Source organism: Paenibacillus sp. 276b, from assembly GCF_900107875.1.
Classification (GTDB): domain Bacteria; phylum Bacillota; class Bacilli; order Paenibacillales; family Paenibacillaceae; genus Paenibacillus; species Paenibacillus marchantiae.
In genome coordinates, this window is record NZ_FNRR01000006.1 from 1 (window position 1) to 230,686 (window position 230,686).

Genomic DNA, 230,686 nt, shown 5'->3' on the forward strand with positions numbered 1-230,686 from the left:
CTTGAGGGCAGGTTGCCTACGTGTTACTCACCCGTCCGCCGCTAACTATCCGAGAAGCAAGCTTCTCTTCAAGTCCGCTCGACTTGCATGTATTAGGCATGCCGCCAGCGTTCGTCCTGAGCCAGGATCAAACTCTCCAATAAAGTATTGAAAAGAGCGATAAGCTCATTTTGAAACTGACGAGATTAAAAATCTCATTTATTTTGCTTCGAAATCATACAGTCCGAAGACGTGTACCGATTTCTCAGCGTCGATCTTGCAAGCAAGATCGTTACTCACTCGTTGTTCAGTTTTCAAAGATCAAACTCGTTTGTGTTACTCTTTTCGTTGTCAGCGCTATGTTTCAGCGGCGACTTAAATAATATATCATACTGACGAAACCAATGCAATAGTTTTTTCAAAAAAACATTTAATAGATTCTAAGTCCCCAATGCCCCCAATAAAACTATAGCGAATATAAGGCTCTATTCCCCTAACAATCCCGTCCACATTCATGGATTTTCTTGATAACTGCTAAAGAATTCTACAAACGTGACACTTCCATACTATAGTAGGATTACCATGCTCTCCATACAAACTCAAAAGGCCGACTCTTCTCAGAGTCGGCCTTTTGAAGATTAACGGTTTTCCGTTTACTTTACAGTGTCATTGCTGTATCCAGGGATTTCTACGCTTTTTATTGTTAGAACTACGTTTAGTGGTTATCCCTGTGCGCTCTCTTGCTTGTTTCCCGGATACAGATACTTTAGATTTAGATTTAGCAGCAGGTTTGGCTGTTCTGCGTTTCGCAGTCCCTGTTTTGGCTGATTGTTTAGGCTTTGCTTCAAGATTAAACTCAGCCTCACTCTCTGTAGAGGACTGGCTTAAGTTAGCCTCGTCACGTCCACCCTTTTTGCCTCCCCCCTTACCTTGTGGAGGATACAGTTCACCAAATGCACCCAATGGAGACGGCGGCACCATGTTCTGAGTAGGGTATGGATTTTGATAGGCATACTCCAATGGCTGATTAGGCATCATGGATGTGGTCATTTCGGGTTGCATCCCATAAGGATTGTATGTGCCCCACGCTGGGTTCTGGTAGTTATGTGAGGGATGTGCGTATTGATGGTTAGGCATATGATGGTTGCCACATCCGCATGGCGGGTACGGAAGCATAGAGTAAGGAGAAATATGAGGCGGTTGGTGGTTCATATGCTCATTGGCCGCAAATGGAGGGTATGGGCTGTTCACTTGACCTGATGGAGCGATCGGATACGAGTTGTTCTGCATCTCAGCAGATACGTTTGGCATAACGTTGTTATGATTATACTCCGCGCCGCTCCAAGGCGTGTTGGATGTATTACCTATGGAGTAAGGACTCACTTCAGGTATACCTGGGAATGTAGCATTGTCGTTCGCCCCAGCCGTATACATGTTTTGTGGAGCAGTGTATACCTCTTGTGCAGGTACAGGAACTTGGGCATAGGGATGCTCGGCAGGAGCATGCAGCATTTTACTGCCGCAACCACATGGAGCTTTGGTCGCAGGAGCTACTTCTGTAGGCCATTTCGTGTTGTTAGGTATTACAGGTAAAGGCAGGACTTCAGGTGAGATATTAGGCATCGTATACGTCGGCGCTTCAGTTATCGGTTTTAATTGCACTTCAGATTTGGTATTTTCTTTCTTCTGAGCTTCCTTCTGCGGTTTCTCTTCAGGAATTTCAGGTAACTGAGGTAACACTTCCACTTCTGGCTTGATATTAGGTACGACCGGATTTGCAGGTACAGGAGCCGGAACCACATTGGAGACTTCCGGTACAGGAGCTGGTTCAGGTACTGGGACTACTGGTACGACTGGAGCCGTTTCTTCTTTAACTCCCGTGTATTCCTTCCCTTCAGGAGACAGCTTCTCATGAGCAACATTGGATGAGGCACCATTCTCTGAAGCCGCATTCCCCGGTGCATTCGCTGATGGAATGTACACGGTCTCCCCTACAAGAAGAGCATTAGGATTTTTCAATTGCGGGTTCGCATTGATCATATCTTTCAACGGAACTCCCCAAGCCTGTGACAACTTCCACAACGAATCTCCTTGCTGGACTTTATGACTGTGCAACACGCCTTCTGGCTTTGGTGTTACAGGCTCCGCAGGGATTTTGACCTTCATGCCGATCTCCAACTTGTCAGGATTTGAAATTTGCGGATTGGCTGCGATAATTTTGTCCAACGCTACATTATATTTTTGGGACAGCAGATATAATGTGTCGCCTTTTTTCACCATGTGTATTTTCACTTGGAACTAACCTCCTAGACGTGATACTTGGGCAGTGCATTCGCCCATACCGTTACTACATCCTATGCAGAAATTGGGCCAATGACATCAACTAAGCAAAAAAAATCCTTCCCGCCCCAAAAATTGCATACTCCAGGTATGCTGATTTTCTGAGACAAGAAGGATTTCCTGCTTCCCTATTCAGTTCGTTCCTTTTAATCTTCCCAAACTTTGTAACCGTCTTTGTCGACAATTTGACGGAACGCTTCCAGCAATCTCAAGGTTACAGGACCTGCAACACCCGTTCCAATCGTTCTGCCGTCCACCTCATATGCAGCAATAACTTCTGCGGCTGTTCCCGTGAAGAAGACTTCGTCGGCAATGTACACATCATGTAGCGTAAATGGCACTTCTTTTAATTCAAGACCCAGCTCACCGCACAGATCGATAATGGCCTGCCGTGTAATTCCCTCTAATGCACCAAGATAACAAGGTGGCGTATAAACTACACCATTTTTGATGATGAAGATGTTATCACTCGAACCCTCAGTAACGTAACCTTGGGAATTCAGCATAATCGCTTCACCGGCACCTGAATAGTTAGACTGAATTTTAACAAGAATGTTGTTCAGATAGTTCAATGATTTAATTTTTGGATTAAGTGCATCAGGAATGTTGCGGCGCTGCGATACAGACACGGCTTTCAACCCAGTAAGATACGCTTCCTCCGGATAGATCGCGAGTTGCTCAACAATGATAATAACGGACGCTTTAGGGCAGCGCAGCGGATCAAGACCCAAGTTACCAGGTCCACGTGAAACGATCAGACGAATATAACCGTTACGCATATCATTGCGACGTACCGTTTCAGCCATCACTTCCAGCATCTCATCATAAGACAACGGAATGTTCAGACTGATGGATTTAGCTGAATCGTACAAACGATCCAAATGCGCTTTGCATCTGAAAATGTTACCGTTATAAATACGAATACCTTCGAAAATACCGTCTCCATACAAAAATCCGTGATCATATACCGAAACGGTTGCATTCTCCTTGGTCACATATCGACCATCCAAGTAAATCCATTGTTCTGACACCGATGACTGCACCTCCATAAAATTTCCATCCCCTGATTCCGAAACTACATTTATCTCGCTCATTGGACAACAAATGACAAGCTGTTCTTGCACACATTACCCAGTCTTATGACAACCTTCACCAATGTACGTCCTGATTCAGGTCGTTTTCAACGAAGGATATGTATAACACGGATAGCTGCCAAGAACACGTACCTGACAATTCAAAGCCTCAATCTCAGCCATGGCTGCGGTAAGCAATACCGAATCTGCACTTTCTTCAACATCAATGTAAAAATAATAACTCCCCAACCTCTTCTTCGTTGGACGAGATTCCAATCGGGTCAAGTTCAGCTTCCGCCAGGCAAAAGCCGAAAGCACCTGATGCAATGCACCCGGTGCATCTTCAGGCAATGTAACCAGCAAACTGGTTTTCACATGATCAGGCTCTCGTGGTATCTGAACAGGCTCATGGCCTATCAACACAAAACGAGTATAGTTGTTGTCATGATCGGTAACCCGTTCAGCCATAATGTCCAAACCATGCTTCTGTGCAGCCAGCCTTGTACCAATCGCGACCCAGCCTTTGCCAGGATTTTTTTTAACAATCTCCACAGCTTCCGCTGTACTGTTAACACCCTCAAGATCTGCTCCAGGTGAATGCAGGCGAATAAAATTCTGGCACTGTGGAATCGCTACAGGATGGGACATGATCTTCGTAATTTTCCCGAAATCATATTCACCACTCTCTGTCCTGAACTCAGAGCCATGCCCAATGACATTTTGGATGGATGGATAAACCCATTCTGCTTGCATCGGAATATCCACTTCGTTAACCAGCCAGTCCATATGCAAACTAACGGAGCCTTCAATCGTATTCTCAATAGGTATGACACTATACTGGGACTTTCCACTATCCGTAGCCCGGAAAACATCAGAAATCAGTTTGGAATGAAGCAATTCCAAAGGCTCCCCATTAAACAGAAAATCTACTGCTTCATGAGAAACTGAACCTTCAGGTAATACTGCAATTCGTTTCATGCGTTAACTTCCCCTTTAACTCTGTCCATAAAAGGACTTTCATCTTGATCAGGCAGCACGGTAACACCGTCCAGATCCGGATCCAACCACAATGCAGAAGCAGTGATACCTTCACGGCTCATTGTGTCTATCAAATATTGCTCCAGTTCGAGCTTACGAGTGTCATGACGATCTACCAACGTCAAAACGGTAGGTCCGGCTCCACTCAAAGCAGCCCCCAGGGCTCCATGATTGACCGCATGTTCAAGGATTTCAGCCATACCGGGTACCAAAGATGCCCTGTAGGGTTGATGAATCCGGTCAGACATCGCCTTTTGAATCATTTCCAATCTCCCACTTGCCAAAGCTGCAACGAGTAAGGATGATCTGCTTATGTTGTGAATGACATCAGACTTGTCAAACTGCTGTGGAATTACATTTCTTGCTTTCGAAGTGGACAACTCGAAGTCCGGTACGATGACCAACGTCTGCAAATCCTGATGCGGCTCAATGCGAATATGGTCTACCCGACTGCCATCCCATGCTGCTGTAATGATACCTCCATATAGCGAGGCTCCTACATTATCCGGATGTTTCTCCAGCGACGTAGCCATGTCCAGAAGCTTGGCATCAGATAACGGAGTACCAATTAAAGCATTAGCAGCAGCCAACGCACCCACAATTGCAGATGCACTGCTTCCCAGTCCCCGAGTAAGCGGAATATCGGAATACATGGAAATCTCCAACTCCGGCACGGAGATTCCAGCTTCGTTGAACACCATCTGTGCAACTTCATATATCAAGTTGGATTTATCTGTTGGCAAACCCGTCAGATGATCTCCATGTAAATGAAATGTTGTCTGCTCAGCCGGTTTCATCTCAAGCCATGCATACAGAGACAATGCCATGCCCAGGGTATCAAACCCTGGACCCAGATTGGCTGTACTTGCAGGTACCTTAACAGTTACCCTTTGCTGCAAACTCATACGGATTGTTGCTCCAATTGTGCAATTGCCGCCATAACCGCTTCTTCGGAATCTTCCACAACAAGCGGCTCAGTCGCTACCGTTTTGATTGCAATATTAGGATCTTTTAGACCATGTCCTGTCAGTACACAAACCACAGTTTCCCCGCCTTTAAAGTACCCTTCACTCTTCAGTTTGTATACACCAGCAACGGAAGCAGCGGATGCAGGTTCAGCAAAAATCCCTTCACGAGCGGCGATCGTACGATATGCTGTCAGAATTTCTTCGTCAGTTACATAATTAATCTGTCCACCAGACTCTTCAGCTGCAGCTACAGCAGTTTTCCAACTAGCAGGATTACCAATTCGAATAGCTGTTGCTACGGTTTCAGGCTCAAGAATCGGTTCACCTTTGACAATTGCCATCGCGCCTTCCGCTTCAAAACCGACCATACGTGGCAGGGAATTCGATTTGCCTGCTTCTTTATACTCTTTAAACCCTTTCCAGTAAGCCGAGATGTTCCCTGCGTTACCCACTGGAATGGCGAGTACATCAGGTGCATGACCAAGCTGCTCAATTACTTCAAATGCAGCCGTTTTCTGTCCTTCAATTCGGAACGGATTCACGGAGTTCACGAGCGTAATTGGATGTTTGGCTGTAATCTCACGCACAATTTCCAATGCACGGTCAAAGTTGCCATTAATCGCAATTACCTTTGCTCCATAGATCATAGCTTGGGCCAGTTTACCCAGCGCAATGTTGTTATTCGGGATCAATACGATACAATTCAGACCAGCACGAGCCGCATAGGCTGCTGCTGCCGCTGAAGTGTTACCTGTCGATGCACACATGATCGTGCGACTGCCTTCTTCCATCGCTTTAGCAACAGCCATAACCATTCCGCGGTCTTTAAATGAACCAGTCGGATTCAGACCTTCATATTTGAAATATAAATTCAATCCGAGTTCCTCGGACAGATTCTCCGCATGAACCAGGGGTGTGTTTCCTTCATGAAGCGTAAGCAGTGGCGTGTTTTCATTAACCGGAAGGTGCTCTCTATACGTTTGCAGTAATCCTTGATATCTCATTGTGGGTAAACTCCTTTGTCGTTAATAATAGGAATATGATTGCATACATCTATATGGTTAAACGTGTACCTTAAACTTGGATTTAGATCTGAAAATTCAAACCGGAATTTGGGGACGAATTATCCTTCTACCCGGTACACACTCTTAATGCGACGAATGACGGCAAGGGATTCAAAGTGTTTCAATACTTTATCCATGCTTGCCTTGCTAGCGTTATGCGTAACAATGATGATCTCAGCATCCGGGTTATGCTCGTTCGGCTGTTGCACGACTGAAGCCAGGCTGACTTCGTATTCAGCGAAGATTTGTGTAATCTGCGCCAGTACCCCTGCCTTGTCATCTACATGCAGCAAAATAAAGTTTTTCGACATAATGTGCTCGTCACTTTGCAGGCGCTTCTGTTTATAAGGCACAATGGCTTTAAGACCATTCACACCCAGCTTCAGGTTTTTGATCACAGCCACGATATCCGCTACTACAGAAGTTGCCGTCGGAAGCTCACCTGCACCCGCACCGTAGAACATCGTCTCACCTACAGCTTCGCCATGTACATACACAGCGTTGAACACCCCATTGACGGATGCAATCGGATGATTCTGTCTAACCATCGTTGGCTGAACACTAATGGTGATCTCATCATCCCGACGATCTGCGATACCCAGTAGCTTCATCTCATAGCCAAGTCTTTTGGCATACGTAATATCTTCACGGGTTACGGATGTAATCCCCTTAACGGTTACGTCTTTCAGTTCCACATTGGTACGGAAGCCCAAAGTGCCCAGAATCGCCATTTTGCGAGCTGCATCGAGTCCTTCGACATCCGAAGTTGGATCGGTTTCTGCGTATCCGAGTGCTTGAGCCTCGGCCAGAACCTCTTCATATGAGGCGCCTTCCTGGCTCATTTTGGTCAAAATAAAGTTCGTTGTTCCGTTCACAATCCCCATAATGCGGGTAATCCGGTCGGATGAGAAACCTTCAATCAGCGTTCTGATGATCGGAATGCCCCCAGCCACACTCGCTTCGTAGAATACATCACATTGCTTTTCCTGTGCCTTGGCCAAAATCTCGGAACCGTGCAGAGCCATTAAATCCTTGTTCGCGGTTACAATATGCTTACCCCGCTCCAGTGCTTCAAGAATGTACTCTTTGGTCTGATCAATGCCACCCATAACTTCCACGATAACATCAATATCTGGATGACGAATGACTTCCCAAGGATCTTCAGTGAGCTTCGCACGGTCTACAGCAATGACACGATCTTTTTCCGTATTCTTCACTGCAATCTTCTCTATAACGATCGGTGATCCAACCTGACTGCTCAGATCCTCCTGATTTCCTTCCACGATGCGAACGACCCCAGTCCCCACCGTACCCAGACCCAACAATCCCACTTTTACCGGTTTCACTAACGATCTACCCCCAATGTCTTTTCTCCTTCACCCCTGTACGATTTAACCATACATACAACTTATTCCTAAACGTTTTACGATAACGTCTAATTAACCTTGGCCTACAATGCGCGTGCGTCGAACCCCGGGCATATCCTGCATCCGATCGAGCATTTCTCCGATTTCCCCATGGAGGTGTGATGTCTCCACTGAAATGACAACATTGGCTCTCCCCTGGAGCGGAATACTTTGATTAATAGTTAGCACGTTGGCTCCATAACCAGCTACATGTCCGAGCACACGAGACAATATTCCTGACTGATGCTCCAAATCAATGGAGATCGTTACAATTCGCTCCCGTTCAAGCTGATTGATCAAATGGATGCCATCCTTGTATTTATAAAAAGCACTTCGGCTTAATCCAACCTGTTCAACCGCCTCATGAACTGTTTTGACATCCCCGGAAGCTAGCAGTTCTTTTACCTGCATGGTCTTCACCACAGCCTCTGGCAAAATGTCTTCCCGTACTAAGTAATAGCGTTCATTCACAGAACGTCCTCTCCTCAAAGACTCATGTATTCATATAGTGGACATTATATAGGATCTGTCTCAAAAGGGCAATACCTCACATGTCTATTTTTGAAAAACTATTCCTAACAGTATACAAGTTTATCCCATGTGCAGGTAAGGAAAAATAAAAAAACGCAGAGCAGCGGGTAATCTCCCACTACTCTGCGTATATGTTTCAATCCTTTATATTCGTAAGGGTTGCACTATCTTAATAGTAGCTGCTACCTTCCACAAATTCGAATTCAAACTCGCCAATGCGCACAATGGTGCCTTCTTCAGCTCCGCGTTTACGCAGTTCCGCATCCACACCCATATAGCGCAATGTACGCGCCAGTTTGAGAATCGCTTCATGCGAATTCAGCTGCATCCGTTTCATCATACGTTCAATCTTGGCACTTTCGACTACAAAGATTTCATTCTCCCGTACAATACGGAAACCATCGTCCTCTTTTTTGTCTAAGCTGTACACTTTGCGTTCGGATAAGTCAGCAACTTCTTCGACCACTGGCTCGTCCGGAATTTGATCCAGCAGATCAGCCGCACGATACAGGAGCTCTTGAATCCCTTTCCGTGTCAGGGACGAAATAGGCATAACTTCAATATCCGGTTGAACTTCACGAACCTTCTGCAAAAACTCTTCGAGATTAGCTTCGGAATCCGGCATGTCCATTTTATTGGCTGCTACAACTTGTGGTCTCTCAGCGAGGATAGGATTGTACAATTTGAGTTCCTCGTTGATTTTCTGCCAGTCTTCGAACGGGTCACGTCCTTCTGAACCAGACATATCAACGACATGAACGATAATGCGTGTACGTTCTACGTGACGCAAGAACTCATGTCCAAGCCCAATACCTTCGTGAGCACCTTCAATCAGGCCCGGCAAGTCGGCCATAACAAAGCTACGGCCTTCACCCACACCTACAACACCCAGGTTAGGTGTAATGGTTGTAAAATGATATGCTCCAATCTTTGGCTTGGCTGCCGAAACAACAGACAACAGCGTGGATTTTCCGACACTTGGGAAACCAACCAAACCGACATCTGCCATGACCTTAAGCTCAAGTACGATGTAACGTTCTTGACCTTCTTCGCCATTTTCGGCCAGTTCTGGCGCTGGATTGTTAGGCGTGGCAAAACGAATGTTTCCCCGTCCGCCTCGTCCGCCACGAGCAACAACAACCTGTTGACCATGACGTGTCAAATCAGCCAGTACTTCTCCACTGTCTTCATCCAAAATCACGGTTCCAGGTGGAATACGTACAATCATGTTCTCAGCGTTCGCGCCATGCTGACTTTTATTACGTCCCTTCTCACCACGAGGGGCCTTGAAGTGACGCTGGTAACGGAAATCCATTAACGTACGCAGACCTTCATCCACACGGAAAATGATGTCAGCTCCTCTGCCTCCATCACCCCCGGCAGGTCCGCCGTTCGGTACATACTTCTCACGACGAAACGAAATAATTCCGTCCCCTCCGTCTCCGGCTTTCACATAAATCTTCGCTTTATCTACAAACATTGGTTAACCCCTTCTTCCTATATTCCGCAAGGCATTCTGAATTGTATAAACGTATCCTCAGACGGAAGCTGCTCCGTTCTGACTTTTTTTCCTTTGAGTACGGCATTGAGCTGCCGCAATGTTTCCGGATCGGGTGTTTGATCCCCATCCAGCCGGACAACCACATCTCCGTGATCCTGTCCGAAGTTCAAGGTCAGTTTGCGAACCTCTCCCCAAGACGACCGGCCGCCGCCATATTGATAGGCTCGAATCGCATCGGCAATCGCCCCCGTAAGCGACTCGCCATCCTCGGGAGAGACCAGAGCACTAAGCTGCAACTCTTCCTCTACGACCACATGCAATTCCAGAGCGACTCCACTGGTCCGGAAAGATTGAAGATAAAATACGAGTGAAGGAATACCCAATCTGGAGATTCGGCTTTCTTCGTTAACCCGCTCTACTATTCTTTCCACACATTGCACTGATTTATCAAGTTTGCCCAGTCTAAGATATCCATACAATACCTGAAGATCGTTCATCCAATCATGCCTATGATGATTTAATGATGCAATTGCTGTCTTTTCCATAGATTGTATGATGGTTCTGCGTTCCGCCTCTGCTTGTCTCTTCATCACATTCACAGAAACAAAAAGCACCGCGACGGACCACAATGCGTATACAGCTATTGAAATAATCACTGGATACAGCATAACGAAAACCAAAGGAATCAGAAGTGAACATGCCGCAATCCAGGGCACTCTTTTCCAAGATTTCATGGCTTCTCCCCGTTCTACAAAACTCGGTTGGTTTAAACCCCACCGTAACCAAGTATAACATGTCTTTTCTGCCAGTTCATTATCGAATAACCTATAAATACAAAAAGCCTCCGGCAAAAATGCCGAAGGCTCCTTAGGCGGAATGCCGATATTATGCTTCTACTGCAGCTGCTACTGGAGCAACATTCACAGGGTAGATGCTTACTTTTTTACGATCGCGTCCCCAACGTTCGAATTTCACAACGCCGTCAACTTTCGCAAACAAAGTGTCATCTTTACCGATACCCACGTTAGTACCTGGGTGAATTTTCGTTCCGCGTTGGCGAACGAGAATGCTACCACCAGTTACTGTTTGTCCGTCAGCACGTTTAACGCCAAGGCGTTGTGCGTTACTGTCACGACCATTCTTCGTGGAACCTACACCTTTTTTCGATGCGAATAACTGAAGATTTAATTTCAACATGATTGGTTGTCCTCCTTCTTTGATTATTTGACTTGCTCTATCTGAATATACTTTCCGTATGACTCTGCAATATCAGTGAGCATAAGCACCATGGATTCGAGTAGCAATTGTACCTGGGACCAGGTTCCGTCTTTCTCCAACACCGGTAAAGAAGCGCTTAAAAAGCCATTCTTCATCTTGGCGTCCATTTCGACACCAGTCAGTGTTTCAATCGAGTTCACCGTACCCACTGTAACAGCGGATACCCCGGCACATACGATGTCTTCTCCTCGCTTGGCAAAATTAGCATGCCCTTTGATGGAGAAACGATCGATGCTCCCGTCATCATTACGAAAGATTTGAACGATAATCACTTATCGCACCTTCTTACGCTTTGATTGCTTCAATAGTTACTTTTGTATACGGTTGACGGTGACCTTGCTTCACATGGTAGTTCTTTTTAGGTTTGTATTTGTATACAACAACCTTTTGTCCTTTGCCATGTTTCTCCACTTTAGCCGTTACAGTTGCTCCGGAAACCAATGGTGTACCTGCTGTCAAACCTTGATCGTTAGATACAGCCAGGACACGGTCGAACGTTACGCTTTCGCCATCGTTCGCAGTCAATTTCTCGATGAACAGAACATCGCCCTCTTGGACTTTGTACTGTTTGCCACCTGTTTCAATAATTGCGTACATTTGCCTTGCACCTCCTCATGTCTCAGACTCGCCCGGTCTCAGGTGACAGTGTCCTTGCGGAACTGTTCTTGTACCCGGCCAGTGCGGTTACAGCATGTGCAAGACCAATAGGCTAAACACATACCTGATGATTATACCACCAACTATACTAAAAATCAATGCAACGGCGAAATATATCTTTTGCCTGTCCCATGACAGGAAGAACACGGCTCCACGTAAGGGAGCGTGCTCTCTTCCCGTACCTTCTTACGGGTAAGTTCAAGCAATCCCAGCTTGGTCCAACCCATTACAAAAGCCTTGGTTCGATCCTTCTTGAGTTCATTTTCCAGCGTTGCCGCAACTTCATGCCGATTCATCGCTTCCTCCATATCAATGAAGTCCACAATAATCATGCCACCGATATCCCGAAGACGCATTAAACGGGCGATCTCAACCGCTGCCTGCATGTTCGTTTCCGTTACGGTCTCTTCCAGACTGTCGCCGCCTGCTCCCGTGTACTTGCCTGTATTGACATCGACTACAGTGAGCGCTTCGGTATGATCAAGGACAATATATCCGCCTCCAGGCAGCCATATCTTGCGGGCGAAATCCCTGTTCAACTGCTCCTGCACACGATAAGCAGCAAAAATTGATTCTTCTCCCCTGTACACCTGTACTTTAGGTTGATGGCCTGGACAGATCTCCTCCAGCAAAGCACTCAATTCACGGGCTTGTGCTTCATTATCCGTAATGACTTCATCGCTGCCAGGCGTATACACATCACGAATGATCCGCTGAACCATACTGTGATCTCGATGCAGCAGGCTTGGTGAAGGCAAACTATCCGCTTTTTCACGAATCAGACGCCACTGCTCACGTAATGTTTCCAGGTCGGCCTGAATGGCTTCCCTCTGTTCCTCTGCGGATACGGTTCGTATGATAAGCCCCTCTTCGTCCCGTCTCAGTTGTTCACCCAGCGTTTTGAGGCGGGAACGATCGCCCTCACGGGCAATTTTCTTGGAGACGGCTACATAGTCCGCTAAAGGCATGTAGACAAGCCAGCGGCCCGGCAGCGAATAATGAGTCGTCACCCGGGCTCCCTTGCTTCCTACTGGCTCCTTCAGGACCTGGACGATTACATCCTGACCTGGACGAAGCAGCTCCGAAATTGAAGGCTTCACTTTGGGTTGTTTCTCCAGATTGGGATGCAATACATCGTCCACATACAGAAAAGCATTCTTTTTCTGACCGATATCCACAAAAGCAGCTTGCATACCTGGTAACACGTTCACTACCCGTCCTTTGAAATACGAACCCAGCAGTCCACGCTCGCGTGTACGCTCTGCCATGAATTCTACAGCTTTGCCTTCTTCCAGAAGCGCCATTTGCATGAGGTTATGTTCATTATGTACAATCATTTGTTTCATGGCTTCACCTCTAGAAGACAATTCAATTCATCCACATCCATTCTGTATCTTTGCATACTCATTGTACATGTATTAACCCAATTCAGGACAGATCCACCAAGATGCTACAACTTATCCGTGTCTTGTTTGAAATAAGAACCGATGATTCGCTGCTCAGGCAAAACGGCCATGATTCTTCCCTGTCTATTCATCACATATATCATATGGTATCTTTCTCTCTTTAATAGACGCAAAATAGTCTCCAAAGGTTTCGCCGGAAATGAGATTATCGGCTGCGCCAAACTGCCTGTAGACGCATGACGGGTGAATGCACTTTCACGATTCATCAGAAATCGGATAAACCGGTAGGGAATATTACGGTAATCGGTCACATTGGAATAGAACAGAAAAATTCCGATCAACAGGATATTTAACGGCAGCCCGTAATCACCGGTAAACCAGCGACCGATGGCAACCAAGATAACCCCTGCGCTACACAGAATGCTGATTCTGTAAGTCCACATCAATGTCGTATAGTAGGGAGCAGCAAGACTAACGAGTGCCTGTACAATTTTACCGCCATCCAGCGGCAACACGGGTAGCAGGTTAAATAGGGCAATCAACAGATTCCCCTGTATAATATAATCCAAAAAAAGCGGGTCTCCCAGGTTCCCATACTTCAGCATCAAAACGATTCCAACCATGAGCATATTTTGAAAAGGACCTGCCAAAGCGATAATGATCTCCCGCCGGGCTGTAATATTTCCGGCATCCTCAATAACGGCGACGCCGCCAAAAGGAAGCATCTGTATCGAAAGGACACGGCAGCCCAGAAGGGCTGCCGCTGCAGCATGTCCACATTCATGAATAAAAACGATGGCAAACAGCGTGATGAGTTCAATAAAGTTGCCAGTCAACAGGGAAGCCATCATGATAATCACAAAAAAAGGATGAAACGAGATACGTACACCCCACAACCTAATCAAGGGCAACCACTTCCGCAGGGTCTACGTACTGCTCGCCCTCTTTTACAGCGAAATACAATGTGGCAGGTTGATCATTTCCAGTCTCCTTTAGGCTGCCGACCGCGTCACCCGCTTCTACCCAATCATTCACCTGGACTTCACTCTCGTTCAAGCGTCCGTATATCGCTGTGACTTGACCAGAGTGCTGGATTACAACCGTTGTCCCATTTTCCGGATCATCCAATACTTGAAGTACTCGTCCGGCATCTGAACTAACTACTTGAATAAGTCCCGTACCGCCAGCTTCAGGAACAATCTCAATGCCTTTCATGCTCAGAGCAAAAGGCTGAACGACAGTTCCCGAGATCGGTTTGCCGAGCAGATGTCGAATTCCCGAGCCGTTCACAGGATCGGTGGTATGTCCAAGAACAGGCAGGAATGACGGCGTTCCACCAAAATGCCGTTCGTACCAAGCAGCAGCATAAGCAAAATCCATATCCCGATGCAGCACATCGGCGATTACGGTTTTGGCAGGTGTCGTCCATGAGGTGTTCAACTGAAACAATCCCCAGACACCGCCGAATAATAAAATGCTAACCACCGTTCGTCCCACGAATGACTTCATCAGATTAAAGCGTGGATGGCCGCCAGGACCATAATGCCCATTCTCTTTTTTCCACAGCCACTCCGGATCTCTTTCCTGTTCCGCCAACGAAGATCTTGCCGTTCGTAGATTTTCTTGTATATCCATAGACGAGAAAGGATTACGTTGCGCAGATGAACGCTTATCGGATACCGAGCCCGATTCTCGCTGCTGCATAATTTCTTCCGTAGCACCATCCATTAACCGCCGAATGCGCTCTTCTCTTCTCTGCTTGATTCTGAGTTTCGTATTCATGGAATGTCCTCCCGCCGAGGCTTGTTTACTACATCTTATGAGGGGCTCGTTCATAATATGAACAAGCTTCGGCTGGAAGCAAAAATAACCCCACACCGTGGAGTCCTCCTGTGAAGTACATATCCTGTTCTATACAAGTCGCCTTTAATCAAAGGCTCCATAATAATCAAAAAGCCGGGCTTGAGGGCCACGGCTGTCATACATAAATGTGATAAGGAAGAGCCAGTTAACCCATTCCAAAAAACTTCTTAAAACGTGTGAAAGCACCCTTTTTTTGCTCCAATTGCATCAGAGGAACGGTATCTCCCAGAATACGACGGGCAATATTTCGATAGGCAATGGCCGCAAGTGAATCCGGATTCATTACTGTGGGCTCTCCCGAGTTGGCTGCCTTGATGACAAGTTCATCATCAGGAACGATCCCGATCAGATCAATATTAAGCACTTGCAAAATGCCGTCAATGTCGAGCATGTCGCCTGATTTGACCATATTGTTACGGATACGGTTCACAACCAATTTTGGCGATTTAATGTGCGAACTCTCCAGCAAACCAATGACACGGTCCGCATCACGCACAGCCGCATTTTCTGGTGTAGTGACCACAATGGCCTGGTCAGCTCCTGCAACCGCATTTTTGAACCCCTGCTCAATTCCGGCTGGACAATCAATAATGACGTATTCAAAATCTTTTTTTAGTTCGAGAATAATATCCTTCACCTGTTCTGGTGACACAGAGTTCTTATCTCTCGTTTGTGCTGCAGGCAGCATATATAATTCTTCAAAACGTTTATCTTTGACCAAAGCCTGATTCAGTCGGCAGCGGCCGTCTGCAACGTCGCACAGATCATAAATGATCCGGTTTTCGAGTCCCATCACGACATCCAGATTGCGAAGGCCGATATCGGTATCTACCAGACAAACCTTTTTGCCGAGCAGCGCCAGCGCTGTCCCGATGTTTGCCGAGGTGGTTGTTTTACCCACGCCGCCTTTACCCGAAGTGATCACGATCGCCTCTCCCATGAGCTACACTCCTTTAAACACATTAAAATCTCGGCGCAACCGAACGATATTGCTCATCTTGTCGATCTGCATCTGATTGTCCTGTAAATAAGCAAATTCCATTCCGGTCTCTCGGCTCTCCCACTCATCGGGAGGACGGCTGATGATGTCAGCGATCCGCAGCTGCGTTGGTGCAAACACCGAAGCAGCAATGATCGAGTCTTCGTCCCCACCAATTCCAGCGTGAGCCATGCCTCTGAGTGAACCCAAAACATATATATCTCCGGTACACGTTACTGTGCCCCCCGGATTGATATCACCAAGAAACAGTAGATTCCCTTCATGATGAAGCACCTGACCCGAACGTACCATACCACACATGGTTACAATCGGCGGCGGCCCTTTAACCTCTGGTTTAAGGGCCGGTGAGTCAATGGAACGAATGAGCAAATTCCCTTTTTGTTTCAATATATCAAGAACTGCTTCTTTCTGGTCCTCCGTCACTTCGCGGCTGCCCAGTTTGATATCCACATGAACAATCGGTCCGGTTAAAATATTTTGATGGCTGTGTTCCAGCTTATAGCGGAGCTCGTAGAGCAATTCCTCGAATTCACATTGATCGTCCAACAGGAAAACCAGGCCGTCTCGGATGCCTTTAATCGTTACGTGATTCGATTTTACCGTCATAAGCCTGTCCCTCCCATCTCATTACATTTCGTGCCCGGGTCCCCAAGTTCCTGCTTCTCACTCCATAAAATGTATCAAGAAGCTTCTTGTGCTTTGCTCTTTCTCTTACCAATCCGCTCCAGTTGTTTCCGAAGAGGAACATAAATGATCAGCGCGAACACAAAATGAATGAACAAATTGGGAATCATGTATTCAAGCAATGCCCAGTCAAATGTCACATGATTGAGTTGGAAGAGCTTGTACAGAAAGAATAACATGGTGTCATTCAGCAGACTTCCCAAAAGGACGACGGAAACCATAACCGGCAGTGGTGCACGCGGCGCTTGAAAAATAAGTCCCATCATATATGCCGATAATCCCATCGAGAATCCGTATGGTCCAATCATTTCGCCGTAGAATACGACATCGTGCAAGAGTCCAAATAATATGCCAAGCACCAACGCCGTGTGCCGATGATGATATACAGCAATAAACAAAATCACGATGTAGACCAGGTTGGCAGAAATACGCATTTGCCAGGCCGAAGGAATGAGCAGCGGAAGGATCGTTCCCTCAACAATGAACAAAACGAACAGTAACAGGAATAAGACTTGCTTGCGCGTTACCATTATTCTTTTACCTCAGGTGGGATAATCACAATCAGCTCTTTCCAGTCCAGAAAGCTTGCATATGGCTTAATAATCGCAGTCCGTGTCAAACCATATTCCCCAACTTCAACCTTCTCCACTTTTCCAATACGCATGTACTTCGGAAAATTGTTGATAATCCCGGAGGAGATGATTTCATCACCCTTTTTGATATCTGAATCTTCCGAGATCTTGGTCATTTTGAGCATGCCGGTCTTTGGATCATAACTCTCGATCATACCAAACACTTTTTCTTTACCAACCGCTGTAGCTGCAATGGCGTTGGATGTTGGATCATTGGCGTCCATGGATGTTAACAGATTAACCGTTGACGTATATGAACTGACATGACTGACAACCCCAACCAGCCCCTCTTGCGAAGTAACAGCCATTCCAGCCTTGATTCCCGCATTTTCACCAATATCGATATTAATCGTTCTGCTGTTCGGGTCAGAGTTAGCACTGATGACTTGAGCAATTCGTGAACCGTAGTTATACCGATTTTTTTGTTCCTCTGTAAAATTGAGAGCTTTCTGGAGCTGTTCATTCACCTGCTCCATATCATTGTATTTCAGCCGATCTCGGGTATAGTGACCCATTGCAATGCGAAGCTCTTCATTTTCTTGATATACCGTACGCATGTTCGCCAAATCTTTGAAAAAGCCCGCTACAGAAGAAGCGGGCTTGTAAAATACGTATTGTACAAATCCGACTGAATCCTTCAGGAATTTCTCCGGCCAGGATAGAGCGGTTCGCGGACCGAGCGTAAAGCCCATTAACGCGATAAATGTAACAAGGCCCACCAGCAAAACAAAAAGTCTTTTGTTACCCAGCAGTTTAAACAGTTCGACCACCCTCTAACATCCATTATTCTCTTCCGAGCCATGCCCGGCGGGGAGACTGTCAGACTTATAGTCCCATCGAGAATATCAGTCGATTCTCCCCGGGTATGCGGGTAATAGCTCTCCCGGGGTTAACCGGGTCCTCTTCGTTGATATCATGCCCCTTGGTCGATAAACGAGCCAAGCATAGCATATATCAATTAACGTTTGGAACGAACTGCCGAACTGCTTCTGCTCTTGAACAAATGAATATTCTCAAGCGCTTTACCTGTTCCGATTGCAACGCAATCAAGCGGGTTCTCTGCTACGATAACAGGCATTCCTGTCTCACCAGCAAGCAGCTTGTCCAGATTGCGAAGCAATGCGCCGCCACCTGTGAGAACAATACCACGGTCCATAATATCTGCTGCCAACTCAGGAGGACATTTCTCCAATGTTACTTTTACAGCTTCAACAATGGCATTCACCGTATCCGCCAGAGCTTCGCTGATTTCATCCGAAGTAATCGTAATCGTCTTCGGCAGGCCTGTAACGAGGTCGCGTCCACGAATTTCCATTGTTTCCACTTGCTCAAGCGGCATAGCTGATCCGATATCCATTTTCAACTGCTCCGATGTACGTTCACCGATCATCAGATTATACTGGCGTTTAATGTATTGAATCACGGATTCGTCCATCTCGTCACCCGCTACACGAACCGAACGACTTGTTACAATACCGCCAAGAGAGATGACAGCCACTTCCGTTGTACCGCCACCAATATCGACAACCATACTACCCGTTGGTTCCCATACAGGCAGATCTGCACCAATGGCAGCTGCAAAAGGCTCTTCAATCGTATAGGCTTCACGTGCTCCAGCCTGTTTGGTTGCATCTTCAACCGCGCGTTGTTCTACTGCAGTAATCCCGGATGGTACACATACCATCACGTTCGGATGACGTTGGAACATGGAGCGTTGTTTCTGCGCCTCACGGATGAAATATTTGATCATCGTTGCCGTTGTATCGAAATCGGCAATAACGCCATCTTTCATTGGACGAATGGCACGAATGTTACCTGGTGTACGTCCAATCATTTTTTTGGCGGCTTCACCTACTGCCTCGATAGTTTTTGTATCTGTCCGTATAGCGACAACCGAAGGTTCGCGCACCACAATTCCTTTTCCACGTACATAAACCAGCGTATTCGCTGTCCCCAAATCAATACCCAAATCTTTCGTAAAACCACCAAACATGACGTAATCTCCTTTTCTGCCTCATATAGCCGCCCCAGTAAATCAAGAGCATTTCATTTTCATTACCACCATAATGGTGGAGCTAATATTCGCATTTGTTTTGTGTTGCATTGTTTTGCATTTGTAAAGTGAACCTATCTTCTACGGACAACGCCGTCAACATTCATAGGAAAACATCAACGCCAACCATTATATTATACTAAGCCCTTCTCCTTCAAACTTACGTACGTTCCATCTCCGATAATAATGTGATCCAGCACGTCTATGCCTACAATTTCGCCGGCTTCGATCAGTCTTTTGGTTATTTGGATGTCCTCTGGACTAGGCGTAGGATCACCACTGGGATGGTTGTGTGCGCACACAATAGAGGCGCTGCTACATTTGATGGCAGCCCGGAACACTTCACGCGGATGAACAATCGAAGCGTTAAGGCTACCCATGGAGAGTGTTTCCTGGGCAATAATGTGGTTTTTGCTATTCAGGAAAAGACACACAAAGTGTTCTTTCTGCAAGTAACGCAATTGTTCGGTAAGGATATCGGCCGCATCACGTGGGGTACGAATTGAAGTTGACTGTGTAAGTCTGCTCTTCGCAATCCGATGACCAAGCTCAATGCTAGCTTTCAGCTGTACAGCCTTGGCCATGCCGATACCCTTCATCGCAGTCAGTTCTTCCAGGCTCAAATCCATCAACGAGCGAATTCCACCCGCTTCAGTCAGAATCCGCTGTGCCATATGCACTGCGGATTCCTGTCTTGTACCTGTTCGAAGTAAGATCGCCAGCAATTCAGCATGGCTTAAGGCGCCCGCCCCATATTCCATCATGCGTTCTCTCGGGCGTTCTTCCTGGGGGATGTCGCGCATCATATATTGAGGCGACTCCATATGTTCCCTCTTTTCAGATCGTCAATTGCGGAAATTCATATACGTGGCAATACATGTACGCCGAATCCATCCAGCATGTCGCTTAGCAAGGACAACGGTAGGCCCACCACATTGAAATAACATCCTTCAACACGTTCTATCAATGAAGCACCAATGCCCTGAATGGCATATGATCCCGCCTTGTCCGAAGGCTCTCCAGTCTGAACATACGCACGAATCGTAGCTTCAGACAGTTCCTTCATCGTTACATTAGTCTGTCGATATTGAACCATGGATTGTCCATTACTTGCATCGATACAAGCTACTCCCGTGAAAACACGGTGTACACGCCCCTGTAGACGAGATAACATTCGTTCAGCGTCCGCTTCGTCTACGGGTTTACCAAGAATATCACCATCCAGAACGACAACAGTGTCACTACCAACAATAACAGCATCCTGTTCGCGACCTTCCAGCCCGCGATAAACGGCAAGCGCCTTACGCATCGCAAGCTCCTGTACCGTCTGTTCAGGAGTCCATTCCGGCGGTGTATCTTCATCGGCGTGACTTGGTATTACTTCAAAAGCTAGATGGAGTGATGCGATCAGTTCTTTACGCCGCGGCGAAGTGGAAGCCAGAATAATACGACGCTGTTGTGTTTTATCCAAAATAACCGGCCCCTTAAGCTACGGCGACATCCTGTCGGATCACGCTAGTAGATATCATTTTTTTAGTTTCTTCGTCAAAATTCGTCATTCTCCTATAACCTGCGATACAGCCATACAGCAGCAATAATACCGATCAGACTCAGGAGGCTCATTTGAAATTGAAGTGAAATATCATAACTGATAATATCCAGATCAGCCTGCGGCGACCAACGAATGGTCGTGGCTTTCGTTAGAAAGGCAACGGCCTTTACAGGCTGCAGTGCCTTGGCGATCCACGCACCGGCTAGCCAGCCGAGCAGCAGAAACAGCAATAACATGCCGAAGTTTTTTTTCATCGGTGATCTTCCCTCGCCATTTTTTGACACCCACATTATTATACGGGGTTTTGTACGTCAATACAAACACAAATCCGGCAAGGGGAACTATTTCCAGTTCCTTGCCGGATAGGTATTTCAAGGCTGTGTTATGGGAAAGCGGTGATTACTGTTTTATCGCTTCAAGCCATTTTTTTTGTTGTAATACATATTCCATCAGATCGGACTGTACAGACCACATATGCACATTAGCCGGATTTTTGTTGTATTCAGCAAGTGCGTTTACCGCACTGTTCATTGATTTCTCCATCGCCGATACATAGGGTTGCACGTCTGCACTCAGGCCTGGTGTAATACTATTCAACCCGATCAGCCAGAGCTGATGCTGGTTCTGTAATGAGGTCATCGTTTCGGTTGAGACGGCTTCTGGAACAGACTGACCAAGTTGCTGAATCGAGAGGGTAGACAGTTGATCAACCAAAGCAGATCCACTTGCGAAGAATTGCTGCACATCCTCTGCTTTTCCGCCGAATACTGCCGGGTTCACCTCTGGGTTGACGATTTCCTTGACGTACAGCTCCACACCTTCGGCCTTAAGCCTTGAGCTGAGCAGCTTGGCCTCCTCACGGTCAGCCGAAATGCCAGCATACACCCGATTACCATCCTCCGGGTCGGAGCCTGCGGCAATGCCTGCCTGGGACAGTTCCACCTTCGCCTGTTCAGCGCGTTCAGGAGAACTGAATACACCATATTGCAGGGCATAATAGCTGCCGCCTGTAGTTGTTGCCTGGAGCTGCTGTTCCGAACCTGCCACTCCCTGCTGACCTGTTACGGCCGATACCGCCTGATTGGCGGGGATCTTGCTGCCAGGATCTACGGCCCCTTCACGATTAAAAAAAGAAAGAATTACCATGCCGAAGAGGGCCCCGGTCACAAGCGCACCCGTTACTGAACCAATCATTTTCCAGCCCCTTGGGGGACGATTTCGCTTATAAGAGTAGTTTTCACTATCTGCAAGCCAATCATGACCTCCATAATTCTCGTCCGATCTGTTCTCGTCCTCATCTCCCGGATACGCAGTAAGATGATTATAATTGTATCCAGGCTCATCAAGTTTCGAATCCTTGTCCGTTCTTTGGTAAGGTTCAGGTACAGTGGAGCCTGTCAGTATCGTCTCTCCCCAGTCACCGGGAATATCCTCTGGTGTCCATGAAGGCGTTGAATTCAACCGCGTTGGTGTTGGCGTTGGACTGTGCGGAATTTCTTCACTCAAAGCTGCAAATGTGCTGGATGTGGGTATCCCCTTGTTTTCAGGCTTGTCCGACTCGTTATCCCCAAAGCGAAACGTCATTCTAGCATTGCTCACCCCGTACCCTCTCCTTTGTCCCATTTATAACAGCTATATGCGGAGAGAATTAGAAACATTCCATTTCATGCAAAAAAACCGCCTGCTTCGAAATGAAGTCAGACGGTTTTACGATTGTAATTATTTCAACCCTTTGGCAAGTGTATCGCCAACTTTCCAGATATCACCTGCACCCATCGTGAGCACAAGATCGCCTGGCTGAAGACGGTTCTGCAGATCTGCAACAACTTCTTCCTTTGTCGGAAGATAACGCGCAGAAGCATTACTGTTTTGAACAATGAGTTCAACCAGCCTAGCCGAGTGAACACCTTCAATCTGTTTTTCGCCCGCAGGGGAATAGATATCGGTAATGAGAACCTCATCTGCTTCTGCAAAGGCACGACTGAACGCATCAAGCAGGAAGAACGTACGTGTGTAACGCTGTGGTTGGAATACCGCAATGATACGTTTCCCTGTTGCTTTGGCCGCACTGATTGTAGCCTCAATCTCGGTCGGGTGATGAGCATAATCATCAATAATCAGCATATCACGCGCCTCACCCAGCACCTGGAATCTGCGTTTCGCTCCATGGAACTGGATAATGGCGGCTGTAATTTTCTCAAATGGAATACCTGCTTCCAGACAGGTAATAACCGTAGCCATCGCATTATAAACGTTATGTTTACCTGGAACTGACAACTCCACCTTACCCAACACATTGCCCTGATGGCTCATCGTAAAGGAAATTCGGCGGTCGCCAAGCACGATATCTGTTGCTGTATAATCAGCAGCATAATCAATGCCGTATGTGGTCACCCGTGATTTCAGCTCCGGTAAAATGGCTTGAACATTCTCGTCGTCAGCACATACAATGGCCGTGCCTTCTGGACGAATCTGACTCAGGAACTGCACATAAGCCTTTTTGAGTTCTTCAAAATCACTGTTATAGTTCTCAAGGTGATCCGCTTCAATATTAGTCACAATACCGAGCCAAGGGTGATACTGCAAAAATGAACCGTCGCTCTCGTCCGCCTCTGCAACAACCCAGTCGCCTTGGCCTGCCTTGGCGTTGGTCCCCACGTTCATGATTTCCCCGCCAATGATGTATGTCGGGTCTGTATCACATTTATCCATAACGAGTGCAATCATGGATGACGTGGTTGTTTTGCCATGAGCCCCGGCTACAGCCACACCTTTGCGCTCGTTCAGCAAACGCGCGAGCATCTGGGCGCGATGCAGAATCGGGATGTTCAGCTTTTCAGCTGCTACCCGTTCCACATTATCAGCTGGAGCTGCCGTGGAGTAGACAACTAGGTCTGCCCCGTTTACATGCTCTGCCGTATGTCCGATATATATTTTCGCTCCCTTGGCTGCCAGCTTCTCGGTCAACTCCTGTGAAGCGACATCCGATCCGGTAACGGTGTATCCCATCTCAAGCATAACTCTCGCGATGGCACTCATGCCATATCCGCCAATCCCTATAAAATGAACGTGTTCCGATGTATTTAACAAAACTTTCACCAACCTTTTTCAGAATCGGTTTGATGCAAAAGGGCTGCCCGCACATCTGCAATCAGGTACAATGTGCCGGACACCACCCCCAGATCTTCCGCTTCCGTCCGTGACTTCAATAGATCAAGTGCCTTTACCCATTCGGGCTCGACGATGATTTCCAGCTCCGGTTTCGCAATGGCGGGACGTACCCGTTCGACGATCTGCAGCAATTCGGCTGCATCCATTTTGCGTCGGAAATCTGGCTCGGTCAGGATCAGCGTATCCACTAGTGGCAGTATATGCTGCAAATACGCTTCGTGATGCTTATTCGCCAGCATGCCCATCATCAAAATTAACTTGTTGTGAGGATATACGTCGATAATGCTCTTGGCCAGCGATTCGGCCCCCTCCGGATTATGCGCTCCATCCAGAACAATGCGGGGCTGATCAACCACTTTCTCGAACCGTCCTGCCCAGAAGGCATGTTCCAGTCCAAGTGCAATATCTTCATCATCCAGCATAAATGCCATGTATTGGCGAAGCAACTCTAGTACCATAAGTGCGCCCGCTGCATTGTCGCATTGATGTACGCCCTGCATGCGAATACGAGCGTCCAGATCACGGAACGGTCCTGTAAAATGAAAAGATTGTCCGTTCTCATCACTGTCCAGTCTATGATAGGAGAAACGATCTCCCGCCAGATACACGGTTGAACGCAGCCGCTCTGCCGTCTCCTGGATCACCTTCACAGCCTCTGGCTGCGTGGCACAGGTAACAACGGGTACCCCCGCCTTAATAATACCCGCCTTCTCTCCAGCAATCGCCTCAATCGTATCTCCCAGTACATCCGTATGGTCCATACCGATATTGGTAATGACCGATACCACGGGTGTAACAATATTCGTTACGTCCATCCTTCCCCCGAGCCCTGTCTCCCATACTACAATGTCAGGGTAGCACTCTTCCGCATAATACAGAAGGGCGATTGCTGTAGATACCTCAAACATCGTAGGTGATCCAAGGGGAGTTGAAGCCATCTCTTGAACCAATGGATACAGGCGGTTTGAGATTTTGAGCAAAATTTCTTCCGGGATATCCTCACCGTTGTACTGAAAACGGTTTGTGAATTTGGTGATATAAGGGGACGTAAACGTTCCAACATCATATCCCGCCTGAAGAAGCACTGACGTCAAAAAAGCGCAAGTCGAACCTTTGCCGTTCGTTCCCGCGACATGAATAAATTTGAGACGCTGGTGAGGATTACCCAGCAATGACATCAATCCCTCGATTCGTTCCAATCCAGGTCGGATGCCAAAAGGAATAAGGCCATTGATCCAGTTCACGGCCTCGTCATAGGTAAGTAAAGGAGATGCTATTTCTGTCCCGTTAAGTTCCGTCATATGATTCACCTTTGGTTTGAGTTTGGTTGAAAAAAGCGGCCGGATGGCGCAGAAGCACTCCATCCGACCCGAATATATTAACCTTTCAGTTCCTTGATTCGTGCAATCACCTTATCCCGTTTATCGGAATAATCAGCTTGCTTGGCGCGCTCTTCCTCAATAACCTTGGCAGGAGCCTTGGCAACAAAGCCTTCGTTCGCCAGCTTTTTCTCCACACGGAGTACTTCGCCCTCAAGGTTCTGCAACTCTTTCTCCAGACGAGCCACTTCCTGATCAATATCAATAAGACCCGCCAGCGGCAAGTACAGCTCAGCCCCAGTAATGACTGCAGTCATTGCTTTATCCGGTGAACTCAGATCCAAGCCGCTGTCGAACTCGGACGTATTACAGAAACGTTTGATGTAATGGCTGTTGCGTTCAATGATGCTGGATGTCTCTGCGTTGTTCGCTTTCACCATCAATTCAATTTTCTTGCTCATTGGTACGTTTACTTCTGCACGGATGTTTCGTACTGCACGAATGGTATCCATAAGCAGGTTCATCTCGGCAACCGCTTCTGGGTTCTCCAGTGCAGGGTCATACACAGGCCAGGAAGCCAACGTAATCGTTTCGCCTTCATGCGGCAGATGCTGCCAGATCTCTTCCGAAATGTACGGCATGAACGGATGAATCAGGCGCATAGTCTGATCCAGCACATAAGCAAGAACCGATTGTGTTTTCTTCTTGGCAACCGGATCTTCCCCATAGAAGGACAACTTCGCAAATTCAATATACCAGTCACACAGGTCATCCCAAATAAAGTTATACAGCAAACGGCCTGTTTCTCCAAATTCATATGCTTCGATTAGACGCGTAATATCACGAGAAGTTTCGTTCAGGCGGTGCAAAATCCAGTAATCCGCTGTTCCAAGGTCTCCACTAATATCACGATCTTCATAGGTGAACCCTTCCAGATTCATCAAAGCGAAGCGCGATGCATTCCAGATTTTATTGGCAAAGTTACGAGCCTGTTCAACCCGCTCCCAGCGGAAACGGAGATCCTGACCCGGAGTACTACTTGTAGAGATCATGTAACGCATTGCATCCGCACCATATTTCTCAATCACATCCAACGGATCAACACCATTGCCTAGCGATTTGGACATCTTGCGTCCGTCTGCATCACGAACAAGACCGTGCATCAGCACATCCTTGAACGGAACCTCTTCCGTGAACTCCAGAGCGGTAAAGATCATACGCGCCACCCAGAAATAAATAATGTCATACCCTGTTACGAGTACACTTGTCGGGTAATAACGTTTCAGATCTTCCGTGTTTTCCGGCCAGCCTAAAGTAGAGAACGGCCATAATGCGGAGCTGAACCATGTATCCAGAACATCTTCATCCTGTCTCAGCTTGCGTCCAGCGTATTCTGGCAATGTTGTCGGATCTTCAGCAGATACAATAACTTCTCCAGTCTCCTCGTCGTACCAGGCAGGAATACGATGACCCCACCACAATTGACGAGAGATACACCAGTCACGAACATTCTCGATCCAGTTCAGATACGTTTTCTCAAAACGATCCGGAACAAAATGAACCCCTTCACCGCTTTGTTGCTTCTCAATCGCTTTCTCCGCGAGCGGCTTCATCTCAACAAACCACTGTGTCGACAAATACGGCTCAACGACAGCTCCTGTACGTTCGCTGTGTCCAACCTGATGCGTATGATCCTCAATGTTGATCAATACGCCCTGTTCTTGCAGGTCTGCAACAATCTGCTTCCGGCAGTCACTGCGATCCAGTCCCTGATATTTGCCTGCTTCGGCATTCATCGTACCCGTCTCATCCATCACCGTAATCTGTGGCAGATCATGACGAAGGCCCACTTCGAAGTCATTCGGATCATGAGCAGGCGTTATTTTCACGGCGCCGCTTCCGAAATCTTTATCTACGTACTCATCTGCAATAACCGGAATTTCGCGTCCGATAATAGGCAGAACAAGCACCTTGCCAATCATGTCTGCGTAACGTTCATCCTTAGGATGAACTGCAACTGCCGTATCTCCCAACATCGTTTCCGGGCGAGTTGTCGCTACTGTGACATACCCACTTCCGTCTTTGAGCGGATAACGCAGATGGTACAAGTGACCCTGAACTTCTTTATATTCAACCTCGATGTCGGACAGTGCAGTCCGATTCACCGGGTCCCAGTTAATAATTCGTTTGCCTCGATAAATGAGGCCTTTTTCATACAGTTGAACAAACACTTTACGCACAGCCTGGGATAGACCTTCATCCAGTGTAAAACGTTCACGCGAGTAATCGAGCGACAAGCCCATCTTGCCCCATTGCTGACGAATGGTCGTTGCGTATTGCTCTTTCCAGTCCCATACCTTCTCCAAGAACTTTTCGCGTCCCAGATCATAACGAGTCTGACCTTCTTCACGCAATTTCTGCTCTACTTTGGTTTGGGTAGCAATACCTGCATGGTCAGAACCCGGCAGCCACAGTGCATCATAGCCCTGCATCCGCTTGGTACGAATCAGAATGTCCTGCAGTGTGAAATCGAGCGCATGCCCGATATGGAGCATTCCGGTTACGTTCGGGGGTGGGATTACAATCGTATAAGGTTCAGCATCTTTACGCTGGCCTGCTTTGAAATATCCATTTTCCATCCAAGTGGAATACCATTTTTGTTCCGCAGCTTTCGGATCATATGTGGTTGGCATTTCTGTTGCAGCTGAATTTTTTTGTTCAGACATGTGTCATTCCTCCGTTACTTATTCATCATCGCCAAAAAACAAAAAAACCTTTCATCCATCAAAGGACGAAAGGTTAGCTTTCGCGGTACCACCTTTGTTTCACGCAGATAGAAAGGTAGACTACCCCTTCTGAACTTACGTGACACTTCAAGCAGATAACGGCTGCGACCGGCCCATCCTACCTTAGGAATGAATGATACTAAAGTTACTCATCCCTTGTATTCAAACAGGCAACTCCCGGGCGACTTCGATCAGTTGGTTCCTACGGAATTTCCCAGCGCTACAATCCCGCTCTCTGAAAGGTCATACTGTCTACTACTCCCGATCCACGTTGTTCTTCAAAAAACCTAAACACATCATACCCTGCCCGTGCCCGATAGTCAACCTGACAACAGCGGAAAAAGCGCGCTGCAATGCAGGTTGAGGGCTGACAAAGCAAAAACCCGCCATCCTCAAGGGATCACGGGTCGAAATGGTCATTAAACCAGCCTACAGGTTAAGGGATATATAGAATCTGTCCTTCTTCCACAACCTGTTCGGACAAACGATTATACAACTGGAGCTCTCGGGTACTTAACTGATATCGGTCTGCAATGGTATCGAGCGTCTCTTCACGCTGTACAATGCATAACTTCACCTTACGGAACGGGGTCTGATCGACAATTGTGCCGAGAAACAGGTTCTTCCACTCTACATCATCAGGCGGGTATGCTTCTTGCTGCTGGACTCCAGCAAGTGCCTCTTGCTCCCGTTCAGCCTCCGCCTCCCGTGTCACCCTGCCAGAGGATAACAAGGAGGAGATGCCTACGCCCTCTTCCTGTTTGGGTGCGGATTCTCTCTTGCTGCCAAAAGCAACCTTAAGCTCCGGCTTGTCTTCCGTCTCAGCCACAGGTTCAGGGATAAAAGATTCTTTTTCAGCAGGCTCATTCGTCTCCACCGCTTCAAGAGGAGGTGTGTTTTCCTCCGAAATTTCCGGTTCAGATGCTGCGAAGACATCCTGCCAGTTCTCTGACTGCGAACCTGCCGGAACATTTGCAACCGTCTGATCCTCCTGCTTTGGTTCAGATCGGGCAGATTCAAAATGCCATACGTCCGGCGCTGCCTGTTCATCCGAAGGCTGCAGATCCAGTTTGGAATCGGTCTGCTCCGAATTCCTTAGGTTCGTATGTAAGGTCTCGACGGAAGGCTCGGACCAGACAGACGACTCTTCAGCCAGAGGAAGCAAAGGCTCAGATTCAGGGTAAGAAGCCAACCTGTCGGCTGTCTCCGCTAAAAAAGACGAAACGGGAGAAGGCGTATCGGACAACACATCCGCTTGCGCTTCATCCTCCTTGTCCCTCAAGGACGAGGACTCTTCGTTTTCAGCTATTTTGCTTTGCTCCGCATTCCCATCCCCTTGCTGCCAGGATTGAAACGGTTCGGAAGCAGCTTGAAATAGATGTTCCTGCTGTAACTCCTCTTCGCTCCGTTGAAGCAGATACTCCTGAGCAAACACATTGGGATAGCTGCCTGTCTGCTCTGTTTCAGCAGAACGGTCGCCCTGCTGAGGGTCGGGCGAATGTACAACGGTAAACTCATCTGCTGACCAGACCTGCGGTTCCTCCACCGGAAAGCCCTCGATACCGCGAAGCGACAATACGCCAGTAATGTTCAGACTTCGGTTGGATAACAAATCGACATCAAAATTTTCGATCTCAATGGAAATATCCTCAAGCGATCTTACCCGGTTCAGGGGTACCGTGATCTCCACCGGAATAAAATGTTTGAGTTCTTCCGAGATCTCGTTCTCTCCCCGATACGCACCTGTTAGCAAAAGATGGCCTCGCAATGTTGCATGATCATCCTGACCTATCACCTGAATGCGGGGATATAACTCAATTTCCTCCAGTTCCTCAATTGCAGGAACTCCCTCTGACAAATGAACGCGCTCATAAATATCGAACCGTAAACCATAAGGTTGATTCAACAAAGGTGGCGTCCTCCTTTCGGCATATGTTCACCATGATCCTTCTCATGGGACTGATCCATGGTCCAAATCCTTCGTTACCCCATCTATATGCCTTGAATGAGATGAGCATGCCACCTTTTGTGCAAACCTTCCCAGTTTATTGGTCCTTGCCTTCCCGTTGTACCAGTTGTTCGAAATCCTGCGGCCAAGGGTCTGCCACTTCAATTCGAGCACCTGTCAGTGGATGAGCAAAACTCAGTGTCTCACCATGAAGCGCTTGTCGACCAATAGAATCCCTTCTGCCTTCATATAACTCATCTCCGATGAGGGGATGCCCCGCATAACTTAAATGCACCCGAATCTGGTGTGTGCGTCCTGTATCCAGTGTCAGCCGGACAAGGGTCGCCCTATCCCATACCTCCACGATCTCCACGTGAGTTACAGCGTCCTGCCCACCTTCAGAGATACGTCTGCGTTGCTTGTGATGCCTGTCCTTCCCAATCGGAGCATCAATTTTGTGAAGTTCGCGGGATAGTTGCCCCCCTGCAATGGCGACGTAATGGCGTCCAATGTCTTTACGGCGCATCGCTTCATCCAGTTTGGCGAGGGCAAAAGCATTTTTGGCATATAAAACAGGTCCAGTTGTGTTCTCGTCCAGACGGTGAACATGGCGTACATTCGCCTGAATCCCATTCATTTCGTAATAAGACGCAACCGCATGATCCAGCGTAATCGCTTGATCCGCCCGGCTCCCATCGGGATGAAGCTTCATTCCGGCCGGTTTATGCACGACCAGACAGAAGTCATCCTCATACAGAACATCGATATCCGCCCAACGCGGTTCAACATCGATCGGCTGAGACGCAAAAAGGGCCAGCCGAAGCCGGTCCCCTGCGAGTTGTATGCCTTGGTTCGTCTTTAGCTGACGCAACATTTTCTCTGGTAACTGAAGCTCAGACAAGAGCCATTGCTCTGCAGCCGTTTGCCTGTCTGAACTGCCTGTCACCGCTTTGCCTGGCATTAGCTCAAGCCATTCCCCACGACGTTTCCAACTTTTAATGGTCATAATGATTGAAGAGCCTTACGGTTTGCCTCGATCGTATCGTCAATATCCTGCTCCGTATGCACGCCAGAAACAAACATGCCTTCGTATTGGGAAGGTGCAACACTCACACCCTGATCAATCATGGCCGCAAAGTAACGACGGAATTGATCCAGATTGCTTTCTTTGGCAATATCATAATTCGTAACCGGAACAGCACTGAAAAATGGACATACCATCGAACCAACACGGTTAATCGTTATGGCTACACCCGTCTCTGCTGCATTCTTCTCAAACCCAGCCTGCAAGCGTGCAGACAGTGTCTCCAGACGATCATAGACCTCCGGTGTCAACAATTTGAGTGTCGTATAACCTGCTGCCATAGCCAGTGGATTACCGCTCAGTGTACCTGCCTGATAGATCGGTCCGGTCGGAGCAATCTGTTCCATCAGATCACGTCTGCCGCCATAAGCGCCCACTGGAAGCCCGCCACCGATTACTTTACCCAGACAAGTCAGGTCAGGTGTAACGCCATATCGTCCCTGTGCACAGTTCAACCCTACACGGAAACCGGTCATGACTTCGTCAAAAATGAGCAGACTGCCGTATTGAGACGTCAAATTGCGCAGGCCTTCAAGGAAACCAGAAACGGGTGGCACAACTCCCATATTACCTGCAACAGGTTCCACAATGACGGCAGCCAGTTCTTCACCATAACGTTCAAAAGCAAGCTTCACTGACTCCAGGTCATTGTATGGAACCGTAATCGTATTCATAGCCACACCTTCAGGAACACCAGGGCTGTCAGGCAGACCCAGTGTTGCTACACCAGACCCTGCTTTGATCAGCAAGCTATCGGCATGCCCGTGATATGATCCTTCAAACTTCAAAATTTTACTGCGTCCGGTTACACCACGTGCCAGCCGAATTGCACTCATGGTTGCTTCCGTACCGGAATTTACCATTCGTACGATATCGATCGAAGGCACACGGTCACAGACGAGTTTTGCCATCTCTGTCTCCAGCAATGTTGGTGCACCAAAACTTGTTCCTTTAAGGGCTGTCTCACGCAAAGCTTCTACAACGTCAGGATGCGCATGTCCCATAATGAGCGGACCCCAGGATCCCACATAATCAATAAAAACATTGCCATCAATATCATAGATTTTGGAGCCTTCTCCGCGCTCTGCATAGATTGGGGTAAGCCCTACCGATTTGAACGCACGAACGGGACTGTTCACACCCCCAGGTATGTACTGCTTGGCTTCTTCAAATGCGCTGCGTGAGCGCTCATCATTGCGACGAGTTCCTTGTTGTGCAGTCATGAACATCCTCCTTAATATAAATTTATTTCTCGGCCAACCAGCGTGAAGCGTCTTTTCCGTAGTACGTAATAATCATATCTGCTCCCGCACGTTTCATACTCAGCAGAATTTCCATGGCCACTTTCTTCTCATCAATCCACCCTTGAATCGCCGCTGCCTTCACCATGGCATACTCTCCACTTACGTTGTAAGCAACCAGTGGCAGATCAAAATTGTCCTTGATTGTACGCATGACATCCAGATAGGACAGTGAAGGTTTCACCATCAGCATGTCCGCTCCTTCCAACACATCCGTTTCGGCTTCACGCAATGCTTCACGAGCGTTCGCCGGGTCCATCTGATACGACTTGCGATCTCCGAATTGTGGCGTGGAATCCGCGGCTTCGCGGAATGGACCATAGAATGCCGAAGCATATTTTACGGAGTAGGACATGATCGGAATATGACTAAAACCATTCTCATCCAGCCCGGCACGAATCGCTTGGACAAATCCATCCATCATGTTGGATGGTGCAATGATGTCCGCTCCAGCTTTAGCCTGGGATACCGCTGTTTTCACGAGCAGCTCCAATGATTCGTCATTGAGAACATCTCCGCAAATGTGACCGTCCACTTCCACGGTGTGCACCATACCACAATGACCGTGATCGGTGAATTCGCACAGACAGGTATCAGCAACAACCAGCAGCTCAGGATACCAGGACTTAATCAGCTTCGTTGCTTCCTGTACAATACCATCTTCAGCGAATCCAGACGAACCAACACTGTCTTTGGTTTCAGGAATACCGAATAAGAGCACAGCCGGAATACCCAGATCGGCAATCTCCTTCACTTCTTCCTGCAGACGATCCAGCGAGAAGCGGAATACGCCCGGCATGGATTTGATTTCGGATTTTACATTTTCACCATAAGTAACATAGATGGGTTGGATAAAGTCATCCACAGTCAAATGGGTCTCTCTCACCATATTGCGAATACCTGTGGATTGACGTAAACGGCGATGCCGCACAATTGGAAAACTCATACGTGTGAAACCTCCCTGAATAGTGATGTGGAGCAAAAAGCGAAGCGCGCCGGTATCGTAAAGAATTCAGCACGCTTCATCTATCGATTGCGGTTCAATTTATAGGTTTAACGGGGAAATACAGCTTCTGTGGCAGGCTTTCGTTTCCACTCAGACAACACAGAAATCAGACTTTCAATGGTTGCTTCTTCAGCCATCATTGTGACCTTCAAGCCTGCTGCTTCTGCCGTCTTCGCTGTAACAGGCCCGATACATGCAACCTCTACATTTTCCAATAAAGGCAAGGGGTCCTGCAATCCCATCCGTTTCAGAATGCTCATAAAATTGGTGACGGTAGATGAACTTGTGAAGGTCATCGCATGAATGCCGCCCTCTTCAAGCAGCTTCAGCAGTTCATCGTCATCCTCGCCAGCCAGAATGGTGTCATAGATAATCGCCTCGGTGACCAGAAGTCCCCGCTCCCTCAACTGTTCAGGCAACCAGGAGCGCGCGAGATCTCCATGCGGTAAAAGAACCCTCTGCCCTTCCTTCAGTTCATTTTCAAAAGCTTCAAGCATACCTTCGGCCTGAAATGGTCCTTGGATGACTTCCGCCACGATGCCATACTTACGCAAAGCTTCCCCAGTGGAAGGCCCTACCGCCGCAATTCTCGCTTGATGAATGGAGCGAATATCTTTTCCCTGTTGCTGCAAATGACGGAAAAAGAATTCCACCCCGTTTACACTCGTGAAAAATACCCAGTCAAACGTATTTAACGCACCAAACGCCCGTTTGACACTTTCCTGTGCCGACTCCCCTGATGGCATCACGGTCTCAATTACCGGAAATTCATAAGGTTCACCGCCAAGTTCCTCGATCCGGTTGACCAATTCACTAGCCTGACTGCGTGCTCGCGTCACCAAAATGCGTTTGCCAAACAGCGGCAGTGCTTCCGCCCATTTCAATTGTTCGCGCTGGTTCACCACCTCACCAACAACAATGACAGCGGGTGGTTGAAAATTCGCAGCGATGACTTTTGCTTCAATATCTTCAAGCGTACCTGTGATCGTATCCTGCTCTGCTCTTGTTCCCCATCGAATCAATGCCACTGGTGTTTGCGCAGGGCGTCCGTGGCGAATCAACTGTTCGCTGATATATCCAATTTTGGAGACGCCCATCATAAATACCAGTGTGCCTGTTGCATTCGTCACTTTATCCCAATGAATACTGCGATCAAGCTTGTCCGGACTCTCATGCCCCGTAATGATGGAAATAGAGGAAGCATAGTCGCGGTGGGTCACAGGTATTCCAGCGTAAGCAGGTACACTTATTGCTGAGGTTACACCAGGTACGATTTCAAAAGGAACGTCGTTTTTGCGCAGCAGATCAGCCTCTTCACCTACGCGTCCGAATATCGTCGGGTCTCCCCCTTTAAGCCGGACCACAACCTTGCCTTCCAGTGCGAGATCAACCAACAGCTGGTTGATTTCTTCCTGCTTCATCGTATGTCGATCCGGCCGTTTACCCACATATATCTTAACCGCGCCGGGCTTCATTTGTTTGAGTAATCTTGGACTAGCCAACCGATCGTAAACAACAGCATCCGCTCGACCGATCGATTCCCAGCCTTTTACCGTAATCAGCTTGGCGTCCCCTGGACCTGCACCAACCAAAAAGACCTTCCCCACCATGTCTTCATCCCCTAACTTCTGCCAGTATCTGCTCTGCTCCCCGTTCAATCAATCTCCAAGCCACTTCTTCCCCAAGACGAACCGGATCTTTGCCCGTCATTGCTTCTTTAAGAATCAGTCCACCGTCCGGCGTACCGACCATACCTGTTAATTGTAACGTGTTTTGTCCATTCGGGGAATCTGCATCTTGCTGTTTCACCCATACGGCATGAGCTCCAATCGGAACCTGACAGCCCCCATTTAATACACTAAGGAAGCGACGTTCAGCCAACACAGGAAATGCGGTTTCCGGATCGTTGTACAACTGCAACAGATGGAGCAGTTCCGCATCGTCTTCACGGCATTCAATGCCAAGCGCACCCTGACCTACTGCGGGAAGACAAGCTTCCTCTGACAGATATTCCGTAATCCGATCCTGCCAGCCCATTCGATACAGTCCAGCGGCAGCCAAAATAATAGCGTCCAAACCTTCTGTCTCCAGCTTGCGCAGACGGGAATCAATATTGCCACGAAGCGATTCGAGTTGTAAATCCGGACGGTATGCTTTCAGTTGACTGGATCGACGCAGACTGCTCGTTCCCACTCTTGCACCTTCTGGCAATTGATCCAATGTGAGTCCACCATTCGAAATTAGTGCATCACGTGGATCCGCACGGCGCGGAACAGCCCCGTTTGTCAACCCTTCGGGCAACTCGGAAGGCATATCCTTCATGCTATGAACAGCCATATCAATCGTACGATCCATCATCGCCTGTTCAATCTCTTTGACAAACAGTCCTTTGCCTCCGACTTTGGACAGGGTTACATCGAGAATTAAATCTCCTTTTGTAACAATTTTATGTACTTCAAAATCAAAAGCTAATCCTTCCCGTTCACAAATATCACGTAAATCTTGAATTACATGGCCTGTCTGGGTCAAAGCAAGTGCGCTTTGTCTGCTTCCCACTTTAATTGTCCGCATGTCTACATGTCCTCCTGATTATGGGATATCCAGTCCCCAATTTGTTCTTCGGTCCACCACTTAAACTGACCTGCACGGATCTTTTCCAGTACATTCATTTCGGTTAAACGACGGAGTAATTTAGCTCTGACACCTGGTGAAGATACACGTGCCTTTACTTCCATCCTCATCTGATACAAAAATTCAATATATGTCTCGTACTCATCTCCGAATTGCTGTTCCAATGTGTCACGAATTTCCGCTGCGGCTATAGGCCCTGCTCCAGCGGTCGATATCGCAATGCTCAGTCTGCCACGCCTGACCACACTTGGTGTAATAAAGGTGCTTCGCTCAGAAGATATAGCGTCATTAACCAGTATACCCGCATCTTCAGCTTCTTGGACAACAGCTGTGTTCACTTCACTATGGTCCGTTGCTGCATATACGAGAAAGGCCCCCCGCAAATCTCCATTGCGGTAGGACCGGGCCAGCCATTGAATTCGGGAATCATGATGCAATTGTTGTAACGTTGGCGTAACTTCCGGACTAATCACCTTAATTTGCGCTTCCGCATGAAGCAAACCTTTTATTTTACGTTCAGCAACACGTCCCCCTCCAACCACGCAGCAGGATTTCCCTGATATATCTACAAATATTGGCGTGTACCGTTCCATCCCTTCACTCTCCCGTCCAACGATGAAACGCTGAATACGCATTGGATAAAAAACTGATAATGACAAAGCCGTATCCGATCAGCGTCCATCTCGCCATAATAACTGTGGAGAACTGTTTTCTTCTCTTAAAGACGAAGTACCCCACATAGATCGCTATGGCAAGCCCCGTTGCAATAACCTTGAGATCCAAGAGCAGGCTCCAGCGCGTTTCGGCTACAATGGACAATACCGCGAGCATGATAGAAACACCAAGGAGAGGTGTGCCAATCAGTGTAGCCCCATCCATATATTTGCCGATCACTTCGAGACTCGGCAGACGACGTACGGTATCATTCCATTTCTTATTCTTCAGCTTGCGGTGCAAAAACAGATATAACATGGCAAATACAGCACCCACCGTCAAAGCCGCAAAACCAAGATTGGCCAAGGTGATATGCATAATAAGCAATCCATGCACTGTCTGCCAGTTATGCAGAGATATCTCACCTGCTGTAAACCACAACCGGTTCAACACTGTAACCGAGAAACCAACCACGTTCAGCAACAAAATGACAAATTCGGAACGTTGAATACGAGTCATCACTAGAGACATTAGTACGATGCTAAATGAAAATATAAACAAAAAATCAAACGTTGTGTAGATTGGAAAATGCCCTTCGGTTAACATACGTAAAATGACATGGAACACCTGAAGTGCCCATACAACAACAAGAAACCCTGTGCCTGTCCGCTTCGCCCCCGCATTGCGTCGAATGCAGTCCGAGAAATAGAACAGTAGGCTCAGGGCATACATATAGATTAAAGCTTCATAGATTTGTTCAGCTAGGGTCAAGCTGCCCACCCGCCTTATACGCCTGCCGGAGCATAAGCCGGCACGGGGTCTTGCCGGGAATCGTTAAGATGAACGGCATCCGGTTTGCGCAGAGCCGTGGCATCGCTCTGATTTACTTTCTCAGCGGCCCCCTCTACGGCATCCTCCAGAGCAAAGATCTGAGTAAACATGCGCAGCGCTTCATCACCATGCTTGGTACCAGCCATTTCCTTAATCCGGTTAATCGGATCTGTCGTCATTTGATTCACGATGCTTTTCGTCAGACGGCGGATAACTTTACGCTGATGTTCATCCAGTTCAGGCAATTTATTAAACAGACTATCCATCGTTTCTTCATGAATGGAAGCACCTTTTTCCTGCAATGCCCGAATGACAGGACGAACGCCCAAGGTTTTGAGCCATTGATAATAATCTTCCATCTCAAGTTCAATCATTTTCTCGATCTTGGCAGCTTCCACCTTACGCATCTCCAGATTACTCTCCACGATTCCTTCCAAATCATCAATATCATAAAGGAATACATTGGATAACTCGCCGATCGCCGGATCGATATCCCGCGGAACAGCAATATCAATCAGGAACAGTGGACGCGATTGACGACGCTTCATGCTCTCTCGAACCACAGTGGCATCCAGTACATATCTTTCGGCCCCCGTCGAACTAATGACAATATCAACCTCGTTCAGTCGCTCTAGTGCCTGTTCCATCGTACAAGGGGTCCCCCGAAACTTCGCTGCCAATTCCTCAGCTCGCGCAAGTGTCCGATTCGCCACAATGACTTCGGAGGCTCCATTGGTATACAGATGTTTTACTGTAAGTTCACTCATTTTGCCGGCACCCAGAATCAGCACCTTCTTATCCGTGAACATACCAAAGATACGCTTGCCTAGTTCTACAGCAGCATAACTTACAGATACCGCACTCTCTCCGATCGAAGTCTCCGAATGTGCCCGTTTGCCCAATGTAACAGCCTGTTTGAACAGCATGTTAAACCAGGTCCCAGTAGCTTTCTCTTCCTGTGCTTTGAAGAAAGCCTGTTTCACCTGTCCAAGAATCTGAGTCTCACCAATAACCATGGAATCCAGCCCACAAATGACACGGAACAAATGGCGCATGGCTTGATCATCTTCATATATATATAAGTGTTGCGTAAATTCTTCCCGCGGAACATTAAACCATTGTTCCATGAACGTCCGAATAAAATAACCACACATGTGAAGACGGTCTACCACAACATACAACTCGGTACGGTTACATGTGGCTACGATTACACCTTCCAATACACTCTTGGTCAGCTTGAGCTGCTGCAGCGCTTCAGACAAGTCCTTTTCTGCAAATGTGAATCGTTCCCTAACCTCTACAGGCGCCGTGCGATAATTCAAACCAACGACAACGATGTGCATTGCAAGTTCACCTGCCTAATAAATTTCCAATCAAAGTGTTTTCTACATATGTTCATCCATTTATGATTGACATGGTTTAATTATATCACACATCCATAGTATGACCGGGCCATTTTTATGAAATGTTTATGAAATCCCCATGTAAATCATCTTATGCATTGTCATTTATTGTAGTGTCTCACCAATCTTCACCGTTATGCGTTAAATACTTGTTTTAATGATAAAGATTCATGAAAATCCCATATAAAACAAATAGCCATGGATGGCTCCATGACTATTCAGGTTTGGGATGATCTTCGTTCCATCCCGATATGTGAACATTATTCATGCTGTCGTTATTCAATCGCGTTTCTTTGCGTACTTGGTTCCTTTATTCTTTTCATTTCAATGAGATTAAAAATAACATCTATCCAAAGGGAATGCAACCCCTTTAGGAAGATCAAAAAATAAAAGATTCGTATCCATCAAGCTCCCGAAATCAAGAAATCCCCTTTCGCTTCTACCTGGAATGTACCAGATCAGAGCATTAGGGGATGGTTAGTTAAATACTTGTATAATTCACTCTTTTGGGTCAGTAGGCTTCAAGCTCAAACAGCCGTTTCTGGTGGCGCGCAAGCTTTTCATCAATCTGCTGGAGTTGATCAGAAGTAGAAGCATCCATTCTTGTATCAAGTAACGAATCAACCTCGGCGTATAACCGGTTTATCTCGCGTTCAATATCTCGAGCCTGGAACACACGCTGCAATTCAAGCAACGTATTTTTGTATTCGTAGATGACACGGATATTCTCGCCGATCTGCTCCACAATTTTACGGACAACGCCCTGCGTATAAACATACGTCATGGTAAACTCCTCATAAATGCGATGAACAACGCCATCACCCTTAAAGGTCATAAAGAGCTTCCGGACTACGTTCGTCAGATAATGGTTTACCAGGCGGCAAGATAACTCACAGATGTAAAACCCTTCCCTACGATCAAAAGGGAAATGAACTTCTTCTCCACTCACATCTACGAGCACAATTTCCTGGCAGCCATTCTCCATCACCTTCACTCGTTGATGAATCCGGCCATCTTCTGTCATGCGTAAAAACTGATGCATCTGGGGTTCTGACAATTTCAAAGTGGCTTTAACATACTCTGTGGCTAATCGCTGAGCCATAAAATCTCCTCAATTCTTTCCCGATTGTTTTGTCTTCCTGCACATGTGGCAGTGATCTCAAAATTCTTCAGGTCGGCAAGGCCGCTACTTTGGTACTGTTGGCGCAAATGCACCTATACTCATTATACACTACCGTATAGCTATTTCGCCCCAAAATAAAACAATGAATGTTCACGAAAATCCATAAAATATGGATTAATCCTTGATTGCATCAAAGATCCACCCCAGTTGCTCGCTTTCCTGCATCAAAATGGCGTAATTCCCGGTTATCCGTTAATTTCGTTGTTTTCCTCAGCCTGTGACTCTTCTTCAGCTGAAGCTTGACCGATTCCGGCAAAGCGGGTAATGATCTCCCATAATTCTTCTTTTCCTAAACCTTCTTCCGATGAAAACGGTACAAACAGATCACCCGGGCGAAGATCCAAAGCTTCCTTGATGACTTTAATATGTTTGGCTCTACGCGTTTTTGGAATCTTGTCCATCTTCGTCGCAACAACTACCAGAGGCAAGCCATGATGGCGGAGCCACTCATTCATCATCATGTCATCCTTGGACGGTTCATGTCTCATATCCACCATCTGCATGACCAGTTTCAATTCCTCGCGTCCCAGCAAGTACTTCTCCATCATTTTGCCCCAGGCAAAGCGTTGCTCTTTGGAAACTTTAGCGTAGCCATATCCCGGGAAATCGACGAAGTAGAGATCCTGATTGATCTTATAATAGTTCAGTTGCTGTGTCTTACCAGGGGTAGAACTTGTCCGTGCCAAGTTTTTACGATTAATCAAACGGTTGATCAAAGATGATTTCCCTACATTGGATCGTCCCGCCAAGGCAATCTCGGGCAGGCCGTCCTCGGGGTATTGTTCAGGCCGAACGGCACTGATAATAAATTCGGATTGATTTACTTTCATAATGTATCTGTCCTCTCTTGAATCCTGTGCTCTTAATTAGAGCTGCTGTTGGTATTATGCCATGGATTGTTCTATCATACCAAAAAAACCGTTCCAGCGGACGCCAAAGCTTCCGCAGAACGGTTTACTCTTCATACGATCCCTCGTTTAACGAGCTACAGGTGTATTCCTGCCTGTTCCACAAGCGCATGTTGCAGCACCTGATCCATATGGGCTACAGGAACAAATTCCACATCTTCTTTGATGCTGTCCGGAATATCCCGCAGGTCCCGTTCGTTATCCTTGGGCAATAATATTTTTTTGTAACCGGCGCGGTGGGCCGCCAGTGATTTTTCCTTAAGTCCGCCGATTGGCAACACACGGCCACGCAGCGTTATTTCGCCCGTCATAGCAATGTCCTTGGAGACATGTTTGTTCGTCAGAGCAGAGATCAACGCAGTCGCCATCGTAATCCCGGCAGATGGTCCATCCTTTGGAATGGCTCCTTCCGGAACGTGGATATGGATATCGTTCTTCTCGTGGAAGTCAGACGGGATGCCAAGCTGTGCAGCTTTGGATCGGGTGTAGCTGAATGCCGCCTGAGCCGATTCCTTCATGACATCGCCCAGTTTACCTGTCAGCGTCAGCTTGCCTGTACCAGGTACAACGGTAACCTCGATCACGAGGGTATCTCCACCCACTTCAGTCCACGCCAGTCCCGTCACAGTACCAATCTGATCTTCCAGTTCGGCCATACCATAGCGGAATTTACCCGGACCAAGGTAATCCTTCACTTCATCTGCTGTAATGTTAATCTGACCTTCCACACCAGACACGATGTTTTTGGCCGCTTTCCGACACAACGAAGCCATCTGCTGTTCCAGATTCCGCACGCCGGACTCTCGTGTATATTCACGAATGACACGCAACATGCTGTCATCCCCGATATTCAGCTGATCTTCTTCCAGACCATGATCCTGTTTCTGTTTCGGAAGCAAATAGTTTTTGGCAATTTGCAGCTTCTCCAGCTCGGTATACCCCGGAATATTGAGCATCTCCATTCGGTCCAGAAGCGGACGTGGAATGTTATGCACTGTGTTGGCAGTTGTAATAAACATAACGTTAGATAAGTCAAACGGCAACTCTACAAAGTGGTCACTGAATGTGTTGTTCTGTTCGGGATCAAGTACTTCAAGCAGCGCTGCGGAAGGGTCTCCACGGAAGTCCGAAGCCATTTTGTCGATCTCGTCCAGCAGGAACACCGGATTGAGTGAACCCGCCGTCTTCATGCCCTGAATGATGCGGCCTGGCATTGCACCAACATAAGTGCGGCGATGACCGCGAATTTCTGCTTCATCTCGCACGCCACCCAACGATATTCTGACGAATTCGCGTCCAAGGGATCTGGCGATAGAGCGGGCAAGCGACGTTTTCCCGACCCCTGGAGGTCCAACCAGACAGAGGATCGGTCCTTTAAGCTTTTTCACCAGCTTCTGAACAGCCAGATATTCAAGCACACGTTCTTTCGGTTTTTCCAAACCGTAGTGATCTGCATTTAACACATCTTCAGCCTTTTGAATATCCAGATCGTCAGCTGTCAGCTGTGTCCAAGGCAGTCCCAGCAGCCAATCCACATAGTTGCGGATAACGCCACCTTCGGCAGAACTTGATGGCATTTTCTCAAGCCGATCAATTTCTTTCTCAACCTTTTCCTTCACCTTGTCCGGCAAGCCAAGAGCCTCCATTTGATTTCGGAGTTCCTCAACCTCCCCGGCACGGCCTTCTTTCTCACCCAGCTCTTTTTGAATCGCCTTCATCTGCTCACGCAGATAGTACTCTTTCTGGGTTTTCTCCATCTGCTTCTTCACGCGCTGGCTGATTTTGCGTTCAAGCTCCAGTACTTCCCGCTCATTGTTCAGGATGTCCAGCAACTTCTCCAGCCGTTCACGAACGTCGATGGTCTCCAAAATCTCCTGTTTGTCCTTGATCTTCAAAGACAGGTGACTGGTGATGACATCGGCCAAGCGACCTGGTTCTTCAATATCAGACACAGCCGCAAGTGTCTCAGGTGTAACCTTTTTGGACAGATTAATATAATTTTCGAACTGGTTCAGAACTGTACGCATCAGCGCATCTGTTTCCGGATGACTGTTCTCCTCTTCAGGAAGCTCTTGTGCCAGAACCTCATAGTATTCCTCGTTGTCCGTATATTCAATGATTTCAGCCCGTTCCAAGCCTTCCACAAGTACACGAATCGTCCCGTTTGGAAGCTTCAGCATCTGTCTGACCTTGGCAACCGTTCCGATTCTGAAAATATCCTCTTGTGTTGGTTCTTCAATATTTACCTCGGCTTGGGAACATAGGAGAATCAAATGTTCTTCTACCATCGCTTTTTCTAAAGCCTTGACCGATTTCTCCCGGCCCACATCGAGATGCAGTACCATACTCGGGTAGACGAGAAGTCCTCTTAAAGGCAGTAAAGGAAAACGACGACCTTTCGCTTTGCTCGGTCCCATCGCTTTCGCACCTCCAATGGCTCTCAGGTTGTAGTCATTCATTATTCTATCAAATGTTCACATAAAAAACCAATGAAGGGAAGCGCTTAGCAGCTTCCCGAATCTGTAACCTGTCCTGGACGGGGCAAGTCAGCACGTAAATAGGATGCGGATGCCGGCGGGAAAATCTCCGGTGCAGGTGTTGCTGTCTCCTCCGCAAGGTTGATTTGTTTGGCTTGCTCCTCATTAGGCACCCAGTCAAATACTTCTCGGAATACGTCTTCAACGGTATCGACCGGGATAACTCGTAAGCCATCCAGATTTTCAAAGATGGACTGCCAGTTCTCTGCCGGAATAATGACCGTTTTGGCGCCCGCCTGGAATGCAGCCTCCACTTTGGCGAGTACACCGCCGATCGGTTTTACCCGGCCATGAATACTGATCTCGCCAGTCATCGCTGTCTCATGGTCAATCGGACGCCCCTGGATGGCTGATGTAATAGCTGTCGCCATGGCAATCCCCGCAGATGGGCCATCAATTGGCGTTCCACCTGGGAAGTTGACGTGTAAATCATAGTCGTTAGGACGAATGCCCATGGCCTTTAATACGGTTATCACATTTTCAACCGAGCCTCTAGCCATGCTTTTTCGCCGGAGTGTGCGCGAACCGCCTCCAATCTCTTCTTCATCCACAACTCCCGTGATGTTAATTCGTCCCTGATCTCGAAGAGTCGGAACAGCGGATACTTCGATCTCCAGAATGGTGCCCATATTCGGTCCATATACGGCCAAGCCATTCACAAAACCGATCTGTGGCCGCATAGGCACCTTGCGATCTGGCCGGGGCTGAATCTGGCTGCTGCCAGCGACCCATTCCACATCCGACGCCTGCAGCGTTTCACGTTTTTCAGTCAAAGCCAGCCCAGCAGCGAGTTGAATGATATTGACCGCTTCACGGCCATTGGTTGCATAGCGCTTAACCACATCAACTGCCTCTGGACATGGACTGAATCCGATTTTCTGTACAGCGTCTTCCGCAATTTGCCCGATTTCTTCCGGCAGCAATGGACGGAAATAGACCTCCATGCACCGCGAGCGCAAGGCTGGAGGCAGTTCATGGGACGATCGAGTCGTCGCTCCGACAAGACGAAAATCGGCTGGCAGACCATTTTGAAAAATATCGTGGATATAAGCAGGAGTATGCGTGTCTTCCGAGTTATAGTACGCACTTTCCAAAAACACCTTGCGGTCCTCCAATACTTTCAGCAGTTTATTCATCTGAATGGAATGCAGTTCACCGATCTCATCAATAAAAAGCATCCCTCCATGCGCTTTGGTAACGGCACCGGGTTTCGGCTGTGGAATGCCTGCTACGCCCATCGCTCCTGCTCCCTGATAGATCGGATCATGCACTGAACCAATCAAAGGGTCAGCAATACCCCGTTCATCAAAACGCGCCGTCGTGGCGTCAAGTTCCGTGAATTTGGCATCGGCCTTGAAGGGAGATGACGGATTCTTTTTGGCTTCTTCCAAAACCACCCTTGCAGCAGCTGTTTTACCTACCCCTGGAGGTCCATATATAATGACATGCTGTGGATTAGCACTGCATAGCGCGGCTTTAAGGGCGCGAAGTCCGTCTTTTTGCCCTACAATGTCATTAATGGTTGCCGGACGTGTCTTCTCTGACAGGGGCTTGGTGAGTGAAATGGAGCGCAACTTCCGCAGCTTCTCCAGTTCCTTGCGGGATTCACGCTCCACCGCACCGCGATTCGTTTTCTGCCCTCGAAGTAAATTCCAGAAATACAAACCGATCACCACACCAAAAAATAACTGAATCATCATTATGACCATACCAAATTCCATGTCTCAACATCCTCCTGTTCTATCCCTATTCTCATACGAGATCATGCTAATACTTGGTAGTATAGCCTTTTCACCGAGACGTAAACGGGTGATCAGGAAATTGTATGTTTGAGAACAAAAAACAGCCCGTCAATGCTGACGGACTGTTACAAAACGATATATAAATCAATCAGTGCGAGCGGCCAGGAATAACGCCTGTCGCTTCATAAGACTCCACGATTTTGTCGATCTCTTTTTTCAATTCCTCAACCATGATCTCTTCTGGCACTTTACGGATCATTTTACCATGACGGAATAACAAGCCTTCTCCGCGTGCACCGGCAATACCGATATCCGCTTCCTTGGCTTCACCCGGACCGTTAACAGCACAACCCAGCACCGATACTTTGATCGGCACCTTAAGTTTGGAGATATACTCTTCCACTTCATTAGCAATGGAGAACAGATCGATATCCAAACGGCCACAGGTAGGACAGGAAATCAGCGTAGCTGCATTTGAAATCAGACCAAAGGTTTTGAGCAGGTCACGAGCAACCTTGATCTCTTCAACCGGGTCCGCACTAAGCGATATCCGCATCGTCGAACCAATGCCCATGGATAACAAGGCACCCATACCGGCAGAACTTTTGATTGTACCAGAGAACAATGTACCCGCCTCGGTAATGCCCAAATGCAACGGATACTTGATGATCTCAGCCGCTTTGGAATAAGCCTCAATCGCCATCGGCACATCCGATGCTTTGAGAGACACGATAATATCATGAAAATCCAATTCTTCTAGAATGCCAATGTGATAAAGTGCACTTTCTACCATAGCATCAGCTGTTGGATAACCATATTTTTCGAGCAAATGGTTCTCCAGAGATCCTGCGTTTACCCCGATCCGAATCGGAATACCCTTCTCTTTACAAGCTTTGACGACTTCCTCTACTTTGGAACGTTTACCGATATTGCCGGGATTAATCCGTACTTTATCGATGCCGTTCTCAATCGCAAGGAGCGCCAGTTTATAATTAAAATGGATATCCGCTACGAGCGGAATATTAATCCGTTTTTTGATTTCCTTGATGGCTGCTGCAGCTTCCTCATTGTTCACCGTTACACGCACCACTTGGCAGCCTGCTTCTTCCAAACGCAAAATCTCTGCCACGGTTGCCTCAACGTCTGCCGTTTTCGTTGTACACATGCTCTGGATGATGACTTCGTTGCTGCCACCAATCGTTAAGTTACCCACTTTTACGGGTCGTGTATCTTGTCTTAAAAACATGAGTGATTTCTCTCCCCACAACGTCAAAGCTCCACCCTGACAGAGACATGAATTCGCCTTCTGCCAGGAGTGGAGAACTGACAAGTCTATATTTCAGTGTTGAAACGGAATATTCGCCTTTAGTTAGGCACTTTCTTCCTGCTTGTCGTCCTTGGATTGGCTCAGTTCAGGCACGACTCTCTTCTCAACGACCTCTTCGGTAATGACACAGTTCGTAACATCATCACGGGAAGGCACTTCGTACATAATCTCAAGCATAATGCCCTCGATGATTGCACGTAGTCCACGTGCACCCGTGTTACGTTTAATGGCTTCCTTCGCAATCGCCAGCAATGCTCCTGGTTCGAACACCAGATTCACATTATCCAGCTCAAGCAGTTTTTGGTACTGTTTCGTAAGCGCATTTTTTGGCTCGGAAAGAATCCGTACCAATGTGTCTTCGTCCAGCGGCTCCAAAGTGGAGATAACTGGCAAACGGCCTACAAACTCCGGAATCAGACCGAATTTCAACAAGTCTTCCGGCAATACCATACCCAGATATTCACCTGGTTTAAGATCTTTTTGTTCCGCAACGGTATTAAAGCCGATGACTTTTTTACCGATCCGGCGTTTAATCATTTGCTCGAGACCATCAAAGGCACCGCCACAAATGAACAAGATGTTGGTGGTATCAATCTGGATGAATTCCTGATGTGGATGCTTACGACCACCTTGTGGAGGTACAGAAGCCACAGTTCCTTCCAGGATTTTCAAGAGCGCTTGTTGAACACCTTCACCCGATACATCACGTGTAATGGATGGGTTCTCGGATTTACGCGCTACTTTATCAATTTCATCGATATAAATAATGCCGCGCTCTGCTTTTTCCACATCATAATCAGCAGCTTGAATCAGCTTGAGCAGAATGTTCTCTACATCTTCGCCGACATAACCTGCTTCCGTCAATGAAGTTGCATCAGCAATAGCAAAAGGAACATTAAGGATTTTGGCCATCGTTTGCGCAAGCAACGTTTTACCAGAACCCGTAGGTCCTAACAGCAAAATATTACTTTTTTGCAATTCAACATCCTCAATCTTACTTTGTGTGTTGATCCGTTTATAGTGATTGTAAACCGCTACAGACAAAGATTTCTTCGCCTGATCCTGACCAATGACGTACTGGTCAAGAATGTCGCGGATTTCTTTCGGTTTTGGAATATCTTTGAGGTCCAGTTCTTCGTCATGACCGAGCTCTTCCTCTACGATTTCAGTGCACAGTTCGATACATTCATCACAAATGTAAACGCCCGGTCCAGCGACCAGCTTGCGCACCTGTTCCTGAGATTTACCGCAAAAAGAGCATTTCAACTGCCCTTTCTCATCGTTAAATTTAAACATGAAACCACCCCTTTAGGAATTGATCGGTCTGCTGAGCACCTGGTCAATAATGCCGTACGTTTTGGCTTCTTCAGCACTCATGAAAAAGTCACGGTCTGTGTCCCGCTCGATTTTCTCAAGGGGTTGACCTGTACGATCGACGTATATTTGATTCAGTTTCTGACGTGTTTTAATAATCCATTCTGCGTGAATTTTGATATCCGCAGCCTGTCCTTGAACGCCGCCAAGCGGCTGATGAATCATCACTTCGCTGTTAGTCAGCGCATATCGTTTGCCAGGAGCTCCGGCTGTCAGCAATAACGAGCCCATGCTTGCTGCCATACCTACGCAAATGGTCGATACATCCGGCTTGATATATTGCATCGTATCGTATATACCCATCCCTGCGGTGACAGAACCACCAGGTGAATTAATGTACAAACTTATATCCTTCTCAGGATCGTCGGCTGCCAAAAACAAAAGCTGCGCTATGACAAGATTGGCTACATCGTCATCAATCGCACTGGTTAAAAAGATAATGCGATCCTTCAGCAAACGCGAATATATATCGTAAGACCGCTCGCCTCGATTGGTTTGTTCAACAACCATTGGCACCAGACTCATGAGACCAACCTCTTTTCTACATGTAATTAGACATAGGCTACCTGTAAAGCAAACCCAAATTCATTCTAACACGTTCCTGTGACAATGTCATTTTTCACAAGTGGTGTAAAGACGGAGTAAGTTTACTTTTTTGCCTGATCATATTTAACCATGTTTTCTATGTATGTGCAAATCGGAGCAATCCTATGCCGTTTCACCTTTTTTTTATTTGCAGGAGAACCATAGGACCTTGAATATGCATAACCAATGCCACAACGAAATCCATCCATATTATTACTGAATCCTCTATAAAATGGATGCCATAATTTAAAAATAAGGCACGCAATGATTCACGTGCCTTATCGTTTATTCAGCTGTTCATTACGTAACAGCTTGTCTTATTTTTCGTCAGCTTCTGCAGCAACTTCTTCAGCTGGAGCTTCAACAGCTTCAACGACTTTGCTGTTCTCAACGAGAACATCGATCGTTTTACGCAGTTTCACTTCATCACGAAGGCTGTCCAGGGAACCATTACCCTCGAGAATGCCACGAATCTCTTCAGCAGGACGCTTGTAAGACTCAGCCATTTTTTCGAGTTCTTGGTTAACTTCTTCGTCAGACACTTCGATGTTTTCCGCTTTGCCAACGGCTTCAAGAACCAAGTTGTTGCGAACACGTTTGGAAGCATCTTCCTGCATTTGTCCTCTCAGGTCAGCTTGTGTTTGACCAGAGAAGCTCAGGAACATTTCCAGGTTCATACCTTGGTTGCGCAGACGGTTGTCGAAATCACGCATCATGTTTTGTACTTCGCTCTCAACCATTGCAGAAGGAATATCCACTTCAGCATTTTCAGCCACTTTTTCTACAACAGCATTTTCTTGAGCTGCTTTGGCTTCATCTGCTTTGCGGGATTCCAATTGCGTTTTCAGATCAGCTTTGTACTCTTCAAGCGTATCAAATTCGCTAACATCTTTTGCAAACTCGTCATCCAGTTCAGGAAGTTGTTTACGTTTGATTTCATGTACTTTCACTTTAAATACCGCTTTTTTGCCAGCCAGTTCAGCTGCATGGTAGCTCTCAGGGAAAGTTACTTCAACGTCTTTGAAGTCGCCTGTGGAAAGACCCACAACCTGCTCTTCAAATCCTGGGATGAATGTGTTGGAACCAAGTTCCAGGGAATACCCCTCAGCTTGTCCACCTTCGAACGGTACACCATCAACGGAACCGTCAAAGTCGATTACAGCAACGTCGCCGTTTTGTGCGGAACCTTCGTCGATAACAACGAGTTCTGCGTGACGTTGTTGAAGACGCTCGAGCTCTTCAGTCACTTCTACATCCGTTACTTCATGTTTGGCTACAGCAACTTCAACGCCTTTGTAGTCACCCAGTGTAACTTCAGGTTTAACTGTTACTTTCGCTTTGAACTTGAATACTTGTCCTTTAGCGAATTGCTCGACATCTACGTCAGGACGATCAACCGGGAAGATATCCGTTTGGTCGATTGCTTCTGTGTAAGCTTCAGGAAGCAAAATATCAATTGCTTCTTGATACAGGCTTTCTACACCGAAACGAGCTTCAAAGATCGAACGTGGAACTTTACCTTTACGGAATCCAGGTACATTTGCTTGTTTAACTACTTTATTAAAAGCTTTGTCGAGTGCTGCAGTTACACGATCTGCACCCACTTCAACCTCAAGAACCCCAAGGTTCTTCTCTATCTTTTCCCAAGTTGCTTTCATTGTATACTTTCCCCTCCAAAATTCGCATGTTCACGTAGGCAATCACGTACAAAATAACCATTTTAGTATAAACAAGATTAGATTCTTTTTCAAGGGGAATCCCTTGATACGGTTTGAGGAAAACGTTTCCGGGTCCTATTGACCGTCCAAACCGGCAGAAACAAACTGCTTCATTGATCGATATGCTTGCTCCAGACGAAAGCGCATCGCCCCTGTCACAGCATACATTGAGCGAGTATCTTCCTCGTCATGCGAACCGCCCAGACTGTCTGCAACGGTCATATGTAGAGCAGCTCCCCATATATCTGTCATGGAATCATTTTCTTCCAGCATGGACATGTAATCACGGGTTCCGTACACAGCCATGACATATTGAATCCACAGTTCTTGTGCAAAATAAAAGAGCGTAGGTTCATGAACCTCCGTCTGATCTGCCACTCTTTCAAGAATCTGAACGATCTGAATCGGGAAATCCTCAGGTCTAAGCGGAACGGTATCAATCTCCACTTCAACTGGTTCTTCCCCACGAGTAAACGCAATAATGCCTTGAACACCTCGGCGACGTAATGTCTGAAGCACGCGGAATTGAAGTAAAGGATGCAGCGTCTTGTCTTTGAGCCAACCGATAAGCGAATCATCAATTTCTGGCCGATCGAGATAAGCAAGCTGCTCCAGCGCCAGCATTGTTTGTTCAGATAAAGGCTCCTCCATTACGGTACGAAGAAGTTTATCCGCATAGCCATCATCCTGCTCAAGCTTGGATCGGGCATGTTGGCGTGCCATGTCCTCTTCACTAATTTCCTCTTCCTCACGCTCTTCACGAACCTCGGGTAAATCTTCCCCGTAATGAGGAAACGCAGCTTCAAGCCATTCGAGCAAGGCTCTCCATTCGTCGTAATGCCGTTCTTCCTGCCCTTGGCATTGCAGCAAAAAGCGAAGCAGTTCCATCGCTTCACCATATCGTTCATTTTCTAGCATAACCGTCAATTGAATCTGGTAATAGTCCAGCGTCTTAGGAAACAGCACAATATTGTTACTGTGCTCGGTTTCCGGGGTCGTGGATTCCTTAATAGGAGCACCTCCTCTGTATCCTGAATCTCCAGTCGCAATCAACCATAAATAGATGTATATTAAACGAAAGTCGATCTATTTTTTGAGTTCTTCTGATATTCTAACATAACCTTAATTATAATGAAAAAAACGTTACTGCCGCCAAATATCATATACGAAAAATATATAATAATAAAATGTTTGATATTCATCATTATTTATGATAAAATCAATTTTGCTTGAAAAATTTCATGTCTCAGTAGCTCAGCTGGATAGAGCAACGCCCTTCTAAGGCGTCGGTCGGGGGTTCGAATCCCTCCTGGGACGTAATTAAAAAAAAGTTTCCTTCGGGAAGCTTTTTTTTTGCGTTCTGGGGATGAGAACCCCAATGGTTCGTCGGAGCATAAGCTTCGGTAGGATTACTTCGCAGTATCGACTGCAAGGAGAGTATCCCTCCTGGGACGTAATTAAAGAAAAGTTTCCTTCGGGAAGCTTTTTTTTTCGTTCTGGGGATGAGAACCCCAATGGTTCGTCGGAGCATAAGCTTCGGTAGAATTACTTCGCAGTCTCGACTGCAAGGAGAGTATCCCTCCTGGGACGTAATTAAAGAAAAGTTTCCTTCGGGAAGCTTTTTTTTGCGTTCTGGGGATGATTGAATACGTTAATCGGCTGATGTTGACACGGGATGTTATGCTTGTTTATGTATATGTATGTATCAAAGTATACATATTAGACAAATAAACTATAGGAGATTTACCATGCCATCCTCTTTACATCAAAACTCACCTGACCATTCTGCAGTCGATAATTCATCGTCAGCATCCATGAAACTTGGACTCTTGCTGGCAGGCATTATCGTTATCGCAGCAACAATGCGTTCACCTATTACGGCAACAGGTCCAATTGTGGAACTGATCCGTACAGATACAGGAATAAGTCATACATTGGCAGGCTTGCTTACCTCTCTTCCTTTGCTTGCCTTCGCAGCAATCTCTCCGTTCGCTCCACAATTGGCGCGAAGATTCGGACTAGAAACCGCTCTGTTAACTGCCATAATTCTTGTGACCATAGGCGTATCCCTCCGGTTTATGCCCTCTGTTCCCGTTCTTTTTACAGGAACAGCAATCCTTGGATGTGGTATTGCCCTGAGCAACGTATTGCTGCCCAGTCTGATCAAAAGGGATTTCCCATTGCGAGTGGGTCTCGTTACCGGCCTCTATTCCGTGTCCATGAATATATGGGGCGCTATCGCCTCAGGAATCAGCGTTCCCACGGCAGGCTTAACCTCCATGGGTTGGCATGCTTCACTGGGCATGTGGGCTATACTGTCCATTCTAGCCCTGATTCTCTGGCTGCCTCACGTCCGTTCTGGACGTCGCGGCGAAGTTTACGTGGCTTCGAGAACGGAAGCGAAGCCCGTTCGTCTTATTACATCTCCCTTAGCCTGGTATGTCACATTGTTCATGGGACTGCAATCTTTAATTTTTTACACTACAATTACCTGGCTGCCAGAGGTTCTATCTGATCAGGGTTTCAGTTCCTCTTCAGCCGGCTGGATGTTGTCTTTGATGCAAATGGTTAGTGTTCCGGTAACGTTCATCGTCCCCATTCTGGCTGGACGAATGAAAGATCAACGTTGGCTGACAGCAATTACAGGTTCATGTCTGATTCTGGGATACGCATTCCTTTTAAGTGGTATTTCCTCTCTCGTAACCGTCGGTGTTGCTTTGGCTGGCGTTGGAGCCGGGGCTTCGTTCGGACTTGTAACCATGTTTTTTGTACTGCGTACATCCGATGCAAGACAGGCTGCGGGACTTTCAGGTATGGCTCAATCCTTTGGGTATATGCTGGCAGCCGTCGGACCGTTGCTGTTCGGTGTGCTTCATGATTGGACACAAGGATGGACCCTTCCATTGCTTTTGCAAGTTACACTTGCTGTTCTGTTACTTTTCATGGGATTGAAAGCAAGTGCCAATCGTTTGATTAGTTCATGATGAATTGGAGCTTCCATTATATAAGCAAAGAGACCTTTCCCAATGGAAAGGTCTTTTTTTGCTAAACTCACACTGTGATTAGAATAGTTATTAAAGCTTATCCAGATATTCAAGTAGACGGTACAGAACGACAGATACTTGAGCACGAGTTGATGTAGCTTTTGGAGCAAACTTGTTGCCAGACATACCTTTTACCAAACCATTCTCTACAGCAAAATGAACAGCTGATTTCGCTCCATCTGAAATTTGATCTTCATCCTTGAAACCAATGGATGTTACTCCTTGTTTTATTTCCAAAGCATCGGCAATCATCAAAACCATATTTTCGCGTGTCAATTGGTCCTGTGCACTCGCTTCTTTACTACGTGTTTCCCAATCGATTCCCGTTCCGAAAATACGATCAAGCAACGTCGCAAATTCTGCATGAGTAATGGTACTATTCGGTGAGAATGTGCTAGCACTAATACCCTTAGCAATTTGTTGAGAGGCTATAACTTCGATTTCATCTTTAGCCCAGTGGCTGTTGATGTCTCCAAAAGTTACAGCATTCTCTACAACAACATAAGAACCTGGTTGTGTTACATTGAATTCCAATTGCCCTTTTTGAGACACATTGGACAAAGACGCAGGCTGCCAAGCATCTTTTGTTGTTTGATGATAAGCAATAACTTTACGTACGTCTTTTACAGAGTTCACATCATATTTCAAAGTAAGCCCAATATTGTGCTTGAATTTGTCTGCATCAAGATCAATAGATACAATTTGAGAAACAATGTTCTCGTTTTGTTTGTTATCCTTGCCTTCTGCAACTTGCAACTTCAAGCTGAATCCTCTATCTGTGACGTAATCCGTCAAAGAAGCAGCAGGTATAGTCACATTGAACGTTTTGCCCTCAATAATCAGATTTTTACCTGAGGCTTGAATTTTATCAGCAATAGCCTTGCTGATTGTCAGATCTACTAGACTATATTTGTCAAACTCAACGCTTGATAAATCCAGCTTGATTTCCTTCTTATCATCCTGCAACTGTGTATTAATTACCGCTTCGGAAATCGCTGCTGTAGCCTGTGTAGTTCCGTCAGCGTTTTTCTTTTCGGATACAGATGCGTCACCTTTAATTGTAGGCGTAGGTGCAGGTGATGGGGAAGAATTGGAAGAACTAGATCCGCCTGAAGACCCTGAACCAGAGCCCGGTGATGGTGTACCAGGATTAGGAACTTCCGGATCAGGATTTTTTTTCACCAGAAGTGATGTAGTCGCTGTTCCAATCAAACCTTGCAAGTCTTCAACAGACATTTCCACAATGTACTCCCCAGCTAACAACTTGCCGAGTCTAAGAGTGAATGAGCCGTCTGTTTCAACTCCAAAGGCACCTTCCGTAATCTTCTTATTCGTTGTATCTTTCACAGTGTAACCAGCCTTCAATGAAGCTGTTACATCAAGTTCAGTATCCCATCCACTTTTAAGCGCTGGAGCGGCTATGATATAAAGATCATCAACATTACCTGTCAAAGCTTCTTTGTCCGCCTGCACCACTTCCAACTTTTCTGGTGCTGTTACAACCGGAGCTGCTTTTTTCACCAAAAATGGAGAAGTATCTTCGATATACGTTTTACCATCAACACCGATTGCAGTGATATCAACCGTATAAAGACCGTCTGGAATCGTCGTTACCTCGTCGGTAGTGTAGTCTGCATACTGTCCATCCCAAGCCAGAGTATATCTTGTGTTAGCAGCGAAACTATAGTAGTTTCCAAAAATAGATCCAATATATCCATCTCCATAATAGCCCCCATCCGGGTTAAGGCCATCGAAGATCTCAATAAGGGCAAAATTCATGGGATTGTAGAATTCCATAGCTACATTGAGTGTATCCAGCGTACCATCAGGCTTCAATGGATAATGGAACGGGTTCTTCTCTGTACCTTTCACAGTCTCAATGTATTTAACGCCTGCCAATGTAAGGTTGAAATGTGCGACATATGGAACACTAAATGTGTCCGTTCCATTAGACAACTGAAGGTAGCCTTGCACTTCTGTTACCGCAGTAACACCTTTTGGAACTGTAATAGTAACCTGTAACTCTTCCTCACCATTCAGTGTAAAAGAGCTCTTATCCACCGCAACGGATACACCAGGAATTGTACGAGTTGGATTCACGCTTACAGTGTAGTTTCCACCGCTGCCATTCAGCGACTCCACTTTGATCGTTTTGCTGACGGTTTTTTCGTCCGTGCTGAGGAAGTTACCAAAATTCACACTACCTGTAACATTTGGTTTCTCGACAGCCACGCCATTCTCTGTGTATTTCGTTACATCCAATACTTTAACAAATGCAGCAGGATCAATCGTTTTCACCGCTTGAATACGACCTGCACCTTGATCAAACACATCGTATTTTGTCGTGTCGAGCACTTTACCATTGTTCATGAGTGCAACTTTAATATCAAATGGTGTCCAGTCACTGTGCTTCTCAATCAACAGGGCAACCAGTCCGGCAACATGAGGTGTGGCCATACTTGTACCTGATTTACGATCGTAAGCCTGTGAATAATCAGCTCCAGGTTCGTCCTTGCCATAGGCAGGAACAGTAGACAGAATGCTGGTACCCGGTGCAACTATATCCGGTTTGATATCCAGAGTCACCTTGGCTGGTCCGCGGGAGCTGGATGGATTCATTTCATCGCCAGCCGTTTGACCTTTAACGAAGTCACTAAAGCTCACTTCAACGCTTTGACCGGCATCCAGCTCAGCCTTGATACTTTCTCCATCTTCCTTCGACATGCTCAAGGTTGGAATAAGTTCAAAATTATCTCCCAAACTCACCCCGATCGGGCCTGGAATATTGTTATATACGATAATAGCAACTGCACCAGCAGCTTTGGCATTGGCTACTTTCTCTACAAATGCCAGCTCACCGCGCTGTACAAAAGCCACTTTGCCTGTAAAATCCTTGCCTTCAAAGTCGGTCGGTTTACCCAACCCTGCGAATAAAAGATCATATTGATTCGTCAAAACAGCTTCCGGATCTGCTGAGAGGCTCCAGCCCATTACATCAAGTCGGTACACCGACTCAGTAACAGCCAATGGATTTTGCTCTGTTTCAGTTGGAGCAATCGCAGGCTCTTCTTTCACAGGTGCAACCTCTGGAGAGGTTTCGACTGGTGCCGAAGGCGAGGCTGGCTGAACACCCTCTTCGGATTGGCTCGCTTCCACATCTAGAGCTGTAACATCAGCAGACGCTGTTCCAGACAATGCCGCTTCGTTTGTTGATGAAGCTTCTTCGCCTGTTGCACCTTCCGGTGTTGTTGATGGTTCACCTTGAGCCGGAACTTCAGGAGTTTCCGTCCCCGGTGCTGTTCCCAGTTCAGGAGATGGCTCAACTTCAGGGACAGGCTGTTCTTCTGGAAGTGTACCTTTACCTTCCTCACCAATCCAGAAATGAGTGTTGGCTGTAATGCTTTGGCTAGGCCCTGTGGAGTTACCTACAGTGATTGCCATAGCCGATGCTCCTGGAGAACCTAATGTATAACGATTCGGGCCATCATTACCACTTGCTACAACTGCAGTCACGCCAGACAGCATGGCATTGTTAAGAGCAACCGAAGTAATGTAACTTGGATCATTGGCAGCGTTACCCAACGAGAGATTGATTACATCCATACCATCGGCAACGGAACGATCGATTCCCCCTAATACCCATGAGGTTTGTCCACTACCATAGGGTCCAAGAACACGATAGGCATAGATATCTGCTTCGGGTGCAACGCCGACAATGCCGTAGTCCCCTGCTTCTCGAGCAGCAATGGTACCGGCTACGTGAGTACCGTGGGATGTGTAATAGGCGCTTCCATTGGCATTAAACTCAGGTGCCCCAGACACTTTCCATTCTTCATGTGTTGTTTCGTAAGGATCATTGTCATTTCCTACGAAATCCCATCCACCTTTGTAGGCGTCTTGCAAATTAGGATGCTCATAATCGATTCCTGTATCAATAACACCAACTTTGACACCTTTTCCTTTGTATCCCAGATTCCATACTTCAGGGGCGCCAATAAATGGTGCGGTATCTTTCATATAAGGATTCACTTCATCTGTTTCCGGGGATACGGTAATTTCAAGGTCAGGGTATACACTGACAACACCCGGTATGCGAAGCAACTGTCCCAATTGGTTACCCTTAAGTTCAATGGCTACACCATTCAGGGCATATGCGTAATTTTCCAATACTTCGTGTTTGATTTTATTCTGAGTGAGGCTATGTACAAATGACTGTTGTTGTTGCTCGACTTGAGTCACAGCCTTTGTTTCCATAGAGGAGGTAAAAGATTTTCCTGAGAGGGTAGATTCGCCTTGCGCAACAGCAACTGGTTTATTGGAGAGCTCAACAATTACTCTTGTTTTCTCTCCCCCAAGACCTTCTAGGCTCTTGTCCAAAAATGGATCTGCTGCAAGCTTTCCTTCCCGCTGGGCAAGAATCTCTCTCCATTGTGTGGCTTCGCCCTTGCTTAGCGAGTTCTCAAGCTGAACACCTACAGGAGCGGCTCCGGCCGCTGGCATGATGATAGAAAAAGTCATTAGGATACTTAACAATATGGATATCAATCGTTTATTCAAGGCTATGCCCCTCCTTCTCAATATGAAAGTACCTCACCAATCGCTTGGGTCCTGCTATGACAAGTACTGCAATACCTGTGAACAACTCACCGCCCTATCTGCAAGAAGATTGACCCTTGGTAAATTATTCTACTAAAATAACACATTTTCCTTCTAAATAATTACAAATATGATATCAAAATTACTTATATGGTTCTTGAGTAAGAGAAAAGCGTGAAATTGTATTTATTTGTCGATCGAATATTTCAAATTTTAAATAAGGCATAGGAAAAAAGGCCAAGATCCTCTTCATTCTGAAAGAGATTCCTAGCCTAATTGTGATCGATTGATTTCATGAAAAATATTCTATTAATTCATTTAACAAAGATACATCTTTTGCTTATTTAACTTCCCGGCTTCACTGCTTCAATTCGAAGACGCTTATAATCGGCATAGATTGCATCTTCTTTCCAGAGCTTCGGCACAACGATTTGGTTCGTTTCACGACAGATTTCCTGAATTTGTTCCTGACTCAAACCATCAAAATAGTCCCCTCCAAAATGAGCCAACCAGCCCTCTATACCCTGTTCACCATCCGCCAGTCTAGTAGGACGGTCATAGTGGTAGGCCTGTCGCACCAAAAACCCGCATTGTTCCAAAATGTTGCTATATTGCCCGATCGTCGGGAAATACCAAGGGTTGCGCTCTGATCCAGGAATGCCAGTGTGTCGTTCAAACACTTCCTCTAATGCATCTACAATGATCTGTACATTGCCTTTGCCACCGAACTCCGCTACAAAACGTCCCCCAGGCTTCAAAGACTTCCATATACTATCCACTACAAGTCGCGGACTTCTCATCCAATGTAGAGCTGCATTGGAAAAGACGGCATCATAGAGCTTGTTCGTCTCAAACTGATGTCCGTCCCCCTCCATGAACTCGATATTGGGAAACTTCTCTCTTGCACGACGAATCATGTCGGGTGATGCATCCATGCCGACTACATCAGCCTGCGCTGCAGTAATTTCGTACGTCAAATCCCCTGTCCCGCATCCCAAATCAAGGATATACTCCCCTTTTTGAGGTTGAAGCCATGAGATTAAACTTTTACCATAACCCGATACAAAAGCCAGTTTGTTGTCATACTCATCCGCTTGCCATTGATTAATCGATTGCATGGATACCACCATCGCTTTCATGATTGATATCTTCATTGTGTCACAAGATGGTTTATTAATTAAATATATAAATTCTATACACTTGATAGTTTACACCTATAAACAATTACCAACCTCCTAACCTCGGGGTTCTCATCCCTTGTACGCAAAAAAGCTTCCCGAAGGAAGCTTTTTTCTAACGTCCCAGGAGGGATTCGAACCCCCGACCGACGGCTTAGAAGGCCGTTGCTCTATCCTGCTGAGCTACTGAGACAAATATGTATAATAAAAATACCGCGCGATTCCTATTATACTCTCATTTCTATATTTTTCAATAGTTTTATAAAAAAATTAATAATTGCATCATTCCACATGACTTGAACGTATTATTTTCATACTCAACACAGATACAGAATATGAATGCTTTAAGCAGGCAATATTGAGGATATTAAGCTCAGTTGCATTTATAATGGGCAGACATATTCAGGATGAGAATTGCTGGGTAATCATTTGCATACATACATTCAACTGAACCAAATAAAGGAGAGAAACCGCTATGAGACAACTTTTATCAGCATTATCCTATTTTAGTATCTTCTTCGCCCCGTTCCTGTTTCCCATCATTATTTGGATTGTAGCTAAAGACAACTATATTGAGGGACATGCTAAACGAGCCTTACTCTCACATATATTCCCGTTTCTTGCGGCAATCCCGCTACTTTATTTCTTCGTTACCGCCCACAGTCTAGGTTCCGCTGTCGGATTCGTAATTCTGTTCTTTGTCATTTATGCATTAAGTTTTGTGTACAATATCGTCAAAGGTATTCAAGTACTGCGTGAATATGCCTAACCACAAGCTCCACAACGAAGTTAAAATAAACATTCAAAAACCCGCCTTTCGAAAGAAGGGCGGGTTTCTGCATTCCGGTTACTTGTTTCCCTGACGCCACGGATTTCTCTGGGCAGGACGCTTGCTGTTAATGGCGAGCACTTCCTCGGCAAACTCGGTATGATGCGCATAAAGGTTCCCTTTGTTTTTCTTGAACTTGGAAGCCACTGCTATCACCTCCCCGGAACTTGCATATAGTATGGCCCCGGGTAATTTCGCTTATCCTTTGTTGCTATCGGCATTTGTTGGAACGCCCACCTTAACCTTGCCCCACCAAATAACGCTGAAGCGTCGGTCCCAGTAATCCAAAAGCAAGTAACTCACTCTGAAACCGGGCTTTATCTTCTCCTGCTGTAATGCCTTCACTGTTCTCAAACGCCGTTTCCGTAGCATCTTCAAACGCGGTGTGCATATTGTTATTGTACCAATCCAGGACTGCATCCGAATGATTGCGTACAATTCGAACGACTTCAAGCGAATTCCCTGGCTGGGTAGCCGCAACGTATACAAGCAAAGACGGATCACCCGTATTTCCAGGCTGTACCTCAACTTCTGCACAAGACAATCCATCCACTTCGGTTAATCTGCGTATTTTGGCATCCTGAATGGCATACATTTGTTATCGCGCTCCTTTGTCCATTTCATGTACTTTGTTCGATCTGGTATCGGGTCTCTGGTGTTCCCAAACGGTAAATCTCCCGATACACCTGCTGTAACACAGCTTCATATGCGCGGTTTACAGACTCCTCCGGCGTATCCGGCCAAGGGAATACCATTCCTGGAAAGGCCTCTTCCTCTTTTTCCTGCATCAGATTAAGCAGTCCCAGTAATTGTTCCGCCTCCTGAGGCGTCGCCTGGATCACCCATTCATACGACGTTACGTGCGGGTCCGGAATAACGGAGCGCCCCATGACAGATACATAATAGGTCATACTGTCCATTTGCAAGTTCTCTCCTTCACAGGCATGTTGAGGCCGTTGTCCCTAGATATAGTTTCCGAAGAGGACAGACATTTTATGCCTGCTTTCGGCATATATTTGTTACGACTTCTGACGAAAAAGACAACATTTGCTGGCTGTTAGCAACTAAGAAGCCATACGGATGAATGACTCGACTAAGAAAGGATGAACAAACCATGTGCGGTATAACCGGCTTCATACAGTGGAATCGGGATTTGACCCAGGAATCAGAGCTGCTGGTCCGGATGACGGACAGCTTGTCGAACCGGGGGCCCGACGCTTCAGGTACATGGATCTCCAATCCTTGTGCGTTCGGACATCGGCGTCTCAGCGTTATGGACCCGGAGAACGGGGCACAGCCCATGCATGCGTTACAGGGAGACACCTCCTATACCGTCGTGTATAACGGAGAACTATACAATGCACCCGAGTTGAAAAAGGAATTGCTCCAGCGCGGACACCATTTCCGCACACAATGTGATACGGAAGTGCTGCTCGCCTCTTATATTGAGTGGGGTCCGGCCTGCGTTGACCGGTTTAACGGAATTTTTGCTTTTGCCATATGGGATGGCGGACGTGAACAGGTTTTTATCGCCCGTGATCGGTTGGGTGTCAAACCCCTGTTCTACAGTCATGCAAAGGATGCACTCGTATTTGGCTCAGAACCCAAAGCACTGCTCATCCACCCGGATGTTGAAGCTGCGGTAGGCCCCGAAGGTTTGGCAGAAGTATTTATTGTCGGTCCTGCCCGGACACCTGGACACGGCGTATACTCCTCCCTTAACGAGCTCAAACCTGCGCATGCGCTTATCTACAACCGAAACGGTATTAAAACCTATGCTTACTGGAAGCTGGAAAGTCAGAATCACGAACATAATTTGGAAGAGACAGCTGCCGAAGTACGCAGACTGTTGCAGGATACATTAGAACGCCAATTGGCTTCGGACGTTCCGGTCTGCTCTCTTTTGTCGGGGGGACTGGATTCAAGCGCTCTATCTGCGTTAGCGGTAGATTATTATAACCGTACAGGTCAAGGCCAAGTCAGCACGTATTCTGTTGACTATGTGGATAATGCAAAGCATTTTCAGGCCCATTCCTTCCAGCCTGGTGCAGATGGACCCTGGATTAAGCGTATGGTGGATGAACTGAAGACAGATCATCACTGGATTGAGATTGAAAATGGCGAGTTGGTTCACGCACTGACCCAGGCAATGCTTGTGCGTGATTTGCCGGGTATGGCGGATGTAGATTCCTCTCTCTATCTGTTCTGTAAAGAAATCAAAAAAGGAGCCACCGTTGCCATTTCGGGCGAAGCAGCGGATGAAGTATTTGGCGGTTATCCTTGGTTCCACCGGGAAGAGATGCTGAACTCCGGTACATTCCCATGGTCTGTAGCGCCTGATATGCGAGCAGGATTGTTATCCCCGGACATTCGGGAATGGATCAGGCCACTCGACTATCTCGCGGACCGCTACTCGGATGCTGTGGCTGAAGTACCTTTACTCGATGGGGAGACCGGTAAAGCAGCCCAAATGCGAGTAATGTCCTATCTGAACATCACCCGCTTCATGCCTACACTACTGGATCGGAAAGATCGGATGAGTATGGGAGCCGGGCTTGAGGTTCGGGTACCTTACTGTGATCACCGTTTGATTCAATATGTATTTAACGTGCCTTGGGACATGAAAATGACAGGCGGACGGGAAAAAGGCATCCTGCGTAAAGCGCTGGAAGGTGTACTGCCTGACGATGTGTTGTACCGGAAAAAGAGTCCTTATCCGAAAACACATAATCCGCAGTATCTTGCTGCCGTTAAACAACAGGTGCTTGATATTCTGGATGACGCAAGCTCACCGATCTTGCCTTTAATCGACAAAGCTCAAATTCGTAAATTGGCCTCTTCACCGGATGCTTCATCGAACCTGCCCTGGTTTGGACAGTTAATGTCGGGTCCACAGCTATTTGCATATCTGACACAGATCAACTCGTGGTTGCGTACGTACAAAGTGGCCATTCGATAATAAGGCGATTTTTTCATTCTTAAAAGGGGTGCCGATGAGCAGCATCATAGCTGTTCATCAAGCACCCCTTTACCGATATCTATGGATTGATCAGTACCGGATTACGTTCAAGCAATCCACTTCCAAAGATATCTCTGAACGGAGAATCCTCCATATGAATATAACCGATGTAACAGCCACACTTCTTCATGCCACACGGCCGATCTGCGGCCAAAGCCTGCAAACCATCGCGGTAGAGATGCCCAATAATTCGACGGTCCTTGTAACACCTTTTTACATGCCCTGACCCTTGCACATAAAATACCTCCGAACCAGCGGAACAACGCTTGCCCAGACTCTCATAATCCCGCAGGTTCCCTTCAAACAGTGGATCAATGGATCGTAAAAAGTCGACCTCTTCCACGCTGTAATATTTGGGTCGATCTTTAAATGCATTGATCCACATATACACCTCATCGGGTAAAGCCTGCCTCATCGATTCAATAGCAGGGAATGCACTGCGCAATCCAACTGTCCCCACACTAAAAGCAAGTCTCATCTCACGTAAAGTCAAACATTGTTTGACGAAGGAAGCCTCTTTCGTCTCACGTGGGTGATAGGTCGCCCAGAAAGCCGCTTTATCTCGGTTCAATTCACGGACCCAGTCCAGTTTGACAGATAGGTTGGTTTGGACTGCAATTTTGTCCACATGTGGCATATGCGATAGCTCAATCATCGCTTCCCGATACCAACGTCTTACCAGAGCTTCTCCATACGGGTTAAAGAAAATCGAGAATTGATGACCAGCACTCTCCTGATCCCTCACCCAATTCACAAATTGACGCAGTTGTTGTTCATCCACTTCCAACGTCTCCTTGGAATCTACCGTTTTGCTAAACGGACAATATGGACAGTCGTAATTACAGGACGACAGCTTCCCCCGATAATACAAGGTTGCTCTCATGAGAATACAAACCCTTCCATTTGTTCACGAACCTCAGCGGAGATGAGCCAATCTCCAATAGCATCCGAGTAGCCCAATCCCTCTTCTGTCAGACGCAGCACCTGGTTACCCTTATCGTCCTGCTCAAGCTCAGCCATGCCCTCAGACAACAGTTCACTCAACCATCCGTAGTCTGACAGGACTTCCGTTCCGAATCGTTGATCATAATCAGATAGCGCCAAACCTTCCCGATGCAGCAGAGCTTTCAGAATAAAGCGGCGCTTCTGCTCCTCTAGGTTGAGTACTATGCCGTAATCGGCCACATCATAACGCTCAGTTGCCACATAATCGGCGATGATGCTCTGTGTGGCCTTATAACTAACACCATACTTGGAAGCATAGTGTACTTCACTAGTATAAGAGCGTGCACCGCAACCGAGACCAACCATGCCTTCCTCCTGACAGCTGTAGGGTAGAAGCTCTTTGCTTCCAGAAGATGATTGTTCTTTGGCAAATCTGCGCATGGAATACTGGAGATAGCCTCTGCTTTTTAAAGTCTCACGCGCAGCCTTATACAGCTCCATCCGAATATCCGGTCCCTGACGCTGAATATCATCCGGTTTAACAATGGTATTCTCGCGGGTGTACAGTGGGTAAATGAAAATCTCACCCGGTTCATATGAAAGGACACGTTCCAGCGAATACAGCCATGATTCCACCGTTTGTCCCGGCAGACCATAGATTAGGTCCAGATTCAACAGAGGGAATTCATACCGTGTAAGCTTCTCAAGCGCGCGTTCCACTTCCTGTGGTTTTTGCGGACGGTAAATGGCTGAGGCTTCGGCTTCAATAAAACTTTGGATGCCCATACTTACCCGGTCCACTCTTCGCTCTTTCATGATCGCCAATTTGGCTTCCGTCACGGTATCCGGTGATGTTTCTACCGAGATCGAAGCTTGCGTCGGATCGAGCCCCATCACCTGTTCAGCAATATCGAACAAGCGGTTCAACTGAATTTCATTTAATAATGTGGGCGTCCCACCACCGATGGCAAACCTCGAATAGGGTCTCCGTGATGTGAGTGGTGCCCACTGTTTGGCTTGCCGTTCCAGCGCATCCACATAACGCACATGGGTGTCATCACGACGATCCGGCAGCGTGAACAGGTTGCAGAATCCGCAACGAGCGGCACAAAACGGAATGTGCATATATAAAAAATACGTATCGGTATTCTCACGTTCCCACAATGGACCGAGCGGTAAAGGTGGGTTCAACTCCCGATATGCGGTCTTGTGGGGATACGAATATAAATAAGAGCGATAGGGGGAAGCAAGCACTTCTCTGAGACCTCTAGCTGTATTGGATCCGGACTGTGCGGAATGACCTGCTGTCGTATGTTGAATTTGATCGTCCATCGGTTTCCTCCCTGAATCCGGTTTGTAGTTGTTGATGATATGAATCATTAGTTCTATAAAATAAATTCACGGTAAGGCACATTCCAGACAACATCATGCGCAAGCCTGTGCCCCTGATAACCATCCTCCCCATACGCCGTTCCATGATCGGAAAAAGCTAAACAAAACGTAGGCCGTGAACGCTGCCTCATTGCATCAAACAATGGCCCAAGGGCCTCGTCCACATACCGAAGCGCTGCACGCTGTGTTTCTACCGAGTCCTCTCTTGCACCCTCCACAAAATAGCGATTGGGACCATGGATAGCAGACACATTCAGGAACAAAAACAACCTCTCATCCGGTGCGCTTTGCTCCAGCAGCTTCAAGGCATGCTGAACCTGATGCTCAGTTGATTTAGGGTTGGTTACCCCAAAATTCATCCGCCAGTAGCTTTGCTGAAAATAACCCGGCAGCACTTTGGCAAGTGGATTTTTCTTGGTGAAGAAAATGACCCCGCCAATACAAATCGTACGGTATCCTTCAGCCGCTAACCCGGATACGATATCCGGTGTGTCGAACAGCCACGTATGCGGATGAGTCTTTAATCCGGTATTCCGGGAATGAAAAAGTCGGACGTGGGAGGCTTTGTCTGTATTGGCAGGTGTAGGCATGAAGCCACCAAAAAAAGCATGATGTGCCGCATAGGTAAAACTTCCCGGAGTATGACGCTTCTCCCAAGGACCCGTACCGCACAGGTTGGGGCAATTCTGTTCCTCCAGCTTGGCTACGTCATACCTTAACGTGTCCAGTGTAATCATTAATAGATCATGGGAGCCTACGATGGTGTTCATATCAGTCATAGTTGTAAGGCTCCTTTCGTAAAAGTTCCATTTCCCATTCATAGGTTCCAAGTCCGTTATATTGCACTCTGTACAACAAATCTCCGAACGGATTCACATCCAAAATATAGGCACGCGGCTCAGTATCTCCACTGAGCATTACATCAATCCCGGCAGACCATGAGTTGGGGAAGGCAGCCATTGCTGCTTTCGCTGCCGTCTGAACTCCATTCATCTGCTGTTCATCCAGCCCTGCTTCTGCGGGAAGCAACCGCTCATTGCGCAAATGCAGATTGGTGATTGGTGTCTGACTAAGCCGTACGATGGCATGACCTGCTTGTCCACCTGCCACAAGCTGGCGAATATCAAATACGCTTGAACCCAGGGACGCTTTTGCCATCCAACGTTCAATCTGGGCACCCTCAGCACACAGCCAATTCATGAGCGCAGAAATATCTGAAGTATGTGTGTACCTGCGCAACCGGCCTTCATTATAAAAAATGAGCTTTCCCTGGATCCGTTCCATTCCCGCAGTGGTTATGGCAATTTCAGCACCCGTTCGTGGATTAATTTGATAGGCAACAACGCCTGAAGCACCGGAGCCACACGCAAGCTTCACGAAAACGCGATTCATACCCGCTGTTTTCATCGCTGTACGCAGGTCCGCATAATTGCGGATCGGCTCCGAAGATTGGAGTGTTGGGGGAACGTGAACGCTATGAGCAGATAGATGCTGCTGGCATTTCCTTTTATCAAACATGATCGCAATGTCATGAGGATCATTCATGAACCGGGCATTAGGCCAATATTCCAGAGCTTCATGGCGAATTCGTTCCAAACAGGCCTTCCAGCCACGAAACCATTGGTTGGGCGCGTAGATCCGTCCCCACTCCTGTTCAAGAGTGAGTGTCTGTTCTGCCGGAATCATTCCCGCAGAAAGGCCATCGATTAACGGAGATACATCATTCACAGCTCCAAGAAAGAGCAGCTCACGCTCTACTTCCCATTCCTCACCAGGGGCATCCAGTCGAATAAGAGGTACACTATTCACTCCATGAACTAAATCATGATTCGCATATAATATCGATGCTGGTGAAGATATCCACGGCTCTCCCTTAACGTGTGTAGTCCCTCGCCCTTCCAGACATTGCTGTACGGCATCCGCCATGGTTCCGCCCCGTCTCCAAGTCTTTAGCAACCGGGCATAAGGCAGCACAAGTGCAGGTTGTAAGCCAATACGCTGTCTTGCCTCCTGTAATCCAAGGGTTCGGCGATTATTCGGGTTTCCAATTAACAATAACGGCTGCTCCAGCGTCATATCCGAATCCTTAACTGGGCTTTGCAAATTTTCTTCCATTTCTGTCATGCCTGACATCATTTATTCCGTTAACGACGGGTAACGCCAGTCATCTTCATCACTCTGTTGTTGCTCGCTAACATCTACAGGTATACCTGAACGTTTCCAGCGAATGAGCATGTCGTCTGTCATGTAGTGGTAACTAAGATTGAGATGTTTCAGTTTTTTGATCTTATCACTAGCGAGCAGCGCCTCTGCCCCTTCATCAGACAACGTGCCCTCTGACAGATCCAGGATTTCAAGTTGATCCAGAATGGGTGCCTCAGCCGCAGCTTTCGCAATCTCATCCTGAATTTCACTGTCTTTCAGACCCAGGTATACGAGCTTTGGAAATAAGCCCTGTTCCAAAAGTGGAAGTACATCTTGAAGTGAACCGTCGAATCCATAATCATCCACGCCCAGATACAGCTCAAGCTTACGCAATTCAGGCAACTTAGCCCGGGCAATTGAAGCTAACACGCTTTTGGGAAGACCACCGCAAATAATGATTAATTCTTCAAGTTTGGCATGTTCGATGGGTTCCAGACTTAGTCCGCTGCTGCCCTTCACCGAGAATGACTTCAATTCAGGAAAAGCAACCAATAGGGGGGTGAGATCCGTCTGAATAATCCATGATACTTCGCATTCTTCAAAGCCCATATCTCCGATGAACAGTTTCTTCAAAGAAGGAAAGCTGGGAGCCAGCTCGATGAGCGTGCCCATAAATTCATCCGGCGAATTTTCATAAGCCTGCCCCCAGTCTCCAATAATCAGACTCTCCAGCGAACCAGCCTCCGGTTTGGCAGCCAGTTCCCTAATCAACGTTTCCATACGAATACCGTTCTCATAATCATCATAAGACACCGTAAGCTTCACTTCTTGCATAAGCAAATCCCCTCCGTTTGAGTTCATTGATGATTCGTTAACTTGAATGTTAACCCATACGGTACAAGACTTGCAACTTCTTCCAACCCCGGTCCTAATGCTCTGCTCAAACGTGAAATCTCCGCATTTTTTATATAGGTATAAGAACGTACGTTCTGATTTTTTCACTAAAAAAAGCGGGATTTATTTTGGGTCCTACGTACTGGCTTTATTAACATCGGCTCCACTCCAGAAAAATAAAAAAACGTTAATGGTCGGTGAAGCATTCCACAGGAATGACTCTTACCTTCCACTAACGCTTTGATATTTAAGCAAGGCCATAATTCACCTTATACATTCATAATTATATGAGCCGATTCGTTTGAATCTCAGCCTTTCAGGCTGGATACGAGCGCTCTCAGGGCATTCCCGCGGTGACTGATCGCCTGCTTTTGCTCCAGCGTAAGCTCGGCCATCGTCATCTCGTATTCAGGCACATAGAAGAGTGGGTCATATCCAAAACCGCCACCACCGGCTGCCTCAGCTGTGATCCAGCCTTCCACCATGCCTTCTGATTCATACTTGTCTCCGGTTGCCGGATCATACAGCACCAATGCACAGACGAATCTTGCTGGACTCAAAAGCGGTTGCTCCGTATCCTCACCGGATTTGAGCGATTCCAGCGCTTCAAGCAGTTTGGCATTGTTCTTCTCATCGGTTGCACCCTCGCCTGCATACCTCGCAGAATACACTCCCGGGTCACCGTCCAGCAGATCCACGCACAATCCCGAATCGTCAGCCAGGACAGGCAGACCAAGAGCATCGCCCACCGCTTTGGCTTTCTTCCAGGCATTCTCTGCAAAGGTTACGCCATCCTCAACGACATCCGGCAGCTCCGGATAGTCGAACATACTTTTGACCTCTTTGCCCAGTGGAGCGAATGCATGAGCGAATTCACGTACTTTCCCCGCATTTCGGGTTGCGACAATGATAATTGGGCTATCCAGACTCATGTTAGGCTTCTCCTAATCCACGAGCACCGATCTTGAGTGCAATGGGACCGAGAACTTCTTTTTGACGCTCAATCATCTCCAGAATACCCTGCTCACCCAGCTCCAGCATCGCATTCAGCTCACGACGGTCAAATGGTGCTTCTTCACCTGTTCCCTGAAGCTCCACATATTTCCCGCCGCCTGTCATCACGAGGTTCATGTCTACCTTGGCTTTGGAATCTTCATCATAGTTCAGATCCAGCACAGGCTGTTCTCCAACTACACCCACACTTACCGCTGCAATGAAATCCGTAATCGGGAATACTTGCAATTTATGCTGTTGGGCAATTTTGTTCACCGCGAGCGCCAGAGCTACAAACGAACCGGTAATGGACGTTGTGCGTGTACCTCCGTCGGCTTGAATTACATCACAGTCCAGTGTAATCGTACGTTCACCAAGCGCCTGCAAGTTAACGACCGAGCGCAGTGCCCGGCCAATCAGACGCTGAATTTCCATGGTGCGTCCAGTCAATTTGCCGCGGTTCGCTTCACGCTGATTACGAGTATGTGTTGCACGTGGCAGCATGGAGTATTCAGCCGTTACCCAGCCTTTACCCTGCCCTTTCATAAAGGGAGGAACACGTTCCTCCACCGTAGCTGTACAAATAACCTTGGTATCTCCCACTTCAATCAGTACAGAACCTTCGGCGTATTTATTCGTGTTAATTGTTAAATTCATCGGGCGCAGCTGGTCGCTGGTTCGTCCGTTAGATCTCATCATTTCTGCCTCCTACGACTTAAGCATCCTGTAATGTCGAGCTTGTTCACACTTTTACTAATCCCTTCTATTTTACCAAAGAGTTCACTTAAAAGCATCCTGTCCACCAAAGAGTTCTGTCAACCGTACATCAGACCGCTTATTGTGACTTAAATTGGAATTTCATTGATATATTCAGGCTTCGATACTGGGGCACTGTAATCCCGATTATCATCACTCATGACTGTCTTTTGCCCATTCCATTCGATCTGGACTTTAGCTTCCTTGCCAGCTGTATTCTCGGCCGTAGTCAATACAACGGATTGCAGCAGTTCACTTGGCACGACATCTCCCTCAGTAAACATATCATCTTTGAGTGCAACCGTTACGGTTCCATCCTCAGACGTTTTGACCGATTGCAGCTGCGTTCCGCCGGTCATAACCTCTTCCAGCTCGCCGCCTTTGGCTGGCCCCTTAATCAGTTCATTCAACGCCGCCTGCACCCGGTCTCCACCTGGTGTCACTAGACGTGTAACCGGGACGTAATATTGAATGCCTGCTGGCGAAGCGGCTGAGAAATAAACCGTTACCGGACTGCTGTTGGTCGTGAATGTATCACCCAAATCAAGATTAATGCCTACCGCCCGATTCAGCGGTTCCGGCAGCGGTGTGCTGTTTACTGGCATTTGCGTTAACTTTTTGCCGTCTACCCAAATCTGTACGTTCTGCACATCTGGTGTGCCCGTGAGAGTCCAGGTGACAGCCTCCAGCATTTTGCGCTCGTTCTTGGCATCATACTTGGCAAAATTGCCGGAGAACTCCACGACTGCCAGTTTATCATCCGAATGAATCGTTACGTTCTGAACAACGGTACCCTGCGGGAGAACGCCCTGAAATCCTTCAGGCAACATCCCAGCATATGGACCACCCGTCACAAGTGTATCCAGAGCGGTCTTGGGACTGCTGACGTCCGTGCCTGACGGAAGTGTCATGGATACTGGAGCCAATAAACCTTGCTGGTCCTGCAGATACACGGTTGTAAGTGGCAGCTTGGCAAGTGATCCGTTGCCTTCGGCCGCCTGAATCATGGCCGCTTCCTGAATCGGCGGCGGTGGATCAATAGCCTCGGAGGACTGTGCCCCAAACATACCACATCCGGATAACACCACAGGAATACTCAACAGCGCAGCTGCAGAAGCTGTACGCAAATAACGGATCTTACTCATGATCACGTTCCCCCTCATCATTTTTACAGTTTGTACTACCATGTATACGAGCCTTTGCCCAAAAAATAACTACTTTTTAAACAAGCTCATCATGCATAAAACTGAAAACAGGCTTTCCATCCCCATCGAGGGATAGCAAAGAAACCCAAAACGGTTAATAACGTATTAGGATACAAGTGTAGGGACATTGCTAACTTCAGAGGAGGAATCGCCCATGGAACATCCGGAGCAAGAAAAAATCCCTTACAGCCTGAATAGCCGTAAAGTGGCAGAGGCAACGAGGGAATGGCTGCACAAGCGGGGCGTTACGATCCCTGAGATCGCAGAACTGGTCATGATGCTGCAGAATAAGTATTACCCAGGTCTTACGATGGAAGAATGTATCGACAATGTGGAGAAAGTATTACGCAAACGTGAGGTGCAGAACGCAGTCCTGACAGGTATTCAACTGGACTTGCTGGCAGAGCAAGGCTTACTCATTTCTCCTTTGCAGGAGATGATTGAGAATGATGAAGGGTTATATGGCGTGGATGAGATTCTCGCATTCTCCATCGTCAACGTATACGGAAGTATCGGATTTACGAATTACGGCTATGTAGACAAGCTAAAACCCGGTGTGCTTGAACGTTTAAACGACAAGAGCCTCGGGCCTGTGCATACGTTTCTGGATGATATCGTGGGGGCCATTGCCTCAGCGGCCAGCAGCCGGATTGCGCATCGCAAACAATCGGAGCTTGAAGAAGCTTTGGGAGAAAAACCTGTCAGCGATGATATCGTATAATTTGCATGTGTAATAGGAGTTGGAAATGAACGAACCAAGTAAATTCAACAATCAGACTTCTTCTGATCATGACAAAAAGGCGGCCACGAAGGCCGCTTCTTTTGTGTTGATTCACTTATTTTTGTAATACGCTATTTCAGATGCTCCTGTCTTCCCGCTCCCGCCAAACGATACACCTCAGCCCATTTCTGTTCCGCTGCTGGCTTAGGCTGTACACGACTGGGTCCAATTGTAATTTCCGGGCCTTTGCGTTCTCTCAGCATGCCACGAAGTACCGTAATACCAAGAATGCTCAAGCCAGTAAACACATACATCAGACGCATAAGCACATTGCCTGAATCAGAGCCGGTAACCATGCCATGGAACAATAAACCGATGAATACGGGATAAGACAACATATGGAACATAAACCACCATTTGCGGCCAAGCTTGTTACGCAGATCACTGGATAGCAGAACGATCACCAAACCATAAAAGGATAACGTGCCCAGTCCGCTGCCGATCGGATGTACTGAAGCCGTAAACGGAATGAGCAGTTCACTCCAGGTGAATGGACTATAGTGATCAATATATAGGGTTAACGCATGCACGAGCCCAAGTCCAAAGGCGAGCCAGGTCGTTCGGGTATGCCATTTAAACATGGCCGCTTTAGGTTTGCCTTTAGCCATGGGCATGCCTTGAGCAATTCCCAGAAATACCCCCGCAAAGAGCAGCAAATAAGCGGCGATCCCACTAATTCGAATGATATTCCACGTCGGCAGGTAATCTACAATCCATTGCGCCATAACCGGCTCCCCCATATCTGATAGACTTGTCGTTTATATAAGACTGAAGCGGTGATCCGGATCGAAACCAGGCCAGCGTTCAGCGAGCGTATCGGTATTTCCTCTAAAATAAGTGCTCCCATCCCGGGTCATCCACAGGACGTCATGACGATCGTAATGACGGTTTAACCAACCTACTGCATCGGCACTTCCCAAAATACAAACGGTCTTGGCAATAATCTCACATTGCGAAGTATGCTGGCCCAGAACGGTACACTGTAGCACATCCGTATCTGCTGGCTCCATCGTCCGGGGATCAATTAAGTGATGTGAAAGGCTTCCGTCCGTATTCTGCCACTGTCTTCGTACCACTCCTGAAGTAGCAATTGCACCTTTCCTCAATTGAATATTCCCTATCAGATTACGCTCCTCCTGATAAGGATCGGTGACTTGCACGGACCACATCGGATGAAGTGTTGTCCCCCATGCCTGAATATCTCCACCTGCATTGATTAATCCGGCCGAAATATGAAGTGTACGTTGCAGCCAATCGGCGATACGCTCAACGGCCCACCCCTTAACAATGCCCCCAAGGTCCAGCTCAGTCCCGGGGTCCTTATGAACCATTCGGCTGCCTTCCCTTTGAATCCAACGTGGGCGGCTATAGTCATATTCGTCTCTCAGCATATCTGTTATATCCAATTGTCGAATGTCCAATCTGCGTTCAGTTCCAGATTGCTGAAGCTCTCTTTGTTGCAGCTGCTCGAAGCTGACATCGTAACCAGAAGCCCGTAGAGCCTGAGAAATACCTGGCTGAAAAATCCCTTCCGTCTGTCCAATATATCCGTATGCCAAACTTAACACTTCATCCATTGCTGCGGAGATGGGCATCCATCCTGTGCAACGATTCAGACGATTCAATTCACTGTCTTCCATAAATCGGCTGAAACGCTGTTCCTGCGCTCCGAACCAATTCTTCACCAAGGCTGCCGCATGCTCAGCTTCTTCCCGTCCTGCGGCTAACTGAACTTCCACGTCCGTGTTCATCGCCCGGAAGCGGAACTTAAGAAGACGGGAGACTTGCTCCGTGCGGCTCATGATGCACCCGTGCGTGACTGATAATTGCCACGGCTGTATCCGGAGTCTGTATCCTGATTGCTGTTCTGATCTGTTATCCAACCGCCCGAAGACCTGCCTTGATTCGAACCGATGGCATTGCTTCCATCGGCCGTTCCCTCATCCAGGCTATAGCCCTCATTGGACGATGCATCGGAATTGCCATCTGCGTTGTTCGTCCATTCGTCCATGACATCATCCTGAGCATCTATCTGAGTAGAAGCTGTACTGCTTATATCGGTACCATTAGCCGCCGCATAAGCGACATCAAAGGCATCAGAAGTTCTTACATATTGAAAGAGTGCAGCCACGGTCAACGTTGCTGCCGCTGAGGCTTGCCATTTTCTCCATTGATTTCGTTTTTTCCTAGTCATCGCTCTTCCCTGCTTTCTCTGGCGAAGTTCATGCATTTATCATAGAAGTGCTGCCTTAAAAGAAGATGAATGAACGGTTAAGAGAGACTAAAGCTTTCATTTATTGGAGTCGTTACACGCAAAAAAAAAGACTCTGAACAGGCAGTTCTCCTGGTCAAAGTCTTGTCATCCTAAGTATTTTCGATAAAAAAGAACACTCCGTCGGGCTGCTGCTCCTGTACTATACGCTCCCGCCGGATCAATTCCTGCAGGTGCGCCAAAGTCTCGCTCATCGCAAAACGAAGCTGATGTGTTCCCAATCGGTCACCAAACATAAACACACAGATATCATACGCATTCGTCGGTGCTTCCCGGATTCGCTCCATCATCTTCTGAAGGCGCTCTTCATGATGAGTAAGCAGATGAACCGTTCGATCGCCAAAATGGCCAAACGGATTCCGATGCCCTGGATATGCCACTTCTACATCCAAAGCCCCCAGTCGATGCAGCCCTTCCATATAAGACAATAAAGGCTGATCGTCACTTCCCGGCTGCAGGCTAATATTCGGTGAGATCTGCGGCAATACGGCATCTCCACACAAGATCTCCCTGGATTCTGGCGCATAGAAGGATAGATGTCCTGGCGCGTGACCACCTGTTTCTACAGCACGCCACTTTTTCCCGCCCATAACCAACCATTCGCCATCTTCAATCGGTGTCACTACGGGAAGTGGCGTAATCTGTGAGATGAATCCCTCCATATGTTCACGGATCTGCTGCGTCTTTTCTTCCGGCATTCCATGGTGACTATAATATTCAGGCAAAACTGTATTTATAGTTGCCTCCGTTCCCCACATGTAATCCGCTTCCTGGCGGGATCGTGTGGACATTCGAACAGGCACACCCGTTTGCTGCTGTATCCAGCCGGACAACCCCAGATGATCGGGGTGATGGTGGGTCAGTACAATCTGACTAATATCCTGAAAAGTTAAATCTAAATCTGCGAGTGCTTCGTGCCACTCCTGTTCCGTCTCAGTACTGCGTGGTCCCGGGTCAACAATCGTTATTGTTCCATCCGGTTCATGAAGCACATAGCTGTTCACCCAACGCAGTGGAAAAGCCATTGTAATCTTAACCCGATGCATGCCTGCTGGCATGGGAATGGATTCCGTTCGCTTCATTAATATTCTCCTCCAACTCTACTGCTCCGGCCGATGACCGACAAAAATCATCCGCGGCGATGTCTGCTCATCGTACTTCTCTTCATCATAACCGCCATGTACCTGATCCACCACGAGTCCTGCCTCGTGAAGCAGATCACGTAGTTGTTCGCGAGTGTACAGCTTGACGCGTTCCTGATAGATTCGTGGTTTTTGGCCCGATTCGGTATCGGTAATGTGAATTTCTTTTTGCACAAATCCATCCTGGATCTTGCGAAATTCCTCAATATTCTGTCCTTCGCTTTCACGTGTTGAATGCTGCACCAGATGACGAGTCACATAAGCCGTGTTCATGAAATCAATAATATAGCTGCCCCCCGGCTTCAGCATCCGATGAATGGCGCGTAACACTCTTAGTTGCTCTCCATCCTCTCGGAAATAGCCAAATGAGGTAAATAGATTGACCACGGCGTCAAATCCGCCCTTCAGTGGAAGCTCGCGCATATCGGCGTGATACCACTCTACACGATGTTCGGTATCCATGCTGCGTGCTTCACGCAGAAGCACATCAGACAGGTCGATTCCGGTCACCTGAAAACCAGCGTCAGCAAGGGCCAGAGAATGTCGGCCCATACCACAGCACAGGTCAAGTACCTTGGACTTTGGCTGAAGCTTTAACCAATTGATCATTTTATGTACTTCCTGATATGCACCTTGCACATCCCGATGTTTGTACACAAGAAGGTAGTCTTCTCCAAAACTCTTTTCATACCATTCCGTCATTACGTATCGCCCTCCACATGGTCACTGGCCCAACTATCCGTAATACGCTGTTATATCAGCCGGATCATATCTCTATAGCTTTTAGCCATTGTACCGTCTTTATCCTTCAAACTCAAAAATTCCCAAGCGTCGCCCACATTGAACGGCCGGAAACCACACGATATAATGTTAAACATAGTCAGGCCCACGCGAATCGGTTAACTATACATAGAAGATTGATATAGAACTACTATGGCATCTTCACTTCATGAACGCCATTAGACGACTAAAATATAACGCGACATCAGAAGAAGCAGCAGGAGGTGTTATTTATGATTCGGATTGGACTTACGGGCTGGGGAGATCAGGAAGATTTGTACCCGAACCGTACCAAAGCGAAAGACAAGCTCCGTCTGTATGGACAATATTTTACGACCGTGGAGGTAGACAGTTCCTTCTACGCCGTTCAGCCTCGGGATCGGATGGCACGCTGGGCAGCGGAGACGCCGGAGTCCTTTGCTTTTATCGTCAAAGCCTATCAAGGGATGACAGGACATCTGCGGGGAAAACCCTATTTCACAAGCACCTCGGAGATGTATAAGGCTTTTCGCGAATCCCTGGAGCCTGTCATGGAAGCAGGCAAGATGCAAGCGGCCTTGTTCCAGTACCCGCCGTGGTTTGAATGCAATCGGGACAATGTCAATGAACTGCGTGAAGTAAAACTGAGAATGGAAGGCATCCCGTGTGCCCTCGAATTTCGTCATCGCAGCTGGTATGAAGAGGGCATGCGCGAACGAACGCTTGCATTTCTGAAGGAACAAGGCTGGATTCACAGCGTCTGTGATGAACCTCAGGCGGGGCCAGGATCTATCCCTATTGTACCCGAAGCTACCGATGCCGAGATGACGCTGGTACGTATGCATGGGCGCAATGTATCAGGCTGGCATCAGAATGGTGCACCCAATTGGCGCGAGACCCGTTATCTGTATCGCTACAACCAGGAAGAGCTGCTGGAGTGGAAAGGTTATTTGGAGCAATTGCAAGAGCAGAGCAAAGATGTCTATGTGATTTTCAACAACAACTCGGGCGGTGACGCGGCTGCCAATGCACAGATGATGATGGAGCTGCTGGAGCAGCCCGTGAAGCCCTTTCCTGACCGTACGGAGCGGGAGGAGGAAGAGGGGCCGGAGCAATTGGAACTGTTTTAACCACACATTTAATTCGAAAATTGAACGTTGTTTCCATTCATAACGAAAAAAGCGGCAAGCCCTTCAGGCTGTGCCGCTTTATTTGTCGTTAGGCTGTATGCAGAGGAACTCTCATAATTGCTGTACTAGCGTTGTCCAGCTGTAACCGAAGGGTCGAGCGAAATCTGGCTCAGCTGCTGGTTCATTTTATACGCCTCAATCCCGGCCAGAAGCACAATGCCGATACCGTGCGTATCGTTCAGAATCCATCCCAGATCTTCCCGGTAATAGAGTGCGGTAAAGGAGTAACCAGAACCCCGACATACACCGTAGACGTTGCCTTTATAATCAATGGACAGATGGGTCATGCCCTCCCATCCTTTGCGCACCGCATCCAGGTAGGCCTCTGGCTGCTCCAGCCAGCCTTCACGAATACCGCGGGCATAAGCGTAGATGAACATCGACGTGCAGGAGGTTTCCTCATACGAATCCGGGCGGTTCAGCACCTGATGCCAGAGTCCATTTTCACCTTGCAGCGCCAGATACCCCTGACATAAATCCCGGTAGAAGCTCAGCAGTTCTGGCCGTTTGACGTGATCACTTGGCAGAATCGACAGTAGTTCGGTTAGCGAAAACAGAACCCATCCATTTCCGCGTCCCCATGGTATGCCCGTCGCCCGTCCACGCACAAAATCATACACATGGGACATGATCTGTTGCTCGGGAATATACAGATATTTGCGGAACATCAGGAACTGGTTGATTGCATCCTCCCAATAAGAAGTATCTCCCGTCAACTGGCCGTAACGCATCAGAAAAGGTGTGCTCATATACAGATCATCACACCACATCGTTTCCTGGCGCATCTCCCCGCTGCCACGAACACGGTAAAAGGCCCCGTCTTCCAGACGTTCCTGTTCATCCGTAATATAGCCCGCAATACGATCTGCGGTATCTTTACCTCCACGAATGTCGCCGAGTTCCATCGCTGCGAGCAGCGTAGATCCAAATGAACCGCAATCATCCAGACTGTCGATTGCAGACAACTGATTATTAATTCCCGCGGCGCCGTACCCTTCCCGATCCCACAGACCATAACGGTCAAACGACGTACTCAGGCCGATATGGTCCCGCACATACTGAACATAGTCGTCACGTCCCAACTCCTGTCCAATCTGAAGAAGTCCAAGGAGGGTGACACCGAGTGGATAATTCCATTTGCCATAATGGGTATTTTCCAAATAGGGCCGGACACTCGTTTCAGGTAGATCAACATGCCAGTATACACCTTGGGCTCCATCATCAAATACAGTATCTGTTACCACGATGTCTCGGTGAGAGGGTTCAGAGCCTGGGGAAAATACACCCGTATACAGCCACGCATCGGGACATCCTGCAACCGGATGAGGTGGTCTTAATCTCCATCCTTTTGCAGTGGAATCCTTCGCATCTTCCAGTGTGAATCCCCACAACTCGCTCCCAGCCTTGGTTTCACCCTTCGCTACCAGATCAGATGGACCGTAGCGGCAAGGCAGTTCAATGCGGTAATTGCCGCTTTGCCCAGCGGAATATATCTCCTTGCCATCAACGTACAGGGTGAGAGCACCTTCATGTTTTCCTTGCAAAAGAACAGGTGACGATCCTGGTTGGATGACATCCAGTTTGGACCATGCGTACGCAACAGCAGGCTGCTCTGTCCCAAAGATTCTGGCGAAAGCTCCAGCGTTCTGTTCCCCTTCTGTCCAGTCCCTGCGCGGATACCAGGACAGGCCCGTTTCTTCTTCAGTCATGCCATCACGAGGGAGTGATGATAAAGGTTCATCGACGGGTTCCGAGTACAGCCAGCCCTCCTGTCCTTGGCGATTCACACCAGGTGTGAGGAAGTGAAGCGGAAAGTTTTTAAATGAGGCCGTTCCGTAGATCCCGCCGAATCCCACCTCTGTTTTTACAAAACAAAGCAACACATCGTTCCAGCCATATTTCACGGAAATCGGAATCTGGGTTCTTCGCTCGGGAAATAACTCCTGCAACAGCTCCGATTTGAAAATCTCTTCTCCGTTCACATAGACCGTCACCGGACTATAACAGTTCAGTCCCGTATTTAACGTGGCCTCCTGCTGGCTCCACAACTTGCCCCATACGTATACGTACTGTCCTGCACGAGCCTCTTTCCACTTGGCATCCAGATTCAGATCATAACGATAATCCCCAAGTCTGCGGAAGCCTCCACGATGGTACGCTCGGAACAGAAAGGAGTGTTTCGGATGGTCCCCAATATAACGCTGTGCCATGGTAGTCAAAATATCCGGAATTGAATCATACACCTTGCCTGCAATCGCCTCGTTCTCATGAAAATAACGAATGATCATCAGCTCCCTTCCTATACCTTGATTCGTTTGGTTAGTCGCAATGTCTCGCCAGCCTTCACTTCAACCACCTGCTGATCCGCCGTAAACCAGACGGTGATCGCGGACGGATTGTGGATGATGGACCTATCTGCTGAACACTCCAGGCGTTTGACCGCTTTCCAGTAAGCAATCACTTCGATGTTCGTTGCGTACCAGATATCATCCCGGCCACCAATCTGCTCAGCAAACTGCTCTATAATCTGCCAATTGTCGTTATCATTGAATTCATAGCTGTGACCCCATACATATAACAAGAGTGGCGTACCTGTCTTCGTATGCTGGATAAATCGTTCGGCATGGGCCGCCAAATCATGGTTGTGGTGGCAGGTTGGATGCCATTCGAGCAGCCGCTCAGGCAGTGTGTACCTGCCGTGGGATTCAACCGTGCGTGCATAATCGATGCCAAGCCATTCGAGCTTGGTGCTGAGTGAACGGTCATAACCTCCATTCGGATAGGCCATACCTCTTACCGGATAACCGACAAGCTGTTCCAGCGATCTCCGATCTTCCATGATCTCTTCGGTCAGCAGCTCATCCGGGACATAGGGCAATGTGGGATGGGTGACCGTATGTACAGCCACTTCATGCCCGGCATATAACTTCGCAACTTCTGTCGTCTCAATTCGGCCAGGCTTGCTCAGGGTACCGGAATTCAGATTGAATGTGCCCCGCAGCCCATGTTGATTGAAAATTCCCACCAATCTGCGATCATGCACCACACCATCGTCATAACTGAACGTCAAGGCCTTCATCACGCCACCTGGGTAGCGGTCAAACTGGATACGATGTCCCATCTTGTTCCTCCTCCCACTTCAATTGCTTTTTCCGGCTTTTCATTTTCCTTGCTGTAAAACAGCAGATCAACGATCCTTCTTCCTCCTTAAGGAATAAATCCGTTTATCTTGGGAGGTTTATTCTTCAGCTGATATATGACCGGCTTCCTGCAAACTGTGGCTGCCCGAGTCAAAATAAGTACCTTCCAGCAGTCCAATTAGTGTATTGGTAACGCGTACTTCAATATCGTTATCCCCTGCTCGCAGCCACGAGGCTTCTCCCGTCCAGCGATATGGAGACCAGCATCGAACGCCCAGACTGTAACCATTCACCCGTACTTCTACCACATCCTGCACCTGCCAGTTACTGAATTCCAGTTCAAAAGACGCCACCTCTTCAGCAGGCTGATCCACCCAGAAGCTTCGTTTGTAACTCATCTCTCCTGCAAAATGGGGATACAACGGCTGTGGCTCAGGCCCAATTCGGATCGACGTATCCGGCTCACGAACGAGAGAGACCATGCCTTCATGATGGAATTCCACGCCAAACCGCCCTTGTAGATACAGCGGATCAACGATACCTTCTTCATCCCTCGTGACCTCTAAGGTAACGATCATTTCATTCAGGCCACTGCGCAACAACTCAGTTATATTGCAGCCAATATTATGGTGATCGGTAATTTCAATTGGCTCAAATAGATCAGGTCCGATCGGTTGACCGTTGATTTCCATGGTCCAGTCACCTGATATCGCTGCCCTGTCCATGAATAACAGACATTCTTCCAATGCCGTTCTCAGCTCAAATGTAGTTGTATACTTGCACTGGATTGGATAGGCAACGGATGCTTTCTTCGGTGTACCAAATACCTGATTAAACTGGAGCGGCAGATGATGGTTCTCCGACAATTCAGCCGCCTGATCAATAAAGGGCTTGACTGTAACATGATTACGTTCAAAAATTACACCGTTGTCATTGGAAGCTGTTACGTTGAACTGCCCCATCCGAAGTGTGTTGGACTGCACCGTTTCCAGTCGCCATGGCCCCTCCGCAGGAAGCTGAATCGTATAGGGTGCGTTCTCAATCTCAGTAACTAAACGATCCGCTCCAGACTTCGTCCCTGTTTGGTTCAGAGCAAAAGAATTCTCCTCTGATGCCTCTTGAGCATGTTGTAAAGTAAGCCTCACCACATGTGCTTCATAGGGAGCAAGCTTTAACGAAATGCACCATTCACCACCACTGCTGGTAAACGGCAATGATTCACGCTGTCCTGTCTCCAAATCGAGGCGTTCCGCCAGCAGAGTTGAACCCGCAGAAAGATCAACATCCGTCCATAACCGCTTGGCTACCATTTTCAATTGCCCTTCAAGTTGTTGTCCTTCCTGGTTGGACAAAAAGATCATAAACTCTCCGTCCGATAATTGACGGGTCTGCATAAGCAGCGACGCACTTTCTTCTTCCATGATCCAACAGATCGGTTCGGGCGATACCTGATCCAGCAGCAGGGAGATCAGTTCCAAGGAGAAGTCATCCCCGCGACCTGTTCCTGCAGGTAGAAAATAGGCATTCCCCTGTCCCTGCTGCCACATCAATTCGCTGCTCTCGTGACCTGTTTCTTCCGCATTGCCCCAATATGCCTCGTGCGGCTGGTTGCCTGCTCCAAAGAACTGAGCGGCCTCATTTCCTGCAGGGCTTCCTGGCTGGATGGCTACATGCGGAGGCATGCCTACCGATATGACCGTTCCCCCCTGTTCTACGAACTGCTTAACCTGCTGCCAGGCTGCTGCCTCCAGGTTCAGCATCGGTGGAAGAATCAGTACCTCATAACGTGCAACGCCAATCTGAATCGTACCCTCGTTCAGTACAGCTTCGGCTAACAGCTCGGGGTCCAGATGATCATAGTCACGTCTGTTTTCGAGCAGATGCGAGGTGATCCGCATCCAATCGTTCGTGAGACGATCCAGCTTCGCCCGTTCTGCTTCGTCTTCTCCGCCATATTCGAACCCGTGAAGCGGATTGCCCATCAAGCTCCAGAACGTGGTCGTTGGATCAAGCACAGCAATTCGAATGTCCGCAGTCCCCGTGCTCATCAGATAGCTTAAACGTCCCGTGTAATCTCCCAACTGCCGGAAGTGACGCCAATACGGGTTCTGTAAAAACTGGGACGGCGGTGCATCATGCTTGGCGAGTCCGCCGATGGTATAGAAAAAGGCGTGGAAATTAAAAAAGTTGGTACCCATGGCTGCCATGCGGTCAATCATCCATTTGGCATCCTGTAAAGTCATCGACCAGCCCACACTGTGAAAACACTCAATCAGATTGCGGCTTCGGCCAAGCTGTCTGGCAAGCGAGCTGACCATCTTCGGATTGTCGCGCATCTTCTTGCCATACCGTTCCAGAATCCAGGATAAGGAGCGTCCGATTTTCTCATGTGCCGAATCTCCACCTGGCATATGACTGAACAACTGCGTGGTCATCCGTACCCCGGGCACTTCTGCCGCATACTGAATCCCTGCCTCTTCACACCAGTCATGTACCTGTTTGTGGTACGACTCCCTGAGCAGCAGATGTAGCGACTGATAATAGTCATACCTGATGCGTTCTGCGTCTGGGACATCGCCATGCAGCAGAGCAGGTAGGGACTCGATCAGACTGTAACCGCAGCGTTCACTGAAATAGCCGGGAAGCTGTGGAGACCAGGGGATACGCCCAAGCGGCGCAATTTCATCGGAGAACATGCCTTTGATTACGCTTTCAAACTGTTCTCCAATTGCTTCCTTATACCGTTCGTGGGTCAGTTCAATAAAACGGCTCATCGCTTCCTTGTGACACGGGTCTACAAAGTTGCCGTAATATTTGAAATCATCCATCTCTTCTTCCTGAAATATAATCACGTCCCATTCCCCAGCGGGAGCTTTCCATGACAGGCGGAAAGCCGTTCGGTATGTAAAAAACCGCTTGCGATTATACGACGTGAGTCCTGTCTCCTGATAGACCTGATCCGTCTGGATATTGCCGATGTTATTGCGCAAATCAATGGATTCATGCCACAATCGTTTGCCCTGCGCATCCTTGGGTATTGCCTTCGCCACTAGAATTCGACCCCACGGCAACTCACGATCTACTGTATCTCCGCCATGAACACGAATCTGCTGATGCACAAGCTGGCGCTGCTTCGCCTCGGGAAAATCAAGTGTCACCTCACCGCCAGCCATCCCACTTGGATAGGGATACTCGTCATATAACCATACCTGCATACCGCAGGCAGCCGCCGCTTCCACTGCAATCCGTACCTTGTCAAACCATGCTTCGGACAGATAGGGAATCTCCAGCCCCTGACGTGGACAGATGAAAAAACCACCTACGCCCTGTGCAGACATTTCGGCTATTTGTCGTTTGATTTGCCCTTCTTCCATATCCCCATTCCAAAACCAAAAGGGATGAACCCGGTACTGCGCCTCGGGATTTTCAAATGCATCCCCGTTCCACATGTCGCTTCCTCCCTGTATGTGCAAGAGTGGTCGTCCATCTACCGATAACGTTCATTTAAGTTCAAATAGGTTTGTTTTGCATTGATTATACATCAAAATCTAAATACTGGAAGCTATAATTCACAAAAAAAGAGATGAAGATCGTTTTTTAAATAGCCTGAACTAACTAGGGATACACGGAAATGCCCGGCTGCCACCTTTGCACTACAAGAAAGGCTGCCGGGCTCTGGAACATCAATCTACTTCAGTGCAGCGTACAGCTCATTCACTTCTTTGACATAATCGTCGCCACCACTGCTTTTCCACAGTGCTACAGCATCCTGGAAACCTTTTTCATCAATTTGCCCCACGATGAATTTGATACGGGCATCATTAATGATGTTATCCAGCTGTGGTCCTTTCTGGGCATACACATCGGAAATCAACGGTTCGCCAGGATTAGCAATGACGATTTCCTCATTGGCTTTCTGCACTTGTGCAACCTTTTCGCGAACAGGTGTCTGTTGCACACGAAGCGTTTTGTCCTCTGGAATAAACATAAGGATCTGATTCAGACCCTGTACATCTCGCAGCGCCAGTTTGTCAGTTGTCGGAATGATGTAACCCTCTTTTTTCTCATACTGCTTGCCTTCCAGACCGTTCCCCAGCAGCGCCTGCAATTCAGGTTCATTCAGCTGATCCAGGAAACTCAGTACCTTTTTCAAGTCTTCTTCCGTTTTGACACTGCTTTTGGAAATGGCAATCATGCCGGAATAGCCGGATGTTGGCATGTCACGCAAACCGTTCGGCCCCTCCATTGCCTGAAGCACATCCACATGCCCAGTTGCTGACGGATCTTTCTCCAGAATCTTCTGATCCATGCGCTGTGCGTTATCTGCTACATCCACCATTACGCCTGCTTGCCCGTTCACAAACGGATCGGACAACTTGGTTGCATCCATCACGGCAAAGTCCTTGTTGACCAGACCTTCGCTATAGATTTGACGGAAAAATTTCAAAGCTTCCATATATTCTGGAGTCTCGTGTGCCGGCATCAAACCTCCGTTACCATCCTCGCCCCACTTGTTGGGTGCACCAAACCAAATCTGCATATTATCCCAAGGACCTGTGAATTTGCTCGCCACCAGACCGTAGGTATCGTCTTTACCGTTGCCGTCTGGATCATCCTTCGTGAACGCTTTCAATACATTGTAGAACTCGTCAATGGTCTTTGGCTCTTCCAGACCAAGCTTCTCCAGCCAATCCTTGCGGATCGTGACACCGTTACGTCCGAGAGCACGTGCGCGGTAGATGCCATAGGTTTTGCCATCGATAGAAGCATTGTTAGTGATAATTTCATTCATCTTGCTGAGGTTCGGATAGTCTTTCAAATAAGGTCCAAGCTCCCAGAAAGCTCCAGTACGAGCCGCATTAATGAAACTTGGGGACTTACCCAGCACAACCATAACATCGGGCAGCTTGCCCGAAGCCAGTGTGATATTGAATTTATCCTCATAGGAGCTACTCGGTACCCATTGCAGATTCACATCCATCTTGGTCAATTCCTCAAGCTTCTGAATCACAGGACTGTTATCCGGCGGATTCTCCGCTTCAAAGTTCGGAAGCATAATCGTGATCTGATCCGTGCCACCCGCAGCTGTTCCTGAACCTGCTTTGTCCGTGGAGCAAGCTCCCAGAATCGTACTCAATACCAATGATGCAGAGAGTAGCAATGCGCCTTTTTTGAATCCCGTCTTTTGTCCCATACGTTCTCCCCCTTGGCTTTAGCCTTTAATTGAACCTAACATGACACCCTTGGCAAAATGCTTCTGCAAAAACGGATACACCAGCAAAATCGGGATGGTACCAACCACAATGACCGCCATTTTAATGGACTGCTCCGGTGGCTGTACAAAATTGGGGTCCATGTTTGCCATATCTCCGACACTGGCCTGTGAGAGCAGAACGATCTGTCTCAGCATGACTTGCAATGGCCATTTGTCACTGTCAGAAATGTACAGGAGTGCCGAGAAAAAGTTGTTCCAGTGGCCTACGGCGTAGAATAACGCAAAGGTGGCAATCACCGGTTTGGACAATGGCAGAACAATTCGCCACAGTACCCCAAGATCCGAACAGCCGTCGATGCGGGCCGCTTCCTCCAGCCCTGGCGGCATTTGTTGAAAAAAGTTTTTGACAACAATTAAGTTAAAAGCGCTGATCGCGCCAGGAAGCATGAGGGCCCAGTAGGAATCCAGAAGTCCAAGTCCACGAATGACGAGATAGGTCGGGATCATCCCGCCGCCGAACAACATGGAGAAAATCACCATGTTCATCATGACATTTCGGCCCCAGAAGTCACTTCGGGACAGTGGGTAAGCCATCGTCAGTGTGAAGAAGAGATTGACCAATGTACCTGCAACCGTAACAAATATCGAAACCCCTATACTGCGGAAGATGGTGGACGAGGAAAAAATATACTCATACGCACTGAACGAAAACACCTTCGGAATAAGGAAAAAACTGCGTTCGGTAATCTCGGCTTCGGTCGCGAATGAATTTCCTATAATATACAGGAAAGGAAGGACGGTTAATATGCCCAGAATCCCCAGCATGACGTAATTGAAAATATCAAATACTCTGCCGGCAGGGCTGTTGTATAGACGGCTGTTCATGGGCAATTTCCTCCTTATCGATGGATGACGAACATGCTCTTAATAGATTCCGGGATGTCCGAATTTCTTGGCCAGTTTGTTGCTGCCCAGCACCAGAATAATTCCGACAACCGACTTGAATAACCCGACCGCGGTACTGTAACTGAATGCACCTTGCGTAATCCCGACGGTGTATACATACGTATCAAATACATCTGCCACATCACGATTCAGCGAGTTGGTCATCAGATAGATTTGTTCAAAACCGGTATCCAGGAAGTTCCCCAGCCTGAGAATGAGCAAGATAACAATGGTCGTGCGGATCGCTGGAAGCGTGATGTGCCACATGCGCCGTAATCGACCTGCACCATCCACAATTGAAGCCTCATACTGCTCTGTATCCACACCTGCAAGTGCTGCGAGGAAGATAATCGTTCCCCAGCCCATCTCTTTCCACATCATCTGAACAATAATGAGCGGACGAAATGACCCCGGACTTGCCAATACATCGATCGGTTTGCCTGTGATCCAGGAGATCAGGTCATAGAGTACCCCGCCTTGCGGAGTCAGGAATACATAAGTGATACTCGCGATAATGACCATGGAAACAAAGTGAGGTACATAGACCAGCGTCTGAATCGTTCTTTTGAAGAAAGCGACCCGGATTTCATTAAGTAACAAAGCGATGATAATCGGTGCCGGGAAAAAGAATATAAGATCATATAGGGCAAGGACGAGCGTATTCCTCAGCAATCGGAAGAAGTCCGGATTGGAGAAGAAATTCGTAAAGTTCTCCATACCCACCCATTGACTGTCGCGAATGCCCAGAAAAGGTTGATAGTCCTGGAAGGCAATAACGATCCCCCACATAGGCAAGTATTTAAAAATGACAAAGTACAAAAATCCGGGAAGCACAAGCACGTACAGCCATTTATTTCGTTTGATCTGCCTCTTCCAGTTGGACTCCCGCTTCATCGGCAATGCGGCCATATCCACTTGAGCTGCTGTAGCGCCATTTCCATTCCAGTCCGTCTTCCCGTTCATAATGTCTCCCCTCCCCATTTATGTAAGCGTTATCAATCGACCTGTTATTCAGACTATACAGCTGCCTTGTTTCCGGCAACCTTCATTTTTTGCATGGTTGCGCAAAGTGGTCCGAAAGCCCGCTATAACGCCATTCCTTCTTCAATTTGGATATACTTTGGCAAAGGTTATTGCACATTTTTGCAGCATTATCCTTCTTTGTTTCCGAGGTGAAACATGAAAAACCGGAGTCCCATGAAGCGGGATTCCGGTCAATGATGAAGTCTTATGAACAGGTTTATTTACCTAGCCATTGATCCCGATACTGGCTCGGGGTTAAACCTTCCTGTTTCTTGAAAATCCGATTAAAGTAACTGTGCTGGTATCCAACAGCGCCTGCGATATCATTGATTTTCATCGTGGTCTCACGCAGCAATTGCTTCGCCGCATCCATTCGTACCCGTGTTAAATAATCAATGAAATTCATGCCCGATACTTGCTTGAATGCCTTGCTTAATGCATAAGGAGTCATCTGCTCCGCATCTGCACAGCCTTCCAGGGAAAGTTCGTTTCTATAATTCTCATCAATAAACAACATCGTACGTTCCACTACCTGCTTCATCGGCTCTTGGGAACGCATCTCGATCTCCTGAACATATGGCAGCAATACTTCTCCGATCATCCATTTCATCATTTGTGCAGGTTCGCGAATCGTGGACAAGCGCTCATACATGTTGCAGCCACCAAACAGCTTGTAAGGCGTTACCCCGGTCTGCAGCATCATATGCTGAATACTTCCCAGCAATTGAAGCATCATCTGCTGCACCTGGAATTCGGAACTGCCCGCTTGGGTGATCTCGGTCACAAATTGCTCCAGTACACGCTCAGACTCATCCTTCTTCCCAAGCCTGATCGCCTGAAGGATCTCACGTTCCAGCCCCAGTGGATATGAGGCTTCTTCCGTTCTGCGGAAACATTGCTCATCCTCCAAATCGAGAATCTGGCTCCCGTCCTCCACGCTGCGATAAGCAACCGCCTGCTCCATCTCCATGAATAATCCCGGCAATTCCTGCGGGGAAGCAGCAGGACGACTTACGATCACCGTCACGTTCATTTTCAAAGTCTGACCTATGACCTCCACCAACTCTTGTCCCCACAATAACGCTTGTGATTTCACAGGCTCGTCGTTGGGAGCAATCACAAGCATGGCTGAAGACAGGTCGTGAAAGTTCATTACACTAATTTGACTGAAAACATTTTTAGCAACTTCTTCAATGATATTAACTGCTGCAAAGGTAACCAGCCCTGTATCCTGGCTCCCAAATCGCCCCTGTAACTGGGCATAGCCCGTAAAATACATCTGAAGCAGCAAAAACTGCTGGCCTTCCACCTCAAAACCAAGATTCCTCATCCGCTGCTGAAGATCCTGCTCGTTATAGGCATACAGATGCCCCTGCACCAGTTGTAATACAAAACTGTCCCGCAAATGGGGAAGCTGCTCCTGTAATTGTCGATGGGCGGTCAGACTCTGCGAAGTCAATTCGTTCCACTGTTGTTCCAATAGCTGGAATTCATCTAGCCTGGTATCTGTTGTCGTTTCACTCCTGCCCGGCGTCAATAAATGGAGCATCCTTGCTACGGGAGAGTATATTCTGCGTGAAGCAAACCAGGATAATACCAACCCCAGGATAAGACTGCCAGCACTCGCAATGACGATGATTTTGGATACGAGCTTCACCGGTGAGGTCACCGATGTCAGCGGAGCTGCGGAGACATACGTCCAGTCCGAATCAATCCGACTCAGTGATCCATAGGACACGGAATAGGTTTCGTCCTCATATTTGAACAGGAATGAATGGTTGTCTGCATGCAGGGCTACCTCTTCTTTGAGCTGCTGCTCAAAAGCAAGGTCGGTCTTCCCTGCTACCGGATTACCGGTAACCAGTGTATTACCCTGTTTATCCATGAGGAACGTTAACCCTTCATCATAAGGAGTAAGCGTTTTCAACAAGCTGGCGACTTTCTCATTATCCAGCGTAATGATCAGCGCACCAAATGGATTAATGCTTTCACCCGGAATCTTATGTACAAGAACCAGTGCATTACCCGGATCGGTATGCAGTATACTATCATTCGTTTGAGATGCTTTATCACTGCTCTGGCTCGCAATCCAGTCTGTCCAATACACATGGTTGCCCATCGTCAGATAGCGGTCGTAGGCCTGTATTTTTGCATCATCCTTCAACTCGTTATAATCCCGGTTAAACAAAATCGGTTTCGGTTCCTGTAAATATAGCTGCGCGGATTTGATGAGCGGATGAGAGCCTTGCAACACGTATAGTGTGGTGACGATCTCCTGTGTTTCGTTGAAATAATACACAAAATCCAGTGTTCGCAGCGCATTGCCAAACCTGGGTTCAAAAGCCCAATGGGACAAGGTCATCTCCAAATAAGCGAGTTGGTCGTCCACGTTGCGCGCCCGGTTCTCAATCTGGCTTTGGTGCATCTGATTAAATTCATTTTCCATCCGGCCAACGACCAACTGATACATCACGATGCCTGTAATCAGTCCGGGAATGCTGGCAATGAGCAAAATAAGCATCAGGCTGTTTCGATAAAAACGCCCTTTATGTCGTCCTGTGGTTAACCCTGGCCAACGCGTGAGTCTGCCGGAGGATCTTACCTTCCTAACTGGTTCCATCAGTGCTCACCTGCTTGCTTGCGTATGCTCTGACTGTCATGGGAACTCCCTCAACTCCCCTGCTGAATGGTTTACATGAGAATATATGGATGAATCCGTTTCTTGTATTATACGCATAATTTCCAGGGGAATGAAACGGTATGTAGCAGATCATTTTTTAACCAATGTTTTATTAACGCATCAAAATGGATTACAATAGGATAAAGCAAAACATGAAGGAGGCCTTTTAATGAAGGAACAAACTTATTTTCAAGAAAATAGAGAGAAACACCTGGCGGAATTGAACGAATGGTTGTCCATTCCAAGTATTTCAGCCATTTCGGCACATAAAGAGGATATTAACCGTGCGGCACAATGGGCTGCAGATGCACTCACTCGTGCAGGTATGGAAAATGTAGAGGTTATTCCAACAGCGGGACATCCGATTGTATATGCAGATCACCTGCATGCACCCGGCAAACCAACCGCACTGATCTATGGACACTATGATGTTCAGCCTGTCGATCCGCTTAACCTGTGGGAAACACCTCCATTCGAACCTACCGTTCGTGATGGCAAACTGTTTGCACGTGGTGCTACGGATGATAAAGGACAAATCTTCATACATATCAAGGCGGTTGAAGCTCTGCTTGCCGAAAACAAGGAACTTCCTGTTAATGTGAAATTCTGCATCGAAGGTGAAGAGGAAATCTCCAGCCCGAACCTGCCGATCTACCTGAACGACAATACAGACAAGCTGCGTGCAGATATGGTACTAATCTCGGATACGTCCCTGCTCGAAAAAGGAAAACCGGCGATCTCTACGGGTCTGCGTGGTCTTTGCTCGCTTGAAGTGGATCTGAATACAGCCAACACGGACCTGCACTCCGGTTCATTTGGAGGCGGTGTACCGAACGCACTGCACGCACTCGTATCCCTGCTCGCTTCGCTGCATGATGAGCAAGGTCGCGTGAGCGTAGATGGTTTCTATGATGGCGTTCTGCCGCTCTCTCCTGAGATGAGAGAAGAGTTCGTGAAGCAAGGCTTCAATGAAGAACAGCTTCGTCAAGACCTCGGATTGGAGCAATTGTACGGGGAAGAAGGCTACTCGTTCGTAGAGCGTATTGGCGCACGTCCAACGCTGGAACTGAATGGCGTATGGGGCGGATTCCAAGGTGAAGGCACCAAAACGGTTATTCCGAAGGAAGCTCATGCCAAAATTACATGCCGCCTTGTTGCGGATCAAGATCCACAGCAGGTGCTGGACCGTATCGAAGCACATCTGCGCGCGCACGTTCAACCTGGCGCAACGCTGCATGTGAAACAGATCGAGAAAGCCTTTGCTTTCAATACCGATCCTTCCGATCCGGTACTGCAAAAAGCAGCTGATGCCTATGAGCAAGTGTACGGCGTTCGTGCCCTGTTTACGAAAGATGGCGGCTCCATTCCGATCGTGGAGAAACTTTCACGCGTGCTTGGTATTCCGGCTGTTATGATGGGCTTCGGTTTGCCAGATGAGAACCTGCATGCACCGAATGAGCATTTCAACCTGGAGAACTTTGATAAAGGGTTGTTGACGATTGTTCAGTTTTTAAAAAGTTTGTAAAGTATAGTTCATGTGAAAAATAAGTGCTGGAAAGCGTGCAAGTGGCCGTTCCGGATACGAATCGTTCTTTCGATCGCTGTTATCGTCGGATTTTTTGGATTTCCCTTCTCAAAGGGTAAGATCCGACGATAGCATATGCTTCCGAAGTAGCTTTCTTGCAGAAAGCTTTTAGGCGAACGCTTCGCTTTTCCAGAATCGATTTCGTCCCCTTCACTACTTTGCAGCTTTTCCATGAACTTATTTTAAGACTGAGCTTACTTTACAAATGAAGGGTAGTAGTAGGGTAGGTAGATACAACAAAAAAACGACGGCCCTAGAGGTCGTCGTTTTTATTTCGAGAAAAGTGAATTCTATGCGTAAGTGAGATTTAAATTTATAAGAGGTGTAAAATGATAGCTTTCCGCATGCAGGCATTAGGCTAAGCTATTTGCCTTATAAGTGACATACCAAAGGGGAGTTCAGTTATCTTCATTACTGGACTCCCCTTTTTGCTTCTCAATTGAGACAGTTACATTCGTTACAACGGCTCGTTATTTACCTTTTAACGAACCTAGCACGTAGCATCCTCCACTTATGAGCGGAAGGTTGTGAAATTTAACATATGCACAAGCTGCATCATGTGCGTGATTTCCTGCTGGACTTCGGAGGTGTCTGTACCAGCCATCGCCAGATTGGCCCGCAGCGTTCTACGGGTGTTCAGCATACCGTCGATTAACTTCATGACCGCGTTGCGTCCACGATGATCCACAATCATATACTTTTTGCGTGCATCCAGCTCCACCCATACGATATTGCTGAATGAGGTGAACAGGTGTCTACGGTACTGCTCCATATCGGTCTCATTGTAGTGCTCGCCATAAAAGGCATAATATCCGTGTACGTGCAGCTTTTCCGCCAGCTCTGTGATGAACGGGTCGAATTCGAGCATAGCGTTACGTTCCATGTTTCACGCCTCCGTAATGCGTGATCCGCAGATCCCGGCTTTTTTGAGATCTATTTTAACACATTACGCAAGCTATTGCCTGTTGAGGCACACGACAACACTACAAATGTAGAATTAACCGCCGATTCGTCTTCCCTTCACCCACACTTCCTCAATTTTCAAATCACCATTCAGCAAAACGACGTCCGCCTGTTTGCCTTTAGCAAAGGAACCCGTGCGGTGATCAATGCCGAGCAGACGTGCCGGCGTCAGGCTGGCTGCGCGTGAAGCTGCATTCAGACTCAAGCCTACTTCCTGTACCAGATAGCGGAAACCACGAATCATCGTGAGCGTGCTTCCTGCCAGTGCGCCTCCGTCTTTCAAACGTGCCACACCTTCCGTAACAATCACAGGCAGATCGCCAATTTTGTATTCACCATCATCCAGCCCGGCAGCAGACATCGCGTCTGTGATTAACACAAGCTGATCTGCTTGTTCTTTCAGTTGAGCCAAAATAGACATCGCCGCCGGATGCACATGGATACCGTCTGCAATGATCTCTGCACTGATGCGGGAATCACTAAGCACTGCGCCGGCAGCTCCGGGATTCCGGTGATGGAGCGGTGTCATCGCATTGAATGTATGCACGGCATGGTGCAACCCGGCCTCGACCGCAAGCTGTACTTCTTCATAGGTCGCATCCGTATGTCCTAATGCTGCCGTAATTCGCTGCTCGCGCAGCCATGAAATGACTTCGAGCGCTCCCTCACGTTCCGGCGCCAGGGTGACTTGACGAATCAGGCCGGGATATTGTTTTTCCCACGCGTCCAGCCAGGACACATTAGGCAATACAATATGATCCGGGTTTTGTGCGCCGGGCCACTTCGGACTGAAAAAAGGACCCTCCAGATGTACACCTTCCAGCTGTGCATAAGGCATGTCACCGGAACGGTAGCTGTCCACTTCAGCCAATACCCGGTCCAGACTATCTTTGGGCGCTGTCATAGACGTTGCCAGCATGGCAGTGGTCCCCTGTGTGCTGTGGAATGAAGTGATTTTATCCATCACATCCTTACTCGCGTCCATAAAGTCTTCGCCATTGCCACCATGTACGTGGATATCTATAAATCCAGGCACAATGACGCCATGCTTGGAAACAGGCACAGATACGGCTTCACGGCGAATCTGTTCAGATAATCCCTCGGGTGCGCCAGCATAAAGGATCTTCCCATCCGTCCAGACAAGTACACCATCCTCCATTACACCATCGGGCAGTACGATTTTACCTCGAAGAAGTGAAATGGTTTTTTCACTCTCTTGCTCCTGGTTTTCCATAGCTTCTACGTTCATTTCACCAACCTCCCCGCAGCACGGTCCAGCAATACCACCACATTGGGATGACATTGCAGTAGCGAAGCGGGACATTGTGTTGTAATCGGCCCCATAAAGGCTTCACGAATAATTTCGGCTTTCTCCTCACCACGGGCGATCAGCAAGATTTGTTTGGCTTTTAAAATCGTACCTACACCCATCGTGATGGCCTGAGTTGGAACTTCATCAATATGATTAAAAAAGCGGGCGTTTGCTTTTCTTGTCTCTTCTTTGAGATCCACCACATGTGTTCGTCCTGTGAGTTCGGTTCCGGGTTCATTGAAGCCAATGTGGCCATTATGTCCGATACCCAACAATTGCAGATCTACTGGTCCACGATCATCAATCCGTTGTTCATAGGAAACACACTCCTCATTTAAATCCGAAGCCTGTCCATTCGGCACCTGGGTTCTGGCGAGATCGATATCAATATGCGAAAACAGTTGCTCATTCATAAAGCTGCGGTAGCTTTCGCGATGTTCTACAGGAAGACCGACATATTCATCCAGATTGAAGGAAGAGGCCTGCGCAAAGCTGACCAGACCTTTCTGATACAAAGCAATAAGCTGTTTATAGATACCCACAGGAGAACTTCCAGTCGCGAGTCCCAGTACAGCCCGGGGTTTTGTCTGTAGCAAACTGGCAATCACCCCTGCACCCGTTGCATTCAAATCTTCTTCATTTTCAAAAATACGAATATTCATCTTCTTAGGCACCTCCGTTATGTTGAACTCGATAAGACTGTACATTGTGATACGATTGTTCCAATTTGGGGATAAAACGGTCAAAGTCGGCACTAACCATGCCTGTGAACAGAATATCGACGACATGCAGCAGTGCTATACGTGAAGCCATATCCCCGCGCCTCATGCCTTCTTCCAGAGAAGACGTAAAGAGCGGAATATCCGACACCCCCGCAAGTTTGTTATTTCCATAGGATGTCAGTGAAATGGTAGAGGCTCCCGCCTGTTTGGCACAATGCAAAGCATCAATTGTCTCCGGCGTTTCACCCGAATAAGATACCGCCATCGCCACATCTCCCTCACACAGTGAAGAAGCCGACGTAATTTGCATATGTGAATCCGAGAAGGCAGTACAGCTTTTGCCGATCCGTACAAGTTTCTGATAGAAATCCTGCGTAACAATGGAAGAGGTTGCAACACCGTAGAGATCAATGCGACGGGCATGGCATAGTAACTGAACTGCATGCTCCAGCCTTCCTAGATCCAGCAAACGGGTAGTGTCCGCAATGGATGCAAGATGATTGGCTTCAATGGCTTCGACAATTTTGGATAAAGGATTACCTGCCACGATATCCTGATATGCTGTTTCATTGGTGGAATGCGACAATTCTGCGGCCAGCTTCATTTTGAAATCAGGAAAACCTTTGAAATGGAATGATTTGCAAAAGCGGGTTACCGTAGCCGCACTTGTTCCGCTTTGCTGTGCAAGATGGTTAATGGTCCAGCCAGGAATATCAGATGGGGACTGTAAAATCACCTCTGCGATTCGTCGTTCCTGAGACGGAAGTTCATTCAGCTCTTGCTGCAACGCATGTAGTATGGCTGCCATGAGTTCTCCTTTTATGAAAATTATTTTTATTAATTCATTATAAATAAAGAAAATTATTTTTATATTTTCATTTTAATCAATACGTTGTTGCAAATCAAGAGGATTTTAACCATGTATTCGCGGTATGTATGATGAAATTTTTGAAAAGGTATCTTCTTGATTAAGGAATGGGATTCCGCTTATATTGGAGATAAACCTTGAAGTGAATGTGAACATTTTCATTTCTAAGGAAGGGGTACACTCGATGAATCAACGACAACGTCAAAAAATGATTCCTTCCACCTGGATTATTGCCATAAAACAGACCGAAGCTCGTAAATACTTTGCCCTCTATGCCATCGACTGGAAGCGCGGAGCGCGACTGAGCTGGGAAGGTTGGAATAGCCTCGCAGACTTGCTGCAGTTTCATATTCCAATCAAACGTAAAACTGGCGGTACAAAATCTCCCCCCCAACCTGCTGCCAAAATTGCGAAAAAAGCACTCTATCTGCACCTAGATGAAACACAATACAGGGAATTGGAGCAGCTCTTCTATCAGCCTTTTTCAAAGAAACAATGGAGATCCTTTATTGAGGAACATTCAAATAACCATATGTAGGTGAACCCTTATGCCATATACGAATACGATTTCCATCACGCTCTGCCCGTAGCAATCTATACCCTTGGAATTTCTGCGGGCTGAGCCTTTTCCCAAGGGAGCGTGATGATCCATGAAATCTCAGCAAAGAAATCAAGCCTACTACAGGCACCACAGAAAGCGTGTTATTCAACGTAAAAAACAGCTCGCTATGCGGTACGATTGGTCCTACAAGTTCGAAGGGACTTTTGCCAAAGGAAAAATTCATTGTTCCTGCTGGTGGTGCTGCGAAAAGACAAAGCGGCTAGGCTATCCAAAATCTGAGCTAACCAGAATAGCGGACTGCAATCAGCAGCTTCTGAATCCAGACTTCTGAGAATGACTATTTAAAACAAGCGATTCCTTCATTTTAGGAATTCGCTTGTTTTTGCTTTCAAACTTCAAACAAAAAAGTCTTTCCCCATTCTTCATGATGAAGAATAGAAAAAGACTTTCATGCTGCTTCAATCAACTGTGCAGTATCGCGTCAGATCTTCAGTTCTCCGAGCTTAATCAGCTCTACAACTGCTTGCGAACGACCCTTAACATTGAGTTTTTGCATCACATTCGAAATATGGTTGCGCACCGTTTTCTCGCTGATGAATAACTGCCCTGCGATGTCACGCGTCGTTTTGTCCTGAACCAGTAATTCGAATACTTCGCGTTCACGGTGGGTCAACAGAAATTTGCTTTTATGATCGATACCCTTCAATGTTCACCCCTCCTTGCCTGGGTTGTGTTGGTGTAACAAGGTTAAGGGGATACAGTCAACTCATCTTATGTAAGGTCAAGGGCGTTGGTTCAGTTTTATCAAAAAAATGGGCAGTGAATTGTAATTTGAACGAATAATCGCTATGTAGGTACAAACGTAGTAATCCAAAATCGTCAATTTGGACTAAGTATTATAGAGCATACTATGTATCATCCTTCTTAATCGTTATTTTCAATAACCCTTTAAAAACAAACATGCCCCTGCAACTAATGTTGACCATCAGCGCAAAGGCATACTTGTTCAACCTAAATTACCGATTCATGCGGTTCATCATGCCATCGTTGTTGTTACGATTCATGATGCCATCATCAAGCACGCCGTCACGGTGATTTGTGTTCATCGCATTCGTTGGGAAAATACGTTCAACCATCGATTGGAACGTGTTAATCATGCCGCTAACCGGTTTGCCGTTACGGATATCTGTGGCATAGCTCTCCACATGTTGAACAAATTCCGGGTTAGCCGATACATATACGTTCTCGACGTTAGGTGCAAATTGTTTGATTTTCGCCGAGATTTTGGATTTAATCTCTTCGGATGTGTTGTCATCCGTGCTGTCAATACGCGATGTTTCACTCTTCATCCCGTAGTGACCTTCGGTCATTGTACGTGCATTGCCATTGCCACTGTTAGTCAGACCACGCATCATGCCATAAGATCCAGTACCCATGGTGCCATAGATACTGCGATCATTGCCCATGTGGTTGCGATCCGTAGCTGCATTGGTGTTCAGTCCCGGAGCAATGCCACTGGTGCTGTATGGAGACATGGTTCCATTACCACCATTTACACGCAAACCGCCCATATCCTGACCCATGCTTTCTGTACGCATAGTGCCATTTGCCCGGTTACGCAAAGATTTGCTTTCCAATTTGCCAGTGTGACCATCTGTCAAACGGACTGCAACATACGCGTTACGATCGGTCAGCATGACATGTGCTGACTTCACTTCTTTCATTTCCGTAATGCGTTTAGCCAGCTCGTCACTTGATTTCAGGTCGGTGACGTTATGCGTCCGATAACTTTTCGCACGAATGCCATCCATCCCATTGGATTCAACACCATAACGGTTAATGCCTTTCACTTCATGACGAACACTTTGGGTGTGCAGATTGTTATCTTTTGTACTTGTTCCACAACCCGTCAATCCGGCCATTACGAAGATTGCAGTAGACAAAGATAAGCTGATTGCTGTCGCCTTTTTGGCTGCTGGCATGTCTCATCCTCCAATTATGTTGGTTTTGGTCACAAGGATAGGATGCTCTTCTGTACGGAGCGATATGCTGAAAGGATATGGAACATTAGCCTCCTTTATCTGGGCTCAATGGGTTCTGTTCCACATAAAAAAGCGATGCTTGCACAAAGTGCAGCACCGCTCTTTATAACCGCGTATTCCCTGTTCAAGTGAGAACCTTCATTATTATGTTGAAGGAGCCATTCCCTTACTTGGATGTGGATGAGGAATTCGCATCAGCATCTTCTCCACTCGAAGAAGATGTTGCATCTGATTCTGATTTTTTGATCGAATTCGGAAATTGCTCTGCTTCCTTCAGACTAGCCGCATCCATCAGATAGGCCCATTGACCGTCCGGTGTGACTACCCAGATCTGATCCGGTTCCGATGGAATAGTAAGTCCCCGGTACACATCCGTAACAGCTTCTCCATTAACCGTCTGCTCAACTGATAAAGTAAAGCGTGGCACGGTGCCTTTCAGTTCAGAGGCTTTGCGCACATCGTCAGCTGTGGACAGGTTTTTAATTTTGCCAATCAGCGATACAGCATCGGTAGCTTCAACCGCATCACCATTAAGCTTCCACGTCTGCTCTGCTGCACCTTCCTCGGAGGAAGATTTGAGCATCCAGGTGGCTGCTTCGCCTTCCCATTCCAGCGTAGTGACATTGGTTTCATCCAGATTAAACGGAGTTGTATCCAGCAGATCCTGCCGTGATTTTTCTATATTACTTATGGATTCCGTTTGTACTGCTACGACAGGTCCGGAGTCTACTCGCACATAACGAGCGTCATCTGCTGGCAGCTGACCACCGATGCTCAGTTTGATCTCACGGTTATCCTTCAGTTGGATATCCAGCAACGTTGCATCTGAACCCAATCCATATTTGGCGAGATCCTTCGGCTCTTCCTCCACAACCAGTTCCTGATCTGCACCACTTAAGGCATCAAGCCAGCTGCTAACCGTATACCCATTCAGAGGATATGCCTTGGGTTCCACCATACTCCACACGCCATTTTTTAGTTCCAATTGTGAAGATGAGGGTTTTGAAGCACCTGATGTGTCTGTATTGTTATCATGAATCGTGATGGACTGTATATCGGCAGACTTAATACCAAGTAACTTGACTTTCTCCGCTTCCTCTTCACGAAAATAATTCTGACTGGCCGCATAGATCCACCCGATAATCAAGACCAATAAGACTAGAATCGTTGGGACCCATTTTTTCATACGCGTCTGCGCCTCCACCATAAGAGTACACCTATCATAACAAAGATGAGCGGGAATGCGACAATCGCCACGAAGAAAATGGTTCTGGCTTGTTTACCATCCAGGTACGCCGTTTGATAACCGGATTGCACCCGAGGCCGGATCGTTAATCCATCTTCTTTTTCACTTAAATAATTGACGGTATTCAGAATAAAATCTCGGTTCCCACCGTTCACTATTTCCGAGTCCTGCATGAAAATAGATGAACCCAGAATTACAGCCTTCGGTTTGCCATCTGTTGTATCCGCCGCATATCCAAGCTCAACAGGACCTTGTACATCCTGATCCGGATCGTTGGTTGTTTCGTTTTGCAATAAACCTGCAATGTTCGTCTCGCCATAACTGTCATCCGATGAATGAATGAGCGGCGACAAGGTGTATTTATCCTGCTCTTTGCTCGTCAAAGCAATGGACAAAGATAACATCGGGTAAAGTTTGCTTTCTGATAGTTTATCCGTGATGGCATGTGTGCCATACTCCGGCACAACCCACAGTGGGCCCATTGTGCTGGCTTGCTGATTATCCACCATGACTGCATGCTCATCAACCACGCCATAATCCGTCATGAGTGCATCGATATTTTTCCAAGTCAACTTCATGTCTTCATGAAAACCGAGGGATAACAGCAATTTTCCTCCGTTACTTAGATAAGTCCGAATAGCCTTCAATTCTGTATCACTAATATCCCGCTGTGGTCCAACAATCGCGAGTACATCCGCATCTTCCGGAACCTGACCTGCCTGATTCAGCTGAAGTTCTTCAGTCGTGATATTATTCTGTTCCAGAGATGAGCGCAGTGTAGTCAGTTGATCCAGGCCGAGCTCTTCATGTCCTGTCAGGAAAACCATCTTGTGCATCTCCGTGGAAGACAGATTCATAAGGGCTTGTGTCAGCTTTTCCTCACCTGTGAACTGGTACGATCCATCGCTTCCATCCCCGACAGCCGTGAATAGACTGGCGATATCAATGACTTTATGCTGATCGCCCTGCTCTAATACAATGGAGCTGCCTGTGATGCCATATTTGGAGGCCAGTGTAGGCTCCTGCGTCAGATTGTATTGCTTCATCGTCAGTTTACTGTTGCGTTTTGTATATTCCTGAACCATATCCGATACTTCGCGGTTCAAGACCGTATTATTCGCATTTTCGACGGTTAACACCAGAATGTTGACGTCTTCTTTTACGTTTTTGATCGCGGTAAGAGACTGGTCTGACAAGGTATATTGTTTATTTGAGGTCAGATCCAGTTGGAAGCCGCCAAGCGAATTCAGAAACAGGGTCAGCAAAATAAAGATGCCAATCACCGCTACAGACAGCACGGTACTGTTGGTATGACTCAACCATTTTTTCATCTTCTCACCTCCACCGCTTCCGTTCCACAATTTGAATGCTTAATAGCAGAAACACACCTGAGAGCGTCACGTAATACAATATATCTGGGCCACTAAGTACACCCTTCGTGAAACTGTCAAACCGGTTCGTCAGCGCAAATGGATCCAGCCATTGCTGTAACGTAGATCCGGAATTGCCTGCAAATGAATCAAGCATCCACAATACGAGCAAAATAATAAAACCGGCTACCGCAGACACCATCTGGTGCTGAGATAACGTGGAAGCAAACAGTCCAATCGCCATCATGCTTCCGCCCAGGAAAAAGAGACCCAGTGCAGACAACCATACGGATGTCAGATCTAGTTCACCAAAGAAGGACATAATAAACGGATAAACGAGACTGCACAGGATAAGTACAACAAGAATGGCGAGTGACGCCAAATATTTACCGAAAATAATCTCGGTCACCCGTGCAGGTGAAGTCAACAACAGTTCGTCCGTTCCCTGCCGGAATTCCTCTGCCACCAGTCGCATCGTCAGCAACGGCACCACAAACAGCAGCATGGATAACGTGTCTCCGAGCACCAGGCGATAATCCACAATGCTTGGCTGGTAATACACAAAGCTGGAATAGAACAGCAAACTTGTCATCAGTACATATACGGCAAAAGCGAAATACGACGTCGGTGACAGGAAGTATGCCTGCAGTTCTTTATTGCAAACCGCCATCATTCGTCTCATTTGGAACCCTCCCCTGTGTGAGAATCAGATGAAGCGCTCTCGGACTTAGTCGATTGCTTCAGATCTGAAGTGGTGTCCAAATTGGCCTCTTCTTCTGTTGCCTGATTGGCGAGCTGCACTCTATCAGCTTCAGTCTCCTGCGTTGCCAGTTTCACTTCGGATTCCGTTTCCGTTGTGGTCAGCTTCAGGAAAATCTGTTCCAGACTGAGATTTTCTTTCTTCATCTCCAGGATCGGCAAGCCTGCACCAGACAAAAGATAGAACAGTTCTTCTCGATAATCCTCGGAAGATTCACCGGTAAGCAGCATTTTGACCGTATCAGTAGAACCAGTGGAGGTCTGTCCATCTGCTGCTTGAATGACTTCACTCCGTACCTTCTCCCATGGTGTCAGCACATTATGTAATTGCTGCTCTGTTGCCTTCACTTCAATGGACACCTTGAACTGATCCCCCATCGCTGAGCCAAAATGCTGCGGTGAACCGTCCAATACGAGCTGTCCCTGATTAATAATCAACATGCGATTACACAACGTGCTCACTTCCGGCAAAATATGTGTACTGAGCAGCACTGTATGATTCTCACCCAGTTCACGGATCAGATCCCGTATCTCCATAATCTGATTTGGATCAAGTCCTGAAGTCGGCTCATCCAGCACGAGCAGATCCGGCTTGTGAATAATGGCTCCAGCCAGACCCAGACGCTGCTTGTACCCTTTGGACAGCCCGCGAACCAATTGCTTCTCACGACCTTGAAGACCCAGCCTGCTCACCATTTCACTGATTCGCAATTTCACTTCACGTGTCGGGACATCCCTCAGATTAGCGACGAACTTCAGATACGACTGTACCGTCATATCTGGATAAAGCGGCGGTGTCTCCGGCAGATAACCAATCTTGGAACGGACGCTCCTGCCCTGATCGTGCACTGAGATGCCATCCACTACAATGGAGCCTGCCGTTGGATGTAAATAGCCTGTAATCATTCGCATCGTGGTGGTTTTCCCGGCACCATTCGGTCCCAAAAATCCAACAATCTCACCGCGCTCCATTGTGAAATCCAGTTGATGCACGCCGCGCCGTCCATCAAATACTTTGCTTACCTGTTTCACTTCGAGCACATCATTCATCCTTTCCCGTTAAAATACCCGTGTGCCATCATCGCTTTCTTCTGATGGTCAACACGGGAAGTTCCTTGTATCTTACGTGTTGTATCCTAAATGCAGCTTAAAGTCACTTAAAAGAGAGCTTAAAAATATGTGTCTAAAATGTGAACAACACTTCATTCACCCACACCCTGCACTCTGGGGCAACGTACCTTAAAGTACAGGAGCATGAGCACCTGCACAAAAGTCAGAGGGTGAACCGTGTGAAAGTACTATTCACATTTTTTGTTCCAAGCGGCGGTGTGGATACTTTAAATCGATTGCGCACAGCCGTTCTGCAACGCCATGGCATCGAAGCGCATGTATTGTATCTGTACCCTGGCTCGGGAATGCAGAACAATACCAGCACGCCGGTCTTCACCGCTTCCAGTGATGAGGAAATTCACAGTTTGATTCATCATCATCGTTATGATGCCATTATTGTTACCTCCGATATTGCCATGCCGGGCAGATTAAGAGCCCTCGGGTATAAAGGACGCATTATCTATGAAGCACAGGGACTTGGGACACGTGAGCAAGCTATGGAAACCATTCAGATGGGAGTACCTTATCTGCAAGCCCACTGTAATGCTGCGCTCATTCCTCCAACCGATCATTTACTGGAGCTGTTCATCCATATGTGCCCATGGCTTCACCGGTTTGTCATTCCCAATATGCTGGATACCAATACCTTTGCCCCAATTTCGGTGGATACCCCTCCCTATCCAGTAATTGCATGGGTAGGAAGGCTCGAACACAACAAAAACTGGCGGGAATATTTGATGATATCCAGTGAAATCATTAAAAAAATTCCAAAAGCCAGACTATGGTTGTTCCACGATCCGACCTTGGCTAATCCCGAGGACGAGGTCATGTTCCGACACATGCTTGCGGAGTACGGGCTTGAAGATCGGATTGGCATCTTTATCAACGTGCCCCATTCCCAGATGCCTACATTCTACTCCATGGTTGCAGCTTCCGGGGGTATCATGCTATCTACATCGCTGCTTGAAGGCTTTGGATACGCCGTTGCTGAAGCCATCAGCTGCGGCTGTCCGGTACTCAGTACCGATTCGGATGGCGTAAGGTCCTTTATTACACATAACCGAACGGGTAAATTCTATCCGATTGGCAACGTGAATACGGCTGTATCCGAAGCTGCAGACCTTATGCGCAACAAAAAGCTGCGGGAGTATATACGTATTCAGGGCAGACAGCATATGGCCATCTCCTTCTCCCCTGATCGTTACGCCACTTCATTTCGAGAAATGATGACAGCCTTGAGCATTTTCTTTTAAACAAAACAAAAAAGGCAGTTCAGAAGCATGCTCTGAACTGCCTTAATTTATTTTCTTAAGATCGGCTTATAAAAATTAGTGTCCCATCATCATTGCAGGATCAGGTTGATCCCCTGTTTGAAGGGTATCTTCCTCCATCCGTTTTGGTTTGCGCAGAATCAGACTGAGCAGGCATCCAAACAAGGCAATACACGCGGCCAGGAAGAAGGTGTCGTTAAAACCAGCCACTAATCCATTCACCATACCTGTAGCGTCAGTAGCTCCAGCTGTATTGCTTGCAATATGGGAGGTCAGGAATCCAGTCAGGCCAGCAACTGCAAAGGACACAACCACTTGTTGTGCAGCAGCAGTAAGCGGGGTAACCCGACCTACCAGCTTACGTGGAGCAGCATTCAGTACATGCGTATTGAGTGGCATCATGGAGAAGCCCATACCCAATCCCATCATGACAAGGCTAAGAATGATCAGACCAAGGCCCGTTTCCGCCGTAATCGAAGACAGAATGAACAGTGCACCCGAGATGATACCCAGACCCACGAAAGCAAGTGGTCTTGCACCAATTTTATCAAACAAACGTCCACCAAGTGGCATACCCACACCCGAAGCCAGCGCCTGCGGGAGCAGAATGAGTCCTGTTTCCAATGCAGTGTAGCCTTTGATTTGTTGCAGATAAAGTGGGATCAAAATCATCGCCCCAAACAAAGCGACTTGTGATACCCATGCCAGAATAATACCCCGTGTGAAATCAGATGATTTGAACACCCGAAGTTCCAACAGCGGATTTTTGTGACGAAGTTCCACGATAACGAACAGGATCAGCGCCACGCCTCCGACAATCACACCTGTCAGTGTTGTTGCAGACGTCCAGCTTGTTCCGCCTTCACTTACACCGTATGCGAGCATCGAGAATGCGATTGGTGCCAGAATCATACCGAGCAGATCAAGCGCAGGCGTGCGTCCACGATCCGTATCCGGCAGGAATTTGATACATAGAATAAAAGCGGCAATACCAATCGGCAGATTGATCAGGAAGATCCAATGCCAGCTGAATGATTCAATGAACCAGCCCGATAATACCGGACCCAGTGCAGGGGCCAACAGCATCGGAATCCCAAGCATACCCATGATAGAGCCTCTTCTTTCAGGAGGAGCCAGACGGAATACCATCGCCATACCAATCGGAGCAACCATGCCTCCGCCAAGTCCCTGAATGATACGGTAAATAATTAATTGTTCAGGCGATTGCGCGATCGAACATAAGACCGAACCCAGAGTAAACATCGCAATCGTGAACAGAAATACTCTTTTGGCACCGAATCGGTCGGTCAACCATCCCGCCAGCGGAATGACGGCTGACAAGGCCAACGTGTAACCTGTAACCGTCCATTGAATGGTCTTCAGATCGGTCTCAAAATATTGAACCAGATTCGGAATTGCCACGTTAACCACCGTGCTGTCTAAGATGACCATAATCATCCCGACGATAATAGCCAGTAGCGGCAGAATAATCGTTTTAATCGAGAATTCCGCCGGGTCCTGGGGTACTGCTGTTTGTTGTTTCAATCTCTCCACTCTCTTTTCCGGCCTGGAGGCATTATCTTTGTATGTGCCTCTCCATTGGCCTTATATTCACGACGTTTCAAACTTTTGTTTTAAACCGTCGTTTTAAACTCTTGTTTGAGCATAGGTTAATTCTAATGAAAATACCTTTGCTGTCAAGCTATTTTTTATTGGATAACGGATCACGTATGTATGCCAAAAAATGGACCAGGTCTTCTCCTGCTCCACCCATTTGGTTAATCGATGCTCATTATGGTGATCTTTGCTAATCTGCCAATTTGATCATCTGATGCTCCGAAAGTATACCCAGGGTCTGGCCTTGGTCACTTCTGCAGTACATGCGAATAACCAGATGACTTGGTATAGAACTGTTGCTAATGATGCGTAGTTCGGATGGATCGGATGAGACCGCGAGATTATGAATAATGTGATTTCCCGTATCCGCCCCAATCCGACAAAGATAGCGATACAACTCCCCATGGGTGTGACTGATTCCTCCGACAAAGATATCCACATCGTCATTCCCCACAAATGACAATTCAATGTCCATATATCTCACCGGAACAACGGTTTGCAGCAAGTTTTCGTGAATCTCCAGCACATATGCGGCCACGGTATATCCCTCCTGTAGAGCAGAGTTGAACCTTTCTCTAGATATGGTATGCCTGCTCTCGTCCATTGCTATTTGCAATCACCCATTTTAATCAATTCCACGGAAATGCCCACCCTTTCGTCTGCTTTTTTTCATAGACTAACAGGATAGAAGATCGGCCTGTGCAGGCCGTGACAAGGAGGTACCTATGAGAGTTCTGCTCGTGACCTATTGGGAGCTTACACAGATGGGTGGAATATGGACATATGTGAAACAGCTAGCTGACAGGCTGATGGCTCTTGGCGTAGAGGTGGATATTATGGGCACCAACGGAGCCAAAAATGAAATATACATTCGCAATCTCAATCGTTCCTTCTCCAAAGATAAAGTATGGCCCATGCTTCAAGCCAAACTTAATCCGACAGATTTGCCTCAATTCACTGCCGATTCTCTCGTGGCTTATTATGAATTGAACAGGTATGCCTTTGAAATGGGAGCCGCCTATCTCGGCGTTGATCATTACGATGTCATCCATGCGCAGGACCCGGTAGCAGCGGTCGCGATGAGACGTATATTAAACCGCAATACACCCATGGTAACGAGTTATCACGGAGCGCTTGCGCGCGAAGCCTTTTACGATGCTCAAAACTCTAACGCGAAGCTCACGCTTCCCGAATATTTGCAATCCACACGAGGACGTTACTTCCTGTCACTGGAAGAGCGAAGCGCTGAGCAATCCCAGCTTATTCTGGTCTCCAGCCATTGGATTAAGAGCACCCTTACGGATCTCCATGTTCCCGAGTCCAAATTTCGAATTATTCCTTATGCTGTGGATATTCCAGCCTACCGTGCCCAAGCAGCAGTCAAGTTCCGTCAGAGGAAGCCAGCGGGCAAAAAAGTGATCGCATTTACGGGCAGACTGGAGCACATCAAAGGGGTTCATATTCTGGTTAAAGCGCTCTCCAGCCTGAAGAAGAATCGCTCGGATTGGATCTGCTGGATTGCTGGGGAAGGCAATCTGATGGAGGATTTGCGCTCCCTAGCCAATGATCTTGGAGTAGGTGCTGACATCGTTTTCTGGGGTAAACTCGACAACATCCCTTCATTCTTACGCCATGCTGACATTTATGTACAGCCCAGCTTGCAGGATACGCAGCCTTTCTCGGTTACAGAGGCTCAGCTCGCCGGATTGCCTGTCATTGTAAGCGGTACGGCAGGTATGCCTGAGATGGTGCAGCCTGAACATACTGGTTGGGTCGTGCCACCACAGGATGTCGAAGCTCTTAGCGCACTGTTAAATGCCCTTCTGCAGGATGGTGCCACCCGTGCAAAGGTAGGAGCAGCAGCCAAAGCATGGGCTGAACAACATCGATCACTGGACGAGATGGGATTGCGCACCCTGCATGTCTACCAGGAAGCCATTCAGTTGGGAGGTCAGAGGATATGACATTGCTCGTCCCCAGTGATTTGTATAATCGTTGGTTCTCCACCCCTGTGTCGACGACACATATTGAGGTAGATTACGCTGTAATGAACGAATTAATGAGGAAGCTGCCCAAAGGGTACGTTTTCCCTGATCCGGCAACCATGCACATTCTCACATCCGAGAAAAATTAGAATCAAGTACTTTACAAACAGGAACAAATAAGAGGATATTCGTTCGTGCCGCAATCACTATACGGCAACCGAATACCCTCTTTTTATTGCGGTGCGGTTCATGTATCTAGCATTCGTGATTCCAAGACTTCTAGCCTCTACTTCCAGTAACCGCCAACCTGCAGCAGATTAAGTAAAACGGGCCGATGCTTCGCTTGAACAAGTTCCATCTCGGCTTTTAATGCCTCAAAGTGCTTCTTGGTTCCCATCGATTCATGAACCCGATAACACATCAGTGGCTCATTGTAATAGAACAGCTCATAGAGCGGAAACAGTCTCAACCACATCTCATAGTCATGCGTGTAGCGAAAATCGGTGTCAAATACGCCGAACTTTCGAAATGCATCCATCTCAAGCATCACGGTGCAACCGTTGATTGGGCAACCTTCGGTCAGTACCTGAAGCATCTCCAGACGACTCCCTACTTCTGGTCTCACCGTGTCCATCCATACGCTGTTCGCATCTACATAATGATAAGCCCCGTGACAGAACGAAGCCTTAACGTCAAGCATGAACTTCAGTTGTTTCTCTACCCGGTCCAGCAACATTACATCATCGGAGCTGAGCCAGACAAAGTAATCACCTGTCGCCTGCTTAATTCCCTCGTTTAACGCGGTTGCTGTTCCACCATTCTTTTTTCGAATATAGCGAATGCGATCCATGAATGGTTGCAGCCGCTCCACATGCTTCGTAGAGCCGTCATCCACCACAATGACCTCAATATGCGGATACGTCTGGTGAATGGCGCTGTGAACAGCCTGCTCGATGTACGCGCAATTATAAAAAGGAATGACAATTGATACTTTCGGCTCCATTCGGTCCTCCCCTTTCCCCGCGTGAATAATACCATTCTCCCTATTATATGTAGATAGGTCCGTTAGGTATCAGGCATCTGTTGCATAGCGACGTATAAATTACGCACATGGAGCATTTTGCATCAATTCAAAGAGCGGCTTTCCATCATTAAGATATAGATCGAAATGCATATAAATAAAGAGGGCGTTATTCGGCCAGCTCACGGCCTCCATAACCCCCACCAAAGTTCTTTATCCTCCCATGGCAGCAATGCGCTGCAACAAAGGCTCCCGATATCTGGACCATACCATAGAGGCCTCTCGGCCGATGGCATCCGCGTGACGTACCGTCCCCATTCCCCCGTGCCGACGATATGCCGTAAGCGATTCATTCAGATATGGAAAACGATGGCCGTTCAGCAGAATACGCATCCATAGATCCAAATCATGCGTATAAGGCAATAGTTCATCGAACAGACCCACCCCACTAAACAGATCCCTGCGGATCATCACGGTACAGCCATTCACCGGATTGCCGTTTACGAAGAGGCGCAGCCAATCCGGTTCGGCCATCGCTTGAGCTCCACCGTTCAGCTTGGTCACTGTAGAGTGCTCATTAATGTAATTAAAGTTGGTATGTGAGATGAGCGCATTCTCCCGTTGCATAAATTCAACCTGATGACGAATCTTATCTGGATATAAGAGGTCATCTGAACTCAGCCAGGCGATATAGTCCCCGGAAGCATGACGAATGCCGTGATTCAGAGCCGAAGCTGTACCGCCGTTGCTTTTGCCAAGAACATAAATGTAGGGAAGATACGGCTGAAGCAGTTCTTCATTCCGGGTAGAGCCATCGTTGACGATAATGATCTCCACATCGGTATATGTCTGGTTCAGTGCACTCTGGATCGCTTGAGGTACATAAGGATCATTGTAAAACGGAATGACAATGGACACGCTCGGATTCATGTAGTCGCCCTCCCCTGCTGAGTACGAACATCGCTCAGAATGTCCTGAAGAGATTGGGTAAATGGAATCAGCGGCTGCCAGCCCAACTTGCGCAGTGCCGAGAACTCCTCCTGATCTCCCGCCCCGTCCGGCCCGGAAGAAGCTCCGTCCCAGCGTATCGGCACCTCCGCTTCGGTCATGGTTAGCAGCGTATCCGCAATCTCTCCGAGGCTGCGCTCCGTGCCCGATACAACCGGATATACGTTGCCCGTTGTGCCTTGAACAAGCAAGGTTGCATAGGCCCGGACTGCGTCCCGCACATCTAGAAAATCACGGGTATTATCCCGGCCGGATAGACGAAAGGCCTCCGTCTTACCTTCCTGTTCACAGGCAACAATATGACGTGCCAGCAGCGAACATATGCCCGTTGAAGGGCCTGCCCCGATCAGATTTCCCGGCTCGGCCAGCATAATCTGCTGTCCAAAAAGAGACATCCATGATAGAGATACCATTTCCTCTAATGCTTTGCTGAGACTATACGGGTGCGGAGGCTGCGGTGGCCTACCGGGTTCAGGAGTATACTTTAATCGGGAGCCCACAATAACGGTCCGTGCCGCCGGACAGCTTCTTAGTGCATCCAGCAAATAGAGAACAGCCATGACATTAGTCTCTAGCACCAGCAGCGGATTGGACCACGAATCGGGCACGGAATTTTTACCTGCTAGATGCAGCACATAATCCGGCTTCACTTCTTCAATCAGAAGGCGGACTTGCTGCTTATCGTTAAGATCACAGACATGTACAGCCACACCATCGCCAAACGAATGTATACCTGCCCGCCTGACCACTGCTGCGACCGCCGTACCGGCTGACTTGAAATAAGCAACCGCATGCCGTCCAGTAAAGCCAGAAGCACCCGTGATCAGTACCTTTTTGCCAGTTAGCTCTGCTCCATCCATAATGCCAGCTCCTTCAGCATCGTAGAATAATCCGGAAGGTCTGTCTTCACATCCTCACGTGTGGAAACTAACGTGCGGTCCTGCACAACGCTATCATCGGGTAAGATAACAACATCCTGTTTATCCCATATCTGCTTGAACAGCACAAGAAGGTCATGCTTGCTGACAGGCACCGGATGAGCCAGATGGATTAGACCACTGACCGGAGATGCCAGATAATGATCTACCCATTTGGCCAGTTCAAGGGTGGTCACCCCATTCCAGAAGACGCGTGTATATCCGCCAACCTCACCTGTGCAGGACATGAACCAATGCATCAGACCAATGCCGCCTTTCCGAATTTCAGGTCCTATAATGGACGTACGGATCGTCAGATGACCCGCATCCTGAACTTCACCCAGTGCTTTCGTGATTGCATAGGCAGATGTTCCATCGGTAACATCATCCTCCCGGTACGCCCCCCGGTCCCCACTAAACACACAATCTGTACTGATGTGGATCAGACGTGCACCGATCGTGTCAGCGATCCGCCGCAAACGATGCGGCAGAAATCCATTAATATGATAAGCGGTAATTTTGTCTTCATCTGCAAAACTGTTCAAAACACCCACCGCGTTAACGATGACATCCGGGTGCACCACCTCCACCAGACGGTCAACCATAAAGCAGTCATTTACATCCAACAGAAGACCATTAGGGTCCGATACATCTCGGGTCGTATAGAAGACGCTGTGGACGCCTTGACGGCGGAAATAGTCGACCATAATATGGCCGGCCATTCCGTTTCCCCCAAGTATCAACAACTTCATGACAGGAACCCTCCGCGTTGCAGAATGTCACGAATCTCCTGTTTGGTCATTAGCTGATGCTCGGAACTGAAGCTGCTGAAGGATACTGGAGGACAGTTCGTATAATGCTCCTTCAACCCCGGTATGCCGAGTGTAGGCAAGATCACCAAGTATTGCTCATCGTATACCACTGTGGTCATGCTCTCGAATTCACTCATCAGAATCTCGTGAATCTTCTCACCTGGCCGAGTACCACGCTCCACAATGGAGACATTCTCCACACCTGAGTCCTCAATCAGTACTTCTGCCAGATCTACGATTTTGCACGTTGGCATCGTCATGACAAAAATCTCACCACCGACACTTTCCACCGAAGCTTTGAACAGCAAAGTGATCGCATCTTTCAGCGTGAGAAAAAATCGAGTCATTTTCATATCCGTGATGGATACTTGGCCTTTGGATCGAATCTGATTTTTGAATAAGTGCACGACACTGCCGTTCGTTCCAAGTACATTCCCACCACGTACGGTAACAAACCGTGTATTGCTATGCAGCAAATTGGCATAGACGATCAACTTCTCACCAATCGCTTTCGTCATGCCGTAGAAATTGGATGGATTGGCGGCCTTGTCGGTCGAGATGTAAATGACTTTTTCTACATTATTTTCAATCGCAGCTTCGATGACATTTTGTGTTCCGATCACATTGGTTTTGAGTGCTTCATAAGGTTGGTCTTCACACACCGGCACATGCTTGAGCGCTGCGAGATGGAATACATAATCCACATGTTGACATGCAACGGTTAAGGCATCCTTGTCTCGAATATCACCAATGCGAAAATGAAGACGCGGGTCTTCGAATTCACGACTCATCGCCACTTGGCTGGACTCATTCCGGGAGTAAACGATAATCTCCTTGGGCTGCTGGGGCAGCAGTTGAGCCACAAGTTCATAACCCCATGATCCCGTACCGCCAGTCACGAGTATACGCTTATTTTCAAACATGCAATTTCCCTCCAAGCAGAAATTTGACCACTTTACTGGATACATCGGTTGCTTTGTAGCCTTGTGGACAATCCCAGTCGTTTGACATTTCAGTCATTACTTTCACACAGCCCGCAATACGCTCCGCATCCAGACCTGAGACCACGTTGCTGCCGCAATCCACCGTCTCCGGTCTTTCTGTCGTGCGACGCATGGTTACCGTTGGCACACCCATGATGCAGCACTCCTCCTGTACGGTACCACTATCCGTAAGTGCACAGCGAGCATGTCGCTCTAGCATCACGAAGTCGAAAAAACCGAATGGTTCGTGAAATTCCACCAGCGGGTGCATCTCCAGTTGAAGATGCTCGGCGATTCGAATAGCCGTTCGAGGGTGGATGCTGCATATGACTCGCATGGCATGTTCTTCAGCAACCTGGTTCAAACCTTTCATAATCTCCAGCAAATGAGGAGGGTGATCCACATTCTCCGCCCGGTGGGCCGTAACCAAAAAATATTGCCCGGACTTCAGCTTCAATTTCTTCAGTATTTTGCTGGAACTTACCTGTGCGTCGTAGTGACGCATCACTTCATAGATCGGGTTGCCTGTCAGCACAATTCGGCGACTAGGTACCCCTTCACTAATCAGATGTTTCTTACTCTGTTCGGTATACGGCATATTAATGGTGGAAATGGCGTCGATAACCCTCCGATTTTTCTCTTCGGGCACATCCAGGTCAAAGCATCGATTGCCTGCTTCCATATGAATGACGGGTATGCCCATCCGTTCAGCCAGAACAGCACATAATGCACTGTTCGTATCGCCGAGCAGCAGCACTTTATCCGGTTTCTCCTGATTTAATAAATCTTCCATTTGCGTAAACATCGAGGATAACTGTCGACCCAACGAGGCCGCTTCATCCTGAAGGACGTAGTCCGGCGCACGCAAGCCCATTTCCTTGAAGAAAAGACCGCTGAGACTTTCCGTGAAGTTCTGTCCCGTGTGTACCAGAATATGTTTGGACGCGTACTGGTCCAGCTTGGAAATGATCAGGCTGAGCCGTATAATTTCAGGTCGCGTACCCAGCACCGTCATGATCTTCATCGTAATCCCTGCCTTCATCGTCTATTGGATAATCTCCGGCGAACCCGGCTTCGTTTGGCTTTGCCAGGCGCACGTTTGCGAACAGTCGGTTGCACCACGCGCACACGTTGTTTCCTCTTTTTGCTTGCCTTCAGCTTCCTCCTGCCTGTTCCCGTTCCTCGTTTCATTCGGTCACGGATCCTGCTGCGGTGGGTTGAATGCGGGTAACGACTTCGTCCTGATCTATGGCTTGAGCGAGGTTCTGTATCTTCATGAACAGGCTGACCTATGGCAAGCGGAGGCAAGGGCGAGAGTGGCAACGCCTGAATCACAGTCAATGGGAACAATCGTGCCCGAACCGAAGCCGGTTCCAGAATCAGCACGGTTCGCAAACGACCCTCACCCCATGCGTACACTGGACCATTCGGAGGCTGAATGTACGGAAACCATCCGGGAAAACGAATCAACCACTGTGTCACCATCGTATGCAGCTTTGCCCTGTAGGTTTCAATACCGTACAGCTTTTCCGCTTCTGTCCGATTACGCCAACCGGTGTCGGAGGCCAGTTCAGGATCATTCAGCAGAGTTGTTGCCAGAGTAGTAAGCGCCTGAGAATCCCCGGCCGGGGCCAAAAATGCACCGCTGCCTACCGATTCCAACAATTCCTTGAGTCCGCCCTGGGCAAAAGCGATAACCGGTTTGGCGAAATAAAGCCCCTCCAGCGCGGTCATGCCAAATCCTTCTTTGACCATGCTCGGAATGACCACCATGTCCATAGCCGTATAGGCTAGAGATACATTCTCTTCAAACGGCGTAAAGGTAAATCTGCGATAATAACCGGATTTTTTCACCCGTGATACACATTCGTCATAGTACTTTTTGTCCGCTGATGTACCAATAATCCAGAAACGGCAGCGCGGATGGGTTTCACACAATTGCAAAGCCATATCCACAAAAGGTTTCAGACCTTTGGCATCATATATGAAGGAAGAGATGTAACCGATACAGATCTGTGATGGCTTAAAACCAAGCTCTTTGCGTTTACGTTCCCTCAAGTGAACCCATCGCTCCGGGTCCGGTAAGGCCGGGTCCCAGGTTGGGGAGATCACGGTTAATTTGGCACTCATGCCGGCTTGTTTGAATGGTGCTACTGCACTTTCGGATATGCCTATGATCCAATCGGAGTAACGCTCAATCATCTGTACAGCTTCGTTTGTATGTTCATTCAACGCAATAATCTCGGTAATCTTCCAGATCACCGGAATTTGCAGAGACTTCGCTGCTACGGCAGGCATCACATTGACACAGGTATTCGTTAACACCAGATCAGGTGCAGTCTCCCTGATGAGGGAGACCACGTCCTGATAAGCTGGTTTATGGCGAAGCTGTTCTGCATCCGTTGCAATCCCCCGGTAAGGTGTGTACACACCGTGAAGCATCGGCAGGAAGCATACTTTGACCTGGATATCGAATCTCCGTGCAAGTCCGGCAAGCTTTCCTTCCTGAGGAACCACGAGTACACAATCAAAGATGGAACCCATCTCCCTCATAAAATGAAGCAACAGCTTCTCCGCACCCGTAATGCTGCGGGTGTTGCACACATGGGAAAACAACATGAGTTTGGGTTTAGTCGCCATGGCCGCACGGACCCTGAATACGAATATGCAGGGTTCTGTGCACACCTCCTTCCGGACAAGATTAAGGGAATATAATGCTCAATATTTCGTTGATTCTTTTGCCATACGTGTGATCCTTCAATGTCCGTTCCAGCCCTCGAAGTGCAATTTCACGGCGCTCTTTCTCATGAGTGAGGTAGTATTCAACCTTATCGAGCAACTCCTGAGGGGAAGAGTAGGTCTCGATCTCCACACCCGGTTTATAGAAACGTGCCAGGTCATCCCGCGCATCGGTCAATTGAAGGGTCGTAGACGCCGCAATTTCAAATGTTCTCGGATTCGGGGAAGCTGGTGAAATTTTAACATGGTTGTTGTTAACGGAATCGTCTTCATGGGAGCGGTGAAGGTTGATGACAATTTTAGTGCCGTTATAGACATCATTCGTTTCCTGCGGACTCATCCAGCGACCCAGTTCGATCTTCTCACCGTAAGCAGCATAGTCAGGCAGGCGATCCCACCAGATGCCATTAAATACGGTATTGTGTGACATCAGCTGTGCCATGATCGGATTGAAGAAATACACCCGGTTCCAGTAGGCCGATCCGATAAAACTGACATCCCGGTGTAATGCAGATGGTGTGGTGATTGGGAAGTAATGATTAGTGAATGCAGCAAAGGGCAGGTAGTGAACAGAAGGGCAGCCGTTTTGTCGATACAACTCGACACAGTTCAGTTCCAATGTGAACACATGGTCGAAATGCTGTACTGTCTCAAGCGTCATATCCGTATAGTACGGATCATCCGTGAGCCAAATTGCCGTCTGAATACCTGCTTGGCGAATCGCATCGAGATGTTCCAGCGGAATATCCATACCATCCAGCACAAGCACCAGGTCAGGACGGGTTTGCAACGCAATTTCGGATACAGGCTGACGTGGATCGGAAAGAGTTACCTGGGCAACCATGCCCTGCAATGTTGCCATGATGGCTTCGTCCAGTGGGGAATATGGGAATCCTTTACCCGAAGATACATACAGCACGTGAAGCTGCCGGAAAGGCAATGGCTCCTGTGCACAATTGACGATATAGTTGGCACGGCCACGTAAATATCCTTCTTCCTTGCCCGCATCATATCCGGCATGTTGCCCGTTTTTGCGTGCTTGGTCAGCCAGACTGAGCACTGGTGCATGAGACTTTCTCGTTTTACGGTGTTTGAGAGACATACCGCCACTCCTTTTATTTTTGGGATAGGGTTTTCTAACGCTGTTGCCCTGCAGAAAGAGAATTTACACGTGCTCCAGCAGCTGAGCAATACGACGAGTGAACGTATGCTGGTTCAGTGTGGTAAGCAGCCCTCGCCAAGCCAGGGCTCGCCGTTCCTCTTCATGGTGCAGATAATATTTGATTTTGCGCTGAAGTTCAGCCGCGGTTGTAAAGGTCTCGATGTCATATCCAGGCCGGTAGTAACGTGGCAGATCATTGCGTGCATCCGTTATCTGCATCGTGCCACAGGCGCTGATCTCATACGTCCGCGGATTAATGGAATGGCCTTGGAGATGATGCGTATTGCGATTGTCTTCCCCATTCTCGCAAGTCCGGTGTACGTTAATCACGATTTTGGCGCCATTGTAATAATCCACTGTCGCTCCAGGATCAATCCAGCCTTCATGGATGAATCGGCCCAGGATGTCGGAGCGTTTCAGCCGGTTCCACTGGCTGCCGGCAATGAATACCTTTTTGTCCGCCAGAAAAGGAGCCAGCTCATCGAACAGTGCAATTCGGTTCCAGAATCCGGTGCCGATAAAACAAATGTCATACTGATGCTGCGGCGCCGTACGCCTTGGTTGAAACATTCCCGGGTTCACTGCCAGCGGCATATAGATCACCCGACCTGCTCCATGTGCAGTATAGAACGGCACGGCCGCTTCCTCATGCGTGAACACGACATCGTAATGCTGACAGATGGTTGTCGTATCTTCGGTAAAATACGGGTCATCCACAAACCATACTGCTGTTCGTATTCCAAGTCCCCTTATGCCATTCACCTGTTCCAGATGATCGGGAGGAAATACGTGTAGTCCATTCATGACCAGCACCAGATCGGGCATGTGCTGGCTGGCTTCCTGCAGCATGTTTGCCGGCGATCCGACAACACATTCACGAACAGATTGCTGCAAGGCTCCAATGACGCCTTCATCGATGGCATCGAATCCTTGCGGAATGTACAGCACTTTCATATTCCGCACGGTCGGCTCAAACATCTGCACTCGCTCCATCATGGCCTGACAGCCGCCAAATCTGCGGCCTTCTGCATATCCGCCACGGTAAGCTATCTCCGCTTCTGTAGGCGGCCGGTGTCGTCGTTTTGCCACATCCTTCACCCTGTCTTCCTTCAGGAGATCCCACTTTCAGATTCTCCCCGAGATTGGTGTTCCCTCTAAAGGATATGCCCCGGGGTCAGATGCATCATGGACGGGTGTCCTGCAAGGCGCAAAATTGGCGTCTGCCCTCCACAACCGCCTGCACGGGCATGTCCGCTTTTGCAGCGATACAAATAACCCGGAGGGATCCGTCCCCCCGGGCAATCGTCATACACTGGACATGCATCTATAGTCATCCGAAAATGTACACCTACTCTGTTATTGCGCTTTGTAAGCCAACTGATGTCCGTCCTCGAATCCCTTGGCGAAACCCGCGTTGAATCCCTCGTTGTACGCCTCGTTGTACCCCTGGCTGTACGCGCTGTCCGGGTTCGGATCGGTAGGGGTAGCCGGGACGACAGGTTGTGCGGGCTTCACACTCCGGTGCCGTCGTACCGCACGTTTCTTTTTTTTGAGCCACGCACTGCGTCCTTTGAGGGTACGTTTGTGAAGCACACGTTTGCCTTTGACCGCACGCAGTTTACGGATTTTACGCAGACGGGCCCCGCGAGCAAGCAAAGCTCTTTTGGTTCTCAGACGTATTTTTTTCTTCTTTAACATGTCAACATTCCTCCTGTATGTTCCGGACCATGCGTATCGCATATCCAGGGTCTTTGAGCCATGGCACACCAGGCTCCCCATGCTGGATTCGGGCCAGCCTTATCCCCGTAACCATCCGGGACATCTCCTCTTGATAACGGCTTAGCAAACGAATGTTCTCGGCCAGACTGCGGGCGGATACTTCCGAGTGGGCAGACACGCTGGCCACACTGTCCAGAATGCGGGCGAGCGCCTGCTGACTGTGTGCAATGGACTCAATGAGGGACAGTTTCGCTTCCTGCTCACGCCGCAACAGACTCATTTTCCGAGATCCCCCATATCCATGCCGCCAAACATGCCACCGTCCATGCCGCCTTCTTCACCATCGTTCTGCACCATGATGGCCTTCAGGTTGTTGCATAATCCGGTTTCCATTCGGGTCAATCCTTCTAGTATTTCCACCAGTTGATCATGCATTTTGAGTGGCTCTGCCACCTGATCGCTATGCGTCAGAAAAGACTCACCATTCAAATGATTTAACGCCCAGTTCCTTACCTTCTCGGCTTCAATCGCCTTGGCCTCCAAAATCAGGGCAATATTCCACTGCATCTTGGCTGCTGCATCCAGCATCAGTATGAGACTTTGTTCTCTGCTCATGTCCATTCACCCGCCTTCCGGGCTTATTCTTCCTCTTGACCCGCCATCTCCCGCATCACCTGAGTCAGCGTTTCGGCTACGGCTTCTTCCAAGTCTGCCAGGCCTCCCAAATAGGAGATGATGCTTTTGTTGATTTGTCCCGAGCTATCCAGCAGACCGTCAACGCCATCCAGCTCCGGTTCGATATCCGGCAAATGATTGATGATTTCAGACATGCGCACAGCGACTTGACGTTTGGCATCCAGTACACGTGCAACCTGCTGGTGAGAATGTGCAATATGTGTGAGTATTTCATCGATTTTGCTCTGCATGGTCCTCCTCCTTACCGTCACGGCCTGCTTCACCCATAGAAAAACCCGGCCTATCAGCATTTGCCTGCTACAGCATATGCCGGGCCGGGATCGTCAGTTACTCCAGCTTGCGCCTATATCGTCAGATGACGTAACTCCAATCGGATGAGTAACGGCTGAGGAATTGGCGGGTACGTTCCTGTTTGGGCCGCGCAAATACTTCCTCCGGTGTTCCTTCTTCCACTACGGAACCCCCATCCATGAATACAACTCGATTTGCCACCTCGCGGGCAAAACCCATTTCATGGGTGACAACAATCATGGTGATGCCCTCCTGGGCAATCGATCGAATGACCGACAGCACCTCACCTACAAGTTCAGGATCAAGCGCCGAGGTTGGTTCATCGAAAAGAATTACCTCTGGATTCAGTGCCAGCGCCCGAGCAATGCCTACCCGCTGCTGTTGTCCACCTGACAGCATGCTGGGATACTCATTAATTTTGGCGGACAGGCCCACTTGTTCAAGTACACGCAAGGCTCGTTCACGAGCATCGGCTTTGGACATTTTCTGAGCGACGATTAATCCTTCCGTTACGTTATCCAGTACCGTTTTATGTTTGAACAGGTTATAGTGCTGGAACACCATCGCCGTTTTTCGCCGCAACTGCACAATGTCATGTTTGCGGGCATGCTTGCAGTCTACGGTTAATCCGCTGATCTGTACCTTGCCCTCATCGGCACGTTCAAGAAAATTCACACAGCGCAGCAATGTCGTTTTGCCGGACCCGCTCGGTCCAAGAATGGCAACAACATCCCCCTGCTCCACAGTCAGATCAATACCTTTCAACACTTCCTGCTGACCAAAAGATTTGTGTATATTCGTCAGTGATATCATGACACCCCTCCTTTGCTGTACACGGCAACTCTGCGTTCCAGCAAAGCTGTAATCCGTTCGACAATCACCGTCAGACCCCAATAGATCAATGCGGCAGCAATGAAAGCCTCCAGAAATTTCAGACTGACCGAAGCCACCACATCCGCTTTCCCGAGAATATCCATCTGTGATACGGTAAACGCGAGTGTTGATCCATGCAGGAAACCAACAAACATACTGCACAGATTCGGCAGAACCGCACCCACCGCCTGCGGTAAAATAATGCGTCTCATTGCCTGGGAGGTACTCATGCCCACGGCATGTGCAGCTTCCATCTGCCCAGTGTCCACTGCAAGAATACCGGAACGGATAATCTCGGACATATAAGATCCGGCAGTCAACGAGAAGGCGATGAGCACGAACACCAGAATGGGGATGGAGGAAGACTGAAAGGCCCAGCCGTACCGGGCAGCCAGTTTGTCGATGATCAACGGAATCCCGTAATAGATTAGAAACAAGTGCATCAGCATCGGTGTCCCCCGAAAAAACGAAACATAGAAATCAGCGATCCGGTAGACCCAGGGAACCTTATAGATTCGAATTAAAGCAGTAACCAGACCAATGCCAAAGCCTGCGATCAACGGTACAATCGTAATGACGAGTGTTAGTGGCAATGCCTTTAGAATCTGGAAAAAAGATGTGTAGATAAAGTTGAAATCAATAGACATTCGCTCACCCCGCTATTCGTTTCAGGCGTTCAGCTCTAACCACTGGCCCAGGGACTTCTTTCTTACGTTCGTGACGCTGGAGTCTGCGCTCTGCGATAGCAAACCCTTTTTCAAGAACAAGCACGATAACATAGTAAACAATCGACAGACTAATATACACTTCAAGTGCATGCGATGTAGCCGAGATCAGCGTTTGCCCCCTGCCCACCATGTCCATGACCCCAATCGAGAAAGCAAGTGACGTATCCTTTAACGAACCAATCAACGTATTCGCCATATTTGGAAAAGCAACGATGAGCGCCTGCGGAACCACAATTCGCCGAAACGACTGAAACGTGGTCAAGCCCGCCGCATAAGCTGCTTCCGTCTGGCCCTTGTCCACACTGCGCACAGCTCCGCGAAAGATTTCGGCAAAGGACGCTGCATCACTTAACGCATAAGTCACGATGACAAATACCAGCGGATCGGTCCTGGACAGATCGACGCCTATAGGCTTGAGCAATTCAGGTAATCCGTAGTAGACCAGAAACAATTTGATGAGAATCGGTGTGCCCCGCATGAAAGAGACGTACAGGGTCGCGAGCTGGCTCAGCAACGGAATCCGGTATAACCTCGGGACCGCCAGAAGTACACCGCCCACCAAACCGAACACAATGGAACCGCCCAGTACAATCAGTGTAATATGCAAATATCGCAGCAGTTCAGGGACGAAATCCAGAACCAATGACAGATCGAATGATTTACCCATAACCGTCGCTCACCTTTCTCAACGAACTATTCCTCAACCGTGTAATCGGCTCCCAGCCACTCTGTGCTCAATTTGCTCAATGTTCCATCTTCCTTGATTGATTTGAGCGCTTCATCAATTTTTGTTTTGAGCTCTTCCTCATCCTTGTTCAGAATGAAATACACTTTGGAATTGGACAGAGCCTCTCCCACAGTCTTTAACTGTGCATCCACCACTTTATTTTGATAATCGATGGCAAACTGCGTGCTGATAGTTGCATCCACCCGGCCTGTTTTGATCTGAGTATTCGTATCTTCCCCTGCTCCGGAATACACAATGTCGATGGCATTTCCATTCGCTGCATTCCATTTCTCAGCCAGTACAGCCGCATTACTCGTAGCGCCAACAATCAGTTTTTTACCTTTCAGATCCTCGATGGATTTTACATCCTGGTTTTTCTCGCTTACAACGATTTTATTAGGGAAAATGTTATATGCCTCGTCATTAAAAAGGAACTTGGCCTGTCTCTCTTCATTCACTTCCATTTGGTGAGCGATCAGGTCTATTTTCTTCGTTTCAAGACTAAGCAGCAGGTTTTTAAATTCCATTGTACTGAACTCGAATTCATATTCAGGCAATCGTTTATCAATCTCGCGGATCAGTTCTACATCGTACCCCGTCAGCTTGCCATTCTCATCAATAAAGCAAACATTCGGGAATTGAGTACCTGTACCCACAATGATCTTCTTCACTTTATCTTGACCGGACGCAGATGCGGAATCCGATTCATTCGATGCATTGCCTGAACTGCAACCCGCCAGTACCACCAACATAGTAATGAACAGCAATGCTGTCCGGAATTTCTGAATCCCCCATTGATTAACCATTCCCGATCTCCTCCACAGGCTGTTATTTCAGCCAATATGATGTGTACTCCCATTCCTCATCTTTGATTTAACTAACCATTCACACTTGTATAGTCGGAATTAGGTTGAACAAAGAATAGCATCGTATGTCATACCTAGGCAATATATATGTTAATAGGACATCCTGATAACGTTATAGAACTTCTCTATGCTTCACCCGTTCCCTGATCCAAAAGTAAACCAAAAGAAGCGATCCCCCAACCAGGCTGGGGATCGCTTCTTCAATTGCAGATCATATTAAATTCAAATACGCATCTATCTGCGACTAGCCCATTTAATTTTACGAGCTACTTCTATACGCTGCAGTTGCAAGAGTCCGATTCGTTCTTCAAACTTCTTGCGTTCATCCGTTGAATGGGCCGCGTGAATCTGGTGGCAGAGACCTGTTAGTTTACTGTTGATATAATCAAATCTCATCCATAATTCTTCTTCAGGTGTGCGCTGCTCCGCTTCCGGCTGAAATATTTTGAGCTGGTGGATAAGGGACTGCTGCCATTCCTGATCCTCGATTTGGATGGCAAAATGCAAAAGATCCAGATAGTCGTCGATTTGCAACGATATACCGCAATCAGGTTTCGTATTCATTAGTCGTCTCTCCTTATTTCAGTTCTTGGCTGGAATCAGTTAGTTCTATTTTACAGGATAGAGCATGGTTTAGGCGAGTCCTGAAACGAGTAAAATTGGAAAAAGTTTTGTCATTTTTACATATAGAAGCTTTCGATGGGCTTATAGACAGATCTGATTCGAGAATTATATTCCAACCATGAATTTCATGATAAAATAACACCAAAATATTAAACCAACTTAACAGGTTGGAATAGTTAATTTTCATAGAAGGGATTGATCGACCATGACCGAACAATACCGATTGGCAACACTTGAAGATGCCGAACAATTGCAGGCTGTTACCGTTGATGCCTATGAAACGATTCGGGCCCTGAACATTCCTTTTCCAGCCGGACACGCTACACTGGAAGTTATACAGAATAATATTGTACAGCATGAATGCTATATTCTTGAAAAAGCCGGAGAAATCATTGCCACGGTTACCCTTGATCGAGCCGAAGATGTACAGCGGCAAGCCATCAGCCCCTATCCTTTCATCCGCTGGTTCGCGGTAAGTCCGGCCCATAAAAGCCAGGGCTATGGCTCTAAACTATTGGATTGGGTTGAGCAACATATCATTCTACAGAAGCTTGATGCTCCTGCCGTATTTCTGGCAACGGCGACCCGCCATCCCTGGCTTGCTCCCATGTATGAACGGAGGGGATATGAACCTTTTCATCACAAAACGGTACAGACACCTGAACGGCAGGAAGAGATTGTATTTATGGTCAAAACGCTCGACCCTTCCCGTTATGAGACGCCTTCTGTTCAAACAGGCTGAACAAATAGCGGCTTGGACGAACGTAAACATACATGATATACGATATACGCCGCCTGTGTAAATGAAAACCCGCTCCGAGGAAAGATTCCTTGAGCGGGTTTTTGAATGCTAATCCTTATCGCTTTCACTTTATATAGCCCGCATCATGCCTTCCCGTCGCGCGGCTGTCTGGTTAAGAGCAGCATGATAAACGAAATGATAATAATAGAGCCGGTCCACATCCAGGCCATCGTCTGATTGCCCGAATCCACAGCAACATAGATCGCAGTGGGTACGGTTTGCGTTTTGCCCGGAATATTACCTGCGATCATGAGTGTGGCCCCGAATTCCCCCAGTGCACGAGCGAAACCCAGGATGAACGCCGTCATCAACGCTCTCCCTGCAAGCGGAAGTGAGATATAACGAAATACCTGCCATTCATTCGCTCCGATGGAGCGGCCTGCATCTTCCAGATCCTTATCAATCCCGCTAAAGCCGGATTTCATCGTCTGATATACCAATGGGAAAGCCACCACCACCGAGGCAATCACGGCAGCCCACCAGGAGAAAATGACAGGTGCGGAAAAGATGGCTTCAATCCACTGTCCGAGCAGGCTCTTACGCCCCAGTAACACGAGTAAGATGAATCCGACCACGGTCGGCGGAAGCACAAGCGGAAGCATAAATGCCGTTTCTAGAAAAATTTTGCCACGGAACGAGGTACGCGACATCTTCCAGGCCACAGCGATGCCAAACACTGCTGCGATCACACTGGACAGCAACGCAACTTGAAGAGAAAGACGAACCGGTGGCCAGAATACCGCCCAGTCTATTGCGCTCACATTCATTTCGGAATGGAGAACCCGTATTTAGCAAATACATCAAGCACTTCAGGCGTTTGCAAATACGTGTAGAATTGTTCTGCTTCTGTCCGGTGCTTCGTACCTTCAATAATCCCTACTGGATAATTGGCTGGTGTATAGCTGTTCTTGTCCACTTCAAAAGCAATTTTCACCTGATCAGAAGTGAGTGCATCCGTTTTGTACACAAACCCCGCATCCGCATTGCCTGTTTCTACATATTGCAGAACCTGTCTGACATCCTTGCCCTGTACAAGCTTACCTTCCAACTGATCCCACATTTTGGCATTGGTCAGTGCTTCCTTCGCATAGGTTCCTGCAGGCACACTTTCCGGTATACCAATCGCTACGGTCTTGATAGAATCAGCCGTCAGATCCTTCTCGCTTGTTACGGTATCTGAACGATCCGCTGGAATGATGGCTACCAATGAATTTTGCAGCAAATTCGTCTGATCACCGGATGCAATCAGCTTCTCATCCACGAGCGCGTTCATATTTTTGGTCGCAGCCGATACAAAAACATCTGCTGGCGCGCCTTGTTCAATTTGCTGTTGTAATGCACCGGATGCACCAAAGTTGAAGTTAAGCTCCACATTGGGATTCGCGGCTTCAAAGTTCGTTTCAATTTCCTTCATGGCATCCGTGAGACTGGCTGCCGCTGAGATCGTTAGCTCCACCTTTTCCTGAGGATCTGTTGCCCCAGCCGTTGAACTCTCACCTGATGTCGCTGGTGTTGTACCCGTTTGTTCCATTGCTGTGGATGTATCTTTACTGTCTGTGCTTGCACCACAACCGGCCAATACGAGAGCCAGTCCAAGTGACATACTCCCCAACACATATCCAATACTCTTTTTCATCTACTTCTCCCCCGATGTTATGTTTAGTTATAACTAGATATAATTAATTATATTTCATTATACATAAGATCATTGAAATAGGAAGGTAGTCTTTGACGTGTCTGTTGATGGGCAAGCCATCGATAGCTGAATTGTGGTGGGCGAGTTTATCCTCTCTGGCTGTTAATGGTATAGTACAAGAGACCCCAGCGTTTATCCGGGATGATAAGCGTTGATGAACGAAACGTTATATGATCTGTACCTTGAAGGAGGATCTTCACTGATGACGGAGGAGCAATCCTATACCACCGAAGAAATATCCAAGCTACTCAAAATATCCAAACTGACGGTCTACGATCTAATTAAAAAGGGAGACCTCGTCGCTTATCGCGTCGGCAAACAAATGCGTGTTGACGCCACCGATCTGGAGGCTTATAAACAGCGCTCCAAGCAGCTTCAATCGCCAGCGCACCGGGCCGCTGTGGATTCAGTTCCCCCTTCTGAGTCTTATTCCGGGACGGGAAGTGATCCGACCAATCATGCTGTTCATTCCGCTACAAGTGCTTCGCCTCTATCCAGAGGGACATTCGCAGCCACTACCTCCATGACGGGCAATCCTTCGCCAGCCCATTCGGCCCGTCATCTGGTCATTACAGGACAGGATGTCAGCCTCGATATTCTCATGCGATATATGGAAAAGCACACACGGGATATTCGTCCACTGCGTTCGTTCATGGGTAGTCTCGACGGCTTGATCTCCATGTACCGTGGGGAATCCGATCTGGTCAGTACCCATCTGCTGGATGGAGATACAGGAGAATATAATCTGCCCTACATTCGCAAAATCCTGATTGGCTGGTCATATGTCGTCGTGAATCTGCTAACACGGCCTGCCGGGCTGTATGTGCAACGAGGTAACCCGCGGGGCTTGCAAAACTGGACAGATCTGAAGCAGCCTGAGCTGCGATTGGCTAACCGGGAGAAAGGGTCGGGTGCACGTGTATTACTGGATGAACAATTGCGTCTGCATGGTATCCCTGCTTCCCAGCTGATTGGGTATGACGTGGAAGAAACCAGTCACATGGGTGTAGCTGCCAAGGTCAGTTCCGGTGAAGCCGATGTAGGGATCGGCAGCGAGAAGGCTGCACGACTTGTCGGTCAGGTTGATTTTATTCCACTTGTTCAGGAACGTTACGATCTGGTCATGCTGAAGAAACAAGGGAACGAAGCGTGGATCGAATCAGTACTGCGCATTCTGCAATCACCGGCATTCAGGCAGGAACTGCAATCATTTGAGGGATATGATGTATCCCGAACGGGTGAAATTTTGTATGAAGTCTAGTGCAATGGCACTTGGATTGCTCATAGGATCGCTAAAAAAAAAAGAAGAACCGCCGCTGAAGCTCTGACGGTGGTTCTTCTTTTTTCTCTTCATATTGTAAAGTGATATAAAATAAAATGAATTCCTTATCCCTCACACTATCGTTATCTCGACTTGTCATATACGATACGAGCTACGGCATCATGTTGATGAATGGACTCTTCATTTTTGCAGTCTACCTTAAATTTATTTACCCAGTGCTTCTCATACAGATCTACCGCCACCAGCCTGACGATATCTTCCACAAATCGCGGGTTCTCATATGCACGTTCCGTGACCCGCTTCTCATCAGGCCTTTTGAGTATGGGGTAAAGACAGCTGCTTGCATTGGATTCGGCCACATTCAGCAGCTCTTCCTTCCAATAGCCCGGCAGCGCTTCTCCCGGGTTGGCTTGTACCTGGATACGCAATAACCCCCGCTGGTTGTGCGCGCTATATTCGCTGATCTCCTTCGAACATGGGCATAACGTCGTGACCTGTATATGTAAACCTGTTCTCAGAACAGGGGATTTTCCAGCTTCCCAGATGACATGAACCGTAGCCAAAGAATGATTTAGTCCAGACAAACCGGTTACGGGGGCGGTTCGTTCGTAGAACCAGGGATAGGTCACTTTCAGCTCTGCCTTCGCCTGATTCATCTGTTCGGCCATCTGCTGCGTCAGCGCAACCAGATCCGGAATCCGGTCACTTAACCCTTCTCCGCGACTGTGCTGAAGCTGCTCCATCAAGCGGCTCATGTTAATGCCTTTCGATTCGCGATCCAGCGAAGTCGTCAGCCGGAACGTTCCGATGCTGGACAATCGAACGGGATCTTTGGCCGAAATGACATCCAGAGGATACTTCACCTGATCAATACCGACTTGCTGCAGCTCAAATAGAAAATCATTCTTGCTATTCTGCAAATCCTGCATCTCTTCTTTCCGTACAGGCTTATCTCCCTGTATGGGATCAACGGAGCCGAATAACCGCAAGCGCTCAGCTTTATCCGGTATGATAAAAGAATCGTTCACTACTCGGCTAATCCTGTTATTCTGTTGTACCTTTTGCATTACAAATCCTCCCTCCAGCACATATTTGCGTTAAAAACCGCGCATTCAGCGCCAGAACAGACCCGCTTCGTCCCGCTCAACCTGCTCTAGCAGATCTTCAAAATCAGGACAAGGCTCAATAACGTCTACCACATTCCAGCTACTGTGTCCGTCTTTGGCATATACCTTCCACTGATTCTCTTCCCAGTAAAATCGGGCAATATGCAGTTTTTCCCATTGATATCGTTCTTCAGCGGGCCTTTCTTCGGTCAAAATCAGTTCATTGTCATTCATCTCATACGTTAATTTCACCATGGTGCGCAGTGGTGCCGGGACCTTCTCATGGATATAACCGTTCATCACCGATTGAATTCTCCGAATGGTAAACGAGTCCAGCATGGAGATCACACCCTTTCATCAACATCGTTATGCAATCCAGTTCCATAGCCATGCCAGTACAAATGCACTGCCTAGTGACGTTACGAGCTGTTTGCCTGCCAGTTGCATGGCAAAGACTGCTCCCAACTCCTTGCGAATGGTCCACATCGTCACCAGACATGCCGTTAACGTGGAAGCCAGGTACACAAGAATAAACAGCTGCCCGCCGCTCAAGTCTTCAACGAAGGAACCCTGATCCTGATTCAGCACCAACAATCCGTCTTTTCGCAAAATGGAAAACAGAATGCCGCCTGCGGCATCGCCCGGCAGATGAAAGATCGCAAGTGTCGGCGTCAACGCGCCAGTCAGGGCAGACAGTACCCCCGTCTGCTCCAGCAACGTAGCCACCACACAAATACCGATGAAAATAGGCATCGCCTGCACGAGAAACTGCTTCATGACAGACCGAACGCGCCAGCTAATAGAGCGCCATGATGGCTTTTGCAGAAAGGTCCGGTTAGCATGTAACGGGAGCGTGTCATCCAGCCGATTTCGATTCCACAGACGTGTATGAATTGCACCCGCAAGTACCAGTACAAGCATATAAGGAAAGAACAGCCACGGCTTGCCGCCGGAACTGAATATGGATAGAGAAGCTCCTATCTGGTAGCTGCAAGCAGAACCGAAGGAAATCAATGAAACACAGGCCTTTCGTGTACAGGAGCTGCAGGTACGACTCTGGAACACAGCCACGACATTGCACCCAAAACCACTGAGGACCGGAATCAGATCCTTGCCGTTCATGCCGATTTTGCGCATCCACCCATCCAGCGAGTCGGTAATCCGGTCTTTCAGTCCGCTTTCCTCCGTCGCCGCCACACTGAACCCAATCAGGAATACGACCGGAAATGCCCATATAAACGAATACAAGCCCAGACTAATCATGCCGTAATCTCCGAGCATTATCGCCTGCAGCGGGCTCCATAATCCCGCAGTCATGCGATGGAGCGGTTCAAGAATCCAGGCATCTGCGAGCGGTTGTATCCAGCCGGAGAACAGATAGGCCACATACACTGGTGCTGCAAATAATAATACCAATGCAGCCAAAGCCACAAAACGTCCCCAAACCGTATGCTCAAACATCGTTGTCTGCGGTTCGTCCACAGGCGATTCAGGAGGTGATGCGAGCTCCGGATGCCTCTTCATGGGTCTGGCGGCAACAATCGCCCGGCATATCAGGTCTTGGGTGTTTCCATCCATTTCCCTTGTATTGAGCGGCAGAACGGAAATGCCCAGACCTTTACGGTAATAGTTAACCTGAGCCGATAATCCGGGACCACATTTGTCGGCAAACGTAAGTACCAATACAGCATTTTTGTCTGTGACATCCAGCATACCGAGCAGTAAAGGCAGTTCCTGCACCACATCCGTGCCGCGGATGACCAAGATTACTGTGTCACCAGCTGCGAGCTGATTTAACGTCAGCATGGTCGTGACACTGTCATCCTTCATCCGGATTCCAGGTGTATCGAGTAGTTCAAGCTGGTGCTCAAGCAACTCCGCCCTGCGGACGGTCACCGTGGAGCCCCGCACATTGGATTCCTCGCCTGTATCTCTGCCCGTAAGTCCCCGAAACAGAGCCGATTTGCCCGCGGATTCGAAGCCAACCAGCACCACTTTACGAAGTTCTTCGGGTTGCTCCACAACCGAATTCAGCATGTGCAGTCTTCACCGCAGCAGGACAGATCATCAAGGAACATGCCTTCTTTGCGATAGGTTTCCAGCGGAGCCAGATCCAACCCAAGTCTCTCACCCATGGCCTGAGCCACAACCGCAAAGCGCTGTCTGAATTTATAAATGAAGCAAAATTGGAGTTGACCATGCATGACCTGTGGTCCAGTAATGAACAGTCCGGGGGCAATCGTCGATTCATCCGCCGCTCCCAATTGCAGCTGACCTTCCTTGTTGCGCTCGACGAGATTCTCAATCAGGTGCAAACTGCTGCGGAACCCGGTCGCCAGAATAGGAGCCTGACCCGTCTTAAGCAATCGGGACTCTCCGGAATCGTTCTCGCAATAGAGAACATAACCGCCCGGTTCATCCGGTTCAATCCACTTGACCTCATAACCTTGCATCATGTGTATTCGCATATCCATCATCGCCGCGCGCAGGCGATCCTTCGTATAGGGGCTTAGTTCCACACTTGGATCACTGCTGCCCTTGGCGAGTCCTCGTCCATTACGGTCGATTACCGTTACGTTTTTCCCCAGTTTACTCAGGTGAATAGCTGCATCCACACCGCTCTCATAGCCACCAACGATGACACATTCTTCTCCTTGAACCGCCGTCCAGCTGGAAAATAAACTGCTGTGCACACCATACTCAGCCCCAGGAAACAGGTCCAGTCTCGGATATTGAAATTCACCTGCTGCCCAGATGACATAACGTGTCCACAGTTGTCCATTGGATGTTAAGACCCTGAAGCCTTTCTCCTCCGGAATAACCTCCGAAACATCTACTCCCGTTTGCACAGGCAATTTCTTGAACTGACTCACCACCTGCAAATACTTCGCATACTCCAAGCCTGTTGGGTGTTCTGTTCCCAGTGTGTACGCCGGAGACGTATTCAAAGCCAGGGCGTTCAGATCCATCATGCCATAGGCATTGCTTGTGAACGAAGGGGTGATCAGACGCATTTCCTCCGGCCACGCCAGAAAAGTTGCCCCCACCTCACTGCGTTCCAGCACGGTAAAACGAGACATTCCCAGATCCTGCAGGACAGAGGCCATGCCGATCCCCGCTGGCCCCCCTCCAACAATTACACAATCATAATCAAATGGATCATGCATGTGTCTTACCAGCTTGACTTCGTGACGCCCGGAATTTGCCCTTGATGAGCCAGCTCACGGAACACAATCCGCGATACCTTGAACTTGCGCAAATATCCTCTCGGACGGCCTGTCAGTTCACAGCGATTTTTCAATCGGGTTGGGGAAGCATTGCGCGGCAGTTTCTGCAGCGCTTCATAATCCCCTTTTTCTTTCAGTTCCCGGCGCAGCTCCGCATATTTGGCTACGGTTGCCTGACGTTGTTTTTCACGTACCACTTTTGATTTTTTAGCCATGGTTTACAGCTCCTTTTATAAATTTATTTTTTATACGACTTCAACTGGCCAAGGCAGAGGATTGTCGAAATGCCCCCAATCGGCCTGCATTTCTTCATCACTGAGCAGACATTGGTCAAGTTCGTCTTCAATGATGACGCGTTCCATTTCAATCCCGATCATGACCAACTCGGTCTGACGGTCTCCCCACTGCGCATCCCACTTCTCCAGCACATCTGGCTCCGCACGCAAAATTTCTTCCTTATCAGCTTCCGGCAATGCCGCAACCCAATGTCCGGCAGGGCCAAACTGAATCGACGATCCCGCCTGACTCAGACTTGCAGCAACATCCCCTTTAGCCGCGAGCCAGACCAGCCCTTTGGCACGCACCACTTCTTCCGGCCAGTAGCTCATGAATTCAGCCAGACGAGAAGGATGGAATGGTTTTCGACGACGATACACGAAGGAGCCAATACCGTATTCCTCGGTCTCCGGTGTATGGGATTCCTTCTCCAGCTCCTGAATCCACCCGGCGGACATGCTTGCTTTCTCGAAGTCGAAGAGACCTGTACTCAAAATTTCAGACGGGTTGACCTGTCCGTTCACAGTCCGAATGATTTTGGCCTTAGGCTGAAGCTTGCGGATGACACCTTCAAGCTTGTTCAGCTCCACGTCATCGACCAGATCACATTTGTTCAGCAACAGGACATCACAAGTCTCTATCTGATCAATCAGCAGGTCCACAACATCGCGGGTATCTTCCTCACCTGTGGCCTGGTTCCGATCCAGCAGACTCTGCCCTGAGGCAAAATCATGCCAGAATCGATGGGCATCCACGACGGTTACCAGACAATCCAGCTTCGCCAGACTTGTCAGATCAATACCTGACTCCTCGTCTGCATATGTAAAGGTCTGTGCTACCGGCACAGGTTCACTGATGCCTGTCGATTCAATCAGGATATAATCAAACCTGCCTTCGTTCACCAGCTTCTCAATCTCCTGCATCAGATCATCCCGCAAGGTGCAGCAGATGCAGCCATTGGACAGCTCCACCAGCTTTTCTTCGGTGCGCGACAACGTCGCCTCACCCTTCACCAGAGCGGCATCGATGTTGACCTCACTCATGTCATTAACGATGACGGCGACCTTGAGCCCCTGCCGATTGTGCAGTACGTGATTAAGAACGGTTGTTTTACCTGAACCGAGGTAACCGCTAAGAACAGTTACCGGAACCTGCTTTTGTGTCATGTGTATCTACTCCTTATGGTTGTGGTCCATATACCTCTGACCTTAATAGTAATTATTACGATTAACAACAATGACTATAATCCTGTTGAACCATGTTGTCAAATCATTTTTGTTTTTCTCGCGCGAGGTGGCCGCTTGGGTCACGGATCGTCCTCCGATCGTTGTTGTCTCATATCTGGAATCGGCAGGCAGCATATATGACAAATAGGTCATCGTTAAAAACACCCCCGCTCTCCTTCACGGTCGATACCATATACAGCGGAAGAAAGGTCGTGGTGGCTCCAAATACGTATGAAGCAAACAGCATGACTACACTGCTGATCAGCCGTGGTCTGCTGCGCCTGATGTCAGATTGATCCCGCACTCTTCGTTCATACAATATGGAGAACCACAACTACTAAATTAAAAATACGGAAACAGTAAAAAACGGTCACCTAATTGAGGTCACCGTTTTTTGCGTCATTCGCTATTGTATTAGCATATTAACTTATTAATTAATCATTAAATTAATCACTTATTCACGTACTTACGTATTCACGTATTTAACTAGCAGTTATCAGTTACTCGCCATTTGACTGCAACTTTTGCAGTGACTCTTCAGCCAGCGCTGCCAGAAGATGTGCGCCAAGCGGCAGTGCCCGTTCGTCCACATCGAATGCAGGATGATGCCATTCGTGTGGGCCTGACGTTCCGAGGAAGAGGAACAGTCCCGGAACCTCCTTTTGGTAAAAGGAAAAATCTTCGCCAGCCGGGGAAGGTATCGGTCGGATACTGTTCAACCCCACCTCGCTCGCGACTTGCTCAGCCGCTGCAGCCAATGACGCATCATTGACCACGGCAGGTGGTCCCTGAATCCAGCGCACGGTAGCCCGTGTCCCATAGGCTGCTGCGACACCGGCAACCACCTGATTGAAACGCTCGCGAATCCGGGCACGCACCTTCTCGTCAAAGGTACGCACGGTGCCGTCCAATATGGCTTCTTCAGGAATGACGTTCCAAGCGGTGCCGCTGTTAATTTTGGTCACACTGATCACGGCGCTCTCCTGTGCTCCAACATTACGACTCACGATGGCCTGTAATGCAGTCACAATATGAGAGGCCACCACAATCGGGTCAATGCCCGCTTCCGGAACTGCCGCATGGGTTCCGACACCCTCCACTTTAACCACAAAACCATCTGCCGCTGCAAGCAGCGCTCCTTCACGGATACCTACCGTACCGACCTGCAGATCCGGTTTGTTATGCAACCCAAAAATAGACTGAACTTCGGATAGCGCTCCGCTCTGAATAACCTGCCGTGCCCCCGTCGCCTTCTCCTCCGAAGGCTGGAAAATCAAACGAACCTTGCCCGGCAGCCGGGACTCTCGCTGTTTCAACAATCGTGCAGCACCGATCAAAATGGCGGTGTGTGCATCATGACCGCAGGCGTGCATTCGGCCAGCGATTTGCGAGGCATACTCCAGCTTCGTTTCTTCCTGGATCGGCAGGGCATCAATATCTGCGCGTAAGGCCACTACCGGGCCATTGCCCTGCCCAATTTCAGCGATAAGGCCCGTTCGCAGCGAATATTCATCTGCAATCCGTACCCCTTCCTCCACCAACCAGCCTCGAATGGCTTCTGTCGTTTCCCGTTCCTCTCCGGATAGCTCGGGGTTACGATGCAAATGTCGCCGAATCGCGGTTAAGTGCTCTGCGAATTCTTCATCCTGCCCAACGTAAATTTCATGCTTGCGGCTTTGTTCTTCTTGCTCTGCCTGTTGCTCAGGCTGTTTCAGATCACTGCTCACGATATTGCCTCCTTTTATCATCGTATGTGCCATGTAAGATGGGTTAATATATTCACGGGTCACTTCAACAGGTATGCTCTATAACATATATATGCCTAACCGATCACCGCTTGCGCAGGTGTCGACTCATGCGCAAATTCGCCCAGTCCCTGCTCATCCAGCGCCTCACGCAATAATTCAAATGAACGAATGCGTTTGGCAAAATCACGTGTCGCTGTGGTAACAATCAGTTCGTCCACGGCAAAATCCTGCTGGAATTTCACCAGAGCCGAACCAACCGTTTCCTTCGTACCTCTCGTCACACTTGGCTCCAGAATCTCGATCCGATACTTCTCGTTCGATTGCCGTCCGAATTCTTCCGCCTGCTCAACGGAACCAACCGTCAATACCTTGCCATTCTCCAGATGGATCTTGACCAGCATATGTTCACTTGCCAGTCCTTCGGCTTCTTCCGCACTCTCCGCCACAATCAATGATATAGCGAGGATGGCATATGGCTCCCGTCCATGTGAGCGGTCGAATTGTTCGCTATAAGTTCGCAGAGCCTCCAGAGCAACCTCCGTATTGCTATTAATAAACAATGAAAATACATAAGGCAGTCCCAATTCTGCCGCCATGCCTGCGCTATCGATACTTGCTCCAAGCACGTATAGCTCGGCCGGGATTTCGGATACCGGCGCAGCGCTCAAGCCGGCCAAAGGATGTGTTTCGTCTTCATACGGTTCATTATGAATGAACTGCTTCACCTGATTGATTTTCTCTTTCAGTGAAGCGGCTTCCTGAATCCCTTGCTGTAGTGCCTGCGTGGAGCGGGGCAATCCTCCCGGTGCACGTCCAATACCCAGATCAATTCTCCCCGGACCAAGCGCAGAAAGCACATTGAAGTTCTCGGCCACTTTGTAAGGACTATAATGTTGCAGCATCACCCCGCCAGAACCGAGACGAATCCGCTCTGTATGCGCCAGCAAGTGGGAAATGAGCACTTCCGGTGAGGAGCCGGCAACATGACCTGAATCATGATGTTCCGATACCCAGAAACGATGAAATCCAAGCTGTTCAGCCCGCTGTACCAATTCAATCGTATGCCGAAAAGCATCAATCGGCGTCTCCCCTTCATAGATCGGGGTTTGATCCAATATGCCAACACGAATACCCATCCTATTCTCCTCCTTCGATCATGCCGAACCTGACTTTTTAAAATCCGTTCTTACTTCCGTTAATAAGTCTCTATAGCTGCCGCAGCAGTTCCCCGAAAGGCTCTGCAAAAGGCGAATGTTCTTCTTTTAACGTAACGACGCTGATCTGCAATGATACACCTGCAACCTCATGTACCTGAATAGGAAACAGCTCCTGATCCTGCACTTCCTTTTGCACTGTCAGACCTGGGAGAAACGCAATACCTGCTCCTTGCTTCACCAGCTTCTTCGCCGTTTCCGAATTATCAACGTGATATGTAATATCCGGCGGGTGCTCCAGCGAGTCAAAGGCCCGGTGAATGCGCAGCCAGTCCAGTGAACCACATTCAAAAAAGACCAGCTGTTCATTCCTGATCGCCTCCATGCTGACATGCCCGCGTTCAATAAATGGATGGCCTTTGTACACGTATAACTGGATTGGATCTTCATAAAAAGCAACCGTACGGATCGCAGGATGCATGACCTTCCGCACAAAAGCAAGATCGATTTCCTGACCCAGCAGCTTGGCGACGAGTTGGTCCGTCGTCGCTGTAGTCAGTTTGATGTTCACCTCAGGGTAAGCTTCCTTGATTTTGGGCAGAAAGTCGGGAATGACATAGTTAGATACGGATACCGTACTGCCGAGTCGAAGTGCATCGGGCGTCGTACGGCGTTGCTGTATTTTCTGTCTGCCCTTCTGAATCACTTGCAGCACCTGCTGGGCGTAGGGAAGGAACTTTCTCCCCTCTTCCGTGAGCACAATCTGTTTGCCAAGACGGTCAAACAATTTGCAGCCGAGTTCACGTTCAAGGGACTGAATACGAGCGGTGACAGAAGGTTGGGACAAAAAGAGTACCTCGGCAGCCTTATTGAAGCTTCCGTAATGATTGATGTATACAAATGCTTCAATGTTCTCAATATTCATAAGCGCCCCCCGAATCCACGTCCGCAGACGTTATCTATATCTATTTATCCAATGAATTTACTTGGTTTTATGATATCGTAATACCATTCTTTTCCAGAGTCAATATCAATTCTTCCAGGGAACGATTCAATCTTGTAGTAATGTCCGCCGAAAGCACATATTTTCCGTCATCGAGTCGATCAATTCCCTGATCAACTGCATATACTCCGCCGAGAATATGTCTTCCGCCAAGTGCTGCCAGAACAGGCTTCAATGCATAATCGATGGCGAGCAGATGGGCAATCGAGCCGCCGATGACTAATGGAAGAGCAAGCTTGCCCCGCAGTCCTTCCTGAGGGATCAGATCCAGGAACAGCTTCAGCACACCTGAGTACGATGCTTTGTATACCGGTGTTGCCACGATGACTGCATCTGCGGCTTCGACAACAGCAAGCGCATCACGAATGAATGAGCTATCAAACTTGGCCTGCACTAGATCTTCCGCTGGCAGGTCTGCTACATGAATCACCTCAACGGTAATGCCTGCCTCTTTTAATATATTGCTGCTGTAATCCGTAAGGCCTGTCAGACGCGAACGTTTGGAAGGCGATCCGGCAATAATAACGACATGTGACATCATGATTCCTCCTTGGAATAGCGGTCAAGCCGCTCCATTTACTTTGGGGTCCAACCGATCGCGAATATCGTCTCCAATCAGATTAACCGCCAGCACAAACATGGTAATTGCAAGTCCCGGGAAGGTACAGATCCACCAGGCAACCGTCAGATAACCTCTCCCTTGCGAGAGCAACGCTCCCCAATCCGGAATTTCCTTCAACACACCAAGTCCAAGAAAGCTGAGCCCGGAGCCTGTCAGAATGGAGGTACCCACGCCCAGCGTCGCCATAACCAGCAAAGGTGACAACGAATGAGGCAGTACATGCTTCCAGAAAATACGGGCATTGGAGCCCCCAAGTGAACGTGTAGCTGTAATAAAAGGCAAACCTTTAACGGACATGACCTGCCCACGCATCACCCGTGCATATCCTGGAATGGAGGATACCGCAACAGCCAGTGCAATGTTAAGCAGTCCAGGTCCCAACGCTGCCGCAACGGATAATGCCAGTAACACGCCTGGAACAGCCATCAGAATATCGACGGCACGCATGGTGATTGTGTCCAAAACACCTCCTGCATAGCCGGCAATAATGCCAAGAGCACTGCCCACAATACCACCCACCAGCACCGAGGCAAATCCAATCAGCAGTGAATCCCTGCTGCCATGCACAACCACACTGAAGATATCCCTGCCAAAATAATCGGTCCCAAACAGGTGCGCAGCAGAGGGAGCCTGCAGGATGGCATCCGTCATCATCTGAGTTGGATCATAAGGTGCAATCCATGCCGGCACGATTGCACAAGTGACGGTAAACACCACGACCAGCAAAGCTGCATAAAAGAATAAACGGGATACCGTGAATGAGACGCGTTGACGCAGGGGACGGCGACTCCAGAGGCGTAAACGCCCTGTTCTGGCCGTCCAACCTTTTTCGTCACCCACCAATGGTTTCATGCTCATAAGACTCCTCCTTCCTCACTACGCGTTCAGATGTTTCAGACTGTTCCATCCGTCCTCACGTTCGGACTGCACGCCTAACTCTGGGATCAATGTACGCATAAGAGATATCCACCAGTAAATTCAACACGACATAGATAATTGCTGTGAAAAAGACTACGCCCTGCACAACAGGCAGGTCTTTGGCCATCAACGCATCCGCGATGATTCTGCCTATGCCCTGTCTGGAGAAGACCGTCTCCACCACGACGGTTCCTGCAAGCAAATCACCAATCAACATGCCGATGACCGTCACCGCAGGAATCAGTGCATTACGCAGTGCATGACCGTACATGATGGTCCGCTGTGAAAGACCTTTTGCTCGTAATGCCACGATAAACGGCTCGTTCACCACTTCCAGCATGCTGTTACGCACCATACGTACGATGAAACCCGCACCGACGAGGCCTAGTGTTGCAGCAGGAAGCACCAATGAACTGAATCCGTCGGAGCCCATCGCCGGGAACCAGCCGAGCTGAACCGAGAACAACAGGATCAACAGAATGCCGGTCCAGAAGGTGGGCATGGAGATGCCAAACAATCCAACGAGCCGGGCGATGAAATCAATCACGCCATTACGATGAATGGCAGACAATACGCCGAGCGTAATACCAATGGTTATCGCTATGATTGAGCTGAGCGCGGTCAGCGCCAGTGTGGCAGGGAAATGTTCCAATATTTTGGGCAGCACCGGGTCGGAATTGATCATTGATTTGCCGAAATCGCCGCGCAGCATGTCTCCGAAATAGTTGGCAAACTGGATGTAAAACGGCTGATCCAGACCCAGCTGAACCCGCAGATTCTGAATCATCTCGGGTGTTGCCGATGACGGGTCCAGCATAAGCAGGACCGGATCACCCGGCAGCAGATACATGATGCAGTACACCAACACCGAAGCTCCCAAAATAACCAGAAGCGATGTAGCAAGTCTTGTCAGTATCGTTTGAACCATACCGGGTCGTCTCCTTCCTGTCTGCATAATTGACGTTTCGTATTATGGCTGAATCCGAACATCGTTGAACAACGGATAACCGAGTGAATCAAACTTGATGCCCTGCACCGACTTGGATGCAGCCACCGTATAAGGGAACACATAGATTGGCAAAATTACAGCCTGCTCGATCAGATATTGTTGAATCTGATTATAGATATCCACGCGTTTATCCGGATCAGTCTCCACCGCTCCCTGTTCCAGCAGTTTATCGATCTTCGGATCAGATAAACCGGATAAAGTCGGACGTTCACCTTCTGCACTCGTATGATAGAAGGCATAGAGCGCATTCGGATCAGAATTGACCTGGCTGTTGCCATAGAGATCATAATCCCAGTTCTGATAAATGACCGTAGCAACGTCCTTCGTAATTTCAACCTCAACAGCTATACCCACCTGCTTGAGTTGCTGCTGAATAATCGCTGCAATGTCGTTACGCTTCTCCCGGTTCGGCGAACCGTCCACATAATGCAGGGTCAGCTTCTTACCATCTTTTTCACGAATGCCATCTGCTCCCTTGACCCAACCTTGCTCATCAAGCAGCTGATTGGCCTTGTTGATATCCGGATTGATACTTCCTTCCAGAGAAGTATCATAACCGAGGATTCCCGGAGACAGTGCAGACCACGCGCGTTCGTAGTTGCCCAGATACAGTGTCTTCACGATGGACTCCACATCAACTGCAGATTGCACCGCCTGTCTGACTTTCACATCATCCCAAGGCGCTTTGCGCAGATTGAAGAAGAGAGTATACGGCAAACCAACGGTATTGGCTTGAAGCAATTGCTGGTTCGGATCGTTCTTCAGGGCAGCAATATTTTGCGGCGGAACAGTCTCCGCTGCGAGTACTTGCTTACTCTGAACACTGCCGATACGCGTTGCTTCTTCCGGTACAATTTTGAACGTAATCGTATCAATATGCGGGGCGCCTTCATTTTCAACAGTTGCGGTAGCCCAGTTGTAATCCTTGTTTTTGGCGACAACGATATCCGCATTTTCATCCCATTTCACAAAGGTATACGGACCAGTCCCCACCGGATTTTTACCCAGTTGATCCCCATATTTCTTGGCGGCTGTAGGTGATACGATTCCTAGCAAGGCCTGACTCAAGTTACCGAGAAAAGCTTGCGAAGGTTGTTCCAGATTTACCTTAATGGTGTATTCATCAATGACCTCCGAGGAGCTATAAGGTCTAATCAGGGCAAGGGAATTGGCGGCTTTGGTGGCCGGATCGATTACCCGATCCAGATTGAACTTCACGGCTTCCGCGTTAAATGGTGTGCCATCATGGAACTTCACATCTTCACGCAGTTTAAACGTATAACTTTTGCCATCCTCCGATACACTCCACTCCTTGGCGAGCCAAGGTTTAATGGAACCATCCGGCAGCTGTACCACCAGATTGTCATAGATCGTTCGGATCGCACGTACGGTTACTGCAAGGCCACTTCGATGTGGGTCCAGCGTATCCGGCGATGTGGCGAGTGCGTAGGTTAGATTCCCACCTTCTGCTTGCCCAGCCGCCTGCTCCCCACCGGAAGCCTGAACTGCACTGTTCGAGTTACCTGCCGCTCCGCAACCGGATAATACCAGCACCAATACTGCCGCCAATGCCATATATTTCATCCATGAGATAGACCTGTTCATATAGCTTCCCCCTCTGTGTATACAGGTGTCATTGATTCATTGAATTAATGAATTATAGATTTTTTATTAACATAACCTATCCGTTAACTTGGTTTTAGGTCATCATTCGGCACCTTCCGCATATGCAATCCGAATATTTCATCAGGATACCTCATTCCTAGACTACTACCGAATTTCAGCTATCTAATTGTTTCTCAAGCCTCGGTTCCAACTTGCTCCCGGGCAGCCGTGTAACGATTCACCGGAATTTGCACACCGAGATTGCCACGCAATGTGTCATGCTCATATTCGGTGCGATAGATGCCACGCTCTTGCAGAATCGGAACAACCAGTTCCACAAAATCGGCCAATCCACTTGGCAGTTCGGAATGAATAATGAATCCATCCGCCGCTTCGGCTTCGAACCATTCCTGGATCTTGTCAGCCACCTGCTCCGGTGTACCAAGGAATTTGCTCTTCGGTGTTGCTGCCCGCAGGGCTACTTCACGCAGCGTCAATCCTTGCTCTTTGGCATCCCGCTTGATTTTGTCCGTACCACTACGGAAGCTGTTGCTACCAATGCCATTTAATTCAGGGAATGGTTCATCCAGCGGATACTGGGAGAAGTCATGATGCTCGAAGAAACGTCCCAGGTAATCCAGCGCTTTATCGATAGTGACCAGGCTGGCAATCTCCTGATATTTCTGTTCTGCTTCTTCTTCTGTCCGTCCGATAATTGGATTGATCCCTGGCAAAATGACGATATCCTGTGTGGAACGTCCATAGGTTGTTGCGCGGGTTTTGACATCTTTGTAGAAGGCCTGTGCATCCTCAATTGAATCATGTCCTGTGAAAACAGCATCCGCTTCTTTGGCAGCAAGGGTCTTGCCATCTTCTGAAGAACCTGCCTGGAAAATAACCGGCTGCCCCTGCTTTGAACGTGCAATGTTAAGTGGACCCTGTACGGAGAAGAACTCTCCTTCATGATTGAGTGTGTGCAGCTTGGATGGATCGAAGAAAACGCCGCTTTCTTTGTCTCTTACAAAAGCATCGTCTTCCCACGAATCCCACAAGCCCTTGGTCACCTGCAAATATTCGGTTGCAATCCGGTAACGTTCCGGGTGGGTAGGATGGTTGCTTTTACTGTAGTTTTTGGCTGAGCCTTCAAGCGGGGATGTAACCACGTTCCAACCAGCGCGGCCATTACTGATCAGATCAAGGGAACCGAACTGTCTGGCAACTGTGAATGGATCACTATAGGAGGTGGAAAGTGTTCCAACCAGACCGATTCGTGACGTAATGGCGGCCAGGGCGGACAACAAACTGATTGGCTCAAATCGATTCAAGAAGTGAGGTATGGATTTCTCGGTAATATAAAGACCGTCAGCGATAAAAACGAGATCGAATTTGCCTTCTTCTGCCTTCAACGTTTGGCGTTTGTAAAATTCAAAATTCACACTGGCATCCGATTGAATCTCCGGGTGTCTCCAAGTCGTCATGCTGCCTCCGACACCGTGGACAATCGCTCCAAATTTCAAACTGCGTTGAGCCGTCATAACCATTCCGCCTTCCTTGGATTAGGATATATCAAGAAATTTCTAAAGTCCGATCTGATATGGATTACGAATGAAGAAAATTCAAAAGTTAACTATTCCTATGAGTTTGGTCAGCTTTAATTTCACAAATCTTATCACTGCCCCGCACATCGGTCAACAGCGTTGCTTATAGAACTTTTCTATATAAGGATTGGATATCTGTATAAGAGGATGGATTATGGCTTATAAAAGTCCCCGACTGCTGCACACTGATATGTCAGCCTTTAGCAGCCGGAAACTGCTTTATCAAGAGATCCGCCACGTCCGGTCAGACTGCTGCTTCATCAGGCTGGGCGAGAAGTTCCGCCAGTTTCTCCAAATCAGGCTCCAGCAATGCTTCATACTTGCCGTCTCCACCCACTTCAATGACAGGTACATGTCGAATGCCATATTTGGCTTCAAGCACGTCCCTCAGCACATCGTTCCCTTGCACTTCGATGTTCTCAAAAGGCTGGTTGCGGGCCGTTAGGAATGCCTTAACCTCCCCGCAGAAATGACAGCCTGTTTTGCTCCAGAGCACTACTTTTTTCGATGTAGAAGACATCGGCATACCTCCTGATTGATTCATTGTCAGATCAGGGTTGGATGACCACCCAGACCATTAATTCCTATCTGTTAAATAAGAATTATGGCTATAAATGTACTCCTCACCTCTTCAAGCGTCAATGGATCTGCCAATAGAATAAACCTATAAGAGGATAGAAAGATTAAATTTTAAATTTGAAAAGAGCTCTGCAAGAGCTCCCATTATCCCTTGAACGCATCCCTAACCATGTTGAAAATGTTCGGATGACGCTCTTGGAGTTTATACAAAATGCTCGTGGAAAAGTAATTTGCTAATCTCTCTATCGTTTCATTTCGTGATTCGTGATATATGTATAGTTCGGATGCGGACAGATGTATAGCGATACGCTTTACATCACATTCCGCATCATGCTGTCGTGCCGATATACAAGGCAGCCGAACCCGGTCATTACAAATCTTCGTTCAAGAGCTGGGGAGGAGCTATAATGGGCCAGCCTTCTTCGATCGTACGCAATTGGTTCGCAGATACATGAACGATATGCCCGAATTGCACTCCCCACCGTTCCGCAGCATAAGGGGTTGCAAACCTCCTGCGTTTATTGCCACTAATCTGGTACCATGTATCCCTTTCATTCGTCGCGGCAACAATCATGCCTTCCTCCAGCGCATCCCGGTTGCTCTGAACGGGTTGAGCATGAACATGACTTCTTTCCAGGGGCCAGCCCTGTACCTCACCCGCAGATACCAGTGGCTCACCTGCGGGTACGCCGAGCAGATCCGGTTTTGCAACCAAAACAGGAGAAATGCCGCGTGGAACCGGGATATTCAGCTTACGTCGCTGTCCACGCATCAGTCGATAAACATCGCCCTTGATATCAGAGATGAAACAACCCTCCGGGTAAAAGTCCGTACTGCGTCTCAGCTTATGAGTTACATCGCTGCTGCCCTTAGTGGAAATGCGCTGTCGCAGGTCAGGGGTGTCTGTCTTGCCCAGGGGTGTCTTGTTCTCCTGCTGACTGGTCGACACCTTGGCACGCAACGAGAGCCGAGAAGTATCGGCAACCAACGCATGGGGATCTCCCCATTTCTGAGTATAAAACTGTTCGTTATCCTTATTTACGACTTCATAATCCTGTTCTCCCAGCGCCTTCATGCTTACACTTCCGTAGTGATGTATGAAGGCATCTCCGGCTACCCCCAGCCTGTATCCCGCCAGCTTCGCCCGAATGATCCAGTCGTCATCTTCAAAATTGCCCACGGCGTAACCTTCATCAAGATAACCTACCCGCTCCAGCAATTCCCGTGAGAACAGCCAGCAAAATCCGACCAGCCTGTCGGTCTCCCGATGTTTCGTGGCATCCGGGCGATTATGTCGGGCAGCAAAAGACCACATGTCCTCCACATCACTGTATGGGACTTCAATCTGCTGATCTCCGCCGATGTAATTTGTAACCGGACCCACAACTCCCATCTCGGGATGACTGTCAAGACAGGTCATCATGTTTTCCAACCAGCCCGGGGTGACCAGTGTATCGTTGTTCAGCACGACGATATGTCGCCCCCTCGCCATCATCAGTCCATGATTGACACCGCCGGCAAAACCACGATTCTTATCCAGCGCAGCGACCCTTACCATGCCACCTTTGCGAAGCACGGCTTCCGCCGTGCCATCCTTGGATGCGTTATCCACAACAATAATTTCAAAGGGGGCCGGTGTATGCTTTTCAATACTGGACACACATTGCAGGACATATTCGCGCTGGTTGTACGTCGGAATAATAATGCTTACGCCTTCGAATACCAGCCCGAATGAGCTTTCCCCCTGTCGTACGCCCTCATCATAGCCTCTATGGTAGCCCTGCTTATACAGTTTTGCGTTCTTGGCTGCCCGTTTGCCTGAGCCTTGGCGTCTAATCTTCCCTCCACTCCGGCTTCGAGCTGCATGCAAAACAACGGTTTCGGATGATGATGCTTTCCGCTGTTTTGAACGTCTGCCTGATGTGCTCATGTTGCTTCCTCCATTTCCCCTCGTCTGGATACACATTACGATGAACGTTGCACCAGACCGTCCATTAGAGATGAAGCTCTCCTGTAACCAATTTGTCAGCCAAATGTCCAAAATCTATGGCAACCCGCCCCAGTTCACCAGCGATTCGGCGGCACAAAATGACGGCCGGAATTCCCGCTGCTACCAGAGCGATATCGAACGAATGCTCCGCAGTCTGCTGCATCACTCTCTGGATATCCACAACACCATCCACTGTTCCTATGATGCCTGTCACTTGCACCCCATGGCCGTTCAACAACGCCCCGAGCTCTGCAGCTTGGCTTCCAATCAGCAGCACCCGGCGCCCCTGTACCACAGGCAACAACAGACCCGAATGATGCAGGCTGTAGTTAATCGTGGAACTGGTCAGATTCAGACGGGACCAGTCAATGCCGAAATGGCGCAATACTGGAAATAAAAGTCCCTGAAAAGTAGGCGCACGCGAGATGGGGACACCGATCCAATCCGCGCCGCGAATGGCTTCCGCGAGCTCAGCGCGGATGTCTGGGGTGGAGCGTGGCACCCCTGCATAAGGCAGAAACGGTGCCAGCTCCTGCACTTGCTCGCCGGGCAGCACCGTATCGGCTGCCAGGGTCAGCAGTTCGCCATCTCCGAGGCGAACGACAGACAGGGGGCGCTGCGCATCCAGCGCCCCCTGGATATGGACAGCCATCTCATGAGGGCTGGCCAGCCGGGTTAGGGTGGGCGCATATTGGCGGAATCCCGCCTCGATCAGATCTGCCGCCGCCACGGCAGGCAGAATATGATCGGGCGGGATGTGCTGCGCCACCAGCGCCTCCCCGCCCGCGAACACGCCGTCGCGGAAGCCCTCGGCGTAGCCGCTCTCGGGCGCTGCTGCCGGCAGCGCAGGCGCCATTGCCCTTGCGCTGCCAGCATGCGCGGCAGCGCTTTCCCGCCCCGCGGGGGCGACACCACCGTGTCGGTGTGTCGCTTGCGGCGGGGCGGGGCCAGCACCGCTGGCAGGCAGCGCCTGTGGCGTGCTGGCTTGCGGTGCTGGCCCGGGCGCACGCTGCGCAGCCGTGCGCTGTTTGGCGCGGGCACCTGGGGCCCGCCCGCCCCGCGGCGCAGCATGCCCGCGGCCTGCAACTGCGCGCTTGCCCGTTTTGGCTCGCGCCCCTTTACGGCCACGGCTCACGCCTGCACGCTCGCCTGATTTTACGCGGGTGCCTGCACTGCCTCGCCCTTCGGCTGTTTTTGCCCCTGTTTTGGTTCGTGCTCCTGCGCTACTACCACGTCTTGCACCGGTGCGCCCGCTGGCTTTGCCTTTCGGTTCTGCAAGAAGCTTGCGCTCTATTCCTGCGAGTTCCACATTCCCCTGCTTCGCGCCTTGGTTTCCCCATTCGTGATTCGAACTTGCTTTGGGCTGCACTCCCACAGATACGTACAAGGAGCCGGCATGACCGCCCAGTGTCTTCTTCCTGCCCAAGTCGCTGCGTTTTGCTACTCTCACGGCATTCCCTCCCTTGGCATGCACGAGGAGTGCCGCCGCTGCACAAAGCGCCGGAGCATTCTTCCGGCTCCGGCGCAGGTTGTTCTGCTCTCATGGGACCTCTCACAGCGGCAGCATCAGGCGCATATATTTTAGGGCAGTTGACCCTTCATGCGGATGGCTGCTTCCTGAAGCGATTGGAACGTCCCGGCATCACTCCAATATTTTTGCAAAATATCGTATTCCAGTCCTCCAGCTGCTGCATAATGATTGTTCACGTCCGTAATTTCGAGTTCGCCGCGTGCAGAAGGCGCAATGTTCTGAATGAGGTTGAATACATGGTCATCATACATATATATGCCAGTAACACAATAAGAGGTCTTCGGATCACTCGGTTTTTCCTCAATGTATGAGATTCGTTCCGGATGCTGTGGATCAAACACCGGCACCCCATACCGCCGTGCATCGTCCACTTCTTTGAGCAAGACACGAGCTGTACCCGCAGGCTGCTGCATATACCGGTCCACATAAGGCTTCAAATCGTCGCTAAACAGATTGTCTCCCAGCAGCACAACGAATTTCTCTCCAGGAAGGATAAACGATGTCGCCAGATCCAATGCTTCGGCAATCCCGCCTGCCTTTTCCTGAATCCGATACGTTAGCTTGACGCCATGATCTGCTCCACCACCCAAATACTCCGTGTATAACCCAGCGGAATGTTTGTTGATCACTATCAATATCTCTTCAATGCCTGCCTGGCGGAGTCTGTCGATGCCATACATAATCATCGGATGCTTGCCGACTGGAATCAGATGCTTGTTAATCAGCCGGGTCAGAGGATACAGTCGTGTTCCTGTTCCGCCAGCAAGAATTACACCTTTCATTCCACTATCCCTCCTTCATCGGATGTCTCAATATATTTAAGGGGATCGACATTCCATTTGTTGATAAAAATGGATCGATTGCGCTCAAGCAACTGTTTCCATGCTACAGGATCGGTCTTCAGGAAACTCGCGCTGCCGCGATGATGTACCAGGACATCCCCGCATACTAGCAAACGATAGCCTTTCTGGCAGGCCCGGTAGCAATAATCGTCATCTTCATAGTGTCCCGGCGAATAGACTTCGTCAAGCACACCAATGTCCTCCATCACACTTCGCCGCATGAGCATACATAAGCCGACAATTCGTCTGACTTCCTTCCATCTGGAAGAATCGACTATATTGTTGGCAGCTGCCAGTTCCTGAAAATGTGCCATGTCCCGGAACTCAAGCTCTACCTGCTGGATACCACTTGCATAGTTGGTCACCGGACCTGTAATGCCAATGTTTGCTTCACTGTAGAGGGCTGCCCGCAGATTTGCGAGCCAGCGGGTGGTAACTGTAACATCGTTATTCAGCAGCAATAGCTCATCACCACAGGCTGCACGGAGCCCGGCATTGCAAGCCGCCGGGAAACCCCGATTGTCCGGCAACCGAACAAAACGAATTCGTTCCCGTGCACAATACGCTGCTGTTCCGTCAACCGAGCCATTATCCACAACGATGATTTCATAAGATGTATGAGAATCGGTATATTTTCGAATGGCATCGATACACGGCTTCAGCAGTTCCAGCCCATTGTACGTCGGAATAATAATACTCGTCAGTGTCATCTGGCGTTCCTCCTGTAGGCCACTTCAGCACGAGAAATGGATCGGGCTTGTGACTTATTGCCGCCCATATCCAGCCAGGTTGCAATCGCCTCCAGATGGTCGCCAATGATCAATCGGGCGACTTCGTTGCCGCTGCCCGTATTGGTGGAACGCAGGCGATTGGAACGAATGACATCCACTTGACTGGGTGCAGTCACTTTTAATCCATGCTGAATGGCTAGACTTTGCGCTTTGGGAGGAACGGCCAGCGCCTCCGGTTTTACGATCTGGATCATCTTACGTGAGAGGGCATGAGGTACAGCCGTCAACGAATTGGAACCCAGATCCGAACGATTAAGCACACGGTTGAGATATGCCTTGATCCGGCTCACTTCATCCTGGCGGGCAAATGGAGGCAACAGCGATGAAAGATTGTTCAGTGCCACGTCATCTCCCCGGTCGACCGCATACAGAAACGGGGCGAGTTGCTCTGCCGGGACGACCATATCCCCATCCACAAAGAGAAGGGTCTCCGCCTCCGTCATTTTGGCCCCCAAGGCGCGGCCTACATCATGTCCCGCCCGGTCAGGTTCATAGACCAGCGTGATGCCAGGCTGTTCAAGCACCTGTGTCAGACTGTTGTCCGTTGTTCCATTCAATACCACAACGATATCTGTCAGCGGTAAACGTTTCAGTTGTACAAGTACTTGCCCCAGCGTAAGTTCCTCATTGCAGGCACAGACGACTGCAGCGGCAGGTTTATTCAGGGCAAGTGGAATAATATTCAACGAGCGTCCCGCAGCTTGAGCATAACCCTGCATGAATGCTTTCCCTGCCTGCATTGCAGCAGAATAACTCCTTAGCTCCGCTGAGATCGCAGCCCCATGCTCCTGCCATGTTGAACGCGCATGTTGTTCAATCGATTGTTCATTTTCCAACGTCATGCGTCCTGCCCGTTGCCCTGCGCTGAATGCTTCATGCAATACGGACTTGTTCATTGCCGACCTGCTCGATGCTGAACTCTTTTGCGGCGATTTAGTCAGGCTCTTCCTGCCCATGGTTCTGGTTCTGTTCCTTGGTGTTCGTCTGCCTGCTGTCCGTTGACGACGGACACCCCCTGAACGCTCCTTCATTTCCTCACCTCCAGCATGCTGCATCTTTTGACGAGGTTTCTTTCTTGTTTTAGGCAACATGCTCACCTCGTCAGGCTACGAACACGCTGCAGATCGGAATGTCCTCCGCGTGGGCCAAGTGTATCGGTTATCCACCTGATCGCTGTCAGATGATCATTCCAGACCAATTGACTGAGCGGGTCAGGTCCGCTTCGTTTCTTGACTCGAACTGCGTTCATTTTGCCTACAGGCACATGATGGACGGCACGCACCTTCAACCCGTTGGTAACCGCCTTTGCATGTGCCAACGGTGGAATCTCCAGTGTGTCCGTCCCAATCACTTCAAGTGCCCTGCGACTTAATGCATGCGGAATGGCTGTCATGGAAGCCCCTTGCAGATCAGGTCTCGCGAGCATGCTGTTCAGCGCATGTTTGGCTTCTACCACAGGGTGAACAGGGATACGCGCCACCGGTCCGTTATAATCATTTAGCGCCACATCTGTCCCGTCCAGAACCGCTCGCACATAAGGCGCGAGATGTTCTGCCGGAATTGGAATGTCTGCATCCGTGAACAACAGCACCCTGCCACGAGCTGCCGCTGCACCGATTCTTCTTCCTCCATCATGTCCCAAAGCTTCGGCATAACGAAGCACCTGTGCCCCTGCCCTTTTTGCCGCTACTGCCGTCCCATCCGTTGAACCATTCACAATAACAAGCACTTCAGCATCACGGCATATCCGCAGCGACTGACGCACGACTGCACCAATGGTTCGCTCTTCATTCATGGCAGGTATAATGACCGAAAGCAGTGGTTTATGCGAGTACGTCGAATCCTGTGCAAGTGTCTCTCTCATCGCATGCTCAGCTCCGAATGCTGGCAATTCCGTTTGCTCCACGGGTGGAATTACGTACTTGTAGGCCTTTTTACCCTTTTTGTAAGCAGATTTCAAACGACGCTTCTTTAATTGCGCTTTTCTTTGTGCCAGATTCGATTTGGTTGCATAAAAAGCTGTATTGCCGCGTTTTTGCAACACAGTCACCTCCCGGGTGTACATCATCGGCATGCAAAGGGAGTACACGTTATTCTATGTATTCATGGAGCAGTGGAAACGGCGTATGTCCTTGAACCGAGCAGGTTCTGTCTGCCACCCGGCTCAGTCAATCCATTTATTTAGACAGAATTCGTCAAAATATGCGAAATATGCTACCGCTCCCCTACTTCAGACACAATTTTAAAAAAAATTTAAAATTGCATCTTTTCCAAACTTTTACATTGTGATAATATACGTTGCAAGCAGTATATTGACAAAAAAATCCTAATGAGGAACAAACGTTCCTTAGTAATCTTTTTTCATTCCTGTTAATTGACCTGGGGTTAATTATGCGTACAGGATGATACAAGAGGCTGTTTTTGCTCTGTTGCATGTACCTTGAGAGGAGTGATGCCGTTCAATACGTAGTTCAGGCTCTATTATGTGAACCCGGAACGAACACCCCGGCTCCGTAAGAACATCTTCTGCTTCGCAAGTGGACAAGACCCCTGGCTTCTGAAAGAGGAACCACAATGAACGATTAAGCCTCATGGCTGAACCGGATAAACGGTACTCCTTTGACACGCCCAACCACAGGCATACAGGCTCTGCCGACTTTGTTCCTTATCGTTTCTTGTCATATTCCACGTTTCAGATTCAGCCCCACACTCCGCGCTGCCCAAGTTGCAGACGGAACTCCAACCGAGATTGGCATAATTATGTGTTTTCCAAAAAAATCATATTGAGAATGGGAGAGTTTACTATGAAATTTGCTAAAGTTATGCCAACAATTCTTGGAGGAGCTCTTTTGCTCGCTTCCGTATCTTCTGCTGCTGCAGCTCCATTGTCTGATCAGTCCATTCCATTGCAGGCCCCTTATGCCTCTGAGGAGGGTATCCAGTTGAACAGCGGTTCTGACGAAACAATCTTCAATTTCCTTGGACAACAGGAACAATTCCTGAATTCCGACGTGAAATCCCAACTCAAAATTATTAAAAGGACTACGGACACCTCTGGTGTAAGACACTTCCGCCTGAAGCAGTACATTAAGGGCATTCCAGTCTACGGTGCCGAGCAAACGATCCACCTAGACAAAACAGGCCAGGTTTCATCCGCACTTGGAGATCTCCCACCGGTTGAAGAACAAGCTATCCCTAATGACGGTGTCGCTGAAATCAGTGCAGAAGATGCGATCAAGATTGCATCGGAAGAAGCCACTTCCCGCGTTGGAGAGCTTGGCGAACCACAGAAAACCCCTGAAGCCGAGTTGAACATTTACCACAATGAAGAGGACAACCAAACCTACCTTGTTTACATTACCGAAGTCAATGTGCTGGATCCTGCCCCATTACGTACCAAATATTTCGTGAATGCCGTTGACGGCAGTATCGTATCTCAATATGACCTCATCAACTTCGCAACAGGAACAGGTACAGGTGTACTTGGTGATACCAAAACCCTTACAACCACCCAATCCGGCAGTACCTTCCAACTGAAAGATACCACTCGCGGCAATGGGATTGAAACTTACACTGCAAACAATGGTTCCTCCATTCCAGGTACACTCCTGACAGATTCCGATAACGTATGGACTGATCGTGCTGGCGTAGATGCCCACGCCCATGCTGCTGCCACGTATGATTTCTACAAAAACAAATTCAACCGCAACGGTATTAATGGCAACGGTTTGCTCATTAAATCCACTGTGCATTATGGCTCCAACTACAATAATGCATTCTGGAACGGAGTACAGATTGTATTTGGTGACGGTGATGGAACGACTTTCCGTTCACTATCTGGTGATCTGGATGTAGTAGGCCACGAATTGACTCACGGTGTCATTGAGTATACAGCCAATCTGGAGTACCGCAATGAGCCAGGTGCATTAAATGAAGCCTTCGCTGATATTTTCGGAAATACGATCCAAAGCAAAAACTGGTTGCTTGGCGACGATGTCTACACCCCTAACATTGCAGGTGATGCACTGCGCTCCCTATCCAACCCTACATTGTATGGACAACCTGACAAATACGCTGACCGTTATACTGGAACAGCGGACAACGGAGGCGTTCATACCAACAGCGGTATCATTAACAAAGCGTACTATCTTGCAGCTCAAGGCGGTACACATAATGGTGTCACTGTAACAGGGATCGGGCGTGATAAAGCCATTCAAATCTTCTACAGCACACTCGTGAACTATCTGACACCTACATCCAAATTTGCTGCTGCCAAAACAGCGACAATCCAAGCCGCTAAAGATCTGTACGGAGCGACTTCGGCTGAAGCTACTGCAATTACCAAAGCTTATCAAGCTGTAGGACTGTAAGAATCATTCGTTGTTGAACTCATATTAAATCGTTCAGGCACCCCTCATCGTCCGAACGGAGCAAGCTTATATATGAAAAAAAGCGGTGTCCCGGACATATCCGGGAACCGCTTTTGTCTATTTAAACATGTGAAATCATTCGTCTACAGATGTCTTGAATGAGGACACATGATCTCGCATTCTTACACGGAAGGCCCAGCGGCAATCCATGACAACAATCCATAGGTGTGTGTGGAGCCCGTAGTTCGTGACACTTCCAGTACGGCTTCATCCTCACTCTGGGAGAGGAGCGATACCTGGAATCCCCGATCATTACACATGGCTACAATCACATAATGCTCCGATATAAACGACTCCTCAAAGGCTACCGTTACTTCCACGCACTGTTCATCCTCAGGCAATATAAAGGCCTCCATACCGAACTGCTGCACCACAGGCTGACGGCTGACACTTCGTACGGGCTGGAATGACAGGTGTTCAGGACCCACAGCTCCATGCTGCAACTGGCTGCTTCCAACAGCTCCATCACTCAAATGCTCCTGCTTAACTGCTTGCTCCCTCAGCTTGAACTCCTTAATTCCATCGATCTCATGTGAAAATTCAGGCTGTGGTAGCGGTAGCTGTGGCTGGACCGTGCCAGCTGTCGTCAATGAATCTCCAAGCTGGTTAGCTTGCGATGGATGCTCTTGTTGTTGCCCCAGCTCCTGACCCGACGTCTGGATAAACTGCGTTTCCTTCAGATCGACACTTGAGGGTTCCACGACAATTGCCGGCTGTGATGGCGGTACAACCTCATTTTCTGTTTGAAGCAATCCCTCTTGTCTTTTGATAGCTGCCAGTTGTTCCAGCGTTTCTCCACTGAACTGACGAATCGCATTCCATATCTCTTCGCTCAAATGCGCCGGACCTACAATCCCCGCATTCAAATGATTAGAGGTAATACTCTGCTCACTCAGTTTGCTGCCGTTCACGCTGCCATCGGCCAATTTGGCACTTGTGACGGACCCATTCTGTAGATGGATCCCGCTTACTGCTTCCTCTTCCAGATGGGTTGTGCGAATACTGCGTTCCTGAATATGATCAGCAAGAATCGTTCCATCCTGAATATGCCGAGATTGCACACTTTTGTCTGCTATGTGGATAGCCGATACCGCACCTTCAAGCAATTTATTACCGTTTACACTGCCGTCAGCCATTTTGGCACTTGTTATGGAACCATTGTGCAGATGAATCGAACTGACCGATTCCGCTTTGAGGTGGGAGATTCCAATGCTTCGCTCTTGAATATGGTCAGCATGGATGGCTCTCTCTTGGATATGACTGGATTGCACACTTCCATTGGCAATATGGACATCCGACACCGCATCTTCAAGCAGTTTGCTGCTGCTCACACTGCCATCGGCCAGTTTGGCACTCGTTACGGATCCATTTTGCAGATGAACCGCACTTATTACTTCCTCCTCCAGATGGGACGTACCAATGCTATGCTCCTGAATATGATCAGCAAGGATCGCTCCTGCCTGGATATGGCGAGTTTGCACACTTTCCGACGCGATATGGCTCCCCAATACAGCATCTTCGAGCAATTTGCTGCCGCTAATGCTACCGTCAGCTAATTTAGCACTCGTTACGGACCCATTTTGCAGATGAACCGCACTTACTGCTTCCTCTTCCAGATGGGTTGTGCCTATGCTTCGCTCCTGAATATGATCAGCTTGAATGGCTCCTGCCTGAATATGCTCGGATTGCACACTTTCCGATGCGATATGAATCCCGGATACCGTACCTTCGAGTAACTTGCTGCCGGTTATACTGCTATCCGCCAGTTTGGCACTCGTTACAGATCCATTTTGCAAATGAACCGCACTTACAGACTCCTCTTCCAAATGTGCTGTGCCGATGCTTCGCTCTTGAATATGATTAGCAAGGATTGTTCCCTCTTGAATATGACGGGATTGCACACTATCGTCTGCAATGTGGATATCCGATACTGCTCCTTCAAGCAACTTGCTGCCGGTTACACTGCCGTCGGCCAACTTGGTACTTGTTACAGATCCATTTTGCAGATGAATGGCACTTACTGCTTCCTGTTCCAAGTGAAGCATGCCAATGCTGTGCTCCTGAATATGGTCAGCAAGGATTACTCCTGCCTGGATATGGCGGGATTGCACACTTTCAGAGGCGATATGGATTCCCGACACCGCATCTTCGATCAACTTGCTGCCGGTTACACTGCCGTCGGCCAGTTTGGCACTGATGACAGACCCATTTTGCAGGTGAATCGCACTTACTGCTTCCTCCTCCAGATGGGTTGTGCCGATGCTCCGCTCCTGAATATGGTCAGCATGAATGGCGTCTGCCTGAATATGCTCGGATTGCACGCTTTCGGACGCAATATGAATCCCCGATACGGTTCCTTCAAGCAATTTGCTGCCGTTTATACTGCCATCCGCCAGTTTGGCACTTGTTACAGATCCATTTTGCAAATGAACCGCACTTACAGACTCCTCATCCAGATGAACTGAGCCAATACTGCACTCTTGAATATGATCAGCAAGGATTGCTCCTTCTTGGATATGACGGGTCTGCACACTTTCATTGGCAATGTGAGTAGCCGATACGGTTCCTGCGGCTAATTTACTGCCATCCACACTACCAGTTGCTAGTTTGGAGCGTGTTACAGATTCATCCTGCAATATAATCGTACTTACCGCTTCTTCTTCCAGATGAGACGTTCCGATGCTGCGTTCATGGATATGATGAGGAAGAATCTCACCATCTTGAATATGACGGGAATGCACAGCTCCTTGCTGCAGGTGAACAGCACTTGTCGACTCTGCCTGAAGATGCAAACCACTAATTAAACCTGGCTGAAGATGAGCCGCTGTAATGGATAAAGGTGCCAGATGGTCTGTTTCAACAGATCCAGGTGCCAAGTGATGCGATGTGACCACCTGTTCAGCAATATGCTCCTCATGAATGATGTCTGCCTTCAGATGCTGTGAGCTAACTACTTGAGTTCCCAAATGGTCAGATTTCACGCTGCCTTCAGCCAGATGGACGGATTGTACAACGGATGGCTGCAAGTGCTCGCTACCTACAGCAGCCTGTTGTAGTTCTGTCCCCGATACCGAGTCTGCTGTCAAATGGTCCGCACTTATGGAGTCATGCCGAAGTTTGTTGCCGGTAATACTGCCATCAGCGAATAATTCCGGCGAGCGTATTTCTTCCGACAAATGTTCCAAGGAAACGGCATGCTGCTTCAGGTGATATCCGCGAATGGTTCCTGATGGAATATGTTTGGCGTTAATGCTCTCTGCCATAATCTTGGAAGAAGTCACGCTGCCGTCTGCCAGTTTAGCTGACGTGACAGCAAAATCCGCCAGTTTATCTGTGGCAACACTCTCTGGTGAAAGCTTGGGGGAGGTAACCGCATGATCTGTTAGATGAGGCGGAAAAATGGACCCGCCAGCCAGCTGGGCTGAAGTTACACTATCAATAGCCAATTTATCTGTTGTGACCGCGGCCCGTGCAATCGCATCCGTTTCAACACTGCCTGGCTGAAGATGAGGCACACCTACGGCATGTTCTGTCAGATGTTCCGATTTCACTGCATAAGGTCTCAGAGCCTCGGAACCCACGCTGCCTGGAGCCAGATGTGTACCTGTGACTCCACCACTCGCAAGATGCGAGGATATAACACTTCCCGGGGCAAGCGCTCTGCTACTCACCGATGCCGTTCCAAGCTTTTCTGTTGTCACACTTCCATCCGCGAGTTTAACGTCTGTAACGGCAGCATCCTGCAATTCATACGTACCCACGGCCGACTCTGCAAGATGCCGCTCACACACCACGTCGTCTGCGAGAGCATCTCCGGACACACTTGCGGTAGATAGATGAGTTGCCTCGATGCTCCCACTTGCAATGTGAATGGAGTGAATTGCGGAATTGTCCACATGTACCGGTGTAATTCCCCGATTCGCAATGTGTTCCGCACGAATGGACCCTTTGGCAAGATGTTTACCTTGTACGGCTTCATCCGCAATTTTGGAAGAAATGACGCTCTGATCAGAGATCTTGGATGCCGTAATGGACTGCTCCAGCAATTTTGCTGTTCCCACAGACTGGTCTGCCAGTTTGCTGCTGGTTACTGCACCTTCCGTCAAATGCTCACTGCCCACTTCTCCATTGCCAATCTGCTCCTTGCCAACGGAATGAGCGCGAATCTGGCTTGATCCGATTGAACCGTCCAAGAGATGTCTTCCACTTAGTGAACCCTCAGCTAAATGTCTTGTTTGTATCGACCCATCCTCTATCTGGTCACTTCCAATACTGCCATTTAATAGTTGTGAACGACCGACAGACCCTTCTGCCAGATGTGTCTGTTTAACAGCACCTGCCTGAATATGGTGAGACTCGATGGATAGTTCTTCGATTTTGCTGCCTGTGACAGCAGCTTCCCGAATTTTGGATGTAGTCACTGCATCGTCAGCCAGTTTGGAGGTATTCACAGCTCCCCCCGTGAGATGTCTTGTATCCACCCCGCTAATCGCAATCTTGTCTCCAGTTACGGCATGATTCTTGATTAATTCTTCCGTTACCAGCATGCGGCTGAGATGTCTTGTGCCGATGGAACCGTCGGCAATTTTGGCCGAATCGATGACCTGGTTGCCAAGCTTCTGAGAAGTAATGCTGCCATCTCTGATTTTCTCACCTGCAATAGAAGCATTTCGTATTTTATGACCAGACACAGAGCCGTCAATCAGGTGCTCCTCAGATACAGACGCTTCCGCAAGTTTCGCTGAAACAATGGCCCCGTCTGCTATGTGTATGCTGGTCACCGCATAATCCTGCAATGCTTCACTGCCGACCGCATCCGGTTTCAGCTTGGAGGCATCCACAGAGAAAGGAGCCAGTTTGCTCTCCGTAACAGCAAATTCACTCAAGTCGTCCGTGTAGATATAGTGTCCGGTATGACCAGGCATCTGGTTCTGGTTCAGGATCTGCAACCGGTCCCTGCTTGCTGTTTCTTGCTTGTTGATACCCAGCTCTTCTTCCAAAACAAGCGGAGCCACGCTGCTGACCTGAATCTGCTTTTCCAGGATATCTTGCGTCTCGACGACTTTCTCGCTATCAGACTCTACGGGTTCCGGTTTGATGGCTTTGGTTACGATCTCCAGGTCTTCCAGCTCGTTCGTTGAAGCAGGTAGCTCCATTGATTCGGATAGGAATTCTTCTGATGCCTGAATGGCCTTCGAATTCCGTTTATTTGTATTCAAGCGTTCTTCCCTATTCGAAGTGAAACCTGAGTCCATTGTGTCTGACCGTCGATTGGTCAGATCCAGTTCCTTAAATTTAGGACTCACATGCCGCAGTTTTGGCGTAGGAACCTTCTTATTGCCTTTTTTACTCATGCAGCTAGCTCCTTCCTCTAACGTTCGTCTCCGGCATCATATGCGTCAGTATGGGCATCTGCCACTGTAATTCATGACTTTGGTGGGTTACATTTTCATCGCTGCACAAGCTTCAAGGTATGAATGATCGAGCTGTCCCTATTGAAATAGGCTGTACCCGTTCACTTATGTAAGGCGGCTGTCCACGCCCCTACCCCAGAGATGTCATACGATATCATGTAAGCCATTTGCATAAATCCATATGATGCAAAGGGCTGGAAAGAGCACTCTTTGATGCATATCGAAGCATCATGATTCCGGTCTGCGTTATCGTGATGTCCAACCATGCGGTGACAGGCCGGCATTCCATGGATGGACGATCCATGGTCGCGATAACATTGAAGGAGGAACGGTCATGCTACAAGAAACGATCGGTATTCTGTTCGATTCACGCATGTACCGGGGGATACCGGCTGGAAGGACGGGTCAGGAATCACTCGCGAATGTTGAACAGGCAGCGGCCTGTTATGGATTAACTCCTTGTTTTTTGCGGCTGGAAGACGTGGATTCGGACAACAAAACCTGTATGGCTTATGTAAAAAAGGAGGACATTTACGTTCGTCAAAGGATGCCATTGCCCTCCGTTATTCATAACCGGGCTCTCCAGCTTCGCCGTTCGGAGCAGCATCAGGTGACCAAACTGCTGTTGCAGGGCATACAGGTTTACAATGTCCGCAATCGATACCGCAAAGACCACATTCACGAGATTCTTTATCAGGACCCCGGTCTCAGGCAACATCTCCCCCGTGCGGTCAAGGCTACACCTGATTCTTTGGCATATATGATGGAACATTACGATGATCTGGTGATCAAGCCATGCAGCGGAAGCATCGGTCACGGCATTATGCGGATATTCCAAAAGGATGGTCAATGGAAACTGACATGTGAGACAAGGACTTCACGCAAGGGATGGGCCACCTTTCGACTGAATAAGGGACAACTGCCATCAGCCACCCTGCGCCGTATTTTCCGGCATGCCTATCTCATTGAAGAACGCATACCTCTGGTTCGTTTTGAGGGAAGACCTGTAGATCTGCGGGTATCCGTGCAACGAGGAAGTGACGGATTGTGGGCGATCACAGGCATATTCGCCAAGGTGGCTCCGGCGCATACGTTTGTCACGAATATCGCCCAAGGCAGCAAAGTCATGAAGCTGGCTGAAGCTCTTGACTTGCAGGCAACCGACTGGCATGCACTTGAACTGGAGGCCAGAATCCGGTCTGTCGGGCTCCGAATCGCACGGACGCTGGCTTCGAGCCTGCCTCATCTTGCGGACCTCGGACTTGATCTGGGGATCACAGAGAAGGGCCAGATTTATTTTATCGAATGCAACGGAAGGGATCAGCGCTACGGTTTCCGCAAGGCCGGAATGACGGAGACTTGGAAAGCCAGCTACCGGCAGCCGATGGCTTATGGACGTCTGCTGCTGGAGCAGAATTCGCGCATACCAAGGCAACCCCAGACGTATGATCGCGGCCTATATTGATTTCGTGGGCATTCTGTGTCAATATTATGCAGAACGGCCGGCCCTGCCGGCCTTGAAGTTCGCACTAACCCTAAGGGGGATATTCATGGCAAAAACGCTGTTGCGGTTAATGACCGAGCTTTCTTCTCGCAAATGGATCTCCCGGACTGTGGGAGCCTTCTCCAAGAGCCGGGGAAGCAAGGCATTTATCCCTTATTTTGTCCGGACCTACGACATCCCTGTTCAGGAAGCTGAGAAAGACTGGAAGGAATATCGTTCATTGAATGATTTCTTTACCCGTAAACTTAAACCGGGCATGCGCCCGCTTGAACTTTCAGAACATGCACTGATCAGTCCGGTCGATGCCAAAATCACGGCAGCCGGTCCTGTATCTGCTGGAACGCTCCTGAATGTTAAGGGACAAAATTATACACTTGCTGAATTATTAAACCACTCACCACATCTGGAGAAGTACAAGCACGGTTATGCCTTTGTCCTGTATCTCAGCCCACGCGACTATCACCGCATTCATGCTCCTGTTAACGGTCGCCGCATTGAGAGTGAACATATTAAGGGCAAGGTTTATCCCGTAAATGATTTTGGTCTGACCCATATGAAATCGGTGCTGAGTCGGAACGAACGGCTCATTACGTATATTGCTCATGATTATGGAGAAGTTGCTGTCGTGAAAGTAGGCGCAATGAATGTGAGCAGCATACAGTACGCTGGTGTGGATGTAAGTTCATGGGCACAAGGCGATGATCTCGCATATTTTGAATTCGGTTCCACTGTCGTGCTGTTAACACAGAGCGGTACATTCGAACCGGACCCAGGCTTGCAACCTGGCGACTCCGTCAAAATGGGAGAATTGCTCGGTCGGTTAAAACCAATCCATTGAGCAATACGCAGATGATTCCTGAATAACAGGAGTCATCTTTTTTTAATTTCTGATCTCAAGAAACAGATTACACAGAACTTTGGCCTATATAAAAAAATAAATATAAAAAGGTACTCACAGCCGGAACACCTTTTAAGGGTAAAGTGTCCAGGCTATGAGTACCTTTTGCCGATCAGAGAATCCGATTATCCGCTTCAGAGCTATGTAGAAGTCAGGATGATTACCGTTCCCATTCCATGTATACATGCAATACGAAGCTAAGCTTCGTCATATTGGTTTTCTGACCATTCCTTAAAACCATACGTCCTGCATTTCCTCTGCCGGTTTGGAGCGGCGCAGGCGGTTCCGGAAAATATTAAAGCCCCTGATAGAGCATCCCCGGTTGCGGACCCGACGTTTTCCGTTCATCACAAGTTCCCCCTTTCGATCGTCTGGAATGCTACATACTTACCCCTGCTTCCCAGAATTGAAACGTTACCATATTCTACCGGACAGAGAGGCCCTAACGAATCTCGGACGGACTTTTGCCGGTATACTGCTTGAACTGACGACTGAAGAAAAAGATATCGCGGTACCCCAGGGCATCTGCCACTTCGGTCACATTCATGCCGGTATGCACCAACAGATGCTCAGCCCGCTCAATGCGCATGCGAATGATATAGGATTGCACGGACGAACCAATCAATTCCTTGAACTTGATCGAGAAGTATCGCGGCGATAATCCAGCCCTTGCAGCGAGGTCTTCCACGCGATGTGTTATCCCCGGATGCTGGCGTACATAGTTAGCTACCTCCTGGATGACATCGGACAACTGGTTGCTCACCTTTTTCTCCACAGGAGCTTCTGTATCTGCTCGCAGCAAATGAATCATCAGCTGTTTCAGAATCAGTCGGCTCTCCTCATCCCGCCCATATACATCGGATAGGAACAGTCTTACATAACGAGCCAGCAAGTGCTCGAATTCCACCGTTTCCAGTACCTCACGATAGGACTGGGGAACATCATTAACGGGTATATCTACATCAAAATGAATATACGTTAGTACCAACGGTTTTTGCTTATTATGTGTTGCAGTAGGATGATCGCCTGGCCTGAATAGAAAACAACTACCCTTGCCAACTTCATACGACCGGTCATTCAGCACAACGGTCCCTTCACCACTCCATACATAAAATAAGTCATAGTTTTGCATCGGTTTTTCCCGCTTCTGCCACTTCCATCCCGGTTCGCAGACAATTTTGGCGACGGCGGGCAAAATAACAAAAGATGACGGCGATGCCTGCAGCATGTCGCCACTCCCCCTTGAAAGTTAATCTCTTTTGCATACTGCATCAAAAATGATGCGATATGTGTTTATATATTTCTGCTCCTGCTGGAGCGAAACGTCTTATTCCATTATACAGCGGAATTCACCGAAACGAAAATGTGCACTTCTCCCATGCTAACCGCATTCGCCTTATCCCCTCTTCAATCTCCTCTTTCTCCAGATGTGCAAAGCCAAAACACACAGCCGGCGGACCTGGAGTCAGCCAATAACGAACCGCATCACGGAATACGACACCTTTTTCCTGAGCCAGTGCCTTGAACCGCTCGTAACTGTCAATATCCCCTTTCCACGTAGCATAAATATGCAATCCAGCATCCCCAGGCTGCATGATGAAAGGTTCCGGTAATTCCCGCTTCATCTCACTGACAAAAAAAGCATGCCGTTCCCCATAGAGACGGGTTAACCGTCTTAAATGGCGCAAATACCCTCCTCGGGCCATAAACTTCGCAAGTGCACGCTGCTCTAGAAGGGCAGGAGGTACGGGTTCGTACAGTGCTTTTGCAGCGATCAGTGGCTGCACCAGACTGGGTGGCAGAACCGCGTAACCAAGCCGGAAGGATGCAACCATCGTTTGTGAGAACGATCCGACATAAATGACCCGTTGTTCACGATCGAGTACTTTGAGCGGTTCAATCGGCCTACCTCCCCAGCGAAATTCACTATCATAATCATCTTCAATAATGACGGCATTTCGCTCCGAGGCCCATTCAAGTATGGCTCTCCGTCTGTCCAGACCAAGGACAGCCCCTGTAGGAAACTGGCGAGTAGGTGTCACAAATAACGTCTGTGCTTCCCAGGAATGCGGAATAATCCCCCCGGTATCTACTTCCGCTGGAATAATCTTTCCTCCGCAGGACTTAACGGCATGAGCAATTCCCTGATATCCCGGGTTTTCCAATACAACAGCGGCCCCCTCAGGGATAAGCAGCTGTGCTATCAAAGTGATGCCCTGCATGGAACCACTAAACAGTACGATCTGTGATGCCTCAGCCTGAATGCCCCGTGTCCACCTCAGATGTGATGCGATGGCCTCACGTAGTTCAAGGTCTCCAGCAGCACCACTTCGTTCATGCGATCCGCTCCGATGAACGGCGGCCAGCGCACTTTTCCATTCCGCTTGTGGGAAATGCTCGGCAGGCATACGCTGTACATGGAAGTTGATGATCCGTTGCTCCCGGTCAATGGCTGACGGTTTTTCCTTTTCATTCTGAATATTCAGCGTACTCACCCGCTCTCCCCATGGAGAAAGTTGAATCATTGCCTCCTGCTCTGCATGGTCCTGTGCTGTTATGGTGTCCGAAACAAAAGTCCCTCTTCCCCTATGCGCTCGCACGTAACCATCAGCCAGCAGCATGTCATATACCTGTGCCACGGAGCCGCGTGACATTTCATATTGACGTGCCAACTCTCGAGTGGAAGGCAGTCTTGTGCCTCCAACCAGCGTCCCTGCATGAATGGCGTCACGCAAAGCATGGTACAATGCCTCGTATTTGTAACGGTGTTGAACCACGTATGAATCCATAGGCAGCCACAATTCCATCGTGCACCTCTTTTTCCAAATAAATTGGTCTATTAAAGTGAATGTAAATTGGATCTTTTTATATGTCAATGCAAGTTCTATTGTTATGGCTAAGGTACAGTGATTTAATCCACATGCTATTCAAGGGGGAACACCGATGAGAAGAAAAGAATTCAATGTAGATGAAGAACAGGAAATGATAACATTTCTGGACCAATGCTCCTTTGGTTTTCTGGGAACGGTTAGTCCGGACGGGCAGCCACGGGTAACACCGCTAAACTTCGTATATATGGACGGTTGTTTTTATTTCCATGGCAGTCTTGCCGGAGAGAAAATGAAACAGATCAAGCAGGATTCCTCCGTCAGTTTTACCGTGGCAGAAGAGTTTTCCCTAATTCCATCTTATTTCAGTGATCCCGAATTAGCTTGTCCGGCAACTTCTTTTTTCAAAAGTGTAATGGCATTCGGACAGGCAGAGCCGGTTCAGGATCTGGACGTTAAGGGCCAGGTTCTTCAACGCTTTATGGAGAAACTCCAGCCGCAGGGCGGATATGTTCCCATTGATGCAGCTGATCCCCGCTACAAAGGTAATCTCAAAGCCGTTGCTGTGGTTCGCATTGTTCCTGAACGGATCAGTGCCAAGTTCAAATTTGGACAGAACCTCTCGGCTGAACGCTTTGACCATATTAGCGGCGAACTGGAACAGCGTAACGAAGGACGAGATGCAGAAACTGCCGAAATGATGCGGAAATATTGTCCTTTTCATCAGAAATAACATTCATTTTCCATAGTATAATCAATCGGGAGAAGTAACATTAACCTCACTCAAAAACACCCGCAACAACGCGGTGAAGTGATAAAACTGTCATTATGCGTAATTTCCGTGACGGGGGCAAGGCAAGGTGTTATAATGTTAGGCAGTTGAATCCCAAAGACTTGGAAGGATGAAAAGAATGAATCCACTGGCTGAACAGTTGAACGAAAGTATTCAGGCAGGCAGCAGTCACGTCTACTCCATGCTGTCGCAGCTCGGCAAAGAAATCTATTTTCCAAAAGAAGGTATCTTGAGTCAGTCTGCTGAAGCAGCAAGTCTGGCCAAAACCTACAATGCTACGATTGGTATTGCTCTGGAGGGCGGTGTGCCGATGCACCTAGCTGTTATTCAGGATAAGCTGTCCGCATACCAACCGAAAGATTTGTACCCTTATGCTCCGCCTGCAGGGAAGCCTGAGTTGCGGACCGTATGGAGAGACAAGATGCTGAAGGAAACACCTTCCCTTGAAGGTAAAACATTTGGTAACCCCATTGTGACTAACGCATTAACTCATGGACTGAGTATCGTAGCCGACCTGTTCGCCGAAGAAGGGGACGCTGTTATATATCCGGATAAAAACTGGGAAAATTATGAGCTGACCTTCGGAATTCGTCGTCATGGCGAGTTAGTTCATTATCCCCTGTTCGATGATCAATTGAACTTCAACAGTGCTGGCCTGCTCGAAGCGTTGCTTGCGCAGAAGGACAAAGGCAAAGCCATCGTGCTGCTGAACTTCCCGAACAACCCGACAGGTTATACGCCTGGAGCCGAAGAAGCAGATGCAATCGTGGATACGATCCATCAAGCGGCTGAGGCTGGTGTGAACGTCGTTGCTGTGACAGATGATGCCTACTTTGGTCTCTTCTTCGAAGATTCCATTCACGAATCCCTGTTTGGCAAACTGGCGAACCTCCACCCACGTGTGTTAACTGTCAAAGTTGACGGTGCCACGAAGGAAGAATTCGTATGGGGCTTCCGCGTTGGATTCATCACGTACGCCCATGAAGATGCTGCAGTTCTCCATGCTCTGGAGCAAAAAACACTCGGTATTATCCGGGCAACCATCTCCAGTGGTCCGCATCCTTCCCAAACTTTTGTATTGGATGCGCTGAAAGCACCTGAGTTCGAAGCACAGAAGCTGGAGAAGTTTGAAATCATGAAAGGCCGCGCCAACAAAGTAAAATCCATCCTCGATAGCGGTAAATACGGTGAGGTATGGGATTACTATCCGTTCAACTCCGGTTACTTCATGTGCCTGAAGCTGAAGGATGTCGGCGCAGAGCAGCTCCGGACCCATTTGCTACAGAAATACGGCGTCGGTACGATTGCGCTGGGTGAGGCGGATCTGCGAATCGCCTTCTCCTGTATTGAAGAATCCGGACTGGAAGATCTGTTCGACACGATCTATCGTGGAGTTTTGGATCTACAGACAACTTAATTTATATGCAGTAATGCTAATCCAAATAAATAAGTCAGGGAGCGGACTTGCATCCGTTGCCTGACTCAAATACGAACCCCTTTGTATCCTGATGAATGTCTCTCGATATAAAGGGGTATTTTGTGTTACGCTTTGAAAACGTGTGGCTATCTTGACGGGCAAAGGCCCAAAACGATGAATTTTCAGGCTCTACCGGGCAACGGCCCAATCAGCCTATCCCCAAAGCACATAATATACGATGTACGCAAGGGCGTGCCCAACACCACTTGAAAGGGGAATGACCATGTCTGGAGTAGTTGAAGAAACAAGAGGCGGTTATGGATGCGGCGGTTACGGTTACGGAGGAGGATTTACAAATACAGGTGCCATTCTCGTTCTGTTCATCTTGCTCGTCATTATCACAAAATCGTTCCTCTGTTAGTTCATACGTCCTCACCAGGAGTCGGAACAAGGTAAGCTGACTGTAGCACAAAGAAGGGTATTCCGGGATACAGCTCGGAATACCCTTCTTTTGTTATGTTACGCAAGCGTCCCTAGTCGGCGTTGCCATTGAACGTTAACTAGTCAGACGCTCGCTCGATCGTTCATTCATCCTCTTCTTCTTTCAACCACTTGTTGCCCTGGGAACGTCGCATCAAGTAGATGACCAGCACACCAAGAACCAGTGCTGCTCCGATCATGCTCAGTCCATTCCATCCCGCAACCAGCATCGGCAGCCACATGAGCAAGGCAGTCAGTGCATGCAGATTCGAGATGAAACCCAGCACCTGGGAACGACGACTTTCTCCCGAGATGGGATAAATCATAATCCAGAACGATTCACCATGACTGCGACGCAGTGCACCCAGTTGCACACCCACAAGCAGCAGGAAGAACAGGTATACACCAATCCCGAAATAACTGCCTGCCGTCCACCAGGACAGCAGCATGCCCAGTACAACCAAGCGCACAACGATAGAGAACACTTCAGTTCGGATGAACGTTTTGGTGATCAGATAGCGATAGGCTTTCCCTGCGTTCCACGGGAGGCCACTCCCCCATTTGCTGAGCCAGCGGCGAGAACTTACTTTTTGGCCTGATGAAGGCACATCTACGAACCATCCCAGCGTACGCATCACTCGGCCAGCCTGGCCCTGCTCCACCTGAATGAGACGGTCCCATGAAACTCGATGTTTCAGAGGGATACGCAGAGCAACGATATAAACGACGGCCAGCAGCAGCAGGAACCAGATACTGCGCTGTGGAGGCTGCCACAACCAGGCGGCAATCGCCAGTATAGCCAAAGCCCACCGCAGCAAACGATATCCTCTAGCGGCACCGATTTGCACCATGCGTAGTTCTTGCCAAGCCCCGAAGCTCGATAACCCTTTCCACAACAGAAGAAGCAGGATAAACCAGCCAAATGGCCTTGCATCCTGATCTGCTCGAACATAGAGCGGCCACAACGTTACAAATACGAGCAGCATACCCAAGGTTTTATAGATAATGCCACGAGCAAAGCTGTTTTTCAGATATTCGTGCATCCGATATTCCTGCGGACGTAAAAATACGATGTCTGCCGGATGCAGATATGTACGATAGCTGCTAAACAGCACCAGTGGCGCCAACAATAGCAACGTTATCCAGCGAATCGGAAATCCCTCCGGAATGTGCTGTACAAACGATGTATACCAGGCGGAGAACGCAATGACGAGAAATAAGAACACCATGGCTACGCCGCTCTGAATGACATAACCCAGATAAGGAAGAATTCCATTCCAGAATCCCGTGCGTCTTTGCTTCCATAACTGCTTGAGATCCATGCTTAATCCCTGCCTTGTACAAGGGAATAGAACATATGCTCCAACGTGGCATCCGATTCCCCGAATTGAGTACGCAGCTCATTCAGCGTCCCTTGAGCAATGACCTGTCCTCTGTGCAGGACAATAAAACGGTCACAGTAATTTTCAATGGTGGACAGAATGTGTGAACTCAACAAAATGGATGATCCCGAAGCCTTCATTTCAAGCATAAAATCAAGCAAAGAGCGGATTCCGAGGGGGTCAAGTCCCAGGAAAGGCTCATCAATGATATAGAGTGGCGGACCCGCCACAAAAGCACACATGATCATGACCTTTTGCCGCATACCTTTGGACAGGTGGGTCGACAGACTGGTACTTTTCTCATTCATGCGGAACAAGTCGAGCAGTTTCTCCGTACGCTTTTTGAAATCAGCCTCAGAAACACCATATGCTCTGGCCGTAAACTCCAGATGCTCCATGACTGTCATCTCGTCGTACAGCTCAGGAGATTCCGGTACAAAGGCCATGGCAGATTGATATACCTGTGGATCTTCGTCCCGCTTCTTGCCCATGACCCGCACTTCTCCCTGTTGAGGGGTCATCAATCCTAAAATATGCTTCATCGTAGTACTTTTGCCAGCACCGTTTAATCCGATCAGTCCGACCATTTCTCCGCGCCCAACTTCAAGATCGATGCCGTGGAGGACGGGCCGTTTGGCACTATATCCTCCGCTTAGCCCGTTGATTTTCAATACGGGTGGTTGAACGTTTTCCATCTATCCCTGCACCTCTTTCGTCAGGTTTTATTCTTCAGAGCGTGGCTCTTTACCTTTGCTCCATTTAGGAGCGCCCTTGTTCTTACGATCCTGGTCCCGTTCTGTTCTGCCTGTATTGCCAGCTGGCTTGCCGCCCGCCGGACGTTGATTCGAAGCAGCAGTTCTGGCGCCGCCATTGCGGCTGGCCTGACCAGGTTTACGATCCCGGGACTGCCCTGGTTTTCTGGAGAAAGAATGTCCTTCAGGCCGCGTATCCGGACGCGGATCAGCCTCCAGCACTTTACCCCCGAACAATACACGTTCCGGCAATTCGATTCCAAGTTCCCGCGCAAACTTGCGCATAATGAAAATTTGCGTTTCGTCCACGATCGACAACACGATACCACTGCGACCCATACGACCTGTTCTTCCTGCACGGTGAACATAGTGTTCCGAATCAAATGCAGGATCATAGTTAATGACCATCGGCAAACCTTCAATATCCAGTCCTCTGGCTGCAACCTCGCTCGCGATCAGCAGTTGCAGTTTCCCGTTACGGAAAGCGGATAGCACGTTGCTGCGGGTCACTTTGTCAGCATCTCCATACAGCGCAGCTGCCGAGAAGCCCAGATGATTCATTTTCGCTTCAACCTCGCCAATATCCTCGGTAGCATTCACAAAGACGATGGCACGATCCGGGTTATACTGTCTAACCAGACGGCGCAGCATATCAATTTTGTTGCGGTTTTCTTCTACAAAATAAAAATGCTCCAGTCCCGCCGCAGTTGCCCGGTCCGGTTCAATTCCGATCTGTACCGGCTCTTTCATCTCCCGCTTCGCAAGTCCAGCAGTGTGCTCATCAATCGTTGCTGACAGGAAAATAAGCTGACGGTCGCGCAGGGCACTGCGCAATACGAAGTCCACGTCACTTACCCCGCCGAGCTGGAATACCTGGTCTGCCTCGTCAATAACAATCGTGGAGACATTGTGCATTTTCAGCTTTTTCAGCGTGATCAATTCCTTCAGACGTCCTGGCGTTCCTACAACCAGTTCCGGGTGCTCACGCAGCTTCTCGATCTGACGTTTTACTGCAGCGCCGCCAATTAGCCCCAGAACGCCAATTTTGCGTTCTTCCCCATAGCGCTGTGCTTCGCGGACAATCTGCATCGCCAGCTCTTGTGTAGGAGCTATGATGAGCTTCTGTGTCCCTTTTACATCACTTTTGATGGATTGCAGCAGTGGCAGCAAATAGGCGAGCGTCTTGCCTGTTCCCGTCTGCGATTTTGAAACCACATCGCGACCTTCCAAAATAACCGGGATTGTCTGTGCCTGTACCGGTGAAGGTTCGTTGATGCCATGTTTGGCGAGTACAGCCTCAAGATCCTGTTCTACGCCAATTGAAGCAAATGTTTGATTCGTCATGTATGTCCATCCTTTAAATTTATTCGTTTTGATGCTCTAGCCCTGCTTGTACTAATAAAACCGAAGCCTGTCATCACATTACCTTTCATTATATGCGAAAAAAGCCTGCGGACCAAATCTTATTCACGAAACATGTCTTTGCACACAAAAAAAAGAAAAGCCCCTCGGCGGAGCCCTTCTTTTATCCGATATATGATGCCCATTGTTGCATCTTACTTCTGATTCATTACACCGTGCGACAGCCTGTCAGCGAGACGCGGAAATAGCTGATACAGCCACACTCCAGCCGAAGCCAGTCTGGGCAGATTCACTTCTTCCTTGCGCTTCTTCATCGCCCGGATCATATGCCCCGCAACCTCTTCCGGCTTCAGCATCATCCAGCGTACATTATTAACATAGTTACCGGAGGGGTCTGCCCGTTGGAAGAACGGTGTATCGATGGGTCCGGGATTAATGGTCGTTACCGTGACTCCGGTCTTGCGAAGTTCCTGGCGCAGGGCATTGCTGAAGCCAAGTACGGCATGTTTGGTTGCCGTATATGAAGCGGATTTTGCAGTTCCGATCTTGCCAGCCATGGAAGCTACATTCACGATTTGCCCTCTGCCTCGTTGTAACATCTGCGGCAGCACTGCCTTGGTGCAGCGAACAATGCCCATGTAATTAACGTCCATCATCTCATCGAATTCCTGCACAGACATATCCGTCATCGCTGCAAATTTTCCGTAACCAGCGTTATTCAGCAAAATATCGATTCGTCCGTATTTCTGCAACATCGCATCCACGGCTGTCTGAACTTGCTCAGTATTCGTTACATCTAACGTGAGTAGTTCATGTTGCCCTTTCAGCGAAGCACCAATCTCTTCCAGCTTGTCCCGCGAGCGGGCAGCCAGAATCGGGATGGCTCCTTCTTCTATCAGCATCTGTGCACAGAGCGCACCAATTCCGCTCGACGCACCTGTGATAAAAACAACCTGATCTTTCAACATACCCGATGTCCTCCCGTATTGAACACATATTGCCCCAAGAGGCGTATGGTTCTATTCTACGAGATCATCACTTGAATATCCATCTCACCGATTCCGTCCATCAGCAAAGGAATGCTCAATGCCTTCGTTGCACTAAAAGAACTCACGTATTCAGAATTCATCACTTGTGGAGGTGTAATATCAACAACGACACCCTGATTGGACAGGATGGTACTTGCATTGCCGCTAATCATATTGCCAAGTTCAGAAATAGCACTTTTACTCATTTCGTCCATTTCTGTAATGACAAAGCCGCCCATCATGGCAGAAACGATTTTCAATGCTACCGACTCTTGTATTCCAAACACGATGTTTCCGCTCAGTTGTCCAGTCATTCCGATCACGATCCAGACATGGTCTGCAATGTACTCCACATTTTTCACGCCAAGACTCCCGGTGGAAGGCGAAACCTGGATGAGCTGTTCGAATACGTTCCGTGCGGATTCCAGGAAAGGATTAATCACTTCCGCTTTCACTGTCTAATGTCCCCCTTACACTGGGTTATTGGTCACACACCAAAAGTCCCATATTCAATAAATTTATTATACTTTATCACGTACAAGAATTCACCAAGAATTCGGTAAGGCATGTGTACTATAATTTATCGTCATCGGCGGGGCAAATGTTTATAGCTGATTCTAGCGAAAAAACGAGGCTTTTCGCATCTGTTGCAAGAACAATTGCCATAGAGAGGCATGGCAAAAGGCATTTAGGACTTTTTTACTGTTTCTTAAAATGTTAAAAATTTAATTTCTTGAAATAAAATTAATTTCTCGTTCTAATGGACCTCCCCAAATCCATGATGTTCCCTTCATTGCCCTGCTGTCCTGAATCACCTATAATTTAAGGAACGGAACAATGACCAGTTACGGGATTCCACCTATGGATAGACAGAAGACATTTTACGTGCAAGGAGGCCATACATGAATATCAGTCAACTGGAGACGCTGATTACCATCTCGAAAACGATGAGTTTCCGCAAAGCCGGAGAACTTCTAAATCTGACCCAACCCGCCGTCTCGGCTCAGATCAAGAGCTTGGAGGATGAATTCAGAACCGTTCTTGTCGATCGGAACCAACCGGTCACCCTCACCGATCGCGGACAGGTATTTCTTCAACATGCCGAACGTATGCTGGACATCGTGGGTGAGCTGAAACAGAAGCTGATGGATCTCGATGAGACCCCTCAGGGACATATCAGACTCGGTACAACCACATCCATTGCTATTCAGATTTTGCCACGGGTCTTATCCTACTTTCAGGATCAATTTCCACTCATCAAGACCAGTATCCAATCCCTGCCTTCCTCCCAGATCTATACTCAGGTCGAGAATGGTATGGTCGATATCGGTATCGGTTATCTTACAGAGCGTAATCCTAACCTGAATACGTCTGTGCTGTATTATGATACTTTCGAGCTTGTGGTATCTCCTTTCCATCCACTGGCGAAGCAAAAGCATGCCGCGGTGGATGTCCTGCGCAGCACACCTCTGATCTTGCTATCTCCGGATACAGTGGGACGCCGCTTTACGGAAGGCATTTTCAAAAAACATAATATTGAGCCCAATATCGTTATGGAGTTGTCGAGCAGCGAGGAAGTAAAACGGATGGTTGAGATTAATCTCGGGGCAGCCGTTATATCCAAACAATCCGTTGCCCACGAGTTGCGGCAAGGCACACTGCGCATGATTCCACTGAGTGAACTGGAAGTCAGTCACCCTGTCGGAGTCATTTACAAATCAAGTCGTTATGTGAATTCGGCCATGCAGCAATTCCTGAGCGATCTCAAAGGCATGCCGGAGACCCAGTTCATCAGTTCAGAATGATAAATGAGCCATGAGAAAGGAAGGATTTCCATATGAAATTTGATCTTCACACCCATCATTTTCGTTGTGGTCATGCAGACGGCAATATTCGCGACTATATTGAGGCAGGTATTCAATCTGGACTTCAGGTCATCGGTATCTCAGATCATACACCTTACTTCGGTAGTGACGAAGAACAGGCTTTTCCCCGGATCGCGATGGGCAAGTCGGAATTGCATCATTACGTGGAAGAAGTACTGGCTCTGAAGGAAGAATACGCGGGCAAAATTGATGTGCTGCTTGGCATTGAATCTGACTATTTCCCCGTCCATGCCGATTTGTATCGCAATACACTGGGGCAATATCCTTTTGATTATATTATTGGTTCAGTTCATCATACGGAAGATGTCAGCATATTCAACAAAACCCGCTGGAACGGATTAAGCAATGCACGTAAGGTTGAAGTGAAAGAGAGTTACTATGCTTTAATTCGGCAATCAGCCCGAAGCGGAATGTTCCAGATTCTCGGACATATTGATGCCATGAAAGGAAATTATCCACCTTTCTCGGATATTATCGCGGATCAAGCCATCGATGAAACGTTGCAGGTCATTGCAGAATCGAACGTGGCTATTGAAATTAATACATCGGGTAAAACCAAGCTCAGTGGGGGCTGGTACCCTTCCGATGCCATTCTGGAGCGTGCGCATCATTACGGAGTGAAAGTGACCTTCGGATCGGATGCCCACAAACCGCAGCGTGTTGCTGATGAACTGGATGACGTTCGTACACGTCTGCAAGAGATTGGATTCACCGAATGGGTATACTTCAAGCAGAAACAAATGCAAGTTGTACCGTTTTAAACATAGAGCACCACAATAGCCCTCACGGCGTAAAAAAACGCTGTGAGGGTTTTTCTTTGTATCCTAATATAAAAAAAGATGTTATATACGTTCAACTAAATATTTACACGATAACAGAAAGTAGTTCTGTCATCGGAGTGTTGGCGTAGAAATTCCATAGTTAAACTTATACAGACAAAAAAAATGAACCCGCTAAGCGCGGGTCCCAACAGCATTATCTATTATCAAAAAGGGGGTCATGAGATAAGTTTACCCGCTGTCTGTTAGAGTTCAATTGCAGCTATATTTCATTTGTGTAACAAATAATTGAAGTTCGTTTCAAACCTCAGCTGTTTCATTTAATTCAGCATTTTGCATAATTCGACCCAACTCGCTTCCGAGTAAAAAAATAGACGAATAGAAACATTTCGATCTATATTTTTCTGATTGAAATACGCTCTTTGGATTTATGCAATATACTCTATTCTATGTTACTCGTGCTTGTCGGATACCAACGTTTGCAGGCGATTTTCCCAATGAGAACGGACATGCTGTTCACGATAGAGACTATACACCTTAACATCCAGCAGGGTTTCCGGCGTCTCACCATCCTCATGATTCAAAACAAACGAGGGCAGGGTCCGTTCATAAATCATACCGCTTTTACAGAGAACCCGTTCGGATGATACATTTGCCTCGTAACAGCGGGCTTCTACTTTACACAAATTAAGCTCGGCAAAACCGAATTCCAGCAAACGCTGCACTGCCTCAGTCGCGACTCCCTTACCCCAGCAGGACCTGTTCAGAATATATCCGATCTGTGCGGTACCATTCTGGTCGTTCCAATGCTGGAATGAAGTGATGCCGATGATCTGTTCGCTGCCTTTCCAGCAGATGCCGTAATGCAATGAATCCAGCTTGGCACTGCTGCTGCGGATCTGATTCAATAATCGCCGAGCCCGGATTGGCGTGGGCTGACTCCCCCTGTTTACATAACGGATCACCTGCGGGTCGGAAAACAGCTCCGACAACGTGCTGTAATCACTCTGACGTAATGATCGAAGAACAAGGCGCTCTGTCCATAAAGCAGGCAATCCTTGGCCCAGCATTTTTCGGGTCAGCATGACAATCGCTCCTTTTGCCTAACGGGTTCTAGTCCGGTAAGACAAGCATGCTCTGAGGATGATCCGGCGCAAATAAAATACATAGATAAACAATGAAACATCACTATACTCCACAATACTCCGCTCAGTAGGCCGAACATTAGTATGCCAATTCATTACAGCGGTTTATTCCTGACATAACTAATTCGTTTGCAGCCCGCGATAAACGCCTGTACGAAGCTCTCGGATATAAAAATCAAGCGAAGGTACCTGGGCCTGCTGAGCAATATTTACTTCCTGCTCAATATCATAAGGCACCCTTACAAATTGAAGGTTGAACGGGGTGTTCCGATCGTTGCTGTTCTCTCCTTCAAGAATACAGTAAGAAGCCTGGGTAAAATCAAGCGGGTTACCCACGCTGCCTGCATTGAACAACATTTTCCCATTCATAAATTGCAAGTATGCATTATGCACATCCCCATATCCCACGACATCCGCCATACCAAGCTCAGGTTCATCTGCCGGAGGATCGAACATGGCCAACCTCTTCTCAATCTCATCCCACGGCTGTACACGGTGATATACACTTTGGGGAGATGCGTGCACCAGACGGATCGTACGACCACTCAGCTCTAATTGGTGGCTAAACGGCAAGCTCTCCAGATATGCCAATCGCTCCTTACCCAGCCGCTTCGCTTGCCAAGTAAAATTCTCATTGTCCTGATTAACCGCAACCAACTCATCCCAGTTGCCACGGATAACTTGCTCACATGTCTCTCTCACCAGATCAACAACCTGTACTGGATCAGGCCCCTTGCCAACGAGGTCGCCAAGACAAAAGATTCGCTTCAATCCGCGACTCCGAATATCTTTTAATACCGCTTCCCAAGCAGTCATGTTGCCATGAATATCGGATACAATCGCAATTCGTTCCATCTGGCTAACCTCCCTTTATGCTCTATATTCTTTATGTTGTTAACCCTTTAGTTCAAAAACCGTCAATTCCGGCCTGCACAAAAAGCGAATCGGCAGTTGGGTCATGCCAAAGCCTCGGTTCACATAGACTGGCATATGCTTATCCCCAGCGTAATATAACCCTTGAATATACTTGAGTGAACCTCTTGGTGTAGTCAGTGCCCCAATCCAAGGAAAACGCACCTGCCCGCCATGACTGTGTCCCGAGAGCTGTAGTCCGAAACCGTAAGGTGCTGCAATGTCTGCATAATCGGGCTCGTGCATAAGCAGCATTTTCCAGACCTCTCTACTCAATCCCTTGATTGCTACAACGGGATCAGGTCTGCCCGTAAGCGCGTCATCCAGACCTGCTATCGCGATACGTGAATCCCCTCGTTCAATCAGAACATGGCTGTTTCGAAGCAACGTGAACCCGGCCTCTTTAAACATCAGCTCCACTTCATGCTGCTGCTGGCCTCGATAATCATGGTTCCCCAATACGGCATATTTGCCATACTTCGCTTGCATTGATGCCAGTGCAGGAATACATTCACGCATCGGTTCTGCTTCCCGTTCAACCATATCACCGGTAAAACAAATCAGATCAGGCTGCTGTTCCCTTATCGTTTCAGCCAGCTTCTCCATTTGTTTCAGCCCCGTATGGAATCCAAGATGAGCATCACTGAACTGAATCACACGCAGTCCCTCGAATGCTTTTGGAAACTTGGGCAGTTTCAATTCAACGTGCTTGATCTCCAGATGACGAGGCTCCCATAACCAGGCATATCCTCCTGTGAGTATACTGGCACTCGCCGTCATTAAGATCATGCGCAGCAAAAAATTGCGCCGGGAGGGATCATGATCCTTTTCCTCTCCGGGAAAAATGGAGTCCTGCGAATCAGATTCATTCTGTGAGCGCCGGGGCGGCGAGATCTTGCTGCCCTCACGCGGTGTTTCTCCCATGCGTCCCCCTCCTTCTTCCGCTCCAAATCCATCCCCTTAGTATACCATATTCTGCATGACTAGCCCGGTTCCTTTGCGAGTACAGAAAAAGAAGCCGGGATCTTAGGCTATATGTGCCAAGGATCACGACTTCTTCTAATGGTGCAGATCCGAAGTTCTGCATTTGATATGACTAGATTACACACCCAACCAGCGTTTGAACATATGTTTGGTTGTTTGTTTGTTCATTTCGGCAATGGAGGTAGTCAACGGAATACCTTTTGGACAAGAGCGTACGCAGTTCTGCGAGTTACCACAGCCCTCAATACCTCCGTCTTCCATAAGTGCTTCCAAGCGGTCTTCAGCGTTCATCTCCCCTGTTGGGTGAGCATTGAACAGACGTACTTGAGAAAGAGCTGCCGGACCGATAAAGTCTGTTTTTTCATTCACGTTCGGGCATGCTTCGAGGCATACACCACATGTCATGCATTTGGACAGCTCGTAAGCCCACTGACGTTTCTTCTCAGGCATCCGCGGACCTGGACCGAGGTCATAGGTACCATCAATCGGAATCCACGCTTTAACCCGTTTCAGGGCGTTAAACATCCGGGTACGGTCGATGACGAGGTCACGAACCACCGGGAAGGTTTTCATCGGTTCGATGCGAACTGGCTGTTCGAGCTTGTCGATCAGGGCTGCACACGCTTGACGCGGCTTGCCGTTGATGACCATGGAGCATGCTCCACAGACTTCTTCGAGACAGTTCGATTCCCAGCAGACCGGGGCAATGGACTTGCCTTCTGTATTAACCGGGTTCCGCTGGATCTCCATCAGGGCGCTAATAACGTTCATGCCGGGACGGTACGGAAGCTCAAACTCTTCGTTGTACGAAGATGACTCCGGGTTGTCCTGACGGGTGATGATAAACTTGACGGTTTTTTTTGCTGTAGCTGTGTCCGTCATATCGTTGTCCCCTCCTTTGGTGACGATGATTGGTGTTGCTTATGCGCAAAGTTACTCTTTTGGTGCACGGGTGGCGCTCCGGCAGCGGAATGCCCTTCTGATCGCTGTTATCCCCGGATTTTTTTTATCAACCCTTCCCAGGGTTAAAATCCGGTGATAAAGGCGAGCGCTTCGCTTCTTCTGGGCATTTCCGCTTCCTCCGCTACGTCGTGCACGCAGGGTCACTTTGCTGGAAACTGCACTCCATTCATTCTGGTGGCAGTAACATTGAGAAGCTCCGTGTACGCTTTGCCTCTATGTGTCTACTGCTTTTCCGTTAAGATGCTAAGTCTTTAACTTTATGAATAGACCGAAATTTCGCTTTACTTAATCCTTCGAGTAGTCCCGGATCCGTGGTGGGATCAGGGAAACGTCTACAGGCTCGTACGAAATTTTTGGACCTTCCTTCGACCAGCTTGCGATCGTTGTTTTCAGGAATTCCTCGTCATTACGTTCGGTGAAGTCTGGTTTGTAATGCGCTCCACGGCTTTCGTTACGCAGCAGTGCGCCCAAAGTCATCGCTTCTGCCAGTTCAATCATGTTCCACAGCTGACGGGTAAATGCTGCACCCGGGTTGTTCCAACCGGAAGTGTCGTACATGTTGATTTTGCCGTAACGCTCTTTCAATTCCTTAATTTTGCCGATGGTCGCTTCCAGCTTATCGTTGTAACGTACCACCGTCATATTCGCCGTCATCCACTCGCCAAGCTCTTTGTGAATGACATAGGCATTTTCATTGCCCTGCATGTTCAGGATGCCTTCGTATTTATCGGTTTGGCGCTTAGTATAACCTTCGAATACGGAAGAACTGATATCTGCGGACGATTTTTTGAGTCCTTTGATATATTCAACTGCTTTCGGTCCAGCCACCATACCACCGTAGATTGCCGATACCAGGGAATTTGCACCCAGACGGTTCGCACCATGATATTGGTATTCACATTCACCAGCTGCGAACAGTCCTGGAATGTTGGTCATTTGGTTATAATCTACCCACATGCCGCCCATGGAATAATGGACTGCCGGGAAAATTTTCATTGGGATTTTACGTGGGTCATCACCCATGAATTTCTCGTAGATCTCAATGATTCCGCCGAGCTTCACATCCAGCTCCTTCGGATCTTTGTGTGACAAGTCGAGATATACCATGTTCTCGCCGTTCACGCCTAGGCCCATATCCACGCAGACGCTGAAAATTTCACGCGTCGCGATATCACGCGGAACAAGGTTACCGTATGACGGATATTTTTCTTCGAGGAAGTACCAAGGCTTACCGTCCTTGTACGTCCAGATCCGTCCACCTTCACCACGAGCCGATTCGGACATCAGACGCAGCTTGTCATCGCCTGGAATGGCTGTCGGGTGAATCTGAATGAACTCACCGTTCGCGTAATTTACACCTTGCTGATACACCGCACTTGCGGCAGTACCTGTATTGATAACCGAGTTGGTTGTTTTACCGAAAATAATGCCAGGGCCGCCGCTCGCCAGAATAACTGCTTCAGCCGGGAACGTCTGTACCTTCATCGTTTTCAGATCCTGTGCTACAATGCCGCGGCAGATGCCTTCGTCATCAATAACCGCCTGCAGGAACTCCCAGTTCTCATACTTGGTCACGAGACCGGCCGCTTCCCAGCGACGCACCTGCTCATCCAATGCGTAGAGCAATTGTTGTCCTGTCGTTGCACCGGCAAACGCTGTACGGTGATGCTTCGTTCCGCCGAAACGACGGAAATCAAGTAAACCTTCCGGTGTCCGGTTAAACATTACGCCCATCCGGTCCATCAGGTGAATGATGCCTGGTGCCGCTTCACACATCGCTTTGACTGGAGGCTGATTCGCCAAAAAGTCACCGCCGTATACTGTATCGTCAAAGTGTACCCATGGGGAGTCGCCCTCACCCTTGGTATTTACCGCACCGTTGATACCGCCTTGGGCACATACGGAGTGGGATCTTTTAACGGGAACCAGTGAAAATAAATGAACATGGACTCCGGCTTCAGCCGATTTGATCGCCGCCATCAATCCCGCGAGACCTCCGCCCACAATAATTACATTAGATGATGCCATTGCTGTTCACTCCCTTATAAGTCAGCATTTAAAGTCCAAATGCTTAAATCAGAACTGTCTTAACTGCGTCAATCATCGAAGTGGCTACCTGGAAATCCATGCTCCGGAAAGCAAGCAGCGATGCAATAAACATGAGAGCTACAATAGCAAACAAGCTCATGCAGATGTAGGAAGATACACGCTGCGCACGCGGACCGACGGTAATTCCCCAGCTAACCAGGAACGACCACAAACCGTTGGCAAAGTGATAGGATGCCGCAACCACACTGATCAGATATAAAATAAACGTTACCGGATTCATCACGATGCCATGTATGACACCGCCAAGCTCTTCGTGTGTGACATTCCCCAGCGCAACCTGGAAACGAGTCTCCCAAATGTGCCAGATGACGAACACAAACGTAATGACACCGCTGACGCGCTGCAACGTATAGCGCCAGTTGCGCTCATTGCCAAAACGTCCCACGTTAGGCTTGGCCTGATAGGCAATGTACAAACCATATACACCGTGATAGAACAGCGGCAACCAGATGAGAAGCGTTTCAAGTACAATCACGAGCGGCAGGCCATTCAGAAATGCTACTGCATCGTTAAAGCCTTCTTTGCCGCCTTCAACTGCCGAGAAGTTCGTCACCATATGCTCAATGAAAAACAGACTGAGCGGAATGACGCCAAGCAAGGAGTGCAGCTTTCTGGAGTAAAACCCTTTCATAAAATGTCGATCCCCTTTCGCTAAATACAACGTTTTCATAAATAAAATTCGCTTATCATGACACAAACCTTTCCCAAGGAAAGGTTCGACAAATTGTTCCGTTTTCTTCAGGTGTGAACAACTTGTGTCACGATTCATGTTACTCCTTTTTTTCTTATAAGGGAATTGCAATATAATTATTAAATGTTATAACCTATAGGTATAAGTTATAAACATCGGTCGTGCAGGCCATACAACATGGAGAAATATTTGACAAGGAGATGCCTCACGCAAAGTACGTTCATTAGAAAAGAGGTTAGTGCTCATGTTCGAGGAATTAAACGCTTTTGCGGCGGTTGTAGAGCAGTCCAGTCTGAACCGTGCATCGAAATTGCTGAATCTGTCACAACCCGCGCTGTCTCGCAAAATCTCCAAATTGGAGGATGAGCTCGGCGTAGCGCTCTTTCATCGCCGTGGTAAACGACTTGAATTAACCAGCGTAGGCCAGTTCGCCTATACTTTCGCGGTAGAGCAGAAACAGCAGCAACAAAAATTTCTGACCATGCTGGCCCAGTACAAGGACGAAGAACAAAGCTCCATTACACTTGGAGCCAGTCTGACAACGCTTCAAACCACTTTGCCACCGCTGGTAAATGCCTTTATGGAGAAACATCCGAATGCGGAAATCAAGCTGGTGACGGGGAAAACACATGAAATTGTCTCTTTTGTGCGGGATAAAAAAGCTGATGTAGGTATCGTTGCCTCTTCTATAAGTGAAGCCGGGCTAAACTGTGTGCCACTCTTTGATGATCATCTGGAGCTGGTTGTGCCCTTAACGCATCCCCTATCAGGTAAAGAAGCCGGAATGGAACATTTGCAAGATCTGCCGATGATTACGTTCTCCAAAGGAACCTGGTATCGAAAATTAACCGACGACCTGTTTCAGCGCTGCGCCGTGATGCCGGATATTCGCATGGAGATTGATTCCTTTGAAGCGATTGTCCGTCTTCTGCCTACCTGCAAAGCAGCAGCCCTGTTGCCCAAGTCGTATCTCCGCCCTCAATTGCTTGCGGACAATGATCTTGTCTCGGTATATCTGCCGCAACTGCAACAGACCCGGCGCACAACCTGCATGATCTATGGGGAAAAGGAAGACCTCAGCCAAACCTCCAGACAGTGGGTCAGGGAAACGGCTGCTCTCTTTACAGCAAAGGCGCCGCTGCCCTCACGGAGGACTACGACGCCTTAGCATTCATATTAATCAGCCGAGCTCAACGCTCTGCTTTCATTTAATAGACTCAGCTCTAGCTCTCTTGGCTGATCACTTCTTCCTCAAAACGGTCAATGTCATCATTCATGCCGATAATCACCATGATATCACCCATCTGAAGCGAGTCCAGTGCAGTCGGGGCAATGATAACCCCGGCTTCCTTTTGCAGAGCTACAATGCTGCAACCAAAGCGTACTCGAGCATTCAGAGTGGACAGCGTTTTATTATGCAGACAGGCTGGAACCTTCATCTCCACAATACTGTAATCATCGGACAATTCGATATAATCCAGCAGATTCGGGGTGACGAGCTGATGGGCAACCCGAATTCCCATATCACGCTCAGGATAAACGACACGATCGATCCCCAGCTTGTCCAGTGCCCGTCCATGAAGGACTGAAATGGCTTTGGCCACAACTGTTTTTACACCGAGTTCCTTCAGTAAAATAGCAGTGAGAATACTGGTCTGGATATCAGCCCCAATGGCAACAACACAGCAGTCAAAATTACGGATGCCCAGGGAGCGCAGCACTTCCTCATCAGTTGAATCCGCGACGACGGCATGGGTGACCAATTCACTCATGTCTTCGACGACTTCTTCATTTTTATCGATACCCAGCACTTCATAACCAAGCTCCATTAATTCCTGTGCCAGACTGGAGCCAAAGCGCCCTAGCCCAATTACCGCAAACTGCTGTGTTTTCATTGTTCTTCACGAACCCCTTATCCAATAATCATTTTGCCTTCAGGATACCTGTACAATTCTTTACCCTTTTTCTGTCCGAGTGCATACGCGAGCGTAATTGGTCCAAGACGTCCCGCAAACATGGTGAAACAGATCAAAAGCTTGCCGATCGTGGTCAGCTTCAGTGTAAGCCCCATAGATAAACCAACGGTACCGAAGGCGGATGTCGTCTCAAATAATATCATCAAAAAACTGCTGTCTTCCGTCGTACTAAGCACCATCGTAACGGCAATAATGAGCAACAGGGCAAGCAGTGTAATCGTCAGTGCTTTGAAAATGCGTTCTTGTAGGAGCCGATATCTGAAAAAGACGATATCTTCCCGTCCCCGCATCATGGCATAGACAGCTCCGGCCATAATCATGAATGTGGTTGTTTTAATGCCGCCTCCAGTAGAACCGGGGGAAGCACCAATAAACATTAATATAATGATGAAAAATTGCGTTGCCTGTCTCAGGCCAGCAATGTCTACCGTATTCGCCCCTGCTGTTCTTGGGGAAACCGACTGGAAGAACGAACCGAGAATTTTACCACCCCAGTTCAAACCACCCAGTGTCCGGGGATTGCTGAATTCAAAAACAAAAATAACCAGTGCGCCAAATACGATTAACAAACCTGTCGTCAGCAATACCACTTTGGAATGCAGCGAAAGCTTCTTCGTCCTCCGATACTCCACCAGATCAGATAGAACGACAAAACCGATACCGCCTGCAATAATCAGGAACATGGCTGTAAAATTCACGAGCGGATCATACACATACCCGGTTAAACTTCGGAATTCACCGAACATATCAAACCCAGCATTGTTAAACATGGAGATGGCATGCCAATATCCATAATAGATGGCCTGCCCCATTGGCATATCAAACGACCACCGAATGGCGAACAACGTGCCACATATGCCTTCCAATATGAGCGAGTAGATCACAACTTTGCGAATAAGGCGGACAATCCCCTCCATCGTACTCTGGTTCATCGCTTCCTGCAAAATCAACCGCTCACGCAGAGAGATCCGCCGTTTGAATGCAATCGCCACCAGTGTCGACATCGTCATAAAGCCAAGACCGCCAATTTGAATCAGGATTGCAATTATAATCTGACCCAACGTCGAAAAATGAGTACCTGTATCCACCACAACCAGCCCCGTTACACAGACTGCAGAAGTCGCAGTGAAGAGTGCGTCAATAAAAGGAAGGCTGACTCCGCTTCGACTGGATGTCGGGAGCATCAACAGAAGTGTCCCGAGCAATATAATACCCGCGAACCCTAGGACCAGAATTCGGGGTGGCGATAGACGCATCCATTGAACATTCATTTTCACTTGAGTATCATCCACCTCTGCCAAAAAGAAAATGACCCCACGACGTGGAGCCTTTCTCCGAAGTGCTTTTCCATATCACTTGACGGAATAGCCAAGCCCTTTGAAAGCCCTATTTCGGAGCGTAAACATGTATGATTTTCGCTGTAATACATATACATTAGGTTGGAATGCCTTTTATACCTTCTATTCGTTCCCTTGTTAGCCTAAAGACATGCGGAATATTGGACATTTGATTCAAAATTATAAGCGCTGCGACGTTTGTACACAAAACGATTTTTGTGTAAATAGCATCGAATTCCGTCAAAAAGGGAAAAACTCAGATATGGCGACGGATAGATCAGATTGTTTCGATCATTTTCATTCGTTTTCATGCATTTGCACCACTTCTCGTTTCGCCATTGGCATTCGGGGCTTGGGCTGTGCTATCTTTACTTTAATATCCACATTAATAAAGGAGGAACAATATTAAATGAATCCCTTAGGGCAGCCTTTGGTACTCAAAGCTAACTTCAAGCGTTTAGGGTTGCTTGCGGCGATTGGTCTGATTCTGTTTTTCGTTTTTCAAATCTTTCCTGCCACCTCATCGCAAACGACTGATATCCAGTCTACTTCCTTCATAAGCAAGGAGAAAGCGGCGGAGTCGGCACGATCTTTTGCAGCTTCTCTACCTGATTATACCCTTCCGACGGATACCGGAAACGAGCTGGTGACGTACCAAACCCATTCCGATATTTATGGGTATATGGCCAAAACCAAACAGTTAGAAACCTATAACAAGAAATGGGAAACAACCTATCCTTACGATGTGTACCGCGTTCGTTTGCCCGATCAGGACAAAGGCGGTTATTTGAATGTTGACGTACATATGAGAACAGGAAAAGTTGTCGGTTTCAAGCGCGAACTGCCTTCTTCCCTGTATGCATCCATTGAGGCTGAGCAGGACAAAAGCAAAGTGAATGCTGCCCAACGTTTAGCTGAAGATAACCTTTCTCTAAATGAAAAAGAGCAGCTTGCCGCTAGCGTCCTTGGCGAATTCGGGTATACTGTACCGAAACTTCAACTGGACACCCGTGAAGAAGAAGCGGGGCTGCAATACACAGATAATGAAAAGCAAATTGGAGATTCCAAGCTGGAACTGAATTTTACGTTTGAAAACGGAGCCGTTCGCTCCTTCGAATCGGTCTTCTCAGTCCCTGACTCCCATACTGACTATGTAGAAAATCAGACTCGGCAAGCCAACTGGATGACTTACGGCGGTTATGCTTTCCTGACCTTTGTGCTTGGCGTGCTCGCGATCATCTACAGTATTCTGACGAGGGCAAACACGTCGTTCAAACGCGGAATCGTTCTGTCCTTGGTATACTTTGCGGCTTCCGTGATTGGCACACTGAACATGATCCCGCTCTTTCAGGCGCAGGGGCTATCTAATTTTATGCTGACCTTCCTGATGGTGATGCAAGCTGGGATAACGCTGGTTATGAGTGCAACCATCTATCTGTCGCTCGTTGCCGGTGACGGCATGTGGCGCAAAATCGGTCTGAATCCTTGGCCTCGGGCCAAAGAACCCGGATACGGCAAATATGTACTGCACAGTATGTATACAGGCTACTTATGGGCGTTGATTCTACTGGGTGTGCAATCCGTACTGTTCTTTATTCTGGAGCGCAGTATTGGAAGCTGGTCAACAACATCGGCTGACCAGTCCACATACAACATGAGTTATGCCTGGATCTTCCCGATTATGGCTTGGATGGCCGGGATCGGTGAGGAAACGGTCTATCGCCTGTTCGGGATTCGCATGATGCAGAAGGTGGTACGAAATACGTTCATCGCCTGCCTTATCCCAACATTGATCTGGGCTCTGGGACACACCCTGTACCCGATCTATCCGGTGATCACACGTCCAATAGAGCTTACTGTCATCGGACTTTTGTTCAGTCTGATCATGCTGCGCCACGGCTTCATCGCCGTTGTATTCGCGCATGTTATCTTTGACAGCCTGTTGATGGGGTTAAGCCTGATCTTCATGGGTGATGCACTGAACATTTCCGCAGGACTCTTCTGGATTGTGCTTCCGGCCATCGTTGGTTATGTCATCTATAGGATGAATCCAAAACAAAAAGAGAAGCCGTATGTCACGACTCCTCATCACGAAGTGCTGCAATAATTTGATTCGCAAGCTTGTCACCAATAGATAGAGGCCGGAAGTCTTCGACGCTGGCCTCTTTTATTTTGCGTAAAGAGCCAAAATGCTTCAGCAGCAGCTTGCGCCGCTTTTCTCCGATCCCCGGAATGGCATCCAGACGGGAAGTCACCATCGATTTACCACGCTGCTCGCGGTGGAACGAAATCGCAAAACGGTGGACCTCTTCCTGAATCCGCTGCAACAGGTAGAACTCCTGACTATCCCGAGGCAAGGAGATGACTTCCGGTGGGTTGCCGATCATCAACTGTGAAGTCTTATGCTTCGCATCCTTCACCAGACCGCATACCGGAATAAACAGCCCCAGCTCATTTTCCAAAATATCCACGGCTGCTGAGATCTGCCCTTTGCCTCCATCAACCACGATCAGGTCAGGCTGGGTTAAGTTTTCCTTCAACACCCGCTCGTAACGGCGACGGATAACTTCTCGCATCGTTTCATAATCATCCGGTCCTTCAACCGAACGGACCTTGTACTTCCGATATTCCTTCTTATCCGGTTTACCATCGGTAAATACGATCATGGCAGATACCGGGTTGGTACCCTGGATGTTCGAGTTATCAAACGCTTCAATACGGTGAAGCTGATCCAGTCCAATAAAACGTCCCAGTCCTTCAGCAGCTTTCGATGTCCGTTCTTCATTCCGCTCAATTAGGCGGAACTTCTCTTCCAGTGCCACACGTGCGTTATCCACGGCCATGGTGATCATCTGCCGTTTCAATCCACGCTGCGGAATGTGGACTTTGATTTCCAGCCATTCCTGCAATGCTGCTGCGACTTGAGAAGGATCTTCAAGACCTGGGGGCTGTTTATCAGCCGATACATCTTCCTGAGCAACAGCGTCTTCCAGGATAACCATCGTAGCTTCTTCCGCTTCTGCTTCGGGTTGGCTATCACCATAAGATGCACGGGCCTCGGCAACACGTAGCTCAACCACAGAATCTTGCGCCAATCGCGTTGTCTCTTCTGACTCGGCTGTCACCGCCGCAGGTACCGCTCCATCACCATCGGAAATATCATCCGCACCACCGTCATCAGTTGCCATATCTTTTGGCATTTCCGGCAGTAAAATCTCCTGTGGCAACGCTGGATTATCACTGTAATACTGGGTCACGTAAGACATAAAGTCACTGTATGCCTCACCGTAAAACGGGAACGTCGACACGTGTCGTTCAATCATTTTCCCCTGACGCATATATAGAATCTGGACACACATCCAGCCTTTATCAATGGCAAAACCAAACACATCGCGGTCTCTGGCATCCGCCATCGTAATTTTCTGTTTTTCCATCATCGCATCAATGGCAATGACCTGATCCCGAAGTTCCTTGGCACGTTCAAAATATAGATCCTCAGCCGCTTCCTGCATTTTGCGCTGTAAATCCTTTTTGATCTCCTCATGCCCGCCACTCAAAAATGAACTGATCTCCTGGGAGATCTCATCATACTGCTCCTTGCCCACTTCTTGCACACAGGGAGCGAGGCACTGTCCCATATGATAATACAGGCATACTTCCTTCGGCATTACGCCGCATTTGCGTAACGGATACATCCGGTCAAGCAGTTTTTTCGTTTGGTGTGCCGCATATGAATTCGGATAAGGTCCGAAGTATTTGGCTTTATCTTTGAGCACCCGCCGGGTCACTTCGAGTCGGGGATGTTTTTCATTCGTAATTTTAAGGTAAGGAAACGTCTTATCATCCTTGAGCAACACGTTATACCGCGGCATATGTTTCTTGATCAGGTTACACTCCAGAATGAGTGCTTCCATATTGCTGCCGGTAACGATATATTCGAAATCACGGATTTCGGACACCAGGCGCTGTGTCTTCCCATTATGACTGCCGATAAAATATGATCTTACGCGATTCTTCAGCACTTTGGCTTTACCTACATAGATAATAGTACCTTCACTATTTTTCATCAGGTAACAGCCGGACATGTCAGGCAGCAAAGCCAGCTTGTGGCGAATCTGCTCTAGTGCCTTCTCCTGCTCCTGCACGTTTGTAATGAATTCATCCATAATTCGGTGGGTCCTCCTTCCCGATTACTGAGAAAGCTGATAGCTTCACCTTACATGAGGCACTCCGATGACAGAATGACCTTTTGATCGCTGTTATCCCCAGATTTCTTTGATTCTTTTCTTATAACGTATAAATCCGGGGATAGGGCATGCTTCCGAAGTAGCTTTCTTTCAGAAAGCTTTTAGGCGACCACTTCGTTTCTACAAGTCATTTCTGCCCTCTCCGTTGTTCATGTAAATTTCAGTTTCACCTTATAATAAATAGTATATCTTATATTGTCCTATATGAAAGTATTCGACGCAAAACGCCCCCGGCGCATAACCGGAGGCGTATGTGAAATCTTGGTTAATTATTGGTGTTTTTCGATAATTCCTTTGAGAGCATCTTTTGAGTTCAGACCAACCACTTTATCAACCGGTTGACCATCTTTGAAGAAGATCAATGTTGGAATGCTCATTACGCCGAAGCGGGAAGCGGATTCCGGGTTTTCGTCCACATTGACTTTAGCAATTTTCACTGCATCGCCAACTTCGGTGGACAGCTCTTCCAAGATTGGAGCGAGCATTTTACAAGGACCACACCAAGGCGCCCAGAAATCAACAAGAACCGTTCCTTCGCCTTCGACTTCAGCGTTGAAGGATTGATCGGATACGTTAACAATAGCCATGAAATTGTCCTCCTTATATATACTTACGGTTTATTTTAACCTGTAACGTCGCGAACGACACTTCCAGTATAACACAGCAACTCTAATGTTGTGAAATGAACGCATCAATGTTCATCTTCCCAACATCAAATCTTCACAATTGCGGAACTAGCGGGTTCACTGCAAAATCTTTACAAACGCTTTCTTTTCCAAGTATACTAAAATTACTCCGGGCTTCAGTTCCCTGTAAGGGCAAGCTGTTATCCCCATAAGGAGGCAATACCATGGATGCAAATGTGCGGATCAACGACCCGCGTGAACATGTGAACGAGGAACCCCGTAACGATCTGTTTGATCTGATTGCGGGTGTTGCTGGCATGGCCGGCCTGATGACGGTTATCTTTTTCGGAATGGTGATTTTCAAATTTATCACCGAATAGGATCTTCAGGCTGCACGCAGGCCAGAAAAGCCCGGTTTTCGCTACAATGCGAAAGCCAGGCTTTTTTTGGGACTATATGAGTAAAAAATAGATCAGATCGGTAACCTAAATAGAAATTAACGTTTGCCCCGCTGATTCTCACCCCGAACCGAGATGACATCAACAAACGGACGAATCCGGTCCATCAAACGCTGGCCTTTGTTCATTTCCTCGCCGTCCCTACTGGTGAAGCTAAGATGTTTCTCCAGCCCATCCAAGTTGTAGTTTGACGTGTAAAATGTAGGTTTGCGATTCATACGGTAATTCAGAATGGAACCCATCACATGATCTCGAACCCATGGGTTCAGATTCTCTGCCCCAATATCATCAAAGATGAGCAGATCACAGCTTTTCAGAATATCCGTCGTTTCCTTCAGCTTGTTTCCCTCACTGATCATGGATTTCAGATCCTCCACAAAATCAGGCATGTAGATAATAACACCTGTGTGGCCCACAACCGCGAGTTCATGCAGCAAATAACACATCAGAAACGTCTTGCCCGTTCCAAATGATCCTTCCAAAAACAGTCCTTGCGGAGACAATCCATTCTCCTTGGTGTCGTTAATATAACGCAGAACCTGGTTCACCGCCGGAGCACGCATCCGATCCTTGCCCATAATTTCCACATCGTTATATCCTGCATTGAGCGCACGCTCGTCCACATAGAAACTGCGGATTCTTTGCTTGATAACATGCTCATTCTGCCGGGCGATATGTTTGGAACAAGGTGCTTTTTTATCTATAATTTCGGGTTTACCGTTAAAATGCTCTACTTCCAGTTTGCAAAAGTGACCCTGGAAATCGTTAGGACAGTTGTCGAGCCCCGGACAGTTCGCACAGTTCTTCGAATCTTTGGCATACTGATACAGCTTGCTCAGATCGGTAATAAGCTGTGCATCTTTCAGTTCAGGATGACCTGCGCGGAATTCGCGTACGTACGGATCTTCCATCAATTCCGCCGCAATCCGCCGCGACTGTTCACGAAAGGAAGGATTCAGCTGCTGAAGCAGTCCTCCCAAGGATTCCATGGCTTCAAGCCCCCTTAATAGTTTCAATATAGAATGAACAATTGAATTTTACGATGACCATCATGATGGCAGGGTAACCTTCGATCGCTTGTAATTCTACTGTTCATTCTATATAAACTTGAGGAATAACTCAACATTTTCAGCTGGAAAAAGCATTATCCATTCCATGACAGTACGCAGAACTTCGGTTAGACACTACACAAAAAATATATCCGATCACGCTTGGAAAATTAACGACGTAGCCCCACCGTAACAATCTCACAAGGTCCCGCTTGAAGAGCCCATTCTTTGCTGATTAAGGCAGTGGAAGATTCATTTACCACCGAATCATTCAGTTTGCCTGTCTCTTCTTCCAGAATGTTGCTCTGATATGCATCTTCCAATGCTTGCGGGATGGACTCAGAAGCAGCAAACTTCAACTCAGTTGTATTCGACCCCATATTATACCAACGCAACATCAGATCACCCGAATCTTCGTTCACCTTCAGTGAAGAAAACGCAAGACCGTCCCCTTGCCACTCAAAAGGTGTGTTGCTTGGCGTTAGGAATCCCGGGTGTACGTTCGTCTGAGCCACAGTCCATGGAATCTGGAACTGATAAGCTTCAATGTACGCTCCGAATGTTGCTCCGTTCCCGTCATGAGGGATAATCTCCAGTTGGAAGGAGTGCTCGCCGAGACACTGAGCTTCCGGTGTCGGGAACAATCCCCAGTCTCCAAGCTCTCCCACGGCACGAAGCAATGTCACCGCAATCGTATTCCGTCCATCCTCAAGAACCTCATATTCATTCAGACCGAGATTGGCTACAACCAACCCAGCCTGATCCTCGCTCACATCAACAAAACTTTGCTGATGCTGGGTGTTGCTCGGATTTTGCCATTCCGGTGCAGGCGTATTATCGCGAGTAGCAATTTCGAACATCGAGTCAACGTGATGAACAGCAGCTGTCAGATCCGTCGGGAAGAGTGCCCGCACCCGATGATCCTTCGCCTGATTGTTGAAGGTTGTTTCGAGCTTGATGCCTTTTCCACTGCGGCTTAACGACACAATGGTTCGGATCTTGAGCGTAACCATTTGTTTGGAACGTTGAGCTTTACGATGCGGATAATAGATAAGTTCCCGCTGCTCACGATCAAGCGTTTCGTCGGCGGATTCAGGAATCTCCCAATGATGAACAATTTCGTACGAAGCTCTGTAAGGCGCATCTTCAATAACCCGAATTTCTGCCCGAAGATCCTTCGTAGTCAGTGCCACTTCGTTCTCCGGTTGCTTGAACATGTACTCATTGCCGATATCACCGACATTTTCATACACGCCAAGATCTTTATACGTCCGGCCTGTCCGTTTATCCGTAAGTGCAAAAGATCCATTGTCTGCAATATTTACGATAAAACATTCATTTTCCATGCCACGTTCACCACGCAGCAGTGTATTTGAATTCGTGGCATTGCTGTCCATGCGAACCAAGGCATACGTCTTCAGGCCAAGTGCAGGCACATTCTCTGCTTCAAACGTAATGCTGACCCGACGGCAGCTATATGGCTGACGGAATCGATCATCCGGCAGATCATAGCCGAATTGCAGACCCAGATCCTCTACCGTACACGGAACTGGTTTGCCTTCTTCATCCACCAATATACGACCTGACAGGTCGATGGCATTCATTTTGGCTGCCATATCTTCCAATGAGAAACCGTCGCGGAAGTACAGACGGGCCGCATCCAGTTCAATCTGAACCACACCGCTGCGCTCCCATCCCGATGTGTTAAACACAACCACAGGCCGGGCTTCATCACCATATCGTTCAAAGGTTGAAGTATCCACAGCTGCAGCGATTTGGCTGGTGCTATCCTCAATCAGGGCCTCAGCGACATGACGGCTCTTATCAAACCGTGTGACCATCTCGCGATGTACCTCGTCTACGCTACAGCCACAGATGCTGTCATGCGGATGATTCTGCATCAACGTTTTCCAGGCATAGGTAAACTGATCATGCGGATATGAATGACCCAGCAGATGCGCGAACGAAGCCAGGGGCTCAGCCACTTTTTCCAACATGGATTGGCCCAGTTGGTTCATCTGTTTCAGATAAACGCGTGCGGAAGCCGTGTTCACCAGAGTGCCCCAGCCATCAGTACGCTGGCTGCGCAGCTCTCCTTTTACAACAGACAACTCCTGAACCGCAGATGCTTTCAACGCTGACAGATAATCCGGGAAGTTGGAGTGAACAAACTCGATATCGGGATACAATTGTTCAGCCATACGGATGGCTTCAGGCAGATCCTTCTGGATCGGCTGGTGATCACATCCATTCATGTACAGCAATTCATTGGTCGAAGCATATTTCTCCGCGTCAGCCAGCTTGGTTTCCCAGAACTTCCGAGCTGAAGCTTCGTCCACCGGAACCTCATTCCCGTTAGAGTACCAGTTGGCAAATAAAACACCGAGCACTTTAGATCCATCCGGACCTTCCCACATTAGCTCTGAGAAACTGGATTCGTATCCATCGTCAGACACCATGTTGTTGAAGCCCGTTGGCTTCACGCCTCGCCCAAAAAAGACATTATCGATGCCCGATTGCAGCATAAGCTGCGGTGTCTGTCCTACAAGTCCGAACGTATCTGGGAAGTATCCGATCTTTGAAGGTGTTCCGTAACGTTTGGCATCCCGATGTCCAACCTGCATATTACGTACGTTTGCTTCACCACTGGTCAGGAAGGCATCCTGCAAAATATACCAAGGCCCAATGACAATCCGGCCATCACGAATATGCTTCTCCAACCGTTCCTTCTGCTCAGGTCTAACCTGAAGATAGTCATCGATGATGATCGTCTGGCCGTCCAGGTAAAAGCTTTTAAAATCTGGCCCCTGATCGAGCTGATCCAGCAAGGCATCCACCAGTTGCACCAATCGCATATGATGCTTCTCATACGGCAAATACCATTCCCGATCCCAGTGCGTGTGAGAAATAATATGCGCTCTTTTCGATTTGCTTGTTGGTTTGGTCATTGTATTATTCCCCCTCTACCTCTTGTTGTACAATCTCTACTTCATCCGGACGATATACGGCTTGCAGCTGTCCGGCATCATCTGTGGCAAACAGCACCGAGCGATTTTTCTCCAACAGGAACGTATATATGACTCCCGTACGTGTATCTCTGACTTTCACCTCATGATTCAAAGCGAACTCCGATACAAATACGTACAGATTGCCTTTCGGGAAGCTCAGCTTCCGGCCATAAATCCCTGCCAGATCACCGCCAGATATCCATTCCAGTTCATTTTTAATACCAGCCACTTCTGACGCATATCGATACAGGTCAGCCAGCGGCTCATCCCGGCCATTCAGCTCCAGCGGCAGCGGGCTCCAGATCAACTTGCCTTTGCCTAATGGCAGTACTTCTACTTCATCAGGTGTATGATTCTCCGCATGAAGCAACGTTTCCTTTGCCACCTCGGCAATCCGGCGACGACCATACGTGACGCGGTGATTCACCCCGTTAATATTCAGCATTTCTTCTCGCTGTACGTTGCCCAGACTGCGCTGGCCAACAAGATGATCTGCTCGATCACTTCTCTTCCAATAAGCATCCAACCCGAGCGGGCCAGTAATAAGCAGCGTAGCTCCTTCATTCTCCGCGAAGTTGAATAGCTCACTTAAGGCATCACTGTCCATGTTGTGCGGACTCGGAACCATGATCAGCTTCGGTGGTTGCTGCTTCAATGCTTCCAGATGATACTCGGATACAGCCCGGAATGGCTGCTTCAGCTCATAAGCCATCACACGGGTCAATTTTGTAGTTGCATCGTAAGCCAGGGAACGGTTCGAGAAATCGTTGGAATACGGGAAGACCACCGCAATCTCCTCCAGCTCGCGATCGGTAAACAAGTCCCGAATCTGCTCCATGAATCGGCCAAAATCGTAAGACACATCGGCTTCAGGTTTTTCCGTACCATCCGCTCTCAGCGCTCCAATATGAGATTCATTGGCATTATCCATATAGAAGTTCGTATTCCAGATCCATTGCACTGCTCCTGCACCGCCTGTTGAGAAGGCATAGGCGTATTTGCGCTCCAGAATGCTGTGAAGCTCTTCCTCTGTGCGTTTGGCCCGGCCATCCGGGGTTTCCACATACATGATGCCTGTCTCCTGAATGAGATTGGGTTTATGTGGTGTTTTGGCGAAAATGCCGTCCCAGATCAGGTCATCGTTGAGCCACCAGGAATGCACGGTTGTATAATCCACTTCCCGCTCATAGAAGAACGGTGAAGGCCGCTGTGCTCCGAGAGCTTCATCCTGCCCTACGGTAACCAGATGATGGGGAACAAGATCCTTGATCGTGCCTACAAGCTCTCTCGCCCAAACATTATGCATCTCCATCGAGAAGAGACAGTAATCAAGCCAGCGTGTTCCTTTTTTAGCCTTGTGCATGTCCTGTACATCGAAATTGATCTCTTCCGGTTCAGGAATGACTGCTGCGGTGAAGTCAGGGAGCTGTTTAGGTGACATGTTCCATGCCTCCTGCAACGCTTCAATCGTCTGATGTCGCTGCTGAAGCCACTCGATAAACGCCTGCTGCTCATATGAATCTCTTGCCGAACGTGGCCCATCCGAGAATATGCGCACAGGATCAAACATCGACGGTTCATTAATCAAGTCCCAGTCCACATGTGTGGAATGTCTGTGACGACTAACAATGCTGCGGATGAAGCGTTTCTGTGCATCTACGCTCTGCGGGTCTAAATATGGATTTGTTCCTTCCCACGTCTCGGGTGTAAAGGAGAAAAAGGTGAACGTCACTTGAAGGCCGTGCCGTTTTGCCGTTAACAGGAACGCATCAATAGCACGCAGTACATCCTCAGACATATGACCATCCACCTGCATCATGTTGCGATAGGCAGTCCAGATTCCGGTCCGAATCCAGTTAATGCCGGCCTTCGCCATCTGTGCCATATCCCGATCCCATACATCCGCATTAGGAAGGAACAGGAATTTCCGTGCCACATCAGAGGTCATGTAGGTCATACCAACAACAGGCAGCGGACGACCGTCTTTGATAAAATAATCTCTGCTGCGTGTAATGACTTCCCCTTCTGCCAACAAAGCTGCGTCCTGACCCCAGAAGCCCTGTCGCAGTATGCGAACTTCTCCATCAGGTGCCTGAACACGACCCACGATTCGATACAGCCCGCTCTCGATTGAAACCGGAAGAAGAATGCGTTCAAAACGCTGTTCGCCGGAAAGTTCCAGCTCCAGTTGATGATTCCATACCTTCTCTACCGTGCCGTTTGTGCGATCTTCCCGTTCAACGGTTAAATCAAACGTCCACAGCTCCGGCTCACTTCGTCTGCTTCCCGCACGCTGTAGAATTTGAGTTTGGAGGATCAGTGAAGCTCGTTCACCCAATTCATACGAAGCATAGTTCGGCTTCAGAGATAGCTCGGTCACACCTTTGGCGCAATACTGCGCCAAGTTCACGATTTCGGCTGCTCCGTTCTGATCCCAGAAGGTAGCCGTCAAAGGCAGATGCACAAACAGCCAGCGTGAACCGGCAAACGTACTGCGGGAGTTTTCCCATAATACGATTGGGGCAGCGATGCTGCGACCATCCTTGCTGCGGCCGCGGAGCAGCGGAGAAATCTGCGTGCTCATCGGGCCTGAGGAACCCATCTGGTGTGGCAAATCGCTTGTTTTGGTTGTATGAGGTACCAGATTCCACGTATCCGCATTCTCGAACAGTCCCTCTTTACCTGCAAGGAGTGGAATATCTTCTGAGGAAGTTAGTGAATCCACTTTGGCTGCGGATACCTTTAACGCCTCATGAATGTAAAGTTCCTGGTGATACGCCGTTTGTTCCGACTCGGAAATCCATGCCCCATTCTCCTGACGAACAGGACGTTTGAATGGTGCGCCACCAATGCTGATCAGACTTCCCCCCTGATGAAGAAAAGCTGCGATTTCGGTCCAAGCGGATTTAGGAAAATAAGGCGCATGCAGGTTCACGAAACACCCTTCACCTGCCGCTGTGCTCAAAGCCGAAGCCAAATCATCCGCGCCCACAACGATGATCTCTTCCGATGCTTTCCATGAATCAAGTGCACCTTGCGTTGGCAAAGTACCCTCCACTGGAAACGTTGGATCAGAGAAAATAATCAACTTGGTTCTCTTCACTTGTGCGCTACTCATAGCAAACCATCCTTCATGGATTTATAGACCAACTGGGAGAACAGGCTGTTGGACCAAGCAAACCATTTTCTCGTAAAAATCGTCGGATCATCGGCATGGAAACCTTCATGCATATATCCTGTATCCGCATCCGTTGCTTCCAGCATCCGAATGATTTCGAGCTTCTCTTCAGCAGACTGGGCCGTCAATCCTTGCATGGACAGACCCATATGCCAGATGTAATCCGGCGGTGTATGCGGGCTGCCGATTCCTTTGGCAACTTTGCCTTCATAATAGAACGGATTCTCTTTGCTGAGCGCAAAACGTCTCGTATTCTGATAGATCGGATCATCCGCTGTGACGTAGCCAAGATAAGGAATAGACATCAGTCCCGGTGTACCCGCATCATCCATCAGGCAGTAGTTGCCGAAACCATCCGTCTCATAGGCATAGATCGGGCCAAACTCGGGATGACGGTAAATACCGTACAGCTGAATACCATGATCTACTTCGGCTTCCAGATCCTTAAGCTCCTGCAGGAACTCCATATCCCGGAATACCCACTCCGCGAACTCCTGCATCTGACGCAGGGCAACCACGGCAAACATATTGCCTGGAATGTTGTAGTGGAAATCACACGCATCATCACTGGAACGGAAACCGGACCAGATCATGCCTGTGTAATTGACGGGCATACCTCGTCCGTTATTGCGAATTGAATCCGTAGCAATGCCGTTATTGCGGGTAAAGCTGTATGGTGACTTCTCCATGTGATGCTGCTCCACCCGGAACAAATCCACGATTTTGCGCATGGCGGCTTTGAAGCTGGAATCGAAAATATCGGTCAGTTCGGTTTCTTTCCAATATAAATAAGCGAGACGCACAACAAAGCACAAGGAATCAATCTCGAATTTGCGCTCCCACACCCAAGGTGACATCTCGGTCACGTCGGTGGTGTTCCAGTGCCAATCATTGGCTGTCTCGTTGAAGGCGTTGGCATACGGATCAATATGAACGTACTGGATGTGGCGCTTAATCAGACCACCAATAATGCGTTGCAGGTCTTGATCTTCCTTGGCAAATGGAATGTAATGCACCACTTGCTCCACAGAATCCCTTAGCCATGAAGCTGGAATATCGCCAGTGATGACAAATGTTGTGCCGTCGTCCATTAATTTCGTGGTTGTTTCAATCGTATTCGGGAAACAGTTCTTAAATAGTTGAAGCAGCTTCGGTCGATGTGACAGCTTCTGCTCTGCTTCTTTCATTACAGCCTGTACAGCTTGTGGCAATGCAACAGGTGGCATCGGTATTTTGGGTAGTCTGAATTGTTCCATGAATGAGTGCACTCCTTAAACAAATTGAATGGTGTAGCTATTGAGGAAGAAACAAAAAATTTACACGGGACCACTGCGCGGTCAGAAATATCCTCCGATCGCTGTTATCCCCAGATTTTTTGATTCCCTTTTCTAAAGGGTAAAATCCGGGGATAAAGGCGAACGCTTCGCTTCTTCGAATTCTTTCTGCCCTCTTCGTTATCGTGTAAATACGTTTACTCCTATATAGCTCAAAATATTTCAAAAAGGTTTACCGTAATAGCACGGTTTTTATTTCGTAAGGTTTAAAAGATAATGTAATCTGACCATTAGTGGTATCCAAAGGCTCGCCTGCTTCTTCCAAAGCATTGGAGAGATAAGCTTGCTCAAATGCATGCGGCCATTGCAGCGTCACTCGTTCACGTGTGCCCGAAGACTCATAGAAACGGAGTACTGTACCGTTTCCTGCCTCTGCCGGTTTGACCGTATCCAAGATGACATGGTTGCTATCGAATTCAATCCATGATCCAGTTGCCGGGCGTACGCCTGCGTTCTGTTCCACCTGATGCACAGGCACTTCATGGTTTAATTCGGCCGCCTGACGTACCGTATGTGCACTTCTCCAGTCGCCTTCATGTGGATACAGGGAATAGGTGAAGTCATGTTCTCCAATATCCGCAGTCCGGTCAGGCCATCTCGGTGCACGCAACAAGGAAAGGCGAATCGTGCTTCCCTGTACGTCGTATCCATATTTGCAATCATTAAGCAGACTGACGCCATATCCGTGCTCGGCGACATCTGCGAAGCGGTGTCCGCACACTTCATACTGAGCCTGCTCCCAACTCGTGTTGCGATGAGTTGGACGCTCCAATGCACCGAATGGAATTTCATAGGTTGCTTTGGAAGTCACTATATCGATCGGGAAGCCCACTTTGAGCAATTTATGATCTTCATTCCAGCTTACATGGGTCTTGAAATCGATCCGTCGATTGTCATGATAGAACAACATATCCTGTGTAATCACAGACTGGTGAAGCTTCCACTGAAAACGAAGTACATCCTTCGTAGTACCTGCCAGAACCAGCTTTTTCTCCAAGAGCTCCACTTCTCCAGCAACCTGAGCCTCAAAACGGCTGTCGATATCCCAGGCATCCCAGAGCGTCGGACGGTCATGGAAAAAGTGGAATTGATTGCCGTGCTCACCTGGCTTCAGAATCTCTCGTTCTGCTGTCTTGTCCCACAAGCGGGATATCTCGCCACGCTCGTTAAACTGAACATGGTAATACGCGGTTTCCCATGTATCTGTAAAGTTCTTTTGCCCGGCAATGCTCGCCATTTCCCTTACATTCGTTTCCCTTGCATTTTCCGGTACGAGCCAAATCGTCTTATGACCAAACGTTGGAATATCCGTCACCAGAACCGAAATTTGGCCATCTTCCCGATCCATGCGCAAACGCTGACCTTCTTCATCGATGACGTAACGATCCAATCCATCGTGCATTTGAAGTTGAACGACTTCACTTCGATTCCAACCAAGGCTGTTGAACACAACATAAGGTATAGAACCCTCTGGCCCCTGCGTGTTTATTCCCCTCGTTAAAGCGGCTACCCCTTGATTCAAACCTGCTCTACCCAATTCAAATACCCGGACATATTCCTCGTCTGAAGTTACATACGATTCGGTAATTGCAGAGCCTGGGATAATATCATGGAATTGATTCAGCAAAATCAGCTTCCATCCATCATGCAGCGCCGAACGTACTTCAGCATCCTGCTGCGGCTCCATATCCGGTAAGGCAAGTGTGTTCCAAAGCTCCGCTTCGCGATAAAGCACCTCAGCCTTCCGGTTGTTGCGCTTATTGCGACCATGGGTCGTATAGGTACCCCGGTGAAGCTCCAAATACAAGTCGCCATGCCACTTCGGAAGATCAGGCTGCGCCTTCTCGATTCCGTCAAAAAAGGCACCGGCGGTACTATAACCATTCTTCGGTTGGCCCACCATCAACTCGGAACGATCCACGTACTCCAACATCTCTCGCGTCACGCCGCCGCCACCATCGCCATGCCCGTACAGAAGCATATGCTCAGGATGCGCCGCCTTCTCGCGGTAAGACTGCCAATGATCATGAATGTCCTTCGGCAGCGTATGCTCGTTAACACCATGATTGAGATAAGACAGGATGGACGTGCCATCAATACCTACCCAGTGGAAAAGGTCATATGGAAATACGTTCGTATCATTCCATCCGAGCTTGGTCGTCATGAAGTACTCCACATTGCCATGCTTCAAAATCTGAGGCAGGGAAGCACAATAACCAAATGTATCTGGCAGCCATTCAATCTGTGATGTTTTGCCGAACTCCTCCATATAGAAGCGTTGACCATATAACATCTGACGAATCAGGGATTCCCCACTCGGAATGTTCAGATCCGGCTCAACCCACATCCCGCCAACCAGTTCCCAGCGTCCTTCGGCAATGCGCTTCTTCACCCGTTCATATAGCTCGGGATCATGTTCCTTCAGAAAAGCGTACAACAAAGGCTGGCTCTGGGAATAAACATACTCCGGGTATTCATTCATGAGTGCATCCACCGTGGAGAATGTACGACTGGTCTTGCGCACCGTCTCACGTACAGGCCACAGCCAGGCAATGTCAATGTGCGATTGCCCCACCATATGCTCCAAGCCTTCGGCGTTTCCACCAATCTCTCGCACTTCATGGATCAATCCTTCTTCGATACTGTGGATGCCATTCCCCTGCTTGACAGCGTCTTCTGTCAGACCTACGAATTGATCCATCGCCCGATAGATCGCTTCCAACAGTCGCACACGGCGAAAATCACTTTCCGGCAGCAGCACTGCGGAATCACGCACAATCGTGACCGTGTACATCAGGCTGCGGACAGGTTCATTCGGTCGCACCAACAAACTGCTAATTGATGTAATCGGCGGCTGAATAACCGCTTGTTGGTTCAGTGGATCTACAGGCTCGGGTACCGGATCGAATAACTCAATCTCAAGTTCAGGCTGAGCCCCTACTCGGGAAGGGTCGAGTGTTACATACGTATGATTACGATCCAGCCCCTGATAGGAATGTCCATTCACCCGAAGCAAGCCTTCCCCACCGGATTCAAATACAAGTCCGTAAGGTTCTTTCTGCCAGGAGGCAGGTACATCCAACCGTGTCCGGAAGAAATAGGTCGTTCCCTGATCACTCGGGAAACGATTCAACCCCTCGCCTTCTGGATAAGCCTTCTGATCTTCATATTGTCCTGGCACTTTATAATAAGCGCGGGTGATGTCCCAGCTGCGCAGCTCCATTTGCTCCAACCACTGACGTTCGGACAACTCGCGAATAAATCGTCTGATGCGTTCCAATTCCTTACGCCTCCTCTACCGTCAGCTCGGCGAACTGCGTATCTTTCACATGTCTTCCGATATGAATATGGAATTGTCCTGGTTCAACGACAGGCGTGAGATCACGACCGATATATTGCAGCTGCTCCGCTCCAATATGGAAGGCTACCGTCTTCGTCTCTCCAGGTTCCAAATTCACTTTTTCAAACCCCTTCAGCTCTTTAGCTGGACGTGCCACACGGCTAACCACGTCGGATACATACATCTGAATGACTTCTGCACCTCTGCAAGACCCTGTATTGGTGACTTCCACTGATACGGTGACTGTCTCGTTGGCCGTCATCGATTCTGTACTTAGCTTCGGCTCACTGTAATCAAAAGTAGTATAGCTGAGCCCATATCCGAATGGATAACGAGGCTCCAGATCCTCTTCCAAATAACGCTTGCCGCGTGAACGTTTGCCATTATAGTAAATCGGTAATTGACCCACATGCTTCGGAATGGATACCGTCAGTTTACCGGACGGATTCACTTCGCCGAACAAAATGTCCGCAATGGCGTGCCCACCCTCTTGGCCTGGGTACCATGCTTCCAGAATGGCATCGGCATGTTCATCCACCCAAGGCTCGGTGATCGGGCGACCGTTGATATAAACAATGACAAGTGTTTTGCCAAGTTTGTGAATCTCTTGAATTAGCTCCAGCTGGACTCCTGCAAGCCCAAGCGTCATGCGGTCAATGCCTTCTCCACACTCCATGTCATTCCATGAGTTATCGGACACATTGGAAGCACCTGTCTTCAGATCGATGGTTCCTTCACCAAAATCACGGGCACTCGAGCCGCCAACGACCATGATGACTGTATCTGCCTGACGTGCAGTTTCTATTGCGTGCTCGAACCCTTCTCTCGAATCACCCTTGATGCGACATCCCGGTGCATAGAAAACCTGATTTTCACTATTCGAATGTCCAGTTGAGCCTTCCCCTGCGTGCCCACTCTCACTTACAGCAAGCTTACTGCGGATGCCATCCAGTACCGTAGCCACTTTGGACTTCGGTTGGGGGGAAGTATAATCGCCCAACTGGTTGTAGGCTTGGTCTGCATTAGGACCAATGACAGCAATTCGGCCCGCTGTTGCCGTCGACAGAGGTAACGTTGCAGCTTCATTTTTGAGCAATACCACACCTTCTGCAGCCAATTGGCGTGCCAGTTGAATATGCTCTTCACTGCCAATGACTTCTGCCGCTCGATCGGCATCCACATAAGGCTGCTCAAATAATCCCAGCTTGAATTTCAGTGCCAGCACACGGCGGACAGCTTGATCCAGTACATGCATTTCAAGTTTGCCTTCCGAGATCGCTTGCACCAGATATTGTCCAAACATCTCACCGGACATTTCCATATCAATACCAGCCTGAATGGCCTGTACGGATGCTTCCAATCCATCTGCCGCCACATCATGCCCACTTGCGAGCATGTTGATGGCTCCGCAGTCCGTAATCACCAGACCGTCAAAGCCCCAGTCTTTTCGCAGAACGTCATCCAGCAGTTCCGTATTAACCGTACACGGGATACCGTCGATTTCGTTATAAGCCGGCATAATGGATTGAGCGCCTGCTTCAACAGCTTTGCGGAACGGATACAGATCTACTTCCAGCAGCTCATGCCAGCCCATATGCACCGGTCCCGCATTGCGTCCACCTTCCGAGCTGCCATAACCGACAAAGTGTTTCAGTGTAGCCGCTACCGCATCCTCTTGGTCCAAACGCTCGCCCTGAAGTCCTTGCACGGAAGCAACAGCTAGCTCACCAATGAGATACGGGTCTTCACCAAAGCATTCCTCGGTACGCCCCCAGCGTGGATCACGTACAACATCCAGCACCGGAGAATACGTTACTGCACCGCCTTGAGCACGCGTCTCGCGAGCGACCGCCCGGCACATGTCACGGTACAGATCCACGTTCCAAGTACTTCCTAAGAGAAGGGGAACTGGATAGACCGTACCGTCAATCGCCATATGTCCGTGAGAGCATTCCTCTCCGATCAGAATGGGAATCCCCAGTCTGGAATGCTCTACAGCATGGCGCTGAATGAGGTTTACTGCTTCTGCCCCTTCTCTGGCAGACAGTCCATTTTCAAGCGTAACACCCGTCCATGGATCTGCACGAAGTGCACCGTACAGGGAGCCTATGCCCCCGTTTTCCACCTGCTGCTTAAAGGATTCATTCAGCGTGATGTTCCCTTGATCATTCGTATATGTCTGCCAACCAAAAGGCTGGATGAGTTGACCCGCCTTTTCTTCCGTCGTCATTAAGCTCAGCAGATGTTCTACTCGCTCTTCCACGGATTTACTTTTGTCCTTATATATCATCATCCTTCGATACCTCCACCCTATAGAAGTGATTCGGTTACTCTTTGACAGCTCCGACCGTCAGACCCTGTACAAAGTAACGCTGGAAGAACGGATAAGCGAAAATAATCGGCAATGTAGCGAGAACCACCATGGCCATCCGTGAAGTATCCTGCGGGATGGATTGCATCGCCGCCAGACTCATCGAGCTGTTCGCCGAGTTCTGCTGGATGAACTGGATGCTGGACTCAATCCGCATCAGCATCGATTGCAGCGGTACGAGGTTGGGGTTATCGATATATAACAGCGCATTGAACCAATCGTTCCAGTAACCGAGCGTACTGAACAATCCGATTGTCGCCAACCCTGGCAACGATAATGGAATAACAATCTTCATAAACGTATAAAATTCTCCGGCTCCATCAATTTTCGCGGATTCAATGACCGCATCCGGTACACTGGTTGAATAGAATGTACGTAGGATCATGATATAGAAGGCATTCATTGCAAGCGGCAGAACCAGTGCCCATATGCTATCTTTTAAATGAAGAAGTTGGGATACGACCATATAGGTCGGAATCATCCCGCCGTTGAACAACATGGTCAGAATGGCAAATATGGAGAAAAATCTCCGATAACGGAAACTCTTGCGGGAAATTGCATAAGCATACAGCGACATTAGAATCAGACTTATGATGGTACCCAGCACCGTCACCAAAATGGTTACCCCATAAGCACGCAGCAGCGTGTCTCCACTCTGCCACACAAACTGATAGGCTGCGAGACTCCATTCCTTCGGAATCAGTCGATACCCGTCACGGGCCAGTGCTTTCTCGTCCGTGAACGAGATGATCACTACAAACACGAAAGGAAATACACAGATTAAAGCGAATAGTCCGGCCAAAATATTCATAATGACGTTCCAGCCATTGGATACATGATGGAAGTCGCGTTTTTTTACGATTTGAGCCACAGTGGTTCACTCCTTTCCCTTGTCCTAGAATAAGCTGCTATCTTTATCGATTTTGCGTACAACATAGTTGGAAATGATAACAAGCACGAAGCCTACAACGGATTGATACAATCCGGCAGCGGTACTCATGCCAATCTCACCACTTGTTTTCAAGCCACGATACACATAGGTATCAATAACATTGGTAACGGCATACAACGTACCCGAATCCCTTGGAACCTGATAGAAGAGACCAAAGTCGGCATAGAAGATGCGACCCACAGCCAGCAACGTCATAATAATAATGATAGGTGAGAGCAAAGGAATCGTAATGTTGCGGATCTGCTGCCATTTATTGGCGCCATCGATCATCGCTGCCTCATACAGCGACCGATCAATCCCCAGAATGGAAGCGAGATAGACAATGCTGTTGTACCCGATCGTTTTCCACAAAGCTACAAACACCAGGATATACGGCCAATACTTCGCTTCCGAATACCACTGAATCGGTTCCACACCGAACCACCCAATAATCTGGTTCAACATCCCCCGATCCATGCTCAGGAAGCTGAACGCGAAATAACCGACAATAACCCAGGATAGGAAATACGGCAGGAACATACCTGTTTGATACAATTTGGCTAATCGTTTATTGACCAGCTCCGAGAGCAGAATTGCCAAACCTACAGCGAATACCAGCCCCAGAATAATAATGGCAAGGTTATAAAAAAGCGTGTTTCGAGTAATGAGCCAAGCATCGTTAGTGCTGAACAGGAATTTAAAGTTATCCCAACCCACCCATTCGCTCTTCATCAGACTGGCCCAGAAGCCTTCGCGGCTGAAACGATATTGTTTGAATGCTGCTACTGTACCAACCAATGGCAAGTAGGAGAAGAAGAAGAACCAGATGGCGCCTGGTAGCACCATGAACAGCATGACTCGGTTTCTAATCAGATTTTTCAAAAATGCGGTCATATGGAGATCCTCCTTCAGGCTTGAATGAAAAAGGATCGGGCGCAACAAGCAGCGGCCCGATCCCGGAATTTACCCTTACTTATTTGCCGCTCTCCAGGCATCAAGCTGGGTTTGGGCTTCAGCCATCACTTTTTCAAGTCCGGCTTGATTGAACTTCTCAATCACTTGCTCCAAATTGTTCTCTGGGTCCAGCGTACCTGTCATCAATGCGGCCCAGTATTGCTCTTTGACATTCTGCACTGCTGTCAGTTCCGACGACACTTTGCTTGAGTCAAAGTTAAAGCTCAGAATTGGGGAATTTACACCCTCTGCATTAAACTTCTTAAACTCATCCCATTTGTTATCCGGGTCATTGTTGTTCAGATACAACAACATGTTGTTACCGAGGGAGTAAGAAGGCATATCGTAGTTCTTGGATTCAGCGAGATTTTCCATGTGCGTGTCATCCACTTTTTTGTAGTGAACGCCTTCAATACCGGAATCAACCATATTGCGCAGGACTGGATCTGTATTCAACAGGTTCAGGAACTCCATTGCTTTCTCCGGATATTCGGAGTTAGCCGAGATGGCCATGATCGAACCTTGTACAGACGTGTTAGTGATGATCGCATCACTAGCTGGTGTGGAAACTACCGGATATCCGTAACTTGCCGACCATTGGTTGTCTGCAAGCGGTTGAGTTTGTGCACGATCCAGGAACCAGTTGCCTGATGTAGTCAGGTCATTGGTAGAGCCTGTTGTTGCTGCCTCTGCAGATACATAACCAGCTTTATAGTATTTGCTCATCGTTTTGAGTGCTGCTTTCATTTCCGGAGTATCCAGAATGTTCACGATCTTGTAATCCGTTGTATCCAGTTTGATCGCCATTGGCAAATTCTGAATGACATAGTCATAAGGAACATAAGGAACGAAGTTTTTATCCATTCCAAATGGAGTCACGCTTGGCTCATTTTCCTTGATTGTTTTGAGCAAAGGCTCCAGACTGTCCAACGTACGAATATTGGAGATGTCCATTTTGTATTTATCAAGCAGCGTTTTGTTGAAACGCCATACCTCTTGTTGAGGCAGCTCCTTGTTGGCCGGAATTCCGTAATTGTGTCCGTCAACTTTCGAACCACTCAGGAATGCAGGATCAATGGTTTTAATGAGATCCTGACCGTATTTAGGGAGCAAGTCATCCAGTTCCAGGAATGCACCCTTTCTGGCATTTTGAACATAATCGAATCCGCCGGAAGAGGTGAACAGGATGTCCATTGGCTCGCCGGATGCTACGTTAACTTGCATTTTTTGCGGATAGTCACCCCAGTCAACCATTTTCATCGTTACTGTGGCATTAATTTTTTCTTTCGTGTACTTGCTGACTTCTTCCATCACTTTATTAACATCTTTCTGAGGGGTACCAATGGTGTACCAGATCAGCTCGACAGGAGCTTCTCCTGCTTCCCCTGATTCTGAAGCATCCTTGCTTCCTCCACAGGCGCTAAGAACGAGTGTAACCGCCATCAATAATGCAAGTACGAGAGAAAAACTTTTTCTTTGTTTACTCATTTCCTTGATCCTCCCTTTTCGTGTTCCCTTTAGCTCTACAAACTAACTGCTTTAACCTTATCGAATGAAAGCATTTTCAAAAAGAAGATAAACTTAATATTTCGAGGTACAAATTAAAGAGAAATCTGTACTGATTCATTAATTTGTACCTATTTGAATAAATCGCTTACATCAAAAAGACATGCTGAGTAACATTTGGCATCAACTCCATTGCATGCCCTCCTGTCCCCAGAATGTCTCATTCATTTCAGTCCACTGGTCCAATCGGTGATCCACTGAACATTATCCAAAAACCTTAAAATCGGTAGGTGAAATTCCCACATACTTGCGGAACTGTTTATAGAAATATCCGGTCTCCCAGTACCCGACATTCCTTGCAATCTCATGTACTTTCAGATTCGAATTGCGCAGCTGTTCCTTGGCACGTTCAATCCGGTATTTATTGATATATTCGGCAAAAGTCTCCCCGGTCTCCTTGTGGAACAGTTGTCCCAAATATACTGGATGAAGATGATAGTGAGCACCCAGCAGCTTCAGGGAAAGCTCTTCTGCGTAATGTTTGTCAATATGTTGAAGCACCTGGTTGACGATCGGATTCTTTAAATCCTGAAGCAGAGACTGAATCGTCTCCGTACCAACCTGCTGCAACGCCTGCACGAGTTCATCAAACGTTCCGCTGTCCAATACAAGGCGAAGTCCACGTTGGTAAATAGGCGATTCATCCGAATGTTTGATGCCCTCCAATTCCATCTTGAAGCGAATGACCACTTCCAGTGCGATGTTCTGCAACTCAGCCGGAGTAACCCCGTCGCGGTGCTGTTCAAAATCGACCCGAATCCGCTCCGCAAGCAGCTCTGCATTACGGGATAGAATGAGCTTCGCGTACTCCTTCCAATCGATCGAGAAGGAAGAAGCAGAGCTTCCACCCTTCTCCAATATGGCATGATCGATCACTTTGAGATCGGGATAGATCATCACATACTGGAGCGCCTTTTTCGCCTCCTGATAGCTTGTCGGCGCATGGTGAAGTCCACGTATCAGACTTCCTACCCCAATCAGAACAGCAGGATGTGTCTCACATAGCGCAGCGGATAATGCCTGAAGGCACTCCATAAACTTCTCTTTCTCGTCCTCGCCTGCATGCACATTGGCAACGATGACGATGTCCCCATCGATGTCATGAAATATATTCACATAGGACTTATCCTTCAGCATGTCCTCCACTCGCTCGAACATGCCGGATACTTCCCCTTTAGTTCGCAGGATAGCTACTGCAACATCGGGTGCATCCAGCGAAAGGTTCAAGAACTGAGCCCGTTCCTCGAATTCCGTGGCGGCAATCTGTCCCGTCAACCATCGGTGAAGGATGTTGTCTTTCAGAATCTGAACACCATAAGCATCATCCGTTTGAGGAGACAACGCATGGTCCAGCTTGGAAGCCGTATTGCGAAGCGTCGACTCCAGCTCTTCCACATTGATCGGTTTGAGCAGGTAATTTTCGATGCCTAGCTGCATGCCCTCTTTCAAATATTCAAACTCATTAAAACCACTTAAAATAATCACCTTGATCTCAGGCTGCAACTGCCTTGCTTCCCGAATCAGATCCAGACCATTCATGAATGGCATCGATATATCCGTGATCAGAATGTCCACAGGCTGCGCAGACAAGGCGTTTAATGCGGCCTGTCCATTGCCGGCATGACTTACAATTTCCATATCAAACGACGACCAATCCAAAATATCGTACAATCCTTCAATGATGAACGGTTCATCATCCACAATAAATACCTTGTACATATTAAAAACCTGTCCCTTCTGTATGAGGATAACGAACCCTGATCAGGGTTCCTTCTCCGAGTGTACTTTCTATCGTGATGCCGAATTCCGGTCCATACAGGAAACGCAAACGGGTGTGTACGCTGCGCAGTCCGAACATTTTACCCGACTCTTCCGGACGTTCCAGTTCTTCTAAAATTTCAGTCAGGCGCTCAGGATCAATGCCTTTACCGTTATCTCTAACCTCTACCTGCAAAGCGTCGCCCAGTTCTTCAACAACGATCGCTAATTGATTATCCGAACGTTCTGTCTGAATGCCGTGCACCACATAGTTCTCAATAATCGGCTGCAGGGACAGCTTAACCACCGGATGCTGGTTATGCACAGGGTCCAACTGAATCGTGTACATGAAAATATCCTTATACCGGATTCGGAACAATTCCAGATACAGACGGCAAGCTTCCATCTCATCCTTGAGCGTATAATTTTTCTTCTGTTGAACAAGGCTCTTGAATAACACGGATAAACTGTAGATCATCTCCCCGACATCTTTCGCCCCCTGCGAAATTGCCCTCATTCGGATGACCTCCAACGTGTTATAGAGAAAGTGAGGATTAATCCGTGCCTGGAGAGCGACCAGTTCTGTCTCCTTTTGTTTGATCTCGGCTTTGTAGACGCGTTCAATATATTGATTAAGTTCATCCAGCATATCGTTGAAACTGTGCGAGATCTGTCCAAGCTCATCATCACGGGCATCATCGATGCGTGCTGTCAGGTTGCCATATTTCACCCTTTGGGTGAAACGAATGATTCTGCGGGTGCGTTTGGCAAAATTAATAATGAAAAACGCCGGAACCAACACTGCAAACAGGATACATATGATGCTAATCGAAACGATTGTGTTGCGTGTACCCGCATAGGCCTCAGCCATCTCATCCACAGGAACCGTGCCAACGACCACATAGCCCTGATCCGCCGAGACAAACTTGTTCACATACATATTTCGCTCCTTTTTCATCGAGTCCATATCCGTCTGATCAAACAGGGAATCGGCCACATTGATATAGGGGTACTTCTTGCCGTAATAGTTACTGTTGGAATCGAACAATACTGTACCTTTGGCTGACAGCACCACAATTTCTCCCTTGAGATTACTTTCGTAACTATCCAAAGCGTTGCCAATACCTGCTGAGTCAAAGAAAACAAGGAACTGACCCAAATTTCGAAGGGTCTGTGTATCGTTGATAGGCACCCGAATCGCATACAGCGCCGGGTCCCATTGATCAATTTCTTTACGAATCCAATAGTTTGGTGCGCTGATATTCGGTGTCTCCATCGCCATCACGTCAGGAATATAGGAATGAGCCACATTGGTGTTCAGCTTTCTGAACTGCTTATGTTGATTGAAGGAGGACAGATCCTGCCGCTCGGCACTATATAACATCACTTGATTGATATCCGAATTGCGATCCATAATATTTTGAAAATGTTTCAGTACATCAGCTGAATAATCATCCTGATTCGCATAATAGCCATTCGTCAGATGCTGTACATACTCGGCGTACGTGTGGTTCATCAGATAGGTGATATTGGCTGATAAGGCCTCATTCTGATGCATGTCCCTCACCATGTTTTGCACCGATTCATACTGCTGATGAATATATCGGTCAACACTCTCCATGGCCGCTTTCTGGATCGCCAGTTCTCGGCGAATTGTGGCATCGGACACCGACAGGAAAATGATATAGGATAAGGTAATAATCGTTACAATTGAGATCATGGAGAAGATGAACAGCATCTTCATAAACATATTATTTTTAAAGAAATTTTTGTAAACGCTAACAATTTTCAAGTCACATGTTCCCCCCGATGCTGTTTTCCTGTCTAAAGTATATCATTTGCCTTCTAACATTAACTTGTCACCTCGAACTTTTCTTTAGTTTATACCTTCCTTTCTTTAATTTCTCCCTATTTGAAAATGCTTTCATGCCCTATCGTTAACCATAAGTTTATTTTTGTGTAAAAGAATACCTTACATTCATTCGACTTGAAGGAGGAACAACATGACACGCAAACACAAACCCAAAGGCCTTATCCCCAAAGTAACCGCAATGGTTCTCACTTCGGCTCTGCTTGGACAAGTCATTGCCTCATCCGTTTATGCCGGAGACACGCTTCCTTACACAGGTGACAGCGCCAAGGGAGTAAATCAGCCTTATCAGCATGGCTACACCGCTGCCCAGATTCTGAATTGGACACCCGAAAGTGATATCCATGGTGAACTGCTTCGTGCTCATGTACCTTTGCAACCACGTAACGATTCCTTTGCGGCCACGCAGGCTTATCCCGAACTCAGCCCGGACACCCAGCTGTTTACGATGAGTGGCGATTATGGCAATTCATTCTTCGATAGCACCCCTTACACGAATGAATTCAGCGAGTACCTCTTTAATTATTGGCAGTACACAGACTATTATAGCTATTGGCATGGTATGGCTTCTGCTGGCGTGCCTGAGGAATTGTATGACCCCAATAAGGAATGGACGGAAAAGTACTTTGAGTTTGGCATTTTGAACATTCCGAATCCGGCCTACACCAATGCTGCACACAAAAACGGTGTCCGTTCCATCGCCAACATCTTCTTCTCAGACAATGATCGTGGACCACAAACCTACAAGCAGATGCTTGTGCAGGATGAAAAAGGGAACTTCCCTGTTGCTGCAAAGCTGGTCGAGATGGCAAAGTATTATAATTACGACGGATACTTCTTCAATCAGGAAGAGGTTGCCAAAGGCGTTGCGCCTGAAGACATCGCTTCCTACAAGAAATTCATGAAATATTTAAAAAACGAAGGACTATATGTTCAGTGGTATGACTCCACCATCAATACAACGGGCAAAATTCAATACCAGAACCAGTTTAACGGACTCAACAGTCCTTTTGTGCAAGATTCTGCTTTAGGCAGAGTCTCGGATTCGATCTTCCTGAATTACGTGTGGAACCATGACATGCTGCGTGATTCACGCGATCATGCCATTGGTTTGGGACTTGACCCACTGGAAACGGTATTTGCCGGTGTCGAAGGTGGGAATGACCAGTTTGGCCGTTGGAAGCAGCTCTACGATCTGCGTAACAATCTGGACGAGAACGGTCAACCGATGAACAGTATTGCAACACTTGGTGCTGACTTTACCCATAATGCCCTGGATGAAGAAATGGGCGATGGCAGCACGAATCATAGAGCCGATGATGAGTACCAATGGATGACCTTTGTTCGTGACCGCGCTTGGTGGTCAGGTCCAAATCAGGACCCAACCAACGCACGCCGTACGGCATCCGTCGATCTGTCCGATGTGTATGCTTCTGGTGCAAAGTGGGACGGCATCGCCGCTTATCTCACCGAACGCTCCGTTATTCACGGCTCCAATTTTGTGACCAATTTCAATACAGGCCACGGTCTGAAATATTATGAGGGCGGAACCGTCTCCAATGCAACCGAATGGTCCAATATTAATATTCAGGATATCCCAGTCACCTGGCAGTGGTGGATGGATAGTCAAGGTGACAAACTCACTGTTGATTTTGACTATGGTCCAACCTATGAAAAAGGTGCTCGTTATACGTATGATTCCGTTGGTGCGTTCACTGGCGGCAGTTCTCTTGTGGTGAACGGAAGTCTAAATGCGGACAATTTCCTGCGTCTGTACAAGACGGATCTGTCGATCAACGCCCAATCCAAACTGGAACTCACCTATAATAAACCGTCTGTCAACGACGCTTCCTCCATGTATGTCGGACTGATATTTGAGGATGAACCAACCAAAGTAGTCAAAGTCAAAGTGCCAGATTCAGGTCAGCACACGGCAGGCTGGAAGACTACTTCACTCGATCTAAGTGCACACCAAGGGAAGACCGTCGCAGCTTTTGGTCTATCCTTCGACCCTAATGGTACTACGATTGAAAAATATCAGATGAACATTGGTGAAATTCGTATATCCGACGGTTCTGCCGCCAAACCGAATGCTCCAACCGGATTCCATATTACCAAAGCACTGACCAACACCGATGAGTTGGTTGTCGAATGGGATATCGAGGACTATTCAAAGGTTAAGCAATATAATCTGTATGAGAACGGCGCTTATGTCGGCGGCGTGTATGACTCCACATTTTATATTAAAACGCTCAAACATCCCGCTGGCGAATTGTCCATTCGTGCTGTAGGCGCAGATGGTATCGAAAGTGAAGCAACCGTCCTGTCCTATGATCTGAATGCAGCTGTTCAGGACATTGATGTGAAATTCAAGAACAATGGCGATGCTATTGTCAGTTGGAAAAACCCGAAGAAGAACCCAGGTAAAGAGCCGATCCAGCTTACACTCCAAACGGAGTATACGAAGGAACCTTTCACCAAGACACTTCAGGTCAAAAAAGAAAAACAGTCTGCCATTCTGACAGGTCTTCCGACCAATGGCGAACATTACGTCCTTGATATTGCCATTGGCAAACAGAATCCAGTCACTACGACCGGACAACTGGCAGATACTCAGATTACACCATATGCCAAGGAAAAGGTTACGGTAAAGGATGGAAAGTATACCCTCGCATTGCCTGATTTGGAGGATTGGTACAAAATCTATATCTATGAAAATGAGGTACCACGCGAATTCGGAGTAACTTACGTTTCGCAAAAATTCCCTTATATCATTCGGGGCAGAACGAAGCTGAGCGAGCTGACATTCACTCCCGCATCCAGCACCAGCTCCCTGAAGCTCGTTATCGAAGATTATGCTGGCAATAAAGCAACGACGATTCTGCGATAAAAGATTCACAAGAAATCAATCCAGCCCTTTCGCTTCCCTACAGGAAGTCGAAAGGGCCTAATTTATGTTTGGCACTTTTAATTTAACCCTACAATACGCCGTTCATCCCACCAAATATCCGACCTAAAACATTAAAATAGATCATAATAAATGACAATATAACTGCTATCGATAGAATGGGTAAAAATTGTTTTTTATTTATCGGTATGATCAGCAACAACACAACAATCATGATTAAATATATTATCATAAGGACTGGAATTAAATAGTAATGAGTGTGAATGGGTAAGTAAGCGTGACGTAATTGAAACCCTTCTGACAGTAATAATGTAATGGGGAGAGCTGCAACAACATTAGATAACAGCCCATTCCCACGTGCATACCACATAATATAAGCACAGATCGGAGATACCACCGCAGATATCCCCCAAAAAAACATAGCCTTCTCTGGAGAAAAATGTAGAAATAACACGGTGTAAACATAATACACGGTCAGCATTGACCCAAAAAAGATGAATATTTTTACTGCCGCCAATTTTGGAGAATAGCTAAAAACCGCTATAAGCGCTGCAACAAATACCCATACACCCAGACGACCACCTATACTGTCAAATATAGGGTTTACCCCCGGAACATCAACAAGTTTGGCTGCCACCCCCATGATAACTCCGATCAGCATGGCATACCCTATCGATACAACTTTTTGTTTTGTGGTTGATTCGCTCTTCACTCTAATCTGATTCATTTACCCTTGAACTTTCTGCTGTTCCAACAAATAAAATATATAATCGGTTGGCACACCGCTATAACCCTGCTGTCTCAACATCGCCGTCACATTGCCCCGATGATACGTCCCGTGGTTGACAACATGCTGCAGGATGTCGGAAAAACGTGTTTCCATTTTACCGTATTTTGGATGCTCGATCGTCATCTTCTTGTCCGGTTCAGGCGTATTCCGCAGTAAATCGCGGAAACGTTCAGCAACGTTGCCAAACAGCTCCCGCATCTCATTCACAGTTTTACCCTGCGCTTCCTCTGTCCAGCCCGAGATTTTCGGGAAGATCTCCTCGTTCGGAACTTCCGCGAGCACGAGCATATAGAGCTGTTCGAACAAATACATGTGTGCACATGTTTGTGATACAGATGGGAACACGCTCGTCACTTCCGCATGGAATACCTCCTCCGGGAGTTGCTCCAGGTGTGCAAACAATCGATCGTTTGCCCAAACATGATAGTCATACTGTTGGTATGGTTGTTGAAGCATCGATAAATTCACCTTTCCCTTCTTCGCATGGTTTGGCTGCCGCTGCTGTGTCTTTATCATATAACAAGTTCGCTGACAAATGTTGTCAGCAAACTTCAATTCGGATCGTTTTCATAATGTTTGGCGATACCGTATGCCTTTTCCTGAATCCGCCGCTTCAACTCCAGTGGTTCGCGGATGCGAATGGCCGTGCCCAACGTCAGGAGATATGTCGGAAGGTACTTGTTCATCGTCGGAGCATCGATCAGAAACCGTGCCTCCCGATCGGTTCGTTCCGTCAAATAGTGGCGCAGATGCCAGTGGTTGCAAACCGCATTAAGCGTGTCAGGCTGTCCCTCGATACGGATAACGGTTAACGGCCCATCTGCCTCCCGTCTCTGGTTGGACTGCTCACAGAAAAACGCGGACGCAGAGAAAGACTCCGGCTTGTCAAACCTCGCTTCGGTTGACTCCAGCAGTTCGATTCGTTCGACGCGAAACGTCCGCATCGCCTGCGACCGATGGCAGAACGCGACAACGTACCATTCATTTCGGTCATACGCTAGCCCATATGGATCGACTTCACGTTCGTCAGCCTGCTCCGCATTCGCTTTGCGATAGACCATACGGACCGTTCGCCCGTCTTTCGTCGCTTGTTCCAAGTCCCGCAACAACGGAACTACAGAAGGTGCACGCGCTGAAGAAACGACGTCCAATCTGCTCTGCTGGCGAGACAGATCGTGGCGCTGCTCCTCGTGCAGTCCGTTCTCCACCTTCTTCAACGCATACTCCAGCTCCTGCACATACGGATAACCAGCACCTTGGGCAAATTTAAACGCATCCACAAGTGCCTTCAACTCTACAGAGTTGAAGAACAATGGCGTTTCCTTAAAACTCTCCAGAATACGAATACCGCCATCATGGCCCGATTCCGCAACGACCGGCACGCCACTTGCGCATAATGCGTCGATATATCGGTACACGGTGCGGACGCTAATCTCCAAATTGTCTGCGATCTGAGCGGCGGTGAGCTTTCTTCCGGATCGCAGCATCCAAAGCATGGACAGCATGTTATCCCATTTCGCCATCGGGAGTCCCCCTCTTTTCTTGAAAGAATAAAAGGCGAGTCTCCTTTAATTTAGGTGACTCGCCTTTTGGATGTATATTATGAAAATTATGAAGTTCCCTTTTGTTTGCTTGCCTGCATCTGCTGGGCAAACCTCATCATCTCTTCAAACTCTTCTTCGGATACGGCATCGCCGTCGGCGCCTATGTCTTGTACAATCGGAATTTCGGGTTTGGCTTTGGTTCCTTTGCCGTATGTACGGGAACGGGTTCCAGCTGCACCAGCAGCCTGTTTGCCTTTGACCTTAGCTTGGTCACGAATGTATTGTACCGCCTTCTCATAGGAATTCACCTGCTTGAGCAGCATGTTGGAGGCAATAGCCTCAACAAAGTTACGGTTAATTCTTTGCTCACCGCCGGATACAAGCAATGCCATCAAATAATGAATCAGCACATTGATCACTTCACCAGGCAACTTGTAACTGAGGTCGATCTTCTCAAAAATGTCCACCAGGTTGTCCGGTACGGCACCAGGGAAGAACGTCTGAAGCAATCGTGTGTAAGGCTCATTACGCAGCATCATATTGTATTGATGAATATCACACTTGGTCGAAAATTGCGGAGGCACTTCGACGTAGTATTCCATCTGTACCACATGTTCGACAGGCGGTTCACCGGAATCCTCTTTATGCTCAGGCTCCTCCATATGCTGTCTGAGAGCAACAACCTTCGCTGCCTGCACCGTCTGCTGCTCATGTCGCTTCTTGGTCTGTCTGAACTGCAGGCTTGCCTTGTGTTGAAGATCATCCAGCACCAGCTGCCCCTGTGGGTTAAAGATATCATCTTCATCCAACAAACGACATACATCCTGTACGCTGAGATTGAACTTGTTCACCACATAATTCACAATGCCGAGCTGTTCGTGATCGAACCGCAATTGCTCCACATGACGGCGATTGACCGACTCACGCGGAAAACGCAATATAATGTCGGCATAATTCAGGCTGTTCTCTTCGGCCGCACCACTTATCCCGCTGCGCTGGGCCGAAGTCGAAACTTCCGACAACGCTTGTTCCAGTTCATAATCAATGACATGGGTATTCAATTCAAATATATCGTAAAAAGGAACGGAAATATTCTCTTTATTCGCTGCTGGGTAAGGCGCGTCACCGCTCTCTATCGCCGAAAAACCGGAACGTAGTGAGAGTACGGCGAACTTGCCGATTTTGTCACGAAGCAACAGTGTCAAATGCTGTGTACGGAAAAATTCTGCCGGAGAGAGCGGAGGTTGCAGCTCATATTCATAAATGTAGTCGTCATTTTCCGGAATATACAGCCGAGAAGTCTGAAGCAAACCAACGGCTTCAAGCTTGGATGCCTGCTCCACCAAATACTTGCGCCCTTTCTCGCTGGGCTCGAGTCCCAACGTCATGAACAGCCTCCGTTGCTGTTCAAGCGGCGAGTAACCGACCTGTTCACCGGGAAGATGCTGAAATAGCAGTCGATACAAGCCTATCGCAAAGGCACCTACCATTGGCTGATACGCTCCGGTGAGCATGCGGTCATCCAGGGCACTAAGTCCAAACTCCCTGTATACGCAGTAGCGATGATGTTCAGTATAATGGTGCAAATTCTTCATGCGCATAGCTTGATCTCCTTCTCCCCAAAAGTATGTTTATCTATTCTATCATAAATGTCCGATCCTCAAATGCTCAAAAACAGGTAAAAAACGGACCTGTTCTCGCTCCGTTTCGTCCTAGGTCGACAGCATTCACGTTTTCGCAGAGTTGCTAGATTACTATAAAAGCTACAGCCTTAGAACACAAGTAAACATATGGAGAAATGTTATCCAGATATATATGAGACATGTCCGCATTATCATGCACAATTTTTTGATGCATGCCAAAAAGCCTTCCCTTTGCACTCGTAAGCGTTTACGACAAAGGCAAGACCTTTACGGAAAATGCAGTCCAGCGTTTGCTGCCAAATTGGCTAGCCGATTAAAACATTTTGTACCCACCCAGACGAAGTTTGCGAATGGCCCAGCCACTGATGACCGCTCCAGCAAGTCCAGCTACGCCCGTCATATAGTCTACAATATGGAAAGAACCCAAATGCGACATCAACGATGCCGTATGATCCCATAAGGAATACACGACGACAGGCAGAATGACAATAATGAACAGATAGGAAGGAAACCAGGTTGTCTTCATCAGCATATTCAGAATGAAACCGATACCAAACATCATAACGAAAAATAACACCATTAATACCAGCACAGGTATAAACTGCATCGGGTGACGTTCACCTCTTCTTTCACTGACTCGGTTTCTCTTACTACGGATAGTAGATAGTGTACCGCAAAAAATGTGGCGAAGCAACGAACTTTCTGGACAAATTTCCCTATATTCACCTTCTCTTCATTTGCCCTTCTGCTTCCTGTTGGGATACAATGAAGACGATAAAGTACTCAACCGTCCCTTACCGGGATTTGGAAATATAACCTGCAGGAGGAATCAATTCAATGAACGAAGCCGCATCAACACTGGAGGGCTGGTACGCCCTGCACGACTTCCGCTCGATTAACTGGGCCGCCTGGAAAGCAGCCGATGATGAGGAACGCGCCGTAGCACTGGACGAGCTTCAGGCATTCTGGAAGGAATGGAAAGCAGTAGAGGATTCATCCAAAGGAAGCACTGTCGTTTATACCGTTGTGGGACAGAAGGCTGACCTTGTCATGATGCACTTGCGTGAAACGCTGGAAGATCTGAAAGCCGTTGAGAACGCGTTCAACAAAACAATGTTTGCCCAATACACCACCAAATCATATTCTTATGTCAGTGTAGTGGAACTGAGCAATTATCTTGGCAAAGAGGGCGAAGACCCTATGCAGAACCCGGAAATTATCGCCCGTCTCAAACCGGTCCTGCCACAGCGGCAATACATCTGCTTCTACCCGATGAACAAAAAACGCGAGCTGAACGACAACTGGTACATGCTGTCGATGGACGAGCGTCGTACGATGATGCGCAGCCACGGCATGATTGGTCGCAGTTACGCTGGCAAAGTGAAACAAATCATTACCGGTTCCGTTGGTTTCGACGACTGGGAATGGGGCGTTACGTTGTTTGCGGATGATGCACTTCAGTTCAAGAAGCTCGTTTACGAGATGCGTTTTGATGAAGTCAGTGCCCGTTATGGCGAATTCGGCTCTTTCTATGTAGGAAGCCTGCTGAACGAAGGAACATTGGAAGAGATGCTCAAGCTGTAAATCGGATAAATTACAAAAAGCACCGCGACACCTCCATTAAGGAGAGGATCAGCGGTGCTTTTACTTTTTCGAATGAATATGAAATGTTCAATAATAAATGGATGACTCAGTTTCTTTTGGAAATGTGATTCATTAATCCTGATCCTCTTCATCAACCGCTTTCAGAGATTCCAAAAACTCAGCCGTTGCCCGGTCACGGTCACGTCCCTTCTCCTTAAGCCGCTCAATGGCAGGCAAAATGAGAATATCAACTTCCTTCTGAACGATATAAGCTAGATCATATTGATCCTGTTCCTCCAGATAACCGCCAACCTGCATCAGGGCGTTGTAACGATCCAGTTCTTCGCGTGTGAGTAGTCCTCTGACCTGAACACTGCAATGTCTCATCCAAAAAACCGCCCTTTCTTCAGTACCAAAGGAATGCCACCGATGATAAACAAGTACCGGAGATCCACCAGTTTTTTCAGCTGAGCAGCCTTCCATCCCTTGTATTTCTTACCGCCTACAACGGCGATAGCTTCACCTTTGCCTAGTGACGCAACCGTACCTTTACTTGTAAAAACAAAAGGTTGAGGCTGCTTTTTGCGGATGGCAGCGACAACGTTTTTGGCACAGTTAACACCTTGCTGCATCGCGATCTGAGCTGTTGGTGGATATGGACGCCCTTCGTTGTTGAACACGAGTGAATTGTCACCGATGACATAGACGTGTTCATGCCCTGGGGCACGAAGGAATTCATCGACCTTCACCCGTCCGCGCATCACTTCAAGGCCTGCCTGCTCAAGCAGGGCGTTTCCACGAATACCGCCGGTCCATACAACCGTTGCTGCATCGAGTTTTTCTCCTTCACCCACAATGACTCCGTCTGGCAGACATTGTTTGATCGGAACACCGATTTTAAAAGTAACGCCTTTTTTCTTCAACACGTTCATTGCATGCTCAACCAGTTCCGGATCAAAGCCCGGCAAAGCTGAAGGCGCTGCTTCCACATTATAGATGTGCACATTTTTGGGATTCACGTCGAATTCCTTGCAAAGCTGAGGAATGCGATCCGCAAGTTCAGCCACGAATTCGACACCACTGAAGCCAGCCCCACCCACAACAAAACGAATGCGGTTACGTTTATTATCGTTTTTGTACATAGCAAACTGATATTCGATATGCTCGCGAATCATTCTGACCGAGTTAATGCTGCGAATTGTCATGGCATGATCGAGCATGCCTGGAATACCGAAGGTCTCCGGTTCCCCACCCAATCCAATAATCAGATAATCATAGGATAACGTGCCATCCTCCAGAATAATCTTCCGATCCTGCAGGCGGATCTCCTTCACCGAAGATTTGACCAGATCAATCTTGAACTCGTCAATCAACTTCGAAATCGGAACCCTTGCATGTTCAATGGTATCTGTGCCGGCTGCCGGCATATGTAGATGTGTAGTGATATAATGATAATCATGCCGGTTCACCAATGTGACATCGGCCTCGTTATAGTTCAATTCCTTCTGCAGCCGCTGGGCTGTCAGAATCCCGCCATAGCCCGCGCCGAGGATGACGATTTTGGGAATACTGCTCATGTCTATACCCCTTCCGGTTTCGTTGCATCAGCCGTTCGATTGTTTTGTTGTAAAAAGGCTCTTACTTACCCATATTGATGAGGTCTTATCCATTATGACGACAAATGTTAACTTCGCGAATTTATTTGAACTTTTTGCATGCAAGTTATCGATTAAAATTGTGAAATTAGACACAAGATTCAACAAAACGCGGGTATTGTCTTCACATTACAAATTGGGGCTAAATTAGACAAAAAAACACATAGTACAGGTCAAGGATATCTGTATTTCTGGCAAAGATCAAGGTTTTTTTTGTTATTTTTCATAACCTTTCATTTCCAATTTCATCCTATTCTCACCTGATCTTCATCTATTGTTCCCAGATTCATCAAACTGCCAACTTTGCAACCCAGTTTACACCGTTTATAATGAGAAAGACAGTTCAGCAACAAACGCTGGTTACCATACGTACCCGGCTTTATTATTTCTGTTAACTACCTATTAAAATAAGAAAGGTGTTGTTGATTCTTGACTGCACAAACTGCCGGTCATGACATGACCGATTTACTTATTATTGGTGGCGGCCCTGCGGGTCTGTTCGCCGCGTTTTACGGAGGGATGCGTCAGGCATCTGTTACTCTGGTTGAAAGTATGCCACAACTTGGTGGACAACTTGCCGCCCTCTATCCCGAAAAATTCATCTATGATGTAGCCGGGTTCCCGAAAGTTACCGCTCAGGAACTGGTGAATAACTTGGTGGAGCAAATGAGCCATTTTAACCCGAACATTCGTCTTGAGGAAAAGGTTGTATCCGTAGAGAAATTAGAAGAACGTCACTTCGTCGTAAAAACCGATGTGAATGAGTATCACGCCAAAGCGGTAATTATCACTGCAGGTGTGGGTGCATTCGAACCCCGTCGTCTGGAGCTTGAGGGTGCGGCCAAATTCGAAAAAACCAATCTGCACTACTTCATCAGTGACCTGAACGCCTTTGCAGGCAAAAAAGTACTGATCAGCGGTGGCGGTGACTCCGCTGTAGACTGGGCGCTTATGCTTGAGCCAATCGCTGAGCAAGTAACCCTGATTCATCGCCGCGACAAATTCCGCGCGCATGAGCACAGTGTCGAAAACCTGATGAATTCCAAGGTGAACATCGTTACACCTACCGAAATTACGGAGCTTCATGGTGAGGACAGCATTACCAAAGTTACTTTGGCTCACGTTAAAACCAAGGAAACACAGGAAATCGAAGTCGATGATGTAATCGTCAATTTTGGCTTTGTCTCTTCCCTGGGACCTATTGCAGAATGGGGCATCGAAATTGATAGCAATTCCATCGTGGTCGATTCCCGCATGGAAACTTCGATTCCGGGTATCTATGCTGCCGGAGATATTACAACTTATCCAGGCAAGCTGAAGCTGATTGCTGTCGGATTCGGTGAAGCACCAACCGCAGTGAACAATGCCAAGGTTTACTTCGACCCAGACGCTAAGTTGTCCCCGGGACACAGCAGTAACATGAAGCGCTAATTCCTTATGGAATCAAATAGAACATAAAAGACACAAAAAAGGGTATCTTACTCCTGAATGAATTGAACATCAGGAGGGATACCCTTGTCTTATATATGCCCGCTGTGTAACGGTCTGGTTGTACCGGAGCAGGCTTGTCCCCACTGCCTTCAGGGACTGTCAGAATGCGGCAAATTGGACGATTACACCGGACCATACAGCCCCTACGTCATTCACACTTCCTCTGACACGGCAGACGAAGCCGAAAACGTTTGCAATCATATGATGTACTGTCACCATTGTCAGACAAGCACGCTATGGCCTGTCAATCTATGGGACATGTCCGGAAACCTGTAGCATTGCCTGCAATGAGGATCTCTAGTGAAGAATGGCAGATACGTCGGTACCCAGTTTGCGCTTATGGATTTCTGCCAACAGCAGTGCGATGAAATCTCGTTCGAGATCCAACTCAATCGCCTTATGGTAGGAATCCAACAACATCTCATCGGATAACATAGCCATTTCCCGCCACAACCTTTCCTTTTTTTTCCTCAAAACTATCATATCAGAGATTTATAAAGAGAACAAGCGTTCTTGTTATCCACAACGTTATGTGGAAATCCTGTGTATAGTTTGTTGATAAATGGTAAAAATGTTGATTGATCAACGTGGATAGTGTGGACAGTATTTATACACAGGATCGTAGCTTACCGAACAGAACGATTATCAGAGCATTTTTTTTAGAATAAATTCATAGTTTCAAGAGTTGATGCGAGTAAATTACCCTTAATTGTTAAATTTCAAACGTTTTCCATCTAGTTTCCTACTATATTACTATCGGATTTTCTTTGGATTTTTTTAGCTTTTTTAACCATTTTCATTGCGGTCTGGTGTTCACTTCCAAAATCCATATCTTGCCTGAATGATCCAGTCCATAATCGAAGCCGAGCTGCCCCACACCTGGGAACTGACTTTCCATGATATGTGTACAGGTGAGTGTCAGTGAACGCATCTCGCGACGTTTATGTTTACCGGAAATATGAGGTAAGGACAGAGCGAGCGCTCTCCTACCGGACAGCATCGTCCCTCCTTTGCTAAGATTGGTCACGACAAGTCCCGGACGAGCGAGCCGTCCCACCATAGAACGGAATACCCAGCCTCTTTCCGTCTTGACAACTTTGACTCTGTAATCGATTGGTCTGCCTTGAATGGTTGCGAGATGAATGCCTTGTTGAATAAGGTATCTCCGTCTGGCTTTTACACGGATTAGGGAGCGGTACATCTGATCAAACTGAGTAAATGAACGGGTTATCTTCATATGAGTGTAACGATAGGCTCCTCCGCTTCCTGATACTCTAATGACACCGTAACCTCCACCACCGACAACAGGTTTGATATACACCATTCCATAATGACTAAGCATGTTTAGCAGATTCCCCGAGTTGAACGCCTTCGTCTGTGGAATGTGGACAGCAGCTACCGGATATTTTAACAGCGCCGCTGTCTTCAGCCATTTGCTTGCAAGCTGTCTCGACATGGGTTGATCTCCTTTCGTGAACAATAGTCCTTCCTTATACATACTCAACAGAAGCCGTGCTTTCTTGGATGTCTGTCCAAGGCTGGGGCCCCTTTTCCGTTGATATAGTCCATCAGCTTGGTTCAAGGCCGGAACAGGCGCCTGGTTTGCTTTTCAAACGCATCAATCTATCGTATGCTACTAAGGAATGGTTTGGAGAGGCTTAAATATGAGGATCTAAGGAGCGTTCAGAAGACATGGAATCATTTTTTAAATCACTGTATGGCGTAGCCTATTTTGCAATTTCTATCGTTCTGGTAGCCATTACGGTACTTCTATTCGTTACAGGTATTCGACTGTTTATGAAGAAAAGCAATCGCGGTTTTGCTGTAAGTTGTATTCTGTTTGCCTGCTTTATCGTCTTCATCATTGTGGTCATGCTGACCACGCCCTTCTCCTCGACGCCTCCGGGTTCACCGGAAGCCATGGCTGCCTTGCTAAAAGTCGGGTAGATTAACCTCTGTAGAAGGAGATGCTTATGACACATAACGAAATACTCGGAATCATCGATATCGGCTCCAATTCCATTCGTCTGGTTATTTATGAACTCGACCAGGATGGAGCCTATCGCATCATTCATGAAGACAAATATGCCGCTCGTCTAAGCAATGTGGTTGAACAAGACGGAACCATCCTGCGACATTCACTGGATAAGGCCATTACGATTTTGCGGCAATTCAGGGCTACTTGCGAAGCATATCAAACCAAGCTTACCCGCGCTGCAGCCACGGCTGCGATTCGAAATGCAGGCAATGCCCCAGAAATTATAGGTTGGTTGGAAGCCGAGACGGGACTTACCATCGAATGTGTATCCGGCGATCAGGAAGCCTATTACGGTTTCCTTGGAGTCACTCAATCGATTGATCTGGCAGATGGTTATGTCGTGGATATTGGCGGTGGCAGTACCGAGATCACTGTATTCCGTGATCGAAAAAGACTGCACAGCATCTCTCTGCCTATTGGTGCGGTTAACTCTCATGCCCGTTATGGTGGAGAAGATCAGTGGACTGAGGAAAATGCAGCTGCGCTATGTAATGAAGTTATACAGGCATTGAGCGGTCAGGATTGGATCAGACAACATCCCGGACTACCTCTTATTGGACTTGGTGGCACCATGCGTACACTGGCCAAAGTGGAGCAGAAGAGAACACAATATTCACTACCGGTTACGCATCATTATGAAATCGGTGCAGAAGAGATGGAAAATATCGCTCGTTCTTTGCCACATCTAACCTCGGCACAGCGCAAGAAAGTACCCGGACTGGCCAAGGATCGTGCCGATATTATTGTTCCAGGTGTACTCATATTGCGGACGGTCTTCCGAATCATCCAAGGGGATCGTTATGTCGTGAGCGGAGCGGGATTACGCGATGGTTTGCTAAGGGATCTCCTTGCTGAAGGTAAGCCAGTCGTGCCAGATGCGCTGCGGGACAGCATTCGCAACTTCATTCATTTTGGTCCACCCATTCCGGAGAAACGTCTGAATCGGATTCACCATGATGCACTTACTCTGTATACTGCCCTACAAGGTAATGCTCCCGATCCAGCGGATGCCCGAATTCTGTATACGGTCTCCATGCTGCACATGGCTGGAAAACAGATTAACTACTTCCGGTATCCCCAGCACTCGGCTTATTGGATCATGAATGCAAGCATCTACGGACTATCTCACCGGGAGACCATCCTGAGTGCTGTTGCAGCCGATTATCATCCCAAAAAAAGAACGCCCCAGCTGCTGCATAAGCACAAGGACATTCTCAAGGATTCGGACGAACGGCATGCCCATCGTTTGGGCTCTCTGCTGCGCGTGACTGAAGCGATTAATCGATCTGAAAGTATAACCGCCATAAAGGCGGCAAAAGAAAACGACTCGCTGCAGATGCAATTCATCTGTACAGCCGAGCCGTTACTGGAACTCAGTGGCCTTGACGATGCCGTCAAGGATTTACAGGAAGCTTGGGGAGTTACGTTAACGCACTCCATTCAGCAGGCTTCCAGGGAATAATGCCCATCGCCTCCGTCTGACTTCTCAGCGGGGGCTTTTCATTTTGTACAAAAACATAATTGCCGCCAGGCATAAGCTCTCTTGCCTTCACATTATCCATGAGCGACAGATTCAATATATCGACCAGCATCTTCTTCAACTCCGGATCAAACACGGGACACATCAGTTCTATTCTCCGCTTCAAATTACGGGTCATCCAGTCTGCGCTGGATAGATACACATCCGGATTCCCGCTATTTTCAAAATAAAACAGTCTGGAGTGTTCCAGAAACCGGTCCACGATGCTGATCACCCGAATATTCTCACTAAGCCCCTCTACCCCGGGACGCAAGCAGCATACACCGCGCACGATCAGATCGATCTGTACTCCAGCTTGAGATGCCAGATACAATTCATCAATGATATCCTGATGGGATAAGGAATTGATTTTGGCAATAATCCTGGACGGTCTTCCCTTGAAGGCATGCTCCCTTTCCCGACGAATGAGCGCGAACAGTTCATCCTTCATGCCGTCAGGGGCGACGCGGAATGCCTGCAACGCTTTGGGTCCTGAATATCCGGTAATCTCATTAAACAATTCCGATGCATCCTCACCAATGATGGGATTGGAGGTAAACAGTCCTACATCGGTGTATATTTTGGCCGTACTTTCATTATAGTTACCTGTTCCAACATGCACGTACCTTCTCAGACCACTCTGTTCCCTGCGTACGACGAGAATAATCTTGGCATGAGTCTTTAATCCGACCAATCCATATACGACATGACAACCTGACTTCTCCAGCGTGCGGGCCCATGCAATATTCCGTTCTTCATCAAATCTGGCTTTTAATTCAACAACAACCGTCACCTGTTTGCCGCTCTCAGCTGCATGAGCCAGTGCGGGGATGAGACGGGAATCCCCATTCACCCGATATAACGTCATCTTGATCGCCATCACACGCGGATCTTCCGAAGCTTCCACAATAAAGTCCGTTACCGGTTCGAACGATTCGTATGGATGATGCACGAGCACGTCCCGTTTACGCAGCAGTTCAAAGTGACTTTCCCGAGGAAGGAACTCCAGAGGATACACAGGCTGTACCGGACTATATTTCAAATGAGAGAAGCCTTCCAGACTATCTACAAACCCGGCCAGAAAGCTCAAATCCAGTGGTCCATCGATCTCATACATAGGGTCTTGAATATCGAACTCTTCCTGCAACTCTAGCAACGCATCCGGGCGGAAATCCTTACAAATTTCCAGTCTTACCGGTGCTCCCCGGCGTCTGCGTCGCAGCTCCTTCTCAATTGCTTCAAGCAAATCCTCAGCTTCTTCTTCATTAATGGAAAGATCCGCATTGCGGGTCACCCTGAATTCCTGTACAGCCAGCGGCACATATCCGCTGAACAAGGTATGAATATGATGTTTGATGAGATCTTCAATCAGAATGAACGTTTTCTTTTTACTATTCGCCCTTAAAGGCGCCTGAACTACGCGCGGCAGATTGGAAGGCACCTGAACGATAGCCAAAAATGGCTCGCCCTCCTGCTCTTCTTCCTTCTGCAGCATCACGGACAGATATACAGATTTATTGTGTACCAGTGGGAATGGCCGGCTGGAATCGATCGCCATCGGTGTTAAAACCGGGAAAATGATCTCATGAAAATACTGGTCCATTGCTCGCTGTTGGGTCATATTCAGATCGGTATATTCCTGGAAATTCACGCCTTTCTTAGCGAGAAGACGAATGAGCTCCCGATAGGTTTTATATTGCTCGGCGACCATGGTCCCCGTTCGTTTAATCAATCTACGGTACAATCCGGCAGGGGTGTAGCCCGTAAAATCCTTTTGCGTAAATCCAGCCTTGATCTTCTCTTTCGTCTCCGCTACCCTTACACTTACGAACTCGTCCAGATTACTGGCGACAATACCAAGAAACCTCATGCGTTCCAGCAGAGGTGTTGTTGGATCTTGCGCCTCCTGAAGCACACGACGATTGAATTCTACCCAACTTAAATCACGGTTAACGTAGTTACCTGTTTTGACATCTCTATGCATGTATGGCCTCCGAATTTGTTACATATCTATTCTTGGTTAGATGTTATGAACTAATTGTACTATTCGTGATTGGCTACAAGCGTCAGCGTAGTGTAAACGCTATGTAAAATTTATGTAAATGATACCTCATGACGATAACTTTTTCCATCCCTTTACAAAGAGCAGGAGACAGAGTAAAGTGATTTACAGTGTAAAATGTCCGGTTGCTGTCCACATTCTAAAATTGTTTTTGTTAAAGGAGTATATAATGAAATCAAACAAACCTAGAACGTTACAAAAAAATATAGAGTTTTTCACGGCTGCACTATCCCAATGCACGGTAACCGCATGGCAGGAAGATCCAGCTGGCGTATATTGTGAAGTGGGTCGCGGCATCGTAGAGCAGATCAGCGAAGACAGCGTGAGAATTCGCAACGATAACGGTACAAAGAGTCATTATGATCGGGATATCACGATGTTCCAAACCGAAAAATAAATTTTTCGTAAATATGAAAAAAAAGACTAGCTTTCCGTAAAAGAGTGATGTATACTCTTGGCACAAGGAAAGGAGGTGCGTCAACATATCTAATCACATGTTGAACGTGTCCCTTACCCGATCCACTAGCTCAAATTAACTGATTCTGGTGGAGGCGCGGGATACGGATCAAGGTTTCAAAAAGCGCCACGGGTAGAAAAGCCGTCTTCGGACGGCTTTTTGTTTTGTCTTTTTTGGGGAGAGGTTGAAAAAACAACCAAAATATTGGAAATGGACCCTGTAGCTGAGTAAACAATGCTCGCTATAATTAGGTTGCAACTCAACCCATATTCGAGGAGGCATATTGTAATGTTCAAAAATGTAAGGGGTTTCAAAACATCCATCGCTCTGGTCTTTGTTTTGTTATTCACCTCCATTATGCTGCCCGCAGGCCAGCATGCCAGTGCAGCACCGAGCTTCGCCAAAGGAGCCGACATCAGTTGGGTGCCCGGGATGGAAGCGCAAGGCTACAAATGGAAAGACAAAAACGGCGTACAGCGTGATATTATTGATATTTTGAAAAATGATTACCAGATCAACTCCGTTCGTATTCGTGTCTTTGTTAATCCTTCGAACGATTATGGTAACGGTTACATGAACAAAGATCGTGCAGCTGCGCTGGCCCTGCGTGCCAAAAATGCAGGCATGAGTGTCATGCTGACGCTGCATTACAGTGATTCCTGGGCTGATCCGGGTCAACAAACGAAACCTGCAGCCTGGAAAAACTACACGTTCCAGCAGCTGATGGATGCTGTATGGAATCACACGCGTGAAGTTATGACGGCCATGCAGAGCAAAGGCGTAACCCCGGACTGGGTACAAATCGGTAACGAAACAAGCAACGGTATGTTATGGGAAGATGGAAAAGCATCCACCAACATGAAAAATTATGCGTGGCTGGTGAATACGGGCCATAATGCCGTAAAATCCATCAGCACCAGCACCAAAACAATCGTTCATTTGGCGGGCGGAGATGATAATGCCCTCTATGTATGGAATATCGGTGGTCTGATCGATAATGGTGCCAACTTTGACATGATTGCCATGTCCCTCTATCCTTCCGCTTCCGGCTGGAACACGGCTGTTACCAATGCTGTGAACAATGCCAAGGATCTGATCAACCGGTATGGTAAGGAGATTATCGTATCGGAAATCGGGATGGATAATACGCAACCGGCAGCCGGTAAAAGTTTTGTCGCAGCGATGAAAACGCAATTCCGCAACCTGCCAAACAGCAAAGGTAAAGGCGTATTCTATTGGGAGCCTGAAGCAACGCCGGGCTACAACGGTGGTTACAGCAAAGGTGCATGGCAGTCTAACGGCTTGCCGACCGTAATGTTGGAAGGATTTATCGACTAAACACGGAGATAAGTGACTGGTGAGCAGTAGGTGGCCGTTACGGGTACGGATCGTTCTTCTGATCGCTGTTATCCCCGGATTTTTTTGAATGTCCTATTTCATAGGACAAAATCCGGGGATAAAGGCGAACGCTACCGCTTCTACAGAATCGATTCCGTCCCCTCCACTACGCACGCTGCTTATGAGACACTTCTAAAATGTGTTTAGTAGGAATTTGGGGTGCTTAAGATTCAGGCAAGGCTCTATTTCAATAAGAGCCTTGTTTTTTGTATTACCTTGTCTTCTTTTACCCTGCCTATTTTTTATCTGTAGTGTGAAAACAAAATGTAATTTTCAAATTTTCCTTATGATATTGTCATTCAAATTACCAAATGTTATGATACAAATAACTCTAATGATACATTTTGTATCATAAATCAGATTAATGTTGCCTTGTTTACTCGATCTCCTGAAAGTAGCTCGTTACGAAAGGTGGGCTGTGAATACATACATGACACTGACATCAATATAAATAATCATATTATAAAAATGGAGATGGTATAGGCGTGAGTAAGAACCATACGATTCACGGACTGCGTGGGTTATGTGCACTAATGGTTTTTGTCGGACATGTTATATCCATGTCGATTAATGGTGGTTACCTTACATTTAATGAGCATTCCACATTGGTTTTGGCGGAGATTGGTGTTGACGTTTTCTTCATGATCAGTGGTTATCTTATTGTGCAAAGTCTGGTAAAACACAGGAAAGTTGGACAGTTTTTTTATAATCGGTTTATACGAATTTACCCGGTGTATCTCCCTTTGCTAGTAACTATGTTTATCGTAGGACCCATTATTCATTTTGATTGGTTGGCAAATTTGACGACTTCGGAATACATTCTAAATTTCGTTTATGGCTTACTGATGCTTCCTGGCGTTTTCCCCCTTGAAGAAGCTGTACGTAATTCCAGAACACTTAGTTATGAATTTGCATTCTATCTTGTCAGTGTCATTTTCTTCGTCTCACTCAGACCTCTAAATAATAAATATGTAAAATGGATTCTGATTACAATTGGCCTGATCATCTCTATGGCTGTAATTATTCGTTTGCCTCGAGCACTGTTCTTTCTCACAGGAGTCTTAGCCTACTTTTTAAGTGAGAAATATAATTTTCTTCCTTCCAAGTTTTACTCGCTGTTATCTTTAATCATTATTTATCTCGCTACTTACTTCGGAGATATCTATTTCTCTATTTTATTAGGTGTGTTCTTCTTCTATCTAGTCATCAAGGAACAGGGGTATTTATCCAGTGTGTTAAAAACGAAGTTTTTCCAATACTTCGGAACCCTCAGCTATAGCTTCTATCTTCTACATCCTTTTGCCCTGTTTCCCTTCCAGCGCGTAATGTCAAAATTTAATTTGCCTGATTTTGTGTCGGTGTCCATCACATTTGTTGGTGGCTTGCTTATTGCAACTGTAATCTCCCATCTCTCCTATGAACTCATAGAGAATCGCTTCACCAATCGGTTCCTCAAACGCAAGAAAATTTCAAATGTCCCCCATGTACCAGTTCCTGCTCCAGCTTCAGCACCTCAAACGACACCTGTCAGCTAATTCTGAGATTTGTTCATAAAAAATGTAAAGAGCCATCATTACG

At 48.0% G+C, this 230,686-nt stretch carries 197 protein-coding genes, 2 tRNA genes, 1 rRNA gene and 2 other annotated features; of the genes, 34 read left to right on the plus strand and 166 right to left on the minus strand.

Features of this window, described 5'->3' with window-relative positions:
• From BLV50_RS24070 to BLV50_RS24295, 46 genes are all read right to left on the minus strand, one after another.
• Positions 1-143 (minus strand): 16S ribosomal RNA (locus BLV50_RS24070); the annotation flags it as partial.
• A gap of 502 nt (positions 144-645) precedes the next feature.
• Positions 646-2,271, minus strand: a complete 1,626-nt coding sequence (locus BLV50_RS24075; RefSeq protein ID WP_072735403.1) for a LysM peptidoglycan-binding domain-containing protein — start codon at positions 2,269-2,271, stop codon at positions 646-648.
• Positions 2,272-2,465: 194 nt separating this feature from the next.
• On the minus strand, positions 2,466-3,350 hold the full coding sequence (ilvE, locus tag BLV50_RS24080; RefSeq protein WP_072735522.1) for a branched-chain-amino-acid transaminase: 885 nt from the start codon (positions 3,348-3,350) through the stop codon (positions 2,466-2,468).
• A 138-nt stretch (positions 3,351-3,488) separates the two neighbouring features.
• The gene (gene pheA / locus BLV50_RS24085) at positions 3,489-4,370 is read right to left on the minus strand and encodes a prephenate dehydratase (RefSeq protein ID WP_063568130.1); all 882 of its coding nucleotides are present in this window, start codon (positions 4,368-4,370) and stop codon (positions 3,489-3,491) included.
• On the minus strand, positions 4,367-5,335 hold the full coding sequence (gene thrB, locus BLV50_RS24090; protein WP_090810415.1) for a homoserine kinase: 969 nt from the start codon (positions 5,333-5,335) through the stop codon (positions 4,367-4,369). The genes pheA and thrB overlap by 4 nt, the downstream gene beginning before the upstream one ends.
• The gene (thrC, locus tag BLV50_RS24095; protein ID WP_063568128.1) at positions 5,332-6,402 is read right to left on the minus strand and encodes a threonine synthase; all 1,071 of its coding nucleotides are present in this window, start codon (positions 6,400-6,402) and stop codon (positions 5,332-5,334) included. Before thrC ends, thrB begins: the two co-directional genes overlap by 4 nt.
• Before the next feature lie 119 nt (positions 6,403-6,521).
• On the minus strand, positions 6,522-7,808 hold the full coding sequence (locus BLV50_RS24100) for a homoserine dehydrogenase (RefSeq protein ID WP_064635831.1): 1,287 nt from the start codon (positions 7,806-7,808) through the stop codon (positions 6,522-6,524).
• Positions 7,809-7,901: 93 nt separating this feature from the next.
• Positions 7,902-8,339 carry an ACT domain-containing protein gene (locus tag BLV50_RS24105; RefSeq protein WP_024633956.1) on the minus strand — a complete coding sequence of 146 codons (438 nt, stop codon included), beginning with the start codon at positions 8,337-8,339 and terminating at the stop codon, positions 7,902-7,904.
• Between the two features lie 229 nt (positions 8,340-8,568).
• On the minus strand, positions 8,569-9,879 hold the full coding sequence (gene obgE / locus BLV50_RS24110) for a GTPase ObgE (RefSeq protein ID WP_072735406.1): 1,311 nt from the start codon (positions 9,877-9,879) through the stop codon (positions 8,569-8,571).
• Positions 9,880-9,896: 17 nt separating this feature from the next.
• Positions 9,897-10,634, minus strand: a complete 738-nt coding sequence (locus tag BLV50_RS24115; protein WP_063568125.1) for a Spo0B domain-containing protein — start codon at positions 10,632-10,634, stop codon at positions 9,897-9,899.
• A 151-nt stretch (positions 10,635-10,785) separates the two neighbouring features.
• Positions 10,786-11,097, minus strand: coding sequence for a 50S ribosomal protein L27 (gene rpmA / locus BLV50_RS24120; protein WP_024633959.1), 312 nt, complete (start codon positions 11,095-11,097; stop codon positions 10,786-10,788).
• A 23-nt stretch (positions 11,098-11,120) separates the two neighbouring features.
• A complete protein-coding gene (locus BLV50_RS24125; protein WP_063568124.1) occupies positions 11,121-11,450 on the minus strand; it encodes a ribosomal-processing cysteine protease Prp in 330 nt (109 codons plus the stop codon).
• Between the two features lie 13 nt (positions 11,451-11,463).
• A complete protein-coding gene (rplU, locus tag BLV50_RS24130; protein WP_062328098.1) occupies positions 11,464-11,775 on the minus strand; it encodes a 50S ribosomal protein L21 in 312 nt (103 codons plus the stop codon).
• Between the two features lie 14 nt (positions 11,776-11,789).
• Positions 11,790-11,874, minus strand: a sequence feature (ribosomal protein L21 leader region).
• 56 nt (positions 11,875-11,930) lie between these two features.
• Positions 11,931-13,181: an Rne/Rng family ribonuclease gene (locus BLV50_RS24135; RefSeq protein ID WP_063568123.1), complete on the minus strand. Its 1,251-nt coding sequence runs from the start codon at positions 13,179-13,181 to the stop codon at positions 11,931-11,933.
• A 104-nt stretch (positions 13,182-13,285) separates the two neighbouring features.
• On the minus strand, positions 13,286-14,146 hold the full coding sequence (locus BLV50_RS24140; RefSeq protein WP_072735408.1) for a M50 family metallopeptidase: 861 nt from the start codon (positions 14,144-14,146) through the stop codon (positions 13,286-13,288).
• A complete protein-coding gene (locus BLV50_RS24145) occupies positions 14,139-15,023 on the minus strand; it encodes a M23 family metallopeptidase (RefSeq protein WP_072735409.1) in 885 nt (294 codons plus the stop codon). Before BLV50_RS24145 ends, BLV50_RS24140 begins: the two co-directional genes overlap by 8 nt.
• 226 nt (positions 15,024-15,249) lie before the next feature.
• Entirely contained in the window at positions 15,250-16,044 is a 795-nt protein-coding gene (minD, locus tag BLV50_RS24150) for a septum site-determining protein MinD (protein WP_063568120.1), read from the minus strand.
• 3 nt (positions 16,045-16,047) lie between these two features.
• Complete coding sequence (gene minC / locus BLV50_RS24155) at positions 16,048-16,710, minus strand: septum site-determining protein MinC (RefSeq protein WP_063568119.1); 663 nt, start codon at positions 16,708-16,710, stop codon at positions 16,048-16,050.
• Between the two features lie 74 nt (positions 16,711-16,784).
• Positions 16,785-17,318, minus strand: coding sequence for a rod shape-determining protein MreD (locus BLV50_RS24160; RefSeq protein ID WP_063568118.1), 534 nt, complete (start codon positions 17,316-17,318; stop codon positions 16,785-16,787).
• The gene (mreC, locus tag BLV50_RS24165) at positions 17,318-18,190 is read right to left on the minus strand and encodes a rod shape-determining protein MreC (protein WP_090810417.1); all 873 of its coding nucleotides are present in this window, start codon (positions 18,188-18,190) and stop codon (positions 17,318-17,320) included. Before mreC ends, BLV50_RS24160 begins: the two co-directional genes overlap by 1 nt.
• Before the next feature lie 188 nt (positions 18,191-18,378).
• Entirely contained in the window at positions 18,379-19,413 is a 1,035-nt protein-coding gene (locus BLV50_RS24170; RefSeq protein ID WP_063568116.1) for a rod shape-determining protein, read from the minus strand.
• 194 nt (positions 19,414-19,607) lie between these two features.
• Positions 19,608-20,297: a RadC family protein gene (gene radC / locus BLV50_RS24175; protein ID WP_063568115.1), complete on the minus strand. Its 690-nt coding sequence runs from the start codon at positions 20,295-20,297 to the stop codon at positions 19,608-19,610.
• Positions 20,298-20,332: 35 nt separating this feature from the next.
• Positions 20,333-20,944 carry a Maf family protein gene (locus BLV50_RS24180; RefSeq protein WP_090810419.1) on the minus strand — a complete coding sequence of 204 codons (612 nt, stop codon included), beginning with the start codon at positions 20,942-20,944 and terminating at the stop codon, positions 20,333-20,335.
• A gap of 92 nt (positions 20,945-21,036) precedes the next feature.
• Complete coding sequence (locus BLV50_RS24185; protein WP_024633972.1) at positions 21,037-21,279, minus strand: DUF4321 domain-containing protein; 243 nt, start codon at positions 21,277-21,279, stop codon at positions 21,037-21,039.
• Positions 21,280-21,424: 145 nt separating this feature from the next.
• Positions 21,425-22,624, minus strand: coding sequence for an SPOR domain-containing protein (locus BLV50_RS24190; protein ID WP_177031247.1), 1,200 nt, complete (start codon positions 22,622-22,624; stop codon positions 21,425-21,427).
• Between the two features lie 120 nt (positions 22,625-22,744).
• Positions 22,745-24,064 (minus strand): UDP-N-acetylmuramate--L-alanine ligase, encoded by a 1,320-nt coding sequence (murC, locus tag BLV50_RS24195; protein WP_063568112.1) that lies wholly within the window; start codon positions 24,062-24,064, stop codon positions 22,745-22,747.
• Between the two features lie 56 nt (positions 24,065-24,120).
• The gene (locus BLV50_RS24200; protein WP_090810423.1) at positions 24,121-25,497 is read right to left on the minus strand and encodes a bifunctional folylpolyglutamate synthase/dihydrofolate synthase; all 1,377 of its coding nucleotides are present in this window, start codon (positions 25,495-25,497) and stop codon (positions 24,121-24,123) included.
• Positions 25,498-25,574: 77 nt separating this feature from the next.
• Positions 25,575-28,241, minus strand: coding sequence for a valine--tRNA ligase (locus BLV50_RS24205; protein WP_090810425.1), 2,667 nt, complete (start codon positions 28,239-28,241; stop codon positions 25,575-25,577).
• A 58-nt stretch (positions 28,242-28,299) separates the two neighbouring features.
• Positions 28,300-28,579 (minus strand) — a binding site (T-box leader).
• A 158-nt stretch (positions 28,580-28,737) separates the two neighbouring features.
• The gene (locus tag BLV50_RS24210) at positions 28,738-30,210 is read right to left on the minus strand and encodes a LysM peptidoglycan-binding domain-containing protein (protein ID WP_090810427.1); all 1,473 of its coding nucleotides are present in this window, start codon (positions 30,208-30,210) and stop codon (positions 28,738-28,740) included.
• Between the two features lie 136 nt (positions 30,211-30,346).
• Positions 30,347-31,255 (minus strand): RluA family pseudouridine synthase, encoded by a 909-nt coding sequence (locus tag BLV50_RS24215; RefSeq protein ID WP_090810429.1) that lies wholly within the window; start codon positions 31,253-31,255, stop codon positions 30,347-30,349.
• Positions 31,252-32,556, minus strand: a complete 1,305-nt coding sequence (gene hemL, locus BLV50_RS24220; protein ID WP_079696600.1) for a glutamate-1-semialdehyde 2,1-aminomutase — start codon at positions 32,554-32,556, stop codon at positions 31,252-31,254. Before hemL ends, BLV50_RS24215 begins: the two co-directional genes overlap by 4 nt.
• A gap of 22 nt (positions 32,557-32,578) precedes the next feature.
• The gene (gene hemB / locus BLV50_RS24225) at positions 32,579-33,580 is read right to left on the minus strand and encodes a porphobilinogen synthase (protein ID WP_063566723.1); all 1,002 of its coding nucleotides are present in this window, start codon (positions 33,578-33,580) and stop codon (positions 32,579-32,581) included.
• 107 nt (positions 33,581-33,687) lie between these two features.
• Positions 33,688-35,250 (minus strand): uroporphyrinogen-III C-methyltransferase, encoded by a 1,563-nt coding sequence (gene cobA / locus BLV50_RS24230; RefSeq protein WP_090810430.1) that lies wholly within the window; start codon positions 35,248-35,250, stop codon positions 33,688-33,690.
• A 4-nt stretch (positions 35,251-35,254) separates the two neighbouring features.
• The gene (gene hemC, locus BLV50_RS24235; RefSeq protein WP_063566721.1) at positions 35,255-36,211 is read right to left on the minus strand and encodes a hydroxymethylbilane synthase; all 957 of its coding nucleotides are present in this window, start codon (positions 36,209-36,211) and stop codon (positions 35,255-35,257) included.
• A 2-nt stretch (positions 36,212-36,213) separates the two neighbouring features.
• A complete protein-coding gene (locus BLV50_RS24240; protein ID WP_256336667.1) occupies positions 36,214-36,906 on the minus strand; it encodes a precorrin-2 dehydrogenase/sirohydrochlorin ferrochelatase family protein in 693 nt (230 codons plus the stop codon).
• Positions 36,869-37,696: a cytochrome c biogenesis protein CcsA gene (gene ccsA / locus BLV50_RS24245; RefSeq protein WP_371121670.1), complete on the minus strand. Its 828-nt coding sequence runs from the start codon at positions 37,694-37,696 to the stop codon at positions 36,869-36,871. Before ccsA ends, BLV50_RS24240 begins: the two co-directional genes overlap by 38 nt.
• Positions 37,697-37,710: 14 nt before the next feature.
• The gene (gene hemA / locus BLV50_RS24250) at positions 37,711-39,099 is read right to left on the minus strand and encodes a glutamyl-tRNA reductase (RefSeq protein WP_063566719.1); all 1,389 of its coding nucleotides are present in this window, start codon (positions 39,097-39,099) and stop codon (positions 37,711-37,713) included.
• A 571-nt stretch (positions 39,100-39,670) separates the two neighbouring features.
• A complete protein-coding gene (locus tag BLV50_RS24255) occupies positions 39,671-40,261 on the minus strand; it encodes a non-ribosomal peptide synthetase module (RefSeq protein WP_090810432.1) in 591 nt (196 codons plus the stop codon).
• 266 nt (positions 40,262-40,527) lie between these two features.
• Positions 40,528-41,172 (minus strand): ribosome biogenesis GTP-binding protein YihA/YsxC, encoded by a 645-nt coding sequence (gene yihA / locus BLV50_RS24260; protein ID WP_090810434.1) that lies wholly within the window; start codon positions 41,170-41,172, stop codon positions 40,528-40,530.
• 155 nt (positions 41,173-41,327) lie between these two features.
• Positions 41,328-43,667, minus strand: a complete 2,340-nt coding sequence (gene lon / locus BLV50_RS24265) for an endopeptidase La (RefSeq protein ID WP_072735421.1) — start codon at positions 43,665-43,667, stop codon at positions 41,328-41,330.
• 86 nt (positions 43,668-43,753) lie between these two features.
• Complete coding sequence (lonB, locus tag BLV50_RS24270; protein WP_063566715.1) at positions 43,754-45,508, minus strand: ATP-dependent protease LonB; 1,755 nt, start codon at positions 45,506-45,508, stop codon at positions 43,754-43,756.
• A 169-nt stretch (positions 45,509-45,677) separates the two neighbouring features.
• The gene (gene ispG / locus BLV50_RS24275; protein ID WP_063566714.1) at positions 45,678-46,775 is read right to left on the minus strand and encodes a flavodoxin-dependent (E)-4-hydroxy-3-methylbut-2-enyl-diphosphate synthase; all 1,098 of its coding nucleotides are present in this window, start codon (positions 46,773-46,775) and stop codon (positions 45,678-45,680) included.
• A gap of 123 nt (positions 46,776-46,898) precedes the next feature.
• Positions 46,899-48,152 carry an ATP-dependent protease ATP-binding subunit ClpX gene (gene clpX, locus BLV50_RS24280; RefSeq protein ID WP_063566713.1) on the minus strand — a complete coding sequence of 418 codons (1,254 nt, stop codon included), beginning with the start codon at positions 48,150-48,152 and terminating at the stop codon, positions 46,899-46,901.
• 12 nt (positions 48,153-48,164) lie between these two features.
• On the minus strand, positions 48,165-48,755 hold the full coding sequence (gene clpP / locus BLV50_RS24285; protein WP_024633993.1) for an ATP-dependent Clp endopeptidase proteolytic subunit ClpP: 591 nt from the start codon (positions 48,753-48,755) through the stop codon (positions 48,165-48,167).
• A 377-nt stretch (positions 48,756-49,132) separates the two neighbouring features.
• The gene (gene tig / locus BLV50_RS24290) at positions 49,133-50,473 is read right to left on the minus strand and encodes a trigger factor (RefSeq protein WP_090810436.1); all 1,341 of its coding nucleotides are present in this window, start codon (positions 50,471-50,473) and stop codon (positions 49,133-49,135) included.
• Positions 50,474-50,608: 135 nt separating this feature from the next.
• A complete protein-coding gene (locus tag BLV50_RS24295; protein ID WP_371129279.1) occupies positions 50,609-51,586 on the minus strand; it encodes a hypothetical protein in 978 nt (325 codons plus the stop codon).
• Positions 51,587-51,776: 190 nt separating this feature from the next.
• On the opposite strand from BLV50_RS24295, the gene BLV50_RS24300 reads away from it, so the two are divergent.
• Both BLV50_RS24300 and BLV50_RS24305 read left to right on the plus strand, forming a co-directional pair.
• A tRNA-Arg gene (locus BLV50_RS24300) sits at positions 51,777-51,850 on the plus strand.
• 431 nt (positions 51,851-52,281) lie between these two features.
• Positions 52,282-53,517, plus strand: coding sequence for a CynX/NimT family MFS transporter (locus BLV50_RS24305; protein ID WP_090810438.1), 1,236 nt, complete (start codon positions 52,282-52,284; stop codon positions 53,515-53,517).
• Between the two features lie 90 nt (positions 53,518-53,607).
• Here BLV50_RS24305 and BLV50_RS24310 read toward each other — a convergent pair whose 3' ends face one another.
• The 3 genes from BLV50_RS24310 to BLV50_RS24320 all read right to left on the minus strand — a co-directional run bounded on the left by BLV50_RS24310 (position 53,608) and on the right by BLV50_RS24320 (position 59,544).
• The gene (locus BLV50_RS24310; RefSeq protein ID WP_090810440.1) at positions 53,608-58,134 is read right to left on the minus strand and encodes a S8 family serine peptidase; all 4,527 of its coding nucleotides are present in this window, start codon (positions 58,132-58,134) and stop codon (positions 53,608-53,610) included.
• 383 nt (positions 58,135-58,517) lie between these two features.
• Positions 58,518-59,312 carry a class I SAM-dependent methyltransferase gene (locus tag BLV50_RS24315; RefSeq protein ID WP_244552226.1) on the minus strand — a complete coding sequence of 265 codons (795 nt, stop codon included), beginning with the start codon at positions 59,310-59,312 and terminating at the stop codon, positions 58,518-58,520.
• Positions 59,313-59,470: 158 nt separating this feature from the next.
• Positions 59,471-59,544 (minus strand) — tRNA-Arg (locus BLV50_RS24320).
• Between the two features lie 282 nt (positions 59,545-59,826).
• Between BLV50_RS24320 and BLV50_RS24325 the strand changes: the two genes are divergently transcribed.
• Positions 59,827-60,120, plus strand: a complete 294-nt coding sequence (locus tag BLV50_RS24325; RefSeq protein ID WP_063566709.1) for a magnetosome magnetite crystal formation protein family — start codon at positions 59,827-59,829, stop codon at positions 60,118-60,120.
• A gap of 78 nt (positions 60,121-60,198) precedes the next feature.
• Here the strand turns inward: BLV50_RS24325 and BLV50_RS33590 are convergent, their stop codons facing one another.
• The 3 genes from BLV50_RS33590 to BLV50_RS24335 form a co-directional block, all read right to left on the minus strand.
• Positions 60,199-60,327: a hypothetical protein gene (locus BLV50_RS33590; protein WP_256336669.1), complete on the minus strand. Its 129-nt coding sequence runs from the start codon at positions 60,325-60,327 to the stop codon at positions 60,199-60,201.
• Between the two features lie 91 nt (positions 60,328-60,418).
• Entirely contained in the window at positions 60,419-60,775 is a 357-nt protein-coding gene (locus tag BLV50_RS24330; protein WP_064635807.1) for a hypothetical protein, read from the minus strand.
• Positions 60,776-60,800: 25 nt separating this feature from the next.
• Positions 60,801-61,100, minus strand: a complete 300-nt coding sequence (locus BLV50_RS24335) for a hypothetical protein (protein WP_063566707.1) — start codon at positions 61,098-61,100, stop codon at positions 60,801-60,803.
• Between the two features lie 194 nt (positions 61,101-61,294).
• Between BLV50_RS24335 and asnB the strand changes: the two genes are divergently transcribed.
• Positions 61,295-63,139, plus strand: coding sequence for an asparagine synthase (glutamine-hydrolyzing) (gene asnB / locus BLV50_RS24340; RefSeq protein WP_064635806.1), 1,845 nt, complete (start codon positions 61,295-61,297; stop codon positions 63,137-63,139).
• 79 nt (positions 63,140-63,218) lie between these two features.
• Here asnB and BLV50_RS24345 read toward each other — a convergent pair whose 3' ends face one another.
• The 8 genes from BLV50_RS24345 to BLV50_RS24380 all read right to left on the minus strand — a co-directional run bounded on the left by BLV50_RS24345 (position 63,219) and on the right by BLV50_RS24380 (position 71,469).
• On the minus strand, positions 63,219-64,082 hold the full coding sequence (locus BLV50_RS24345; RefSeq protein WP_090810442.1) for an STM4011 family radical SAM protein: 864 nt from the start codon (positions 64,080-64,082) through the stop codon (positions 63,219-63,221).
• Positions 64,079-65,476, minus strand: coding sequence for an STM4012 family radical SAM protein (locus BLV50_RS24350; protein ID WP_090810444.1), 1,398 nt, complete (start codon positions 65,474-65,476; stop codon positions 64,079-64,081). Before BLV50_RS24350 ends, BLV50_RS24345 begins: the two co-directional genes overlap by 4 nt.
• Before the next feature lie 53 nt (positions 65,477-65,529).
• Positions 65,530-66,315, minus strand: a complete 786-nt coding sequence (locus tag BLV50_RS24355; protein ID WP_090810446.1) for an STM4013/SEN3800 family hydrolase — start codon at positions 66,313-66,315, stop codon at positions 65,530-65,532.
• Complete coding sequence (locus tag BLV50_RS24360) at positions 66,308-67,669, minus strand: STM4014 family protein (RefSeq protein ID WP_256338040.1); 1,362 nt, start codon at positions 67,667-67,669, stop codon at positions 66,308-66,310. The genes BLV50_RS24355 and BLV50_RS24360 overlap by 8 nt, the downstream gene beginning before the upstream one ends.
• A 3-nt stretch (positions 67,670-67,672) precedes the next feature.
• On the minus strand, positions 67,673-68,515 hold the full coding sequence (locus tag BLV50_RS24365; protein WP_090810448.1) for an STM4015 family protein: 843 nt from the start codon (positions 68,513-68,515) through the stop codon (positions 67,673-67,675).
• 368 nt (positions 68,516-68,883) lie between these two features.
• Positions 68,884-69,507, minus strand: coding sequence for an XTP/dITP diphosphatase (locus BLV50_RS24370; protein ID WP_090810450.1), 624 nt, complete (start codon positions 69,505-69,507; stop codon positions 68,884-68,886).
• A gap of 1 nt (position 69,508) precedes the next feature.
• The gene (gene rph, locus BLV50_RS24375) at positions 69,509-70,267 is read right to left on the minus strand and encodes a ribonuclease PH (protein WP_053783129.1); all 759 of its coding nucleotides are present in this window, start codon (positions 70,265-70,267) and stop codon (positions 69,509-69,511) included.
• Positions 70,268-70,413: 146 nt separating this feature from the next.
• A complete protein-coding gene (locus BLV50_RS24380; protein ID WP_063566699.1) occupies positions 70,414-71,469 on the minus strand; it encodes a GerMN domain-containing protein in 1,056 nt (351 codons plus the stop codon).
• A gap of 214 nt (positions 71,470-71,683) precedes the next feature.
• Here BLV50_RS24380 and BLV50_RS24385 point away from each other — a divergent pair, with 214 nt between their 5' ends.
• Positions 71,684-72,250 (plus strand): phosphatidylglycerophosphatase A family protein, encoded by a 567-nt coding sequence (locus BLV50_RS24385; RefSeq protein WP_063566698.1) that lies wholly within the window; start codon positions 71,684-71,686, stop codon positions 72,248-72,250.
• 131 nt (positions 72,251-72,381) lie between these two features.
• Here the strand turns inward: BLV50_RS24385 and BLV50_RS24390 are convergent, their stop codons facing one another.
• The 5 genes from BLV50_RS24390 to BLV50_RS24410 all read right to left on the minus strand — a co-directional run bounded on the left by BLV50_RS24390 (position 72,382) and on the right by BLV50_RS24410 (position 76,426).
• Positions 72,382-73,035, minus strand: a complete 654-nt coding sequence (locus tag BLV50_RS24390; RefSeq protein ID WP_177031248.1) for a ferric reductase-like transmembrane domain-containing protein — start codon at positions 73,033-73,035, stop codon at positions 72,382-72,384.
• 33 nt (positions 73,036-73,068) lie between these two features.
• Positions 73,069-74,112 (minus strand): FAD:protein FMN transferase, encoded by a 1,044-nt coding sequence (locus tag BLV50_RS24395; protein ID WP_090810453.1) that lies wholly within the window; start codon positions 74,110-74,112, stop codon positions 73,069-73,071.
• Positions 74,109-74,504 (minus strand): hypothetical protein, encoded by a 396-nt coding sequence (locus BLV50_RS24400; protein WP_063566695.1) that lies wholly within the window; start codon positions 74,502-74,504, stop codon positions 74,109-74,111. Before BLV50_RS24400 ends, BLV50_RS24395 begins: the two co-directional genes overlap by 4 nt.
• A gap of 170 nt (positions 74,505-74,674) precedes the next feature.
• Positions 74,675-75,664: an MBL fold metallo-hydrolase gene (locus BLV50_RS24405; protein WP_090810455.1), complete on the minus strand. Its 990-nt coding sequence runs from the start codon at positions 75,662-75,664 to the stop codon at positions 74,675-74,677.
• Between the two features lie 18 nt (positions 75,665-75,682).
• Positions 75,683-76,426: a class I SAM-dependent methyltransferase gene (locus BLV50_RS24410; protein WP_063566693.1), complete on the minus strand. Its 744-nt coding sequence runs from the start codon at positions 76,424-76,426 to the stop codon at positions 75,683-75,685.
• 311 nt (positions 76,427-76,737) lie between these two features.
• Here BLV50_RS24410 and BLV50_RS24415 point away from each other — a divergent pair, with 311 nt between their 5' ends.
• Complete coding sequence (locus BLV50_RS24415; RefSeq protein WP_072735428.1) at positions 76,738-77,613, plus strand: DUF72 domain-containing protein; 876 nt, start codon at positions 76,738-76,740, stop codon at positions 77,611-77,613.
• Positions 77,614-77,738: 125 nt separating this feature from the next.
• Here BLV50_RS24415 and BLV50_RS24420 read toward each other — a convergent pair whose 3' ends face one another.
• The 7 genes from BLV50_RS24420 to BLV50_RS24450 all read right to left on the minus strand — a co-directional run bounded on the left by BLV50_RS24420 (position 77,739) and on the right by BLV50_RS24450 (position 90,616).
• Entirely contained in the window at positions 77,739-79,961 is a 2,223-nt protein-coding gene (locus BLV50_RS24420; RefSeq protein ID WP_256338041.1) for a glycoside hydrolase family 88/105 protein, read from the minus strand.
• Positions 79,962-79,972: 11 nt separating this feature from the next.
• Positions 79,973-80,794: a polysaccharide deacetylase family protein gene (locus BLV50_RS24425; protein ID WP_090810457.1), complete on the minus strand. Its 822-nt coding sequence runs from the start codon at positions 80,792-80,794 to the stop codon at positions 79,973-79,975.
• A gap of 117 nt (positions 80,795-80,911) precedes the next feature.
• Positions 80,912-84,262, minus strand: a complete 3,351-nt coding sequence (locus BLV50_RS24430; RefSeq protein WP_090810459.1) for a glycosyl hydrolase — start codon at positions 84,260-84,262, stop codon at positions 80,912-80,914.
• Positions 84,263-84,501: 239 nt separating this feature from the next.
• Complete coding sequence (locus tag BLV50_RS24435; protein ID WP_072735430.1) at positions 84,502-86,007, minus strand: extracellular solute-binding protein; 1,506 nt, start codon at positions 86,005-86,007, stop codon at positions 84,502-84,504.
• 18 nt (positions 86,008-86,025) lie between these two features.
• A complete protein-coding gene (locus BLV50_RS24440; protein WP_024632531.1) occupies positions 86,026-86,913 on the minus strand; it encodes a carbohydrate ABC transporter permease in 888 nt (295 codons plus the stop codon).
• A 39-nt stretch (positions 86,914-86,952) separates the two neighbouring features.
• Positions 86,953-87,882: an ABC transporter permease gene (locus BLV50_RS24445; RefSeq protein WP_052016746.1), complete on the minus strand. Its 930-nt coding sequence runs from the start codon at positions 87,880-87,882 to the stop codon at positions 86,953-86,955.
• Positions 87,883-88,213: 331 nt separating this feature from the next.
• Complete coding sequence (locus BLV50_RS24450; protein WP_090810461.1) at positions 88,214-90,616, minus strand: AraC family transcriptional regulator; 2,403 nt, start codon at positions 90,614-90,616, stop codon at positions 88,214-88,216.
• Between the two features lie 229 nt (positions 90,617-90,845).
• Here BLV50_RS24450 and BLV50_RS24455 point away from each other — a divergent pair, with 229 nt between their 5' ends.
• A complete protein-coding gene (locus BLV50_RS24455) occupies positions 90,846-92,201 on the plus strand; it encodes a dipeptidase (RefSeq protein ID WP_063566686.1) in 1,356 nt (451 codons plus the stop codon).
• Between the two features lie 571 nt (positions 92,202-92,772).
• Here the strand turns inward: BLV50_RS24455 and BLV50_RS24460 are convergent.
• The 4 genes from BLV50_RS24460 to BLV50_RS24475 all read right to left on the minus strand — a co-directional run bounded on the left by BLV50_RS24460 (position 92,773) and on the right by BLV50_RS24475 (position 96,066).
• A complete protein-coding gene (locus BLV50_RS24460; RefSeq protein ID WP_090810463.1) occupies positions 92,773-93,144 on the minus strand; it encodes a hypothetical protein in 372 nt (123 codons plus the stop codon).
• Between the two features lie 114 nt (positions 93,145-93,258).
• Positions 93,259-94,473, minus strand: coding sequence for an N-acetylglucosamine-6-phosphate deacetylase (nagA, locus tag BLV50_RS24465; RefSeq protein ID WP_244552229.1), 1,215 nt, complete (start codon positions 94,471-94,473; stop codon positions 93,259-93,261).
• Entirely contained in the window at positions 94,470-95,198 is a 729-nt protein-coding gene (nagB, locus tag BLV50_RS24470) for a glucosamine-6-phosphate deaminase (RefSeq protein WP_063566685.1), read from the minus strand. Before nagB ends, nagA begins: the two co-directional genes overlap by 4 nt.
• Positions 95,199-95,202: 4 nt before the next feature.
• Positions 95,203-96,066 (minus strand): MurR/RpiR family transcriptional regulator, encoded by an 864-nt coding sequence (locus BLV50_RS24475; RefSeq protein ID WP_090810466.1) that lies wholly within the window; start codon positions 96,064-96,066, stop codon positions 95,203-95,205.
• A 244-nt stretch (positions 96,067-96,310) separates the two neighbouring features.
• Here BLV50_RS24475 and BLV50_RS24480 point away from each other — a divergent pair, with 244 nt between their 5' ends.
• A complete protein-coding gene (locus BLV50_RS24480) occupies positions 96,311-96,664 on the plus strand; it encodes a hypothetical protein (RefSeq protein ID WP_090810468.1) in 354 nt (117 codons plus the stop codon).
• A gap of 505 nt (positions 96,665-97,169) precedes the next feature.
• On the opposite strand, the gene BLV50_RS24490 is transcribed toward BLV50_RS24480, so the two are convergent.
• The 6 genes from BLV50_RS24490 to BLV50_RS24515 all read right to left on the minus strand — a co-directional run bounded on the left by BLV50_RS24490 (position 97,170) and on the right by BLV50_RS24515 (position 103,146).
• Positions 97,170-97,394 carry a helix-turn-helix domain-containing protein gene (locus tag BLV50_RS24490; protein WP_017692532.1) on the minus strand — a complete coding sequence of 75 codons (225 nt, stop codon included), beginning with the start codon at positions 97,392-97,394 and terminating at the stop codon, positions 97,170-97,172.
• A gap of 310 nt (positions 97,395-97,704) precedes the next feature.
• A complete protein-coding gene (locus BLV50_RS24495; protein ID WP_090810470.1) occupies positions 97,705-98,670 on the minus strand; it encodes a YhcN/YlaJ family sporulation lipoprotein in 966 nt (321 codons plus the stop codon).
• Between the two features lie 226 nt (positions 98,671-98,896).
• Positions 98,897-99,916, minus strand: coding sequence for a DUF4340 domain-containing protein (locus tag BLV50_RS24500; protein ID WP_177031249.1), 1,020 nt, complete (start codon positions 99,914-99,916; stop codon positions 98,897-98,899).
• Complete coding sequence (locus BLV50_RS24505) at positions 99,913-101,307, minus strand: GldG family protein (RefSeq protein ID WP_090810474.1); 1,395 nt, start codon at positions 101,305-101,307, stop codon at positions 99,913-99,915. The genes BLV50_RS24500 and BLV50_RS24505 overlap by 4 nt, the downstream gene beginning before the upstream one ends.
• A gap of 4 nt (positions 101,308-101,311) precedes the next feature.
• Positions 101,312-102,028, minus strand: coding sequence for an ABC transporter permease subunit (locus tag BLV50_RS24510; protein ID WP_063566679.1), 717 nt, complete (start codon positions 102,026-102,028; stop codon positions 101,312-101,314).
• Positions 102,025-103,146, minus strand: coding sequence for an ABC transporter ATP-binding protein (locus BLV50_RS24515; protein ID WP_063566678.1), 1,122 nt, complete (start codon positions 103,144-103,146; stop codon positions 102,025-102,027). Before BLV50_RS24515 ends, BLV50_RS24510 begins: the two co-directional genes overlap by 4 nt.
• A gap of 239 nt (positions 103,147-103,385) precedes the next feature.
• On the opposite strand from BLV50_RS24515, the gene BLV50_RS24520 reads away from it, so the two are divergent.
• Positions 103,386-104,468 (plus strand): glycosyltransferase family 4 protein, encoded by a 1,083-nt coding sequence (locus tag BLV50_RS24520; protein WP_306291827.1) that lies wholly within the window; start codon positions 103,386-103,388, stop codon positions 104,466-104,468.
• A gap of 75 nt (positions 104,469-104,543) precedes the next feature.
• Here the strand turns inward: BLV50_RS24520 and BLV50_RS24525 are convergent, their stop codons facing one another.
• Together BLV50_RS24525 and BLV50_RS24530 are read right to left on the minus strand one after the other, a co-directional pair.
• Entirely contained in the window at positions 104,544-106,031 is a 1,488-nt protein-coding gene (locus BLV50_RS24525; protein ID WP_063566677.1) for a DHA2 family efflux MFS transporter permease subunit, read from the minus strand.
• Between the two features lie 262 nt (positions 106,032-106,293).
• Entirely contained in the window at positions 106,294-106,641 is a 348-nt protein-coding gene (locus tag BLV50_RS24530; protein WP_072735437.1) for a hypothetical protein, read from the minus strand.
• A gap of 187 nt (positions 106,642-106,828) precedes the next feature.
• Between BLV50_RS24530 and BLV50_RS24535 the strand changes: the two genes are divergently transcribed.
• Together BLV50_RS24535 and BLV50_RS32905 are read left to right on the plus strand one after the other, a co-directional pair.
• Complete coding sequence (locus BLV50_RS24535; RefSeq protein ID WP_090810476.1) at positions 106,829-108,067, plus strand: glycosyltransferase family 4 protein; 1,239 nt, start codon at positions 106,829-106,831, stop codon at positions 108,065-108,067.
• A complete protein-coding gene (locus BLV50_RS32905) occupies positions 108,064-108,237 on the plus strand; it encodes a hypothetical protein (RefSeq protein WP_170867946.1) in 174 nt (57 codons plus the stop codon). The genes BLV50_RS24535 and BLV50_RS32905 overlap by 4 nt, the downstream gene beginning before the upstream one ends.
• A 137-nt stretch (positions 108,238-108,374) precedes the next feature.
• Here BLV50_RS32905 and BLV50_RS24540 read toward each other — a convergent pair whose 3' ends face one another.
• The 19 genes from BLV50_RS24540 to BLV50_RS24625 form a co-directional block, all read right to left on the minus strand.
• On the minus strand, positions 108,375-109,091 hold the full coding sequence (locus tag BLV50_RS24540; protein WP_064635779.1) for a glycosyltransferase: 717 nt from the start codon (positions 109,089-109,091) through the stop codon (positions 108,375-108,377).
• A gap of 231 nt (positions 109,092-109,322) precedes the next feature.
• Positions 109,323-110,039, minus strand: a complete 717-nt coding sequence (locus BLV50_RS24545) for a glycosyltransferase (protein WP_063566672.1) — start codon at positions 110,037-110,039, stop codon at positions 109,323-109,325.
• Complete coding sequence (locus tag BLV50_RS24550; protein ID WP_090810477.1) at positions 110,036-110,977, minus strand: NAD-dependent epimerase/dehydratase family protein; 942 nt, start codon at positions 110,975-110,977, stop codon at positions 110,036-110,038. Before BLV50_RS24550 ends, BLV50_RS24545 begins: the two co-directional genes overlap by 4 nt.
• A complete protein-coding gene (locus tag BLV50_RS24555) occupies positions 110,959-111,786 on the minus strand; it encodes a dTDP-4-dehydrorhamnose reductase family protein (RefSeq protein WP_072735441.1) in 828 nt (275 codons plus the stop codon). Before BLV50_RS24555 ends, BLV50_RS24550 begins: the two co-directional genes overlap by 19 nt.
• Complete coding sequence (locus BLV50_RS24560; protein ID WP_072735442.1) at positions 111,783-112,769, minus strand: polysaccharide biosynthesis protein; 987 nt, start codon at positions 112,767-112,769, stop codon at positions 111,783-111,785. Before BLV50_RS24560 ends, BLV50_RS24555 begins: the two co-directional genes overlap by 4 nt.
• Positions 112,762-113,853, minus strand: coding sequence for a non-hydrolyzing UDP-N-acetylglucosamine 2-epimerase (gene wecB / locus BLV50_RS24565; RefSeq protein ID WP_063566733.1), 1,092 nt, complete (start codon positions 113,851-113,853; stop codon positions 112,762-112,764). Before wecB ends, BLV50_RS24560 begins: the two co-directional genes overlap by 8 nt.
• Positions 113,854-113,867: 14 nt before the next feature.
• A complete protein-coding gene (locus tag BLV50_RS24570) occupies positions 113,868-115,469 on the minus strand; it encodes a glycosyltransferase family 4 protein (RefSeq protein WP_063566668.1) in 1,602 nt (533 codons plus the stop codon).
• A gap of 61 nt (positions 115,470-115,530) precedes the next feature.
• Positions 115,531-116,670: a CgeB family protein gene (locus BLV50_RS24575; RefSeq protein WP_240321512.1), complete on the minus strand. Its 1,140-nt coding sequence runs from the start codon at positions 116,668-116,670 to the stop codon at positions 115,531-115,533.
• 63 nt (positions 116,671-116,733) lie between these two features.
• On the minus strand, positions 116,734-117,828 hold the full coding sequence (locus tag BLV50_RS24580) for a CgeB family protein (protein WP_063566667.1): 1,095 nt from the start codon (positions 117,826-117,828) through the stop codon (positions 116,734-116,736).
• Between the two features lie 56 nt (positions 117,829-117,884).
• The gene (locus BLV50_RS32535; RefSeq protein ID WP_139295735.1) at positions 117,885-118,064 is read right to left on the minus strand and encodes a hypothetical protein; all 180 of its coding nucleotides are present in this window, start codon (positions 118,062-118,064) and stop codon (positions 117,885-117,887) included.
• Positions 118,065-118,086: 22 nt separating this feature from the next.
• Positions 118,087-118,428, minus strand: a complete 342-nt coding sequence (locus BLV50_RS24585; protein ID WP_063566666.1) for a hypothetical protein — start codon at positions 118,426-118,428, stop codon at positions 118,087-118,089.
• Between the two features lies 1 nt (position 118,429).
• Positions 118,430-118,729 (minus strand): hypothetical protein, encoded by a 300-nt coding sequence (locus BLV50_RS24590; protein WP_063566665.1) that lies wholly within the window; start codon positions 118,727-118,729, stop codon positions 118,430-118,432.
• On the minus strand, positions 118,726-119,064 hold the full coding sequence (locus BLV50_RS24595) for an alpha-helical endospore appendage domain-containing protein (RefSeq protein ID WP_063566731.1): 339 nt from the start codon (positions 119,062-119,064) through the stop codon (positions 118,726-118,728). Before BLV50_RS24595 ends, BLV50_RS24590 begins: the two co-directional genes overlap by 4 nt.
• Before the next feature lie 23 nt (positions 119,065-119,087).
• On the minus strand, positions 119,088-119,375 hold the full coding sequence (locus BLV50_RS24600; RefSeq protein WP_063566664.1) for a hypothetical protein: 288 nt from the start codon (positions 119,373-119,375) through the stop codon (positions 119,088-119,090).
• Positions 119,376-119,496: 121 nt separating this feature from the next.
• The gene (locus BLV50_RS24605; RefSeq protein ID WP_090810480.1) at positions 119,497-120,249 is read right to left on the minus strand and encodes an amino acid ABC transporter ATP-binding protein; all 753 of its coding nucleotides are present in this window, start codon (positions 120,247-120,249) and stop codon (positions 119,497-119,499) included.
• A complete protein-coding gene (locus BLV50_RS24610; RefSeq protein ID WP_063566662.1) occupies positions 120,246-120,956 on the minus strand; it encodes an amino acid ABC transporter permease in 711 nt (236 codons plus the stop codon). Before BLV50_RS24610 ends, BLV50_RS24605 begins: the two co-directional genes overlap by 4 nt.
• Positions 120,957-120,960: 4 nt before the next feature.
• On the minus strand, positions 120,961-121,704 hold the full coding sequence (locus BLV50_RS24615; RefSeq protein WP_090810482.1) for an amino acid ABC transporter permease: 744 nt from the start codon (positions 121,702-121,704) through the stop codon (positions 120,961-120,963).
• Positions 121,705-121,730: 26 nt separating this feature from the next.
• Positions 121,731-122,570, minus strand: coding sequence for a transporter substrate-binding domain-containing protein (locus BLV50_RS24620; RefSeq protein WP_063566660.1), 840 nt, complete (start codon positions 122,568-122,570; stop codon positions 121,731-121,733).
• A 294-nt stretch (positions 122,571-122,864) separates the two neighbouring features.
• A complete protein-coding gene (locus BLV50_RS24625) occupies positions 122,865-123,194 on the minus strand; it encodes a hypothetical protein (protein ID WP_063566659.1) in 330 nt (109 codons plus the stop codon).
• Between the two features lie 265 nt (positions 123,195-123,459).
• On the opposite strand from BLV50_RS24625, the gene BLV50_RS24630 reads away from it, so the two are divergent.
• Positions 123,460-123,996, plus strand: coding sequence for a GNAT family N-acetyltransferase (locus BLV50_RS24630; RefSeq protein WP_072735445.1), 537 nt, complete (start codon positions 123,460-123,462; stop codon positions 123,994-123,996).
• Positions 123,997-124,139: 143 nt separating this feature from the next.
• On the opposite strand, the gene modB is transcribed toward BLV50_RS24630, so the two are convergent.
• Together modB and modA are read right to left on the minus strand one after the other, a co-directional pair.
• On the minus strand, positions 124,140-124,823 hold the full coding sequence (gene modB, locus BLV50_RS24635) for a molybdate ABC transporter permease subunit (protein ID WP_170867947.1): 684 nt from the start codon (positions 124,821-124,823) through the stop codon (positions 124,140-124,142).
• On the minus strand, positions 124,820-125,692 hold the full coding sequence (modA, locus tag BLV50_RS24640) for a molybdate ABC transporter substrate-binding protein (RefSeq protein WP_090810484.1): 873 nt from the start codon (positions 125,690-125,692) through the stop codon (positions 124,820-124,822). The genes modB and modA overlap by 4 nt, the downstream gene beginning before the upstream one ends.
• A 262-nt stretch (positions 125,693-125,954) precedes the next feature.
• Between modA and BLV50_RS24645 the strand changes: the two genes are divergently transcribed.
• Positions 125,955-127,013 carry a substrate-binding domain-containing protein gene (locus BLV50_RS24645; protein ID WP_090810600.1) on the plus strand — a complete coding sequence of 353 codons (1,059 nt, stop codon included), beginning with the start codon at positions 125,955-125,957 and terminating at the stop codon, positions 127,011-127,013.
• Between the two features lie 143 nt (positions 127,014-127,156).
• Here BLV50_RS24645 and folE2 read toward each other — a convergent pair whose 3' ends face one another.
• The 7 genes from folE2 to BLV50_RS33175 are packed head-to-tail and all read right to left on the minus strand — an operon-like array spanning position 127,157 to position 133,022.
• Entirely contained in the window at positions 127,157-128,101 is a 945-nt protein-coding gene (gene folE2, locus BLV50_RS24650) for a GTP cyclohydrolase FolE2 (protein ID WP_090810486.1), read from the minus strand.
• Positions 128,102-128,146: 45 nt separating this feature from the next.
• On the minus strand, positions 128,147-128,479 hold the full coding sequence (locus tag BLV50_RS24655; RefSeq protein ID WP_079696636.1) for a DUF3024 domain-containing protein: 333 nt from the start codon (positions 128,477-128,479) through the stop codon (positions 128,147-128,149).
• 27 nt (positions 128,480-128,506) lie between these two features.
• Positions 128,507-130,177, minus strand: a complete 1,671-nt coding sequence (locus tag BLV50_RS24660) for a nucleoside recognition domain-containing protein (RefSeq protein ID WP_090810488.1) — start codon at positions 130,175-130,177, stop codon at positions 128,507-128,509.
• The gene (locus tag BLV50_RS24665) at positions 130,171-131,307 is read right to left on the minus strand and encodes an NAD(P)/FAD-dependent oxidoreductase (RefSeq protein WP_090810490.1); all 1,137 of its coding nucleotides are present in this window, start codon (positions 131,305-131,307) and stop codon (positions 130,171-130,173) included. The genes BLV50_RS24660 and BLV50_RS24665 overlap by 7 nt, the downstream gene beginning before the upstream one ends.
• 5 nt (positions 131,308-131,312) lie before the next feature.
• Positions 131,313-131,582, minus strand: coding sequence for a 30S ribosomal protein S14 (rpsN, locus tag BLV50_RS24670; protein ID WP_063566651.1), 270 nt, complete (start codon positions 131,580-131,582; stop codon positions 131,313-131,315).
• A gap of 30 nt (positions 131,583-131,612) precedes the next feature.
• On the minus strand, positions 131,613-132,809 hold the full coding sequence (locus BLV50_RS24675) for a GTP-binding protein (protein WP_079696640.1): 1,197 nt from the start codon (positions 132,807-132,809) through the stop codon (positions 131,613-131,615).
• Positions 132,810-132,851: 42 nt separating this feature from the next.
• Positions 132,852-133,022 (minus strand): hypothetical protein, encoded by a 171-nt coding sequence (locus tag BLV50_RS33175; RefSeq protein ID WP_176854759.1) that lies wholly within the window; start codon positions 133,020-133,022, stop codon positions 132,852-132,854.
• Here BLV50_RS33175 and BLV50_RS32910 point away from each other — a divergent pair.
• The gene (locus tag BLV50_RS32910; protein ID WP_177031250.1) at positions 133,007-133,165 is read left to right on the plus strand and encodes a hypothetical protein; all 159 of its coding nucleotides are present in this window, start codon (positions 133,007-133,009) and stop codon (positions 133,163-133,165) included. The two genes, BLV50_RS33175 and BLV50_RS32910, sit on opposite strands and share 16 nt — an antisense overlap.
• Positions 133,166-133,369: 204 nt before the next feature.
• Here BLV50_RS32910 and BLV50_RS24685 read toward each other — a convergent pair whose 3' ends face one another.
• The 15 genes from BLV50_RS24685 to BLV50_RS24755 all read right to left on the minus strand — a co-directional run bounded on the left by BLV50_RS24685 (position 133,370) and on the right by BLV50_RS24755 (position 150,303).
• Positions 133,370-134,596 carry an amidohydrolase gene (locus tag BLV50_RS24685; protein ID WP_371129280.1) on the minus strand — a complete coding sequence of 409 codons (1,227 nt, stop codon included), beginning with the start codon at positions 134,594-134,596 and terminating at the stop codon, positions 133,370-133,372.
• Positions 134,597-134,691: 95 nt separating this feature from the next.
• On the minus strand, positions 134,692-135,753 hold the full coding sequence (locus tag BLV50_RS24690; protein ID WP_090810494.1) for an LLM class flavin-dependent oxidoreductase: 1,062 nt from the start codon (positions 135,751-135,753) through the stop codon (positions 134,692-134,694).
• A 70-nt stretch (positions 135,754-135,823) separates the two neighbouring features.
• Entirely contained in the window at positions 135,824-136,696 is an 873-nt protein-coding gene (locus BLV50_RS24695) for a LysR family transcriptional regulator (RefSeq protein WP_063566647.1), read from the minus strand.
• Positions 136,697-136,763: 67 nt separating this feature from the next.
• Complete coding sequence (ssuE, locus tag BLV50_RS24700; RefSeq protein WP_090810496.1) at positions 136,764-137,312, minus strand: NADPH-dependent FMN reductase; 549 nt, start codon at positions 137,310-137,312, stop codon at positions 136,764-136,766.
• Positions 137,313-137,336: 24 nt separating this feature from the next.
• Entirely contained in the window at positions 137,337-138,254 is a 918-nt protein-coding gene (locus BLV50_RS24705) for an ABC transporter permease (protein ID WP_177031251.1), read from the minus strand.
• Positions 138,255-138,309: 55 nt separating this feature from the next.
• On the minus strand, positions 138,310-139,242 hold the full coding sequence (locus BLV50_RS24710; RefSeq protein ID WP_062324145.1) for an ABC transporter permease: 933 nt from the start codon (positions 139,240-139,242) through the stop codon (positions 138,310-138,312).
• 42 nt (positions 139,243-139,284) lie between these two features.
• Positions 139,285-140,928 carry an ABC transporter substrate-binding protein gene (locus BLV50_RS24715; protein ID WP_090810498.1) on the minus strand — a complete coding sequence of 548 codons (1,644 nt, stop codon included), beginning with the start codon at positions 140,926-140,928 and terminating at the stop codon, positions 139,285-139,287.
• Between the two features lie 194 nt (positions 140,929-141,122).
• The gene (locus tag BLV50_RS24720; protein ID WP_064635749.1) at positions 141,123-142,463 is read right to left on the minus strand and encodes an LLM class flavin-dependent oxidoreductase; all 1,341 of its coding nucleotides are present in this window, start codon (positions 142,461-142,463) and stop codon (positions 141,123-141,125) included.
• A gap of 307 nt (positions 142,464-142,770) precedes the next feature.
• Positions 142,771-143,046: a glutaredoxin family protein gene (locus BLV50_RS24725; RefSeq protein WP_063566643.1), complete on the minus strand. Its 276-nt coding sequence runs from the start codon at positions 143,044-143,046 to the stop codon at positions 142,771-142,773.
• A 429-nt stretch (positions 143,047-143,475) separates the two neighbouring features.
• Positions 143,476-145,035 (minus strand): glycosyltransferase family 2 protein, encoded by a 1,560-nt coding sequence (locus tag BLV50_RS24730; protein ID WP_177031252.1) that lies wholly within the window; start codon positions 145,033-145,035, stop codon positions 143,476-143,478.
• A gap of 64 nt (positions 145,036-145,099) precedes the next feature.
• Entirely contained in the window at positions 145,100-145,864 is a 765-nt protein-coding gene (locus BLV50_RS24735) for a GT-D fold domain-containing protein (protein WP_256338042.1), read from the minus strand.
• A gap of 812 nt (positions 145,865-146,676) precedes the next feature.
• Positions 146,677-147,408: a sugar phosphate nucleotidyltransferase gene (locus BLV50_RS24740; RefSeq protein WP_063568452.1), complete on the minus strand. Its 732-nt coding sequence runs from the start codon at positions 147,406-147,408 to the stop codon at positions 146,677-146,679.
• Positions 147,405-148,178, minus strand: coding sequence for a glycosyltransferase family 2 protein (locus BLV50_RS24745; protein ID WP_090810502.1), 774 nt, complete (start codon positions 148,176-148,178; stop codon positions 147,405-147,407). The genes BLV50_RS24740 and BLV50_RS24745 overlap by 4 nt, the downstream gene beginning before the upstream one ends.
• The gene (locus tag BLV50_RS24750; RefSeq protein ID WP_256338043.1) at positions 148,175-149,290 is read right to left on the minus strand and encodes a glycosyltransferase family 2 protein; all 1,116 of its coding nucleotides are present in this window, start codon (positions 149,288-149,290) and stop codon (positions 148,175-148,177) included. Before BLV50_RS24750 ends, BLV50_RS24745 begins: the two co-directional genes overlap by 4 nt.
• A 62-nt stretch (positions 149,291-149,352) precedes the next feature.
• A complete protein-coding gene (locus BLV50_RS24755; protein ID WP_256338044.1) occupies positions 149,353-150,303 on the minus strand; it encodes a glycosyltransferase family 2 protein in 951 nt (316 codons plus the stop codon).
• 760 nt (positions 150,304-151,063) lie between these two features.
• On the opposite strand from BLV50_RS24755, the gene BLV50_RS24760 reads away from it, so the two are divergent.
• A complete protein-coding gene (locus tag BLV50_RS24760) occupies positions 151,064-152,629 on the plus strand; it encodes a M4 family metallopeptidase (RefSeq protein ID WP_072735461.1) in 1,566 nt (521 codons plus the stop codon).
• A gap of 182 nt (positions 152,630-152,811) precedes the next feature.
• Here BLV50_RS24760 and BLV50_RS24765 read toward each other — a convergent pair whose 3' ends face one another.
• Complete coding sequence (locus BLV50_RS24765; protein WP_090810506.1) at positions 152,812-158,043, minus strand: WIAG-tail domain; 5,232 nt, start codon at positions 158,041-158,043, stop codon at positions 152,812-152,814.
• A gap of 394 nt (positions 158,044-158,437) precedes the next feature.
• Here BLV50_RS24765 and BLV50_RS24770 point away from each other — a divergent pair, with 394 nt between their 5' ends.
• Both BLV50_RS24770 and asd read left to right on the plus strand, forming a co-directional pair.
• Positions 158,438-159,568, plus strand: coding sequence for a YheC/YheD family endospore coat-associated protein (locus tag BLV50_RS24770; RefSeq protein WP_090810508.1), 1,131 nt, complete (start codon positions 158,438-158,440; stop codon positions 159,566-159,568).
• Between the two features lie 85 nt (positions 159,569-159,653).
• Positions 159,654-160,445, plus strand: a complete 792-nt coding sequence (gene asd, locus BLV50_RS24775) for an archaetidylserine decarboxylase (RefSeq protein ID WP_090810510.1) — start codon at positions 159,654-159,656, stop codon at positions 160,443-160,445.
• 502 nt (positions 160,446-160,947) lie between these two features.
• On the opposite strand, the gene BLV50_RS24780 is transcribed toward asd, so the two are convergent.
• On the minus strand, positions 160,948-161,733 hold the full coding sequence (locus BLV50_RS24780; protein WP_053783204.1) for a helix-turn-helix domain-containing protein: 786 nt from the start codon (positions 161,731-161,733) through the stop codon (positions 160,948-160,950).
• A 121-nt stretch (positions 161,734-161,854) separates the two neighbouring features.
• Entirely contained in the window at positions 161,855-163,312 is a 1,458-nt protein-coding gene (locus tag BLV50_RS24785; RefSeq protein ID WP_090810513.1) for a MocR-like pyridoxine biosynthesis transcription factor PdxR, read from the minus strand.
• 136 nt (positions 163,313-163,448) lie between these two features.
• Here BLV50_RS24785 and BLV50_RS24790 point away from each other — a divergent pair, with 136 nt between their 5' ends.
• From BLV50_RS24790 to BLV50_RS32915, 3 genes are all read left to right on the plus strand, one after another.
• Positions 163,449-164,066, plus strand: coding sequence for a pyridoxamine 5'-phosphate oxidase family protein (locus BLV50_RS24790; RefSeq protein ID WP_064635740.1), 618 nt, complete (start codon positions 163,449-163,451; stop codon positions 164,064-164,066).
• A gap of 178 nt (positions 164,067-164,244) precedes the next feature.
• Entirely contained in the window at positions 164,245-165,543 is a 1,299-nt protein-coding gene (locus BLV50_RS24795) for an aminotransferase class I/II-fold pyridoxal phosphate-dependent enzyme (protein ID WP_063566077.1), read from the plus strand.
• Positions 165,544-165,826: 283 nt separating this feature from the next.
• Positions 165,827-165,964 (plus strand): hypothetical protein, encoded by a 138-nt coding sequence (locus tag BLV50_RS32915; RefSeq protein WP_162842448.1) that lies wholly within the window; start codon positions 165,827-165,829, stop codon positions 165,962-165,964.
• A gap of 163 nt (positions 165,965-166,127) precedes the next feature.
• On the opposite strand, the gene BLV50_RS24800 is transcribed toward BLV50_RS32915, so the two are convergent.
• The 5 genes from BLV50_RS24800 to BLV50_RS24820 form a co-directional block, all read right to left on the minus strand.
• On the minus strand, positions 166,128-167,345 hold the full coding sequence (locus BLV50_RS24800; protein ID WP_090810515.1) for an ABC transporter permease: 1,218 nt from the start codon (positions 167,343-167,345) through the stop codon (positions 166,128-166,130).
• 2 nt (positions 167,346-167,347) lie between these two features.
• Positions 167,348-168,100, minus strand: coding sequence for an ABC transporter ATP-binding protein (locus BLV50_RS24805; RefSeq protein ID WP_063566079.1), 753 nt, complete (start codon positions 168,098-168,100; stop codon positions 167,348-167,350).
• Between the two features lie 27 nt (positions 168,101-168,127).
• Complete coding sequence (locus tag BLV50_RS24810) at positions 168,128-169,501, minus strand: DEAD/DEAH box helicase (protein WP_064635737.1); 1,374 nt, start codon at positions 169,499-169,501, stop codon at positions 168,128-168,130.
• A gap of 212 nt (positions 169,502-169,713) precedes the next feature.
• Positions 169,714-170,487: an SDR family NAD(P)-dependent oxidoreductase gene (locus tag BLV50_RS24815; protein ID WP_063566081.1), complete on the minus strand. Its 774-nt coding sequence runs from the start codon at positions 170,485-170,487 to the stop codon at positions 169,714-169,716.
• Between the two features lie 56 nt (positions 170,488-170,543).
• The gene (locus BLV50_RS24820; RefSeq protein ID WP_063566082.1) at positions 170,544-171,002 is read right to left on the minus strand and encodes a chemotaxis protein CheX; all 459 of its coding nucleotides are present in this window, start codon (positions 171,000-171,002) and stop codon (positions 170,544-170,546) included.
• A 447-nt stretch (positions 171,003-171,449) separates the two neighbouring features.
• Here BLV50_RS24820 and BLV50_RS24825 point away from each other — a divergent pair, with 447 nt between their 5' ends.
• Both BLV50_RS24825 and BLV50_RS24830 read left to right on the plus strand, forming a co-directional pair.
• Positions 171,450-172,352 carry a LysR family transcriptional regulator gene (locus tag BLV50_RS24825; RefSeq protein ID WP_063566083.1) on the plus strand — a complete coding sequence of 301 codons (903 nt, stop codon included), beginning with the start codon at positions 171,450-171,452 and terminating at the stop codon, positions 172,350-172,352.
• A gap of 32 nt (positions 172,353-172,384) precedes the next feature.
• On the plus strand, positions 172,385-173,194 hold the full coding sequence (locus BLV50_RS24830; protein WP_064635735.1) for a histidinol-phosphatase: 810 nt from the start codon (positions 172,385-172,387) through the stop codon (positions 173,192-173,194).
• A 470-nt stretch (positions 173,195-173,664) separates the two neighbouring features.
• Here the strand turns inward: BLV50_RS24830 and BLV50_RS24835 are convergent, their stop codons facing one another.
• From BLV50_RS24835 to BLV50_RS24860, 6 genes are all read right to left on the minus strand, one after another.
• Entirely contained in the window at positions 173,665-174,297 is a 633-nt protein-coding gene (locus tag BLV50_RS24835; RefSeq protein WP_090810516.1) for a GNAT family N-acetyltransferase, read from the minus strand.
• Positions 174,298-174,477: 180 nt separating this feature from the next.
• A complete protein-coding gene (locus tag BLV50_RS24840; protein WP_090810519.1) occupies positions 174,478-175,212 on the minus strand; it encodes a metallophosphoesterase family protein in 735 nt (244 codons plus the stop codon).
• 39 nt (positions 175,213-175,251) lie between these two features.
• Positions 175,252-176,193 (minus strand): metallophosphoesterase, encoded by a 942-nt coding sequence (locus BLV50_RS24845; protein WP_090810521.1) that lies wholly within the window; start codon positions 176,191-176,193, stop codon positions 175,252-175,254.
• 177 nt (positions 176,194-176,370) lie between these two features.
• A complete protein-coding gene (gene sdhB / locus BLV50_RS24850; RefSeq protein WP_063566087.1) occupies positions 176,371-177,135 on the minus strand; it encodes a succinate dehydrogenase iron-sulfur subunit in 765 nt (254 codons plus the stop codon).
• A gap of 366 nt (positions 177,136-177,501) precedes the next feature.
• Positions 177,502-179,244 (minus strand): succinate dehydrogenase flavoprotein subunit, encoded by a 1,743-nt coding sequence (gene sdhA, locus BLV50_RS24855; RefSeq protein WP_063566088.1) that lies wholly within the window; start codon positions 179,242-179,244, stop codon positions 177,502-177,504.
• 43 nt (positions 179,245-179,287) lie between these two features.
• A complete protein-coding gene (locus tag BLV50_RS24860) occupies positions 179,288-179,956 on the minus strand; it encodes a succinate dehydrogenase cytochrome b558 subunit (RefSeq protein WP_076290972.1) in 669 nt (222 codons plus the stop codon).
• Between the two features lie 304 nt (positions 179,957-180,260).
• Here BLV50_RS24860 and BLV50_RS24865 point away from each other — a divergent pair, with 304 nt between their 5' ends.
• A complete protein-coding gene (locus BLV50_RS24865) occupies positions 180,261-181,184 on the plus strand; it encodes a LysR family transcriptional regulator (protein WP_063566089.1) in 924 nt (307 codons plus the stop codon).
• 55 nt (positions 181,185-181,239) lie between these two features.
• On the opposite strand, the gene BLV50_RS24870 is transcribed toward BLV50_RS24865, so the two are convergent.
• Together BLV50_RS24870 and BLV50_RS24875 are read right to left on the minus strand one after the other, a co-directional pair.
• Entirely contained in the window at positions 181,240-181,911 is a 672-nt protein-coding gene (locus BLV50_RS24870) for a potassium channel family protein (RefSeq protein ID WP_063566090.1), read from the minus strand.
• A 17-nt stretch (positions 181,912-181,928) separates the two neighbouring features.
• Positions 181,929-183,263, minus strand: coding sequence for a TrkH family potassium uptake protein (locus BLV50_RS24875; protein WP_063566174.1), 1,335 nt, complete (start codon positions 183,261-183,263; stop codon positions 181,929-181,931).
• 475 nt (positions 183,264-183,738) lie between these two features.
• Between BLV50_RS24875 and BLV50_RS24880 the strand changes: the two genes are divergently transcribed.
• Positions 183,739-185,436, plus strand: a complete 1,698-nt coding sequence (locus tag BLV50_RS24880) for a CPBP family intramembrane glutamic endopeptidase (protein ID WP_064635731.1) — start codon at positions 183,739-183,741, stop codon at positions 185,434-185,436.
• Here BLV50_RS24880 and uvrC read toward each other — a convergent pair.
• Together uvrC and trxA are read right to left on the minus strand one after the other, a co-directional pair.
• The gene (uvrC, locus tag BLV50_RS24885; RefSeq protein ID WP_079696661.1) at positions 185,405-187,495 is read right to left on the minus strand and encodes an excinuclease ABC subunit UvrC; all 2,091 of its coding nucleotides are present in this window, start codon (positions 187,493-187,495) and stop codon (positions 185,405-185,407) included. The two genes, BLV50_RS24880 and uvrC, sit on opposite strands and share 32 nt — an antisense overlap.
• A 350-nt stretch (positions 187,496-187,845) precedes the next feature.
• Positions 187,846-188,163: a thioredoxin gene (gene trxA / locus BLV50_RS24890; RefSeq protein WP_036605788.1), complete on the minus strand. Its 318-nt coding sequence runs from the start codon at positions 188,161-188,163 to the stop codon at positions 187,846-187,848.
• A gap of 263 nt (positions 188,164-188,426) precedes the next feature.
• Here trxA and BLV50_RS24895 point away from each other — a divergent pair, with 263 nt between their 5' ends.
• Entirely contained in the window at positions 188,427-188,582 is a 156-nt protein-coding gene (locus BLV50_RS24895; protein ID WP_090810527.1) for a YqzM family protein, read from the plus strand.
• 116 nt (positions 188,583-188,698) lie between these two features.
• On the opposite strand, the gene dnaI is transcribed toward BLV50_RS24895, so the two are convergent.
• From dnaI to BLV50_RS24950, 11 genes are all read right to left on the minus strand, one after another.
• Positions 188,699-189,649, minus strand: a complete 951-nt coding sequence (gene dnaI, locus BLV50_RS24900) for a primosomal protein DnaI (protein WP_053783224.1) — start codon at positions 189,647-189,649, stop codon at positions 188,699-188,701.
• Between the two features lie 230 nt (positions 189,650-189,879).
• Positions 189,880-192,657 carry an alpha-mannosidase gene (locus BLV50_RS24905; RefSeq protein ID WP_090810529.1) on the minus strand — a complete coding sequence of 926 codons (2,778 nt, stop codon included), beginning with the start codon at positions 192,655-192,657 and terminating at the stop codon, positions 189,880-189,882.
• A 4-nt stretch (positions 192,658-192,661) separates the two neighbouring features.
• Positions 192,662-195,835 carry a beta-galactosidase gene (locus tag BLV50_RS24910; protein ID WP_090810531.1) on the minus strand — a complete coding sequence of 1,058 codons (3,174 nt, stop codon included), beginning with the start codon at positions 195,833-195,835 and terminating at the stop codon, positions 192,662-192,664.
• Positions 195,832-197,151 carry a glycoside hydrolase family 125 protein gene (locus tag BLV50_RS24915; protein ID WP_063566095.1) on the minus strand — a complete coding sequence of 440 codons (1,320 nt, stop codon included), beginning with the start codon at positions 197,149-197,151 and terminating at the stop codon, positions 195,832-195,834. Before BLV50_RS24915 ends, BLV50_RS24910 begins: the two co-directional genes overlap by 4 nt.
• Positions 197,152-197,401: 250 nt before the next feature.
• Entirely contained in the window at positions 197,402-200,509 is a 3,108-nt protein-coding gene (locus tag BLV50_RS24920) for an alpha-mannosidase (protein ID WP_090810533.1), read from the minus strand.
• Between the two features lie 4 nt (positions 200,510-200,513).
• Complete coding sequence (locus BLV50_RS24925; protein ID WP_177031253.1) at positions 200,514-202,862, minus strand: glycoside hydrolase family 3 N-terminal domain-containing protein; 2,349 nt, start codon at positions 202,860-202,862, stop codon at positions 200,514-200,516.
• 34 nt (positions 202,863-202,896) lie between these two features.
• The gene (locus BLV50_RS24930) at positions 202,897-203,751 is read right to left on the minus strand and encodes a carbohydrate ABC transporter permease (protein ID WP_205525065.1); all 855 of its coding nucleotides are present in this window, start codon (positions 203,749-203,751) and stop codon (positions 202,897-202,899) included.
• An 84-nt stretch (positions 203,752-203,835) separates the two neighbouring features.
• Positions 203,836-204,765 (minus strand): ABC transporter permease, encoded by a 930-nt coding sequence (locus tag BLV50_RS24935; protein WP_063566098.1) that lies wholly within the window; start codon positions 204,763-204,765, stop codon positions 203,836-203,838.
• Positions 204,766-204,840: 75 nt separating this feature from the next.
• Positions 204,841-206,313, minus strand: coding sequence for an ABC transporter substrate-binding protein (locus tag BLV50_RS24940; protein WP_063566099.1), 1,473 nt, complete (start codon positions 206,311-206,313; stop codon positions 204,841-204,843).
• 282 nt (positions 206,314-206,595) lie between these two features.
• Complete coding sequence (locus tag BLV50_RS24945) at positions 206,596-208,110, minus strand: response regulator transcription factor (RefSeq protein WP_064635724.1); 1,515 nt, start codon at positions 208,108-208,110, stop codon at positions 206,596-206,598.
• Between the two features lies 1 nt (position 208,111).
• On the minus strand, positions 208,112-209,941 hold the full coding sequence (locus BLV50_RS24950) for a sensor histidine kinase (protein WP_063566101.1): 1,830 nt from the start codon (positions 209,939-209,941) through the stop codon (positions 208,112-208,114).
• 211 nt (positions 209,942-210,152) lie between these two features.
• Between BLV50_RS24950 and BLV50_RS24955 the strand changes: the two genes are divergently transcribed.
• Positions 210,153-212,909 (plus strand): endo-beta-N-acetylglucosaminidase, encoded by a 2,757-nt coding sequence (locus tag BLV50_RS24955; RefSeq protein ID WP_090810535.1) that lies wholly within the window; start codon positions 210,153-210,155, stop codon positions 212,907-212,909.
• Between the two features lie 88 nt (positions 212,910-212,997).
• On the opposite strand, the gene BLV50_RS24960 is transcribed toward BLV50_RS24955, so the two are convergent.
• The 5 genes from BLV50_RS24960 to BLV50_RS24980 all read right to left on the minus strand — a co-directional run bounded on the left by BLV50_RS24960 (position 212,998) and on the right by BLV50_RS24980 (position 217,511).
• The gene (locus BLV50_RS24960; protein ID WP_090810536.1) at positions 212,998-213,654 is read right to left on the minus strand and encodes a hypothetical protein; all 657 of its coding nucleotides are present in this window, start codon (positions 213,652-213,654) and stop codon (positions 212,998-213,000) included.
• On the minus strand, positions 213,655-214,173 hold the full coding sequence (locus tag BLV50_RS24965) for a DinB family protein (protein WP_063566104.1): 519 nt from the start codon (positions 214,171-214,173) through the stop codon (positions 213,655-213,657).
• A 95-nt stretch (positions 214,174-214,268) separates the two neighbouring features.
• Entirely contained in the window at positions 214,269-215,240 is a 972-nt protein-coding gene (locus BLV50_RS24970; protein WP_090810538.1) for a helix-turn-helix transcriptional regulator, read from the minus strand.
• An 86-nt stretch (positions 215,241-215,326) separates the two neighbouring features.
• On the minus strand, positions 215,327-216,862 hold the full coding sequence (locus BLV50_RS24975) for a replication initiation and membrane attachment family protein (protein WP_063566106.1): 1,536 nt from the start codon (positions 216,860-216,862) through the stop codon (positions 215,327-215,329).
• A gap of 355 nt (positions 216,863-217,217) precedes the next feature.
• Positions 217,218-217,511, minus strand: a complete 294-nt coding sequence (locus BLV50_RS24980; protein ID WP_053783239.1) for a YuiB family protein — start codon at positions 217,509-217,511, stop codon at positions 217,218-217,220.
• Between the two features lie 230 nt (positions 217,512-217,741).
• On the opposite strand from BLV50_RS24980, the gene hemQ reads away from it, so the two are divergent.
• Complete coding sequence (gene hemQ, locus BLV50_RS24985) at positions 217,742-218,488, plus strand: hydrogen peroxide-dependent heme synthase (protein WP_063566107.1); 747 nt, start codon at positions 217,742-217,744, stop codon at positions 218,486-218,488.
• Positions 218,489-218,620: 132 nt separating this feature from the next.
• On the opposite strand, the gene BLV50_RS24990 is transcribed toward hemQ, so the two are convergent.
• Together BLV50_RS24990 and BLV50_RS24995 are read right to left on the minus strand one after the other, a co-directional pair.
• The gene (locus BLV50_RS24990; protein ID WP_024632648.1) at positions 218,621-218,875 is read right to left on the minus strand and encodes a hypothetical protein; all 255 of its coding nucleotides are present in this window, start codon (positions 218,873-218,875) and stop codon (positions 218,621-218,623) included.
• Positions 218,872-220,065, minus strand: coding sequence for an NAD(P)/FAD-dependent oxidoreductase (locus BLV50_RS24995; RefSeq protein WP_024632649.1), 1,194 nt, complete (start codon positions 220,063-220,065; stop codon positions 218,872-218,874). The genes BLV50_RS24990 and BLV50_RS24995 overlap by 4 nt, the downstream gene beginning before the upstream one ends.
• 534 nt (positions 220,066-220,599) lie before the next feature.
• Between BLV50_RS24995 and BLV50_RS25000 the strand changes: the two genes are divergently transcribed.
• A complete protein-coding gene (locus BLV50_RS25000) occupies positions 220,600-221,574 on the plus strand; it encodes an NAD(P)/FAD-dependent oxidoreductase (protein WP_211754064.1) in 975 nt (324 codons plus the stop codon).
• A gap of 84 nt (positions 221,575-221,658) precedes the next feature.
• Complete coding sequence (locus BLV50_RS32540; RefSeq protein ID WP_072735483.1) at positions 221,659-221,910, plus strand: hypothetical protein; 252 nt, start codon at positions 221,659-221,661, stop codon at positions 221,908-221,910.
• Between the two features lie 21 nt (positions 221,911-221,931).
• Here BLV50_RS32540 and BLV50_RS25005 read toward each other — a convergent pair whose 3' ends face one another.
• Together BLV50_RS25005 and BLV50_RS25010 are read right to left on the minus strand one after the other, a co-directional pair.
• The gene (locus BLV50_RS25005) at positions 221,932-222,075 is read right to left on the minus strand and encodes a sporulation histidine kinase inhibitor Sda (RefSeq protein ID WP_024632651.1); all 144 of its coding nucleotides are present in this window, start codon (positions 222,073-222,075) and stop codon (positions 221,932-221,934) included.
• Positions 222,076-222,430: 355 nt separating this feature from the next.
• Complete coding sequence (locus BLV50_RS25010; protein ID WP_063566108.1) at positions 222,431-223,090, minus strand: YheC/YheD family protein; 660 nt, start codon at positions 223,088-223,090, stop codon at positions 222,431-222,433.
• Between the two features lie 236 nt (positions 223,091-223,326).
• Here BLV50_RS25010 and BLV50_RS25015 point away from each other — a divergent pair, with 236 nt between their 5' ends.
• A complete protein-coding gene (locus BLV50_RS25015; protein WP_063566109.1) occupies positions 223,327-223,581 on the plus strand; it encodes a hypothetical protein in 255 nt (84 codons plus the stop codon).
• Between the two features lie 26 nt (positions 223,582-223,607).
• On the plus strand, positions 223,608-225,134 hold the full coding sequence (locus tag BLV50_RS25020; RefSeq protein WP_090810540.1) for a Ppx/GppA phosphatase family protein: 1,527 nt from the start codon (positions 223,608-223,610) through the stop codon (positions 225,132-225,134).
• On the opposite strand, the gene ppk1 is transcribed toward BLV50_RS25020, so the two are convergent.
• On the minus strand, positions 225,094-227,175 hold the full coding sequence (ppk1, locus tag BLV50_RS25025; RefSeq protein WP_063566111.1) for a polyphosphate kinase 1: 2,082 nt from the start codon (positions 227,173-227,175) through the stop codon (positions 225,094-225,096). The genes BLV50_RS25020 and ppk1 overlap by 41 nt on opposite strands.
• Positions 227,176-227,422: 247 nt before the next feature.
• Between ppk1 and BLV50_RS25030 the strand changes: the two genes are divergently transcribed.
• From BLV50_RS25030 to BLV50_RS25040, 3 genes are all read left to right on the plus strand, one after another.
• A complete protein-coding gene (locus BLV50_RS25030) occupies positions 227,423-227,650 on the plus strand; it encodes a hypothetical protein (protein WP_072735535.1) in 228 nt (75 codons plus the stop codon).
• Between the two features lie 417 nt (positions 227,651-228,067).
• Positions 228,068-229,048: a glycoside hydrolase family 53 protein gene (locus BLV50_RS25035; protein ID WP_231952713.1), complete on the plus strand. Its 981-nt coding sequence runs from the start codon at positions 228,068-228,070 to the stop codon at positions 229,046-229,048.
• A gap of 545 nt (positions 229,049-229,593) precedes the next feature.
• Positions 229,594-230,643: an acyltransferase family protein gene (locus BLV50_RS25040; RefSeq protein WP_090810544.1), complete on the plus strand. Its 1,050-nt coding sequence runs from the start codon at positions 229,594-229,596 to the stop codon at positions 230,641-230,643.
• Positions 230,644-230,686 lie beyond the last annotated feature (43 nt).

What these genes read in the sequence shown, in the direction of transcription:
- BLV50_RS24625 (WP_063566659.1), bottom strand. Translation starts at nt 123,194, where the DNA reads ATGAATACGAAACCTGATTGCGGTATATCGTTGCAAATCGACGACTAT.
- BLV50_RS24970 (WP_090810538.1), bottom strand. Translation starts at nt 215,240, where the DNA reads ATGGCGAAATGGGATAACATGCTGTCCATGCTTTGGATGCTGCGATCC.
- BLV50_RS24745 (WP_090810502.1), bottom strand. Translation starts at nt 148,178, where the DNA reads ATGACACTGACGAGTATTATTATTCCGACGTACAATGGGCTGGAACTG.
- BLV50_RS24410 (WP_063566693.1), bottom strand. Translation starts at nt 76,426, where the DNA reads ATGACGGAATGGTATGAAAAGAGTTTTGGAGAAGACTACCTTCTTGTG.
- clpX (WP_063566713.1), bottom strand. Translation starts at nt 48,152, where the DNA reads ATGTTTAAATTTAACGATGAGAAAGGGCAGTTGAAATGCTCTTTTTGC.
- BLV50_RS24510 (WP_063566679.1), bottom strand. Translation starts at nt 102,028, where the DNA reads ATGAGACGAATGATGGCGGTTTGCAATAAAGAACTGCAGGCATACTTC.
- BLV50_RS32905 (WP_170867946.1), top strand. Translation starts at nt 108,064, where the DNA reads ATGACATTGCTCGTCCCCAGTGATTTGTATAATCGTTGGTTCTCCACC.
- thrC (WP_063568128.1), bottom strand. Translation starts at nt 6,402, where the DNA reads ATGAGATATCAAGGATTACTGCAAACGTATAGAGAGCACCTTCCGGTT.
- BLV50_RS24305 (WP_090810438.1), top strand. Translation starts at nt 52,282, where the DNA reads ATGCCATCCTCTTTACATCAAAACTCACCTGACCATTCTGCAGTCGAT.
- sdhA (WP_063566088.1), bottom strand. Translation starts at nt 179,244, where the DNA reads ATGGCATCATCTAATGTAATTATTGTGGGCGGAGGTCTCGCGGGATTG.
- BLV50_RS24215 (WP_090810429.1), bottom strand. Translation starts at nt 31,255, where the DNA reads ATGACCATTAAAAGTTGGAAACGTCGTGGGGAATGGCTTGAGCTAATG.
- hemQ (WP_063566107.1), top strand. Translation starts at nt 217,742, where the DNA reads ATGAACGAAGCCGCATCAACACTGGAGGGCTGGTACGCCCTGCACGAC.
- hemB (WP_063566723.1), bottom strand. Translation starts at nt 33,580, where the DNA reads ATGAGTTTTCCAATTGTGCGGCATCGCCGTTTACGTCAATCCACAGGT.
- BLV50_RS24540 (WP_064635779.1), bottom strand. Translation starts at nt 109,091, where the DNA reads ATGGAGCCGAAAGTATCAATTGTCATTCCTTTTTATAATTGCGCGTAC.
- radC (WP_063568115.1), bottom strand. Translation starts at nt 20,297, where the DNA reads ATGGAGTCGCCTCAATATATGATGCGCGACATCCCCCAGGAAGAACGC.
- BLV50_RS24840 (WP_090810519.1), bottom strand. Translation starts at nt 175,212, where the DNA reads ATGGAACGAATTGCGATTGTATCCGATATTCATGGCAACATGACTGCT.
- BLV50_RS24435 (WP_072735430.1), bottom strand. Translation starts at nt 86,007, where the DNA reads ATGGGACAAAAGACGGGATTCAAAAAAGGCGCATTGCTACTCTCTGCA.
- BLV50_RS24930 (WP_205525065.1), bottom strand. Translation starts at nt 203,751, where the DNA reads ATGAATATTTTGGCCGGACTATTCGCTTTAATCTGTGTATTTCCTTTC.
- BLV50_RS24385 (WP_063566698.1), top strand. Translation starts at nt 71,684, where the DNA reads ATGGAACATCCGGAGCAAGAAAAAATCCCTTACAGCCTGAATAGCCGT.
- BLV50_RS24645 (WP_090810600.1), top strand. Translation starts at nt 125,955, where the DNA reads ATGACGGAGGAGCAATCCTATACCACCGAAGAAATATCCAAGCTACTC.
- BLV50_RS24935 (WP_063566098.1), bottom strand. Translation starts at nt 204,765, where the DNA reads ATGACCGCATTTTTGAAAAATCTGATTAGAAACCGAGTCATGCTGTTC.
- BLV50_RS25010 (WP_063566108.1), bottom strand. Translation starts at nt 223,090, where the DNA reads ATGTCGAGACAGCTTGCAAGCAAATGGCTGAAGACAGCGGCGCTGTTA.
- BLV50_RS24170 (WP_063568116.1), bottom strand. Translation starts at nt 19,413, where the DNA reads ATGTTTGGTGGTTTTACGAAAGATTTGGGTATTGATTTGGGGACAGCG.
- BLV50_RS24705 (WP_177031251.1), bottom strand. Translation starts at nt 138,254, where the DNA reads ATGAGCATGAAACCATTGGTGGGTGACGAAAAAGGTTGGACGGCCAGA.
- BLV50_RS24555 (WP_072735441.1), bottom strand. Translation starts at nt 111,786, where the DNA reads ATGAAGTTGTTGATACTTGGGGGAAACGGAATGGCCGGCCATATTATG.
- asd (WP_090810510.1), top strand. Translation starts at nt 159,654, where the DNA reads ATGGCAAAAACGCTGTTGCGGTTAATGACCGAGCTTTCTTCTCGCAAA.
- BLV50_RS24535 (WP_090810476.1), top strand. Translation starts at nt 106,829, where the DNA reads ATGAGAGTTCTGCTCGTGACCTATTGGGAGCTTACACAGATGGGTGGA.
- BLV50_RS24690 (WP_090810494.1), bottom strand. Translation starts at nt 135,753, where the DNA reads ATGGGTATTCGTGTTGGCATATTGGATCAAACCCCGATCTATGAAGGG.
- BLV50_RS24795 (WP_063566077.1), top strand. Translation starts at nt 164,245, where the DNA reads ATGAATCCACTGGCTGAACAGTTGAACGAAAGTATTCAGGCAGGCAGC.
- BLV50_RS24875 (WP_063566174.1), bottom strand. Translation starts at nt 183,263, where the DNA reads ATGAATGTTCAATGGATGCGTCTATCGCCACCCCGAATTCTGGTCCTA.
- BLV50_RS24655 (WP_079696636.1), bottom strand. Translation starts at nt 128,479, where the DNA reads ATGCTGGACTCGTTTACCATTCGGAGAATTCAATCGGTGATGAACGGT.
- BLV50_RS24380 (WP_063566699.1), bottom strand. Translation starts at nt 71,469, where the DNA reads ATGAGTAAGATCCGTTATTTGCGTACAGCTTCTGCAGCTGCGCTGTTG.
- BLV50_RS24695 (WP_063566647.1), bottom strand. Translation starts at nt 136,696, where the DNA reads ATGAATATTGAGAACATTGAAGCATTTGTATACATCAATCATTACGGA.
- BLV50_RS24475 (WP_090810466.1), bottom strand. Translation starts at nt 96,066, where the DNA reads ATGGCAGCCATACTACATGCGTTGCAGCAAGAGCTGAATGAACTTCCG.
- BLV50_RS24715 (WP_090810498.1), bottom strand. Translation starts at nt 140,928, where the DNA reads ATGAACAGGTCTATCTCATGGATGAAATATATGGCATTGGCGGCAGTA.
- BLV50_RS24430 (WP_090810459.1), bottom strand. Translation starts at nt 84,262, where the DNA reads ATGTGGAACGGGGATGCATTTGAAAATCCCGAGGCGCAGTACCGGGTT.
- BLV50_RS24835 (WP_090810516.1), bottom strand. Translation starts at nt 174,297, where the DNA reads ATGCTGACCCGAAAAATGCTGGGCCAAGGATTGCCTGCTTTATGGACA.
- wecB (WP_063566733.1), bottom strand. Translation starts at nt 113,853, where the DNA reads ATGAAGATCATGACGGTGCTGGGTACGCGACCTGAAATTATACGGCTC.
- BLV50_RS24630 (WP_072735445.1), top strand. Translation starts at nt 123,460, where the DNA reads ATGACCGAACAATACCGATTGGCAACACTTGAAGATGCCGAACAATTG.
- rpsN (WP_063566651.1), bottom strand. Translation starts at nt 131,582, where the DNA reads ATGGCTAAAAAATCAAAAGTGGTACGTGAAAAACAACGTCAGGCAACC.
- BLV50_RS24790 (WP_064635740.1), top strand. Translation starts at nt 163,449, where the DNA reads ATGAGAAGAAAAGAATTCAATGTAGATGAAGAACAGGAAATGATAACA.
- BLV50_RS24550 (WP_090810477.1), bottom strand. Translation starts at nt 110,977, where the DNA reads ATGGATGGAGCAGAGCTAACTGGCAAAAAGGTACTGATCACGGGTGCT.
- BLV50_RS24425 (WP_090810457.1), bottom strand. Translation starts at nt 80,794, where the DNA reads ATGGGACATCGTATCCAGTTTGACCGCTACCCAGGTGGCGTGATGAAG.
- ppk1 (WP_063566111.1), bottom strand. Translation starts at nt 227,175, where the DNA reads ATGCATAGAGATGTCAAAACAGGTAACTACGTTAACCGTGATTTAAGT.
- BLV50_RS25005 (WP_024632651.1), bottom strand. Translation starts at nt 222,075, where the DNA reads ATGGCTATGTTATCCGATGAGATGTTGTTGGATTCCTACCATAAGGCG.
- BLV50_RS24185 (WP_024633972.1), bottom strand. Translation starts at nt 21,279, where the DNA reads ATGAAAAAAAACTTCGGCATGTTATTGCTGTTTCTGCTGCTCGGCTGG.
- BLV50_RS24350 (WP_090810444.1), bottom strand. Translation starts at nt 65,476, where the DNA reads ATGGACGATCAAATTCAACATACGACAGCAGGTCATTCCGCACAGTCC.
- BLV50_RS24480 (WP_090810468.1), top strand. Translation starts at nt 96,311, where the DNA reads ATGAATCAACGACAACGTCAAAAAATGATTCCTTCCACCTGGATTATT.
- rph (WP_053783129.1), bottom strand. Translation starts at nt 70,267, where the DNA reads ATGATGAGATCTAACGGACGAACCAGCGACCAGCTGCGCCCGATGAAT.
- rpmA (WP_024633959.1), bottom strand. Translation starts at nt 11,097, where the DNA reads ATGTTGAAATTAAATCTTCAGTTATTCGCATCGAAAAAAGGTGTAGGT.
- BLV50_RS32535 (WP_139295735.1), bottom strand. Translation starts at nt 118,064, where the DNA reads ATGACTATAGATGCATGTCCAGTGTATGACGATTGCCCGGGGGGACGG.
- BLV50_RS24800 (WP_090810515.1), bottom strand. Translation starts at nt 167,345, where the DNA reads ATGGATCTCAAGCAGTTATGGAAGCAAAGACGCACGGGATTCTGGAAT.
- BLV50_RS24560 (WP_072735442.1), bottom strand. Translation starts at nt 112,769, where the DNA reads ATGTTTGAAAATAAGCGTATACTCGTGACTGGCGGTACGGGATCATGG.
- BLV50_RS24905 (WP_090810529.1), bottom strand. Translation starts at nt 192,657, where the DNA reads ATGACCAAACCAACAAGCAAATCGAAAAGAGCGCATATTATTTCTCAC.
- BLV50_RS24365 (WP_090810448.1), bottom strand. Translation starts at nt 68,515, where the DNA reads ATGCAAGAAGTGAAGCTTACGGTGTCTTATGATGATTATGAGAACGGT.
- BLV50_RS24455 (WP_063566686.1), top strand. Translation starts at nt 90,846, where the DNA reads ATGAAGGAACAAACTTATTTTCAAGAAAATAGAGAGAAACACCTGGCG.
- obgE (WP_072735406.1), bottom strand. Translation starts at nt 9,879, where the DNA reads ATGTTTGTAGATAAAGCGAAGATTTATGTGAAAGCCGGAGACGGAGGG.
- BLV50_RS24870 (WP_063566090.1), bottom strand. Translation starts at nt 181,911, where the DNA reads ATGAAAACACAGCAGTTTGCGGTAATTGGGCTAGGGCGCTTTGGCTCC.
- BLV50_RS24460 (WP_090810463.1), bottom strand. Translation starts at nt 93,144, where the DNA reads ATGGAACGTAACGCTATGCTCGAATTCGACCCGTTCATCACAGAGCTG.
- BLV50_RS24740 (WP_063568452.1), bottom strand. Translation starts at nt 147,408, where the DNA reads ATGAAAGGTGTAATTCTTGCTGGCGGAACAGGAACACGACTGTATCCT.
- BLV50_RS24965 (WP_063566104.1), bottom strand. Translation starts at nt 214,173, where the DNA reads ATGCTTCAACAACCATACCAACAGTATGACTATCATGTTTGGGCAAAC.
- BLV50_RS24765 (WP_090810506.1), bottom strand. Translation starts at nt 158,043, where the DNA reads ATGAGTAAAAAAGGCAATAAGAAGGTTCCTACGCCAAAACTGCGGCAT.
- sdhB (WP_063566087.1), bottom strand. Translation starts at nt 177,135, where the DNA reads ATGACGGACACAGCTACAGCAAAAAAAACCGTCAAGTTTATCATCACC.
- BLV50_RS24915 (WP_063566095.1), bottom strand. Translation starts at nt 197,151, where the DNA reads ATGGAACAATTCAGACTACCCAAAATACCGATGCCACCTGTTGCATTG.
- BLV50_RS24390 (WP_177031248.1), bottom strand. Translation starts at nt 73,035, where the DNA reads ATGGCGCAATGGATTGTAGATTACCTGCCGACGTGGAATATCATTCGA.
- BLV50_RS24785 (WP_090810513.1), bottom strand. Translation starts at nt 163,312, where the DNA reads ATGGAATTGTGGCTGCCTATGGATTCATACGTGGTTCAACACCGTTAC.
- nagA (WP_244552229.1), bottom strand. Translation starts at nt 94,473, where the DNA reads ATGAACGTAGAAGCTATGGAAAACCAGGAGCAAGAGAGTGAAAAAACC.
- BLV50_RS24440 (WP_024632531.1), bottom strand. Translation starts at nt 86,913, where the DNA reads ATGAACAGCCGTCTATACAACAGCCCTGCCGGCAGAGTATTTGATATT.
- BLV50_RS24335 (WP_063566707.1), bottom strand. Translation starts at nt 61,100, where the DNA reads ATGGACAGTATGACCTATTATGTATCTGTCATGGGGCGCTCCGTTATT.
- hemA (WP_063566719.1), bottom strand. Translation starts at nt 39,099, where the DNA reads ATGCACATCGTTGTCGTTGGTTTGAATTATCGCACGGCGCCTGTAGAG.
- BLV50_RS24620 (WP_063566660.1), bottom strand. Translation starts at nt 122,570, where the DNA reads ATGGTTAATCAATGGGGGATTCAGAAATTCCGGACAGCATTGCTGTTC.
- uvrC (WP_079696661.1), bottom strand. Translation starts at nt 187,495, where the DNA reads ATGGATGAATTCATTACAAACGTGCAGGAGCAGGAGAAGGCACTAGAG.
- BLV50_RS24545 (WP_063566672.1), bottom strand. Translation starts at nt 110,039, where the DNA reads ATGAATCCGAGCGTGTCCATTGTCATTCCGTTTTACAATGATCCTTAT.
- nagB (WP_063566685.1), bottom strand. Translation starts at nt 95,198, where the DNA reads ATGAATATTCGTATTTTTGAAAATGAAGAAGATTTGAATGCAACGGGT.
- ispG (WP_063566714.1), bottom strand. Translation starts at nt 46,775, where the DNA reads ATGTTTTTAAGACAAGATACACGACCCGTAAAAGTGGGTAACTTAACG.
- BLV50_RS24830 (WP_064635735.1), top strand. Translation starts at nt 172,385, where the DNA reads ATGAAATTTGATCTTCACACCCATCATTTTCGTTGTGGTCATGCAGAC.
- BLV50_RS24160 (WP_063568118.1), bottom strand. Translation starts at nt 17,318, where the DNA reads ATGGTAACGCGCAAGCAAGTCTTATTCCTGTTACTGTTCGTTTTGTTC.
- BLV50_RS32910 (WP_177031250.1), top strand. Translation starts at nt 133,007, where the DNA reads ATGACAAATAGGTCATCGTTAAAAACACCCCCGCTCTCCTTCACGGTC.
- asnB (WP_064635806.1), top strand. Translation starts at nt 61,295, where the DNA reads ATGTGCGGTATAACCGGCTTCATACAGTGGAATCGGGATTTGACCCAG.
- lon (WP_072735421.1), bottom strand. Translation starts at nt 43,667, where the DNA reads ATGGGACCGAGCAAAGCGAAAGGTCGTCGTTTTCCTTTACTGCCTTTA.
- tig (WP_090810436.1), bottom strand. Translation starts at nt 50,473, where the DNA reads ATGAAAGCAACTTGGGAAAAGATAGAGAAGAACCTTGGGGTTCTTGAG.
- pheA (WP_063568130.1), bottom strand. Translation starts at nt 4,370, where the DNA reads ATGAAACGAATTGCAGTATTACCTGAAGGTTCAGTTTCTCATGAAGCA.
- hemL (WP_079696600.1), bottom strand. Translation starts at nt 32,556, where the DNA reads ATGACTGCACAACAAGGAACTCGTCGCAATGATGAGCGCTCACGCAGC.
- BLV50_RS25015 (WP_063566109.1), top strand. Translation starts at nt 223,327, where the DNA reads ATGGAATCATTTTTTAAATCACTGTATGGCGTAGCCTATTTTGCAATT.
- BLV50_RS24495 (WP_090810470.1), bottom strand. Translation starts at nt 98,670, where the DNA reads ATGCCAGCAGCCAAAAAGGCGACAGCAATCAGCTTATCTTTGTCTACT.
- BLV50_RS24315 (WP_244552226.1), bottom strand. Translation starts at nt 59,312, where the DNA reads ATGAAAGCGATGGTGGTATCCATGCAATCGATTAATCAATGGCAAGCG.
- BLV50_RS24610 (WP_063566662.1), bottom strand. Translation starts at nt 120,956, where the DNA reads ATGTCTATTGATTTCAACTTTATCTACACATCTTTTTTCCAGATTCTA.
- BLV50_RS24910 (WP_090810531.1), bottom strand. Translation starts at nt 195,835, where the DNA reads ATGAGTAGCGCACAAGTGAAGAGAACCAAGTTGATTATTTTCTCTGAT.
- BLV50_RS25035 (WP_231952713.1), top strand. Translation starts at nt 228,068, where the DNA reads ATGCTGCCCGCAGGCCAGCATGCCAGTGCAGCACCGAGCTTCGCCAAA.
- BLV50_RS24665 (WP_090810490.1), bottom strand. Translation starts at nt 131,307, where the DNA reads ATGCATGATCCATTTGATTATGATTGTGTAATTGTTGGAGGGGGGCCA.
- BLV50_RS24420 (WP_256338041.1), bottom strand. Translation starts at nt 79,961, where the DNA reads ATGATCATTCGTTATTTTCATGAGAACGAGGCGATTGCAGGCAAGGTG.
- modB (WP_170867947.1), bottom strand. Translation starts at nt 124,823, where the DNA reads ATGAATGTGAGCGCAATAGACTGGGCGGTATTCTGGCCACCGGTTCGT.
- BLV50_RS24675 (WP_079696640.1), bottom strand. Translation starts at nt 132,809, where the DNA reads ATGACACAAAAGCAGGTTCCGGTAACTGTTCTTAGCGGTTACCTCGGT.
- BLV50_RS24355 (WP_090810446.1), bottom strand. Translation starts at nt 66,315, where the DNA reads ATGACTGATATGAACACCATCGTAGGCTCCCATGATCTATTAATGATT.
- BLV50_RS24730 (WP_177031252.1), bottom strand. Translation starts at nt 145,035, where the DNA reads ATGAGCACATCAGGCAGACGTTCAAAACAGCGGAAAGCATCATCATCC.
- BLV50_RS25000 (WP_211754064.1), top strand. Translation starts at nt 220,600, where the DNA reads ATGACCGATTTACTTATTATTGGTGGCGGCCCTGCGGGTCTGTTCGCC.
- BLV50_RS24395 (WP_090810453.1), bottom strand. Translation starts at nt 74,112, where the DNA reads ATGAGCCGCACGGAGCAAGTCTCCCGTCTTCTTAAGTTCCGCTTCCGG.
- cobA (WP_090810430.1), bottom strand. Translation starts at nt 35,250, where the DNA reads ATGGTGGGGAAGGTCTTTTTGGTTGGTGCAGGTCCAGGGGACGCCAAG.
- rplU (WP_062328098.1), bottom strand. Translation starts at nt 11,775, where the DNA reads ATGTACGCAATTATTGAAACAGGTGGCAAACAGTACAAAGTCCAAGAG.
- BLV50_RS24240 (WP_256336667.1), bottom strand. Translation starts at nt 36,906, where the DNA reads ATGCGTATTCAGCGTTTCATCGTTGGACGGGAGAGTGAAGGGATGGAA.
- modA (WP_090810484.1), bottom strand. Translation starts at nt 125,692, where the DNA reads ATGAAAAAGAGTATTGGATATGTGTTGGGGAGTATGTCACTTGGACTG.
- BLV50_RS24710 (WP_062324145.1), bottom strand. Translation starts at nt 139,242, where the DNA reads ATGGTTCAAACGATACTGACAAGACTTGCTACATCGCTTCTGGTTATT.
- BLV50_RS24990 (WP_024632648.1), bottom strand. Translation starts at nt 218,875, where the DNA reads ATGAGACATTGCAGTGTTCAGGTCAGAGGACTACTCACACGCGAAGAA.
- BLV50_RS24405 (WP_090810455.1), bottom strand. Translation starts at nt 75,664, where the DNA reads ATGAAGCGAACGGAATCCATTCCCATGCCAGCAGGCATGCATCGGGTT.
- BLV50_RS24660 (WP_090810488.1), bottom strand. Translation starts at nt 130,177, where the DNA reads ATGCTGAATTCGGTTGTGGAGCAACCCGAAGAACTTCGTAAAGTGGTG.
- BLV50_RS24585 (WP_063566666.1), bottom strand. Translation starts at nt 118,428, where the DNA reads ATGTTAAAGAAGAAAAAAATACGTCTGAGAACCAAAAGAGCTTTGCTT.
- BLV50_RS24115 (WP_063568125.1), bottom strand. Translation starts at nt 10,634, where the DNA reads ATGAAATCTTGGAAAAGAGTGCCCTGGATTGCGGCATGTTCACTTCTG.
- BLV50_RS24750 (WP_256338043.1), bottom strand. Translation starts at nt 149,290, where the DNA reads ATGAAGGAGCGTTCAGGGGGTGTCCGTCGTCAACGGACAGCAGGCAGA.
- BLV50_RS24955 (WP_090810535.1), top strand. Translation starts at nt 210,153, where the DNA reads ATGACACGCAAACACAAACCCAAAGGCCTTATCCCCAAAGTAACCGCA.
- BLV50_RS24370 (WP_090810450.1), bottom strand. Translation starts at nt 69,507, where the DNA reads ATGAGTCTGGATAGCCCAATTATCATTGTCGCAACCCGAAATGCGGGG.
- BLV50_RS24415 (WP_072735428.1), top strand. Translation starts at nt 76,738, where the DNA reads ATGATTCGGATTGGACTTACGGGCTGGGGAGATCAGGAAGATTTGTAC.
- BLV50_RS24595 (WP_063566731.1), bottom strand. Translation starts at nt 119,064, where the DNA reads ATGAGCAGAGAACAAAGTCTCATACTGATGCTGGATGCAGCAGCCAAG.
- yihA (WP_090810434.1), bottom strand. Translation starts at nt 41,172, where the DNA reads ATGAAAGTAAATCAATCCGAATTTATTATCAGTGCCGTTCGGCCTGAA.
- BLV50_RS24590 (WP_063566665.1), bottom strand. Translation starts at nt 118,729, where the DNA reads ATGAGTCTGTTGCGGCGTGAGCAGGAAGCGAAACTGTCCCTCATTGAG.
- BLV50_RS25020 (WP_090810540.1), top strand. Translation starts at nt 223,608, where the DNA reads ATGACACATAACGAAATACTCGGAATCATCGATATCGGCTCCAATTCC.
- BLV50_RS33175 (WP_176854759.1), bottom strand. Translation starts at nt 133,022, where the DNA reads ATGACCTATTTGTCATATATGCTGCCTGCCGATTCCAGATATGAGACA.
- BLV50_RS24725 (WP_063566643.1), bottom strand. Translation starts at nt 143,046, where the DNA reads ATGTCTTCTACATCGAAAAAAGTAGTGCTCTGGAGCAAAACAGGCTGT.
- BLV50_RS32915 (WP_162842448.1), top strand. Translation starts at nt 165,827, where the DNA reads ATGTCTGGAGTAGTTGAAGAAACAAGAGGCGGTTATGGATGCGGCGGT.
- BLV50_RS24345 (WP_090810442.1), bottom strand. Translation starts at nt 64,082, where the DNA reads ATGAGAGCAACCTTGTATTATCGGGGGAAGCTGTCGTCCTGTAATTAC.
- BLV50_RS24145 (WP_072735409.1), bottom strand. Translation starts at nt 15,023, where the DNA reads ATGAATACGAAACTCAGAATCAAGCAGAGAAGAGAAGAGCGCATTCGG.
- trxA (WP_036605788.1), bottom strand. Translation starts at nt 188,163, where the DNA reads ATGGCTATTGTTAACGTATCCGATCAATCCTTCAACGCTGAAGTCGAA.
- folE2 (WP_090810486.1), bottom strand. Translation starts at nt 128,101, where the DNA reads ATGCAAAAGGTACAACAGAATAACAGGATTAGCCGAGTAGTGAACGAT.
- BLV50_RS24770 (WP_090810508.1), top strand. Translation starts at nt 158,438, where the DNA reads ATGCTACAAGAAACGATCGGTATTCTGTTCGATTCACGCATGTACCGG.
- lonB (WP_063566715.1), bottom strand. Translation starts at nt 45,508, where the DNA reads ATGGAATTTGGTATGGTCATAATGATGATTCAGTTATTTTTTGGTGTG.
- BLV50_RS24500 (WP_177031249.1), bottom strand. Translation starts at nt 99,916, where the DNA reads ATGAAAAAATGGGTCCCAACGATTCTAGTCTTATTGGTCTTGATTATC.
- BLV50_RS24200 (WP_090810423.1), bottom strand. Translation starts at nt 25,497, where the DNA reads ATGACGGAACTTAACGGGACAGAAATAGCATCTCCTTTACTTACCTAT.
- BLV50_RS24205 (WP_090810425.1), bottom strand. Translation starts at nt 28,241, where the DNA reads ATGTCTGAACAAAAAAATTCAGCTGCAACAGAAATGCCAACCACATAT.
- minC (WP_063568119.1), bottom strand. Translation starts at nt 16,710, where the DNA reads ATGACGGTAAAATCGAATCACGTAACGATTAAAGGCATCCGAGACGGC.
- hemC (WP_063566721.1), bottom strand. Translation starts at nt 36,211, where the DNA reads ATGCGGACAATTAAAGTGGGAAGCAGACAAAGCGCACTTGCTTTGACC.
- BLV50_RS24975 (WP_063566106.1), bottom strand. Translation starts at nt 216,862, where the DNA reads ATGCGCATGAAGAATTTGCACCATTATACTGAACATCATCGCTACTGC.
- BLV50_RS24505 (WP_090810474.1), bottom strand. Translation starts at nt 101,307, where the DNA reads ATGAAAAAATGGTTGAGTCATACCAACAGTACCGTGCTGTCTGTAGCG.
- BLV50_RS24450 (WP_090810461.1), bottom strand. Translation starts at nt 90,616, where the DNA reads ATGGAACCAGTTAGGAAGGTAAGATCCTCCGGCAGACTCACGCGTTGG.
- BLV50_RS24615 (WP_090810482.1), bottom strand. Translation starts at nt 121,704, where the DNA reads ATGGGTAAATCATTCGATCTGTCATTGGTTCTGGATTTCGTCCCTGAA.
- BLV50_RS24980 (WP_053783239.1), bottom strand. Translation starts at nt 217,511, where the DNA reads ATGCAGTTTATACCTGTGCTGGTATTAATGGTGTTATTTTTCGTTATG.
- thrB (WP_090810415.1), bottom strand. Translation starts at nt 5,335, where the DNA reads ATGAGTTTGCAGCAAAGGGTAACTGTTAAGGTACCTGCAAGTACAGCC.
- BLV50_RS24255 (WP_090810432.1), bottom strand. Translation starts at nt 40,261, where the DNA reads ATGGCTCAGCGATTAGCCACAGAGTATGTTAAAGCCACTTTGAAATTG.
- BLV50_RS24880 (WP_064635731.1), top strand. Translation starts at nt 183,739, where the DNA reads ATGAATCCCTTAGGGCAGCCTTTGGTACTCAAAGCTAACTTCAAGCGT.
- BLV50_RS24600 (WP_063566664.1), bottom strand. Translation starts at nt 119,375, where the DNA reads ATGCAGAGCAAAATCGATGAAATACTCACACATATTGCACATTCTCAC.
- BLV50_RS24330 (WP_064635807.1), bottom strand. Translation starts at nt 60,775, where the DNA reads ATGTATGCCATTCAGGATGCCAAAATACGCAGATTAACCGAAGTGGAT.
- BLV50_RS24945 (WP_064635724.1), bottom strand. Translation starts at nt 208,110, where the DNA reads ATGTACAAGGTATTTATTGTGGATGATGAACCGTTCATCATTGAAGGA.
- BLV50_RS25030 (WP_072735535.1), top strand. Translation starts at nt 227,423, where the DNA reads ATGAAATCAAACAAACCTAGAACGTTACAAAAAAATATAGAGTTTTTC.
- BLV50_RS24960 (WP_090810536.1), bottom strand. Translation starts at nt 213,654, where the DNA reads ATGAATCAGATTAGAGTGAAGAGCGAATCAACCACAAAACAAAAAGTT.
- BLV50_RS24940 (WP_063566099.1), bottom strand. Translation starts at nt 206,313, where the DNA reads ATGAGTAAACAAAGAAAAAGTTTTTCTCTCGTACTTGCATTATTGATG.
- BLV50_RS24720 (WP_064635749.1), bottom strand. Translation starts at nt 142,463, where the DNA reads ATGACGGCTCAACGCAGTTTGAAATTTGGAGCGATTGTCCACGGTGTC.
- BLV50_RS24360 (WP_256338040.1), bottom strand. Translation starts at nt 67,669, where the DNA reads ATGTCAGGCATGACAGAAATGGAAGAAAATTTGCAAAGCCCAGTTAAG.
- BLV50_RS24760 (WP_072735461.1), top strand. Translation starts at nt 151,064, where the DNA reads ATGAAATTTGCTAAAGTTATGCCAACAATTCTTGGAGGAGCTCTTTTG.
- BLV50_RS24865 (WP_063566089.1), top strand. Translation starts at nt 180,261, where the DNA reads ATGTTCGAGGAATTAAACGCTTTTGCGGCGGTTGTAGAGCAGTCCAGT.
- BLV50_RS24135 (WP_063568123.1), bottom strand. Translation starts at nt 13,181, where the DNA reads ATGAAACAAATGATTGTACATAATGAACATAACCTCATGCAAATGGCG.
- BLV50_RS24400 (WP_063566695.1), bottom strand. Translation starts at nt 74,504, where the DNA reads ATGACTAGGAAAAAACGAAATCAATGGAGAAAATGGCAAGCCTCAGCG.
- BLV50_RS24605 (WP_090810480.1), bottom strand. Translation starts at nt 120,249, where the DNA reads ATGATATCACTGACGAATATACACAAATCTTTTGGTCAGCAGGAAGTG.
- murC (WP_063568112.1), bottom strand. Translation starts at nt 24,064, where the DNA reads ATGAGTGCCATCGCGAGAGTTATGCTTGAGATGGGATACACCGTTACC.
- BLV50_RS24995 (WP_024632649.1), bottom strand. Translation starts at nt 220,065, where the DNA reads ATGAGCAGTATTCCCAAAATCGTCATCCTCGGCGCGGGCTATGGCGGG.
- BLV50_RS24805 (WP_063566079.1), bottom strand. Translation starts at nt 168,100, where the DNA reads ATGGAAAACGTTCAACCACCCGTATTGAAAATCAACGGGCTAAGCGGA.
- BLV50_RS24845 (WP_090810521.1), bottom strand. Translation starts at nt 176,193, where the DNA reads ATGGGAGAAACACCGCGTGAGGGCAGCAAGATCTCGCCGCCCCGGCGC.
- BLV50_RS24895 (WP_090810527.1), top strand. Translation starts at nt 188,427, where the DNA reads ATGGATGCAAATGTGCGGATCAACGACCCGCGTGAACATGTGAACGAG.
- BLV50_RS24570 (WP_063566668.1), bottom strand. Translation starts at nt 115,469, where the DNA reads ATGGCGACTAAACCCAAACTCATGTTGTTTTCCCATGTGTGCAACACC.
- minD (WP_063568120.1), bottom strand. Translation starts at nt 16,044, where the DNA reads ATGGGAGAGGCGATCGTGATCACTTCGGGTAAAGGCGGCGTGGGTAAA.
- BLV50_RS24815 (WP_063566081.1), bottom strand. Translation starts at nt 170,487, where the DNA reads ATGTTGAAAGATCAGGTTGTTTTTATCACAGGTGCGTCGAGCGGAATT.
- BLV50_RS24780 (WP_053783204.1), bottom strand. Translation starts at nt 161,733, where the DNA reads ATGCTGCAGGCATCGCCGTCATCTTTTGTTATTTTGCCCGCCGTCGCC.
- BLV50_RS24860 (WP_076290972.1), bottom strand. Translation starts at nt 179,956, where the DNA reads ATGAAAGGGTTTTACTCCAGAAAGCTGCACTCCTTGCTTGGCGTCATT.
- BLV50_RS24810 (WP_064635737.1), bottom strand. Translation starts at nt 169,501, where the DNA reads ATGACGAATCAAACATTTGCTTCAATTGGCGTAGAACAGGATCTTGAG.
- BLV50_RS24325 (WP_063566709.1), top strand. Translation starts at nt 59,827, where the DNA reads ATGAGACAACTTTTATCAGCATTATCCTATTTTAGTATCTTCTTCGCC.
- dnaI (WP_053783224.1), bottom strand. Translation starts at nt 189,649, where the DNA reads ATGGAATCCTTGGGAGGACTGCTTCAGCAGCTGAATCCTTCCTTTCGT.
- BLV50_RS24575 (WP_240321512.1), bottom strand. Translation starts at nt 116,670, where the DNA reads ATGTCTCTCAAACACCGTAAAACGAGAAAGTCTCATGCACCAGTGCTC.
- BLV50_RS24445 (WP_052016746.1), bottom strand. Translation starts at nt 87,882, where the DNA reads ATGGCCGCATTGCCGATGAAGCGGGAGTCCAACTGGAAGAGGCAGATC.
- BLV50_RS24925 (WP_177031253.1), bottom strand. Translation starts at nt 202,862, where the DNA reads ATGATGATATATAAGGACAAAAGTAAATCCGTGGAAGAGCGAGTAGAA.
- clpP (WP_024633993.1), bottom strand. Translation starts at nt 48,755, where the DNA reads ATGAGTCTGGTGCCAATGGTTGTTGAACAAACCAATCGAGGCGAGCGG.
- BLV50_RS24825 (WP_063566083.1), top strand. Translation starts at nt 171,450, where the DNA reads ATGAATATCAGTCAACTGGAGACGCTGATTACCATCTCGAAAACGATG.
- ssuE (WP_090810496.1), bottom strand. Translation starts at nt 137,312, where the DNA reads ATGTCACATGTCGTTATTATTGCCGGATCGCCTTCCAAACGTTCGCGT.